The organism is Sphingobium xanthum, from assembly GCF_019737615.1.
GTDB classification, from domain to species: domain Bacteria; phylum Pseudomonadota; class Alphaproteobacteria; order Sphingomonadales; family Sphingomonadaceae; genus Sphingobium; species Sphingobium xanthum.
In genome coordinates this window covers 1-223,912 of sequence record NZ_JAHKKS010000005.1, presented here as the reverse complement: position 1 = coordinate 223,912, position 223,912 = coordinate 1, and the positions used below count along the sequence as shown (strand labels likewise).

Genomic DNA, 223,912 nt, shown 5'->3' with positions numbered 1-223,912 from the left:
CTTCCTTCTCGCTGATCGTGAGGCCGAAGGTCCCGCCGAGCAGCGCGCGATAATCGGCGGCGCTGGCGATCTCGCGCGTTTCGTTCGTGCCGTCGCGCGTGAAGCTCAGGCTGCGCTCCACCAGTGAGGCGAATCCGCCGGCCAGCGGACGGCTGACGATGTGCAGTGTCGTGAAGCGCGTCTCGGGCCGGGTCGAGGTCCAGTGATTGCACTGCTCCAGGTCGACCTGATCGACGGTCAGAAGATCGAAGCCATATTGCGGCTGCCAGTCGCCATGCGGCGCGGCGCGGCCATCGGTGGCCGCAACAGGCCCGGCGCGCTCCAGCAGCCACTCGCCTGACAGATCGCCGGGCAGGCCAACGCGGCGCAGGCGATGCGCGGCGCCATCGTCGGTTTGCGCGATCGCGCCGTCCTGAAGCGGGAGCGGGGGCACATTGCTGCCGCCGAAGCCCGCGTCGGCGATCCAGCGCGCGCCCTCCAGCTCGACCAGCAGCAGCACATGGGTGCGCGGTGGCACGGCGTCGGCGGGCATGCCGAGGCGAACGCGGGCAAGGAGCGGGCGATTGGGAATGCCGAGCGTGGTCAGCATGTCCGAGTAGAGCCGGTTCTGCTCGAAGCAGTAGCCGCCGCGCCGGCGCGTCACGAGCTTGTCGAACACCGAGGCGCTGTCGATGCGGATCGGGCGGCCGAGGCGCACGTCGAGATTCTCGAAGGCGATGGCCTGGCGATGCGCCGTCTGGAGGCGGTCCAGCCCGGCGAGCGTGGCGGGCGGTGCGGTGTCGAGGCGCAGGCGGTCGAGATAGGCGGCGATATGATCGGGGGTCATGATGGGGTGGGCTGTGGCATGATCGGGGGTTGCGCTCAACGGGTCTTACTCAAGATCCTCTGCAAGCTCGCTTGGGGAGGGGGACCGCCGGCGAAGCCGGTGGTGGAGGGGCATCAACGTCGCGCCATTTCCCCTCCACCACCCTGCGGGTGGTCCCCCTCCCCATCTCCGATGGGGAGGAATTTGAGAGGGCGCAATCCTCAAGCGGCGTCGAGGCTGTCCAGCGCTTCACTGGCCTGCATCCATGTCAGCTCGGCGTTTTCGATCGCGGTCTCGACCCTGGCGCGGCGCTGCATCAGTTCGGTCATCGTGCGGCCCTGTTCCTGCGGGCCGGCCTTGGAAGGATCGAACATGGCGAGATCGATGCGGGAGCGCTCGGCATTGAGATCGGCGAGCTGTTTCTCGGCTTTCTTCACGTCAGCCTGCAAGGTCTTGTAGCGCTCGCGCATCTCGGCGGCGGCGCGGCGATCAGCCTTGCGGTCGCCCTTGCCGCCTGCCTCGGCGCGCTTCGCCTCGGCGCCGCGGCCGAGCACGAAATCGGTATAGTCCTCGACGCTGCCGTCATACGGCAGGGCGCGGCCGCTATCGACCAGCACCAGCCGGTCGGCGACCAGCTCGATCATGTGCCGGTCGTGGCTGACGATGACCACGGCGCCCGAATAGCTGTTCAGCGCCTGCACCAGCGCCTCGCGGCTGTCGACGTCGAGATGGTTGGTCGGCTCGTCGAGGATGAGCAGATGCGGCGCGTCTCGCGTGATGAGCGCGAGGGCGAGGCGGGCGCGTTCGCCGCCGGAGAGCGAGCCGACCTTCTGCGTCGCCCGCTCGCCCGAAAAGCCGAAGCGGCCGAGCTGGGCGCGGACGGCGGCGGGGGTGGCGCCCTTCATCTGGCGCGTCATGTGCTCGAGCGGCGTATCGCCCACGTCCAGCTCTTCCACCTGATACTGGGTGAAGTAGCCGACATTCATCTTGCCGGACGCATGCATCGCGCCTTCCATAGCTGGCAATTGCGCGGCGAGCAGGCGGGCGAGGGTGGTCTTGCCGTTGCCGTTCTTGCCGAGCAGGGCGATGCGATCATCGGGATCGATGCGCAGATTGAGCCGCTGCAGGATCGGCGTCTCGTCATAGCCGACCGCCGCCATGTCCAGCGTGATGAGCGGCGGGCGCAGTGCCTGCGGGTTGGGGAAGCCGAAGGAGAGGCTGGGATCTTCCAGCGCGGCCGCGATCGGCTGCATCTTCGCCAGTGCTTTCGCACGGGATTGCGCCTGCTTGGCGGTGCTGGCGCGCGCGCTGTTGCGCGCGACATAGTCCTGGAGCTTGGCACGCTCGGCCGCCTGCTTCTCGCGCGCGGCGGCAAGCTGGGCCAGCCGCTCGGCGCGCTGGCGCTCGAACGCATCATAGCCACCCGGATAGAGCGTCACCTTGCCCTGTTCGAGATGCAGGATGTGATCGACGACATTGTTGAGGAGATCGCGCTCGTGGCTGATGACGAGGACGGTGGCGCGATACTCCTTGAGGAAATTCTCCAGCCAGAGCGTCGCTTCGAGATCGAGATGGTTCGAGGGCTCGTCGAGCAGCAGCAGGTCCGGCTCGGAAAAGAGCAGAGCGCCGAGCGCGACGCGCATCTTCCAGCCGCCGGAGTAGCTGTCCAGCGGGCGCTGCTGCATCTCCTCGTCGAAGCCCAGGCCGACGAGGATGCGGCCGGCGCGGGCCGGAGCGCTATAGGCATCGATGGCGAGCAGGCGCTCGTGGATGTCGCCGAGACGGTGCGGGTCCTCGGTAGTCTCGCTCTCGACGAGCAGGGCGGCACGCTCGGTGTCCGCCGCCAGCACGGTGTCGAAGGGCGTGGCGGTGCCGCTCGGCGCTTCCTGCGCGATATAGCCCATGCGGGTGCCGCGCGGCATATCGATGCTGCCGCCATCCGGGTCGATCTGGCCGATGATCGCCTTCATGAGGGTCGACTTGCCGGCGCCGTTGCGGCCGATGAGGCCGACGCGCGAACGCGGCGGCAGGGCAGCGCCCGCCTTGTCGAGGATCGTGCGGCCGCCGAGGCGCACGGTGACGTCGTTGATCGAAAGCATGGCGCGCCGTTAGCACAGGCTGGCGAAGGGGCAAGCGGGAAGCACTTGGACCGCTTTAGCCCCCTCCTCTTCAGAGGAGGGGTTGGGGTGGTGTCGGGCGGTGCCGGATTATCGCCATGCGAGCGATGCTGCGCATCGCCACCACCCCCTTGCCCCTCCTCTGAAGAGGAGGGGAGATTGTCAGCTTCCGGATTGCTGGTCGCACCTAACTGACCCCGTCAGTCTTCCTCGCCCGGCCCCACGCTGTAGAAGCAAAGCTTGTTGCCATCCAGGTCGCGGATATAGGCCGCATAGAAAGCCTGGCTGCCGTCCGCGCCGCGCACGCCGGGGGCGCCTTCGTCGCTGGCGCCCAGCTCCAGGCCCTTGGCGTGCAGAGTGCGCACCTTTTCGCGTGTGCGCTGGCCGATGGCGATCATCACGCCGTTGCCGGGCGTCGCCTCGCTGCCGTCGAAAGGCTTGGCGACGCCAAAGATCGGCTTGTTCCAGTTGACGCCCCAGGCGGCGAGTTGCGGCAATTCGAGGAGGCGCGCGATTCCAACACTCCCGAAGAGAGCGTCATAGAAGGCCATGGCCCTCTGCAAGTCATTGGTCCCCACCGTCGTGTAGCCGATCATGGATTCAGCTCCGGTCCGGTCGATACGAGCGCGACTCATCTTTCCCGAACAGGGGGTGACTTATATCGGTAATTCGCCCCGGCGAACAGGCTTCGCGGCGGGTGCCCGCCGGACCTTGTGTGTAATAGTCCCTATTTGGAACGATCGCGGTTGCTCCGATGCCGTAGGGGCAGACGCCCCGAATGACGCAAAACCAAGGCCTGGAGCGATTATTCGCCCGGCTCTCTCGCGCCAACAATTTATGCGTCGAAAGGCGGCCATGATGCCCGAAAATTACGCCAAAGGGTTGGCCGACAGCAATTTTTGTGCAGGACTTTCCGCGCCTTGCATGCCGGCAGCACCGATCGCCGCCCTTGGATCCTGCCAGTGCCATGATGCGGCCATGCCATGAAGCAGGGGTGACGGGACAGCCCGAACGGACTCGTCTCGCCGCGTTCAGAGTTCGTCCTGCGTCCCCTTGCAGGCGCCGACGCGCTTGGCGGCGATCGTCATCTTCATGCTCATCGCGTCCATCGGCGCATTGCCGCCCTCGACCTTGTTGGAGACGGTCATCCGGTAATTGTCGGCCGAATAGGTGCCATTCATCTCCATGTGCATCTTCGAGCCGCCGCGATCGCAGTTCATCACCGCCGCGACCTTGCCGCCCGCCATGGAGTAATGATCATATTTGCAGCTCTTGTCGGTCTCTTCCGCGGTGAAGAACGCTTTCTGCGACTTCACGTCCTCCTGCGTGACGCAGGAGATGAAGGTCTTCGGAGCGCCGGCCTGCGCTTGCGCCTTCATCTGCGCCTTGGCCTCGGCGGGCAGGTTCGGCATGTCCATCTCGTCGATCGTCATCTGCCCTTCCCAGCGGCCGGGCTGGACCATCACCTCGCTGCCGCCGGCCGCTTCGATTTTTTCCTGAACCTCGGCCGGCGTCGCATTGGTCGCAGTGACCTCCGGCGCCTTGTTGCACGCGGCGAGCGGGAGGAGGAGGGCGGCGGCGGTGATCTGGGGCAGGCGCATGGGGTGGTCCTCTCTTGCGGGGTCGGCGCGACGGTGCCCGTTTGGGTCTCTGGGCGGGATGCCGGGTTTGTTGGGGGAGGGCAAGGGGTTGTGGAATTACGTTCCCTAGCGGTCAAGTTCGGGATGGTCGCCGCATTGCGTTGGATTGCAAAGATGTCCTACCTCGAATAACAATATTACATGCCCCCTAAGCTCCCTGAATACGGTTCTAGTGGCCCCCCATTCGAGTTTTTGTCGAATGTAGGTCTCAAATATATTGGAGAACCGCAAAGTATAATCATCAGAGGATTTGCAGTAGGGCCATCCAATCTGACTTTCAGAGAGGTGTTTGAACTAGCTGCGGCTCAGTCCGAATTTTCCAATGATAGTGACGATTCTGATGAAGAGGATCATTACGAATTTTCCGAACCTTTTCGAAAGGAAGATTTTAAGCCGTATAATCCGAATTACGTATATAAATACTTATCGTTACAGGACTGGAATAAATTCGTTTCTAAGGGGAGTTTTAGGCTAGGATCTTTGACTGATTTTCGGGAAAATGAAGCGGATGCCCCATCAGCTGATAAATTTGAAGGATGTGCGGTCGCTTTTGTGGACGTAGCTGACAAGAAAATAGTGGTATTCGCGATATCCGGATTTGACACATACATATTTTCAACATCAAGAGATTTAACAGAACAGAATTATATGAGAGAGAAATTTGGACCGGTAGTACTTAGAATAAAATTGAAACCATTTCTCAAGCGGCTTTCCAAGCATTTTTCTCACAGTCCAGTCGTTCATCGGGTGCTGTACCGAGATATGAAGTTGATTCACGAGCAAGTCAGCGTGTTTGACGTCTCTGAGCCGCCTCATGCAACCATTGGTGTTGGCCATAATTTTGCTCGAATGACTCGCCGGGTCGTTCGCAATGCCAGCCTCTATGCCAAACCTGTGGCCTTCTCTCGAGAACGCGAGATCAGGATAGCCTTTTCGCTATCAGAAGATGTGCCCGAGCCGTTTCGAATTGTTGTCGACCCTGAATTGTTGAAACACGTGCGTCGTCTCCGATGACGCCTTGAGTTTCTGGCTCCGATCCCTCTTTGTTCTCACTCCCCCATTGCCCCCTGACCCCATCGTCGCCATATTCGCGGGATGGCGATCCAGATCCGCACGAACCTCGCAGAGCCTGAAACCGATGCCGGTTTCGTTCCCCATCGTCCGGCGCGGCCGGAGAAGGCGGAGGGGGGGCGGGCGTTCAAGCTCGTGAGCGATTATGAACCGGCGGGAGATCAGCCGACGGCGATCGCGGAACTGGTCGAGAGTGCGCTGGCGGGCGAGAAGGATCAGGTACTGCTCGGCGTCACCGGATCGGGCAAGACCTTCACCATGGCGAAGGTGATCGAGGCGGTGCAGCGGCCGGCGCTGATCCTGGCGCCGAACAAGATCCTCGCGGCGCAGCTCTATGGCGAGTTCAAGAGCTTCTTCCCGGAGAATGCGGTCGAATATTTCGTCAGCTATTACGATTATTATCAGCCCGAGGCCTATGTGCCGCGCAGCGACACGTACATCGAGAAAGAGTCGAGCGTGAACGAGGCGATCGACCGGATGCGCCATTCGGCGACGCGGTCATTGCTGGAGCGGGACGATGTGATCATCGTTGCGTCGGTGTCGTGCCTGTATGGCATCGGCTCGGTCGAGACCTATTCGGCGATGACCTTCTCGATGAAGAAGGGGCAGACGGTCGACAGCCGCGAGATCATCCGCAAGCTGGTGGCGCTGCAGTACAAGCGCAACGACGCGGCCTTCGCGCGCGGCAACTTCCGAGTGCGCGGGGACAATCTGGAGATTTTCCCCTCGCATTATGAGGATAATGCCTGGCGGATCAGCTTCTTCGGCGACGAGATCGAGGAGATTGTCGAGTTTGATCCGCTGACCGGCAAGAAGGCGGCATCGCTGGACTATGTGAAGGTCTTCCCGAACTCGCACCATGTGACGCCGGGGCCGACGCTCAAGCAGGCGATGGAAGCGATCAAGCATGAGCTGAGCGAGCGGTTGAAGGAGCTGACCGAGGCGGGCCGGCTGCTGGAAGCGCAAAGGCTGGAGCAGCGCACCAATTTCGATCTGGAGATGATCGCGGCGACCGGGGCCTGCGCGGGCATCGAGAATTATTCGCGCTTCCTGACCGGCCGCCTGCCGGGTGAGCCTCCGCCGACCTTGTTCGAATATCTGCCGGACAATGCGCTCCTCTTCGTTGACGAGAGCCACCAGACCGTGCCGCAGATCGGCGCGATGGCGCGGGGCGATCATCGCCGCAAGGTGACGCTGGCCGAATATGGCTTCCGCCTGCCGAGCTGCATCGACAATCGGCCGCTGCGCTTCAACGAGTGGGACGCGATGCGCCCGCAGACGGTCAGCGTCTCGGCGACGCCGGGCGGCTGGGAAATGGAGCGGACCGGCGGCACTTTCTCCGAGCAGGTGATCCGCCCGACCGGCCTCATCGACCCGCCGGTGGAGATCAAGCCGGTCGAGGATCAGGTCGACGATCTCATCAACGAGGCGCGGATCACGGCGGCGAAGGGCTATCGCACGTTGGTGACGACGCTCACCAAGCGCATGGCCGAGGATCTGACCGAGTTCATGCACGAGGCGGGCCTCAAGGTGCGCTACATGCATAGCGACGTGGAGACGCTGGAGCGCATCGAGCTGATCCGCGATCTGCGGCTCGGCGTCTATGATGTGCTGGTCGGCATCAACCTGCTGCGCGAAGGGCTCGATATTCCGGAATGCGGGCTGGTCGGCATTCTCGATGCGGACAAGGAAGGCTTTCTGCGCTCGGAGACGTCGCTGATCCAGACCATCGGCCGCGCGGCGCGCAATGTGGACGGGCGCGTGATCCTCTATGCGGATCGCATCACCGGCAGCATGGAGCGCGCGCTCAACGAGACCGCCCGACGCCGCGAGAAGCAGGAAGCCTATAATCGCGACCACGGCATCACGCCGACCACGATCAAGCGCAACATCGGCGACATCATCGCGCATGTCTCCAACAAGGACAGCGTGCTGGTCGAGACCGGGCTGGACGATGCGCCGCACCTCGTGGGCCATAATCTGCGCGCCTATATCGAGGACCTGGAAAAGAAGATGCGTGCGGCGGCGGCGGACCTGGAGTTCGAGGAAGCCGGGCGGCTTAGGGACGAAATTCGCAAGCTGGAAGCTGAGGAACTGGGACTGCCGAGCGATCAGCAGGTGACGGCCAGCGCCGGGCGCTATCAGGGCCGCGCTACCGAGGGCAAGCCGGGGACGCGCAAGGGGCGGTTCGGCAAGACGACGCGGAAGTTTGGGCGATGATCTTGGAGATCAGCGCCGATCCGAACAGGGTCTTTTGAGATTTTTCTGCTGCTTACGCGCGTCGCCGTCATCCATATCCATTTTGGTTTCGATTTTTATTTGATCCGTTTTGGCGGTTGCTATTTCGCATAGTCGACCGGCTTGATTTCGCGCTCGTGAGGGAAACGCCTTTGTGATCTGCTCCTTCGCTGATCCCGAAACCGAAAAAGTCTGGGTCGGTCAACGCAGCCGCAAGCTGCCGCCGGACATTCAGCAGACGGCGCGGCGGAAGCTCCGGCAGATCAATCGCACGACCAATCTCTTCGATCTGCGCGTCCCGTCCGGAAACAGGTTCGAGCAGTTGAAAGGTTTTACGCCTTTACGATATAGTCTTCGCATCAACGGCCAGTGGCGGATCACGTTCAATTGGTCTGACGGAGGCGCGGACAATGTTCGGATCGAGGATTATCATCGAGGATGACGACTTGCTGGACAATGTCCACCCGGGGTCGATCCTGCGTGAGGATTTTCTGATCGGCAGCGAAATTCCGGTCGATGAGGTGGTGGTTGGAGCGGGCATCGAGCGTGGCCGCCTTGATGCCATTCTGGCGGAAGAGGCGCATGTAGATGCCAATGTTGATTTGCGACTGGCGCGCTACTTTGGGATGAGTGAGGGCTTTTTTCTTGGCCTTCAGATCGATTATGATCTTGAGGAAGAGCGCCGTGCCCATGGCGAGGAGCTGTCGAAGATAGCGCGTCGCGTGGCTTGATCGTGTCTCGAAGCTTGCGAGAGACAGCAGATATTGCGGTCGTTTGCAGGTGATGCGACCCCTCGCACTGTTGCTGGTCGCGCTGTCCGTCCCCTCTTTCGCCTGCTCAATGCCTGAGGGCTATCGCGCCCCCACCAATCTCGAACTCGTCCAGAAGGCCGAACTCATCGTGCTGGCGCGGGTGGTCGATGGGCCGGACGATCCGTTCGGGCCGCGCGCCTTCGTTTCGCTGGAGCCGGTGAGGGTCTTGAAGGGCAAGCTGCCGGGCGATCCGTTGCGGCTGACCGGGAGTCTCAAGTGGAACGAGCATGTGGTCGAGCCGATGCCGACGCCGCTGGCACTGTCCCATGTCTCGACGGGGATCGGCGCCTGTGTGAGGGTCTTTTATCCCAAAGGCGGGCTGATCGTCGCGATGTTCCAGCGCACCGAGGTGACCGAGAAGCATGCACATCCCTATTCGATGACGCCGATGTTCGAGGCCTTTGCGCGCACGGCCGAGGATGTGGAGAACGCGGACGGGGTCTGGGTGAAGGCGGTCGAGGCCTATGTCGCGCTGCTCGCGGGCACGGACGCGGCGCATCTGCGCGAGGCCGTGCTTGCGAAGCGTGCGGCGCTGCTGGCGCAGACCGACGATCTGGCCGCGCAGGCCATGGCAGACGACCTTGCCGACTATCTGGACCGCACCGGAAACGGTGCCGCGCCGGTGCGTCGGGATGGCCCGTCGTGGCGGATGTTCGACGTGTCGGAGGAAAGCGCGGCGTTGCTCGGCGATGGCAAGATCGAGGCGCGCATCCTGCGGTGCCGGGCGGGCGGTGGCGCGATCGAGCTTTACTGGCCGGAGAAGGAGGGCGTCGCGGCGGTCTTCCGTGCCGGTGGGCAGAGTTTCGCGCCTGCGCCGGCCAAGCTGACGCTTTCGCCGGAAATGAAGGCGGCGTCAGCCATCATGAAGCTGGACGCGCGGCTGCGCGATGCGCTGCTCACGGGCACGAGCGAGGCCGGTGTCGAGACGGGAAGTCGGACGCTCGCGGCGCGGCCGCGCGACATCCTGCAGAAATTTGCGCGCCGCTGCGAGGCGTTGCTGGGGGCGAAGTAGCGGCGCCGCCTGTCAGGGCGTCACGACCGTGGCCTGACGGGCGAGGAAGCGCCACTTGCCGTCTTCCCACAGGAAGACGTTCGTGAAGCGCCGGTTCAGCGTTTTCCCTGGATGCAGCCGGCCAAGCTGGCTCCCCGGTGCGGGCTTCACCGTCTCGCGGCCCATGACGATCCCGACTTGCCCCGTTATCGCCGAACCCTCGATGGTCCGCTCGAAACTTTCACTCGCCATGCCCCCGCGCGCGAACCGCGCGATGATCTGATCCTTGCGATCGACCTGATTGGCCGGCGTGTTGATGATGTAATTGGGGTGCATGAAGGCCTTCTGTGCCTCGACATCCTGGTCCACGATGATGCGCATCTGCTCGGCGTCCGCCTGGCGGAGCGTGGTTTCGGTCGGTCGCGCCGCAATCGGTGCGTGCGATAGTGCGGCAAGGGCTGCAACGGCGGTGAAGCTTCGCATGGCAGGATTCTCCCGGCTGTTCCTTGACCTGCGTGCGCTATTCTACCGCGCCGGGCACGCGGATTCCAGTCGCGCTCTGGTTAGAAACGTCACAACCATCTGCCTGCATTGCCGGTTAAGCGCTGCACGCTATCCGCAGCGCATGGACGCCATCGGTATTTCCGCCTCCGGCCTGCACGCCGCGAATATGCGCCTCACCGCGAGCGCATCGAACGTCGCCAACGTCGCGTCCGAGGGTTACGCGCCCGTCCGCGCCGTGCAGGGCGACCTTAAGGGCGGCGGAGTCGCGGCGCGCATTGAGATATCTGGCGCGCCGTCGGTTTCCCTCACGGACGAGATGGTCGGCATGCTGACCGCGAAGATCGCTTTTCAGGCCAATGCCAAAATGCTGGAATCGATCCACAATCTCGAGAGCGGTCTGGTCGCGAAGCTGGCCTGAACGCAGGCTTGATCCCTCCGCGCACGCGGCGCACTATGGCGCATCAGTGAGCGGAGGGCTGCGATGCGCGGAATGATGATCATGGCTGGCGCGAGCCTGGCCCTGCTTGCAGCGACGACGGCACCCGCGCAGCGCGGCGGTGGCGGGATGAGCGCCGCAACGATCGAGGCCGTCCTCAAGGAGCCGGGACGGCCGAGCGCCGCGCAAGGCCTGGACGCTGCGCGCAAGCCGGGGCAGGTGCTCGCCTTCCTCGGCCTGCGCCGCGGCATGGTTGCCGCCGATTTCATCACCGGCACCGGCTATTGGGCGGAAATTCTGTCGCGTGGCGTCGGCCCGGGCGGCAGCGTCGTCGCCTATCAACCCGAGCAGTTCTACAATGATCCGGCCGGCAAGTTCGCGCTCGATGCGTTGCAGGCCCGGAATCCCAATGTGACGCTGACCCGCTATCCGTTCGAGGCGCTGGCGCCGGGCGAGAAGCGCTTCGATTTCGCGATCATCAACGACAGCTATCACGATCTCTACTGGCAGTCCGACCGGTTCAGGATCCCGCGCGCCGATCCGGCGGTGTTCGTGAAGGCGCTGTTCGCGATGATGAAGCCGGGCGGCGTAGTCGGCGTCATCGATCATGCGGCCAATCCCGGTGGCGACACGCGGGAGATCGTCGACAAGCTGCATCGCATCGATCCGGCCACCGTGAAGGCGGATTTCGAGGCGGCGGGCTTCCGGCTGGCGGCGACGAGCGACATACTGGCGCAACCGGGGGACGATCACACGAAGCTGATCTTCGATCCGGTCGTGCGTGGAAAGACCGATCGTTTCCTGTTCAAGTTCGTCAAGCCGCGCTGAGCGCGGCCCCGGTTCGCGCCGCAGGCCTATGCGAGATCCGCGAAAGGCGTTGACAGTGAGTAGACAAAGTCTACAAGCGCTGTCGCCGGTCGTCGCATAACCGTCCGAAATCGATCGAAAACGCAGCCATGTTGGTCTATGGCTTCATGCCTCGTTCATCCTGCGTGGGTGAACTGACGAGGCGGACCTTTGGCGCGTGCGACCGGCTCGGTGGCTTTCGGGAATGCTGCGGCTGCGAAAATTCTGCGAATCCGGCTTGCTCGAAGTGATTTATTTGGCTAATACAGCGCGAACGACGAAGGACGCTTTCGCGTCGAGGCGGCGAAACCCATGAACTACGAAACAAACGTGAAATACGACACCATGCTGGCCGATCAGGCACTCGACGAGGAAACGCGGCGCAAGCGGCGCAGGCTGCTGCTGATCGTCGGCGCGATCGTGCTGCTCGCGGTCATCGCGATGGTGGCCTACCGCATGACGGGCGGCGGCGCCGCGACCGAGGCGGAAGGTGAACAGGTTCCTCTGGTGACCGTTGCGACGCCCGGTCAGGAAGCCGTGACGCGCCTCGCCAATGCGACCGGATCGCTCGCCGCGCGGGTCGATATGCCGGTTGGCGTTGTCGGCGAGGGCGGCCGCGTGCTCGCGGTTCACGTCCAGCCCGGTGACTGGGTCGGCAAGGGCCAGATCCTCGCGACGATCGAGCGTTCCCTGCAGTCCCAGCAGATCGCGCAGCTTGCCGCGCAGGTCGATGTCAATCGCGCCGATGCGCGGCTTGCCCAGAACAATCTCGATCGCGCTCGTGCGCTGGTCGCGGACGGTTTCGTCTCGAAGGCGGACATCGACCAGAAGACCGCGACGCGCGATGCCGCCGTCGCCCGTGTCAACGTCGCGATCGCGCAGCTCAACCAGATGCGCGCCCAGGTCGGCCGTCTCGACATTCGCGCGCCGGAGGGCGGTCTCGTCCTCACCCGTGCGGTCGAGCCCGGCCAGATTGTGAGCGGTGGGGCCACCTCCCTGTTCCGGATCGCCAAGGGCGGCGAGATGGAAATGCGTGCCATGTTGTCCGAGAGTGAGCTTGCGCAGCTCCGGGTCGGCACTGCTGCGAAGGTGACCCCGGTCGGCCTCACGCAGAGCTTCGAGGGCACTGTCTGGCAGATCTCGCCGGTCATCGATCAGACGAACCGTCAGGGCTTCGCGAAGATCGCGCTGCCCGCCAATCAGGCGCTGCGTCCGGGCGGTTTCGCCAGTGCGCAGATCGCGATGGATCAGGTGTCTGCTTCCGTGTTGCCGGAATCGGCCGTGCAGAGCGACAATCAGGGCGCTTATGTCTATGTCGTCGGCAAGGACAACAAGATCGAGCGCCGCAACGTGACGACCGGTGCGGTCACGGCTGGTGGCCTCGCGATCACTAAGGGTCTGAACGGCAAGGAGCGGGTCGTCCTGTTCGCAGGCGGCTTCCTCAATCCGGGTGAGACGGTGAAGCCCAAGCTGCAGAGCAGCGGTAGCTAAGGAACGGGTCGCACCGGCCGATGGGCCGGGTGCGACAGGTTGAAGCAGGACGGGACAGATGGGTTTTCGCAATATTTCGGCCTGGTGCATTCGCAATCCCGTGCCGCCGATCGTCATGTTCCTGGGCCTGCTGCTTGCCGGCGTCATCTCGTTCATCAACATGGCGGTGGTCGATAGCCCCGACATCGATTTCCCGGCGGTCGAGATTTCGATCAGCCAGCCCGGCGCCGCGCCGACCGAGATCGAGACGCAGATCACACAGCGGGTCGAGGCTGCGGTCCGCGCGCTGAACGGCGTCGATGAGATCCAGTCGACGGCGCGCGAGGGGGGCAGCGACACGTTCGTGCAGTTCCAGATCGGCGTCGACCCGAATGTCGCAACGCAGGAAGTCAAGAATGCCGTCGATCAGATCCGGTCGGATCTGCCGGACGGCATTCTCGAACCTTTGGTGAGCAAGGTCGAGGTAAACGGCGGCGGCGAGATCGCGTTCTTCGCCGTGCAGGCGACCGACATGACGATCGAGCAGTTGAGCTGGTTCGTGGACGACACGGTCGCCAAGCGACTGCTCGGTATCCGGGGCATGGCGCGCGTCGAGCGCGGTGGCGGCGTCGATCGCGAGATTCGCGTCATCCTCGATCCGGCGAAAATGCAGTCGCTCGGCGTGACTGCGAGCCAAGTCAACCAGACGCTTCGGCAGGTCAATCTCAATGCGGCCGGCGGCCAGGCGGAGATCGCCGGCTCGCGCCAGTCCGTGCGTGTACTCGGCAACGCGCAGTCGGCCTATGATCTGAGCCAGACCCAGATTTCGCTCGGCAACGGCCGTTCGGTGCTGCTTTCCGAGATCGCCAAGGTCACGGACGGCTATGGCGAGCAGAAGCGGCTCGGCAAGGTCGAGGGCAAGCAGGTCGTCACCTTCTCGATCCAGCGCGCCAAGGGCGCTTCGGACGTCAACGTCTATGACGAGGCGATCGCGACGCTGGACAAGATCGAAAAGGAGAATCCGGGCCTCAAGTTCCGCCAGCTCTTCACCAGCGTGAACTACACCAAGGACCAGTATTCGAGCTCGATGCACGCCATCATCGAAGGCGCGGTGCTGGCTGTCATCGTGGTGTTCATCTTCCTGCGCGACTGGCGCGCGACGGCGATCAGCGCCATCGCCATTCCGCTGGCGGCCATCCCGACCTTCTTCTTCATGGACATCATGGGGTTCAACCTGAACTTCCTCTCGCTCCTCGCGCTGGGCCTGGTCGCCGGCGTGCTGGTCGATGACGCCATCGTGGAGATCGAGAACATCGTGCGCCACATGCGCATGGGCAAGACGGCCTATCAGGCCTCGATCGACGCGGCCGACGAGATCGGCCTTGCCGTCGTCGCGACGACTTTCTCGATCGTCGCGGTATTCCTGCCGGTCGCGCTGATGCCGGGCATCTCGGGTCAGTTCTTCAAGAACTTCGGCTTCACCGTCGTCATCTCGGTGCTGATCTCGCTGGCCGTGGCCCGCATGATCACGCCGATGATTGCCGCCTATTTCCTCGAGCATCATGGCGAGGCGAAGCACGGCGAAGGCTGGCTGATGGATCGCTACATGAGCCTGCTCGCCTGGGCGCTCGATACCAAACGTGCCAAGGCCTATGCCCACGGCGGCGGCATCGGCCGGCGCATCGCCGCGAAATTCCTCGACCATCGCGTGTGGATGATGGGCTTCGGCCTCGCGGCGTTCCTGCTGACGGTCGCGCTGCTCGCGATGATGCCGCAGCAGTTCGAGCCCAACCAGGACCAGGACTTCAGCCGCATCAACATCGAGATGGTGCCGGGCACGACGGTTCGGCAGACCGAGATCGTCATCGATCGCGTGGCGGATCTGATCAACGCGCAGCCCGAAGTCGAGACTGCGATGGAGAACATCCGCGAGGGCAATGGCCGCATCTTCATCACGCTGAAGAAGAACCGCAAGCGTTCCTCCATCGAGTTCGAGCGCGATCTGGCGCCGAAGCTGGCCGAGTTCCCGGATGCGCGCGTCAGCTTCGCCTCGCAGCAGGGCGGGTTCGGCACCGGCCGCGATATCTCCGTGATGCTCAACGGCTCCGATCCCAGGCAGCTGGAGCAAACGGCGGCGATACTGGTCGAGCAGATGAAGAAGATGCCCGAGGTGGTAGCGCCGCGCGTCACCGCCGACATGCAGCGCCCCGAGCTCATCATCAAGCCGCGCCTCGATCTGGCAGCGCAGCTCGGCGTGACGACGCAGTCGCTCAGCCAGACGATCCGCATCGCGACGCTCGGCGACATCGACCAGAACAGCGCGAAATTCTCGCTCTCCGATCGTCAGGTGCCGATCCGCGTGATGCTGCCCGAAGTGTCGCGGCGCGATCTCTCGACCATCGAGAACCTGCCGGTGCAGACCACGAGCGGCACGTCGGTGCCGCTCAGCCGCGTGGCCGAGATCAGCTTCGGCGCCGGGCCGACCCAGATCCAGCGTTATGCGCAGATGCGCCGCATCTTCGTGGGCGCGGACCTCGCGAAGGACCAGGTCAAGGGCCCGGTCATGCAGAAGATCAACAATCTGCCGATCATGAAGAACCTGCCGCAAGGCGTCTCGAACCAGGCGGTCGGCAGCGACAAGTGGCAGCAGGAGCTGATCGTCAACTTCATCATCGCGGTCGCGTCCGGCGTGCTGCTGGTGTTCGCGGTGCTGGTGCTGCTCTACAAGCGCTTCATCTCGCCGCTGGTGAACATGTGCTCGCTGGCGCTGGCGCCGCTGGGCGGCCTGCTGTTCCTGCTCATGCTGGGCGAGCCGATCTCGCTGCCGGTCTATATCGGCCTGCTGATGCTGCTCGGCATCGTCGCGAAGAACTCGATCCTGCTGATCGACTTCGCGCTCGAGGAGATGGACCGCGGCGTGCCGAAATATGAGGCGATCATGGAAGCGGGCCACAAGCGTGCCCAGCCGATCGTGATGACCACCGTGGCCATGACCGCGGGCATGATCCCGACCGCCCTGTCGCTCACCGGTGACGGCGCATGGCGTTCGCCAATGGGTATCACGGTGATCGGCGGTCTGGTGCTGTCCACGCTGCTGACGCTCGCCATCGTGCCGGCTGCCTTCAGTCTGGCCGACGGCATGGAGAAGCGCCTCGGCCCATGGCTGCGCCGCCGCCTGCTCACTTATGACGGCAAGGCTGAGGAACCCACTGCGCCTCAGCCTGCGGAATAGCGGGAACCAAAGCCATCGCGCGGGCTTGTCACCATGTCGCATGAGCGGCATGACAGGACAGTGATGCTCGGCGAGAGGGACGCATGACCCGCATGGCGGTGAACGGTGGACGGCAGATGCGTATTGTCGCCACCGGTCTGCTTGTTGCCATGGCCGCACTCTACATCGCGGCCCGGCAATTCGAGCATGTCCATCCGGCGGTCGGCTTCATCCGCGCCTTTGCCGAGGCGGCGATGGTTGGTGGCCTGGCCGACTGGTTCGCGGTGACGGCGCTGTTCCGCCATCCGCTCGGCCTGCCGATCCCGCACACAGCGATCATCCCGCGCAACAAGGACAGGATCGGCGAGACGCTGGCCTCGTTCCTGCGCGACAATTTCCTGACGCCCGCCGTCGTGGCGCGGCGCATGGCGCGGCTCGACGTGGCGGGCGCGGCCGGGCGGTTGCTCGCGGCGCCGTCGGGCGGCGACGACCGCTTGCGGCGCGGCGCCTCGCGCCTCATCGCCGATAGTCTCGATGCGCTCGATGACGAGCGGCTGGGCGGCATGATCAAGAGCGCGCTCACGCAGCGCATCGGCCAGCTCAAGGTCGCGCCGTTGCTCGGCCAGCTCCTCACCGCGGCGATGAAGGACGGGCGCCACCAGCCGGTACTCGATGCGCTGATTCGCTGGGCGGCGCACACGCTCGAAGCCAATAGCGCGATGATCCACCAGATCGTCCACGAGCGCTCCGGCTCGATCATGCGCTGGACGGGGCTGGACGAGACGTTGGCGACCAAGATCATCGAAGGTCTCGACAAGCTGTTGCAGGAGGCGGCGGTCGATCCCGAACATCGCTTGCGCGTCAAGGTAGAAGAAGGGCTGATGACGCTCGCCTTCGACCTGCAGCACGATGCCGCGATGCAGGCGCGGGTAGACCGCATTCGTGATGAGATGGTGGCCAACCCGGCCATGCAGCGCTGGCTCGATGGCCTCTGGCAGGCCGCGCGCGAGGCGCTCCTCCGGGCCGCGCGTGATCCTGATGCGGTGCTGGCCGGGCGGCTCGGCGAGTTCACGCGCCAGATCGGCGAAACGCTGCGCGACGACCCCGGCCTGCGGCATCTGGTCAACCGCTTCGCTCGCCGCGTCGCCGCCGGCACGGCCGCGCGCTATGGCGGCAACATCGTGACTTTGGTGTCCGAGACGGTGCGTGGCTGGGATGCGCAGACGGTCACGGATCGGCTGGAAAATGCCGTGGGGCGCGACCTTCAGTATATCCGGATCAACGGCACGCTGGTGGGTGGTCTGGTCGGTGTCGCGCTGCATACGCTGGCGGTGCTGTTCTGAGATCAGGACAGGGCCGGGCAGAACCGTCGTTCGCGCCCGGCCCTGAGTTGCCGCGACCCAAGGGATCAGGCGGCGAGGGCGGGGCGCTGCATGGCCTGCGCTTCGAGTGTCGCCAGCACCGCGACGACGGCGGCCTGCGCGGCGAGGAAGATCCAGCCGAGCGCGTTTGGCGTCACGAAACCGAGCGCGGGAAGCAGCAGGCTTGCGATCACCCAGCCGATATTGCCGAGGACGACGAGGCCGGCCGCGGCGGCAGGCACTGGCCGGAGGCGGGCGCTGAGCGCCATGAAGGCGGCGATCGGCAGCAGCACGGCACCGGCCCAGAACAGGAAGGACGCGGGCAGAGCAGTGAGCGCCGCAACCGGCCCGGCGGCGACCATCAGCAACACGCCCATCGCGGCGCACGTGATGGCATCGATCGCCAGCAGGCCATTGAGGCTGAACATCTTCGACATCGTATTTCTCCTCGTTCGGGGCACGGTGGGAGGGCCGCGCCGTTGAGGGAAGACTCGGGCGAATCGGTTCTCAAGTCGATTACCTGCCAGGTCATTGAAAGGTGGATGGGCTCTCTCTAGCCTGCGCTGCATGACCGAGATGCCTACCCAATTCGGCGAATTGCTGCGCGTCTGGCGCGGGCGCCGCCGCTACAGCCAGCTCGCGCTCGCGCTCGACACCGAGATTTCGCAGCGGCACCTCAGCTTCATCGAATCCGGGCGGTCGAAGCCCAGCCGGGAGATGGTGTTGCGGCTTGCCGAGCAGCTCGCCCTGGAGCCGCGCGGCCGCAACGAACTGCTGCTGGCCGCGGGCTTCGCGCCGGTGCATCCGGAGCGGGCTTTCGACGCGCCGGACTTCGCCGCCGCGCGCGAGGCGATCGCGCTGCTGTTGCGCTGCCATATGCCCAATCCGGCGCTGGCGGTGGACAGGCACTGGAACCTGCTGATGGGCAATCAGGCGGCGCACGCCTTCCTTGCCGGGTGCGCTGAGCATCTGATCGCGCCGCCGATCAATGTGCTGCGGCTCAGCTTGCACCCCGAGGGGCTGGCAGGGCGCATCCTCAACCTGCCCGAGTGGCGAGCGCATGTGCTGGCGCGGCTCTCGCGCGACGTCGAGATTTCAGCCGATGCGCAGCTTGCCGAGTTGTTGACCGAGCTGGAGAGCTACCCCGTGCCCCGGCACCATGGCCGCACAGCGCCCGCGATCGACGACGGCAGCCTCGTCGTGCCGCTGCGACTCGACAGCCCCGCAGGACCGCTGTCTTTCATCAGCACCACGACCTTGTTCGGCACGGCCGTGGACGTGACCTTGTCCGAAGTCACGATCGAAACGTTTCTACCTGCGGACGCGGAAACGGCGCGGATATTGACAGATCTGGCGTGATGAGATCGCTCCCCGGTAATGAAAAATCATTATATCCGAGCAGCTTATCGCCTTAACTTCGCTAAGTTCACACGTATCGCGCATAGCGGACGCGCGAAACTTTGCTTCGGGGCGAGCGAAGGGCACGGTTTTCTGCGGATTTTTACGGGGTCAAAGAACAGCGGATCGTGCGCCGGGTGCATTTGCGATGGCATGAAATGGAGTGAGTAGGACAGAGCGTTTTGCGGCTGGCCTGGTTCGATCCGTGCTCTTTGCGAGCCGGATGCGGGATGGGTGGGCAATGGGGCAGGGAGGTTACGACGACACAACGGCCTTAACCCCTCCTCTGAAGATGAAGGAAGATCAAAGCCCGCTCTCCACCGCGTTTCGGCAGTTGGGATAGCGGCCAAATTCCCCAGACCTATCGTCCACCCGCCAGCGTGATCAGCGGCGGCCAGCGGAATTGCGCGAGGCTTTCGCCGGTCTGGCCGCCGTCCGGATCGAACCGGCGCTCGATCATGTGGCCGGTGCCGTCTGTGGCGATGGCGACCACCGTGCTGCAGCGCGTGCCATAGACGGGTCTGCGGATGAAGATCGGCGAGGTCTGCGCTTCCTGCGGGACGTCCGAGGGCTGGTCCGGCGCGACGCCCAAGGGCGGCAGGGTCTCGCTGCGCAGGGCTGAGAAGAGCGGCGCGAAATCGTCGGCATCGCCCACGAGCCAATCGGCCATCGCGGCCTTGAGCTGGAGCATCTTGGGCCAGGGCGCATCGAAGGCACCGTTCGACACGCCATGGATGCCCGACGTCAGCGGGACGGGCACGACGCGGCGGCGCCACAGGCCAAGCGGGCCGCGCTGGATCGGCCGGTTGGTCAGAAAGAGCGCCTGTGCCGGATCGGCGAGGATGAGATTGAACGGATTGAACGTCGCGGGATCGATCCTGGCCGGATCATTGTGCGACCCGTTCCGGGTCAGCAGATCGCTCACCAGTGCCCCGCGCGAGGCTCTCCCCGCTTCGGGCGGGCCATAGCCACGCAGATTGGTGACGACGGCGAGCCGCCCCTGATCGGAAATGCCGAGCCAGGTGCCGCCCGCCTCCAGATCGCGCCCGGCGATGACGTGGGTCGCGTCGGGCCAACGCGCGATTGCCGCCGCCGGCCGCGCGTGCAGTTCGTCACGATTGCCGGCAAGCACGAGGCGCCAGTGCGGATGGGCATTCCAGGCGAAGGCGAGCACGCACATGGCCGGGCCTCACTCGCTCCTGGGTGCGGGGCCTTGCCGCCGGTATCGAAGTGTCAGCCCGTCGATCCATGTCTCGCCGTCGCGCCGTTGCTGAACGACCTCGAAGCTGTCGAGATCGATCCGGGTCCAGACCGTGCGGTGTTGCGGGGGTGGAGCGGTCGCACCTCCATCGGCCGTGAACAGGATCTTGCCATCCTCCATCCGGCCGATCATGCGGCCGTGCCGGCCCGAACTCCCCCAGTAGAGGAAATCGATCCGCCGCTTCGCCTCATCCCAGACCAACAGCGAGTCGCCACGATAGGGCGGGGTGGCGTCCGGCGTCGAAATCTCGATCGTGCCGCGCAGAAAGCGATCATATTGCGCGCGATAGCATTGCGTGTCGCGTACGCCCTTGGGCGCTGTGGCCGACCAGCACGACCCAGCGAGCGTTCCCATCCAGTCATAGGCGCCGGCGGGCAAGTCGGCGAATGCCGGCATCGAGACCGCTGCCCCGCCCAAACCCACCACGTGGAAGAGTCGCCGCAGCGTCGTCTTCCCGGACTTTGATCGTGGTGAAACAGGCCGATGCGTCAGCATGCGACGATCTCCGTCAGGATGCGATCGAGCAGCAGCATGCCCGCGGGCGTGGTGGCAAGGCGGTCCCCGTCGCGACGCAGCAGCCCGTGGCGCTCCAGCTGCGCGACGGCATCGGTATCGACGAGCGCGGCCTGCGGTGTGCCGATGCGCGCGGCGAGCGCCCGGAGATCAACGCCTTCGGCAAGACGCAATCCCATCATCAGCGCTTCGCCCGCCTGCTCGGCCGGTTCCAGCGCACGCTCCTCGGACAGGCCATGGGCATTGCGGGCAAGCGCGCTCATCCAGTTCTCGGGCTTGCGGTGCCGGATTGTGGCGACACCGCCGCGCCGCCCGTGCGCGCCGGGGCCGACGCCAGCATAATCGCCATAACGCCAGTAAGCGAGATTGTGGCGGCTTTCCTGACCCGGCTCGGCATGATTGGATACTTCATAGGCCGGGCGCCCGGCCGCACTCGTCATGGCCTGTGTCAGCTCGAACAGCTCTGCGGCATGATCTGGGTCGGCGGGCACGAAATCGCCTTTGCGGACATCGGTCTCGAAGCGCGTGCCCGGCTCGATGGTGAGCTGATAGAGCGAGAGATGATCGGTGCCGAAGGCGAGGGCGCGGGTCAGTTCGGCTTCCCAATCGGCCGCGCTCTGGCCCGGGAGGGCATAGATGAGATCGAGGCTCACCCGATCGACGCATCCCTGCGCCGCCTCAAGCGCGGCTAGCCCTTCGCGCACGTCATGCGCGCGGCCGAGGAAGCGCAGCGCCGCATCGTCCAGCGCCTGCAGGCCGAGCGAGAGCCGGTTGACACCGGCCTGGGCGGCCTGCGCGAAGCGGGCGGCCTCGGCGCTGTTGGGATTGGCCTCCATCGTGATCTCGATATCGGGGGCGAAGGACCAGTGGCCGGCGGCGGCGTCGATCAGCGCCTCGATTGTCTCGGGCGGCATGAGCGAGGGCGTGCCACCGCCGAAGAAGATGGAGCCGAGCATGCGCCCCGGCAGCATGTCCGCCTCATAAGCGAGATCGCGCAGGAGCGCATCGCGCCAGGCGGGCTGGTCGATGCTCTCGCGGACATGGCTGTTGAAGTCGCAATAGGGGCATTTGGCGACGCAGAATGGCCAGTGGATATAGAGGGCGAGAGGCGCCGCGTCGGTCATGCCCCCGCTATAGCGCCGCGGCGGGGAAAGTCAGCCCGTCCGCTCGGGGCTCTTGCCGTTCAGCAGGCGCAGCGCCGGCCAGTAGAGCAGATTTTCCTCGCGGGTCGTCATCTTGCGCAGAAAGTCGATCATGCCGACCAGCGCTTCGGCATAGCCCGCCCGGTCAAGCTCGACGGACTGGAGCGTCCAGCTGCGCACATGATCGGAATAGGTCCTGTGGCCGGCCCGGATATCTGAGATCAGGGCTGCGGCTCCCGGAATCTCGTCGATCCGGCCGGAAGCGACCAGAGGCTTGATGATCACATCGTCTTCGTGGCGCAAATGGCCAAGCGCGATATTGGCGACGCGGACGCGCAATTGCGCGATTTCCTCGATCGGCGTGCGCGGCACCCGCCGCACCATCGCCAGCAATTCCTCCGCGGCGGCGATCAGTGCCTTATGCTCTTCGAACAGTTCAGCCGCCATGGCCGCCTACTCCCGCTGTTGTTTCCCCTTGGAACCTCGATGCGTTCACAATCTGACTTTTCGGTAAATTGATCATACGAATTGACGATATTGCCCATTGTCGAGCCCGTGCGTCGTAGCGCGCCTTCTAATGGACCCGACAGGCCGCATCGTGGCGCAGCAGCGCGATGACGGGCCGATAGAGCTGCTCTTCCTCGCGCGCGGTGACCTCCCGGATGAAGGCGACCATTTCGTCCAGAGCGGCGGCATAGCCATCGCGGTCGGCCTCGACTGCGGCCATGGTCCACCGGCTGGCATATTCGGCTGAAATCCGGCGGGTCTCGCGAAAGTCCTCGATAATCGCTTCCGCGTCGGGCAGTTCGCAGGCACGACCGCTTGTCAAAAGAGGCTGCACGATCAATTCGTCCTCCGCCTGCAGATGCGCGATGCCGAGCCGGCCGAGGCGCGCGCGCGCCAGCGCGATTTCCTCGATGCTCGCGCGCGGCTCGCGACGGACAAGCGTCAGCAACTCCTCGGCCATTGCGATCAATTGCCGATGCTGTTCGAACAGCTTAGCAGCCATGGCTGCCATCCCCCTGTGTTCCGGACCGCGACGATATCCCTCTCTACCGCGCAATCCCGGCCCGTTCGTTAAAGTTCCCGGCCGTAGCGTCAAGTGCAGACTTGGCACCCTGGCTGGCATTGGGCGGAGCGGGGGCTTATAGGCTGGGGCGATGCAAATCGGGGAGGACCAGCAGCCGCGCCGCACGCTCGCGATCTTCGTCTGCCTGCTGCTCGCCGTCGGACCGCACAGCCTCTCCACGGCACAGACGGCCCGGCGCGGAACCGTGCGCGACACGGCGGCCCTGCGCGCGGCGATGCTGACCGCGATCCAGCTGGCGGCCGAGGCCGATCCTGTTGCCGCGCATGGCAAGCAGCCCGGAGCGATGGGCGCCAAGCCGCGCGGCGAAAATCTCTGGACGGGGTCGCGCGGCGCCTACAGCTACGCCGCGATGGCGCGGGCCTGGCTGGACGAGCGCGTCCATTATGTCGATGGCGTCATGCCGGACATATCGAGCAGCGGAAACTGGCTCGACGTCGGCCATTATTCGCAGATGATCTGGAAGACGACGACGATGGTCGGCTGCGCGGTCGTTTCGGATGCCAGGCGCGATCTGCTGGTCTGCCGCTACGATCCGCCGGGGAATATTGCGGGGCGGAACCCGCTGACGGGCGCGCGGCGGCCTTGAGGCAGACTCCAAATCCTCTCCCGCAAGGGGAGGTGGCAGCGCGAAGCGCTGACGGAGGGGGCCGTCCTGCAGCGGGATACCCCTCCACCACCGCCTTTGGCGGCGGTCCTCCTCCCCTTGAGGGAGGGGAGGATTTGAAGGGCTTCAGAACAGGGCGGCGACGAGCTTCTCGAAAGCTTTCGCGCGGTGGCTGATGGCATGTTTGGCGGCCGGCTCCATCTGCGCAAAGGTGAGCGCCGCATTGCGCGGCTGGAAGACGGGATCGTAGCCGAAGCCCATCGTTCCGCGCGGCGGCCAGACCAGGCTGCCCTCGGCGCGGCCCTCGAACAGGACGGTCTCGCCATCGGGCCAGGCGAGGCAGAGCGTGCAGACGAAGGCGGCGCTGCGATCCACGGCCGGGCCCTGCTGGGCGAGCAGGCCCTCGACCTTGCCCATCGCCATGTACCAGTCGCGGCCCGGCTCGCCCTCGAACCATTGCCGCTCGGCCCAGTCGGCGGTGTAAACGCCCGGGCGGCCGCCGAGCGCGGCGACTTCGAGGCCGCTGTCGTCGGCGAGCGCGGGGAGGCCGGAGGCGGTGGCCGAAGCAAGCGCCTTCAGCGCGGCATTCTGCGCGAAGGTCGTGCCGGTCTCGTCCGGCTCGGGCAGGCCGAGCGATCCGGCCGACACTGGCTCTATGCCATGCGGCCCCAGCAGCGCGGTGATCTCGCGCACCTTGCCCTCATTGTGGCTGGCGATGACGAGGTGGCCGGGGGTGAGTTTTCGGGTCATGGGTTGAGGATCAGCGCCCCGTGGCCTTGTCCTGCGCGGCGAAGATGTTCGTGCAGCCGATGCGGGCAAGGCGGAGGAGGCGGAGCAGCGCTTCCTCGTCATAGGTCGCGCCTTCGGCCGTCGCCTGCGCCTCGGCGATGTTGCCGTTCGAGAGCAGGACGAAATTGGCGTCGGCATGGGCATTGCTGTCCTCGATATAATCGAGGTCGAGCACCGGATTGCCTTCATAGATGCCGCAGGAGACGGCGGCGACCTTGGCCTGGATCGGATCGACGGCCAGCGCGCCGGAAGCCATCAGCTTATCGACCGCGATGCGCAGCGCGACCCACGCGCCGGAGATGCTCGCGGTGCGCGTGCCGCCATCGGCCTGGATGACGTCGCAATCGAGGGTGATCTGGCGTTCGCCGAGGGCCTTCAGGTCCACCACGGCGCGCAGCGAGCGGCCGATCAGGCGCTGGATTTCCTGCGTGCGGCCGGACTGCTTGCCCTTGGCCGCCTCGCGCGAGCCGCGCGTGTGCGTGGCGCGGGGCAGCATGCCATATTCGGCGGTGACCCAGCCCTCGCCCTTGCCGCGCAGGAATGGCGGCACGCGCTCCTCGACGCTGGCGGTGCAGAGCACGCGCGTATCGCCGAAGGAGACGAGGCAGCTTCCCTCGGCATGGACGGTGAAGCCCGGTTCCATGGAGATGGCACGCATTTCATCGGGCGCTCGGCCGGAAGGACGCATCGAGTCGGTACTTTCTTGAGAGGGTTCGTAAGATCGGCGCCGCTTTAGGCGAGGCGGTCGGGCAGTGGCAAGGCCGGGAACCGGGCTGGGGGCGTTAAATTGCGTCGATGCCGTGCTCCGCCGGACGCGGGAGCGCAGAGTGACCCATGAAGGGGACTGTCGGGACGCGACGCATCGCGGACGTCAAAGCCGTGAAGCGTCCCAAAGCGACAGCCCAAGCTTTTCTCTTTGTTGCACGATTGTCGAAGCAGCTTCCTGCCTGAACTTTGCCGCGTCCGATGTGAGGTTGGACATCCGCTCGGCCTTTAGATGAAGCAGCGAAGTTTGATCTCCTGAGCGGTTCAACACACGCCCGAACATCTCGGCTGCGTCATTGCTACGCCCGGCTAGCCCTGCGGCGACCCCAGCGTTGTAGGCCATCCAGCCGGGATGCGCCGGTGCCTGTCGTAGCTCCGCCCGCGCCTGCTCCAAGAGAATCTCGGCGGTATCAGGTAGGGAACTGAACATTGTCGCAAATCGCCGGGCTTCTTCGGCTGCGCTATCGGTGAGGCGTGCCGCCACCATCGCGAACTGTTCGTCCGATGCATACTCCTCGAAACTTTCCAGCCGCCCGCCGAAGTCGAAGCTTATCGTGCCTATATCCATCCAGAGCCAGTGGGCAGCGACGTTAAGATAGCTACCCTTGCTCCAAGAGCTTGGCTGGAACTCGACGACAGCGAGCCACCAAGAATGATCGAAGAACCATAAGCGCGACTGCCCCTTGCGCTGGAAGCCGAAGGGCCTGAGTCCCGTTTTCGCAGCGTTGGCAATGATCTTGTCGTGTGGACCCGGCATTTATCCTCCACGCCAAACCTAATTCCGCTTGCGCCCGCTTTCCACCCCCATCCCCGCCGTCCTATCTGCCACCAGCGGAACCTGAGATCTGACGCGAAATTCGCCTTCTTCACGCAGGGATTGCCTGACTTGGCGCAGGGCCTACATTAGCGTTCATGAACGGCCCCGGTATCGATCTGTTGAACGACCGCGCGCGCGATATTTTTCGCGTCGTCGTGGAGTCGTATCTGGGCAGCGGGACGCCGGTCGGGTCCCGCACGATCAGCCGGCTGTCCGGCCTCAATCTCTCGCCGGCCTCGATCCGCAACGTGATGCAGGATCTTGAGGAAGCGGGGCTGCTCGCTGCGCCGCATACCTCGGCGGGGCGCATGCCGACTGAGACGGGGCTGCGCCTGTTTGTCGATGCGATGATGCAGGCGGCCGAGCCGCATGACGAGGACAAGCGCGCGATCGAGCGCGAGCTGTCCGGTGAAGGGCCGATCGAGGATGCGCTGAATGCGGCGACGGCGCTGCTCTCCGGGCTGTCGGCCTGTGCGGGCCTCGTCATGGTGCCGCGCCGCGAGACGCTGGTGAAGCAGTTCAGCTTTGCCTGGCTCTCCAACACGCAGGCGCTGGCCGTGCTGGTCGGCAGCGACGGCAGTGTCGAGAATCGCGTCGTCGATCTGCCGGCGGGCACGACGCCCTCCATGCTGATCGAGGCGGCGAATTTCCTCTCTGCGCATGCCAGCGGGCGCACATTGGCCGAGGCGCAGCAATGGCTGGCGCAGCAGATCGCCGATGGCGAGCATGCGCTGGACGAGGCGGCGCAGCATCTGATCGCGCGCGGCCTCGCTGCGTGGAGTCGCGACACCGCCGACAGACCGGTTCTGATCGTGCGCGGGCAGGCCAATCTCATCGACGCCCATGCCGCGGAAGATCTGGAGCGCGTGCGGCAATTGCTCGAGGAGCTGGAAGGCAAGAGCGAGATTGCGCGCCTGCTGGACAGTGCGCGGGCAGGCGCCGCGACCAAGATCTTCATCGGATCGGAGAACAAGCTCTTTTCCCTGAGCGGCTCTTCGGTCATAGCCGCGCCCTATCGGGGGCCGGGCGGCCGCGTCGTCGGCGTGGTCGGGGTTATCGGCCCCACGCGGTTGAACTATGCCCGTGTCGTCCCCATGGTGGATTTCACGGCGCAGACCCTCACCAAATTGATGCAATGACGGATATCATGACGAACGAGACGAACAATCACGCTGGCAACCAAACTGGCGAAGAGAATGAGACACTGGCGGCCGACATCGCCGAGGGCACTGGCGAGGCCGGCGCGGGCGAAGGCGACGACGCGGCTGCGCGCATCGCCGCGCTGGAAGCGGAGCTTGCCGCCGCCAAGCAGGAAACGCTCTATGCCATGGCCGACACGCAGAATGTCCGCCGCCGGATGGAGAAGGAACTGGCCGACACGCGCTCCTATGCCGCGACAGCCTTCTCGCGCGACGTGCTCTCGGTCGCCGACAATCTGGCGCGCGCGCTGGAGGCGATCCCCGCCGAGCTGCGCGAGGACGAGAAGATCAAGAGCCTCATCACAGGCCTCGACGCGACGGCCAAGGAGCTGGAAAGCGTGTTCCGCAAGCATGGCGTCGAGAAGTTTGTCGCAGTGGGCGAGACGCTCGATCCCAACCGGCATCAGGCGATGGTCGAGATCCCCTCGAACGATGCCGCGCCGGGCACGATCATCCACGAGATGCAGGCGGGCTATATGATCAAGGACCGACTGCTGCGCCCGGCGCTGGTCGGCGTGGCCAAAGCGCCGGAGTAAGACGTCTTTCATCGTCATCCCAGCGAAAGCCGGGATGATGGATGAGGTGGTGGTCAGCCGAAGCTGACTGCCACCCGTCGCTTGCGCAGGCCGGCGCCGACGAGCGCGAAGCCGCCGATCATCATCGCCCAGCTTGCCGGCTCCGGCACCGCGCCACCGCCGGCCGCGAACATCTCCGCCGTGGTGACGCGCAGGTTGGGATTGGCCAGCGGATCGACCCGCAGGTTCCAGCCGAGCGCATCGAACATTGCCAGATCGAGCGCGGTCAGCGTGCCCATCTCGCCCTTGGCGGCGGTCGGGTCCATGATGCCGAGGCCTTCCAGCCAGTGCGAGGCCTGCTGGCCATTGCCCCAGTTCTGGCCGGTCGAGAACGCGCCGCCGAGCAGAGCGCTCGCGCCGCCGTCGATCGAGAAGAACGGATTGCCGCCGAGCGACCAGTCCAGCCCGTCCTGCGAATAGCGGAAGATGTCGGCGCCATGGCCGATCCAGTCGAGATTCCAGTCATAGCCGTCAGAGGGTGCCCAGGTGTCGTAATAGTCGACGCCCGAGGTGAAGCCGAGAATATGGCCGATTTCGTGGAAGGCCGTGAAGGTGAAGTCATAGCTGCCCGCGGCGATGCCGTCGGTTGGGTCGAAATCGAAGTTCAGGCTCGAATTGAAGAGGATCGAGCCGTCCTTGAGATCGTCGACCGTGACGAGCCCGAGCGCCTTGCCGAGCGCCCAGGTGACGCCATAGCTCGCATTGTTGTTGCTGCCGTCATTGTCGTAGATCTTGGTGAACGGGTCCGCGCCGGTCTTGTTCACGGGATCGGTGTAGCCGGGCGTCCACATGCCGATCGAGCCGGACGAGGCATCGGGCAGATTGGCGATCGCGGTCTGATCGATGGCCGAGCCGGAGGCGACATTGGCCATGGCACCCAGGATCGTCTTCACATTGTCGACATAATAATAGTTGGTCGTCGAGCCGATCGGGGCGTCGTCTCCCTGGCCATAGAAATAGGTGTCGATGCGCACTGTCGTGTCGGTCGAGATCATCGCTTCCCAATAGTCGGCGGCCTTGCGGAACGCCTTATATTGGGCGGTCGGCTCGGAAACGCCGCCGGCGTCGAGCAGCTCGATCTTGAGCGCCGAAGCCGGCGTCGAAAGGGTCGCCGCTGCCAACAGGGCAGCGACAAGGCGCTTGTGCATGATTGGTCCCCCACCTGAGCCAGGAAGATATGGTTAACGCATCCTCATGCGTCGCGCGGGAGCGGTCAACAGCAACAAGCGCGCGGGACCGCTTCTGACGGCCGATCCATGTAAAATGTTTCTATTTGGGACAGTTTGATGCCGCCAACATGGGGAAGTGTGAAAAATGGTGGGCTGGAGTCGGCTTGCGCGATCCTCTGATCTTGCCCGAGCCGTCGGCAGGAAAGCCATGACATCACGAAGTGCTTGAGAACGGGTCATTTCCGGTCGAGCGACAGGGCGGAATGGCTGGCTTTTCCTAAGGGATTTTGCTTAGGAATGCCTTTACCATAGCGCAACGCTTTGGGCCTAATGTGCAGTTCTGGCGGAAAACAGTGAGGCAAACTCACGACCCGCTTCACGAACGAACATTCGGGACGCATCATGAACCAGCACACTGACGAACGCGCGTTCATCGCCGTTTCGGAGGCGAACCAGGCCTCCTTCCCCACCATTCGCCGCTTGATCGAGAAATATGCGCCCAAGGCGCTCGAGAAGCTCTACGCGCAGATCGCGCAGAATCCAGAGGCTTCGCGGCTGCTCTCGACACAGGAAAAGCGCGACTATGCGTCCAGGGCGCAACATGAGCATTGGGTGGCGCTCTTCTCCGACCGGTTCGGCGCACAGCAGCGCGCCGCCTCGGAAAAGATCGGCCGCGTTCATTCGCGCGTCGGCCTGAAGCCGGCTTTCTATATCGGCGGTTATGCGCTCGTTCTGGAAGAGATTATCGGGCAGGCGATCCGGCGGGCCAACCCGCTTTCCCGTCTCTTCGGGCGCAAGCTCAGCCGGGATGTCGGCACGCTGGTCAAGGTCGCGCTGCTCGATATGGATGGGGCACTCGGCGCTTATTTTCAGGCGGAGGAAGAAGCGCGCACCGCGGTCACGGACTCGCTCGGCCGGGCGCTCGCCGCCGTGGCGAACGGCGATCTGCGTGCGCAGCTCGAGGAACTGCCGCCGGCCTACCGGCAAATGGAACTCGATTTCCACGACATGCGTCGGGCCATGAGCCGGACGGTCGAAGAAATGGCGGTTTCCGCGAACAATATCGATTCCGGGGCAGGCCAGATCAATTCCGCCGCGAGCGACCTTGCGAACCGCACGGAGCATCAGGCCGCCGGCATCGCCCGCACGGCCGAGGTGATGCGCACGGTCAATAGCGGTATGCAGGCGACAGCGGAGGATGTCCGCTCGGTCAATGCCAGCATTGCCGAGGTGAACGGCCAGGCGCGCGGTGGCGGTGACGTCGCGGACCAGGCAATCGAGGCCATGGACAAGATCAAGACCTCCTCGACCGAAATCGCCAAGATCACCGAGGTGATCGAGACAATCGCCTTCCAGACCAACCTGCTGGCGCTGAACGCAGGTGTCGAGGCGGCGCGCGCGGGCGACAGTGGCAAGGGCTTCGCGGTCGTCGCGAGCGAGGTCGGCGCGCTGGCCCGTCGCACGACGGATTCGGCCAAGAGCATCAAGGACCTCATCGTCAAATCGGGAGCCGACGTACTCGAAGGCGCGGATCTGGTGGTGCGCACGCGCAATGCCCTTGAGGAAATCATTCGCAAGATCGGCGACGCGACCGGTCGTGCCGAACACATTGCCGCGCAGGCCTCGACCCAGGCGGCGAGCCTTCAGGAAGTCAGCGACGAGATCGAGCGCATGGACAGCAGCACCCAGCAGAACGCAGCCATGGCCGAGCAGAGCAACGCCGCCGCGCGGGCGCTCTCGGAGGAAGCGAGTCGCATGGCCGGGGTCGTCGCGCACTTCAAGCTGGAGCGTCGCGAAGAACCGCGCAACAAGGACGTGCCTTATATCGGTCGGCCCGCTGTTGCGCAGGAGCAACCCTCCACGCGCAAGGTTGCCAATTTCAGCTAAGGCGTGTCGGAGAGCACCAGCTGCCACCAGCCGACATCGCGCCAGCCGCCCATCTTCCAGCCGACCTCGCGATAGATGCCCACCGGCGTGAAGCCCATGGCTTCGTGCAGGCCGATGCTGGCGGGGTTGGGCAGGGCAATGCCGGAGAAAACGGCATGGATGCCTTTCTCGCGGAGCAGCGGGAAGAGCGCGGCGTAAAGCGCGCGGCCGATGCCGAGGCGGGCGGCGGCGGGATCGACATAGACGGCGACGTCGGCTGACGTATCATAGGCGGCGCGGCTGCGGTGCGGGCTGGCATAGGCATAGCCGATGACGCGGCCAGCCTCGTCCTCGGCGACCAGCCAGGCATGGCTCTCGCCATAGGAGCCGATGCGCTGCGCCATGTCCTGCATGTCGGGCGGTTCGGTCTCGAAGCTCACCCAATTGTCGGTGACGAATGGGCGATAGATCTCCGCGCAGCGGGCGGCATCGGCGATGCGGGCGAGGCGGATGAGCTGCGTCATGACCTCCCTATATCACCGACGTCAGCCCCGGCCGATGAACGGCATGCCGACCGGCATCACCGTCAGGAACTGCGCATGTGCGCCGGCGGGCAGGCTGTCCATATAGACGATCGTGTCGCCGACGACGCTCGCGTCCATGACCGGCTCAGGCACCAGCCGCCCGTCCGCCTGCGGCACGCCGCTGGCGAAGCTGGAGGAGAAGGCGCTGGCCGCATTGCCGATGTCGATCTGGCCGACGGCGATGTCATATTTGCGGCCTTCCAGCGATCCCGCCTTGGTGAGGCCGGAGACGCCATGCTTGCTCGCGCAATAGGCGACGGTGTCCGGCCGGGGGCTGTAGGCGGAGATGGAGCCATTGTTGATGATGCGCCCGCCCATCGGTTCCTGCGCCTTCATCACGCGGAACGCGGCCTGCATGCACAGGAAGCTGCCGGTCAGGTTCACATCGACCACCTGCCGGAACGCGGCGATGTCCATATCCTCGATATGGAAACGCCCGCCATTGAGGCCGGCATTGTTGAACAGCAGATCGACGCGGCCGAAGCGCGCGACCGCCGCATCGAACAGCGCCTTGACCGAGGCCTCGTCCGAGACGTCTGTCGGCACGCAGAGGATCGGCTCGGGCGCACCGGGCGCGAGCGCGGCAGTCTCCTCCAGCGCCTCGGCGCGCCGGCCGGCGAGGATCAGCCTGTAGCCCCTGGCCGCGAGCGAAATGGCGACGGCGCGGCCGATGCCGCTGCCCGCGCCTGTGATGACGGCGATGCGTCCGGTCATGTCTGCCCCTTGGTCTCTGCTTAAATCTGGACGGCGGTGCCCGTGGCGGAGACCATCAGCATCGAGCCGTTGGAGCCGAGCACTTCATAATCGAGATCGACGCCGATGACGGCATTGCCGCCGAGCGAAGCGGCGCGGGCGCGCATCTCGGCGAGCGCTTCCTCGCGGGCGCGGCCGAGCACTTCCTCATAAGCGCCCGAGCGTCCGCCCACGATATCGCGCACGCTGGCGAAGAGGTCGCGGAAGAGATTGGCGCCGACGATCACCTCGCCGGTGACGATGCCGCAATAACGCTGCACCGCGCGGCCCTCGATGCCGTTGGTGGTGGTGACAATCATCTCGCTCGGGGCGCCGCCCCAGGGTCCGTCGGACATGTTCGCGTCTCTCCTCTGTCGTAAGGGGTCAGGCGGGGACCGGATGATCCAGCCGCGCCAGGATGCCGGCGAAGGCCGCCTTCATCTCGTTGCTGGTGCGCGCAAGGACCGGATCGGCCAATGCGCGATCGAGATAGGCGGTCAGGAAGCTGTGCCGTGCCAGCAAATCGCCGATCTCGGGCTGGAAGCTGGTGCCCATGGCAAGCGTCAGGAACGGGACGAGCGCGGCATCGGCCAGGCTGATCGTGTCGCCGACCGCATAAAGCGAGCCGCTGTCCTGCATCAGCCGGGCGAGGGCGACGGCGCCCCTGTCGGACTGGGCGATGCCGGCCAGCACGACCGGCTCATTCTCCGAGGCGCGAAAGATGCGGTGGACCATGGTCGGGCGCAGGCCCGCAGCGAACTCGCCGGCGGCGATCGCCTCGATCTCGCGCACACGGCCGCGGCTGGCGCGATCCTCCGGCAGCAGCGCGGGGCCGTCCAGCATCTCGTCGAGATACATGCTGATCGGCCCGGACTCGCACATATGCCCGCCATCATCGAGCGCGAGGATGGGGATGCGGCCCATGGGGCTGATCGACTGGAATTCATCGCTCTGCATCGACCCACCGGGCGGATGCTCGATCGCGAGGTCGTGGCCCTTAGCGCGGGCCACGATCAGGCAACGCTGGACGAAGGGAGAGGCGAGCGAACCGATGAGATGCATAAGCAATCCTCCTCCGGGCGGGCCGCGCGCTCCTTAGTCGAGGCCGAGCGCGGCCTTATAGGTCTCGAGCAGCGCCTCTGCTTCCTCGCGGTGATGCTTCTCCATCTTCCGCAGGCGGACGATCGAGCGCATCGTCTTCACGTCGAAGCCGGTCGCCTTGGCCTCACCATAGACGTCCTTGATGTCGTCCGCGATGCCCTTCTTCTCTTCCTCCAGCCGTTCGATACGTTCGATCAGCAGGCGAAGCTGTTCGGCGGAGATATTGTCGCTCATGAGTATTCGGGCTCCGGGAAAAGGGGGTTATAGAATCGGATGGGCCGCCCTAGCGACCGGTGCGGGGGCCTGTCCAGAAGCGATCTTTGTGTCGCGCCGTCGCGATGCTATGCGGCGCGCGATGATCGACTGGGGGCCACTTCTCAACATCGCTGCCTTGTGGCTGCTGGGCGCGATCAGCCCCGGCCCGAACTTCATGGCGGTGGCGCATCAGGCGCTCAATCACGGCCGCTCCTACGCGCTGACGGCGGTGCTGGGCGTCGCGCTGGTAAGTACGATGTGGGCGACCGCAAGCCTGTTCGGCCTTGCCCTCATCTTCAAGGCGTTCCCGGTCACGCAGCTCATCCTGCGGCTTGCGGGCAGTGCCTATCTGGTGTGGCTCGGCATCCGCTTCTGGCGCATGGCCGGCCGGTCGCCGCGCGAATCTGTGGCGAACGAGGCCGCAGGCCACAGCCTGTCGGATGCCTTCCGCGCCGGCCTCGCGACCAATCTCTCCAATGTGCGCTCGATCAGCTTCTACAGTTCGGCCTTCGCCGCTGCCGCGCCGTCGCACGCGCAGACGGCGACACTTTGGGCGACGGTGGTGCTCATCTTCCTGCTGGCGATGAGCTGGTATGGCACGGTTGCGCTGCTGCTTTCCACCGGCCCGCTCGCCAGCGCCTATCGGCAGCGCAAACTCTGGATCGACCGGATGAGCGGGACGCTGATGATCTACTTCGGGGTGCGGTTGGCCCTATCTTAGCCCCTCCCTTTCAAGGGAGGGCGCACCAGGTCGATCATGCCCCCGGCATGACCTAAACAGTGCGGGGCACTGTTTACCTGATGCGGGGTGGGTGACGCGCGAAGCGCGTTCGCCTCCGTCGGTGTTACGCAGATGCCGCTGCGCGGCAACCCCACCCCTTCCCCCTTCCCTGAAGGGGAGGGGCTAAAAAGGAAGAAGCGAAAAAATTTTCGCCCCCATGTCACATTCGCCGGGGCCTATCTCGTCATGTCGGCACACCCCAAGAAGGAGCTGACCAATGACTGCCAAGCTGAACCCCTATGCCGCCGCGCCGAGCCTGATGAAGCAGTTCACCAGCCTGTCGGTGACGATCAACGACAGCCTCGAATCCAGCCTTGTCGAGCTTGTGAAGATCCGCGCCTCGCAGATCAACCAGTGCGCCAACTGCATCAACATGCACACAGCAGAGGCGCGCGCGGGGGGAGAGACGGAGCAGCGCATCTATCTGCTCTCCGCCTGGCGCGAGGCGCCGTGCTATACCGATCGCGAGCGCGCGGCGCTGGCTTGGACCGATGCCTTGACGACGATGGCGCAAGGGCACAGTCATGAGGCGGCGCATGCGGCGCTGGCCGGGCATTTCAGCGAGGAGGAGCAAGTGAAGCTCACGCTGTTGATCAACATCATCAATGCCTGGAACCGGATCGCGGTCGGCTTCGGCCTCTGGTACGAGACGCCCGCCAAGGCCGCTGCCTGATGCAGGCGGATCGGCAGGACTCCGGCCAACAGGGCGATGCGGCGGCGAGTTTCGACCCGCTGCGTCCCCGGCTCCTCCGCGTCGCCTATCGCATGCTCGGCTCGGTCGCCGATGCCGAGGATGTGGTGCAGGAGGCGTTCATCCGCTGGATGGGCGTCGATCGCGCCGGGATACGCGAGCCCGAGGCCTTTCTGCGCCGCACGGTGACGCGACTCTGCCTCGATCATCTCAAATCCGCCCGCGTCCAGCGCAAGACCTATGTGGGACCGTGGCTGCCCGATCCGATCGTCGAGGAGCACGAGGAAGAGGACGTTACCCTGCCGCTGATGCTCGCCCTGGAGCGGCTATCCCCGCTGGAGCGCGCCGCCTTCCTGCTGCACGATGTGTTCGGCCTCGGCTTCGAGGAAGTGGCGGGCACGATCGGGCGCGATCCGGCCGCGACGCGGCAACTTGCGGCACGGGCGCGCGACCATGTCCGCGAGGCGCGGCCGCGCTTCAAGGTCGAGCAGCAGCGCGGTCTGGAGATCGCCAATGCGTTCTTCGCCGCCTCGCGCAGCGGCGACATGACGGCGCTCGGAGCGATGCTCGCGGCCGACGTCAGCATGCACAGCGATGGCGGCGGCAAGCGTCCGGCGGCGATGGCGGTGTTGCTCGGTGCCAGGCAGGTCGTGCAAGTCCACAAGGCGCTCGGCGTGCTGTTCCGCAAGCATGGATCGCAGTTCGTGCGCGCCTGCTTCATCAACGGACTGCCGGGCTTCGTCACGCTGGAGGCGGACGGGGAATATCAGACGACGGCGCTGGAGATCGAGGACGGCCGGATTGCCGCCATCTATGTGATGCGCAACCCGGACAAGCTGAAGCATCTGCATTGAACAAGAAATAACCCCTCCTCTTCAGAGGAGGGGCAAGGGGTGATGGCGATGCGCCAGCATCGCTCGCGTAGCGAATAGATGCGGCGGCGCAGCACCACCCCAACCCCTCCTCTGAAGAGGAGGGGCTAGGTCAGTTCAGCCCGCGCGACCAGCCCGGCTACGACGACCGCCGCCGCCATTGCCGCTCTGCGGACGTCCGCCACCACCGCCGAAACGGCGCGGTCCACGATCCTGACGCGGACCACGTTCGCCCTCGGCGCGCTGCGGGCGCTGCTCGGTCACACCTTCGCGCATGCGCTTGGGCAGCGGCTCGCCATCGCGCGCCGGTGCCTTGTCGCCATAGACCTTCAGCGGATCGAAGCCGGGACGGCCTTGACCCTGATGACGGCCATCGCCGTTGCGGGATTCGCCATAGCGGCCGCCGGCATTGCGCTGGCCGCCATGATGGCCGCCGCGCTCTCCCTGCGGACGGCGCTCGCCATCGGCATGACGTGCGGGGCGATCGTCGCGACCCTGCGCGTGGCGGCCTTCCTGCGGACGGTTGGTCCAGGCCGGCGCGCGGCTCTCGATGCGGATCTCGCCGGGGCGCTGCTCGGCATTGCGCGGTGCCTCGTCACGGCCGCGCCCCTGCGCGACCTGCGGGCGACGCTCACCACCGCGATACTCGCCGCCCTGGCGTTCACCGCTACGGTCATAGCCAGCAGCGCGACCTTCGCGGCGCTCGCCGCCCTGATCGCCGCGCCCACCGGCACGGACCGGACGACCGCCGCGACCCTGGCCTGCGCCACGGCCACGACCCTCGCCACGGCCTTCACCGCGCGCCGGACGACCACGGCCTGCGCCGGCATCCTGCACGGCGTCTTCCACGGCCTTCTTGGACGGCAGCGGCAGCCGGCGCGCCTCGACGACGAAGTCGGCGGGCAGCGGCATCTCCTCCAGCTTCACGCGCGTCAGCTTCTCGATGTCACGCAGATAGGGCTTCTCGTCCGGCGCCACGAAGCTCATCGCGATGCCGTCCGCGCCCGCACGGGCGGTGCGGCCGATGCGGTGGACATATTGCTCCGGCACGTTGGGCAGCTCGAAGTTGAAGACGTGCGACACGCCCGTCACGTCGATGCCGCGCGCGGCGATGTCGGTCGCCACCAGCACCCGCACGCTTCCGTTGCGGAAACCCTGTAGGGCCGCCGTGCGCTGGCCCTGGCTCTTGTTGCCGTGAATGGCGGCGGCGCTGATCTGCGCGGCGGCCAGATGCCGTGCGACGCGATCCGCGCCATGCTTGGTGCGCGTGAAGATCAGCGCCCGGTCGAGCTCGCCCGACGCGATGGTCTCGCGCAGGCGCAGGGTCAGCAGTGCCTGCTTCTCGGCCTGGTTGACGAAGGTCGCATATTGCTCGACGCGCTCGGCGGTGGTCGATTGCGGAGCGACCGATACCTTGACCGGATCGTTGATGAAGCGCTTGCCCAGCTCGGCGATCGCCTGCGGCATGGTCGCGGAGAAGAACAGGCTCTGGCGCTCGGCCGGCAACATCTTGGCGATCTGGGTCAGCGGCTTGATGAAGCCGAGGTCCATCATCTGGTCAGCTTCGTCGAGCACGAAGATCTCGACATTGCGCAGGGTCAGCGCGCGCTGGTCGATGAGATCGAGCAGGCGGCCGGGCGTTGCGACGAGAATGTCTGTGCCGGGCACAAGCGCGCGCGCCTGCTTGCCGACGGGCACGCCGCCGAACACGACCTGCACGTTCAGGCTCAGATACTTGGCATAGCCGCGCATGTTCTCAGCGATCTGCGCCGCAAGCTCGCGCGTGGGCGAAAGCACCAGCATGCGGCACGAGGCCGGCTTGCGGGGCTGCGGATTGGCCGCGAGGCGATGCAGCGAGGGGAGGGAGAAAGCGGCGGTCTTGCCGGTGCCGGTCTGCGCGATGCCGAGCAGGTCGCGACCCTCGAGGAGCGCGGGAATGGCCTGCTGCTGGATCGGCGTCGGGTCTGCATAGCCCTTCGCGCCAAGCGCGCGGAGGATGGGCTCAGCAAGGCCGAGCTCTTCAAAATAGGACATGAAATATTTCTCAATATATTGATGCGGCGCACGCGCGACTTCGTGGCGCGGGCGCGGCAGGGTTCGTAATGCGACCCTGCGTGAAGAAGGCTGCTAAAGCGATTGTCGCTTCCGTCCATCCCGGCGGCCTGTTTGCGGGTTACGCGAGGCCTCACGCTGCTCGGGATTGCGTCGGCCTTGAAAGGCGGACGCCGGATGCTGCGCTGCACATAAGATGAGTTGCCGGGAAAAGCAAGGAAATTACGGAGCGGTCTCCGCCGGGCAGTTGCCATAGTGGCCGCGGAGCAGTGTTTGCCAGGCCGCCGTGCCGCCGCTCTCGATACGTTCGAGCTTTAGCCGATAGTCGGTCATGCCGGGATGATTGGGCTCGCCGACTTCCGCTTCGATGATCGCGCCGCTCGCCGGATCGATCCAGAGCGTGCCAGTGCCGGGGCGCCCCTCGATGAAGCGCAGGTCGAAGCGGCGGGCGGGCTGCGCGCCGCGCGCCTCAATGCCGCGAAATGTCGCCTGCACGGTCGCCGTCTCGCCGAAGATGCGCTTGCCTTCGGGCCAGACCAGTGCCCAGGCGAAGCGGAAATCGGCTTGCGGCTTCGTTTCCTGCAGCCAGGTGTTGAGATCGCCCAGATCATAATCGAACAGGAACCAGGGCAGGCCGGCGGGCACGCCGCTGGTGTCGGTCATCTTGCCCTCGGGCAGATCGATCGACGCGGTGAGGATGCGCGTGCCGCGATCGAGCACGAGTTCGCCGATGCGCTTCTGGCTGCCGTCGGTCGCCACACGCCCTGCGATGAGCGAACGCGGCTCCCAGACGGCCGGGTCCCTCTGCGCGGTCACATAGGCCGCGCCGTTGCACTTGCTTACCCATTTATAGACCGAGACGTCGGTCGCGCTCGGGCGGAAATGGACGATATGCTCGGGACTGGAGCCGTCGCGATTGGAGCGGACATAGTGGCGGATGGCGTCGTCGACCGCGACCGGCTGATGCGCGCATCCGGCGAGGGTGAGACAGAAAAGGGCGGCGAGAACTCTCACGCCGCCCTTCTAGGTGTATTATGTCGATAACACAATAGAAGCGCAACTTACCCCTCGCCCCTTGGGGAGAGGATACGAAGCCTTATCACGGCACGCGATTGGGCGCTGTTGGAGAGGGGGAACGCCCGCGCGCCCGACCCCCTCTCCAAGCTTCGCTAACTGCTCACGCAGTAAGCTGCGCTATCCTCTCCCCAAAAGGGGCGAGGATAGTCTTCACCGCCCGCAGAGCACCTCGCCGATCTGGATGGCGTTGAGCGCGGCGCCCTTGCGCAGATTGTCGCCCACGACGAACAGCGCGAGGCCATGATCGACCGTGCGGTCCGGGCGGACGCGGCCGACGAACACCGGATCGGCACCGGTCGCTTCCAGCGCGTTCGGCACGTCGCTCACCACCACGCCCGGCGCCCTGACGAGCAGGCCGAGCGCCGTCTGCACGTCGATATCGCGCTCGAACTCGGCGTTGATCGACAGGCCATGGCCGGTGAAGACCGGCACGCGCACACAGGTGCCGGAGACGGGGAGGCCGGGAATTTCGAGGATCTTGCGGCTCTCGTCGCGCAGCTTCAGCTCTTCCTCGGTATAGCCGTCCTCGCCCAGCACATAGTTGAGCGGCACGATGTTGTTGGCGATCGGCACCGCCCACTTTTCCGGTGCCGGCACGAACTCGCCATCGCCATGGAAGGCCAGCTCGCGGGCGCGATCCGTGACGGCTTCCTGCTGGCGCGCCAGCACGTCGATGCCTTCCATGCCGCCGCCGGAGACGGCCTGATAGGTCGCGACGATCAGCCGCTTGAGGCCCGCCGCCTCATGCAGGGGCTTGAGCACCGGCATGGCGGCCATGGTGGTGCAGTTCGGATTGGCGACGATGCCCTTGGGCAGGTTCGCCAGCGCATGCGGGTTCACTTCGGAGACGACCAGCGGCACCTCCGGGTCGGAGCGCCAGGCCGAGCTGTTGTCGATCACGATCGCGCCGGCCGCCGCGACCTTGGGCGCCAGCGCCTTGCTGGTCGAACCGCCGGCCGAAAAGAACACGATGTCGAGGCCGGCATAATCGGCGGTCGAGGCATCCTCGATGGTGATCTGCTGGCCGTTCCACTCGACCTGCGAGCCTGCCGAGCGCGCCGAGGCGAACAGGCGCAGCGTGCCGACCGGGAAGTTCCGCTCGGCGAGCAGCTGGCGCATCATCGAGCCGACGAGGCCGGTGGCGCCGACCACGCCGACATTGACGCGGACATCGGGAGAAAAGCGGGCAACCATGAGTCTTCGTTCCTTCCTGTTGGTGGAAGGCGCGGTGGCTTGGGCTTTCGGTCTGAAAGTCGGCCCCGCGCTCTTCGCGGGGCTTGGGTCCGGATGCTCGGCCGTCAGGCCGCGCAGACATCCGAAACCGCCCCGCGAGCGCGGGTCGGTTTAATGCTAATCGGCTTGGCGATCATCATCGACATAGCGGGCGCCTCTAGCGGCGAGAGGTTAGGATGTAAACCACCCAAGGCACACTTTTGTGAGAAGCCTGTGCGAGCGCCGAAGGACGCGAAATATTATTACGCCGCCGGACGTTGCTCCATCGCTTCGCGAAAATCGTCCGGCAGCAGGCGGATAAGCCCATATTTGAGCGCGGCGGGGTAGAGCGAGCGGTTTTCCATCTCGATCTGCGCTGTCAGCCAGTCGAGGATGCGGCCGGTCTGGTGGACGAAGCCGTCCCAGTCCGCGCCGACCCGCTCCTCATCCCATTCGCACAGATAGGCGGTCCATTCCGCCACCATCGCGTCGAACAGCTTGCCGCGCGATTGCGTGAGTACAGTGAACTCGTGATGCTCGTTCTCGTCTTCGAGTCGGATGAAATCGGCCTCGGCGCGCAGATGCGCGTCCAGCAGACGGGCGAGGCGGCGCAGCGTCTGCAGCGCGGGGCCGGGCGCGGGTTCGTCATGCGCCACGATGTCGCGCAAGCCGTTGACATGAGAGAGGATCAGCGTGTGATCCTTCAGGAGTTCGATGAAGTTCTGCAACGGGCGCGACCTCTGCTGCGGCCGTGTTTCGGCCTCTTCGTCCTCCCACGCTAGAGTCGAATGCTCACCAAGCCGTTACCGCGCCCCTCCGCTCGTCGCATTCCAGGGGCCGAACCCTAGGGATTGTGGGGATTCAGCTGATGCCGGGCTGCGAACGGCCGCTTTTCGCGCTTCCGGTGCTCACGGCCAGCAAGGCCGCTGCGCTCCGGGTCGCTCACATCAGCCATTCTCGCTCCGGCCTGAGCTGAATCCCCACAATCCCTAATGATCGTTCCTGGCCACGCTCTCCCTCATCCGCGCGAGCTGCTCGGGTGTCGCCTCGGTCTGGTAGCGGGCTTTCCATTCGGACTGGGGCATGCCGTAGATGAGTTCGCGCGCCGTATCTTTGTCCATCGCGCCATCGGCTTCCTGTACCCAGTCGGCGAGGCAATTGCGGCAAAAGCCGGCAAGGCCCATCAGATCGACATTCTGCGCATCGGTGCGATGACGCAAATGCTGGACGAGCCGGCGGAAAGCGTCCGCCGCTATCTTGTCATCGAGCGTGTCTATCGTCATTGCAGGGCTCCCATTCGCATTCGAACGGTTTCTGTCCACTTGCGGACAGTCACCGCTTGGCATTTGCCATTTGGGCAGGCATTGGGCTGACGCAAGAGGATAGATGAAGAAGCTCGCCCCCCGCACACGCAAGGTCCGCATTCTCGCCACGCTTGGCCCCGCCAGCAGCAGCGAGGAGATGATCCGCAAGCTGTTCCTTGCCGGCGCGGATGCATTCCGCCTGAACATGAGTCATGGCGGCCATGAGGGCCATGCCGCCAATATCGAGATCATTCGCGGGCTCGAAAAGGATTATGGCCGCCCGACGACGATCCTCGCCGATCTTCAGGGGCCCAAGCTGCGCATCGGCACCTTCGCCCAAGGCCCTGTGTTCCTCGAAAAGGGCGCGCGCTTCGTGCTGGATCGCGATCCGCAGCCGGGCGACGCGGCGCGCGTGGCGCTCCTCCATCCCGAGATTTTCGCCGCCGCGCAGGTCGGCACGCGCCTCCTGATCGACGACGGCAAGCTGGTGCTGCGGGTGCAATCGGCGAGCGACAACGAGATCGAGACCGTGGTCGAGGTCGGCGGGCCCTTGTCCGAGCGCAAGGGCGTCAACGTGCCCGATGTCGTGCTGCCCATGGCCGCGCTCACCGACAAGGACCGGCGCGATCTCGCTTTCGCGATCGAGGGCGGCGCCGACTGGATCGCGCTCAGCTTCGTGCAGCGCCCGGAGGATCTTTCGGAGGCGCGGCGCCTGATGGGCGGCTATGGGCAATTGCTCGCCAAGATCGAGAAGCCCGCCGCCCTGAACCGGCTCGACGAGATCCTCGAAATGTCCGACGCCGTGATGGTCGCGCGTGGCGATCTCGGCGTCGAGCTGCCGCCTTATGCCGTCCCGCCGCTCCAGAAGCAGATCGTCGCCAGCGCGCGCCGCCTCGGCAAGCCGGTTGTCGTCGCGACGCAGATGCTCGAATCGATGATCAAGGCGCCGACGCCGACCCGCGCCGAGGTCTCGGACGTCGCGACGGCGGTCTATGACGGCGCCGATGCCGTGATGCTCTCCGCCGAGACGGCGGCGGGCGACTGGCCCGAGGAGGCCGTGGCGATGATGGACAGCATCGCTCACAGCGTCGAGCATGATCCGGGCTATCTCGACCGGCTGCACTTCACCGAGACCAGCCCCGATCCGACCACGTCGGACGCACTGGCCGAAGCCAGCCAGTCGATCACCGACACGGTCTCGGCCAAGGCCATCGTCTGCTTCACGTCATCGGGCAGCACGGTGCGCCGCGTCGCCCGCGAGCGTCCCTCCGCGCCGATCCTCGCGCTGACCCCGCGCATCGGCACGGCCCGGCGCCTCGGCCTCATGTGGGGCGTACATGCCGTGCGCACCAAGGATATCGGCAGCTTCGAGGAGATGATCGGCAAGGCCAAGCGCATGGCATTGCGCCACGGCATCGCCATGGGCGGTGACAAGATCATCATCCTCGCCGGCGTCCCCTTCGGCACGCCCGGCTCCACCAATGTGCTCCACGTGGCCACGATCCGCGGCGATGAGCTCAAGGTGCATGGGGAGAGCTGAGAGGCTGGCTCCGGAACGATAATGTTTCCGCGCCGGACAAGTCCCGGCCCGCCAATCGTTTAGCATCGGAGCCGTTCGGAACGCGGCGCCTTCCCTCGGGAACGAGTCGCCGCGACGGCTCGGGTTCGGGAGAAGGGCGAGGCATGGCGAGCGCAGCATTGAGCGATGACCTCAAGATCGAAGGGCTGCGGACGCTCAAATTCGCCGTCTCCGACTGCGATCGGTCGCTGGCCTTCTACGAGACGATCTTCGGCGTGCAACGCTTGCCCAATGCCGATCATGTCAATGCCGACGGAAAGCTCTATGCCTATATCTGCCAGTGGCCGGCGATCGGCACCTTGCTCGATTTGCGTTTGCTTCCGGCCCATGCAGCGGCGGCCAGTCGGCTGGACGTGATTTCGCTCGCCGTGCCGACCCGCGACAATCTGGACGCCTGGGTCACGCATCTCGATGCGCATGGGGCCACCCACAGCGGCATCATCCCGACCGGCATGTCCTGGTGCATCGTGGTCGAGGATCCGGACGGTCGCTTCATCAAGATCTTCGCGCGTCAGGGCCACGGTCCCGAGGTCAAGGGCGACATGGGCAACGACTGGTTCAGGAACTGATCCGCCAACCGGGCCGACAAAGGGGAGCGGCTTTGCCGCGCGGCACGGTGACTTCAGGGGGACGGCGACTGCGCGGCCGGGCTGTTTCGGGAGCCCGGTTGCGGTTTGCATGATAGGGTCAGGCCGTCGCCGCCTCCGCCTCATAGACCCAGAAATTCTCGCCGAAGCGCGCGTGCAGCCTGGCGAGCAGCTCTTTCTGGATTTCCTGGACACGCTTGGCCGTGGTCAGCTCGGCTTCGTCCACTTCCTCCCATGTGAGGCTGGTCTTGTCCTCGTAGAGATGTTCGCCGGCGAGCTTGGCGTTTTTGTCATAGGGCCAGATGAATGCCTGACGGCTCTGGACATGGTAGAATTTGTCCGCGTCCGGCACGGGATAGCCGATCGCCTGCATGATGGCGCCGAGGCCGAGCAGGTTGAAGGTCAGCTCGTCCGCCACGCCCCAGTCGGCGACGGCGATGCGGTCGTCGCTGTTCCAGAGGACCACGTCGCCGACGCTGTTGTAGAAGGTCATGACGCCGTCGCGGCCTTCGATCACGGCGGGGTTGGCGCCCCAGGTGACGCGATAGACCGGGTTGGCAACCATCATGTCGTCCGAGCAGATCTGGTCGTAGAGGCCCGCGCCTTCGAGATGCACATGGCGCCAGAAATTCAGCAGGATCTTGCGGTGCAGCGGATTGGTCGTCTGCTCCAGCAGCGCCTCTGTGGGCTTCATGCAGTCATAGACCGCCTGTTCAAACCGGTTCATGATCTCTCTCCTTGGTCGTTGCGGCGCTCTCGGCGCGCTCCTTATCCATCATGGCCTGCAAGATGCGTCGGCCCTGCACGGCGGTCGTGTCGCTCTTCAGCATCAGCTCGGGCGGCAGTTCGTCCATCGTGGTGATGATCTTCTCGATTTGCTCGGTTGCAAAGCTGTCTTCGTCGAGAACGGGCTTGAGTGAAATCCTGGCGCGATCGAGGCGCTCCTGCGTCGTGGCGCTCAGAGCGAAGAAATAGTTGCAGGTCGTCTTGGTCGCCGGCGTCACCGCATGCCAGACGCGGCTGGTGCCGATGACGTCTCCGGCCCGGGCATGATCGCGCGGATAGCGCTGCTCGCCGATGCCCGAGTGAAAGCCGGGGAAGAAGAAATCCATGCCGGAGATGCGGTCGATCGGCCCGCGATAGTCGGTGTTCTCCATATGGAGCGGCGGCTGCGGCGTGTCGTACATATAGCGGCGGCTGGAGAGGCGGCGCTCGTTCAGATCGCGCTCCTCCGGCGTCGCGGCGTCGTCCGGCGTGCCGATGGAGGTGCCGTGCAGATAGCCGAGATGGGTCAGGTCCAGCAGATTGTCGTTGAGCAGCTGGTAGCGGCCGTTCACGTGCATGGAATAGAAGGCGCTCGGGATCATGCCCGGCAGCGTGAAGCCGATCTCGTCCAGCGTGGGGATCAGGCTCTCGTCCGCTTTGTCCGGATCGCCCGGCCAGATCCAGGCCCAGAGGCCGCGTTCCACCAGCTTATAGCTCTTGATCGTGTAGACGCCGGGGATGTTGGTCTGGCTCGGCACGAAAGTGCATTTGCCCGCCGCGTCGAAGGTGATGCCGTGATAGCCGCACTGGATCGCGTCGCCGATCCGCTTGCTCTCGCCGAGCGGGAAATGCCGGTGCGGGCAGCGCCCCTCGACCGCGACCGCCGTCCCGTCCGCCTTGCGATAGAGCACCACCGGCTGATTGAGGATCCAGCGGCTGAGCAGCGCCTCGCCGATCTCCTCGATGAAGGCGGCGACATACCAGCCATTGCGGGGCGCATAGCTGCCGGGCGTGAAGGGATACATATCGACTCCTCTAGCTAATCGAACAGTGTTCGTTTAGGACGTGATGCGTCTCGCGCGATTTGGTGTCAAGGCAGCAGGCATGTCCTTTTCAAAACTCGACCGGGATCAGATCGTCCGCGAAGCCGTCGCGCTGCTGAGCGAGGAAGGGCTGCAGGCGGTGAGCTTGCGCAAGGTCGCGAGCCGGCTCGGCGTCAGCGTCTCGTCGCTCTACTGGCACGTGACGGACAAGGAGACGCTCTACGGACTCATGTCGGTCTCGATCTTCCGGGCCTGTCTGGACGCGGTGCCGCCGAACGACAACTGGCGCCGCTGGCTGCACGATTTCGGGCTCGCGATCTGGGATGCGCAGATCACGGTTCGGGATGCGCGTCAGCTCATTGTTGTCTCCCGACCACCGGCGGGTCTGGCTGAGGAGTCGCTGCGGCGCATCCTCGATGCGCTGGAGGCCGGCGGGTTGCCGCGCGAGTCCGCGCTTGCAGCCCAGCGCTCGGTGCAGGCGCTGGTGACCGGCTGGACTACTTTGCGATCCGTCAGGCCGGATGCCATGGGGGCCGATCGCAACAGTTTCGTCGTCGCGCTCGATGTTCTGATCAATGGCTGGGTGGCGCATCTGGACGATACCCATCCCAATTGAACCGTTCGCCCTGAGCTTGTCGAAGGGCCGGAATTTTCTCAAGCGGAGACGCAGAGACGCGGAGAAATCGCGCGACACTCTCCGCGTCTCTGCGTCTCCGCGTGAGAAAACCCAATAGGCAAAACAGCCCCTCGACAAGCTCAGCGCGAACGGGGGATTGGGCTGCCCCTATTGCCGGTAAGCGCCATCCACCAGCAGCGGCGCGCCGTCGCTGACATCCAGATCCAGCGCCATCTCGACATCGCGCTCATAGCCGCGCGCGATCAACTCCTGTCCGGACATGGCGTTGCGCACCAGATGACCGATGTCCGGCCGCGCCGCCTCGAAGGCGATGCGCGCCAGCTCGGCCTCGGGCGAGCAGGGCAAGTCGAGCGCGGAGATGATCGCGCCAGCGCCGATCCAGTCCTCGATCGCCGGGCGCAGGCTGTCGTCCTGCGGCCAGCGCTCGCCCGCCGGGATCACCGCGATGTCACGTCCGCCGGCAAAGGCGCGCACCGAATCCGCCAGCGCCGTCGCGTTGCGCAGGCAGCCGGCGAAGACCGGAATGTCGCCGCACGCCAGAGAGAGCCGAGATCCGTTGGGGGAGGGGAGCATGAGCCGCGTCGCGGGCGCGATCCCGGCCAGGCTCGCCGGCGAGAGGCTGTAGGACCCGTTCGCGTCGCCGCGCGATTGCGCAAGCGTGGCGCCGACAGCGGCTGCGGCGTCTTCGGCCCGGTGCGTATCGCGCTCATGAGGAAAGGGATAGACCAGAGCGCCGCGCGCCGTCGCCACGTCCACGGCGGTCGAGAAGGACAGGATATCGACGATCACGATGACGCCGACCCGCTCGCGCAGAAGCTCCACGCCGTTCAGGCCCCATTCGCAGTGGACGGTCATGCCCGTTCTCCCGGATCGGTGGCGCCAGGGCGCCGGAGCGGACTATCTCCGGAGGCGTGACAAACGGGAAGAGGGTGTGTGGAGGCTTGCGACACTTTGCGACAAATTTCCGCCGCAGCGACAAACTCTCGTGACAAGTGGGGGCTATACCCATTTTCAACGCTCCTCCCACGGCGTTGAAATTCGAAGACAGCGTTTCTCCCACGCTGAAGGTTCATTCTCCCACTTTGATCCCCGCTTCAGGCCCTCCCCGCTCCCACCGGGGAGGGCCAAGCGATTCAGGGCCTCAAAACTCCACCGACACCGTTGCCTGGAAGGTGCGCGGCGAGAGCGGGCGGAAGGCGCCGTCACCCTGCACCGCCGACGAGACGTAGGAGAGCACATCCTTGTCGAACAGATTGTCCACGTTGAACCGCGCTCGCACCCCCTTGACCGGGCCAACCGTGATGCCGTCGCCGATATCGACATAGGCGCTGAACACCGTGTAGCCCGGCACGCTCGATCCAGGCGTATTGGTGAAGGTCGACCAGCGCCTGCTCGTATATTTGCCCGAGATATTGGCGACCAGCCAGCTTGCCGGCTCGACCGTCAGGCCACCATTGACGATCCACTTCGCGCTGTCCGGCAGATATTTGTCCGCGATCAGGATCGGCGTCGCGGCCGGGATGTTGTCGCGGAATTTGGCATTGTTATAGGTCACGTTGAGGTTGGCATAGGCGAGACCATTCAGGAACGTCGGCTTGTAGGTGCCCGCAAACTCGACGCCATAGGCCCGCACGCGCCCGACATTCTGGAAGAACGTCTCCGTTGAGGCGCCGCCGCCCGGCACGAAGGTCGTGATCGACTGGATGCGGTTCTGGAACGCCGTGTAATAGCCCGCGAGCGAGGCGTAGAATTGCCCCTGATTGGTGCGCACGCCCAGCTCCACATTGGTCGCGCGCTCCGGCGCGGGCTGCGGCACGAGCGCCGAGCTGCCCGGGCGCGTCACCGAATAGATGTCATCCATGCCCTTGGGTAGCGCCATATTCTCTGAATAGGACGCGAAGGCCTGCGTGCGATTGTCGAACTTGTAGAGGATGCCCGCCATCGGCAGGAACAGGTCGTCGTAGCTCGCCGTGTTGAACTGCGGACCCCAGCCCGGCACGCCCTGCGGCACCCCGGCGATGATCTGGATGCGGTAATAATCGTCGAAGTCGCGATAACCGCGCTGCTGATAGTCGAGGATCAGCCCCTTGACGCCGAGATCGAGGATCAGCCGGTCATCGGCGAGCGAGATCGTGTCCTTGATGAACAGCTGGGTCGTGTTGCGTTTCGAGCGATAGTCGCGGCGCAGATAGACCAGCTCATCGAGCAGCGGTGCCCCGTCCGGCCGTCCATCGACCGTGTTGTAGCGCGCCTGCGTGCGGTGATATTTGTCGATCTCGAGCCACAGCCCCGCTTCGACCGTGTTGGCGCCCATCTCCCAGTGCAGCTTGCTGGTCGCGCCAAAGCGGTCGCCGCCCACGCCGGATCGGCCGAACTGCACGCCCTTGGGTGCGACAACGGGGAGTCCTGCCTGGCGTTGCGGATTATAGCGGCCCAGCGAGTTCGAATAGCCGTCCGGCGAGACGCCATAGCCGTCCTTGTCCTCCCAATAGAGCGTCGATTCGAGGAAGACGCCGTCCGCCATACCGAAGTGGAAAGTGGCGCCGTAGAGCTTGTCCTTCCGGACGTTGATGGCGAGATTGTAAACGCCGGTATAGTTGGCGTTGGAGTAATAGATGCCGGCAGTGGTCGGTGCGAAATTGGCCGTGCTGTTCGGCACGGTCGCCGTATTCGGCACATTCTCGATCAAGGCATAGTCGCGGCCGCAGCGCCCGGCGAGATCGCGCGTCACGCAATTGTACTGGTTGCGCGTGATCGTGGGCGAGTCATAGTCGAAGAAGTCGTTCGAGACGAACTTGAAGCGCGCCCAGATGTCTTCCGCCAAATCCACCTGCAACTGCGCTTCCCAATGTTCGCGATCGACCGAGCCGGGGCCGCGCCACAGGTCCGTGTCCAGCTTGGTGCGGCTGACATAGGCCTTGAACGGACCGACCTGCCCGGTGCTCGCGCGGATGAAGGTGCGCTTGAGGCTGTTGTCGCCGAAGCTCTGCGAGACGAACAGGCCCATCTCGTCCTGCGGCGCGATGGAGTGATACTGCACCACCGGTCCGAGCGAGGAATAGGTCGGCAGGCTGACATCGCCCGCGCCGACCGAGGCGACCACGTTGGCCAGATTCTCGTTGTCGACATAGCGGAACACCGGGCTACCGCCGAAGGCGTCGCTGCGCCCGGTCGGGATGCCGTCGATGACGAAGCCGACCTGATCGAGATTGAAGGCGCGGGTCTGGACGCTGTTGCCGAATTCGTAGAGGCCGAGCGCGCCGTCGGTCTGCACGTTGAAGCCGGGCAGCGTCTCCAGCATCTTGAGGCCGGAAATGCCAGGCGGCGCGGAGAGCAGCGCCTCGCGCGTCACCGCCACGGTATTGGTCACTTCGCCCTCGCCGATCGTGACGGAGGCTTCCGAGACGCGGCGGCCGGTGACGACGATCTCGCCTTCGGCATCTGCTTCCGCCTCGGCCGGGACAGTCTGGGCCAGCAAAGGTGCATGTCCCGTCGCTGCCACGCTCGCGAGCAGCAGAGGTAGCGCACGGCGCGGGCCGCACAGGTTCTTGGTGAGCAACATCTGAAAACCTCCCTGTGCCGCCTGAGTGGCGGCTTCTGGCTGGCTTTCAGGTATCCGACATGCCGCTCATGGCGGCTTGTTCATCTCCCTGACGCACGAAGTGCAGTGCAATCAGTTCGTCTCTGCAACGCATTCCCCCGGCTTGCTAGGTGTGCGTTTCTCGTATTGCTCTGGCGCGTGATTATGGGTCCGCAGCCCGGCGAGGACCGTCGGGACCCCGGGCGAACCGCGGTTCCGCTGGCGTGTATGCCGTGTGTTCAATGCGTTACCGATACAGCCCCTCGATATAGGCCGCACCGATGCCGACCTTCTCATAATGCTCTTTGCACATGGCGATATAGGTATGGACGTCGAAATAGCCGACGGATTCGCCATTCTCGTCGAGCCAGATCAGCGGGCCGGTGACGTTGAAGTGGACCCGCATCGGGTCTTCATGCTCATAGGCGACCAGCGTGTGGCCCTCGCCCGGCGTCTCATAGACGAAGTCGCCGGCGGTCGCGACCCAGTCATGCTCCAGATAGCCCCATTTGCCGGAGATGGTGTAGGCGAAGACGCCGTGCGGATGATAATGCCGGTTCACCAGCCCCGGCCCCTTGGCGAGCAATATGTCGCACCACTGGTTTTTCTGCGGCGAGATCCAGAGCGGCTTGGTGAAGACGGTCTCGGTGATCGGCACATAATAGCGCTCGTCCTCCATGTCGGAGGCCTTGGCGATATAGACCTCGGGCAGCGCGTCGGGCTGGAACACCTTCTCGATCGGCTTGAGGTGACGCCAGAATTCCGATCCGATTTCCTCGTTCATGCTCATCCTCTCCGGATGCGGCTGTGCGCATCGTCTCTCCTGTGTCGGGCGAACATAAGAGGAAACGGCCGCAAGTCCCAAGCGGCTTTAAGGCGAGACCACGCAAAAAGCCCGACCAAATCTGGCCGGGCCTTGTATCCTTCAGGCGAACCGCGATGGCCCGCCGCGCGTGTCGCTCAGCCCTGGCGGGCCTTGAAGCGGCGCTGGGTCTTGTTGATGACGTAGGTGCGCCCGCGACGACGGATCACGCGGTTGTCCCGGTGGCGGTCCTTGAGCGACTTGAGCGAGTTACGGATCTTCATGATCGGGCGTCCAAATGATTCTGCGGGTTCGGAAATTTCGAAGTGGCGCCTCTATGGGGGGAGGCGGCGAAAGTCAAGGCGGGGAGGGGTGGATTCTTCTCCGCTTATTCCTCCACAGATCGCTTGGGGAGGGGGACCATCTGCGAGGAGCAGATGGTGGATGGGCATAACCCGGATCGAAGGGTGACATCGCCAATGACCCTCTCCCGCCTGCCTCCGCGGGAGAGGGAGGGGCCCGCCGCTTAGCGGTGGGAGGGTGAGGGTCTTCTTCTTTTTCGAACGCTGACCAAAAAAGAAGAAGACCCTCACCTTCAAAAGAGTCGCGTGCCTCTTTTGAACCTCTCCCGCGAAGGCGGGAGAGGGCAAGGTCGGCCCTCGAAGAATCTCCTGTCCTACACTGCCAATCCCTTGGCATCCTGCCCCCAGGCAAGGCGCACCCTTGTCCCCGACTCGCGCAAAGGATGTTTTACATTTGCCCCGACCCCCGAACTTTCAGAACCTTCGCAATAATATTGCGCGCCTGAAGGAGGCGCGCGGGCAACAGTTGTCGACAAACTTGATCCCGGCTCGGCATGGGTGCAGTCCGGTTCCGACACGAAACTGCGCCGCGCACGTTCTGGAAGAGGCGGCAGAGAGGATGGACGTAATGAGAGGCTCAACACGCATCTGGCCGGTGGTTCTGCCCCTGGCCTTGCTCGCGGGATGCGCGACCGCGCTGGCCCCGGTCGATGTCACCCGGTTCCATGATGAGCAGGTGGCGCGTCAGGGCAGCGTCCGGCTTGTCCCCGGCGATCCCGCGCTGGCCGGCAGTCTCGAGTTCCGCACCACCGCTAACGCCGTGGCGGCCGCGCTCACCCGCACCGGCTTCTCCCCGGTCGCGGAGGGCGCTGCGGGCGCGCAATATGAGGCAGTGATCGATCTGGCGCGCGACACGATCCAGCCCGCGCCGGGCGGCCGCTCGCCGGTGAGCGTCGGTGTCGGCGGATCGACCGGCAGCTATGGCAGCGGCCTTGGCGTTGGCATCGGCATCAACCTCTCCGGCAAGCCCAAGCCGGTCGTGGCGACGCGGTTGCGCGTGCAACTGCGCAACGCGGCCGACAAAAAGGCCATCTGGGAAGGCCGCGCCGAGACTCAGGCAAAGGAAGGCTCGCCCGCCGCTCAGCCCGGCCTTGCCGCGGGCAAGCTCGCCGATGCGCTGTTCCAGGGCTTTCCCGGCCAATCGGGTGCGACTATCACCGTCAAATGACCGATCTCCTCATCAACGCCGCGTTCGACAGCGGTAACGTCGTCGTCGAGAGCATCGACGGCGCCACCGCCACCCTCTCGATCCGCAAGGATCATGAGAGCGACTTCTTCCAGTGGTTCCACTTCCGCGTCGCCGCGCCCGCAGGCACGGAGCTGGTGCTGAAAATCACCGGATTGGTGAAATCGGCCTATCCGGATGGCTGGCCCGACTATTATGCCTGCGTCTCCGAGGATCGCGAGACATGGTCGCGCGCGCCCTCCAGCTTCGAGCCCGGCGAGGCCGGCGGCACGTTGACGATCCGCCACACGCTCTCGGCCGATGCGGCCTGGTTCGCCTATTTTGCGCCTTACTCGCTGGAGCGGCATCATGATCTCATCGCGCAAGCCGCCTCCTGCCCGGGCGTAACCCTGCGCCAGCTTGGCCTGACGCTCGATGGTCGCCCGCTCGATTGCCTGGAAATGGGCACCGGCAAGAAACCCATCTGGCTCATTGCGCGCCAGCATCCCGGCGAATCCATGGCCGAATGGTGGATGGAAGGCGCGCTCGACATGCTCACCGATCCGAGCAACGTTCATGCCCGCAAACTGCTCACCAAGGCGCGACTCTATATTGTGCCGAACATGAACCCGGATGGTTCGACGCGAGGCCATCTCCGCACCAATGCGGCTGGCGTCAATCTCAACCGCGAATGGCATGACCCCAGCGACGCGCGTTCACCGGAAGTAAAATGCGTGCGCGACCGGATGGACGAGACCGGCGTCGTCTTCGCCATGGACGTGCATGGCGACGAGGCGATTCCCGCCGTGTTTCTCGCCGGCTTCGAGGGCATTCCCTCGCTCAAGGACAAGCAGATCGGCCTGTTCCGCAAATATCGCGACACGCTGGCGACCCGCACGCCCGATTTCCAGAACCGCCTCGGCTATGTCGAAGCGAGGCCCGGCAAGGCCAATCTCTCCATGGCCACCGCCCAGCTCGCCGAGCGCTACGGCGCCGTCGCCATGACCCTCGAAATGCCCTTCAAGGACAATTTCGACATGCGCGACGACACGCAGGGCTGGAGCCCCGAGCGCTCGATGCAGCTGGCGCGCGACTGCCTCGCGACGCTGGCTGAGATGGTCGGGGAGTTGTGAGGCTGGCCGCTCAGCCCAGCGCTTCCTCCAGGAAGTCGAGCGCCAGCTTCCAGCTGCGCCGGTTGGTGTCGGCCTGGAAACCGAAGGCGGAGCTGGGCGGTGTGTTGTCGGCGGTGAAGCCATGACCGGTCCGGCCGTAGCTGATGAACTGGAAATCGACATCCGCCTCGGTCAGCTCCTGGCAGAGCGCCACTTTCGCGTCGGGCGGGCAGAGATTGTCGTTCCAGCCGTCGCAGATCAGAAGCTTTGCCGTGATCGCGGCATTGGGGAAGGGAGGTGCATCGTAAACGCCGTGGAAACTGATGCCGCCCTTGATGTCGCCGCCGGCACGGGCGAGATCGAGCACGCATTTGCCGCCGGCGCAGAAGCCGATCGCGCCGAGCCGCGCGGCATCGACGCCGGACAGCGCCTTCAGCTCCGCGAGAGCAGCGAGCAGGCGGGCTTTCACGACCATGCGATCGGCCATGAAGTCGTGCAGCAGCTTGCTGGAGGATTCCATGTCAGTGCCGCGCTTGCCCTGGCCGTAGAAATCGACGACCAGCACCTTGTGGCCCTGCGCCGCCAGCGTCTCGGCCTTGGCATAGTCCCACTCCTTGGCGCCGAAGAAGTTGGGGAAGAGCAGGATGCCCGGCTGCGTGCCGGCGCTCTGGTCCGCGACGAAGGTCGATTCGAAAGTCTCGCCGGTGGCCTCATGAATGTGGGTCGTCCGCTCGATCACCATCGTCCGTCTCCTTCGTCATGCTTCGACGCGCGTTTCCATGACGGATTGTCATGCCGCGGACAAGTTGCGTGCCGGTGAAATCGCGCTATCAGGCGCGCAGCAATCGCACCGGGAGCTAGTAATCCATGCCCACGCTCGTCCTCATCCGCCACGGCCAGTCCGCCTGGAACCTCGAAAACCGCTTCACCGGCTGGTGGGATGTCGATGTGACCGAGAAGGGCGCGGCCGAAGCGAAGGCCGCCGGCGAGTTGCTCGCGGCCAAGGGCCTCGATTTCGACCAGTGCTTCGCCTCGGTCCAGCTCCGCGCGATCAAGACGCTGAACATCGCGCTGGAGGCGATGGGCCGCCTCTGGCTGCCGGTCGAGAAGGACTGGCGGCTCAACGAGCGACATTATGGCGGCCTGACCGGCCTCAACAAGGCGGAGACCGCGGCCAAGCATGGCGACGAGCAGGTCAAGATCTGGCGCCGCAGCTTCGACATCCCGCCGCCGCCGCTCGCGCCGGGCGGCGAGTTCGATCTCTCCAAGGATCGCCGCTATGCCGGCATCGCGATCCCGGACACGGAGAGCCTCAAGGACACGATCGCCCGCGTGCTGCCTTATTGGGAAGCGCGCATCGCGCCCGAGCTGAAGGCCGGCAAGCGCGTGCTGATCTCCGCCCACGGAAATTCGCTGCGCGCGCTGGTCAAGCATCTCTCGGGCATTCCGGACGACGAGATCACCAGCCTCGAAATCCCGACCGGACAGCCGATCGTCTACGAGCTTGCCGACGACCTGACGGCGAAGGACCGCTATTATCTGTCGGAGCGCTGAGCGAGGGGATCATGCCGGCGGTCAGTCCGCCAGCACGTCCCGTTCCTCGGGGTGCCGATTGAAATAATCGACGATGTAGCTGCACAGGGGGACGATCTTGAGCCCCTTGGCGCGCACGTCGGCCAGCATGCCGCGCACGAGCTGTCCGGCAAGGCCGCGGCCCTGCAGTTCCGGCGGCGTCTCGGTATGGGTGATGAGCAGCTTGTCGCCCTGCCGAATGTAGTCGGAGAAGACGAGTCCGCCATCGACGGCCAGCTCGTAACGCTTCTTGTCGGGATTGTCGCGAACCTCGTTCATATGGTCCTCGCCCTCAATTGCCATTGCCGCGCTTGGCGGCATACATGGCCATGTCCGCCCGGGCGATCGCGGCGAAGTCATTGTCGCCTTCGCGCAGCGCCGTGCAGCCGAAAGCGGCGGAGAGCGGCAGATGCTCCTCGCCGAAGCGGCATTCGGTCTGCGCGATCATCTCGGCGAGATGCGCGGCCTTCTCATTGGCGGCTTCCTCGGTGACGCCGTCGAGCAGGAGGGCGAATTCATCGCCGCCCACGCGCGCCGCGATATCGGTCGCGCGCACGCTGCTGGCCAGCAGCCGTGCGATATGCAGCAGCGCCAGGTCGCCCGCGCTGTGGCCATATGTGTCGTTGATCCGCTTCATCCCGTTCACGTCGATGAAGACCAACGCCGACTGCGTGCCGTAACGCTCCAGGCGGCTCAGCCGCTCGGCGAGGCAAGTGATGAAATGCCGACGGTTGAACAGCGGCGTGAGCGTGTCGCGCACAACCAGCCGTTCCAGCTCCTCGTTGGCGAGCTGCATCAATCGCAACTCCCTGCGGAGCGCGATCACTTCCTGTTCCAGTGCCGAGCCGTCGCCGACGTCAGGGTCGCGCGGAACGTCTCGGGTAGTGGCCCGTGCCAAGCTCTACCTCCCTTTGCGCGACCAAAAGGTGTCCCCGTTGAGCGAAACATAATTGCATAATTTGGTTTTTGCAGCCCAAAAAGTTCAGTGCGATCCGAACTCGAACCGTTTTGACCGGTTGTGCGCTATGTCCGTGATCTCTATTGGCGAGGAAATTAACGAAAGGTTTCCATGCAGCGTCTTCTATGACGTTCGGCATAGATGAGAACGGGGCGGGAAATGGTCAAAATCGGCGTAATCATGGGCTCTCAATCGGATTGGGAGACGATGCGCCACACGGCCGAGACGCTGACCGCGCTCGAGATTGCGCACGAGTGCCGCATCGTCTCGGCGCATCGCACGCCGGATCGGATGGTCGATTATGCCAAGAGCGCGGCGGCGCGCGGCCTGCATGTCATCATCGCTGCCGCCGGTGGCGCGGCGCACCTGCCCGGCATGACTGCGTCGATGACCCGACTGCCGGTGCTGGGCGTGCCGATCCAGTCGGCTGCGCTGTCCGGTGTCGATAGCCTCTATTCCATCGTCCAGATGCCGGGCGGCATTCCCGTCGGTACGCTGGCAATCGGCAAGCCGGGCGCGATCAATGCGGCGCTGCTCGCCGCCGCGATTCTCGCCAATCACGATCCTGCCCTGGCCGAGCGGCTGGACGCCTGGCGCAAGCGGCAGACCGATGCGGTTGCGGAAGCGCCTGAATGAAACTCGTCCCGCCCGGGTCGACCATCGGCATAGTCGGCGGCGGTCAGCTTGGCCGCATGCTGGCCATAGCCGGCATCCAGCTCGGCTATCGCACCCATGTCTTCGCGCCGGAAGCGAGCGGCCCGGCCGCCGATGTCGCCGTTGCCTGGACGCAGGGAGCCTATGAGGATGCGGATGCGCTCCGCCGCTTCGCCGAATCGGTCGACGTCATCACCTATGAGTTCGAGAATGTGCCTTCGGCCGCGGTCGCGGTGCTGGCCGGGCTCGGCCATGTCCAGCCCAACGCGCGCGCGCTGGAAATCGGGCAGGACCGGCTCGCCGAGAAGAGCTTCGTCACGGGTCTCGGCGGCACGACCGCGCCTTATGCGCAGGTCGAGAGCCTAGACGCGCTGAGCGCCGCGATCGCTCAGGTCGGCGCGCCCGCCATCCTCAAGACGACGCGCTTCGGCTATGACGGCAAAGGTCAGGCGCGGCTCCTCGATGCGACGCCGGAGACGCTCGACCGCGCCTGGGCGGAGATTGCTGGCCAGCCCGCTATTCTCGAAGGTTTCGTCCATTTCGATCACGAATTCTCGGTGATCCTCGTGCGCGGGCATGATGGGCAGGTCCGCTTCTGGGATTCGCCGCACAATGTGCATGAAGCGGGCATCCTCGCGACCTCGACCGTGCCTGCCCCCGCGCCGGTGCTTGAGCAGGTGGCGCAGGCGCGCGCTATTGCCGCGAAGGTGGCCGAGGCGCTCGACTATGTCGGCGTGCTGACGCTGGAATTCTTTGCCAGCGCCGCGGGGCCAGTGTTCAACGAACTGGCACCGCGCGTCCACAATAGCGGCCACTGGACGATCGAGGGCGCCGTCACCAGCCAGTTCGAGAATCATGTTCGCGCGATCTGCGGCCTGCCGCTCGGTTCGACGGTGCTGGCGGCGCCCGGCGTCGTCATGGAAAATCTCATTGGCGACGAAGCGCATGACTGGGCCGCGATCCTCGCCGACGAGACGGCGCATCTCCACCTCTATGGCAAGCATGAGGCGCGCCCGGGCCGCAAGATGGGCCATGTGACGCGCCTGCGCCTCGGTGGCCAGCAATGATGAGCGCGGGCAAGCCCGAGATCGTGCTGCTGTTCGCGCGCGCCGCCAATGGCGTGATCGGTTCGGACGGTGACATTCCCTGGCATATTCCGGGCGAGCAGCGCCGCTTCAAGGAGATGACCATGGGGACGCCGATGGTCATGGGCCGCAAGACCTTCGACAGTTTCCCGAAGCCGCTGCCCGGCCGCCGCCACATCGTGCTGACGCGCGACCGGGCGTGGCAGAAGGACGGCGCCGAGGTTGTCCATGGCATCGAGGCCGCGATCGAGACCGCCGATGCCCTGAGCATTTCGGTCATCGGCGGCGGTGATATCTACCGGCTCTTCGAGCCGATCGCCGATCGCATCGAGCTGACCCATGTCGATCTGGCGCCCGAAGGCGATGCCCGCATCGACGCGCCCGACCCGGTGAGATGGCGAGAGGCCAAGCGCGAGGACTTCCCGGCCAATGGCGACGTGCCGGCTTACAGCTATGTGACCTACCTGCGCCGGGATTGATGGGACGATTGGGGCAACTGATCCGCAAACGCTGGCGCTGGCTCCTCGGTGCTTTCATCGCCAAGCTGCTCCTTGCCGTCGCCTTCTTCCTGTTCCTCCCCGGCCTGGTCGAGCACATGCAGAACGGCATAGCCGGTGCGCTGGCGCGCCCGGTCGGCGGGGAAGCGCAGGCGCTGCACCGGCGGCTCGTCATCGCGGACATGCATGCCGACAGTCTGCTCTGGGACCGCGATCTCAACGTGCGCGCGAAGAACGTCCATATCGACGTGTCGCGCCTCGCCGAAGGCAATGTCGCGCTCCAGATCTTCTCGTCCGTCACCAAGTCGCCGCGCGGACTCAACTATGTCTCCAATGACGGCGATAATGCCGACCTGCTGACCGCGCTCATGGTCGCGCAGCTCGCGCCGCCCAGGACGTGGACCTCGCTGCTGGAGCGCTCGCTCTGGCATGCCGAGCGGCTGCGGCGTTATGCGGCGGCATCGAACGGCCAATTGCGCGTGGTCACCAGCCCGGCGGAACTCGATCGCCTGCTGGCCGACCGGCAGCGGGGCATGCCGGTCATCGGCGCCATGCTCTCGGTCGAAGGCCTTCACGATCTCGACGGCAATTCGGCCAATCTCGACCGGCTCCACGCAGCGGGCTTCCGCATGGCGGGCCTTGCGCATTTCTTCGACAATGATGTGGCCGGCTCGATGCACGGCCTCGCCAAAGGTGGCCTGACGCCGATGGGCCGCGCGCTGATCCGCCGTCTGGAAGAGAAGGGCATGATCGTCGACATCGCCCATGCCAGCCACCAGACGGTGCGCGAAGTGCTGGCTATGGCGCGACGGCCTGTGGTTTCCAGCCATGGCGGCGTCCAGGCGACCTGCAAGGAGAACCGCAATCTGAGCGATGAAGAGATTCGCGGCATCGCGCGCACCGGCGGCGTGATCGGCATCGGCTATTGGGACGCGGCGATCTGCTCGACCGATCCGCGTGCGATCGGCGCTGCTATTGCGCATGTACGTGACGTTGCCGGCATCGATCATGTCGGGCTGGGGTCTGACTTCGACGGTGCTGTCGTCACGCCGTTCGATGCCGCCAGTCTCGTGCAGGTGACGCAGGTGCTGATCGAGCGTGGCTTCAGGGAAGGCGAGATCGCCAAGGTAATGGGCGGCAATGTCCTGCGCGTGCTGCGCGCCGGTATGAGTCCGCTCGGCAAGGGGACTGGCGCGGGCGCCAAGCCCTCCCTATAGCCGCGCGGAATGGAACGGATCACCAGCGAGCTTGCGATTCCCGCGCATCTGCGTGGCGGCATCATCGCACTCGGCAATTTTGACGGTTTTCATAGCGGCCATCAGGCCGTGGTCGCTCGCGCCGTCGATCTGGCACGAGCGCAAGGGCGGCCGGCGATTGTCGCGACTTTCGATCCGCATCCGGTTCGTCTGTTCCGCCCGGATACGCCCTGGTTTCGCCTGACCACCCTCGATCAGCGTGAGCAGCTCTTTGCCGAGGTAGGGGCGGACGCAATGCTGGTCTTCCAGTTCAATCAGGCGCTTGCGGCGCGCGGCGCTGAGGATTTCATCGACATGCTGGCCGACGATTTCGGCGCGGCCGGGGTCGTGACTGGCGAGGATTTCACGTTCGGCCGGGGGCGGAGCGGCAACATCGACGTGCTGCGCGGCCTCGGCGCCGTGCGCGGGCTGGTTGCCGAGGCCGTGCCCCCGGTGCTCGACGAGCATGGCGAGATTGTCTCATCCAGCCGTATCCGCGACGCGCTGGTGGCCGGCGATTGCGCGACCGCAACGCGGCTGCTGACCCGGCCCTTTGCTGTCCGCGGCGAGGTGATTCATGGCGACAAGCGCGGTCGCACCGTCGGTTTTCCGACGATCAACATGCTGCTCGATCACTATCTGCGCCCGGCCTATGGCGTGTATGCCGTCAAAGTGCGCCTGCCGGATGGGCGGGTTAGCGGCGGTGCAGCCAATGTCGGCATCCGCCCGACATTCGATCCACCCAAGGAATTGCTTGAGACCTACATTTTCGATTTTTCCGGCGATCTTTACGGGCAGACGATCGAAATCGAACTCATCGAGCGGTTGCGCGGCGAAGCGAAATTCGACAGCCTCGATGCGCTGGTCGCCCAGATGGATCGGGACGTCGAGCAGGCTCGCGCGATCGTCAGCTGAATAGACAAGCCGCCTTAGAGGCGCGCGGCCGGACCGGCAAACCAGGAGAGAGACGTTTGACCCAGACCCCGATTATCGAGACGCCACGATTGCGCCTGCGCGGCTTCCGCGCCGAGGATGTCGAGACTTTCTGTGCCCAGATGGCTGACAATGGCTTTGCGCAATATATCACGCGCGAGGGGCGGGGCCTGACGCACGGCGAGAGCTGGCAGCGTTTCTGCAGCCTCGCGGGGCATTGGGTTGCGCGCGGCTTCGGCAATTTCGCGGTGGAGGACAAGGCGAGCGGCGCGTTCGTCGGCCATGCCGGCCCGCTGGAGCCGCCGGGCTGGCCGGCCTTCGAGATCGGCTGGGGCATCTTCCCCGCCTTTCAGGGCCGCGGTTACGCGACCGAGGCAGCAGCGGCGGCCTTCCATTGGGCGCATCACGCGCTCGGCAAGGGCGAGACGCTCCACATGATCGATCCGGTCAACGCCGCCAGCGAGAAAGTCGCCCGCGCGCTTGGTGCCGAGCCGGGCGAGATGTGGACACCTTTCTGGCCAGACCCCAAGCCAGTCCGCAAATGGCGCACGACCTGGGCGGCGTTCAAAGCCTCCCCGGCGTTCGCGCGATTGACGGCCTGACCCCTTCATTCCTCCCCATCTGCGATGGGGAGGATTTTCTCAGGAAAACCTCAATCCTTGAGGTCGCGCCCGGCATTCTCAAGCGCGGCGCCGGTCGCGTCGGCGGCATTGTCTGCCTCGCGGCTGGCATCGTTGAACACGCCCTCGGCGCGCTCGCCGAACCGGTCGGCGGCATTGCTCATATCGGCGGCGGCGTTGCTCACATCGTCGGCGATCACGTCGCCGGTATTCTGGGCGGCGTCCTGCGCCTTCTCGCTGCAGGCCGAGAGGCCGAGGGCGGCGATGAGGCCGAAAGTGGCAAGGGCGGGTGCAAGGCGCATTAGTATCTTCCTCTCTGATGCGTGTCGTCCGGGCCGCAGCAGGCCCTGTCAGCAGGGAACGACTCGCGGCGCTCCGGGTTCCGCTGCGCCCGTCGCTTGCGCAGTCCCGCGCGCTCGCGTAGGGGCGAACGCTGTTTTCCCTCCCCGTTCGCGCTGAGTAGGGACTGAGCTTGTCGAAAGCCCATATCGAAGCGCCGTGCGCAGTCCTTCGATACGCCGCCTCGACATCGCTCAGCGGCTACTCAGGACGAACGGGCCTTGCTAGATGCGGCCGACCATGACCGACCAGCCAGACTATAAAAGCACCGTCTTCCTGCCCCAGACCGACTTTCCGATGAAGGCCGGCCTCGCACAGAAGGAGCCGGGCATTCTCGCGCGCTGGGAAGCTCTGGATCTCTACGGCAAGCTGCGCAAGGCCCGCGCTGGCCGCGAGCGCTTCATCCTCCATGATGGGCCGCCTTATGCCAATGGCGACATCCACATGGGCCATGCCATGAACAAGGTGCTGAAGGACATCATTGTCCGCAGCCAGACCCTGCTCGGCAAGGATGCGCCCTATGTGCCCGGCTGGGATTGCCACGGTCTCCCGATCGAATGGAAGATCGAGGAAGAATATCGCAAGAAGAAGCAGAACAAGGACGAGGTTCCGCCGCAGGAATTCCGCGCCCAGTGCCGCGCCTATGCGGACAAGTGGGTCGGCGTGCAGCGCGAGCAGTTCAAGCGGCTCGGCATCATGGGCGATTGGGACGATCCCTATCTCACCATGAAATATGAGGCGGAGGCGGCGATCGTCGGCGAACTGCTGCAGTTCGCCGAAAGTGGCCAGCTTTATCGCGGCGCCAAGCCGGTCATGTGGTCGCCGGTTGAGAAGACCGCGCTGGCCGAGGCCGAAGTCGAATATGAGGATGTGACCTCGACCCAGATCGACGTGGCGTTCGAGATCGTCGAGATGCCCGAAGCGCCCGAATTCGTCGGCGCGCGCGCGGTCATCTGGACGACCACGCCCTGGACGATCCCGGTCAATCAGGCGATCGCTTATGGCAAGTCGCTCGATTATCTGGTGTTTCGGAGCGGCGGCCAGACCTACATCGTCTGCGAGCCGCTGGTCGAAGCCTTCGCGAAGCGCACCGGCATCGGGATGGAAGAGTTCCTCTGCCTGCTGAAAGGCGTGCTGTTCGCAGGCGCCGTGGCGCGGCACCCGATGCATCATCTTGGCGGCTTCTTCGCCCGTCCGCGGCCGTTCATTTCCGCCGATCACGTCACGATCGATGCCGGCACCGGCCTCGTCCACATGGCGCCGGACCATGGCGAGGAAGACTTCGTCGCCTGCAAGCCACATGGCATCGATCCCGTCTTCGCGGTCGAGGCGGACGGCGTCTATCGCGCCGACTGGCTCTGGCTACCGCGCGGCGATGAGCGCTCGAACAGCGTCATCAATCCGCGCTTCAACGGGCCGGACGGGCCGATCTGCTCGGACCTGCAGGACGCCGGCGCTTTGCTCGCGGCCAGCGCCTTCCAGCATAGCTATCCGCACTCCTGGCGCTCCAAGGCGCGCATCATCTATCGCTGCACGCCGCAATGGTTCATCCCGATGGACAAGGCGGCGACCGCATCCGATTTCGTTGTGCCGCGTCTCATGGCCGGCGTTGGCGCGGCGGTTGCGCTCGGCGTGCATCCCGAGACGCCCGATCATAGCATTCCGAACGGCCCGACGTTGCGCGAGGTCGCTTTGGACGCGATCGAGCACACGCGCTGGGTGCCGGCACGCTCGCGCAACCGCATTCACGCGATGGTCGCGGACCGGCCGGACTGGGTCATCAGCCGCCAGCGCGCATGGGGCGTGCCGATCGCGCTCTATGTCCATCGTGAGACGGGCGAGTATCTGAACGATCCTGCGGTCAATGCGCGCATCGTCGAGGCCTTCAGGGCGGGCGGGGCGGATGCCTGGTTCGGCGCCGATCACCAGTCGCTGCTCGGCAAGGACTATGACCTGCAGGACTATGAAGTCGTGAACGATATTCTCGACGTCTGGTTCGACAGCGGCTCCACCCACAGCTTCGTGGTCGAGGCGCGCTACGGCAAGGATGTGCGTGCCGATCTCTACATCGAGGGGTCGGATCAGCATCGCGGCTGGTTCCAGTCCTCGCTGCTGGAGAGCTGCGGCACGCGCGGCCGCGCGCCTTATGGTGCGGTGCTGACGCACGGTTTCGCGCTCGACGGGCATGGCCGCAAGATGTCCAAGAGCCTCGGAAACGTCATCGATCCGCTCAAGGTGATCGACGAGAGCGGCGCGGACATCCTGCGCCTCTGGGCTGCCAGCACCGACTATTTCGACGACGTGCGCATCGGCAAGGAAGTGCTTGCGGGCGCGTCAGACGCCTATCGCAAGCTGCGCAACACCTTCCGCTATCTGCTTGGTGCCCTTGCCGGTTTCTCGGAGGCTGATCGCGTGCCCGTCTCCACGATGCCGGAGCTGGAGCGCTATATGCTGCACAAGCTCGCCGAGCTCGATGCGCAGATGCGCGCCGTGGTCGACAAGAAGGAGGAGAGCGAGGACTGGCTCGAGTTCGGCCGCTACGCACGCGCGCTGAGCGAGTTCGCCAACAACGATCTTTCGGCCTTCTTCTTCGATATCCGCAAGGACTGCCTCTATTGCGACATCGATCCGGCGACTGGCAAGGAAACGGACAAACGCCGCGCCTATCGCACGGTACTCGATCATCTCTTCCATGCGCTGGTCCGCTATGCCGTGCCGCTCATCCCGTTCACGGCGGAGGAAGTCTGGCAAGCGCGCTATCCGGACGAGGAAGCGTCGGTCCATCTGCTGGAGTGGCCGATCGTCGATCATCGCTGGCTCGATCCGTCGCTCGGCGTGCGCTGGGCGGGGATCCGTTCATCGCGCGATCAGGTGAACGAGGCCATTGAGCCGCTTCGGCGGGAGAAGGTCGTGCGATCGAGCCTGGAAGCTGATGTGAAATTCAGCGACTTGACGGCGATCCTCGACGACTTGCCGAGAGATGGTTCGTTCGCGGAGTATTGCATTGTCGCCAAGGTCGAATTCGACATGGCCCACGACGGCCCGCCGGCCGTGACGGCGAGCGTCGATCACAAATGCGGCCGCTGCTGGCGCCTGCTGCCCGAGGTAAGCGAAGATGGCGCGCTGTGCGGACGGTGCGAGGACATTCTTGCATGACTGAGGCTCTCAAGCTTCACCGCAAGCTCGGCATTACGATCGCGCTGGTCATCTTGATCCTCGACCAGCTCATCAAATTCTTCGTGACGCATACGCTCCAGCTGCCCAGCTGGGGCGCGGCGGGAATCGAGCTGCTGCCTTTCTTCAAGCTGACCTGGACGGAGAATCGCGGCGTCTCGATGGGCTTCTTCTATGCCGAGACGGAGCTGGCCCGCTGGCTGCTGGTCGCGATGACGCTTGCCATTGCCAGCTTCGTCGGCTGGTGGCTGTGGCGCGAGCCCGAGCGCGACAACGCTGCCGCCTTCGGCCTCGTCCTAGGCGGCGCGATCGGCAACATCATCGATCGCGTGCGCCTCGGCTACGTCATCGACTATGCCGATTTCCACATCGGGGACTGGCGCCCGTTCCTCATCTTCAATCTCGCCGATGCCGCCATTACCATCGGTGTCCTCATCCTGCTTGCACGCGCGCTGCTGCTGCGCGAAAAGGCCGCTCCCAAGGAGTCTCGTTGATATGCGCCTAACTACACGCCTGCCGCTCGCTCTCGTCGCCGTCGCGACGCTCTCGGCCTGTGGCGGCACGAGCCTGTTCAACCGCGACCGCCCGGATGAAATGGCCGTCTCGCGTCAGCCTCCGCTCGTCATCCCGCCCGATTTCGCGCTGACTCCGCCCGCACCCGGCACGGCCGCCGCGCAGCAGAACAATCTGCAGCAGCAGGCGCTCGAAGCCATGTTCGGCGGCACCGCGCCGCGCAGCGCCGGCGAGACCTCGGCCCTGCGCCAGGCCGGCCGCTCGCTCGCCGAAGTCGGCATCCGCTCCTCGGTGGGTGACAATGACACGCAGGTTATCGACAAGGGCACGACCACGCAGGACATCGTTGCTGCGCCGGAAGGCGACGGCCAGTTCGCGCGCGTCGCGACCGGCGGCGGGCAGTAAGGCCCGTTAGCCTGTGATGCGGGCGGTGAGCGCCTTCATCACTGGCGACCGGCTCGACGGTCAAAGAAACGTTTCGTGACCCATCCAGCCCAACCTGCAAAGATGGCGCTCAAGGTTAGGCTGATCGCGAGAGCGACATTCTCGGACTCGACGGCCCTCGCGCCGCCTTCCGGCATGACTACGACTAGCACGCTCAGCAGCGACAGGCACACAAACAGACTGCCGCCGACGAAGAAACCCGCGGCAATCGCCCCCGCACGATTTCCTTTATAGCTCACCTGCCTCGCTACCTCGCCAATCGCTCCGCCAGTGCCATCGCAGCCGCCGGGTTCCGCACTTTCGCGCCCGAGATGAAGTAGGCGAAGACATCGCGCGGCTTGCCGTCTGCCGCCCCCTCGGTGACGTAGGTCAGTCCCTCCGGCCGCTCGCCCTTGGCCCAGCCTTGAGTGATGCCTGCCCAGCGATCGAGCCCGGCCTCGTCATAACCGGTCGGCACATCCTCCTGCGTCCGCATCAGTCGCGCATAGACGAAGTCGGCGGTCAGGTCGGCGATCTGCGGATGCTCCTCATGATCGGCGACCACGACGCCCGTGCCATGCTTCCGCAACAGCTCGACGAACTCGGCGCACGCAAAGCTCTCGTGGCGTACCTCCAGCACATGTCGCGCCGGCATGCCGTCGATCTGTGAAGGCAGCATCGCGAGGAATGCGTCGATGTCGTCCGCGTCGAACTTGCGGGTTTGCCGGAACTGCCAGAGAATCGGGCCGAACGTGTCGCCGAGTTCGGAAAGCCCCGAGGCGAGGAACTTGCCGATCGACTCGCCCGCTTCCGCGAGCTTCTTCTTCGCCACGCAATATTGCAGCGCCTTCACGGCATAGACGAAGCCCGCCGGCGCCTGATCCCGCCACTTGGCGAAGGTCGCGGGCGACTGGGTGCGGTAGAATGTGCCGTTGATCTCGATCGTGCCGAGATGGCTGACGGCATAGTCCGCTTCCTTGGCCTTAGGCAGATCGGACGGATAGAAAGTCCCGCGCCATGGCTCGAACGTCCAGCCGCCTATGCCGGTGCGGATTTGACCTGACGTCACGCCCTGACCCCGGCCTCCTCGACGCCCGCACTGTTGTGCCGCAGCGCCGCCAGCACCGTCTCGACAATATGCGGCGCATTGAGTCGCGCTTCGTCATATTGCTTCTCGGGCTTGTCCTGGTCCTGGAAGACGTCCGGCAGGCGCATGGTGCGGATCTTGAGGCCGGCGTCGGTCAGGCCTTCGTCGCTGGCCAGCGTCAGCACATGCGCGCCGAGGCCGCCGATCGCGCCTTCCTCGACGGTGACAGCCACTTCATGCGTGGTGAGCAGTTTGCGGATCAGCGCCTCGTCGAGCGGCTTGGCGAAGCGCAGGTCGGCGACGGTGGTCGAGAGCCCGCGCGCGTCGAGCGCATCGGCGGCCTTGAGTGCTTCGGCGAGGCGGGTGCCGAGCGAGAGGATCGCCACCTTCTTGCCCTCGCGCACGATCCGGCCCTTGCCGATCTCGAGCCGCTCCGGCGTCTCGGGCAGGGCAAGGCCGATGCCGTTGCCGCGCGGATAACGCACCGCGATCGGCCCGCTGTCGTGGCAGGCGGCGGTGTGGATCATGTGGACCAGCTCGACCTCGTCGGCCGCCGCCATCACCACAAAGTTCGGGAGCGTTGCGAGATAGGTCACGTCGAAACTGCCCGCATGGGTGCTGCCGTCCGCGCCGACCAGCCCCGCGCGGTCGATCGCGAAGCGTACCGGCAGGTTCTGGATCGCCACGTCGTGGACGACCTGATCATAAGCGCGCTGCAGGAAGGTCGAGTAGATGGTCGTGAACGGGCGCATGCCCTGCGCTGCCAGACCCGCGGCGAAGGTCACGGCATGCTGCTCGGCAATGCCGACATCGAAGCAGCGATCCGGGAAGGCTTGCTGGAACTTGTCCAGCCCGGTGCCGGAGGGCATCGCGGCTGTGATCGCCAGGATCTTCTCGTCGCGCGCGGCCTCGGCCATCAGCGCCTTGGCAAAGACATTGGTGTAGCTGGGCGGACCGGCGGGCGCCTTGTCCTGCTCGCCGGTGACGACGTTGAACTTCTGAACGCCGTGATATTTATCCGCCGCCGCCTCGGCGGGGCCATAGCCCTTGCCCTTCACGGTCACGACATGGACGAGGCACGGGCCTTCCGCCGCGTCGCGCACATTCTCCAGCACGGGGATGAGCTGATCGAGATTATGGCCGTCGATCGGGCCGACATAATAGAAGCCCAGCTCCTCGAAGAGGGTGCCGCCCATCGCCATGCCGCGCGCGAACTCGTCGGTCTTCTTCGCGGCGTGATGCAGCGGGCGCGGCAGCTTGCGGGCGAGCTTCTTGAGCACATCGCGCAGGCCGAGAAACTCGCGGCTGGAGACGAGCCGCGCCAGATAGGCCGAAAGTCCGCCGACCGGCGGCGCGATCGACATGTCATTGTCGTTTAGGATGACGATCAGGCGATTGCCGGCCTGCTCGGCATTGTTCATCGCCTCATAGGCCATGCCGGCGGACATGGCGCCGTCGCCGATCACGGCGATGCCCTTGCCCGGCGTGCCGGCCAGCTTGTTGGCGACGGCGAAGCCGAGCGCCGCGCTGATCGAGGTCGAACTGTGCGCCGCGCCGAACGGATCGTATTCGCTCTCGCTGCGCTTGGTGAAGCCGGAAAGGCCGCCGCCCTGGCGCAGGGTGCGGATGCGGTCCCGGCGCCCGGTCAGGATCTTGTGCGGATAGCATTGATGCCCGACGTCCCAGACCAGCCGGTCCTCGGGGGTGTTGAAGACATAGTGGATGGCCGTCGTCAGCTCGACGACGCCGAGTCCCGAGCCGAGATGGCCACCCGTGACACCAACGGCGGCAATGGTCTCTGCGCGCAGTTCGTCGGCAAGCTGGCGTAGCTGCCCCGGCGCAAGCTTGCGCAAGTCGGCGGGTTCGCGCACCTGATCGAGCAGGGGCGTTTCGGGCTGGTCCGTCATGGGGCGTATCTAGTGCGCTTTGGGGCAAATGTCGAACGGACTTCGCGCAAATCCTGCTATGTGTGCAGGACCATACGGAGCGGGAGGGAAGCGATGAGCGTGTTGAAGGATGCCCGGGCAGTCGCCTTCGTGCTGAGCAAGGACGTACCGACACTCAAGCCTTTTTACAGCGACGTGCTGGGCCTGGCGCAACTGGCCGAGGATCCGTTCGCGACGACCTATGATCTGGGCGGGGGCACGACGTTGCGGCTCACCGCCGTCGAGAGCCATGTGCCCGCGCCGCACACGGTGCTGGGCTGGCAAGTGGACGATCTGGAGGGGGCCCTCGACAGGCTGGAGGCGGCAGGATTCCGCTGCGAGGTCTATGAAGGTTTCGGCCAGGATGCGCGCGGCATATGGACGAATCCGGGCGGCGGCGCACGCATCGTCTGGTTCAAGGACCCGGAAGGCAATGTGCTCAGCCTGACGCAGGTCGGATGACCGGATGACCGCCTTTCAGGACAGCAAGCTCTGGCTGGCTTCGCACCTGCATCTCGCCAAGGATGCGCTGCATATCTATGTCGCGCTTATCCTCTTCTTCGGCTCGATGCTGGTCTGGCGCTGGCGGCCGGGCCAGTGGAAGCCTTGGCTGCTCGTACTGGCAGCGGCTTTCGCCGGTGAGGCATGGGACATTTTCGATACGATCACCTACGAGCGGAAGGTCTATTGGGCCGCCAACTGGAAGGATGTCTGGAATACGATGTTCTGGCCCACGGCCATCCTGCTGCTGGCGCGCTTCACGCCCATTTTCCGGCGTTCGGCCTGAGCTTTCGTCGCTGTCCGGCTCGATCAAGACTTATTGCCTTCCCCCCTTCGACAAAGCCGGAGGGACCGGTTAGATGACAAATCAACGATATGGGGAGGAGAAGAGGATGGCCGCGTCAGCCGCCACGACGTTCGATCAGGCAATCTCGCGCACGCCGATGCGCGTCTTCCAGTGGGTGACGGTCGCCGTCTGCATGCTGATCCTGGTCAGCGACGGCATCGACATGCAGCTTCTGGGCATCGTCGCGCCGCTGGTGATCGCCGATTTCGGCGTTGATCGCGGCACGTTCGGCATCGCGATGAGCGCGGCGCTGGTCGGCTTCGGCCTCGGCGCTTTCGGCGGTGGATGGCTCGGTGACAAGATCGGCCGGCGCTACACGCTGGCGCTCGCGGCGCTGGTGTTCGCGCTCGCGACGGTCGCGGCCGGGCAGGCGGACGGCGTGTGGCACATGGCCGGGTGGCGCGTGATCGGCGGACTCGGTTTCGGCGCGGCCTATGCCAACGCGCTGGCGATGGCGAGCGAGTGGCTGCCCGAGCGGCTGCGTCCGGTCACGATCAGCACATTGTCGGTAGGAACACCGGTCGGCGGCACGGTCGTCGGCTGGCTCGGCCCGGTGCTGGCGGAGGCCTATGGCTGGCGCTCGGCGTTCGCCATCGTCGGCATCGCGACACTGGCTCTGGTCATCATCATCCTCGTCGTCTTGCGCGACAGCCCGTCCTTCCTGATGGCGCGCGGCAAAGCGGATCAGGCCACGCGCACGGCGCGGCGCTTGCTCAAGGAAGATATCGTTCTGGCGGCCGAGCGCCACGATACCGATGGGGACGGGGGCGTCTCGATCGGCGTGCTTCATCGCACCAATGCGCGGCTCAACATCGGCATCGGTATCGCGTTCGCGGCGCTGGCGCTCAACGCCTATGGCATCCTCAACTGGTCGACGACCTTCCTGACCGCCGGCGGCTTCACGCTCGCGCAGGCCGGCAATGTCGTCTCGATCGCTGGCATCACCTCGATGCTGGGGTCGATCGCCGCGGGCATGCTGACGCGCCGGCTCGGCTCGTTCCGGGTGATGGCGCTCATCAGCGTGACCCTGGTCCTGCTCATGGTGAGCGCGGCGTTCGCCGTCGAGACGATGTCGGCCACGCCCACGGACGATGAGCGCATGCTGGTGCTGGTGCTGATCGCCGCGGCCGGCGCCGTGTTCAGCGGTGGCATCGCGGTCATGTATGTCATCATGGTCGCGGGCTATCCGCAGTCCTGCCGCTCGGCGGGCATTGGCTTCGGCATCTTCATGAGCCGCGTCGGTGCGATCAGCGCGAGCGGCTTTGGCGGCGCGCTGCTCAATCTGGGTGCAGGGAGCGTCATCCCCTTCTTCAGCGTGCTGGCCGTCTGCGCCGTGCTGGTGCTGGTCGCCGCGTTCATCATCGATCGGCATACGTCGCCGGTGCGGAAGGCAGGCTGATCCGTCAGATCTGGTAGGGCGTCGCTCTCAACTGCACTTGGCGCAGGTGCCGAGCACTTCGATGACGGGCCGATCGGCCTTGAAACCCTCGTGGCTGGCGACACCGCGGACCTGACCGGTCAGTGCGTCGTCATCGATATGCGTCGCCTCGTGGCAGACCTTGCACACCAGGAAGATGCAATCGTGAAGGCAGCCGGGATGCGCATTCACGATATAGGCATTGGCGCTCTCGACGCGCTGGGCGAGGTTGTTCGTCACGAACAGGTCGAGGATGCGATAGACGCTGTTGGGCGCCACGCGCTTGCCGCGTTTCTTCGAGACCTTGTCGGCAATATCATAGGCGGAGGCCGGCTTGTCCTCGGCCGCAAGCACCGCGAAAATGTCGCCGCGCATGTCCGTCCATTGCTCGCCCTGCGCTTCCAGCACCTCGCGGGCGGCCTTGGTCAGGCTCCTGCCGGTCGGTTCGGCATGGTCGTGATGATTGTGGGCGTGCGTGGCCATGCCCACAATCTAGGCCTTGCGCGGCCAACCCACAAGCCTTGACGCAAGACCGTCATTGATCGCGCGGGCGCAGCGCGCGGTCCAGCATGTCCTTGTCCAGAGCGCCTTCCCAGCGCGCGACGACGATCGTTGCGACGGCATTGCCGACGAAGTTGGTGAGCGCGCGGCACTCGCTCATGAAGCGGTCGATGCCCAGGATCAGTGCCATGCCGGCGATCGGCACGCTCGGCACGACGGCGAGTGTGGCGGCCAGCGTGATGAAGCCCGCGCCGGTCACGCCGGCCGCGCCCTTGCTGGAGATGACGGCGACCGCCAGCAGCGCGATCTGCTCGGCGAGCGAGAGATCGACGCCGCATGCTTGCGCGATGAAGAGGGCCGCGAGCGTCATGTAGATGTTCGTGCCGTCGAGATTGAAGCTGTAGCCGAGCGGCACGACGAGCCCGACGACGCCCGGCGCGCAGCCCGCGGATTCGAGGCGCGCGATAAGCGGGGGCAGGGCAGCTTCCGAGGAGGAGGTGCCGAGCACCAGCAACAGCTCGCTCTTGAGATAGGCGATGAGGCGCAGCACCGAGAAGCCGTTGAGCCGCGCGATAGTGCCCAGCACGATCAGCACGAACAGCAGCGAAGTCACGTAGAAAGTCGCGACCAGCCCGGCGAGATTGGCGAGGACGCCGAGGCCATAATGGCCGATGGTGAAGGCCATGGCCGCGAAAGCGCCCAGCGGGGCGAGGCGCATGATGAGCGCGACCAGCCGGAAGACGATGACTGCCAGCCGGTCGACCAGCTCCACCACCGGCTCGGCCGGATCGCCGACCAGCGCGATCGACACGCCGACCAGGATCGCGACGAACAGCACCTGCAGGATCGACCCTTCGGTCAGCGCGGAGAGCGGCGTGGTCGGGATGATGTCGAGCAGGAAGGCGGAGATGGTGGCATGCTGCGCCTCGCCTACATAGCCCGCGACCGCGCTGCCATCGAGCGTGCGCGGATCGATGTTCAGCCCGGCGCCCGGCTGGACGACATTGGCGATGACAAGCCCGATGATGAGCGCGAAGGTCGAGACGGTGATGAAGTAGGCGAACGCCTTCAGCACCACGCGGCCCAGTTCGCCGAGCGCGCGCATATGCGCGATGCCGCTCACCAAAGTCAGAAAGATCACCGGTGCGATGACCATCTTGATGAGCTTGATGAAGGCGTCGGCGATCGGCTTCATCGCGGCGCCCCAGTCCGGCCGGATCGAGCCCAGCGCAACGCCCAGCGCAATGGCGATCAGCACCTGCACATAAAGATGCTTCCACCAAGCCGGTCTTGCCGTACCGGCTGTCATGACTGTGTCCGCCATGTTCCAGTCGCCCCCTGATCCGCGCCCCAAACCGGCTTGCTCTACACGAGCGAGAGCTTTCGCGATACAGATTGGGCAAGAAGAGACAGGAGAGCGCCGCATGGCCGATTATCGCGCACCGATCGGGGAACAATTGTTCGTTCTGGAGACGGTCGCCGACCTTACGGCATTGAGTGGCCTGCCCGGTTTCGAGGATGCGACGCCCGAAATGACGGGGCATATCCTGGCCGAATCAGCTCGCCTCGCCGAGCAGGGTTTCGCGCCGCTGAATGCCATTGGCGACCGCGAAGGCGCGCGTTTTGCGGACGGCAAGGTGACGCTGCCGAACGGCTTTGCCGAGGTCTATGCGGACTATGCGGCGGCAGGCTGGAACGGCCTCTCCGCCGGTCTGGAAGGGGGCGGGCAGGGGCTTCCTTTCGTTCTCTCCGTGGCCGTGCAGGAGCAGTTCACCGCCGCGAACATGGCCTTCGCGCTTTGCCCGATGCTCAGCCTCTCCGCCATCGAGGCGCTGCAGGCGCATGGCGACGAGGCGATGAAGGCGCTTTATCTCCCCAAGCTCGTCACCGGCGAGTGGACGGGCACGATGCATCTGACCGAACCGCAGGCCGGATCGGACGTTGGCGCGCTGCGCACGACCGCGACGCCCGCCGGGGACGGCACCTATCGGCTCAAGGGCCAGAAGATCTTCATCACCTGGGGCGAGCATGAGCTGGCCGAGAACATCATCCATTTCGTCCTCGCGCGGCTGCCCGGTGCGCCGGCGGGATCGAAGGGGATCAGCCTCTTCCTCGTGTCCAAATATCTGCTCGATGCGGACGGCAATCCCGGCGTGCGCAACGATGTCCGCGCCATCGCCATCGAGCACAAGATGGGCATTCATGCCTCGCCGACCTGTACGATGCAGTTCGGCGAGACGGGGGACTGCGTTGGATGGCTGGTCGGGCAGGAGAATGGCGGGCTGCTCGCCATGTTCACGATGATGAACCATGCCCGCATCAATGTCGGCAATCAGGGCGTCGCCATTGCCGAGCGTGCCTGGCAGGATGCGCGGGCCTATGCGCAGGAGCGCGTGCAGTTCGGCCCGATCATCGGCCATGGCGATGTGCGGCGCATGCTGATGACGATGCGCAGCCTGACGCAGGCAGCGCGCGCCATCGTCTATGCCAATGCCGCTGCCGTCGATCGCGCGCACAAGGAGGCCGATCCGGAAAAGCGCGCTTACTGGAAGCGCCGGGCCGACCTGCTGACGCCGATCAGCAAGGCTTGGGGCACGGATGTGGGCATCGAGGTGACGAGCCTCGCCATCCAGGTGCATGGCGGCGCCGGCTTCATCGAGGAGACCGGCGTCGCGCGGCACTATCGCGATGCGCGCATTGCGGCGATCTATGAAGGCACCAACGGCATTCAGGCGATGGACCTCGCCGGGCGCAAGCTGCGTCTCGACAATGGCGCGGCGATGACCGAGCTGGAGACCGCCATTGCGCGCGATGTCGCGGGCTGGAGCGACGGCGCGTCCCGCACGGCGATGGAAGTGGCGCTCGGCCGTCTGTCCGATGCGCGCGCGGCCATGCTTGGCCACGACCAGACCGGCCTTGGCGCGGCGGCGACGCCATTCCTTGCGCTGTGCGGCGGGGTCATCGGCGGCTGGCTGCTCGGTCATCAAGCCGATCTTGCCGCCGCAAAGCTCGAAGCCGGCGAGGGCGATCCGGCCTTTCTTGCGGCCAAGCGCGCGGTGGCCGACTTCTTCCTCACCCAGCGCCTGCCGGTCGCGCTCGCGCAGATCAATGCGATCAAGGCGCCGCCGGCGCAGTTGCTGACAGGGGAGGATTTTCCTGCCGCTTGAGGCTGCTATCGAAACCCTGGGCTCCTGCCTGCGCAGGAACACTGTCTTGGCCTGATCGGGCGGTCCCCGACTCTCCTGACGGCCAGACGGAAGGCCTGGATGAAATAGGAACAAATCCGCGCAACTTTCTTTCGAAGGTTATGAAGGTTACGGCGTCGGGCAAATCTCGGAGATTTTGGGAATCCCGGAAATCTGCCGATTTCACTCGGACCGTGCGATTTTCAAAGAGCTGATTGGCCATGCCATGGGCGGAACGCTGTAGGAAAGGCCCAACGCCGATCCGTGCGGATCGGGGCGCCTTCCGACGTCACTCGCCGGAGCGCGCTTCAGGCCCCGAATCAATATGTCCTCGCTACGGCTCGCATGTTTTCGGGCGGGTGCGCCCGGTCCTGCGAAGAAAATAAGATTGACAATATCTACTGTTTCACCACGTGAAATACACCCGAGAACATATCGGTCATTGTCAATGACATCGAAAATTATCAATTAAAAACAATTGGATAAAAATTCGTCGTGGCCTATCGGGCACAGTACATTGCGCGTTCATCCAAATTGACAAACTCCGCTTGAATGAATGTAGCATGATAGCTAGTTTGCGAACTACCAGCTTGGCCAGACAGACGCGCGAAGACGCGGCTGGCCGCTTCAAATGAACGACTCAGCTTCTGTCCGAGCGAGCTGGAGGGCGCACGTTCTGCGCGCCCAAAGAAGGGAGAGAGATTTCTATGTCTTCAAGATTCCAGACCTCATGCACGCGCTCTTTGCTTGCATGCACCACCGCGCTGTACATGCTCGTGCAGCCCTCGGTGGCTTTCGCTCAGGAAGCCCAGTCCGCCGATGAAGGTGCCGAAGAGGCAATCGTCATCACCGGTTCGCGCATTCAGCGCCGTGACTATGAGGCAAACAGCCCGATCGTCACCGTCAACGAGAACCTGCTGAAGGACGCCAGCAGCGCGGCGATCGAGCAAAGCCTCAACAAGCTGCCGCAGTTCACGCCGGTGCAGACGCCCGCTCTGGGCGGCGACATTCAGGCGACCGCGACCAACACGCCGGGCGCGGCCACGATCTCGCTGCGCGGACTTGGCACCAACCGCACGCTCGTGCTGATGGATGGCCGTCGCGCGACGCCGGGCAACGCCTCGATGGTCGTCGACATCAACACGATCCCCTCGGCCGCGGTCGAGCGCGTCGAGATCATCACCGGTGGCGCTTCGGCGACCTACGGTGCCGACGCTGTGGCCGGCGTCGTCAACTTCATCATGAAGAAGAATTTCCAGGGCCTGCAGCTTGATGCCCGTGCCGGCGTCTCTCAGCATGGCGACGGTTTCGAGTATGAAATCGGTGGTGTCATGGGCACCAATTTCGACGATGGCCGCGGCAATATCAGCATTGCCTTCGCGACCAACGATCGCAAGTCCGCGCGCCGCGCCGACCGTGACTGGTTCGTCGATGCCTGGAAGAATCCGAAATACGGCGCCAACGAGTTCTTCCCGACCTTCTCGGGCTACCAGCCGATCGCCGGCAACAACCCGTCGAACGCCGCCATGGGTGCCATTTTCGGCACGGACGCGAACGGCAACTCCCGGGTCGGCCTGGGCGAGCGCCTCTATTTCAACACCGACGGCACGGCCTTCACCGGCTTCTTCCAGAGCTCTGACGTCGACGGCGTGAGCCGTTTCAAGGGCGATCTGACCGGCACCAAGTGGAAGAAGACAGTCGACGGCCTGCTGGGCCAGAACTTCCAGGATGAATTGCTGGTCCTGCCGCTCAACCGCTTCAATGTTTACACGCGCGGCAATTACGAGATCAACGACTGGATCGGTGTCTTCGCGCAGGGCATGTTCAGCAAGGTGCAGACCCGCACCGTGCAGCAGCCCTCGCCGAGCGTGAACGGCTGGGCCGCCACCGTTCCCAATGACGGCCGCGCGCTCCCGACCGAGCTGCAAAGCATCCTCAACAGCCGCGCCGATCCGACGGCCAACTGGCAGCTGACCTATTATCTCGATTTCATGAATCGCGAGTCGCGGGTCGATGTGTTCACCTACAACATCCAGGCCGGCTTCGAAGGCAAGATTCCGGGCACCGACTGGACCTGGGAAGTCTATGGATCGCACGGCGAATCCGAAACAAGCTCGCTGACGACCGGTACGGCATCGCTCGAGCGCTTCCGCGCGATCATCGCGGCGCCGAACTGGGGCGCCGGCTTCCGCGCGCAGGGCAATCCGACGGCGGGCGGCTTCGGCGCATCGGCAGCCACCTGCACCAGCGGTTTCAATCCTTTCAACAAGGCGGCTGTGATCAGCCAGGATTGTATCGACGCGATCCGGGCCGACTTGAAGACGCGCGCTGTCATGCAACAGACCGTCTGGGAAGCCAATGCGCAGGGCGGCCTGTTCGAGCTGCCGGCCGGCACGTTGCGCGCCGCCATCGGCGCCAGCCATCGTCAGAACCGCTACGAGTTCCTGAACGACACGCTGACCACGCAGGGCTCGTCCTTCCTCGATCAGACCATCGGCATCTATCCGAGCGGCAACTCGCGCGGCGTGATCAAGGCGGACGAACTGTACGGCGAGTTGCTCGTGCCCGTCCTTGCCGATCTTCCCTTCGTGAAGAAGTGGGAGCTGGAGCTCGGTGCGCGTACCTCGCACTACAACACCACCGGCAGCAGCTTCACCTGGAAGATCATGGGCGACTGGCAGGTGAACGACTGGCTGCGTTTCCGTGGCGGATACAACAAGGCTGAGCGCTCGCCGAACGTGGCCGAACTCTATCTGGCTCCGCAGCAGACCTTCGCGGCAGCCGGCGGCGGTGACGTCTGCGCGCTCAGCAACGGCAGGAGCTGGTCGGCGAACCCGGTCAACGCCAACGCCGCCAATGTCCGTGCCGTCTGCGAAATCCTGATGAACAAGGCGAACCCGGCAACCTCGCAGAAATATTACAGCGATCCGACCTTCTACATCAACAACGGCTTCTTCACCTTCGCCTTCCCGTCTGTCGCGGGCAATGCGTCGATCAAGCCGGAGACGGCGGATACCTGGACGCTCGGTACGGTGATCACGTCGCCGTTCGAAAGCGAGATGTTCCGCTCGCTGCGTCTGTCGGTGGACTACTACAATATCCGCGTGAAGGACGCGATCGGCGTGCCGACCCTGGATACGGCGCAGCAGCTCTGCTTCGATCCGCGGTTGAACCCGGCGATCACCGGCAGCCCGGCTGCGGCGGCGGCAACGCCGGCGTGCGCGGCGATCGGCCGTGTCGCGGGTGATGGCGCTCTTGGCAACGTCATCACCTTCTACCAGAATCTCGGGCGCTTCCGCACCACGGGTCTGGACGTGCAGCTCGACTGGGCGTTCGATGTGGGGCCGGGCCGGTTCTCGCTGAATTCGGTCTTCAACTATCTCATCAAGATGAAGTCCGCGGGTCTGCCGCTTCCGGTCGGCACGCTGGTTGAATATGCCGGTTCGCTTGGGCCCCAGGCCGGCGGCGTGGCGGGTGTCGGCGAGAACGGCATCAACCCCGGTGCCTTCCGCTGGCGCATGCTGAACACCTTCGGTTACAGCATCGGCGGGGCCAATGTCTCGCTGCAGTGGCAGCATCTGCCCGGCGCCAAGTCGGCCACGCTGTCGCCCACGCGCTTCGGTACCCCGGCTTATGACCTGTTCAACCTGTCGGGCAGCTATGCCATCACGAAGGATGCGACGATCCGCTTCGGCATCGACAACATCTTCGACAAGGCGCCGCCGGAGACCGAGTATCTCACCAACCCGCCTGCGAACACGCTGTCGATCAACGCAGGTGGCAGCCCGTACAATGCGTTCTTCTACGATCTGAACGGCCGCCGCTTCTACATGGGCGCGACGTTCAAGTTCTGATGAGACCAAAGGGGAAGGGGGCTGCTCGGTTCGGGCAGCCCCCTTTTGCTTTTTTTGAAAATTTACCTACCATGGTTTGTAATTTCCGAGTCTCGGCATAGCTTTGGTTGCCGGGACGAGGGATGAAACGAAAACACAGGAACCCGGCAGGGTTCGACAAGATTGGACGAGGGGAGAGCGGGAATGGCGCGACACACGGCTCGGTTCGCATTCGTTGCCCTGGCGGCGCTGGCGCTGGCAAGCTGTAGCGGCGGCAAGGACAAGGCCCTGGAAGGGCCAGGCGCGATCGATCAGGCGCGGCTCGACAATGCGGCCAGCGACGACGACAACTGGTTGACCTATGGGCGCACCAACCAGGAACAGCGCTTCTCCAATCTCACGCAGATCAACGACACCAATATCGGCGAGCTGCAGCCGGCCTGGGTCGTCGAGCTCGATACCGCGCGCGGCCAGGAGGCGACGCCGATCGTGGTCGATGGCGTACTCTATACCTCGACTGCCTGGTCGAAGGTTGTCGCGGTGGATGCCGCGACCGGCAAGCAGCTCTGGCAGTTCGATCCGCAGAATGAAGGCTCCAAGGCCGCCCATGCCTGTTGCGACGTGGTCAATCGCGGCGTCGCCGTCTGGAAGGGCCGCGTCTATGTCGGCACGATCGACGGTCGCCTGATCGCCATCGACGCCAAGACCGGCGCGAAGGTCTGGGAAGTCGTCACCGTCGACCAGAAGAAGCCCTACACCATCACGATGGCCCCGCGCGTGGTGCGCGACAAGATCATCATCGGCAACAGCGGCGCCGAGCTCGGCGTGCGCGGCTATATCTCGGCCTACGACACCAACACTGGCAAGCTGGTCTGGCGCTTCTACACCGTGCCGGGCGATCCCAAGGCCGGACCGGACGGCGCCGCATCGGACGAAATCCTCGAGAAGCTGGCGCGCCCGACCTGGTATGGCGAGAATTACTGGAAGCTGGGCGGCGGCGGCACCGTCTGGGACAGCGTTGTCTACGATAAGGAGCTGAACCAGCTGCTCGTTGGCGTGGGCAACGGCTCGCCCTGGAACCACAAGTGGCGCAGTGCGGGCAAGGGCGACAATCTCTTCCTTTCGTCGGTCGTCTCGCTCGATCCGGACACCGGCAAGTATAAGTGGCACTATCAGGTCAATCCCGGCGAGACCTGGGACTATACCGCCACGCAGGGCATCATGCTCGCCGACCTCAAGATCGACGGCAAGGACCGCAAGGTCTTCATGCAGGCGCCCAAGAACGCCTTCTTCTATGTGGTCGATCGCACCAACGGCAAGCTGATCTCGGCCAAGCCCTATGCCTATCAGAACTGGGCCGAGGGCATCGACCTCAAGACCGGCCGCCCGATCGAGAAGCCCAATGCGCGTTACGAAAACGGCCCGCAGCTCATCATCCCGTCGGGCATCGGCGCCCATGCCTGGATGCCGATGAGCTATTCGCCCAAGACCGGCCTCGTCTACATCCCCGCGATGGAGCATCCGCTCGTCTATGGCGATGCCAACCCGTTCGAGATTCACGAGGGCCGCTGGAACACCGCCGTCTCCTTCCTCGATCCGCCGGCGATCCCGGGCATGCCCGACACGGTCGAGGGTCGCCGCAAGGCGCTCGAAGGCATGGTGAAGGGCAAGCTCGTCGCTTACGACCCGATCCAGCAGAAGCCGGTCTGGGAAGTCCAGCGCGACTGGCCGTGGAATGGCGGCACGCTGGCGACGGCGGGCAACCTCGTCTTCCAGGGCACGCCGCATGGCGAGTTCGAGGCGTATAGCGCCGACAAGGGCAAGAAGCTCTGGTCCTTCCAGACGCATCGCGGCGTCCTCGCCGGGCCGATCACCTACCGCGTGAATGGCGAGCAATATGTCGCCGTGATGGCCGGCTATGGCGGCTCGATGGGCATGGCGAGCGGCACGCCGTTCATGAAGAACAGAATGCCGAACGGCCTCATCATCGCGTTCAAGATCAAGGGCACTGGCAAGCTGCCCGATTACACGCCGATCCCGCTCGCCAAGCCGACCCCGAGCGAAGAGACCTTCACGCCCGCGCAAATCGCGACCGGCCAGAAATTCTTCTTCACTTACTGCCAGATCTGCCATGGCGGCCCGGTCAATCCGGACCTGCGCCGCTCGGCCCTGCTCGGCCAGAAGGAAGCCTGGCAGCAGGTCGTGATCGAGGGCGCGCTCTCGCAGAACGGCATGGCGAGCTTCAAGGACTATCTGAAGCCCGAGGAAGCCGAAGGCATCCGCGCGTATCTCAACCAGCGCGCCAAGGCGCTGCTGGCGGAAGAGGGCGGCAAATAGGCCTCATTCTCCAGCCCCTCCCCTTCAGGGGAGGGGTAGGGGGTGGGGGCGATGCGCTAGCATCGATTGCCCAGCGCTTAATTGTGGGCCTCCAGCCCCACCCCAACCCCTCCCCTGAAGGGGAGGGGCTAGAGGTCGCCTATTTCGCCTTCACGGCCAGCGCCGGCAACTCCGCATCGGGCAGGCCCACGCCGAGCAGTCCCGCCAAGGTCGGCGCGATGGCGCGCATGTCGATGAGGCCGAGATTCTTCCCCTTCGCCACGCTCTTGCCGAGAATGAAGAAGGACGAGCGCAGATTGGGCGCATCCGGGAAATAGCCGTGCGCGCCGCGCGAGCCGGACGGGGCGATCACCGGTCCTGCCGCCTTGGCGAAGCCGCCCGCGCTGGCGCCGGGCGCGAAGTCGATGAGGAAGCTCGCCTGCGGGGTCGCACCCAGCTTCGCGATCTCCGCCTGACCCTCGACGATCCGGTTGACCTTCGCGGCCGGATCGGCCTTGAGCTTCTCCAGCACGCCGCGCACCTTTGCGACCAAAGCCGCATCGTCCGGGCGCTTCAGCACGATCGCGCCCGATCCGCCGGCCATCCAGGGCGCGGCGTCCCAGTCCTTGATCTTGCTGCCTTCCAGCGTCAGCAGCCCCGCGTCGATGAAGGCGCGGAAGAGATTGGTCTCGGTGCTGATCGCCTCGAAGCCATGATCGCTGACCACGGCAATGGCGGCATCGGGCTGCGCCGCCAGTTCGGCCGCGACCAGCTTGCCGACGATGGCGTCGATGCGCTCCAGGATTGCATGCGCTTCCGGCGTGCCCGGTCCCTTGGCATGCTGCTCATGATCGAGCGCGGTCAGATAGACGGTCGCGAAGCCCGGCTTGCGGTCCTGCAACAGGCGCACGGCAAACCGGCCGCGCTTCTCGTCGCCCTCGATGCTCTCGTCGATCCCGGCGGCGTAGCTCTCGCCCAGCTCCGTCTCCAGCGTGGTGACGAGACCCGGCGTGGCAAGGGCCGCGATCAGCTTGGCGTCGTCCGCTGTGCCCGCGCGCCAATATTGCGGCAGGTTCCAGCGCACGTTCGCGCCCACGCTGACCGGCCAGTGGACATTCGCGGTGGAAAGCCCGGCCTTAGCGGCAGCGTCCCACAGCGTCGGCAGCCTGATGTCGCTCGCATACCAGTACCAGCCGTCATAATTGGCCTGGAGCGGATCGAAGGTGTTGTTGCTGAGCACGCCATGTCTGGCCGGGCTGGTGCCGGTCAGCAAGGTTGTGTGGCTGGGATAGGTGACGGTCGGCAGCACGCCGGTCACGCCCGATGCATAAGCGCCGTCCTGCACGAAGCGCCGCAGGTTCGGCACCTTGAGGCCGCGCTTCTCGGCTTCGATCACGTCGGCGGGCCGCAGCCCGTCGATCGAGATCATCAGGACCGGCTCGGCTCCCGCCGCGACTGAGGTCGCGGCGAGGACGAGGCTGGCGACGAGAGCGAGCCGGGCCATCAGTAGCCGGCCTTCAGCGTCACGAAGAACTGCTGCGGCGCGCCCACCAACAGCGTCTGGCGATCGCCGCTGTCGCCCGTGCCCGCCGAGTTGATCGTGCCGATATACTTCTTGTCGAACAGGTTGGAGGCGTTGAGCTGGATCTCGAAGCGCTTGTCATCGTCGCCCATACCGAAGCGATAGCCGAGCGCGGCATCCACCAGCGCGCGGCCGGGGACCGACCGGTCGTTCAGATAATTGAAGTAGCGCCTCGACATGTAATTGACCGAAACCTTGGCGAACAAGGCGCCATCATCATAGGCCAACTCGCCGCGCGCCATGTGCCTGGGGGCATCGACCACGGTCTTGCCCGCGAGCAGGGTCACCTTGCCCGCACCATCGACGACATTGTCGCGATAGGTGGCGTCGGTATAGGTGTAGGACGCGAACAGGCTCACCGCGCGGGTGAGCTTGTAGTCGCCGGCGGCCTCGATGCCGATCGAGCGCACGCCGCCGACATTGGCGAGGACCGACGGGCTGCCGATGATGTCCGGGCCGGAGGCGATGCCGAGCAGGCGATTGCTGAAGTTCACCAGATAGACGCCGACGAGGCCGTTGAACTTCGAGCTATTGTAGCGCGCGCCGGCTTCGTAGGTGTCGGAGGTTTCCGGCTTGATGCTGTTCTTGATGGCGTCGAAGCCCGCCTGCGACGTGCCCCAGATACTGCCGTTGACAGTCGGGAAGGCGCGCGTCGCCTGGCTGAAGCTGGCGAACAGTTCTGCATTGCCGTCAATTTCGAAGACGGCGCCCACGGCTGGCTGGAACCAGTCTTCGGTCTTGAACCGGCCTTCGGGATAGACGTTCTTGATGATCGCCTCGGCGCGGTTTTTGACCCTGTAGCCCTTCCAGCCGATGTTCAGCTTAATTCGGCCGAGGTCGATATTGTCCTGCACCGAATATTCCAGCGTGTCGGTGTAGTAGTTGAAGTTCCACTGCGTGAAGAACGGGCTGGTCGGATAGTCGCGGAAGCTGAGGCCCGGTTCCGTCATGCTGGCATAGGCATAGAAGCGGCGCGCCTGGTTGAACTTGTTGTGCTCGTACCAGCCGGTCACCCTGATCTCGTTGATGCCCATCGTGAAATCCGTCGAGCCGAACAGGCCGAAGCGGTTGATGTCATATTCGGTCGTGCGGACCGACATCGGCACGCCATTGGGACTCGGCGTGTAGGGGGTGCCCCACAGGCCCATGCCTTCATTATGGTGGAAATAGCCCTTGATCGCGACGTTGGTGCGCTCGCCGATCGGCGTGCTGTAGCCAAGCGCGGCGAGCGTGTCCTTGCGCAGGCCCGCGGCGTCATAATAGGCGTCGTCGGCGCTGGTCACATTGCCGGGATAGACTTGACCGCCGGCCACCGGCGCGCCGCTATAATCGTATCGGCCGTCCGGGAAGGGTGAGCCGCCGGTATTGCTGAACAGATCGACGTCATTGAGGCGCCGGGCATAATCGATCGCCCGGGCATAATCGGGATAGCTATTGTCCCAGTCGTAGCCCAGACGATCGAGCATATCGAGCGACATGTCCTGATAGTCCTGTTCGCGCCGGTCGGAATAGCTGAACCAGGCGTCGAGCTGGCCGTCACCGACCGGCAGCACACCCTTGGCGTTGACGAGATGTTGATCCTGCGTGCCGATACCCTTGTGCTTGTCGGTGGTGCCGTAGCCATAGGAGACATAACCGCGAAAGCCGTCCGGGCTGCCGACATTGACGCGCACGAAACCCCGGATGGTCTCGTCGCTGCCGTATGTCGCGCCGGCACGGACGTCGAAATGGTCGAGCGGGTCCGCCGAGAAATATTCGACCGTGCCGCCCAGATTGTTGGTCGACTGCGTGTCGATCGCGCCGGCACCCTGCGAGACGCGGACCGTGCCGATATTTTCCGAGCTGATCGCGCGGCTGATGTGCAGGCCGTTATGGTTGCCGTAGCTCATGTCGCCGAGCGGGATGCCATCGAAGTTGAAGCCGAGCTGCGCCTGGCTGAAGCTGCGGATGGTGACGCGCGTCGACCATTCATAGTTGCCGAACGGGTCCGATGCCTGGACGTTGACGCTGGGCAGCTTTTCGATCGCCTTGATCGGGCTGGAGCCGGGCGTCAGCGTGACGATGTCGGCCGCCGTGATTTCCTGAACCTGGCGCGTTTCACCGCGACCGAAGACGATGATTTCCTCGGCGGCGGCTTCCGCGTCCGGCGCCTGCGCCGAGATCGGCGCGGCGATTGTCATGGTGGCGGCGGATGCGAGCAGGAATGTGAGTCGACGATGCATGGAAGGCCCCTTTTGTTGTGCGTCGAGGGGCCGCTAGGCGCGGTGTGTTGCGTCGCAATGTCGTATTTATTGCGTTGCGATGGAGCTTTTATGGCGTTCAGATGTCTGTTCTATTGTGAACATATGACGGGTAGGCTGCCATCGCCGAAAACATACCATTCGCAAACGAAGCATGCATTTTTCGCAGTTTCACGTGCATTTCACGCAATCGCTTCAATTCATCCGGTTGAGGGCACAGATCGGCTTCATGATCGATTTATTCGATCTATGGATTGATTTTAATCAATTTTGCCTTCGGCAATCGGGTTTATATGTGCGGTGCGTCACATAACCAATGGAGTAGACATGAGCCTCGTAAACACGCCTCTCAAGCCGTTCACCGCCACCGCCTTCAAGCAGGGCAAGTTCGTCGATGTCACGGATGCGGACGTGAAGGGCAAGTGGGCGGTCTTCTTCTTCTACCCTGCGGACTTCACCTTCGTCTGCCCGACGGAGCTTGAGGATCTGGCCGACATCTACCCGACCCTGCAGAAGATGGGCGTCGAGGTGTACTCGGTCTCCACCGACACGCATTTCTGCCATAAGGCCTGGCATGACACCTCGCCGGCCATCGGCAAGATCGATTATTACATGCTGGGCGACCAGAACCACAGCATCTCGAACAATTTCGAGATCCTGCGCGCCGGCGTCGGCCTTGCCGATCGCGGCACCTTCGTCGTCGATCCGGACGGCACGATCCAGCTGGTCGAGATCACGCCGGAAGGCGTCGGCCGCAACGCGACCGAGCTGCTCCGCAAGATCAAGGCGCTGCAGTATTGGGCGAGCCACCCCGGCGAAGTCTGCCCGGCCAAGTGGGAAGAGGGCGAGAAGACGCTCGCTCCCTCGCTCGACCTCGTCGGCAAGATCTAAGCTCACAAACATCGCAGCCCCTCCCCTTCAGGGGAGGGGTTGGGGTGGGGTTCGACGTCGCATCTGATCGCTTCGCGAGCGTTGCCGCGCAACGCCCCCACCCCCAAACCCCTCCCCTGAAGGGGAGGGGCTAACTTAGGAAAACCGCCATGCTCGACGCCGCGATCAAGACTCAGCTTCAGGCCTATATGGGCAATATCCGCCAGCCGATCGAGCTGGTGCCGTCGCTCGACGACAGCGCCAAGGCTTCCGAGCTGCGCGCGCTGCTGGAGCAGATCGCCGAGCTGTCGGACATGGTGACGCTCGCGCCGGATGCGGACGATGCCCGCCGTCCGAGTTTCCTCATCCGTCGCACGGGCACCGATATCGGCGTGCGCTTCGCCGGCATTCCGCTCGGCCATGAGTTCACCTCGCTGGTGCTCGGCCTGCTCCATGTCGGCGGCCATCCGCCAAAGCTGAGCGATGACATCATCGAACAGGTGAAGGCGCTCGACGGCGACTTCCACTTCGAGACCTATTTCTCGCTCTCCTGCCAGAACTGCCCGGACGTCGTGCAGGCGCTGAACACGATGAGCGTGCTCAATCCGCGCATCAGCAACGTCTCGATCGACGGCGCCCTGTTCAAGGACGAGGTCGACGGCCGCAAGATCATGGCGGTGCCGAGCGTCTATCTGAATGGTGAGCTGTTCGCCTCGGGCCGTATGGAGATCGAGCAGATCCTCGCCAAGCTGGATACCGGCGCGGTGGCCAAGGCGGCCGAGAAGATCAGCGCCAAGGATGCGTTCGACGTACTCGTCGTCGGTGGCGGCCCGGCCGGCGCCGCGGCGGCCATCTATGCCGCGCGCAAGGGCATCCGCACCGGCATCGTCGCCGAGCGCTTCGGCGGCCAGGTGCTGGATACGATGGGCATCGAGAATTTCATCTCCGTGCCGCACACCGAAGGGCCGAAGCTCGCCGCGCAGCTGGAGCAGCACGTCAAGGATTATGACGTCGACATCATGAACCTGCAGAAGGCGAGCAAGCTGATCCCGGCCGCCGAGATCGGCGGCTATGCCGAGGTCCAGCTGGAGAGCGGCGCGACCCTGAAGGCCAAGACCGTCATCCTCTCGACTGGCGCGCGCTGGCGCACCATGAACGTGCCGGGCGAGGACGAGTATCGGAACAAGGGCGTTGCCTATTGCCCGCATTGCGATGGTCCGCTGTTCAAGGGCAAGCGCGTCGCGGTCATCGGCGGCGGCAATTCGGGGGTCGAGGCGGCAATCGATCTGGCCGGCATCGTCAGGCATGTCACTTTGATCGAATATGACGGCGCGCTGCGTGCCGACGCCGTGCTGCAGAACAAGCTGCGTAGCCTCTCCAACGTCACCATCATCACCTCCGCTCTCACGAGCGAAGTGCATGGAGACGGCGAGAAGGTGACCGGCCTGACCTGCAAGGACCGCAACAGCGACCAGACGCACCTTGTCGAGCTGGAAGGCATTTTCGTGCAGATCGGCCTCGTGCCGAACACCGAGTTCCTGACCGACGCCGTCGCGCTCAGCGATCGCGGCGAGATCGAGATCGATGCGCGCAGCCATACGTCGCAGCCGGGCATCTTCGCGGCCGGCGATTGCACGACCGTGCCCTACAAGCAGATCGTCATCGCCATGGGGCAGGGCTCCACGGCGGCGCTGTCAGCATTTGATTATCTGATCCGCCTGCCGGCCGAGGAGCAGGAGGCCAAGGCCGCCTGATTCGCCTGCAAGCTGTTCCAAAACAGGCCCGGCGGCGCGAAAATCCGCCGGTTCTGTTCACTACTGGCCGCTCGCTAAAATGGGACGCTCGGTTCGTCGCAATTCGGAACACCGTGCCGTTGACCAGTGTTTCGCTACCTCTGTAGGCAACCTCGGGGTTACAGCGGGTGTGGGCGTTGGAGATTGCAGAACTTGGCGCGCTGATTCACCAGTCCGCGCTCGGCACCGTCTCCTGGCTCGACAGCCTGGACGCCATTGCCTCCTATACCAACTCGGCGCGCGGACAGTTGATCGGGCTCACGACGCCCAGGGTCGATTTCAACTGGGTGACGGGCTTCAGCGCCGAATGGCTGGCCGAGTTCGAGCGGATCGACGGCGGCGACCCTACGCTCAATTTCCGTGTCGCCGCCGGCATCCGGGCGGACCCTCAGCAGGTCGTCCACGAAGCGCATTATGACGCGGCGAAGCGCGGCCTGCGGGACGATCTTTATCTCGATTTCTGTCAGGATCTCGAAATCCCTTTCGGCTGCCAGACGATTGTGGCGCAGGGGCAGGCGGGTTTCGTTGGCTTTGCCGTGTTGCGCACCAATGGCGACGGCAAGACCACGGCCGAGGACCGCGATGCCTTCGCGCGCATCGCGCCGGTCGTGCGCGATGCGGTGGCGCTGCAATGGGCACTCGAAGGGCGCGGCCGGGATCTGCTGCTCGGCTCGTTCGATGCGATCGACAAGGCCGTGCTGTTCCTCGATGCCGGCGGCCGGTCGCTGGCGCAGACCGTGGCGGCCGACCGGCTGCTGAGCGAGGTCTCCACGCTGCATCTCAGGAACCGTCATCTTTTCTGCGATCACCAGCAGGATCAGTCGATGCTCGAACGGGCAATCGGCGCCGTGCTGAGCGGTGCGCAGGGCGAAGCGACGGTCGTGTTGCGGCAACCCTCCGCCATGCCCTTGTTCGCCACCGTTCACGCCTTCACCCCGTCCGAGGCGAACATGGCTTTCCGCCCGCGCGCGATCGTGATCCTGCGCAGCGCGACGCATGGCGGCGCCAACAGTCATGCCTGGCTGCGCCATGCCGGGCTCACGCCTGCCGAGATCGAGATTGCCCGGGCATTGGCCGATGGCACGCCGCGCGATCTGATCGCCGAGCGTCGCGGCGCCCGCATCGGGACCGTGCGGCAGCAGATCAAGACGATCTTCGGTAAACTCGGCGTCCGGCGGGAAGCGGAATTCATCGCGCTGATGGGCCGCAGCCGGCAATTCTAGAGGATTGTCCGCCCTCTACCAGTAGGTAGATGCGGGCCTCGCGCGACTCTGGCACGGAGGCCTCTCGCCGCGCGACTGCTCCCAAAAGATGTTGCGCGGCGAACCGTCGGCCCACTCTGCCGACCGATATTGTGGCGGCCTTCGATCACCTTGCCGCGACCCGGGGTGATCCGTTGCCGTCAGTCGTGGGGGCGTTGGCAGTGGCTGAGCGTGGGCTTGCCACTGCCGCGTCGCTGCCGCGGCCGCCGTCGACAGTCGTTTATTTCGCACAGCGCCGCACCGTGGCATCAAAATGGCGGTGGTGCCGCGATCGGACTCAGATAATGTCCACCCCTTGCAACGACTTGGGCAGGCGATAACAGTCCGCGCCAACACGCCGTTGCCATACACGGCGCAACCTTTTTCTGGGGATGTTCCTGCGATGCCTGCAAAGCACCTTCTTGCTCCATTGACTGCCATGGCCGCCGTGCTCAGCATGCCCGCCATGGCCCAGACGACCGCCAACAGCATCACCGCGGACTGGACCGGCCCCTATGGCGGGGTGCCTGCCTGGGACAAGGTCAAGACCTCCGATTTCCCGGCCGCATTCGAGACGATGATGGCGTCGGTGAAGGTTGAGTTCGAAAAGGTGATCGCCAATCCGGCCGCCCCGACCTTCGACAACACGATGAAGCCGCTGCAGGCCGACACGATCGACAATCGCATCATGCCGATCTGGGGCGTCTACACGTCCAACCTGTCGAACGACGAGGTGCGCAAGCTCCAGCGCGAATGGTCGCCCAAGATCAGCGCCTTCTACAATGAACTGACGCTCGACCCGCGCTATTTCGCCCGCGTGAAGGCGCTTTACGACAAGCGCGACAGCCTGAAGCTCGATGCGAAGCAGATGCGCCTCTTGACCCGCACCTATGACGATCTCGTCGCCAATGGCGCGCAGCTCGATCCGGCCCAGAAGCAGGAGCTGATCCGCATCGAGACGGAGCTTTCCAAGCAGTTCAACGAATTCTCCAACAAGGTGCTGGCCGACGAGGAGAAATATCTGACCTTCACCAGCGAGGCCGACCTGGCCGGGCTGCAGGGCGATTTCATCGCGACGATGAAGTCGGCGGCGGACGAGCGCAAGGTGCAGGGCTGGGTGCTCGTGAACACCCGGTCGTTCGTGCAGCCGTTCCTCGAAACCTCGACCAACCGCGACCTGCGCCGCAAGGTGTTCGAGGCGTTCGCCAAGCGCGGCGACAATGGAGACGCGAACGATACCAATGCCATCATCGCGAAGATCGTGGCGCTGCGCGCCGAGCGGGCAAAGCTGCTCGGCTATCCGACGCACGCGCACTACCGGATGCGCGACACCATGGCCAAGACGCCGGAAAAGGCGATGGAACTCATGATGAAGGTGTGGCCGGCGGCGGTCGCGCGCGTTCATCAGGAAGTCGCCGACATGCAGGCGATTGCCGACGCGGAAGCCACTGCCGGCAAGGGGCCGAAGATCACCATCGAGCCCTGGGACTATCGCTTCTATGCCGAGAAGGTCCGCAAGGCGAAGTACGATCTCGATCAGAACGAGATCAAACCCTATTTCCAGCTCGACAAGATGGTCGCCGCCATGTTCGACGCGGCAGGCCGACTCTATGGCTTCAAGTTCACCGAGAACACCGGCAAGGTGCCGGTTTTCCAGGCCGATGTCCGCACCTTCGAGGTGACGCGCAGCGGCAAGGTGGTCGGCCTTTTCTATCTCGACACCTGGGCCCGCACCGGCAAGCGCTCGGGCGCGTGGATGACGACCTACAAGGGGCAGGATCATCTCAACAAGAGCGAGTATGTGCTCGCGTCGAACAACAACAACTTCGCCAAGGGCACGGCCGGCGCGCCCACGCTCATCAGCGTCGATGATGCCTCGACCTTGTTCCACGAGTTCGGCCACGCGCTGCATTATCTGAGCTACAACATCACCTGGCCGAACCTCGGCACCACGCCGCGCGACTTCGTCGAATATCCGAGCCAGGTGAACGAGAACTGGCTGCTGACGCCCTATGTGCTGCAGACCTATGCTCGCCACTATCAGACCGGCGCGCCGATCCCGCAGGCGCTGGTCGACAAGATCGAGGCGAGCAAGACCTTCAACGAAGGCTTCTCGACGGTGGAATATCTCTCCTCCGCCATTGTCGACATGAAGATGCACCATCGCGCCGAGCCAGTGACCGACGTTGATGCGTTCGAGAAGGCGACCCTGGCCGAGATCGGAATGCCCAGGGAAATGATCATGCGGCACCGCCTGCCGCACTTCAATCACCTCTTCTCGTCGGACAGCTATTCGGCGGGCTATTACAGCTATCTCTGGTCGGAGACGATGGACGCGGACACCTGGGCGGCGTTCGAGGAAAGCGGCAATGTCTGGGATTCCGGCACGGCGACGCGCTTCAACACGACCTTGCTCTCGACGGGCAACGAGACCGACCGCGCCGAGGCCTATCGCGCCTTCCGCGGTCGCGATCCGGACGTGAACGCGCTGCTGCGTCGCCGTGGCTTCCCGGTTCCAGGCGAAGCGGTGGGCAAGGGGAACTGAGCTCGTTCAGGGTGATGGTCAGGCGGGCTCTCAAGCCCGCTTGAACTTCCACTTCATCGGTCGCGCGCCGTCCTTGAGGGCGATCTCGGCTTCCAGATTGCCCTCCACCAGCCGGTAGGTAACGCGCTGCGGGTAGTCGTGCGCGGCGTTGACGAAGCTGACCTCCGCCGCGCCGCCCGCCGGCGCGACATGCCTGTCCATGACGAAGCGCGTCGGTGGCGCACCCTTGGGCTGGCCCAGGAAGGCGATCGCCTCGCCCTCGCGCACGATGCGCATATGCTCGAAGTCGATGCTTCTCTGGGCATCGAACGTGTGGCCGCTGCCGAGCATCATCGTGCCGCGCGCCACCGTCCAGCATTCCTCGCTGCGTCGGCCTGTATTGCTCTGCTCGGTGATCCAGCAGCCCGCCATCCAGTCCGGCAGCTTCGGCGCGTCCGTCTGCGCGTTCGCCGCACCGCCAGCCAGCGTCATCGCCAAGGCATAGAGCCCGTTTCTGATGTGCATAAATCGTCCTCCCTTGCGAGAGGCTGCGTCTCCCGGAACACGGAGTCAATCGGGAGGGCGATCGCAGCGACGCCCGATCGAAGACCGGGCGTCGCATGCGTGTCAAGGCCTCTATGCCGCGATCATGCAGTCGCGCTGCCATTGCGCGATCTGATCCTTCACGGCGAGCTTCTGCTTCTTCAGCCGTGCGATGGCGACGCTATCGGGAAACCGCGCCGCGCGCTGGTCCGCGATGGCCGCTTCCAGCCGATCATGTTCGCGCTGGAGATAGGAGAGGAAGCGATTGCTCATGAGCCTGCTCCCTGCGTCCGATCGAGCTTCCTGAGTGCTGCCAGAACATCCCGGACGGGAACGGGGCGCTTGAGGCCCGGTGGACGGCGCAGTTCCGGCCGGTCTTTCACCGCCGCTCTGTCCGATGCCCAGGACGCCAGAATGGCGCGCTTCACCTCGGGCTCGAGGGTTGGATGCTTGACCACGTCATAGGGTCGTTGAAAGTGGTCGAGAGACATGGATTTTTGCCTCCTTTCTTCCAGTCACTCCTTCCAGTTCGGCGAGAGTCGCCGTCGCGATATTTTGGCGAATGCTGCTCCCACGTCAAGAGGGTAAGGCCATGATAACGAATGCATTAATCAGCGACGCCGCATCGCCGCGGGATTTTTCGCGGGGACTCAAATTTTCTTGAAGGGATATCTTGAAGCCAGTTTGAGTCGTCCTAAATTTTCGTTCGCCGGGCGCCGTTTCGGGTCCGGTGGGACAGCGAGAGCACCGGCTCTCTCCGGTGCTTCTCACGCCCAAATTGCTTCAAAAGGAGGATTTGGAAATGAGAACGAATTTCGACTTCACGCCCTATCGCCGTTCGACGGTCGGCTTCGATCGTCTCTTCAATCTGCTGGAAGCAGGCGCTCGCGAGGATGACGGCCACCCGCCTTTCGACATTCTGAAGGATGGCGAGGGCAGCTACCGCATCACGATCGCGCTTGCGGGCTTCCGGCCCGAGGAGATCGAGGTGGTGGCGCAGCAGAACCAGCTTGTCGTGACGGGCAAGCCGTCCGAAGAGGCGGCGCGTGGCACCCACATCCATCGCGGCATTGCGACCCGCTCGTTCGAGCGGCGCTTCCAGTTGGCGGATTTCGTCGAAGCGGGCGAAGCGACCTTCGCGAACGGGCTGCTCAGCATCGCGCTGAAGCGCGTCGTGCCCGAAGCCATGAAGCCTCGCAAGATCGCGATTGCCGGGAGTTCCTCTGCTGCGAGGATCGAAGCACCTAGGGATCAGGCGCGCGAAGCGGCCTGATCTCCCCGCTGCGGCCGGCCCTCGCGAGCAGGGCCGGCGGCCTCTCAGCCGACAATATGGAACAGCCTGCGCCCGGTGTGGCGCGGGACGCACGGAGATGAGCATGGCGTGGTTTCGATCAAAGCGGATGCCTCGCGCGGCGTTGCCCGATTTTCGGGCGCAGTTCGACGCGCTTTTCGCGGATACTGCGAATGACCCCGGACTGGCACTGCGGGTTACAGACGACCCCGACGCCGATCATGTCGTCGTGACCATCCCGTTTCTTCGGTCGGGCCTGGTCGAGAGAGTCTCGCCGGGCGGATGGTATGATCGGCGGCAGATGCCGACGACCATGACGACCGGGTAGCAGCGCGGCGAGGTCGAACCGTCAGGAGCCGCGCGCTACTTCCGCTGCGTCGCTCGCCAACCGGTCGGCCCGCTCGTTCTCGGGATGGCCGGAATGCCCCTTCACCCATTGCCAGTCGATTTGGTGCGGCCTCGTCGCGTCCAGCAGGGCCTGCCAGAGATCGGCATTCTTCACCGGCTTCTTGTCGGCCGTGCGCCAGCCATTGCGCACCCAGCCATGCACCCATTTGGTGATGCCGTCCTTCACATAGACGCTGTCGGTCGAGAGCACGACATGGCAGGGCCGCTTCAGTGCCTTGAGGCCCTCGATCGCCGCCATCAGCTCCATGCGGTTGTTGGTCGTATGCGTTTCGCCGCCGGAAAGCTCCCTTTCCTTGTCGCCGAAGCGCAGCACAGCGCCCCAGCCGCCGGGGCCGGGATTGCCCTTGCACGCGCCGTCGGTGAAGAGGTGGACGGGCTCGCTCATACCAGCCGGCCGAACAGCCGCTCCGCGGGCAGGGTGGCATAGGTTTCCAGCCGGCGCAGATAGGCGAGCGGGTCCTTGCGAGTCACGAGCGCGGTCGGCGGCGTGTTGATCCAGTCATAGGCGCGCGTCAGCAGGAAGCGCAGCGCCGCGCCGCGCGCCAGGACCGGCAATGCCTCATGTTCCTCGCCGGTCAGCCCATGGCTAGCGACATAGCCATAGACCAGATGCTGCGAGACCGTCTCGTCGAAGACCGCACCGTCGGGCGAGAAGGCCCAGGCGCCATGCGTGACGGCGAGGTCGTAGGCGCGGATGTCGGTGCAGCTGAAATAGAAGTCGATCAGGCCGCCGACCTCGTCCCCGCGCATCAGCACATTGTCCGGGAAGAGATCGGCGTGGATCACGCAGCGCTCGAGTTGCGTCGGCCAGTGCGCGTCGAGGAACGCCAGCTCACGCCGCACATAATCGTGCAGCCCGCTCTCGATCTCGTCCAGACCCTTGCCGCAGGCGTCGGCCAGCTTGTGCCAGCCTTCCGGCCCGAGCGCATTGGGCCGCTCGCCCGTGAAGCTCTCGGCCGCGCGATGCAGCTGGCCGAGCGCCACGCCGGTCGATCGCGCCTGCGCCGGTGTCGGCTGCGTTACCGAGACGCCGCTGAGAAACTCGATGAGGCAGGCCGGGCGTCCGCACAGGGTCTGCAGCGTCTGCCCCTCGCGGTCGTGGATGAAGCGCGGGACGAGGCAGCCGCGCTCGCCCAGATGGTCGAGCAGCGCGAAGAAGAAGGGCAGGTCCGCCACATCGACGCGCTTTTCGTAGAGCGTCAGGATGAACCGCGCGCCCTTGCCGTCCGCCCCGGTCGTATCGACCAGATAATTGCTGTTCTCGACCCCCTCGGCGATGCCCTTGGCCGCGAGCAGGGTGCCGACGTCATAAAGTTCGAGGAAGCGTGCCAGTTCCTCGGCCGGGACTTGCGTATAGACTGCCATCCTCGCTCAGGCCGCTTCGAGGCCGCGCGGCAGCTTGAACGCGATGTCCTCCGTGGTCGTGAGCACTTCCTCCTCCGTGACGGCGAAGTGCTCGGCCAGTTTCTCGATCACGCCGCGCACCAGTATTTCCGGTGCGCTCGCGCCCGCCGTGATGCCGAGCGTCGCGATGTCGCCCAGCCAGTCGAAGTCGATCTCGTCGGCGGTCTGGATCAGCCGCGCGCGGGTTCCCAATCGCTCGGCGACCTCGACCAGCCGCAGCGAATTGGAGCTGTTGGGCGCTCCGATGACCAGCACGGCCTCGGCACGGGCGGCGATCGCCTTGGCCGCTGCCTGCCGGTTGGAGGTCGCATAGCAGATGTCCTCGCCCTTGGGCGCGACGATGTCCGGGAAGCGGCGCGTCAGCGCATCGACGATGGCGGCGGTGTCGTCCACCGAGAGCGTGGTCTGCGTGAGGAAGGAGAGCTGTTGGCCCGGCGCTGGCGTGAACGTCTCGGCGTCCGCCTCCGTTTCGATCAGCGTCATGCTGCCCTCGGTCACCTGACCGAAGGTGCCGATCACTTCGGGATGATTGGCATGGCCGATGAAGAGGATATGCCGCCCGGCCTGCACCTGGCGCTCGGCCTGGCGATGGACCTTGGAGACGAGCGGGCAGGTGGCGTCGAGATAGTCGAGGCCGCGCGCCTGCGCATTGGCCGGCACGACCTTGGGCACGCCATGCGCGGAAAAGACGACCGGCCGCCCGTCCGGCACTTCGTCGAGTTCTTCCACAAAAACCGCGCCCTTGGCCCGCAAGCCATCGACCACGAAGCGGTTATGCACGATCTCGTGGCGCACATAGACCGGCGCGCCGAACTTCTCGAGCGCGCGCTCGACGATCATGATCGCCCGATCGACACCGGCGCAGAAGCCGCGCGGCGCTGCGATGAGGACTTTGAGCGGGGGAAGGCCGCTGTGCGCGGGCGTTAATCTGCTGGCCATGTCACGCTCTTTAGGGCGATGCGCGGCGCAGGGAAAGGCGCTTCCTTTCGGTTGCGCGCCCGGGGGATCATGACTAGGAAGCGCGGACTTGTTTGCGAGCGGGCGGTCCATTGGTGCCCGTCATGGAAGGATTTGGAGCCATCGTGCGGATTGCCGCTGCATCGAGATTTGCCGCCCTCGGCATCGTTCTGGCTCTGGTGGCGGGCTGCGCCAAGCGCGGCGACATCGATGCGTCGGGGCAGGGCATCATCCAGTTCCGCACGTCTTGTCCTGTGGTGGGCGTCCCCGCGCACACCGGCGACATGACGATTTTCGATCCGCCGGCGAACCGCGATGCGGCCGCGGTGGACGTGGTTGCGAATCTTACGGACGTGCGCTCGACCTGCGTGACGCAGGGCGATCAGATCCAGACGCAGGTGACCTACACGGTCAATGCGCTGCGCCGCGACGGCACCGGCGCCCGTGAAGTGATCCTGCCCGTGTTCACCACCGTCGTGCGGGGCGGCACCAATGTCGTCGCCAAGCGCATCGCCTCGGTACGGCTGAGCTTCGCCGACGGATCGCTTCGCGCCCATGCGACCGGCTCGGCCAGCTCGTCGATCGATCGTGCGCAGGCGACCTTGCCGGACGATATCCAGCGCCGCATCACGCGCCCGCGCAAGTCTGGCGACGCCGATGCCGCGCTCGATCCGCTGGCCCAGCCCGAGGTCCGCGCTGCGATCCAGCGAACCAGCTTCGAGCTGCTCGTCGGGTTCAATCTGACCAGCGATCAGCTTCGCTACAACATCACCCGCTGAGATTTTCAGGGCGTCTCATCAATTGGCTCAGGGCGAGCCGAAAATGGCCTTTTTCGAGACCCGGCGCGCAGCGTATTAAAAGTACGTGAGCGCCGGAAGCGCAGAAAGGGGCCATTTGCAGGCCGCCTTGGGTCAATTGATGAGATGCCCGATACGGCGGCCTTGCGACCGCAGCCTCATTATCGGTAAGGCGGCCGCCGCTGACAGGATGGCTTGAGACATGAGTATTTTCGCCCGTATCGCGGCCGCCCTGGACGGCCTGCTCGATGACATGACGGCCGCCGGCGAGCTGCCGGCCGGCCTCAACCGCTCGTCTGTCACGGTCGAGCCGCCGCGCGACGCCAGTCATGGCGACATGGCGACCAATGCCGCCATGGTGCTGGCCAAGCCCGCCGGCACCAATCCGCGCGCACTGGCCGAGCTCATCGCGGCGCGCCTGCGCAATCTGGCCGAGGTCGAGACGGTCGATATCGCCGGCCCCGGCTTCATCAACATGCGGCTCGATCGCACGGCCTGGGAAGGCGAACTGACCGCCGTCCACGCCGCCGGTGCAGACTACGGCCGCTCGACGATGGGCGCCGGGCGCACCGTGAACGTCGAATATGTCTCGGCAAATCCGACCGGCCCCATGCATATGGGCCATTGCCGCGGCGCGGTGGTGGGCGACGCGCTCGCCAGCCTGCTCGGCTTCGCGGGTTTCAAGGTGACGCGCGAATATTACATCAACGATGCCGGCGCGCAGGTGCAGACGCTCGGCAGGTCCGTGCACCTGCGCTATCGCGAGGCGCTCGGCGAGGATATCGGTGCGATCCCCGAGGGCTATTATCCCGGTGAATATCTGATCCCGATCGGTCAGCAGCTCGCCGCCGAGTTTGGCGATACCTATGCGAGCGCGCCGGAGAGCGAATGGCTCGATCTGTTCCGCGAGCGTGCCGTCGCCGCGATGATGGACATGATCCGCGACGATCTCGCATTGCTCGGCATCCATCATGACGTGTTCGCGTCCGAGGCGGCGGTGCAGAGCGCCGGGAAGGTCGATGTCGCGCTCAAGCGGTTGGAGGGCGAGGGCCTCATCTACAAGGGCGTGCTCGAGCCGCCCAAGGGCGAGCTTCCCGACGATTGGGAGCCGACCGAAATGACCCTGTTCCGCGCGACGCGGTTCGGCGACGACAGCGATCGCCCGGTGCGCAAATCGGACGGCGGCCTCACCTATTTCGGCACCGATCTCGCTTATCACGCCCAGAAGGCGGAGAGCGCCGACATTCTGGTCGACATCTGGGGCGCCGATCATGGCGGCACGGTCAAGCGCATCAAGGCGGCCGTGCAGGCGCTGACCGGCGGCAAGGTCGAGTTCGACGTGAAGCTGGTCCAGATGGTCCGGCTGATGCGCAATGGCGAGCTGGTCCGCATGGGCAAAAGGCTCGGCAATTTCGTGACGCTGGCCGATGTGGTCGAGGAAGTCGGCAAGGATGTGGTGCGCTTCACGATGCTGACGCGCAAGGCCGACGCGCAGATGGACTTCGACTTCGCCAAGGTGGTGGAAGCCTCGAAGGACAACCCGGTTTTCTATGTCCAGTACGCGCATGCCCGCATCGCATCGCTCGGCCGGCGCGTGAAAGAGGCGTTTCCGGGCGAACTTCCTTCACCGGACCTGTCCCGCTTCGGGGCGGAAGAGCTGGACCTGATCAAGCAGATGGCGAACTTTCCGCGCGTCGTGGAGGCTGCCGCCAACGCCCATGAACCGCATAGAATTGCCTTTTATCTCTATGACTTGGCTGCGTCCTTCCATGGCTGGTGGAATCTCGGTAATGACCAGCCCGAGCGGCGTGTCATCGTGGCCGACGACATAGGGTTAACGGCATCTCGACTACACTTGAGCGCTGGAATCGCTCAGGTTATCAGAAACGGGCTCGCTCTGATGGGGGTCAGGGCGCTTGAGGAGATGAGCTGAGATGTCGGACGAGCGCAACGAGGAGGGGCTCAACCTGGACGATGCCGATCGGCTGCCCTGGCTGGAGCCAGCTGGCGTCGATGAAGAGTATGACAAGGCGTCGCCGTTCAAGGTGCTGGGCCTGGTCGCGCTCGGTCTCCTGCTGCTCGGCGTCATTGTCGGCGGTGGCTATTGGCTCAAGAACCGCAACGCTGTCGTCGGCGCCGAGGAAGCCAAGCTGATCCCGTCCGACGGCGCGACCTACAAGATTCCGGCCAACGCCTCCGATGCGAAGGAATTCGACGGGGAGGGCGATGCGAGCTTCGAGGCGAGCGAAGGCGGCGATGCTGCCGGCCGCATCGATGCCAGCAAGGTGCCCGAGGCGCCGCGCACCGATCTAAAGGCTGCCGCCAAGGCCGAGCCGACCGCCAAGCCCGCCGCCGCCAAGCCGACGGTGACGGCTGCCGTGAAGACGGTCGATGCCGATGCGAAGAAGCCCAATGCGGCCGCGACGGGCGCTGCCGGCGGTGCCGCGCGCATCCAGCTCGGCGCGTTCGGCTCCAAGCCGCTGGCCGAGGACGTCTGGAAGAAGCTGTCCGGTCGCTTCGACTATCTGGGTCCGCTCACCCATTCGGTCGAGCCGGTCGAGACCGGTGGCAAGACGCTCTATCGCCTGCGCGTGAATGTCGCCTCGGCGGCGGACGCGACCTCGACCTGTGGCAAGTTGCGCGTCGCTGGCGAAAACTGCATGGTGGTGCGCTAAGTCAGAAGCGTGAGTCTGCCGGCATGAAGCCAGTAATCTTCGGTCTGGCTGGCACCACGGTAAGCGATGAGGAGCGGGCGCTCTTCACGGCGAGCCAGCCGGCCGGCTATATCCTGTTCGATCGCAACATCGGCGACAAGGCGCAGCTGCGCGCCCTGACCGACGATCTGCGCGAGATCGCCGGGCGCGAGGACCTCTACATCCTGATCGATCAGGAGGGCGGGCGCGTCCGCCGCATGAAGTCGCCGGTCTGGCCGGAATACCCCGCTGCCGGTGCCTTCGATGCGCTCTACGAGGTCGCGCCGTCCAGCGCGATCGAGGCAGCGCGCTGCAATGCCCGTGCGCTCGGCGCCATGCTGGCCGAGGCCGGCATCACCGCCGACGCTGCCCCCGTGCTCGACGTGCGACAGGAAGGCGCGAGCGATGTGGTCGGGGACCGCTCCTTTGGCCATGATCCCATGCGCGTCGCCGCGCTTGGCCGCGCGACCTTGGAGGGCCTGCGCGAAGGCGGCGTCGTCGGCTGCATCAAGCATATGCCGGGCCATGGCCGCGCCCTGGTCGACAGCCACAAGGAACTGCCCCGCGTCGAGGCGAGCGGTTGGGATCTCGAAAAGGATCTCGCCCCGTTCCGCGCGCTCAACCAGTCACCGGTCGGCATGACCTGCCATTGTCTCTACACCGCCTGGGATGCCGAGCGCCCGGCCAGCCTTTCGCCGATCGTCATCAGCGAGATCATCCGCGACGCGATCGGCTTCGACGGTCTGCTGCTCTCCGACGATCTCGACATGAAGGCGCTTAATGGCACGGCCGACGACCTCGCCCTCGGCGTCGTCGAGGCGGGCTGCGACATCGCGCTCAATTGCTGGGGCCGCATGGATGAGATGACGGCCATCGTCGCGCGCCTGCCTGAGATGAGCGACCGCTCCCGCGAGCGTCTTGATCGCGCCATGACGAGCATCAAGGCCGGCCCGGCCGCGGACTGGCCGATCGAGCGCGCCCTTGCGACCCGCGACGCATTGCTCGCAAAGTCCGCCGCATGACCGGCGAGACGCCGATCCAGGAAAAGCTCGACCTCGATGTCGATGCCCTGCTCGGCGACTCTGACTGGGCCGAGCCGGTCCGTCGCGTCCCCGGCGAAGCGGTCCTCACCGTCTCGACCGAGGGCTGGGAAGGGCCGCTCGACCTGCTGCTCGCGCTTGCCCGCACGCAGAAGGTGGACCTGCGCGAAATCTCGATCCTCGCGCTGGTCGAGCAATATCTGCGCTTTATCGAGGAAGCGGTCGAGCTCAGGCTGGAGCTGGCCGCCGACTATCTCGTCATGGCCGCCTGGCTCGCCTATCTCAAGTCGGGGCTCCTGTTGCCCAAGGAAGCCCAGCCCGATCCCTCGCCCGAGGAACTGGCGCTGCGTCTGCATCTGCGTCTCCAGCGGCTGGAAGCGATGCGCGAGGCCGGCGCGCGCCTGATGGGCCGCGATCGAATCGGCCGCGACGTCTTCGTCCGCCCCGCGCCGGAAGGGCTGCACCGGCCGAAGTCGATCGTCTGGCAAGCCAGCCTGTTCGAGCTGATCCAGGCCTATGGCCAGGTGAAAGCACGCACCGCGCCACGCATCCACGTCGTCGCCCGCCGCCCGGTCATGACCCTCGACGAGGCGATCGAGCGCGTCTCCCGCCTGCTCGGCATGGAGATCGACTGGACGGACCTCAGCCGCTTCCTGCCCGAAACGGCTGATCCGGTGCTGCGCCGCTCGGCACTCGCCAGCAGCTTCGTCGCCGCGTTGGAGCTCGCCAAGCAGGGCCGGGTTGAGCTGCGTCAGGAAGCGATCTTCGCGCCGCTCTATCTCAAGCCCGCTTCGCTCGGGGCGCCCGCATGAGCCTGACCGTGGCCGCCCGTCTGGTCGAGGCCGTCCTCTTCGCGGCGGAAGGGCCGCTGACCCCGCAGGAAATCGCTCGCCATGCCGCGCTGGAAGAGAGCATCCTGCCGCATCTGACGGCGCTTGCCGATCATTATGCCGGGCGCGGCATCGAGCTGGTCGAGCGTGGCGGCCGCTGGCATTTCCAGACCGCGACCGACCTGTCCTACATCCTGCGCCGCGAGCGCGAGGAGCCGCGCAAGCTCAGCCGCGCCGCCGTCGAGACCCTGGCGATCATCGCCTATCACGAACCGGTGAGCCGCGCCGAGATCGAGGCGATTCGCGGCGTGCAGGTCGCCAAGGGGACGCTCGACGTGCTCATGGAAGCGGGCTGGATTCGCCCCGCCGGCCGCCGCGAGGTGCCGGGGCGCCCGCTCATCTATGCGACCACGCCCGACTTCCTCAGCCATTTCGGCCTCGCCAGTCGCCGCGATCTGCCCGGCATCGAGGATCTTCGCGCCGCCGGCCTGCTCGATCCGATCGATCTGGCGATGGAAAATATGGAGTCGCAGTCGCTGCTCGAAAATGACGAGGAGCAGGACGAAGACGAGGACAACGAAGCCTGACCGCTGCTGGCGAATTTCGGGATTCGGGCCGTGACGGTCGCGCTCCTGTCACAATCGGGGCACATGGGGCGGTGTTCGGTCCCGTCCGGGGCAATGATCCGGGCCGTCACGGGCATTGCAGAAGCTGGCCCAAGAGCCTAGTTAGACGGCTCGCACAGGAGATTTTAGAATGGGTTCCTTTTCCGCCCTTCACTGGATCGTCGTCGTCCTGGTCATCGTGCTGCTATTCGGTGGCGGCCGCATTTCCGGTCTGATGGGTGACGTCGCCAAGGGCATCAAGAGCTTCAAGAAGGGCATGGCGGACGATGAGGACGAAGCGGCCTCTTCGGCCAAGCCCGCCCAGCGTATCGAGCAGCGCACCAGCCCGACCGGCGATCAGACGGCCGCCCGCGACGAGCAGAAGCTCGACAGCTGATCCGCGCCCGCGCTGAGGCGACGGAAGGCCCGCCATGTTCGACATAGGCTCGTCCGAGCTGCTGCTCATCATCGTCGTCGCCATCGTGGTGATCGGCCCGAAGGACTTGCCGCGCGCGCTCTACAAGCTCGGCCAGGTCATCGGGAAGGCCAAGGGCATGGCCCGCCATTTCCGCACTGGTGTCGATGCGATGATTCGCGAGGCCGAGCTGGAAGAGCTGCAGAAGCAGTGGGCCAAGGAAAACGAGCGAATCATGGCCTCGACACGCATTCCGGAATTCGATGCGGCGGCTGAACCGGTCGTCGACGAGACGGCGCCGCAACTGCCTGCGTCCGAGACAGCCGAGAGCGCCGATGCCGCAGCGCCCGACGTGCCGCCTTACCAGACCGATCCCGGCCCCCAGTCGGATCCCGACCAGCCGGGCCTGCCGCTCGAGACTCCCAAGGGGACGTCCGCGGCATGAGGGATATCGACGAGTCCAAGGCGCCGCTGATCGAGCACCTCATCGAGTTGCGCCGCCGCCTGCTCATCAGCGTCGCGGCGTTGTTCATCTCCGGGGTCATCTGCTATTATTTCGCGGACCAGCTCCTCGCTTTCCTCGTCCAGCCGCTCAAGGACGGCTTCGGCGCGGACACGGGCCGGCTCGTTTATACCAAGCTGTATGAAGCCTTCTTCGTGGAGCTGAAGGTCGCCCTGTTCGGCGCCTTCTTCATCTCCTTCCCCATCACCGCGAACCAGCTCTGGCTGTTCATCGCGCCCGGCCTCTACGCCAAGGAGAAGCGCGCGCTGCTGCCGTTCCTGCTGGCGACGCCCATATTGTTCGTCGGCGGCGCGGCCTTCGCTTATTATCTGGTGATGCCGACGGCCTTCCATTTCTTCCTGAAATTCCAGGGGGATGCGGGCGGCCTCAGCGTCGAGGCGCTGCCCAGCATGGACAGTTACCTGAGCCTCGTCATGCAGTTCATCCTCGCCTTCGGCATCAGCTTCCTGCTGCCGGTGCTGGTGATGCTGCTCAATCGCGCGGGCATCGTCTCGCGCGCGCAACTGATCGGCGCGCGGCGCTATGTCATCGTCGGCGCCGTCGTCGTCGCGGCCGTGCTGACGCCGCCGGACGTCATTTCCCAGCTGATGCTCGCGATCCCGCTGTGCCTGCTTTACGAGCTGGCCCTGATCGCGATCTGGTTTACGGATCGCCGCGCCGCCAAGGAAAGTGATGAACAGGCGATCGTGAAGGCCGAGTAGAGAAAGTCACGGCCACAAAATCGCGGCCGTCACGTGTCCACAACTGCACGTTGGCAAGACAGCTTCTTTACGCTGGACGCATTGTTTCGACGGCGCATCGCAAATATCGTGACAAGTGTCTCAAAATGGGGCATTCATATCTCAAGCGCATCGCCGGGAAACGTGCGCGCGGTGGGAAGTTCGAAATGCTGCAGAACATTTGGGCTGGTCGGCACTAGTGTCGGCGGGTCGGCCCATCATTGTTGTCGAGGACGATGCTTTGCAGCGCAAGCTCTATTGCGACGTCCTGCGCTCACAACATTATGAGGCGATCGACATCGGAGATCCCCGACTGGTGCCCGATGTGATCGGCCGGACCTCGCCGCTGGCGGCGGTCATCGATATCCGGCTGCCGCATATCGACGGGCGCGACCTGATCGAGGCGCTGCGCCGGGACAGCGGCACGCGCCTTCTGCCGATCTTCGCTCTGTCGGCCGTGGTCTCGCCGGACATGGCGGAGACCTGTCTCGCGGCGGGCGCGAACTGCTTCTATGCCAAGCCTGTCCCGCTCAAGACCTTCCTGGAGGTGATGGCGCAGCTTACCGCTGGGACGCTGTAAGTGACGGCTGGCTTCATCGGGCTCGCCGCGAAGCGCGCGAAGGTAGGGAACGACCGTCTGATGATCCCGACGTGATGTCTGCTTCGAGGTGGCTTCCTGTCATCGCCCCTCCTCTTCAGAGGAGGGGAGCATCAGGTAAACAGCACCCCGTGCTGTTTAGGTCATGCCGGGGGCATGACCGACCTGATGCTGGGTGGTGGCGATGCGCCAGCATCGCTCGCGAAGCGATCATTCGCACCGTTGCTACACCACCCCAACCCCTCCTCTGAAGAGGAGGGGCTAAGACTGAAATGGCGTCGCGTCCCGACAGCCGCTTCCGGAAATTCACTCACTCCAAGACATGCCGCCGCAACCCGGCTTAATCCCGGCTCGCCTTGATGTCCTTCAGGGGCCGCCCGGCATTGCGCCATTGCGGCTTGATGTCGCCCGATTGCGGCAGGCCGCGTACCGTGCTGCTCGGCTGGGGTGTTGGTATATTAGGGGGAAGGGCGCGCGCCGCCACCGGCACGGGCGCCGAGGGCAGGCCCGGCGAGGCGCCGGCACCTCCGCTGGGCAGAGCCGGAATCAGCGGCAGCGTCGGCGCGTCGCGCGGGTCGAGATAGGCATTGGCGCTCGGCCAGTTGATCGTCTCGATGCCGGCATAGCTGTCGCGGAAGCGTGTGGGCAGGCCCGCCGCGCCGGGTGTGCGATAGAAGATGTGCGCGCCGATGATCGCGGAGGCATGCATCTGGTTCGCCCAACCCGGAAAGACCGTCAGCGTGTGATAATAGGTCGCGAGGCCTGCGGGCGCGAAGACCTCGCCGTTCAGCGCTCGCTCGGCGACGCGGCGGGCGCGCAGCCATTTCTCGCCGCTCGGGATGCGCGCCATGGAGCCGTCGCAGCTGAATGTGAACTGGCAGCGCAGGTCGTCGCGCTCGGTGCCCTGATAGACGACGCCGCAGACCGTGTTCGGCCAGTCGGGATGGCGCAGACGATTGAGCACCACTTGCGCGACCGCGCGTTGGCCTTCCTCCGGCTCGTTGGCCGCTTCGTAATAGATGGCGTTGGTCAGGCAGGAGAGCGCGCGCATCCGGTCCGTCGCGCTGCGCCCCGTGAAGCGATAGGCGGCCGCCGTTGGGCCGATGTCGATGGCGAGGATATGCCGGTTGCCGCGCCATTGCGTGCCAAGGCCGTTGGCCGCGCCCGCGTCGATGCCAGGCGCCGGGTCGAAGGCGCCCTCCGCGAAGAAATAGGCAGAGCCGGTGAAGGTCTGGCCCGGCGTTTCGATGAGGTTGGCAATGCTCGTCCGCTGCGTCGGCGCGATCTGCTCGATCAGCGCTTGCTCTCGCGCCTGCCGCATGCCGGAGATGGCACCGACCGCCATCGGGGCGAGCCGCAGTGCGATGGCCATGATGAGGAACGGCAAGATCCACCGCCACACGGACAGGCGCCGCCGGGTCACGAGAACCGGCGGATAGAAACGGTCGGCTCCTGTCACTGGCAGCGGAGGCATGTCGCGCGCATAGCATGGACAGGGTAAATTTTCCTGAACCTTCTCCGCCACGCAATTCCTCACCACGCAGCCTTGGGAGAAATTCGTTTGCGATCGGCCGCAACGCCCACAAAACCCTTTCCTACATCCTTCATCCAATGGCAGCGTCAGCACGCTCTTTCTCATCGCCGGACTGATCGTATTTCTCGATCGAAAGGCCGTTATTTTATGCGGGCACTCCCGAACTTTCCGAACCTTCGGGCATCATTTTACCCGCTTCTGATCGAGCCGTCCGATCAGGGCGCCTCGCCACCCGGCCGCCCGCAACCACCCCCGGCCAAAACCCAGCCTTCACCGGCCCGGTCTATCTCTTGCTTGCCGTCCGTCCGCAGGCATCCTAGGTCAAGCGGCGATGACCGTTCACCAGAACACACTTTCCCTGATCGGCAACACGCCTCTCGTGCGCCTCGCGGGTCCGTCCGAGGCCAGCGGCGCCGAAATCTACGGCAAATGCGAGTTCATGAACCCCGGCGCCTCGGTCAAGGATCGCGCTGCGCTCTCCATTGTCGAGGATGCCGAGGAGAAGGGCCAGCTTCAGCCCGGCGGCACGATCGTCGAGGGGACGGCGGGCAATACCGGCATCGGCCTCGCGCTGGTCGGCAATGCCAAGGGTTACAGGACGATCATCGTCATGCCCGAGACGCAGAGCCGCGAGAAGATGGACACGCTGCGCGCGCTCGGCGCCGAGCTGGTCCTCGTCCCCGCCGCGCCCTATTCGAATCCCGGCCATTTCGTTCACACCTCGCGCCGCATCGCCGAGGAAACCGAGAACGCCATCTGGGCCAACCAGTTCGACAATATCGCCAATCGCAAGGCGCATATCCTCGGCACGTCCGAGGAGATCTGGGCGCAGATGGATGGCAGGATCGACGGCTTCACCTGCGCGGCGGGCACCGGCGGCACGATCGCCGGCGTGGGGCTCGGCCTCAAGGAGAAGAACGAGAAGATCACCATCGCGCTCAGCGACCCGCATGGCGCCGCGCTCTACAACTGGTATGCGCATGGCGAGCTCAAGTCGGAAGGCTCGTCGGTCGCCGAAGGCATCGGCCAGGGCCGCATCACAGCCAATCTGGATGGCGCGCCGATCGACACGCAGTTCCGTATTTCGGACGCGGACGGCCTGCTCTGGGTCGAGAAGCTGATGGGCGAGGGGTTGTGCGTCGGCCTGTCGACCGGCATCAACGTTGCCGGCGCGGTCGAGCTTGGCCGCCAGTTGGGGCCGGGCAGCCGCGTCGTCACCATCCTGTGCGACACGGGTCTGCGCTACCTCTCGACCCTGTACAATCGCGAGTGGCTGATCTCCAAGGGCTTGACGCCGCTGCCCTGGCTCTCCAACTAGAGGCTTGGGACGACCGATTGCCCGATGGGCATGCAGGTCGGTCGGGAGTGGGCAATGCCCCAAAGGAATGATTTGAGAGCACATCGCGAAGAACTTCAGCGCGTCCAGATCGGTCTGGTCGGCTTGGCCGCCGTGCTGCTGATCGTCACGCTTGCCAATCTGGTCGTCCAGAAGGTGCGGACCGAAGCCATAGACGCGACCGCTGCGGCCGAGGCAATCAAGCCGGTCCAGGTTTCCAATTCGCCTGCGGCCGACAATGAGCCGCTCGCCGATCTCGGTGTGACGCCGACGGCCGACACCGCCGCTCCCTCCGTGCCCGATCTCGAGCCCGATCCGCGCCTCCGCGAGCGCATGGACCGCGACCCGAACCAGCCCGCCAACTGAGCGCGCTTCGCCGCCATGGCGCGCCGCCTCTTGCCCTTGCTGACCGCCCTGCTTCTCGGGGGCGCCGCCCTGCTGCTCGGCCTGACCGGCTCGGCCCTGCGCACGGGCCGGCTCGATCCGCTCGACTGGCTGCTGCCCGGCGCCGGGGCGCTGATCGCCCTGCTGCTCATCGAGGGCCGCGTCATCGCATGGCCCTCCGTCGCGGCCGTCTGGGCGCTGATCGCCCTGCCGCCGGCGCTGCTCATCCTCCTCGCCGCAACGAGCATGCCCTTGACTGGTCTCGCCATCCTCGCCGCCACTTTGGCCGCGACTGCCGCCGCCGCGCTATGGGCGCTGACCCGTGCGCCATCTACCCGTTGGCCCATGCTCGCCGCCCTCTTCCTGATCCTCGCGCTCGGCCGCTGGGCTGCCGTGCCGCACGATCTCCCGCGGGCGCAGCCGGGTCCTCTGCCCATGGCAGGCGTCGTTACCGCGCTGCCCCTTTACGGCCCGGCCCTCGCGGTAGCGGAGCAGGGTGACCCGCTGAGCGGCGCGGGTCGCACGTCGCCGCTCTGGCAAGCGCTGGCGCGTCACCGCGATCTGCGCCCCATCGATCATGTCGATGCAGCCAGCCTCGCGCCGATGAAGCAGATCCTCGTTGCCCAGCCACGCCAGCTCGCGCCCGAGGAGCTGGTCGCCCTCGATGCCTGGGTGCGCCGGGGCGGGCAGGCGCTGATTCTCGCCGATCCGCTGCTGCACTGGCCCGATCCGCGCCCGCTCGGCCATCCGCACCGCGCCCCACTGACCAGCCTGCTCGATCCGCTGCTCGCCCATTGGGGCATCGGACTGGAACCCGAGCAATATCCGGCCGAGAGCGACCCGGTCGTCCGCTATGTCCTTGCAGATGGCGCACTGCTCCAGCTCACCGGCGCCTCACGCTTCACCGCGACCGGCAAGAGTGATGTCGCCTGCCGCTTCGAGGAAGATGGCCTCGTCGCTGTCTGTCGGGTCGGGAAGGGGCAGGCGCGCCTCGTCGCCGACGCCGACTGGATCAACGACAGGCTCTGGACGCTCGATCCCGGCGCGCCGCATGACCGCGCGGCCTGGACCAGCGACGCGGTCACGACGCTGCTGTCCTGGCTCCAGCCGGATGTTCCCCGAGTCGAATCGAGCGACATCTGGATCGTCAATCAGGACCGCCTCGTGACCGGCCTGCGCATGGCCCTTCTGCTGCTCCTCGCACTCGCAATGGCCCGCATGTTGGTGGCGCGCCAACCCAGCTTTTCCCAGTCGAAGATTGATACGAAGATGGATCATAGGTGGAACAGAAGCGATACGAATTTGGATACGGGGTGAAGCGCCCAAGATTTTCCCATCTCATCCCATCTTTCCCAAGATTCTCCCTTTCATCCCCCCTCGGCTCCTGCTAACAATGCGGGTCAGGGGCGCTCGTAGTCTTTGCGAGTCTGTTTGCCGGAGCCAGAGGCGGTTTCCGGGGCGAAGAAACACGTGCGCACGACAGGGAGTCCTCAGCGGGTGTCGTCGGCGTCTTTCATGGGTAGCGGAGCCAGTGCTCTGGATGGGAAGGGGCGCTTCGCGCTGCCGGTCTCGTTCCGCGCTATTCTGAGCGCCCAGAGTGAAGAGCCCGGCTCGATGCTCGTCCGTGGCGATGCCGCCAGCAACAAGTGCCTCACTTTGTTCGGTAAAAAGGCAATCGACGACTATTCCGCCAAGGCGGCCGAGACCGCGGCTCCCCGCTCCGCTGCCGATTTCGATCAGGATCCCGAAGGTGTCGATTTCTGGAGCACGGTCCGTACCGTGACGATCGACTCCGGCGGCCGCTTCAGCCTGCCCCCGGCTTTCAAGCGGCTCTTTGGCATCACCGATGGCATCTTCATCGTCGGCGGTGGCCGCTTCGCGCAGCTCTGGGCGCCGGAGCGCTTTCTGGAAGTCAACAAGACCAATCTGCTCGCCATCGAGGAATGCGAGATGTTCCTTGAGGAGCTCAAGTCCAAGCGGGGGAGCCAGGCATGACTCCGCCTGTCCCCGCGGTCCCGCCGGCCGAGCCGCACCTGCCCGTGCTGCTCACCGAAGTCCTCGACGCGCTCGCCATTGCCCCTGGCGAGCGTCATGTCGATGGCACCTTCGGAGCCGGCGGGTATAGCCGCGCCATGGCGCTGCGCGGCGCCAGCGTCTTCGCGATTGATCAGGATCCGGACGCTATTGCCGAGGCGCAGTCCATCATCGCCGCGAGCGACGGCGCGATCATGCTCGTCCAGGGCAATTTCGCCGAGATGGACGCGCTGCTTGCCGAGGCCGGCATCGAGGCTGTCGATGGCGTGACGCTCGACATCGGCGTGTCCTCCATGCAGCTCGATCGCGAGCGTCGTGGCTTTGCTTTCCGCTTTCCGGATGCCCCTCTGGATATGCGGATGAGCCAGTCCGGCGAGACGGCGGCCGAGTTGCTCAATCGCATCGACGAGGGCGAGCTGGCGGACATCCTCTATCTCTACGGTGAGGAGCGTCAGTCGCGCCGGGTCGCGCGGGCGATCGTCGCGGCGCGTCCGCTCGCGACGACGGGCGATCTGGTGAAGGCCGTGCATCGCGCTATCGGCAAGCGTCCGGGCGAAAAGACCGATCCGGCGACCAAGACCTTTCAGGCGATCCGAATTTTCCTGAATGCCGAGCTCGACGCGCTGGAGCGCGGGCTCGATGCGGCTGAAGCCGTGCTGCGCCCCGGCGGCCGTCTCGCCATCGTGACGTTCCATTCGCTCGAGGACCGGATCGTCAAGAGCTTCTTCCGTGCGCGCAGCGGCCAGGAGGCGGGTGGCTCGCGCCATCGCCCCGAAACCGCGCAGCGCCGCGCCCCGACCTTCGGCAAGCCTGCCCGCGCCGTTCGTCCCGGCGACGCGGAACTCGACCGCAACCCCCGTGCCCGCTCCGCGACCCTGCGCAGCGCCGTGCGGACCGATGCACCAGCCTGGAACCGTGTGGGAGCACGCTCATGATTGCCATCAAGCGCCTGCAATCGATCATGTGGATCCTTGTCGTCGCGGCAGGGGCCCTTGCGGCCTATCTGATCAGCCTGCGCGTCGCGACCGAACGTAACGCCGTGCATCACATGATCGATCAGATCCGCTGGACCCGCGCGGAAATCCGCTATCTGGAGGCGGAGTTCGGCGCGCGCGGCAGCATGCGTCAGCTTGCCGCGTGGAACCATGACTCGTTCAAGCTTTATGTGCCCGCGCCTGACCAGTATCTGCCGCACGAGCGCGCACTGGCCAATCTCGACCGGATCGCGCCGGCCGGCAACGGCTATGCGCCGCCGCCGGTCATGACGGCCATGGCCTCGCCGGTCGCGCCGCAGCCCGCAGCCGCCGCCCCGGCCGAGAAGCCGGCGGCAAGCAAGCCCGCCCAGGCTGAAGCTCCGCGCCCTGCATCGTCCGAGTTCGCGCTCATTCGCACCGCCTCGGCCGCCGAGCCGCGCCCGGTCTCGGTCAAGACGGATGCCAAGCCGAAGACGCCCGTGGCCGACAAGTTCATCAAGCCGGCCGGTCAGCCCGATCCGGCTGCGCGCAAGGCGGCGCGCCTCGCTCTCTTGGACGAGAAGCTGCTGGGCGGCGGGGGCAAGGTGCCCTGATGGCCACAATCATCGCGCGACCGGAATCGCGCACGGGTCACCGCGAACAGCTCGATCTCGCTTCCGTTGCGCATGGGCGCATCATGCTTGTCCTGCTCATCTTCGTCGCAATCTCGACGGTGATGGCAGGCAAGATGGTTTGGATGGGTGTCGCCGCCGCCACCCAGGCCGAGCGCTCCATCAGCCCGATCCCGGTTCCGCACCGCGCCGACATCGTCGACCGCAATGGCGTGCCGCTCGCGCGCGATATCGATGGCTATGCGATCGCCGTGCGCCGCGACCGCCTGCTCGGCGATCCGCGCGAGCTGGCCGAGAAGCTGCACGGCATCTTTCCCGACCAGACGGTCGGCCATTTCTACAAGCTGCTCACCTCGGGCGGGCAATGGAACTATCTGCGCACGCGCGCCCTGCCCAGGGAAGTCGCGGCCGTGAACGCGCTGGGCGAGGTCGGCATCGAGTTCCCCCGAGAGCCAGAGCGGCTCTATCCGCAGCGCACGATGGCGGCGCATCTTATCGGCTTCGTTAATCGCGATGGTCACGGCGCCATGGGCGTGGAACGCGCCTTCAACGATCGTCTCGTCGATCTCAACATGCGTGGCCAGCCGTTGCAGCTCTCGATGGATTCCCGCGTTCAGGCGGCGCTCGAGGATGAGCTTATTTATGGCATGGAGGATCAGAAGGCGAAGGGCGCCGTCGGTCTCGTGCTGGATTCGCGGACCGGCGAAGTGATCGCCATGGCCTCGCTGCCGACCTTCAATCCCAACCGCATCGATCCCATCCCGAGCCCGCCGCCGGTGGTTGGGAAGGATGGCAAGCTTTATCCCGGCAAGATCACCTGCGACATGTCGCCGCGGTGCAATCGTGTCGTGCAGGCGCGTTACGAGCTTGGTTCCACCTTCAAGCCGCTGTCCTTCGCGGCGGCCATGGACGCCGGGATCATCGTCAGCATGGCCAAACGCTACGACGCAACCGCGCCGCTTCAGGTCGGCGGGTTCAGCATTCGCGACGATCATCCGCTTGGCCGCTGGCTGAACGTGCCGGAGGCGCTGCTGCATTCCTCCAACATCGTGACCGCGCGCATTGCTGACGAGATGGGCCAGAAGCCGCTCGAAAAAGCCTATCGCTCGATGGAGTTCGATCGGCCGGCGACGATCGAGCTGCGCGAGCAGGCCGGAACGCTGTTCCCCGGCAAATGGTATCGCACGACGATCATGACCACAGCCTATGGCCATGGCATTGCCGTCACGCCCATGCATCTTGCGAGCGCCTATGCCGCGCTGGTCAACGGCGGCGTCTGGCATCCCGCGACGGTGATCAAGCGCAAGCCGGGCGAGAAGATCGAGGCGCGCCGCATCTTCTCCGAGGAGACCAGCGCCCGCATGCGTCAGCTCTTGCGCATGATCGTGCAGACCGGCACCGGCCGCAATGCCGATGCCGTGGGCTACCGCGTCGGCGGCAAGACCGGCACGGCCGAAAAGCCCAAGGACGGTGGCTATGCCCGCCGCTCGCTGGTCTCGACCTTTGCCTCCGCCTTCCCGATGGAAGATCCGCGCTACGTCGTCGTCGTGATGATGGACGAGCCGCAGGGCAGCTCGCGCACCCCCGGCGTGCGCACCGCGGCCTACACGGCAGCGCCCGTGGTGAAGTCGTTCGTCGCACGTGCAGGGCCGCTCCTCGGTGTCTTCCCCGAAGCCAATCGCGACATCGACATTTCGGAGTTGAAGCCGCTCGTGGAAGGGGACAAGGAGAGCGAATGATGCGTCTCTCAGCACTTGCCCCTCAGCAGGTCGACGCCGCTCACGATCCCGCCGTGACGGGGTTCGCCATCGATCACCGCAAGGTGGCGCCGGGGACGATCTTCGGTGCATTCCAGGGCGCTCGCGTGAACGGCGAGGACTATATTCCCGCAGCCGTCAGTGCCGGCGCGGTGGCAATTGTCGCGCGCCCGGAAGCGAAGGTTGAGGGCGCCCTCCACATCGCGAGCGATGAGCCGCGCCGGCTCTTCTCCAGCCTTGCCGCGCGCTATTACGCGCCGTTCCCGGAGACGGTCGTCGCCGTCACCGGCACGAACGGCAAGACCTCGACCGTCGAGCTGACCCGCCAGCTCTGGCGCATGCTCGGCCATAGCTCGGCCTCGATCGGCACGCTCGGCGTCACGACCTCGGTCGATCAGGTCTCGACCGGCCTGACCACGCCCGACATCGTGACCTTCCTCGCCAACATGGCCGGCCTCGCCAGGGAAGGTGTCAGCCACGTCGCCTACGAAGCCTCCAGCCACGGCCTTGCGCAATTCCGCAGCGAGGGGCTGCGCGTCGCCGTCGGCGCCTTCACCAATCTGACGCGCGACCATCTCGATTACCACGGCACGATGGACATGTATTTCGCTGCCAAGATGCGCCTCTTCGACGAGGTGCTCGCGAGCGACGCGACAGCGGTGGTTTGGGCCGATGACGAGGACTATTCCGGCGCGGTCATCGAACATGTGCTGCTTCGCAAGTTGAAGCTTATCACCGTCGGAACGAAGGGCGAAACGCTCAAACTGGTGAGCCGCACGCCCACCCAGCTCGGCCAGACGCTGATGATCGAAGCCGAAGGCGCGACGCACAAGATCGAGCTGCCCCTGATCGGCGCCTATCAGGCCGCTAATGCGCTGACCGCGACCGGGCTGGTGCTGGCGACCGGCGGCAGCCTCAAGGCGGTGCTCGGCCTCCTGCCACGGGTTCAGCCCGTGCGCGGCCGCCTCGAGCGCGCCGTCATCACCAGGACCGGCGCGCCCGTCTATGTGGACTATGCGCACACGCCCGACGGCCTGCAGGCCGCGATCGAGGCCCTGCGCCCGCACACCAGGGGCCGCCTCATCACCCTGTTCGGCGCCGGCGGCGATCGCGACGCGGGCAAGCGGCCGCTCATGGGCCGCGTCGCGAGCGAGCTCAGCGACGTGGTGATCGTGACCGACGACAATCCGCGCAGCGAGGACCCGCAGGTGATCCGCTCGGCGATCATGGCCGGCGCGCCCGGCGCGCGCGAGATCGGCGGACGCCGGGCCGCCATTGCCGCCGCCATCGCGGAAGCCGGCGCGGACGATATCGTCCTGCTCGCCGGGAAAGGCCATGAACAGGGCCAGATCATCGGCGAGCGCGTCCTGCCCTTCGACGATGTCACGGTCGCGCGCGAGTGCGCCGTATGAGCCCGCTCTGGACGTCACAGGCGCTGGCCGAAGCGACGGGCGGCAAGGCCTCATCGCCGTTCGAGGTGACCGGCGTCGCCTTCGACAGCCGCGAGGTGACGCCGGGCGATCTGTTCGTGGCGCTGAAGGGCGAAAATGCCGACGGCCACGATTTCATTCCCAAAGCCCTGGCGGCGGGCGCGGGCGGCTTGCTGGTCGACCGCGACGTCAACGGGCCGTTTGTCAAGGTCGCCGACACGACGCGGGGTCTCGATGCGCTCGGCAAGGCATCGCGGGATCGTACGGCGGCGAAGATCATCGGCGTCACCGGATCGGCCGGGAAGACAGGAACTAAGGAAGCACTCTTCAGAGCGCTTGAGAGGATGAGCTTCGGCGCGGCGCATCGCTCGCTCAAGAGCTACAACAATCATGTGGGCGTGCCGCTCAGTCTCGCCCGCATGCCGGTCGAAACCCGGTTCGGCGTGTTCGAGATGGGCATGAACCATGCGGGCGAGCTGCGCACATTGACCCGGATGGTCCGGCCGCATGTCGCCATCGTGACGACGATCGCGCCGGCGCATATCGAATATTTCGGCAGCGAGGAGAAGATCGCCGAGGCCAAGGCCGAGATTTTCGAAGGCCTGATCCCGGACGGCACGGCGATCATCCCCTATGATTCGCCGCATGTCGCGCTGCTCTACAACATCGCGACCCGCTATGCCGGGCGCGTCGTCACGTTCGGCGCGGGCGACGGGGCCGATGTCCGCGTCGTCGAGGAGATGCCGGCGGAGCGCGGCGGCACGCTGGTGACGGCGCAGCTGCGCACGGCGCGCCTCAGCTTCACCGTCGCGATGCGCGGGCGTCATTGGGTCAACAATGCGCTCGCCGTGTTGTCGGCGGTCGAGGCGGTCGGCGGCGATCTCGCACAGGCAGGTCTCGCGCTTGCCGAAATGGCCGGACTTCCGGGCCGCGGCGCCCGTCGCAAGCTGCGCACGGCCGATGGCGGCGAAGCGTTGCTGATCGACGAGGCCTATAATGCTAACCCGGCCTCCATGGCGGCGACCCTGCATCAGCTCGGCGAGGAGCGCGCCGGCCGGCGCATTGCCGTGCTTGGCGCCATGAAGGAACTGGGCGGCCTGTCCGAGAGCCTGCATGCCGGTCTCGCGGATGCGGTCAAGGAGGCGAATGTCGGCCTCGCCGTGCTCGTCGGCGACGAGATGGCCCCGCTGGCCGATGCGCTGGCCGGCGATGTGCCTGTCGAGCGGGCGAAGGATGTGAGCGAAGTGCTGGAATTCGTGCCCGGTCGCCTTGCGAATGGCGACGTGATCCTCGTCAAGGGATCGAACAGTGTCGGCCTGTCGAAGCTGATCGAGAAGCTTGCGATGAGCGAGGTCGCCTGATGCTTTACTGGCTTGCCGATCAGCTCAATTTCCCCGGCGTCCTCAATCTGATCCGCTATCTGACGTTCCGCGCAGGCGCGGCGATCTTCACGGCGCTCATCATCGGCCTCATCATCGGACCGAAGTTCATCGGCTGGCTGCGCATCCGCCAGGGCAAGGGGCAGCCGATCCGCACCGACGGCCCGCAGACGCATCTCGCCAAGCGCGGTACGCCGACCATGGGCGGTCTCATGATCCTGACGGCGCTCGTCTGTTCGGTGCTGCTCTGGATGAACGTCGCGTCCATCTACATCTGGGCCTGCCTCATCGTGACCCTGGGGTTCGGTGCGATCGGCTTCATGGACGATTATGACAAGGTGACCAAGGCGAGTCACAAGGGGCTTTCCGCGCGCATGCGGCTGCTCGCCGAGTTCGCCATTGCGGGCCTTGCCACCTGGCTGATCGTCAGCCGCAACGGCACATTGCTCTATCTGCCGTTCTGGAGCGGCGGCGCGCTGGATCTGAGCTATTTCTATTATATTTTCGGCGCTTTCGTGATCGTCGCCTTCGGCAATGCCGTGAACCTGACCGACGGGCTCGACGGTCTCGCCACCATGCCTGTGATCATCGCCTGCATGGCGTTCATGGCCTTTGCCTATCTTGTCGGCCGCGCCGACTATGCCGCCTATCTCGGCATTCCCCATGTGCCGGGCGCCGGTGATCTCATCATCCTGTGCGGCGCAATGATCGGCGCCTGTCTCGCCTTCCTCTGGTTCAACGCGCCGCCCGCAGCCGTCTTCATGGGCGACACCGGCAGTCTCGCATTGGGCGGCACCATCGGCGTCATCGCCGTCGCCACGCATCACGAGATCGTCCTGGCGATCGTCGGCGGCCTGTTCGTGGTCGAGGCGCTGTCCGTCATCATCCAGGTGTTCGTCTACAAGCGGACGGGCAAGCGCGTCTTTCGGATGGCGCCGATCCATCACCATTTCGAGCAACTTGGCTGGCCCGAAACCACGGTGGTCGTCCGCTTCTGGATCGTCTCCTTCGTGCTCGCGCTGGCCGGGCTGGCGACTCTCAAGCTGCGATGATCGTCTCCGACGCCTTTGCCGGCAAGCGCTATGCCGTCCTGGGCCTCGCTCGCTCGGGCCTCGCCACGGTCAACGCGCTCGCGGCAAGCGGCGCCTGGGTCATCGCCTGGGATCAGCGCGAAGATGCGCGGGCGCAGGTCGCGGGCAAGGCCGTGCTGGGCGATCCGCTGGAGCTCGACCTGACCGGCTTGGACGCCGTCGTCGTATCGCCCGGCGTGCCGCTCAATCGCCATCCGATCGCGCAGCGTGCGCGCGAAGCCGGTGTGCCGATCATCGGCGATATAGAGCTCTTCTCGCTCGCGCGGCCGACGCTGCCGCCGCACCGGGTCGTCGGTATCACCGGCACGAATGGCAAATCGACCACGACGGCGCTCATTCACCACATCGTTCGCATTGCCGGGCTGCCGACGCGCATGGGCGGCAATATCGGCCTGCCCATCCTTGCGCAGGAGCCGCTGCAGGCGGGCGGTGTCTATGTGCTCGAACTATCCAGCTATCAGCTCGATCTGAGCTTCCATCTCGATTGCGATGTGGCCGTGCTGCTGAACGTGACGCCAGATCACCTCGACCGCTATGTCGGTTTCGACGATTATGTGGCGTCCAAGGCGCGCTTGTTTGTCATGCAGTCGCCGGGGCATGCGGCGGTGATCGCGATCGATGATGAGGTGACGCGCCGCGTTGCGGCTCAGGTGCCGCGTGCCCGGCAGGTGTCCGCCGGCGCGATCGATCCGGCGGCGCAGGCACGCTGGCCGGCGCTTCAGGGGCCGCACAACGCCCAGAATGTGGCGGTGGCCGTCGCCGTCGCCGAAGCGCTCGGCATCTCCGAGGCGAATGTCGGCGCGGCGCTCGAAAGCTATGCGAGTCTGCCGCACCGCATGCAGCGGGTCGCCGAGATCGATGGCGTCCTCTATGTCAACGACAGCAAGGCGACGAATGCCGCCTCGACGGCACCGGCCCTTGCCGCCTGGCCCAAGCTGGATCGCCCGCGCATTCACTGGATCCTGGGCGGACTCGCCAAGAGCGACGATCTCGACGAATGCGTCTCCGCCTTTCCCAACGTGGCATATGCTTACACCATCGGCGAGGCCGGCCCGCTGTTCGCGCGCGTGCTTGCTGACGCCAACGTGCCGGTGAAGGAATGCGAGCTGCTGGTGACGGCCGTGGCCGAGGCGGCGGCGCAGGCGCAGCCCGGCGACGTCGTGCTGCTGTCGCCCGCTTGCGCCTCGTTCGATCAGTTCCGGGATTTCGAAGCGCGGGGCGATGCTTTCGCGGCGGCGGTCGCGGTGCTGGCCGAGGCAGCGGCAGGCAGGATGAACACGGGGAAAAGCGCATGAGCGGCAATGACGAGGGCATCACCCTGATCGACGGCGGCGCGCCGCGGCCGGGCAAGCTCGGCCAGCTCGAAATGGCGCTCTCGCCGCTGCGCCCGCGTCCGCGCAAGCCCCTGCCGCGCGAGCGGACGGCGCTGGCCATCTGGTTCTGGGAGATCGACCGCGTCCTGCTCGGTCTCATCATCGTGCTGATCGCGATCGGTCTGGTTGCCGTGGCGGCCGCCTCGCCGGTCGCCGCCGCCAAGCTCTCGAGCGCGGAAAATACGCTGGCGCCGCTCTACTATTTCTATCGCCAGCTCATGTGGATCGCGCTCGGCCTTCCGATCATGATCGTCGTCTCGATGCTGCCGCGGGTGCAGGCGCGCCGCCTCGCGATCGCGCTCAGCATCGTCTTCGGCCTGTTCCTGCTGTTGGTTCCTGTCATCGGTACGAACGTGAACGGTGCCACGCGCTGGCTCGGTGCGGGCATGTTTCGCTTCCAGCCGTCCGAATTTCTGAAGCCGGTGTTCGTCGTCAGCATTGCCTGGCTGCTCTCCATGCGCGCGCGTGACCCCTCGCTGCCGGTCATCTCGCTCACCGCCATGCTGACCGGCATCGTCGCGCTGCTGCTGATGCGCCAGCCCGATTTCGGGCAGACCGTGATCTTCTGCGCCTGCTGGGCGGCGCTGCTGCTCATCGGCGGCGCCTCGATGCGGATCATGACGACCGTGGGTCTCAGCGCGCTGAGCCTGTTCGTGCTGATGTACCTCTTCTATGAGAATGGCCGCGAGCGTATCGACGCCTTCCTCTTTCCGGTGAAGGACGCCATTGAAGGCCCGGATCAGGTCCAGCTCGCGCATGCGACGATCACGCATGGCGGCCTGATGGGCGTCGGCCCGGGCGGCGGCAGCGCCAAGTTCAACCTGCCCGAGGCGCATACCGACTATATCTTCTCGGTGATCGGCGAGGAATTCGGGCTAATCGCCTGCGTTGCCATCGCGATGGTCTATCTCGCCATCGTCGTGCGCGTGCTGCTGCGCCTGCTCGACGAGGAAGACAGCTTCGTCATCCTCGCGAGCGCCGGCCTCGCCATCGAAATGGGGCTGCAGGCGATCATCAACATGGGCGTCAACATCCACATCTTCCCATCCAAGGGTATGACCCTGCCGTTCATCAGTTATGGCGGTTCGTCGATGATCGCGTTGTGCGGCGGCGTCGGCCTGCTGCTGGCCTTCACCCGGCGCAACCCCTATATGTCGCGGTCACCCTATGGGATGACATGGAGCGGCCGATGAGCATTTTCCGCCACTATGTGCTGGCGGCAGGCGGGACGGGCGGCCACATGGTCCCCGCCCACGCCGTCGCGCAGGAACTGATGGCGCGCGGCCACCGCGTTGCCTTGGTCACTGACGAGCGCGGCACCAAGATTCCGGGCCTGTTCGAGGATGTGCAGACCCATGTCCTGCCGGCCGGCCGCATGAGTGGTGGCGTCTCGGGCTGGATCAAGGGCCTCAAGGCGATCCGCGAGGGCCGGACCATGGCACGGCGCCTCTACGAGACGTTCGAGCCGAGCTGTGTCGTCGGCTTCGGCGGCTATCCGGCGCTGCCTGCGTTGCTGGGCGCCTTCGCCGAGAAGATCCCGACAGTCATCCACGAGCAGAATGCCGTGCTCGGCCGCGTGAACCGGTTGGTCGCGGGCAAAGTCTCGGCCATCGCGACCTCCTATCCCGAGGTGCGCAAACTCTCGCGCCGCCATGCCGAGAAGACGCATCTCGTCGGCAATCCCGTGCGCGAGGCGGTACTCGATCTGCGCGAGGACCCGTTCCCGGTCTTCTCGGACGAGAGCGTTCTGCGCCTGCTTGTGACCGGCGGCAGTCTCGGCGCCAGCATCCTGTCCGAGGTGGTTCCGGCCGGTCTCGCCATGTTGCCGATCAGTCTGCGCCGCCGCCTGCAAGTGACGCAGCAATGCCGCGTCGAGGATATCGAGGCAGTGCGTGCGACCTATGCCGAGATGGAGATCCCGGCCGATCTCGCGACCTATATCGAGGACATGCCGACCAAGCTCGGCTGGTCGCATCTCGTCATCGCGCGGGCCGGGGCCTCGACCATCGCGGAGCTCACCGTCGCAGGTCGCCCTGCGATCCTGATCCCGCTGCCGATCGCGACCGACGATCACCAGACCTGGAATGCCCGCGAAATGGCCAAGACCGGCGGGGCGCGCCTGATCCCGCAGCCCAGGTTCACGCCGGCCGAGCTCGCCAAGCAGATGCAGAAGCTCGCCATGGAGCCGGGCGCGCTCCAGAATGCCGCCGCGCGCGCCAAAGCTTGCGGCCTGCCCGATGCCGTGAAGGACATGTGCGATTTGATCGAGAGCTTCAGCCCCGCGCCCCAGACCATCGACACCGTGCGTGTCGAGGAGCTGTCCTTGAGCGGCCTCGCAGGAGCGTCCGCATGAGAGGCGTCGGCACCGACATCGGCACGATCCACTTCATCGGCATCGGCGGCATCGGCATGTCCGGCATCGCCGAGGTCATGCACAATATGGGCTACAAGGTGCAGGGCTCGGACGTCGCCGAGGGCTATGTCGTCGAGGGACTGCGCGCCAAGGGCATCAAGGTGATGATCGGCCACAAGCCCGAGAATCTGGGCGATGCGGCCGTGGTCGTCACTTCGACGGCGATCAAGAAGGGCAATCCCGAGGTCGATCTCGCGCTGGAGCGCCGCGTGCCGGTCATCCGCCGCGCCGAGATGCTGGCCGAGCTGATGCGCCTCAAGTCGACGGTCGCGGTCGCCGGCACGCACGGCAAGACAACGACGACCTCGATGATCGCGGCCCTGCTCGATGCGGGCGGCGTCGATCCGACCGTCATCAACGGCGGCATCATCAACAGCTACGGCTCCAACGCCCGCCTCGGCTCCAGCGACTGGATGGTCGTCGAGGCCGACGAGAGTGACGGCAGCTTCCTGCGGCTCGACGGCACGATCGCGGTCGTGACCAATATCGACCCCGAGCATCTCGACCATTATGGCAGCTTCGACGCGGTGAAGGACGCCTTCGTCGAATTCGTCGAGAACACGCCTTTCTATGGCGCAGCGCTGCTCTGCCTCGATCATCCCGAGGTACAGGCCATCCTGCCGCGTGTGCAGGACCGCCGCATCGTCACCTATGGCTTCTCCGCGCAGGCCGATATTCGCGGCGAGAATGTCCAGCCCGTGCCCGGCGGCAACCGTTTCGATGTGCAGATCCGCGAGCGCGATGGCAGCACCCGCCGCATCGAGGGCATCACCATGCCGATGCCCGGCCGCCACAATGTCTCCAATGCCATGGCGGCGATCGGCGTCGCATTGCAGATGGGCATCGACGACAAGACCATCCAGTCCGGCTTTGCGAGCTTCGGCGGCGTCAAGCGGCGCTTCACCAAGGTCGGCGAGATCGCCGTCGCGGGCGGCAATGCCATCGTCATCGACGATTATGGCCATCACCCGGTCGAGATTCGCGCGGTGCTTGCTGCCGCGCGCGAGGCCGCCAAAGGTCGCGTCGTCGCCGTCGTCCAGCCGCACCGCTTCACGCGTCTGCGCGATCTGATGGACGAATTCCAGCAGGCCTTCAACGATGCCGACGTCGTCTATGTCTCGCCGGTCTACACGGCTGGCGAACAGCCGATCGAGGGCATCGATGCCGACGCGCTCGTTGCCGGCCTCAAGCGCCGGGGCCATCGCGCCGCGCAGACCGTCGTTGATGCCGATGCGCTCGCCGCCGCGCTCGCCGCCGACCTCAAGGCCGATGACATGATCGTCTGCCTGGGCGCCGGCGACATCACCAAATGGGCGGCCGGACTTGCGAGCGCGATCGACGGCGCCCGGAAGGAGGCGGCCTGATGTGGGAGCTGATGCGCATCGGCCTCGAAATGCAGGAACGCATGATCGAGGTTCACGGCAAGAGCCTGGAGATGGCGCGCGGCATGATGACCGCCGCGCAGAAGCAGGCAGACGTTGCCAGCGCCGCGCTCGACATGGGCGAGGCGGTCAATCGCGCGAGCAAGGCGCAGAACGATCTGTTCGACCAGTGGATGAATTTCTGGAACGGGCGTCTGTGACGGGAACGACCACCCTCGCCGATATGCCCGCCGTGCGTGGCAAGCTGACGGCGCAGGCGCCGCTCGCACCGCTCGTCTGGTTCAAGAGCGGTGGCGTCGCCGACTGGCTGTTCGAGCCGAAAGACATCGACGATCTGACGAACTTCCTTGCGGCGCTCGATCCGGCGGTGCCGGTCATGGCGCTCGGCCTCGGGTCCAATCTCATCGTGCGCGATGGCGGCGTGCCCGGCGTGGTCGTGCGCCTCGGCAAGGCCTTTGCGCAGGTCGAGCAGATCGATGCGACGACGCTTCGCTGCGGTGGCGGCACCTCGGGCATCCTCGTCTCTTCGACGGCGCGCGACGCCGGTATTGGCGGCCTCGAATTTCTCCGCTCCATTCCCGGCACGGTCGGCGGCTTCGTGCGCATGAACGGCGGCGCCTATGGACGCGAAGTGAAGGACATTCTCGTCGAGTGCGACGTTGTGCTGCGCTCGGGCGAGCGCAAGACGCTGCCGCTCGATACGCTCGGCTACACCTATCGGCACAGCGACCTGCCCGAGGGCGCAGTGGTCGTTTCGGCGATCTTCCGGGGTCACCCCGATGCGCCGGACACGGTGCAGACGGAGATGGACCGCATTTCCGCCGCGCGCGAAGCTTCGCAGCCGCTGCGCAGCAAGACCGGTGGCTCGACCTTCAAGAATCCGGACGGCGAGAAGGCCTGGGCCCTCGTCGATCGCGCTGGCTGCCGCGGCCTGACCCTGGGCGGCGCGCAGGTCAGCGAGAGACACACCAATTTCCTCATCAACATGGGAGACGCGACCAGTGGGGACATCGAGGCGCTTGGCGAAGAGGTCCGCAGGCGCGTGAAGGACGAGAGCGGCATCACCCTCGAATGGGAAATCCAGCGGGTCGGCCGGGCCGGAGGCGCAGCATGAGTGCCGGTCCCTGGAAAGTCGCCGTTCTGATGGGCGGCTGGTCGTCCGAACGCGAGGTTTCGCTCAGCAGCGGTGCAGGCATCGTCAAGGCGCTGGAAGAACGCGGCCACACCGTGACGGCGGTCGATATGGGCGCAACGCCGGCCGAGGGCCGCGACCTGCCGGCCAAGCTGCTCGCTGCCAATCCCGATGTCGTGTTCAACGCGCTGCACGGCTTCCCCGGCGAGGACGGCTCGGTGCAGGGTCTCATGGACGTCATGGGCATTACTTACACCCATAGCGGCCTCACCACGTCGGTGATCGCGATCGACAAGCAGCTCACCAAGCAGCATCTCGTGCCGCATGGCATTCCCATGCCGGGCGGCCGCGTCGTGGCGTCCGAAGAGCTGTTCGTCGCCGATCCGCTGCCGCGCCCCTATGTGGTGAAGCCGGTCAACGAGGGTAGTTCCGTCGGTGTTGCCATCGTTACAACGGAAGGCAATTACGGCAGTCCGATCGGGCGCGAAGTTGAGGGGCCGTGGCAGGATTTCGACGAGCTTCTTGCCGAACCTTTCATCCGCGGCCGCGAGCTGACAGTGGCCGTGCTTGGGGACAAGGCGCTGGCCGTCACCGAGCTCAAGCCCAAGAGCGGCTTCTACGATTACGACGCCAAATATACGGACGGCCTGACCGAACATGTCTGCCCTGCCGATGTGCCGCAGGAGATTGCCGATGCGATGCTCGCGATCGCGCTCAGGGCGCACAAGCTGCTGGGCTGCACCGGCACGTCGCGCTCGGACTTCCGCTGGGATGACGAGCGCGGGCTGGAGGGTCTCTTCCTGCTGGAAGTCAACACGCAGCCGGGCATGACGCCGCTCAGCCTGGTGCCGGAACAGGCGAAATATATGGGGATGAGTTACGGCGAGCTGGTCGAGGCGATCATCGCCGACGCGCTGGCCGCCAAGGGGGACAAGGGATGAGCACCGCAACGATCAAGCGCACATCCGGCCGTGGCAGCCGCGTGAGCCAGCCGAGCCGTCGCCCGCGCCAGAGCAAGGGCCTGATGACGCAGCTGCTTTCCTATGTCCCGCTCAGCCCGGAGCAGATTCACAAGCTGATGACCTGGCTCATCGGCCTGATCGTCGCCGCCGTGCTGTGGATCGCGGCGAGCTTCCTCGGCTTGCCTGCGATGGTCGGCGCGGAGATCAGCGATCTTGCCGGGCGTGCCGGCTTCGCGGTCGCCAAGATCGAAGTGCGCGGGCTCGAGCGCATGGACGAGATGCCGGTCTCCGATATCGCGGTCAAATATGTCGATCGATCGATGCTCTCGGTCGATCTCGACAAGCTGCGCGCCGAAGTCATGACGCTCGGCTGGGTCAAGGAAGCGCGCGTCTCGCGCCGCCTGCCCGATGCGCTGGTGGTCGAGGTTGTCGAGCGCCAGCCGGTCGCGGTGTGGCAGCATGACGGCCAGCTCAAGCTCATCGATGCAAGCGGCGCTGCGCTCGGCAGTGTCGATCCGGATTCGATTCCGGATCTGCCTTTGGTCGTCGGCCCCCAGGCCAATCGCAAGACCGAGGCGCTCGCCAAGCTGATGGACGCGGCTCCTGCGCTCAAGCCCATGCTGGCCGGCGCGACCTGGATCGGCAATCGCCGCTGGGATCTGCGCTTCCAGTCCGGCGAACAGCTCCTGCTGCCGGAAGGCGAGGCGGAAGCGGCCGCGGCGCTGGTGAATTTCGCGCGCATGGATGGCGTCGATCGTCTGCTCGGCCGCGGTGTGCTGCGCTTCGACATGCGCGATCCGAGCCGCTTCGTGCTGCGCTTGCCGCCGGGCCAGAGCAAGACGGACGCGCCGGCCGTGACCTCGGCCAAGGCGGATACGGTCGTCACCACCGGCAGTGCCGAGCCCAAGGCGGCAACGCCTGCGGCCTCCTCGCAAGAAACGGAAGGCTGATTCGATGGCGGCACCCCGCAATGACGGCCTGATCACCGCGATCGACATCGGCACCTGGAAGGTCTCCGCGCTCATCGCCCGCAAGCAGGAGGACGGCACCCTTGCCGTGCTCGGCACCGGCCAGCGCGAGAGCCGCGGCGTGCGGCGCGGCTTCGTCATCGACATGGAGCGCACCGAATTGGCCGTGCGCGAAACGGTCGAACAGGCGGAGAAGGTCGCCGGCACCAATATCGAGAAAGTGATGCTCAGCTTCTCGGGCGGTAGCGTCGAGAGCAAGGTCGAGCCGGTCGAGATGGTGATCGGCGATCGCCGCATCGAGCAGGCCGACATCGACTCGCTCTATGATCGCGCCCGCGAGCGGATCGATCCCGCCGGCAAGGTGATCCTGCAGGCGCAGCCGACGCTCTACACGATCGACGGTATGCGCGGCGTCGCTCGCCCGCTTGGCCTGCATGCCGATAGGCTCGGCGTCGACATCCATGTTGTGCTGGCCGATGGCGCCCCGCTGCGCAATCTGGAGACCAGCGTGCGCGGCGCCTATCTCGACGTTCAGTCGATTGTCGCTGCGCCGGTCGCGACGGCGGCGGCCTGCCTCTCGGACGAGGAGCGCGATCTGGGCGTTGCCATGGTCGAGCTCGGCGCGGGCGTCACCAACGTCTCGCTGCACATCGGCGGCATGCTCGTCGGCTTGAAGTCCATCCCCATCGGTGCGGCCGATATCACGGACGACATCGCCTCGGCCTTCGGCATCCGCCGCAGCCAGGCGGAGCGCATGAAGTGTTTCTACGGTTCGGCCATGCAGTCGCGCCGTGACTTTCGCGAGATCATCGAGATCGCACCGGCGGCAAGCAGTGGCGAGCAGGCCGAGACGCGGCGCGTGACCCGCGCCGAGTTGGTCGGCGTGATCTGTGAGCGCCTGGGCCGCCTTATGAGCGAGGTCTCAAAGGCGCTCGACGAGATGGGCTTCCACTCGCCGGTCGGCCGCCAGGTCGTGCTGACCGGTGGCGGCGCGGAGCTCAAGAGCATTGCCGACTATGCGCAGACCTCGCTTGGCCGGGCCGTGCGCATCGGCCGTCCCAAGCTGTTCGATGCGCTGCCCGAGGCCCATCGCGGCCCTGCGTTCACGACGCTGACAGGTCTGGCGCTCTACGCCTCGAAAGAGCGGGAAGATTTGCTGAATCGCCCTTTGGCCGAGCAGCGCGTTCATCGCGCGCGGGCGGGCGCGATGGTCCAGCGACTGATCACGGCCCTCAAGTCCGGATATTAGCGTCTGCCTTGGGTCCAAGCGCAATATCTTGTGGATGAATGGTTAAAAAGAACGTGAATTGGCCCTTCAAAAGGTGCATGGTCCCCACTTGTTGATGGTGCCGCGTGGCGCCTAAAGGAGAATGATCGATGAGCATTGAAATCGGTCCGCCCCATGTGGACGAACTGAAGCCCCGGATCACCGTGATCGGTGTCGGCGGCGCCGGTGGCAATGCGATTGCGAACATGATCGGTGCCTCCGTGGACGGCGTAGATTTCATCGTCGCGAATACCGATGCGCAGGCGCTGAACGCCTCGCCGGCGGAGCGCCGCATCCAGCTTGGCCCGCGGATTACCGAGGGGCTGGGCGCTGGCTCGCGTCCCGACATCGGCCGTGCGGCGGCCGAGGAAACCATTGCCGAGGTGCAGGAAGCACTCGAAGGCATGCACATGTGCTTCATCGCGGCCGGCATGGGTGGCGGCACGGGCACCGGCGCGGCCCCGGTCATCGCCAAGGCGGCCCGCGACAAGGGTATCCTGACTGTCGGCGTCGTGACCAAGCCCTTCACATTCGAGGGCGCGCGCCGCATGCGTTCGGCCGATAGCGGCATCGAAGAGCTGCAGAAGCATGTCGATACGCTGATCGTCATCCCGAACCAGAATCTGTTCCTGATCGCCAATCCGAACACGACCTTCAAGGAAGCGTTCGAGATGGCCGACGAAGTGCTGCAGCAGGGCGTGCGCGGCATCACCGATCTCATGGTCATGCCTGGCCTCATCAATCTCGACTTTGCCGACGTCCGCTCGGTGATGGAGGAGATGGGCAAGGCGATGATGGGCACCGGCGAAGCCGAGGGCGACGGCCGCGCGCTGGCCGCCGCCGAGAAGGCGATCGCCAATCCGCTGCTCGACGGCGTCTCGATGCGCGGCGCCAAGGGCGTCATCGTCTCGATCGTCGGCGGCGAGGACATGCGCCTCATGGAAGTCGATGAAGCGGCGAACCATATTCGCGAACTGGTCGATCCGGACGCGAACATCATCTGGGGTTCGGCGTTCAACGACAATCTGAACGGCAAGATCCGCGTGTCGGTCGTTGCGACCGGCATCGACATGGAAGCAAGCGCGGCGGCTCCCAAGAGCCAGCCGTTCCGCCTCGGTGACATGGGCGTGGGCGTTGCGCGCCCTGCCGCGCCGATCGCAGCGGCTGCGCCGTCCGTGACCCTGGCGCCGCCGACCGCCGAGATCGAAGAAGAAGAAGAGGTGCTGGAAGTCGGCGAAGCGGAAGAGATTCCGGCCGCGCAGCATCTGCTTTCCGATGAGCCGTCAGAGCCCGCCGCACAGCCGGTTCAGGCTGCCGCACCGCGCTTTGCCACGACCAAGTTCGACGACATCACCGGTGACGATGAGCTTGTGCTGGATAATGCGTTTGAAACTGCCCCGACGCCCGCAGCCCCGCCCGAGCCGGAGGCGCCCAAGGTGGCCGGTGGCGGCACCTTGTTCGAGCGCATGTCGCAACTCGCCCGTGGCCAGACGCGGCAGGAGGAAGGCGAGGAAAGCGACAATGATCGCGCCGAGTTCGAAGTGCCGCGGTTCCTCAATCGCCAGAACAACCAATAATCCGGGTGTGCGGGTGCTCCATTGAGCACCCCGTCCGCCCAAGAGGGTGCTTTTTCGTGAAACGGATGCGCTGGATTCTGGCTTCGGCGCTGGTCGCGGCGGTGCCGTTGCATGCGCAGTCGGCCGGCGAGGTCGTGCAGGCGACGCCCTCGGCCGAGGCGGTTGCTTCGCTCAACCGGAACCTTGCATCGCTGTCCCGCAATCCGCAGGATGTGACGGCGCTGCTCGGCGCCGGCCAGGCGGCGCTGGACCTTGGCGACATGCAGGCGGCGAATGGCTTCTTCACGCGCGCCAACATGGTCAATCCGCAGCTCGGCAAGGCGAAGCTCGGTCTCGCCATCGTGCAGATCGGCCTCAAGCAGCCGGCCGAGGCTGCGGCCAATTTCGATGCGGCGCAGGCATTGGGCGAGGGCGCCCTCGGCCATCTCGCAGAGCGCGGCCTTGCCTATGACCTGACCGGACAGCAGGAAAAGGCGCAGCGCGACTATCAGCAGGCGCTGCGGGCCAATCCCGGAAATGAACTCGCCCGGCTCCGCTATGCTGTTTCGCTCGGCATTTCGGGGCGGCTGGCCGATGCCGACCGTCAGCTCGAAGCGCCGCTGGCGGCTGGCGATCGCGAGGCCTGGCGCATGCGTGCGTTCATCCTGGCGATGAACGGGCGGATCGCCGATGCGCGCAAGGTCACGCAGTCCGTAATGCCCAAGGGCCTCGCCGATGCGCTCGATCCCTATATGCAGCGCCTGCCATTGCTTTCGACCGGGCAGAAGGCGTCGGCCGCTTATTATGGCGAGTTTCCGAGCAACGTCCTGAAACTCGCCGCGCCCGATCCGGCGCGCGATCGGGATGTTCAGGTCGCAACTGCTGCCACCACCGAGCGGGAAAGCAGTCGTCGCTCCCGTGCCGGCACGGATCGTCGCGCGTCGTCTCGCGCGACCAGCCAGCCGCCCGCCGCTGTCCGCCAGCCTGCTGCCGCTTCGCCTCCGGCTGCGGCAGCGCCACCGCCGCCGGTGCAGATCGCGCGCAATCAGGCGTCGCCGCCTCCTGTGGCTGTTCAGCAGCAGCAGCGGCCGGCGCCAACGCCCGCGCAGCCCGCGCCGACCCCGCCGCCGCAGCAGCGTTTCGAGGCGCCAGCGACGACGCAGCTCGCCTCCACCAATATGGAGACGGCACCCCGCGCGGCACCAGTGCAGGGCCCGGCCGATCCCGAGCGCGCTCCGGCTGCGCCGCAATCGCTCGCGCAGTCGCAGGCGCCGCAGCCGTCTCCGGCTGCGGCATCGCCCGCACCCGGCTTCAGCACGGCCGCCCAGCCGACTGGCGCCGTTTCCCTTGCCGATGCGCTCTCGGCGCTCGAAGTGCCCGAGCAGGAGCGCCAGCGCAGCGCCGCCGTGGCCGATTTCAATGCCGTCGCGCGCATTCAGGACCAGCGCCGCAAGGCGAGTGAAGCAGCCGCGGCCAAGGCGAAGGCCGATGCGGAAGCCAAGGCCAAGGCGGAAGCCGCGAAGAAGGCAGAGGCCGAGCGCAAGGCGAAGCTCGCCGCCAATCCGTCGCGCAACTGGGTGCAGGTCGCCACCGGCCGCGATGTCGATGCACTGGCCTTCGACCTGCGTCGCCTGCGCCGCACCTATAGCGAGGCGATCGGCGATCTGGGCGGCTGGACGGCAGAATGGGGCGCGACGCGGCGCCTGCTGGTCGGTCCGTTCAAGAAGCCGGACGACGCCAAGGCGGTGGTCGCCAAGCTCTCCAAGTCCGGTGGCGATGCGTTTCTCTGGCAAAGCGAGGCTGGAGAGGAAGTCACCAGGATCGGCGGCAAGTGAAGGTGCTGGCGCCCTATGCCTGCGATCCGGCGCAGAGTCGGGGACGGCTCCATCCCGAGGGTGGCGGCGCGTTGCGTGGGCCGCGGGACATCTTCCAGCGTGACCGGGACCGGATCATCCACTCGATCGCGTTCCGGCGCCTGCGGCACAAGACGCAGGTCTTCATCGCACCCGATGGAGACCATTACCGGGTGCGCCTGACGCACAGCCTGGAGGTCGCGCAGATCGGCCGGACCATTGCGCGCGTTCTCGGCCTCAACGAGGATCTCACCGAGGGGCTGTGCTTGGCCCACGACATCGGCCACCCGCCGTTCGGCCACAGCGGCGAGGATGCGCTGGAGGAGGCGCTCGCGCTCTATGGCGGGTTCGATCACAATGCGCATTGTCTGCGCACGCTGACCGAGCTGGAGATCGCCTATCCGACCTTTGCGGGCCTCAATCTGAGCTGGGAAATGCTGGAGGGCCTGGCCAAGCATAACGGCCCCGTGAGAGCGCCGACCTGGGCGATGCGGGAAGTCGATGCGGCCTTTCCGCTGGAGCTTCAGAGCTGGCCGTCGCTCGAGGCACAGATCGCCGCGCTCTCGGACGATATTGCCTATGACAATCACGATATTGATGACGGGCTGCGCGCCGGCATCCTGTCGCTGGAGCAGCTGCTGGAAGTGCCGGTGGTGCAGCGCTGCTGGGATCTGGTGACGACGCGCCATGCCGGCGTGCCCCGCGAGCGGCTCGTGCGCGAGCTCATCCGCGAGCAGATCGGCCTCATGGTCAAGGATCTCATCGAGACGACCCAGACCAATCTTGCCGAATCTGGTCTTGCCGAGGCAGACGTTTCAGCCATTCGGGCCGCTGGCCGCCCGATCGCTGCCTTCTCGGACGGGATGCGGGAGGATGAGCGGGCGCTCAAGCGCTTCATGTATGCCAATCTCTATCACCACCCGCTGCAACTCGCGGCCGCCGATCGTGCGCGCATCATCGTGGCGGACCTGTTCGCGGCCTATCATGAGGATCCGGCGCTGATGGGTTCGGCCTGGGATGCCTCCTGCGCCACCGACGAGCCGTTTCGCAGCCGTCATGTCGCCGACTATATCGCCGGCATGACCGATCGCTTCGCCGAACGGGCGCATCGCGAGGTCTATGGCAACAAGCTCGATCGGCGGATGCACTGATGACGGGCGGGCCCGCGAGCGAACCCTGGGGCGCTGCGGATGCTCCAGCTCAGGCAGACAAGCGCTTCGCCCCCGCGACCGAGCGCAATCGCGATGCCATAGCGCGCGTGCTGGCCGATATTCTCCCTCGACAAGGCCGCGTGCTGGAGATCGCCAGCGGATCGGGCGAGCATGTCGTGCATTTCGCGCGCCTATTCCCGCATCTGCGCTGGCAACCGAGCGATCCCGAGCCGGCGGCGCTGCGATCCATCGCGGCCTGGGTGGCAGAGAGTGGCGTCGCCAATATCGACGGGCCTTTGGAGCTTGATGCCGCTCGGTTTGGCGAGACCGACGTCGGGCCGGTCGATGCGGTCCTCTGCATCAACATGGTGCATATCAGCCCATGGGACGCGACGCTGGGCCTGCTGCGCGGCGCAGGGCAACTGCTACCAGCGGGCGCGCCGCTTTATCTTTACGGCCCCTATTTCCGCGAAGGCACGCAGACCGCGCCCAGCAATCTCGCGTTCGATCAGTCGCTGCGCGCCCGCAATCCCGCCTGGGGCATCCGCTGGGTCCATGACGTCGAAGCCGCCGCGCGCGGGGAGGGGCTGACGCTCGACAACATTGTCGAGATGCCCGCCAACAATCTCAGCCTGATCTTCCGGCGCGGTCCTCTTCCGGGCTGACCGTCTCGCGGTGCCGGATATGCTCGCGCCAGGCGATGTAGAGGCCGCTCGCCGCGATCATCACCGCGCCAATCCAGGTCGAGGGCGCGGGCCACGTCGCCCAGAACAGCCAGCCGGCCCAGGTTGCCCAGATGAGATTGCTGTAGTCCATCGGGATGACAATGGAGACCGGTCCCCAGCGCAGCGACGAGGTCATCAGGAGCTGTGCCGCGCCACCGGCCGTGCCGATGGCGATGAGCAGCAGCCATGTCGTTGCGTCGTGCGCGCCGCCCCATAAAAATGCCAATAGCCCCAGCGGCGGCAGGGAAAGCAGCACGAACCAGAAAACGACGACCGGCGGCGTTTCCGTCCGGCCGAGATCACGCAGCAGGATCGCCACGACAGCGGTCACCAGCGCGCCGATCAAGGCCACGATCAGGCCGGCGGAGGCCAGATTGGCCGTGTCGGGATGGGCCATGATGACGACGCCGACAAAGCCGATCAGCACCGCGCTCCAGCGGTGGATACCGGTCCGCTCCTTGAGGAACAGGGCGGAGAGGATCGTCGCGAAGATCGGCATGGTGAAGCCGATCGATGTCGCCTCGGCCAGCGGCAGCATGGCGACAGCGGCGAAATTGAAGAACATGCCGGTGAAGCCGACCACCGTCCGCGTCCAGTGCTTGCGCATCGGCGCCTTCGGCCGGAGCACGGCCGTGCCGATCGTCCCGAAGGCCCAGATCGCCGCGACGGGAAAGGCGAAGAGCTGGCGGTAGAAGGCGATCTCGAAGAGATGCGCCCCGCGCTCGGCCAGCATTTTGGCGAGTACATAGGTCACCGCCAGCATGACCATGGCGAGCAGGCGCAGGCCGATGGCGAAGAGCGGGCGGTCGCGACGGGCCGGCGCGGCGCTGCTCACGCTGTTGCCGCCTCGCTCCGTGCGCCACGCAGGCTGTCCCAGACGAACAGGGCCAATGCCGCCCAGATCAGCATGAAGCTGGCCCAGCGTTCGTCGGAAAGATGCTCGTGATAGAGGAAAATGCCGGTCACGAACTGGAGCAGCGGCGCCACATATTGCATCAGCCCAAGCGTCACGAACGGCAGGATGCGTGCGGAGACGGCAAACAGGATGAGCGGGATCGAGGTCGCGGCCCCGGTTCCGATCAGCCCGAGCGTCGTGGGCGTGTCTCGGCCGAAGGCAAGGCCGCCATGCGTCGATAGCCACCAGAGTACCGCAAGGGCCGGCGCAGCCAGCAGTGTCGTCTCGATCGCGAGCCCGACCGCTGAGGGCACTGGCGTGAGCTTGCGCACGAGGCCGTAGAAGGCAAAGCTGACGGCGAGCCCAAGACTGATCCAGAGCGTCTGCCATTCGCCTGCCGCGAGGATCGCCACTGCGATGCCCGCGATCAGCACGGCGATGAGCTGGCCGCGCCGCAGCTTTTCCTTGAGGACTAGCGTGCCGATCAGCACATTGACGAGCGGATTGAGGAAATAGCCGAGACTCGCGGCGACCAGATGGCCGTTGAGGATCGCCCACATGAAGATCGACCAATTGGCTGCTATCAGGAACGAGCTCATCGCAAGCGCGCCGACGAGTCGCGGCTGCTTGCAGGCGTGCAGGAGCGCCGGATAAAGCCGCATACCCGCCATGACGAAGATGAGAAACACAACGGACCAGATGATCCGGTGCGCGACCAGCTCGGTCGGCGTGACGTCCTTCAGCAGCTTGAAGTAGATCGGCAGCAGGCCCCACAGCACATAAGCGCCGAGCCCGGCCGCGAGACCGGCGCGCTGGCTGCTCGCGGCGTCGCTCAAAAGAAGCCGCCGCCCAGCCAGAGCCTCAGCATGCAGATGCCAGCGACGATCAGGCAGAAATTGCGCGCGCCATTGGTCCGCGCGAACTGGCCGATCAAGGCACCGAAGAGCGCGATCGGCACGATGAGCCAGTTCGCCCAGCCGAGGAACGGCACGAAAGCCGGAATCGCGAGCAGCAGCGCGACCGCGCCGATGAGGACGGAGATGAGCGACAGCATGCCTACCCCATGACGGGCGGCGCTTAGCATTGCAAGTGCAGGGCGCGTCAGGCGGCTTGCGGCACCTGTCCGTGCCAGAGCAGGTCCGAGTGGACCAGCGGCGCTGCATAGAGCAGTCGCCGCTCGGCCGCATCGAAGCTTTCCCGGCGATGCGCGCAGCAGCGATTGTCCCAGAAGAGAATGTCGCCCGCCTGCCATTGGTGGAGATAGGAGAGCTCGGGCCGGGAGATATGCGCATAGATCGCATCGAGCAGCGCGGCACTCTCCTCGCTCGACAGGCCGGAGACGAGCGGGGCCGTGTCGATGTAGGAGAGGATGCGCCGGGCGCCGAGGAACAGATATTTGCGTCCCGTCACGGCATGGACCTGCACCAAAGGCACGATGCGGAACAGGCTCTCGTCATTCGGATCGGCGGTGGCCAGCCTGCCCTCGGTATCGGTGACAAGCAGCGGGAAATGGATCGAGCGCCCCTCGATGCGGGCCTTGAGATCGTCCGGCAGCATGTCCCAGGCATCGCAGAGGCTGACGACACCCGTGCGCCCACCGCCGCGCGTTATCTCGACACCGTGGAGCATGGTCGCTGGCGGCGGCGCGGCGTCGGTCCAGCGGTCCTGGTGCCAGCCCATTTCGTCATTGCCGAACTGTCCCTTGTTGCGCCCGCCTTCCTCAATGTTGGAGACCAGCCGCAACCCCTTGAAGCCGTCGATATCGATCGGGGCATGATAGCGCGACGTGTCGGACGGGTCCGGCTCGCCGAAGCTGCGCACGAAGGTCACGAATTGCCGCGGCGAAAGGACGGGACCGCGCACGACCAAAGCCTGGTAACGATGAAAGGCCTCGACGATGCCATCCCGCACCGCCGGGGCAAGCGGCGCGCTCGTGTCTATCCCGGTGATTTCGGCGGCGAAACGGTCTGCAAGCGGGCGGATGACGAGGTCAGCCATGGATTCTCTCCTTCGCCCTCTTGTCGGCGAGGGTCGAAGAGTAATATAAGGTATCTTTATATTGATCGCAATATCGATCGGAGGAGAGAATGTTAGTCGAGCGGTCTCGCCACACGCGCCAGAAGCCGCAGCAATGTCTTGCGCTCGGTCGCGGAGAAGCCGGCAAGCATGGCCGCCTCGATGTCCGGCGTCAGGTCGCGCGCGCGCGCAATCACCGCGCGGCCGGCCTCGGTCAGGCGCATGATGAGCTTGCGCCGATGCGCCTCGTCCACTTCCCGCTCGATGAGGTCCTGATCGCGCAGCGGCTTGAGCAGCGTCGTGAGCGCCTGCGGCGTCAGGTGCATGAGCCGGGCAAGTTCCGCCGCCGTCGCTTCACCGCGCTCGTCGAGCAGCACCAGCGCAAAGAGCTGGCTGGACGAGATCGGCAGATCGCGCATCGCCCGCTCGACACGGGCGCGCACCGCCATTTCGACCCATTTGACGAGATGGGGGAAGCCCATCTGTTCGTCGCTCGCATCGCCCTTGTTCCGCGCCATGCCGGTTCCCTGCCCGAGGCGGCGGGGCTTGCCAAGAGTTGAGAGGAGAAAGCCCGTGGCCGATTACATCCTGAATGCCTGGTATGTCGCGGCATGCAGTCATGAAGTGGGGGCGGAGGCCCTGTTCGCGCGACGTCTGCTTGACAGGCCGGTGGTCCTCTACCGCACGGAGGCGGGCGATCCGGTCGCCTTGCTCGATCGCTGCCCGCATCGCTTCGCCTATCTCTCCAAGGGCCGGCGGATCGGCGACCAGATCGAGTGCATCTATCATGGCCTGCGCTTCGGTCCGGACGGCGCCTGCACGCGCAGTCCCTACCAGAAGACTCCGCCCGCCCGGGCGATCGTCGAGACCTTTCCGGTCGTGGAGCGACACCGGATGCTCTGGATCTGGATGGGCGATCCCGCACTCGCTGATCCTGCGCTCATCCCGGACCACAGCCATATGGACAATGACGCCGAGCGCCCGCTCGTCTGGCATGTGAAATTCGACGGCAACTGGCAGCTCGGCAACGACAATCTCATGGAGCTCACGCACCTCTTCTGGCTGCACACCAGCACGATCGGTGGCTGGAAAGAGGATGCCGGCCAGACGCCGGGCGAGAAATATACGGCCCGGGTCGAGAACGGAAAGGTGTTGAGCCGCACGCTCAACACGGATGTGCGCAGGCCCAGCACCTTCTTCAACGGCGTGGCCAATGGCGTGCCTTATGACAGCTGGAACGACACCGAGTGGGTCGCGCCCGCCAATATGAAGTTCACCATGGGCGCGGTGCCGACGGGCACGGGGCATATCGTCGAGACGCCCTATATGGTGCAGAGCCACTGCATCACGCCCGAGACGGCGACGAGCAGCCACTATTTCTCCGGCTTCTCGCGCATCTTCCAGCTGGAGGGCGGCCCCGAGGTGGACGAGCGCTTCGTCGCCTTCTTCAAGGGCATTTTTGATCGCGAGGATGGGCCGATGATGGCCGACATTCAGGAGCAGATGGGCGACGCGGATCTGCTCGATCTCGATCCGGTCATTCTGCCGCGCGACAGCGGCGCGATTCTCGTGCGGCGTGTCGTGGCGCAGCGGCTGGCGGAGGAGACGGCGCAGGTAACCGCCCGCGTCGCCTGAGCGGATGGACGTTCATAGCGCATCGTTAACCATTATATTGCTACACATGAAAATCAGGAAGCTGTTGGAGCATAGCGCCGATGGAGAGTGATCGCCTTACTGCGGCGTTGAAAACCTTTGCCGAGGCGGAGCGCGGCATCGTCGATTTCGGGCGCGTGGGCGACAGCGGTCGCGCGCTGGAGCTTGTCCGCATGCGCAAGCAGATGGTCATCGAGTTCGCTGCCCTCGGTGCCGCGCTGGAAGAGGATGGCTTTCTCGAACGGCACCTGGATGTGAAGACGGACGTCCTGCGCCTCTTTGCCGCCTTCCGGACGGCCAATGCCATCAACACGGCGGAATGGCCCGCCATTCGCGTGCGGGATGATGTGACCCAGTTTCAGGCAGCCGCCCAGAATGTCGCCAGAGCCTCGCAGGCCTTTTGGGCCAGGATCAGGTCCGCGTTTCCCGTCGGCATCGCCTGACCGCGTCAGTCGGCGTCCGGGACGGTTATCGCCACGATCTCGATCGCGTCCGGCTTGCCGCCGAAGGCGACGCTTTCCCCTTGCTCGGCTTCCATCATAGCCCGCACCAGCGGAGCAGAAAAGGCGATCAGCCCGGCGGCCGGATCGGCTTCATCGTCGCCGACGATGCGGATGGTGCGGTCCTTGCCCGCCTGCCGATAGGTCACCGTGCAGCCGAACGCGACGATGTCGCCGGCGGGCACCGGGGCAAGCTGCGCCGTCGCCTGCCGCGTGCCCCAATAGCGCAGCTCCCGCCGCGCGGCCTTGATCGCGTCTTCGTCGCTGAGCGTCGGCAGCAGCTTTTCCAACTCGACGACCTTCGCCTTAATCTGCGCCAGTCCGCGCGCCGTCACCAGATTGGGGCCGGGCGGGATCGGTATCTCGAATTTCGGCTCGAGATGCTCCTCATCGCTTTCCCGGCGAAACGCGACGCTCATGCGACGGCTAATGCTTGTTCGAGATCCGCGATCAGATCGTCCGCATGCTCGATGCCGATCGAGAGCCGGATCGTCGAATCCAGCACGCCGATCCGCGCACGCACATCCGCCGGCACGCCGCTATGGGTCGTCGTACCGGGATGGCTGGCGAGCGATTCCGTGCCGCCGAGGCTCACCGCCAGCTTCAGGATCTTGAGCGCATTGAGGAACCGGAACGCGGCCGGCAATCCGCCGACGATATCGAACGAGAAGGTCGATCCCGCGCCCTCGCATTGCGCGCGGAAGGTGCGGCCGGTGGGGGAGGCGGCTTCGCTGAACGGCAGATAATGCACGGCCTCGACCTTGGGGTGATCGAGCAGATAGCGCGCCGCCAGCGCCGCATTGGCATTGGCGCGCTCCATGCGCAGGCCGAGCGTCTCCAGGCTGCGGCCGAGCATCCAGCAGCTATTGGGGTCGAGTTGCGTGCCGATCGCGCTACGCAGCGCTCTCACCGGCCGCATCATCGCCTTGGTTCCGAGTGCAGCACCCGCGATCAGATCGCTATGGCCGCCGACATATTTGGTGAGCGAATAGAGCGAGATGTCGGCGCCATGCTCGATGGGGCGCTGGAAGACCGGGCCTAACAACGTGTTGTCGCACATGATGACGGGCCGGAAGCCGTCCTGCTCCGCCGCGATCTCCTCGGCGATCGCACGCACGAGCGCGATGTCGACGAGACCATTGGTCGGATTGGCTGGCGTCTCGATGAAGATCACCGCGACCCGGCCCTTGCCCCGCGCGTCGTCCGCCGCTGCCTTCACGCTCGGCCGGTCCACGCCATTGGTGAAGCCGACAGACTGAATATCGAGCTGAGACAGCAGGTTGCCGATCAAAGTTTCCGTCCCGCCATAAAGCGGCTGCGAGTGCAGGATGACGTCTCCGGGGCGTAGATAGGCCATCAGGCTGGTGGTGATAGCCGCCATGCCGGAGGAGAAGAGGACGCAGGCCTCGGCCCGCTCATAGACGGCGAGGCGATCCTCGACGATCTCGCTGTTGGGATGATTGAAGCGTGAATAGACGAGGCCGGACTGCTGCCCGGCCGGCGGCTCCTTGCGGCCCGCGACATAGTCGAAGAAGTCGCGTCCTTCCTCGGCCGACTTGAACACGAAGGTCGATGTCAGGAACACCGGCGGCTTGACCGCGCCCTCGGAGAGCGCCGGATCATAGCCATAGTTCAGCATCTGCGTCTCTGGATGCAGCGCGTGATCGCCGATATGCGTCTTGCGCGAATTGTCGCTCATGGCCTTCTCCTGATGCCGGAACGCTCGCCGGAGCGTTCCGGTGCCGCTCTTATTTGGCTTTGGACTTAACCGCCGTCGCCATGATTTCGAAGTTCGATCCGTTGAGCAGGCTGCCCGCGCCAAGAAAGGCGCGCGCCGGCATCGGGCCTTTGAAATATGCGCGGTAAATCTCGTTGAAAGCAGCATAATTTTTGAGATCGGTCGCGAAGATCTGGACCCAGACGAGGTCGTCCATCGTCATGCCCGCGCGCTCGACGGTCCGCTTGAGGCCGTCCATCAGCAGCTTCGCGCCCACCTTGGGATCGGTCGGCGGTTTGCCCGTCGCTGGATCGATATCGATGGCGCCGGAAATGTAAAGCGTGTCGCCCGCCAGCACTGCGGTGCTGAACGGCGGCGTGCCGTCCGGGTTGGTCGGGCTCACAGCCGCCGGGTTACCGGGCGCCGGGAAATATTGCTTGTCGCTCTGGGCGAAGGACGGCGCGGCAAGCGTGGCAGCGAGCGCGCAGCAAGGCAGTGAAAGGACTTTCACGCAAGGCCTCCTGTTATCGGGTTCGCGCACAGCTTCGGACGGTGGCGGCGCGCTGTCAATGCGCGCGAAATCTCACCCGTCGCTGTCGCGCTCGATGTCCGCGCCGACTGCGGAGAGCTTTTCCTCCAGCCGTTCATAGCCGCGGTCGAGATGATAGACGCGGTTGACGACCGTCTCGCCCGAGGCCGCGAGGCCCGCCAGGATGAGGCTCATTGAGGCGCGCAGGTCCGTCGCCATGACGGGGGCGCCGGTCAGGCCCGGCACGCCGCGCACCACGGCCGTGCGGCCGTTGACGGTAATGTCCGCCCCCATGCGCGCCAGCTCCGGCACGTGCATGTAGCGGTTCTCGAAGATCGTCTCGGTCAGCACGCTCGCCCCGTCCGCCAGCGTCAGCATCGCCATGAACTGCGCCTGCATGTCGGTCGGGAAGCCGGGATGCGGCGCGGTCGAGAGCGTCAGGGGCTTGAGCTTGCCGTTCGTGGCGACCTTGATACCCTTCTTGGTCTCCTCGATATGCAGGCCCGCATCGCGCAGACCCTTGAGGATCGCCGTCATATCGTTGGCGTCCGCGCCGAGCAGCTCCAGTTCGCCACCGGTGATCGCGGCGGCGCAGGCGTAGCTGCCTGCCTCGATCCGGTCCGGCATCACCTTATAGGTCGTGCCATAGAGCCGGTCCTTGCCGTGGATGGTGATCCGGTCGGTGCCGATGCCCTCGATCTCGCTGCCCATCTCGACCAGCAGGTTGCAAAGGTCGACGATTTCCGGCTCGCGCGCGGCATTCTCGATGGTGGTCGCGCCATTGGCCAGCGCCGCCGCCATCAGCGTGTTCTCGGTCGCGCCGACCGAGGGGAAGGGCAGGGCGACCAGCGCGCCCTTGAGGCCGCCGTCCGGCGCCAGCGCGCGGACATAGCCGTTCTTCATCTCGATCGTTGCGCCGAGAGCCTGGAAGGCCTGAAGGTGAAAATCGATCGGGCGGTTGCCGATCGCGCAGCCGCCGGGCAGCGAGACGGTCGCCTCGCCCGTGCGCGCGAGCAACGGGCCGAGCACGACGATCGAGGCGCGCATCTTGCGCACGATGTCATAGGGCGCCACCGAGGAGGTGACGCGGCTGGCCTTGAGCGTCATCACGCGGCCGAAATCGGCCTGGCGCGAGCCCTCGATCGTGGTCGAGACGCCGAGCTGGTTGAGCAGATGGCCGAAGCTGTCCACGTCGGCCAGGCGCGGCAGGTTGCGCAGCGTTACCGGCTCCTCGGTGAGCAGCGCGCAGGGCAGCAGCGTGAGCGCCGCGTTCTTCGCGCCGGAGATAGTGATCTTGCCCGAGAGCGGCTTGCCGCCGCGAATGAGGATACGGTCCATCGCCGGGTTATTAGCGGGTCGCGTGATGCGCGCAAGAGGGAGGGAGATGGCATCGCCGCCTGCCTTGCGCTATGCTCATGTCAGCGACGGAGCGATGGAGAGAGAAGCCGCGCGTCGGGAGAGAGCAGGATGCCGACCGTCATCTGGTCCACAGCGGAAAATCGGGGCATTCCGGCCCTGCGGCAATGGCGCGATGTCATCGACCAGTCGCTGTTCACGCTCGACATCAGTTCGGATGCCGAGAGCTTTCATGCCCGGCTGGAGCAGGGCGCGCTTGGCCCAGCTCTGCTGAGCAAGCTCACAGCCGGCCCCCAGAAGGTCAGCCGGACGCCGCGCTGCATCGCCAAGACGCGGGATCGGCCGAAAATGGATGTGATTGCCGTTCGCTCGGGCAGCTTTCGTTATGCGCAGGGCGAGCATGAGGATGTGCTTCAGCCCGGCGATTGCGTCCTGCTCGATCGCTCGCGGCCCTATCGGTTCGAGGCGAGCGAAACCTGCTCGATGACATTGGCGCTGGAGCATGACTGGCTCGCACGCTGGACGAGCGATCCGGTCGCGCTGGCCGGGCGCCGCATCGATGGCGCCCATGGTTGGGGCAGGGCGCTGTCCGCCGTGCTCGCCTCGCTGGAAGTCGATATGCTGGATCGGCTGGTGCTGCCCGGCGGCGCGCTGGCCGAGCAGGTGGCGAGCCTGCTGGTGCTGGCCTGCACGCCCGAGGAGGGGCTGCCACCACGCGATCGCCCGCAGGAAGCGCGACTGCGCGCGCTCATCGCCGATCATGCCCATGATCCCGCCTTCGACGTGACGCAGGCGGCTCAGTCCCTCGGCATGTCGCGCCGCTCGGTCCACATGCTCTGCGCGCGAGCCGGCGAGAGTTTCGGCGCGAGATTGATGCGCGAGCGCCTGACGCGCGCACGCTCCATGCTGGCCGATCCTCGGACTCGGGGCCTGCCTGTCGGAGAGATCGCCTGGCGCTGCGGCTTTCTCGATCAGGGCCATTTCTCCAGGCGCTTCCGCGAGCGCTTCGGCGCGACACCGAGCGCCTTGCGCGCCTGACCCAACGATCCTGCGCGCTCGTCCAAACGGCGCTCGCGCGTCCGCGCTAATCTGATCTCCGTAGCGCGCTCCCCCCGGGAGGGCCGGGTTCCAGCCTAGGGTGTCGAGCACCCGGATCCCGGCCAAACCGGCTGAGCGCTTGAGGAGAGACAGATATGGCCGCACGCGCCGAGACTATTCACGCATTCGATATCGCCCCCGCCATCGAGCGCCTCAAAGGCATTCTCGGTCCCGAGGGCGTGCTGACCGATCCCGCCGAGGTGACGGAGTTCCGCGATCCCTTCCAGCATGCGAGCTGGCGCGAGTTCGAGCCGGGCGCGGTGCTGATGCCCTCAAGCGTCGAGGGCGTTCAGGCGGTCCTGCGCATCGCCAACGAATATAAGGTTCCGGTCTGGACCAGCGGGCAGGGGCGCAACAACGGTTATGGCGGCGCTGCGCCCCGTGTCTCCGGATCGCTCGTCCTCTCGCTCCGTCGCATGAACCGCGTGCTGGAAGTCGACGAGGAGAATGCGACTGCGCTGATCGAGCCGGGTGTGCGCTTCTTCGATCTTTACGATCATCTGCGTGCGACGGGATCGAAGCTCTGGATGTCGGTCCCGGATCTCGGTTGGGGCAGCGTCGTCGGCAACACACTCGATCATGGCCTCGGCTACAATCTCACCGGCGATCATGTCGCGCATCAATGCGGCATGGAAGTCGTGCTGGCCGATGGCGACATCTTGCGCACCGGCATGGGCGGCATGACCAATGGCCGCGCCTGGCAGAATTACAAGCGCGGCTGCGGACCCAGCCCGGATGGCCTCTTCATGCAGTCCAACTACGGCATCGTCACAAAGATGGGCGTGTGGCTCATGCCGCCGCCGGAATGCTACATGCCCGGCTGGCTGACCTTGCGGAACGACAGCGACCTGGAACTGCTGCTCGAGAAGCTGCGGCCGCTAATGCTCGACGGCACGATTCCCAACCAGCCGATGATCATCAACGCGGTCTGCGCCATGTCCGCGTTTGCCGGTCGCGAGGACTGGTATACGGGCGAGGGGCCGATGCCGGAGTCGGTGATCGAGGAGATTGCGCGCCAGCCCGGCTTCGGCCGCTGGGTCATGCGCTTCGCCCTCTATGGCGACGAGAAGGTGGTCGATCGCCAGCGCGAGATCGTCGAGGCCGCCTTCGGGACGATCCCGGGCGCGGAAGTCAGCTTTTCCAAATATGACGGGCGCAACCTGCCGGAGCTCGACAACCCGCATGAGCGCGTGCAGGCCGGCATTCCGAGCATGGCGCTGGATCGGATGACGCGCTGGTATGGCGGCGAGCATGGCGGCCATATCGGCTTTTCCTGCGCCGCACCGATCACCGGCCGCGACGGCGCGGCGCTGCGCGATCTCGTCCGCACCGAGCTCAACACTGCCGGGCTCGACTATAGCGGAGTCATCATCGTGACGAAGCGCAGCATGATCCATGTCGGCCTCGTCGTGTTCGACACCGAGGACGAAGCGCAAGCGCACAATGCCTATGCCGCCTGCCGCTCGATGGTCCGCACCGCCGCGACGCTCGGCTATGGCGAATATCGCTCGCATCTCGATTTCATGGATCTGGTCGCCGAGCAGTACGACTATAATGACCACGCCCAACGCCGCTTCAACGAGCGGATCAAGGATGCGCTGGACCCGAACGGCATCCTGTCCCCCGGCAAGCAGGGTATCTGGCCGTCGGCTTATCGGGGGTAAGCCGACCGCAGGTCATTTTACAATGCGCGCAGAGACGCAGAGAACGCAGAAGTTTCTTCCTTCTTCTCCGCGCTCTCCGCGTCTCTGCGCGAAAAAAATCTGCCTGCGACGCTTTTAGGCGCTCAGGGCTTGCGCCCTTTCTCCTTGCTGAGCCGCGTCATCAGCAGCGCCGCGCGCTTAGCCTGGCGGGACATGGAGGCGAGATCGACCACTTCGGCCGGTGTATGGTCACCGTCGCTCGCCGTGCCGAGGCCGATAAGTCCGTCGACATCCGCCGCCACGAAGCTGATATCGCCCGCCCCGCGCCGCAGCGGGTCCAGCGCGGGCATGCGCGCGAGGCCCAGATCGGCATTGATGCCATTCATCTTCTCGAGCAGCGCAAGATTGCCGGGCGTCGGCGCCATCGGCGGATAGCCTTCCTTGAACTCGATGGTCGCGCCCGTGCCCGGCGCATGCGGCCCGGCGACGATCGCTTCCATCTTCGCCCGCACGCGCGCGGTCTGCTCCGGCGAGAGCGTGCGGAAATCGCCCGTCGCGATCGCCGCTGCCGGAATGATGTTGGTCTTGCCCTGCGCGCTGACCGATGCCTCGCTGGCGCTCAGCTCCGCGCTCGCGCCGCCCGCGACCAGGCCGATGTTGAAGGTCAGATTGGGCTCCGGCAGATCCTTGCGGAAGGTCGAGATGATCCGCGCCATCTCGTAGATCGCGCCGTCGCCGACCGCGCCGAAGATGCCGCTCGAATGCGCGGAGCGCCCCGTCGTCCGGATCGTGTAGCTGTTGGACGAGCGCCGCGCGACCGAGCCCTGATCCACCCCGTCGATCTGCGCCAGCCCCTCGAAATCGAGCGCGACGTCGGCGCGCTTTCCTGCCGCGATCAGGTCGGCGCGCGCCGTCTCGACCGGCTCGCCGACCGATTCTTCATCGCCCGTGAGCGCGACCTCGATATTGGCGCCGTCCAGTGTCCCGGCCGCCTTCATGGCGCGCAAGGCGGTGAGCATGACGACCACGCCGCCCTTGTTGTCGCCGGCGCCCGGGCCCTTGGCGGTGTCGCCGTCTCGCTCGAATTTCTGAAAGGGCTGGTCCGGCTCGAACACCGTATCGAGATGGCCGATCAGCAGCATCCTGGTGGTGCCGGCCTTGCCCTTGCGCGTCGCGAAGAGATGCCCGGCGCGGTCCACGGCGTCCATCGGCTTCCAGACGATGGTAAAGCCCAGAGCCTCCAGTTCCGGCCGCACCATCGCGGCGACCTTGATTACACCGTCCCTGTTCCGCGTGCCCGAGTTCTGATTGACCATCCGCTCCAGCAAGGCGATCGCCCAGTCCTGATCGGCATCGACATTGGCAGCCATGCGCTGCTCCGCAGGGGAAAGCTTGGCGGAGGCCGGCGTGGCCAGCAGGGCGAGGGAGAGGGCGGCGAGGGCTGCGCGGATTTTCATGGCGCCACGATAGGCATGCGAGCCACCGAAGCAAGAGCAGGGATAATTGTCCGCGACCGCTCGCTACGCCAGCAGTTCGACATCCCAATAGAGCCAGTCGTGCCAGCTCTCGTGCAGATAATTGGGCGGGAAGGCGCGGCCATGATCCTGGAGCTGCCAGCTCGTCGGGCGGATCGGCATTTCGCGCAGCGGCATATGCGCCTCGCGCGGCGTGCGGCCGCCCTTCTTGAGATTGCAGGGCGAGCAGGCCGTCGCGACATTCTCCCATGTCGTGCGCCCGCCGGCGCGGCGCGGCACGACATGGTCGAAGGTCAGGTCCTTGGGCGATCCGCAATAGAGGCAGGCGAACTTGTCGCGCAGAAACAGGTTGAACCGCGTGAAGGCGGGATGCTCGCTCGGCCGCACATATTGCTTGAGCGCGATGACCGAGGGGATGCGCATCTGGAAGCTGGGCGAGTGGACTTCGCGATCATAGCTCTCGACGATGTCCACCCGATCCAGAAAAACCGCCTTGATGGCGGTTTGCCAGGGCCAGAGGCTCAGCGGATAATAGGAAAGCGGGGTGTAGTCGGCATTCAGCACCAATGCCGGGCAGTTTTCGGGATGGCGTATTCGATCGGGATGATACATGCGCGCTCGTGCCCCTTTCGGTTTCGCCGCGATCCATCGAAGAGAACCGTGACGTCATCATGACAGCAGAGTCGATGAGTCCCCGTCAAGAGTTAGTATGAGTCAAACTGACTCTCCACGACATCTGGTGACACGCTTCGCACCGAGCCCGACCGGGCGGCTCCATATAGGCCATGGCTACTCCGCCTTACAGGCTTATGATCTTGCGAAGGAAAGCGGCGGCACCTTCCTGCTGCGTATCGAGGATACGGACGTGACGCGCTGCCGGCCGGAATTTACCGATGGCATTTACGAGGACCTGCGCTGGCTCGGGCTCGATTGGGACGGCCTCATGATCCAGTCGGAACGGTTCGCCGCCTATGAGGCCGCGCTGGACCGGTTGAAGGCGCTCGGCGTGCTCTATCCCTGCTTCTGCACGCGCGGCGACATCGCGCGCGAACTGGCGGCCAGTCTGCATGCGCCGCATGGCGCTGACGGCCCGCTCTATCCCGGCACCTGCCGACATCTGTCGGAAACCGAACGCATCGAGCGGATCGTGCGCGGGGACCCGCATAGCTGGCGGCTCGACATGGGTGATGCGCTGGCACTGACAGGGCCGCTCATCTGGCACGATGCGATCGCGGGCGACATGTCGGTCGAGCGCGATGCGCTGGGCGATCTCATCCTCAAGGGCCGCGATCGGCCGGCCAGCTATCATCTCGCGGTGGTGGTCGACGACGCCGCGCAGGGTGTGACGGATGTCGTGCGCGGGCGGGACGTTTTTCCCTCGACCCACGCGCATCGCACCTTGCAGGCGTTGCTCGATCTGCCTGTTCCCATCTATCGGCATCATGCATTGATCGTCGATGCGGAGGGCAAGCGCCTCGCCAAGCGCTCGGCCGGTCTCAGCCTCGCCGAGCTCCGCGCCCGGGGCGTCGAAGGGCGCCAGCTCGCCGACGACCTGCGCGCCGGCCGCTTTCCGGTTGGCATATCGCTGGATGCACCCTAAACCGCGCCAAAGGAGTTTCGATCATGGGCAAGGCCATTCTCATCATCCTGCTGCTGCTCGCCATGGGCGGCGTGGTGTTCATGCTGGTGCGCGGGATCGTGGCGTTCCTCAAGACGACCGAGGAAGACCTCAAGAGCGGTGGCACCGGGCCCAGCGAGTCCAGCCTGCGCCAGAACAAGGCGATGATGGGCCGCGTCACCATGCAGGCGGCGGCGATCCTGCTGCTCGCCTTGCTGATGCTGGTCTTCGGCAGCCGCTGACGTCCGCTGCGTGGTCCGCCTGAACCGCATCTACACGCGCACGGGCGATGACGGCACGACGGGCCTGGTCGACGGATCGCGCGTCGCCAAGGACGATCCGCGCATGGCGGCAATCGGCGAGGTCGATGAGCTGAACAGCGCGATCGGGCTGGCGGTCACGGTCTGCGCCAACGGCGAAGTGGCGCTGCTCCAGACAATCCAGAATGATCTCTTCGACTTGGGAGCCGATCTTGCTACGCCGGGCGAGGATTTCGCTCCGTCCGGTATGGTGCTGCGCATCGTGCCACAGCAGGTCGAGCGGCTGGAACAGGCGATCGATCGGCTCAACGACCATCTCGCGCCGCTCAAGAGCTTCATCCTGCCGGGCGGGACGGAAGCGGCCGCCCGCGTCCATCTCGCCCGCGCCATTTCGCGCCGTGCCGAGCGAGCGGTGATCACGGCCGGGCGGAGCGTCCCGCTCAATCCCGCGGCGCTCATGTATCTCAATCGCCTGTCCGACCTGCTGTTCGTCCTGGCCCGCGCGCTCAACGGCAATGGTAGCGGCGACATTCTCTGGGTGCCGGGCGCCCAGCGAGAGATTTAGCGCGCGGATTTCATACAGCGGACGGTCGAGGCACGAACGACTGCCCTCATTCGCCCCTCCTCTTCAAAGGATTGGCGATCTCGGTCTTCCGGACGCAAGTTCTAAGCACAGCGCACGCGGCGCACGCCGTCGATGGTCAGCACCTTGCCGTTGTCGGAGAGCGCGAGCGTCGAGTTCTCCGCCCAGTTGCTGCCTTCGCCGCTATAGGCGGCCGCGACCTGGATGCGGTCCTTCGACAGTTCCTCCAGCGAGGTCACCTTGCCGACGCTCTCGTAGAATGTGAGCGTGTCGCCCGAGACGGCGAGGCGCATGTCATCGCCCGGCCGCTTGCAGCTCTCGTCGGACTGCGACCAGCGCCCTTGGAAGGCGGCGGGAATGCGCTCCGCCATGCTTTCCCCTTCCGGCGGAACGATCTTCACCGTGCCGCGCGGGACGAGGTCCATTGCCGCAATCACCCAGGGAATCTGCCCGGCCCCACCATTCTGCCCCGCCGGGTTGCGCGCCAGCGTCGTCATGCCGATCAGGTTGAACGGCTTGCTGCCCTCGCGCTCGCGCCCATAGACCTGCAGTGGCACACGCGCCGTCTGCGTGCCGCCGGCCTGCGGACGACCGATCAGCACATGGATCTCGGAATATTTGCGCCAGCTCTCGGTGAATTGCGCTTCGCTCATTCCGCTCTGCCGCCCATTGTCGCGCCAGAGCCGATATGCCTCGCCGAACCGCCCCGCGCCGAGCGCAAGGCCCCAGCGCTCCAGAGTCGCGCCCGATGCCTCGACGCTGGTCGGCACACGCGCGGCGGATTCGTTGAGCGGCGTTCGGTCGTCAGGCAGGCCGCCGGGTTCGCCCGGCGCCGGGGGCACAAGCGTGCCTTCATTCCCGCCCTCGACGGCGTTCATCGCGGTATCAAGCGCGATGTCCGCCTCTGCCGCGGTCATGTTCGTCTGGTTGCTGGCTGTCGGTTCCTGCCCGCAGCTCGCCAGCATTGCCGCCAGGAAAAGGGCGGGTGCAGATCGTCTCTCGATCATTCTCACCTCCGCATGCACTAACGCCGAAACGTTCCACGCCGTTTCGGGTTGCGCCATTTGCGCCACTCCGGCGCCATGCTATGGGGGACGCCCTTTGCTCCACTGGACCCGAATCCGCGATGAACGACCTCACGCAGACGCCGGAAATGCTGATCGCCACCATGGGCGCGCGCGCGCGCCGTGCCGTTACGGACATGGCGCTGGCGTCAAGCGAGCAGAAAGCCGCGGCGCTGGTCGCGGCGGCCGCTTCCCTGCGGGCTGCGACGTCCCGCATCATCCTCGCCAACCGGGCCGACATGGAGCGCGGCGCCGCCAATGGGCTGTCGTCCGCCATGCTCGATCGGCTGCGTCTGGACGAGGGGCGGATCGCCGCCGTGGCCGACGCCGTGGAGCAGGTCGCGCATCTGGAGGATCCGGTCGGCCGTGTCATAGACGAGGCGACGCGACCCAATGAACTTAGCCTCACGCGCGTCCGCGTGCCGCTAGGGGTTATCGGGATCATCTATGAGAGCCGGCCCAATGTGACGGCGGATGCTGCGGCGCTCGGCCTGCGCTCGGGCAATGCCGTCATTCTGCGCGGCGGGTCCGAGGCGGTGGAGAGCAATCGCGCCATTCATGCCGCCATGGTTGCCGGCATCACGGAAGCAGGGCTTCCGGCCGATGCCGTGCAATATGTGCCGACGACCGATCGCGCCGTCGTGGGCGCCATGCTGCGCGCCGTCGGTCTCATCGACATCATCATCCCGCGCGGCGGCAAGAGCCTCGTCGCGCGTGTGCAGGAAGAGGCCCGGGTGCCCGTGCTCGCGCATCTTGACGGCATCTGCCACACTTATGTCCATGCGGCCGCGGACCCCGCTATGGCGCGGGAAATTGTCGTCAATGCCAAGATGCGCCGCACCGGCATCTGCGGCGCCATGGAGACCTTGCTGATCGATCGGGCTTTCCCGGAGCCCGAGGCGCTGGTCACGGCGCTGCTCGATGCGCGCTGCGAAGTGCGGGGCGACGATGCCGTGCGACGGATGGATCCCCGCGTAGAGCGCGTCGAGGACAGCGACTGGGACACGGAATATCTCGATTCCATTTTGTCGGTGCGGCTCGTCGATGGCATCGATGACGCGCTCGCGCATATCGCCTCGCATGGCAGCCACCATACTGACGCGATCGTGACCGGCGATGATGCGGTGGCGGAGCAGTTCCTCAATCGCTGCGATAGCGCGATCGTGATGTGGAATGCCTCCACCCAGTTCGCGGACGGTGGCGAGTTCGGCCTTGGCGCCGAGATCGGCATTTCGACCGGCCGCATGCACGCGCGTGGTCCGGTCGCTCTGGAGGGCCTGACGACGTACAAGTGGGTCGTGCGGGGAAGCGGGCAGATCCGTCCGTGAAGCCGCATCTGAAGGACTTGCGCGGGCGGATCGGCGCCGTGGTCGTGGTCGGGCTGCTTGCGGGCTGCGCCGCCGTGCCGCCACCGCAGCCCGCGCCAGCTCCGCTGCCACGGCCCGCACCGGCGCCAACCCCGACGCCCACACCCGCACCGGTCTCCACGGCCTCGTGGGAGGAAGCGCCAGTCGCGCAGGGGGACTGGCATTACGAGCGGATCGGCGATGCCGGTACCGCCCGGTTCACGCTTGTCGATGGACTCATGCCGCGCAACGCCGTGACGCTGACCTGCGATCGGCCTCGCCAGCAGATCATTCTCTCGGTTCGCGGCACAGGGGGCAACGCATCCGTTGTCATCCGCACGACGTTCGGCGCGGTCGCCTGGAATGGCAGCGCGCGGACTGCGGCCGGCGGCGAGTCATGGATCGATATGCCGCGTCCGGCCGGCGATCAGGGCTTCGACTGGATGGGCTTTTCGCGCGGTCGCATCGCGATCGAAGCACCGGGACAGGCACGGCTCGTCATCCCTGCCTGGGCGGAAATCGGGCGCGTCGTGGAGGACTGCCGAAACTGAGCTTTTCGGCTGGGTTCCCGGCTTTTTGGCCGGAGCGCATGAGTATGATTCGAAAAAAAATAAATACAAGACTTGTTCGTAAACGCGGGATGATTCACATCTAGGGCGTCGAAGGGACACAGGCTTTCAGCCCAACCCGACGAAGCAGTTTTCAACTTAGCGAAAGGAGGTGATCCGATGTCTCATGGTTCAGCAATGGGGTCGGTCAAGTCCGTTCGGGGAGCCTGCCGCTAAGGCATTGGCGGCGGGTCGCGCGAAGCTCCTAGGAGCCAGAACGCGGCGTAAATCCCCGGGTGGCGGCACTTCCGGCCGCTGACCATGCTGATGGGCCGCTCGGAGCTTCACCGCTCCGGCGGCCCCTCTCATTTGCGGCGTGATTTCGACGGGGTCTGCCGCCTGTGTGGTGCGCGCCCAAATCAGCGCTTTCCTACATCCATGCAGCCATGGCAGCTTTCACCTGAGACGCCCGCTCTTTCCCGCGACGTCCGGCACCGGCTGCTTCTCATCGTCAAACATTGTCATCGATTTTCAAGGTCGCTTGCGGCCGCGCGCGGACTTTTGCGGATTCACCATGGCGCACACGCGCGAACATGGAGAAGTTATCTAGCTAAGCTATTGAATCTGATCGACTGACGGAAAGCTGGTTTCTTCCCGCACACGAACAATGCCGATGCTAGAGCGCAATTCGGTAGCGTGCGGCCGGCGCGCCGCCGTCTCCAGCATCGATATCGAACTGATCTACGAGTACGCCGCCGCAGCTTTCGATCGTCCGCCTCGAGGCGACATTGTCCTGGTTGGCCGTGATATAGATGTGGGAAAGGCCGCGCAGCCTTGCGTCCGGCAACAGCGCCAGCACCGCCTTCGCCGCATATCCATTGCCGCGCTTCCAGGGTACGACGCCGAAACCGATGTGGCCCGGGCAATATTCGGGCATCTCGCTCGTGCCTCGCTGCCAGCGAAAGCCGATGCTCCCACAAAATTCGCCATCCCACATCCAGCGGCGATAGCCGGGCAGGCGGGTCCGGGTCGTTCCGTCCTTCATGAGGACGGGCGCGCCCTTGCCCTGCGGATCGTCGAGCGACATCAGGAATGCCAACGGATCGCGATCGATCCGGTCGAGTTCGCGATGGGTCGCGATGTTGCCCAGCACATTGTCCGGCGACCAGCCTTCTTCGAGTGCGGCCCGATAGGAGGCGAGATAGGCCGGCGCGGGGGGGACGAGGCGGAAAGGCTCGGACATGCCGGGAGCCTTAGGGGAGAGGGGGGCGGTTTGGGAAGACAGCGCAGGCTGCCTTGCGAGGCTCGGTTCACCGCAGGCTTAGCGCTTTGTTTACCCTCACACCGCAATTTCCAATTTGCGGGTTAGCCGATCCTTTACCGTATTTAGCTATGAAGATAGGTATGACCGCGTTCCCACGCCGCAGTCGGACCAGCCGTGTCCTGATGATTCAGTGCGCCATCGCCTGCCTCGTGCTGGTGGTCGTGACGCTGGCCCCGCCGGCGCGCGGCTCGATCCTGATCGTCTCGCTGAGCGGGGAAGATCCGGACGAGATTGCCCGCTGGGCAAGTGCGCGGGATGCCCGTCTGATTGCCGTCGGACCGGGCAAGCATTCGCTCGTCGTGACGGGGTCCCGCGCCGCGCTTTGGAGTGCGGCCGCGCGCCACGGCGGTCTGTTGATAAGCGGCATGGCCGCGGGATGCGGAAAGGCATCTGCCAGATGACGAAGGATGAGGCACTCGAACCGCTCCGACGGGCGGGCATGCGGGCAATCACCGCCTTTCTGTGGGCCAATGTGCTCCTGATCGTTCCGGTCGATATGATGATCGAGGGCACGGATGGCGGCCTGACGTTGCTGCTCGCGCTGATGGTTGTCGCCGTTCCCACCTGGTGCTGGTACAAGGGCCGCATCGATGCTCAGGCGCGACTTGCGTCCGGCATTGCGCTCACGCTGTGCCCCGTTCTCTTCGTCTATCTGTTTCGCGGCGACCCCTGGCAGATGGACCTGCACATGTACTTCTTCGTGTGCTTCTCCATGATGATCCTGATGTGCGACATGAAGCCGCTCTTCGTCGGCGCGGGGCTGGCGGTCGTGCATCACCTCGCATTCTATCTGTTGCTGCCCGAGTGGGTGTTTCCCGGTTCCGGCAGCATCGCCCGCGTGTTGCTTCATGGCTTCCTGGTGTCGAGTGCCGTCGCGATCATGATCTTCGCTGTTCGGCTGATCGCGCATCTGACCCTCACCAATCTCACCGCGCGCGCCGATGCCGATGCGGCTCGCGCCAATGCCGAGGATGCGCTGAACGAGGCGGATGTCGCGCGCCGCAATGCCGAGCGGGCGCTGTCGCAGAGCCGTGCCGCAGAGGCCCGTGCCGAGCAGGAACATAGTGATCGCCTCGCCGCCGAAGCCGCATTGCAGGAAAGCAATGATGGCCGGCGCCGCGTCGCGGCGGATCGCATCGAGGAAAGCGTGGGAACGCTGGTCGCCGAGCTTCTCGCTATTGCGGACAATGTCGGGCAGCAGGCGCGGGACATCGCGGCCGTCTCCAGCGCGCTGATGGAGCAGGCCAATGGCCTCAGCGCCTCGTCGGCCAGCGCGGTCAGCTCGATTGAAGGCGTGGCGCGCAATTCGGACGAGCTCAGCGTCTCGATCCGCACGGTCGGTGACAATGCCCAGGCGGCCCAGCGGATCGCCTCCGCGACGGCGCAGTCCATCTCCAGCCTCGAACCCGGCATCCTCAAGCTGACGCGCGAAGTGGACACGGCGCGCGATATCCTCGCCATGGTCAGCGAGATTGCCAGCCAGAGCAACCTGCTCGCGCTCAACGCCACGATCGAGGCCGCGCGCAGCGGCGAGGCCGGGCGCGGCTTCGGCGTGGTCGCGGGCGAGATGAAGCAGATGGCGAGCGCGACCGGACGCGCCGCGAACGACATCGCCCTCAAGCTCGCCGCCATCGTCCGCGCGGCAGAGGATTTCAGTGTGCTGATCACGACCTCGACATCCCATGTCGACGAGATCAAGGCGAGCAGCGCCGCCATTTTCGATGCCGTCTCGCAGCAGGCCACCGCGACGGTCGCCATTGCAGGTAGTGCCGAGGCGGTGCTGGCCAAGGCTGTCGATACCGATCAGCGCAGTCAGGCCCTGACCGAGGTCGCCACCACCAATGGCGTCATCGCCACCAGCGCGGCCGTCGTTGCCCAGCAACTCGGCGATCGCGCGGAAGAGCTGCGCGCGCGGATGAGCGGATTGTTGACCGAATTGCGGGCGGCCTGAGCCGACGGATCAGTTGCGCTGTAGGCCGGCCTGATCGAGCTGCGCGCCCTGCGGCACGGCCATCATCTTGCCATTGGTGACGATCACCTTCGTGCCGAGCTTGGCCTGCGCGAAGATCAGCTTGGCGAAGGCGAGGGGGACGCCAATGCAGCCATGCGTCGCATTGCCCCAGGCGACTTCGCTGGCATGGATAGCCACGCCGTCATTGGTCAGGCGCATCATATAGGGCATCGGCGCATTGTAGATGTTCGAGATGTGATGCACCTTCTTCTGCGTGATCGGGAACGTGCCGGTCGGCGTCGGATAATCGTCCGCGCCATAGAGGATCACGGCGGCACCGATCTGGTAGCCGGCGCGGAAGACGGCGATCGTCTGGGCCTTGATATCGACCGTGATGATCACTTCGCCCTGCGGCACGCCTTCCTCGTCCCAGACATAATCGCCGTGGCGGAACGGGCCATCGACCACGAGCACGCGCTTGAGCGTCATGGCGTCGCTGGCGAGCGCGGGTTGCGGCCTGGGCGCGGCAGCGGGCTTGGGCGTCGAGTGCGTGACGACCGCCTCGCCGGCCTGCGGAGCCTGGAGCGGCATGCCGAGATCGACTTCGAGGCGCGGCGCCGTGTCCGCGCGGGCAATGCCCATCGGCGCGAGGCTCAGGGCGAGCAGGGCGGCGATCAGCAGGCCTGTCAGAACGAGGCCGATCCGGATCATCTTGCGCTGTGCGGTCGTCGTCATGCGTCATGACTAAGAGACTCTTAACAGGCCGCGCAAGCCGCTATTTTTGGCCGTTTCCCAATGGGACACAGGGTTAGGGACAAGTTAATTGGTAAACGCGGCGCGCAGTTGGCCGGCACAGCGCTCAATGGACGCGCTTCTCGTCCTCGGCCTGATGGTAGAGGATCTCGTTGCGGACATGGATCGCCCGTGAGCCGAGTCGCGTCTCGACGATGAAGATCGCGAAGCCGAGTGCCATCGAGACCATCGAGGCGATGAAGAGCAGCGCGATCACCGTGCCCAGATTCGCCGAGATGAGGTTCGAGAGGAACAGCAGGATCACGACGAGGCAGGTCAGCACCGCCGCGACCACGGTCAGGAAGATGGCCGCGTTGACCACCGAGATGCGCTTGTCGAGGATCCGGATCTCGCCGACCAGCCGGTCATGCTCTGCACCCGTCGAGAGTGGCAATGCCTTCTCGACGAAGCGCGCGCGATCGACCACCCGCGCAAGGCGGCCGACGCACACGTTGAGGAAAGCGCCGATGCCTGCGAGCAGGAACACCGGCGCAAGTGCGAGCTGGATCGTATGGGCGACGAGGCTGACTTCCGGAGAGCCCAGCCCGCTCAGCGGGTTCACGCAGCGCCCTTCGTCACCGGCACGTTCACGCCCATGGAGGTGAGATAACGCTTCACGTTGCGCGCCGCCTGCCGGAGCCGCTGCTCGTTTTCGACCATGGCGATGCGGACGAAGCCTTCGCCGTCCTCGCCATAGCCGACGCCCGGCGCAACCGCGACCTTGGCATGAGTGAGCAATTGCTTGGAGAATTCGAGGCTGCCCATTTCCTTGAGCGCCGGCGGGAGCGGGGCCCAAGCGAACATGGATGCCTTGGGCGCAGGAATGTCCCAGCCCGCGCGGGCGAAACTTTCGACCAGCACATCCCGGCGCTTGTGATAAAGCTCGCGGTTCTGCTGGACAATATCCTGCGGGCCGTTGAGCGCGGCGCAGGCAGCCGCCTGGATCGGCGTAAACGCGCCATAGTCCAGATAGGACTTCACCCGCGTCAGGGCCGAAATCAGCTTCTGGTTGCCGACCGCGAAGCCGATGCGCCAGCCGGCCATCGAATAGGTCTTGCTGAGCGAGGTGAACTCGACGGCCACGTCCTTGGCGCCCGGCACCTGCAGGATCGAGGGTGTCGGGTTGCCGTCATAATAAAGCTCGGAATAAGCGAGGTCGGAGAGCACCCAGACCTTGTTCTCCTTCGCCCAGGCGACGAGCCGCTCGTAAAAGGCGAGATCGACCGTCTCTGCCGTCGGGTTGCTCGGATAGCCGACGACCAGCACGCTCGGACGCGGCACGGTGAAGGCCATTGCGCGGTCGAGTGCGCGCCAGTAATTCTCGTCCGGCGTGGTCGGTACGGAGCGGATGGTCGCGCCGGCGATGATGAAGCCGAACATGTGAATGGGGTAGCTGGGATTGGGGGCCAGCACGACGTCGCCCGGCGCGGTGATCGCGGTGGCGAGGCTGGCGAGACCTTCCTTGGAGCCCATGGTCACGACGACCTCGGTCTCGGGATCGAGCTCGACGCCGAAGCGGCGGGCATAATAATTGGCCTGCGCCTTGCGAAGACCGGGAATGCCCTTGGACTGCGAATAGCCGTGCGCGCTGGGCTTCTGCGCCACTTCCACCAGCTTGTCGATGACGTGCTGGGGGGGCGGCAGATCGGGATTGCCCATGCCGAGATCGATGATGTCCTCGCCGCCCGCACGCGCCGCGGCCCGCATCGCATTCACTTCGGCGATGACATATGGCGGCAGTCGCTTGATGCGGTAGAACTCGTCGGACATTGTGAAGTCGATCTCCTTTTCGTTTGAAACCAGCCTTGCGCTCGACACGTTTCGGACGCCAGACTGCAAGCCATATAGCCCGCACGTGATTCCCGTGCCACCAAAACCGGAAAGAGGCCCGTGATGGACCAGGATGTGATGGATGCGCCCAGCCTCACCGAGATGCAGCACTGGACTCACGTCATCGGCCTCGCGCAGCAGATGATCCTGGAGCGCAGCGCGGACCTTACGGAGCGCGCGCTCAAGTTCAAGGCTCTGGAAGCGCATCCCAACCTTGAGAAGATCGCGGACATCCAGTCCAAGATGGCGAGCCGCGGCATGGCGATCTGGGAGGAGTTCCTGCTCCGCGCCAAGACTGCCGATGCCGATGCCGCCTCGTCCCCGGCCGAATTCGACCGGCGCTTCTCCGATCCCCGGTGGCGGGACAATCCGGTCTTCGATCTCATCCGCCAGATCTACTTGTTGGCTTCGGAATATCTGCTGGAGCTGGCCGACAGCGTCGATGGACTCGATCCGCACGAGAAGGGCAAGCTCCGCTTCGTGACGCAGCGCTTTGTGGAGGCGGCGAGTCCCGCGAACTTCCCATTCACAAATCCGCTGGTGATCGAGAAGACGATCGAGACCCATGGCGAGAACCTGCTCACCGGTCTGGAGCATATGCTCTCCGATCTCGACAAGGGGCAACTCACGCACACGGACGGCTCAGCCTTCGAGCTTGGCCGCAACATCGCGACAACGCCGGGCAAGGTGGTCCACGAGACCGCCCTTTACCAGCTCATCCAGTACTCGCCGACGACCGAGACCGTGTTCGAGACACCGCTCATCATCTTCCCGCCGTGGATCAATCGCTTCTACATTCTCGATCTCAACCCGGAGAAGAGCTTCGTGAAATGGGCGGTGGATCAGGGGATCACCGTGTTCATGGTGAGTTGGAAGTCGGCCGACGCCTCCATGAGCGATGTCGGGCTCGACGATTATGTGCTTCGCGGCCAGATCGATGCCATCGACGTCGTGCGCGATCTGCTCGACGTGCCGAGCGTCCATGCGATCGGCTATTGTGTCGCGGGCACCGTGCTGGCGGCGACTCTCGCGCTGCTGACGTCGCGGAGCGAGGCCGAAAAGGTCGCCAGTGCGACCTTCTTCACGGCACAGGTGGATTTCGCCGAGGCCGGCGACTTGCGGCTGTTCGTGGATGACGAACAAATTGCGATGGTCGATAGTCTCGCGACGGATGGCTTTCTGGACGGGCGCTATCTCGCGGCGACCTTCAATCTGCTGCGCGGGCAGGACCTCATCTGGAACTACGTCGTGAACAACTATCTGCTGGGGAAGGATTATCCCCAGTTCGATCTGCTCTACTGGAATGGCGATACGACCAATCTGCCAGCGAAATGGCATCACAGCTATCTGACGGATTTCTATCGCGACAACCGTCTGGCGAAGCCGGGCGGTCTCGTCGTCGATGGCACGCCGATCAATCTGAGTTGCGTGACGACGCCGAGCTACATCCAGGCCGGCGTCGAGGACCATATCGCGCCCGCGTGCAGCGTATGGAAGCTGATGGAGCATTTCGCAGGGCCGAAGCGGTTCCTGCTCGCGGGCTCTGGCCATATCGCCGGGGTCGTCAATCCTCCGGCCGCGCGCAAATATCAATATTGGACAAGCCCGACGCTTCAGTCCGATTTTGCGTCCTTCCGGGAAGCCGCGCAAGAAACGAAGGGAAGCTGGTGGCCGGATTGGATCGCCTGGCTCGCCGATCAGGCGCCCTCCGAGGTGCCCGCAACCGGCGGACGCCTGCCGGGCAATGGCAAGCGCGACGCCATTGAGGATGCGCCGGGGCGTTATGTGCGCATGCGCTGAAGGGTGGGGGAACGAGTCGTAATTTCGCGCGTTTGGGTGACGTGGGGGTATCGCGGGGCGCGCATTGCCGTGCCTTTCATAAGCGCAATACGCATTTTGCAGCACGTTTGTTGCACTGCATCATTTTCACTTGCCATACGGCCCAAAACGGCTTATGTTGCAATGCAGCAAATGATTCAGGAGGCTCTATTGGCCACGCCGCCCAAGTCCAGATCGCGGAAGTCGGGAGCCAAAAGCGCGCCCGTTGCTGCGAAAGCGGCTGTGGCGACCATGCCGGCCGAGCCGAAACGGGTCGTCAAGACCAAACCCGTTGCGGTTGAACCCGTTGCGGTTGAATCCGTCGTGGCGCCGGAACCGGTTGCTGTGATCGAACCGACCCATGCCGCCGAGCCGGTGGGGGTCGTGGAGCCGGCGGTTGCAGAAGCAATTCCGGTTGAATGGCCGGTTGCAGCGATGCCGGTCGCTCCTGAACCCGAAATTTCAATCCCCGCATTGGCGGACGATCTCCCTCCCGTTGCCGCCGCAATCAACACGAAAGGCAAGATTATCATGACCGATGTGCTGGAAACCGCGAAGACCTACGCCGAAGAAGCCAAGACCCGCATTCAGAGCGCGTTCGTCGAGGCGAACGACAAGGCCAAGGTCGCCCTCGAAAAGTCCTCGAAGGCTTTCGAGGAGCTGGGTGAGCTGACCAAGGGCAATCTTGAAGCCGTTGTCGAGTCCTCGAAGATCGCAGCCAAGGGCGTCGAAGCGCTGAGCCAGGAAGCCGCCGAGTTCAGCCGCAAGTCGTTCGAGAAGACCAGTTCGACGATGAAGAGCTTCGCCGCCGTCAAGACCCCGGCCGAATTCTTCCAGCTCCAGAGCGACCTGCTGAGCGCGACTCTCGACAGCTTCGCCTCGGAAGCGTCGAAGAGCAGCGAAGCCTTCCTGAAGCTCGCGAGCGACATCAGCACGCCGATCAGCAATCGCGTCTCGGTCGTCACCGAGAAGATGAAGTCGCTGGCCGCCTGATCGCGACTGCGCACGGAAACGAGAAACGGGGTGGCCCGCACGTGCGGGCCGCCTCTTTTTTATGGTTATCGGATGCTCGGCCCTTGCAACTTGGCACGCCCATGCCCTATTTTTGGGCTATGACAATCACGGGCGCAGTGACCCAGAGGCCGCGCATGGCCGGGCGACAAGATGAGGAAGGTCCGGGCGGGCCTGGCCTCGGTATCGCCACGCGCACCCGCACGCGCACCAAGAAACCGACACCTTACAAAGTCTTGATGCTCAACGACGACTATACGCCGATGGAGTTCGTCGTCGATGTCCTGCAGCGTTTCTTCCGCATGGATATCGAGCAGGCGACCCGCGTCATGCTGCATGTGCATCAGCGCGGGGTCGGCGTGTGCGGCGTGTTCAGTTACGAAGTCGCCGAGACCAAGGTCAATCAGGTGATGGATTATGCCCGGCAGAACCAGCACCCGCTCCAGTGTACGCTCGAACACGCCTGACGTAGGGTTTCGGTAGCGCCGGACAGGTGGCGCTGCATCCATGAAAAGCCCTGTCGGCCCGCGATGAATGCTTGACCGGGCCTACGTTGCACTGCAGCATGGGAACCATGCCGCAAGCCCGTCCACCGATCACGCAAAACCCCGACATCCGCTATCTCGGCAGGCTGCTGGGCGACGTCATCCGCATTTATGGCGGCGAGCGGCTGTTCAAGCAGACCGAGTATATCCGTGCCGCCTCCGTCGATCGGGCGCGGGGCGTCGCGCCGGCGGAAGGGGTGGATACCGGCCTCGATGCGCTGACCCTGGACGACACGCTCGCCTTCGTGCGCGGCTTCATGCTGTTCTCGATGCTGGCCAATCTCGCCGAGGATCGGCAGGGCGTCGCGGCCGAGCCGGGCGCCGATGTGGCGAGCGCCGTGGCGAAGCTCGGGAAGGACGGCATCAAGCCCGCCGACATCGTCAAGCTGCTGGAAAAGGCGCTGGTCGTGCCGGTGCTGACGGCGCACCCGACCGAAGTGCGGCGCAAGTCCATGATCGACCACCGCAACGTCATCTCCGAGCTGATGGCGCTGCGCGACACGGGGGCCGTCGAGACTGCGCAGGGCGAGCCGATCGACGAGGCGATCAGCCGCCAGATCGCCTTGCTCTGGCAGACCAGGCCGCTGCGCCGCGAGCGCCTGTTCGTGCGCGACGAGATCGACAACGCGCTCTCCTATTTCCGCGATATCTTCATGCCGGTGCTGCCCGGCCTCTATGCGCGCTGGGACCGTGTCGTCGGCCAGCGCATCCCGGGCTTCCTCAAGCTCGGCACCTGGATCGGCGGGGACCGCGACGGCAACCCCTTCGTGCAGGCGGACCAGCTCCGTCTCGCGCTCAACCGGGCGAGCGGATCGACGCTGCGCTTCTACATGGAGGCGCTGCACGAGCTGGGCGCGCAGCTCTCGATTTCGAGCGAGCTGGCGGCGGTGCCGGCCTCGGTCAAGGATCTTGCCGCGGCGAGCGGGGACGATGCGCCGAGCCGCCGCGACGAGCCTTATCGTCGTGCCATTTCCGGCATCTATGCGCGCGTTGCCGCCAATTACGAGGCGCTGACCGGGCAGGCTGCGCCACGCGCGGCGCGGCTCAAGGGCAAGCCCTATGGCAGCGCGGCCGAACTGCGCTCGGACTTGGCGACACTGGGCCGTGGCCTCGCCATGGAAGGCAATGGCGTGCTCTCCTCGGGCGGGGGCCTCGGTCGGCTGATCCGCGCTGTCGAGCTGTTCGGCTTCCATCTCGCCACGCTCGACATGCGGCAGAACAGCGCGATCCACGAGCGGGTAGTGGCCGAGCTGCTGAAGGTCGCCGGCGTCGAGCCGGACTATCTGGCGCTCGATGAGGAGGCGCGCGTCACGTTGCTACGCCGCGAACTGGCGAACAACCGCCCGCTTGGCTCGCGCTTCGCCCAGTATAGCGAGGAGACCGCGACCGAGATGGCGATCGTCGAGGCAGCCGCCGAGGCGCATCGCATGTACGGCCCGGCCTCGATCACGCATTATCTGATCTCCAAAGCCGAGAGCGTGTCGGACATGCTGGAGGTCAACATCCTGCTCAAGGAAGCGGGCCTCTGGAAGGCGGCGGAGAATGGCGATCCGCCCATCGCGCCGATCATGGCCGTGCCGCTCTTCGAGACCATTGCCGACCTTGAGAATGCGCCGGGTGTCATGGCTGACTATTTCGGCCTGCCCGAGATTGGCGCTGTGGTGCGGGCACGCGGTCATCAGGAAGTGATGATCGGCTATTCGGACTCGAACAAGGACGGCGGCTATCTCACGTCGACCTGGGGCCTGTACGAAGCCAGCCTCGCGCTCGCGCCGGTGTTCGAGCAGGCGGGCGTCGCGATGCAGCTCTTCCATGGCCGCGGCGGCGCTGTCGGTCGTGGCGGCGGCTCGTCCTTCCAGGCGATCCAGGCGCAGCCGCCGGGCACGGTGCAGGGCCGCATCCGCATCACCGAGCAGGGCGAGGTCATCGCCGCCAAATATGGCACGCCGGAAAGCGCACGGATCAATCTGGAGGCCGTGACCAGCGCGGCACTATTGGCCAGCCTCGAGCCCGAGCGCCTCCCGGCCAGCGACAATGAGCGCTTCACTGCTGCGATGACGAAGATCTCGACCCTGGCGTTCAAGGCGTATCGCGATCTCGTCTACGAGACGCCGGGCTTTCGCGAGTTCTTCCGCGAGATGACGCCGATCCAGGAGATCAGCGGTCTCAAGATCGGCTCGCGCCCGGCCAGCCGCACCAAGAGCAACCGCATCGAGGATTTGCGGGCGATTCCGTGGGTCTTCTCCTGGGCGCAGGCGCGCGTGATGCTGCCCGGCTGGTACGGCGTCGGACAGGCGCTCAAGGAGTTCGGCGACGACGCCCTGCTCAGGGACATGGCGCAGGGCTGGCCCTTCTTCCGCGCCAGCATGGCGAACATGGAAATGGTCCTCGCCAAGTCGGATCTTGAGATCGCCAGCCATTATCTGCCTCTGGTCGAGGACAAAACCGTCGGCGACGCGATCTTCAAGCGCATCCGCGAGGGCTGGGACCTCGCGCACGACATGCTGCTGACCGCGACGGAGCAGCCCTATCTGCTCGCCACCAATCCGACGCTCGATGCCTCGATCCGCCTGCGCCTGCCCTATATCGAGCCGTTGAACCTGCTGCAGGTCGAGCTGCTCAAGCGTCACCGGGCAGGCGAGGGCGATCCGCGAATCAGCGAGGGCATCCAGCTGTCGATCAATGCGATTGCCACAGCGCTGCGAAACAGCGGTTGAGGCGTCGCTTTCGGGCGGATTGACCGCCTCATTGTCATGACTGCGCGCAGTTTGGGAGGGCGGCTTTGGCGGCGACCCACGTATTTCTGCGGGTTTGCGGGCTTATCTTCCCTAACTTCGCGCGTGTGAGTCATGGTGACACGCGAAAAGTCTGCCGCAGGTTGAGCGGAAGCGGTTGATTTAAGAGGGATTTTACTGGGTCAAAGAGCGCGGGCTCGATTTGGGCCGTGGCGGTAAGTTTGCATGCCGGGGCGGCTGTAGGACAGCGGGAAGTTGGTGTGGGATGCCGCAAATCCTCCCCATCGTAGATTGGGAGGGGGACCAGCGAAGCTGGTGGAGGGGCCGCCGAAGGCGGAAAGCTCGCTCCATTTCCCCTCCACCACCCTGCGGGCGGTCCCCCTCCCCAAGCGAGCTTGGGGAGGAATTTAGGGCGGCGCTCAGTCCAGCAGGTTGGCGATCGTCTGCACCACGAAGGTCTCGCTCCTGTCGCCGTCGATCAGCGCGATCTCGGCGCCTTCGGAGAGCGGGGCGTTGCGGATGTCGAGCTTGGACTGGCGCTGGGCGTCGGTCGCATAGGTGCCGGTGTCGAGGCGGCCGTCCATCATCAGGGTGAACGGGATCAGGGTCTCGGGCTTGCGGAAGTCGCCGATGCGGCCGAAGGCGGGGAAGGGGCCGGTGCTCGATCCCTTCTCCGTGTCGAGCTTCAGATCGACCACGAATTGCCGTGCCGCCGCCGTATCGGCGTCGGCGCCCTTGGGCACGAGGGTGATGCGAACGGGATTGACGGCCATGATGCTCTCCTCACGAGACTAGTCTCTGTCGATGCGCGACATAGCGCGCACCCGCCGCGCCGCCTTGCCCGGAAGGGAAGGACCAACGTTCGTGATCGGATGAGGTTGTATCGCCATTCAGCCAGCATCGCCGCAGTCTGTCCCTCAATGATCCTTTTGGAATGAGATGGCGGCCAATTTCCGATGAGATCGCAGCTCATGCTGCGATGACGTCACGGCGATTGTGGCCGCTCGTGCATCGACGCAAATCTTCTGCCTTGCAAATCAGCGTCATGGCGATTTCGTCCAATCTCCGGGCGGGATGCTCTCATATGCACATCGGTATCACGCAGGCTGAGCCGCCGGCGTTCCCGGGAGGAGAGAGCTACATGACCGGTCCTTTTGTTCGCCGTTTCGCGCGGCCCGTTTCCGTTCTTGCACTCGTCGCGCTGGCCGCGCCGGCATCGACGCAGCAGCAGCAGCAGGTATTGCCGCCGATCGCGCGCTACACGATCGATGCCGGCACCATGTCCGGCATGGCCGGGATGGCGGGCGGCGGCATGAGTGCGGCGATGGCGATGACGGGCGGCGGTGGCGGCGCCAATCATGAGATGATCCTGCGCATCGGATCGACGCGCGAGCCGACTGGCGCGCCGAAGGCCGAGCATTTCATGCCGGCTGGCGCGCGGCTCGGCAAATCGGTGGAACTGACCTACACGCCGGGCAAGGGCGCGCCGGACACACCGCAGCAAGGCGAACTCCCCAAGGGGCGACTGCTCATCTATTGGGGCTGTGGCGCCAATGCGCCCAAGGGTCAGCCGATCGTGATCGACTTCGCCAAGGTGGCGAAGGGGCAGATCCCGCCGGGCCTTTATCAGCAGCCGATCAGCCTGCCGGGCGACTGGGACATCAAGCCGACCAACAGCAAGACCTATGCGGACTGGCCCAATTCGAAGGACCGGAAGAGCGTGAGCCCGGGCAGCTCGCTGATCGGCGCGCACAAGATCACCAGCAGCTATGCGCCGGAGATCAATTTCAATCTCAACCAGGACTTCATGCCTCCACTGAGCGCGCGTTCGGCAGAGCAGGCGGGCGGATCGATCATGCTCAACTGGAACCGGCTGCCGAGCGCGACCGGCTATTATGCCTGGGCGTTCTCGGCCAAGGACATGGGCGGGCGTGGTCAGCCGACCGAAATGGTCTGGTGGGCCTCTTCGGCGACGCAGGCCTTTGGCGGGCCGCTGTGGGACTGGCTCTCGCCGGCCGCGGTGCAGAAGCTGATCGGCGCCAAGACGGTTATGCCGCCCACGCAGACAAGCTGCCAAATCCCGGCCGAGGTCAAGAAGGCCGGCGGCGAGATCATGATGGGCAGCCTTTATGCTTATGGCCCCGAGCAGCATTTCGCCAATCCGCCGCGCCCGGCCGATCCCAAGATCGCCTGGAAGCCCGACTGGACGACGCGCGTGCGCTTCCGCTCCAACACCATGTTCATGATCGGCGGGCCGGACATGGGCGATATGAGCAGCATGAGCGAGGATGACGAGGAAAGCGCGGGGCAGTCGGGGCAGCATGGCGGGAAGAAGCCCAAGTGCCGGGGCCTGGGCGGTATGGTCGCGCGGGCGCAGGGGCTTTGCGAGTGAGAATTATCCAAAGCCCCTCCCCTTCAGGGGAGGGGTTGGGGTGGGGTTGAACCTTGCAGGATGATCGCTACGCGAGCGATGCTGCGCATCGCCCCCACCCCCTTCCCCTCCCCTGAAGGGGAGGGGCTAATAAGAGACATGAAAACGGCCGGAGCGGTGTCGCCCCGGCCGTCCTGACTGGTCCCGTGAGGAAGATCGGGATCAGAACTTTGCGACGATACCCGCCATCGGGCGGAAGCTGTGGAAGTCGCCGCGCGTATCGACCTGGGCGCGCAGGCGGATATTGCTCTTGTCGGACGAGCCGCCGAGATCCGCCAGCGAGACTTCGGTGCCGAAGCCATAAGTCGTGCCGTCATAGTGACGATTGGTCGAGACGGCGGGGCGGGCAGAATCGGCGAACTGCGTCCACTGATAGCCGACCTTGGCGAAGAACAGGCTGTCCTTGCCGGCCTTCACGCCAAAGCGGCCAGCGGCGCCATATTCCCAGTCGATATCCTTATCGACGCCCTTGGCAACGCTGCCCTCCGCACCGACGAAGAACTTGCCGAAGTCGTAGTTCGCGCCGGCAACACCCTCGACGACCCAGCCGCGATAGCCGCTCGGCGGGCTGCCGTTATACTGGTCGTTGTCGAAATCGTGGAGACCGCCCATCACGCCGACATAGGGCTCGAGCCCGCTGGAGGATCCGCCGTCCTGGGCCAGGGCGGGCGCGGAAACGCCGGCAGTAAGCGCAAGGGCGAGAGCGGTGAGGCTATAGGATTTCATGACACTGAACCTTATTGTTGAGACAATCACGGGCTGAACCCGGCAATGTGAAAGACGGTGTCGATCACGTGTCCAAAAATGCGTTCGGCGCCTGAACCGTTCCCGAATAAATTGTGGCGGAAAAATGGAAAGACCCTGCTGTGTCATTTCGATGACACGACAGGGTCATTAACAGAGCGTTCAGTTTTACTTTAGCGAAACTTCATTTGTTGATGAGGTTCCGTCATACGGCTGATTAAATGCTCAGCTCACCGTCGCCTTGAGGATCTTGCCGGGCTTCGCGGGCGGCTCGCCCTTGGGCAGCGCATCGACATGTTCCATGCCCGAGGTGACCACGCCCCATGCGGTGTACTGGCGATCGAGGAAGGTCGCATCGTCGAAGCAGATGAAGAACTGGCTGTTCGCGCTGTCCGGACGCTGGCTGCGCGCCATCGAGCAGACGCCGCGCACATGCGGCTCGTCGTTGAACTCGGCCTCGAGGTCCGGAAGCTCAGAGCCGCCCATGCCGGTGCCGGTCGGATCGCCGCCCTGCGCCATGAAGCCGGGGATCACGCGGTGGAACACCACGCCATCATAGAAACCCTGCCTGGCGAGCGTGGCGATGCGCTCGACATGGCCGGGCGCCAGATCGGGACGGAGCTGAATCACGACGTCGCCGCCGCTGTCGAGCGTGAAGGTAAGGGTCTCGTCGGCCATAGTCGGCACCTTTCCTGAAATATCGGGGTGCGGGCGACCTAGGGATTGCGGGGCGGGGCGTCAATGGTGGGCGAGGCGATATGGCCGGGGATTGCCCGCGCTCCTGCTGCCCTCACCAGCGCGGCGAAGGCAGGAAGAGCGCGCGAATGAGGCTGCTGTGCGGCGGCATGCCGTCGACGGAGGTGAAGCCGTGGATCCAGAAGCTGTCGAGCGCGGTCACGAGGCCGATGGCGAGCAGCAGCAGGGCGCTCCACTTGAACATCTTCTCGGCATGCGGGACGGCGCCGGCCGGCATGAGCGCGAGCAGGACCAGCGGCAAGGCCGGCAGGAAATAGCGGCCCTGCACGCCCTGGATATAGTCGGCCCCATAAGGCGTGCCGATGAGATAGCAGGCAGTTTCGACCAGCACGGCGCAGCCTGCCGCCACGGCCAGCCACCAGAGGCGCTGGAGCAAGCCGAAGCGCGCGTCCGCTCCGGACAGGATCGCCGCACCGAGCATCAGGGCGGCAAGCGGATAGGCAAGCAGCGGAAGCAGGATCGTGTTCCAGCCGAAGCGGCCGACGATTTGCAGCGCATAGACGGGACCGCGCTCGATCATGCTCGAGATGAGGATGCGGGTATAGCCGACCGGATCGCCCAGGATGACGCCGAGCTGATCGGCCAGCGGCGCGGTCATCACCGACTCGCCGGTCTTGCGCGAGGTGATGGAGTAGAGCGCCTGCGTGCCGCCATTGGCCTTCATCCAGAGGACGAAGGCGACCGTGCCGAGCGCCATCGCGCCGATCAGGATCCACGGACGGCGGTCGCGTCGATCGGTTGGCCAGCGCAGGCCCGCGGCCATCAGCGGCAGATAGACGCCCTTGGCGAGCGCGAGCAGCGGTGTCACGATCATGATCGCAGCGGTGCCGCCCCGCCGCGCGGTGCCCTGTCCGAAGCGCAAAGCGAGGGCGAGCGCGACGAAGCCGAGGCCGTTGATGATCGCGTCCGGCGAATTGGAGCCGATCTGATGCGAGAAGGTGGGCAGCGCGGCGATGGCGAGCAGGGCGATCCGTCCGAACGGCATCAGGCGCATCGCGAGCGCCAGCAGGAGCAGCGAGAGCGAGAGATTGACCAGACGGCCAAGGTAGAAGCCGCCAAGGCGCGGCAGGCCGGACCATTCGCCGAGCGCAATGCCGAGCGCCTGCGGGGCGTACATCGTGGGCGCATAATTGGCGATGTTCGGAAAGAGGCCGAAGCCCGTGCCGGGCCGGCCGGTGTCGGCACGCCAGGAGGGGCCGAGCATGGCGGGATCGAAGCGCTTGGGCACGCCCGGCTCCTCTGCCGGGAAATCGCGGTCATAAAGGTCGAGTGCGTCGCGCGGCAGCTCCGCGCCGACATCGCGCCCGCGCTGCTCGGCCAGCACATGGCCGCGCGCGAGGTGCAGCGCCTTCATGTAATGCTGGTTCTCGTCGGGCGACTGGAAAGGCGGCGTGATGACCGCGAACAGCAGGGTCGCGATGCAGATCGCAAGGAACACCAGCCGCTCCGTCGCTGTTGATCGATCCTTCGCCCGGCTGTTCCGCATCGTCATGTCGCTCCCTTTGGCATGCGCCGCGATCCGGCGCATAGCGGGCAAGCTTTAAGGCTTCGTGCCGGGCTTGTCCGCAAAGCATCATCGCGTCCTTGCCTTTGCATTTCGCATGCGCAAAAGGGGAAGCATGACGATGATCGGCGATGATGGGAATGGAGACCAGCGATGGCTGAACGCATTCCCCCGTCCGATCTCGAACAGCACGACCCGGTAAACGCCGAGCGCGCGCTCGCGCCGGAAGCTCCGGCGCCCGAAACCAATCTCGACGAGGATGATAGGCTGAAGCCCGGCTTCGTCACGGCCGTGCTTGACGCGGTCGAGGCGGGCGACGACGATGGCGCGCGCGCACTGGTCGAGCCGCTCCATCCCGCCGACATCGCCGACCTTCTGGAGCTGACGCCGGACGAGCGCCGCGCCGAAGTCGCCGAGGCGCTTGGCGATCTGGTCGGCGCCGAGGTGCTGTCCGAGCTCAACGATTATGTGCGCGACACGGTCGTCGAGGCGCTGGAGCCCGAGCAGCTCGCCGAGCTGGCCGCCGAGCTCGACACAGACGATGCCGTCGCGATCATCGAGGATCTCGACGAGGAGGACCAGCAGGCCGTCCTCGACGCGATGGAACCGGAAGATCGCGCCGCGATCGAGACCGCGCTGTCCTATGGCGAGGAGACCGCCGGCCGCCTGATGCAGCGCGATCTGGTCGCCGTGCCAGAGCATTGGACGGTCGGCCAGACGATCGACTATCTGCGCGACACGGGCGATCTTACGTCCGATTTCTGGGAAATCTTCGTTGTCGACGCGACGCACAAGCCGATCGGCACCTGCCAGCTCAGCTGGGTGCTGCGCTGCCCGCGCGATATCGCAATGACCGATGTCATGAAGCGCGAGCAGACCCTGATCCCGGTCGATATGGACCAGGAAGAAGTGGCGCTGCGCTTCCAGAAATATGCGTTGATCTCGGCCGCCGTGGTCGATCCCGGCGGGCGGCTGGTCGGCATGATCACCGTCGACGACATCGTCCACATCATCCAGGAAGAGGCGGGCGAGGATATATTGCGCCTGTCCGGTGCCGGCGACGGCGACATCAACGAGCCGGTGCTCGACAGCTACAAGACGCGCGTGCGCTGGCTGCTCTCGAACCTGCTGACGGCTTTGCTCGCCTCCACGGTGATCGCGATCTTCGAAGGGACGATCGAGAAGATGGTCGCGCTGGCGACGCTCATGCCGATCGTCGCGGGCGTGGGTGGCAATGCCGGCAGCCAGACCATGGCGGTGACGGTGCGCGCGCTTGCGACCAACCAGATCACCGCTTCCAACACCTGGCGCACGATCCTGCGCGAGATCCGCGTGGCGCTGCTCAATGGCGCGACCGTGGCGCTCGTTCTCGGCATCGGCGTCGCTCTGGTCTTTCAGAATGCGCAACTCGGCGGCGTAATCGCGGCGGCGATGCTAACCAACATCTGCACGGCGGGCTTTGCGGGCGTTGCCGTGCCTCTGATGTTCGACCGGTTCAACATCGATCCGGCGGTTGCCTCTTCGGTGTTCGTGACGATGATTACGGACTCGATGGGCTTCTTCGCCTTCCTCGGTCTCGCGACCTTGGCGGGCATGGGTGGCTGAGCGCCAAACGCCGGCGCGGCGTATTGCGCGCTGGTTGCTCGCGCTGGCCTATCTCGCGGCCGGGATCGCTCATCTGCGCTCGCCCGCCGGCTTCATCGCGATCACGCCCGGCTGGGTTCCGTGGCCGGCACAGGTCGTCGCGCTCACCGGGCTGGCGGAGATTGCGGGGACGGCGGGCCTCATGATCCCAAGGCTGCGGCGGGCAGCGGGCATCGGCCTCGCGCTCTATGCGCTCTGCGTCTGGCCGGCGAACCTCAACCACGCGCTGAACGACATACCTCTGCGCGGCGTGCATCTGAGCTGGTGGTATCACGGGCCGCGTCTTGCCTTGCAGCCGGTCATCATCTGGTGGGCGTTCTGGGCAAGTGGCGTGACGGACTGGCCATTTCGGCGACGGCGCTCCTGACGCATTTGCTGTCGGCCTCTTCAACGCCTACATGCCCGCCATGCCGCTCCACATGACCAAGATCGCGTTCCAGTCGGAAAGCCCGGAGACGCTCCGCGCCTGGCTGGAGAGCCATGCCGGTGACGGCGAGGCGCGGCTGACCACGCGCTATCTGCCCAAGCGGCACGAGGAGATGGTCGGCGGCTCGCTCTACTGGATTTTCGCGGGCCAGCTGATCGGCCGCAGCCCGATCCTCGGTTTCGCCGAGCGGCCGGACGGCAAGCACTGGATCCGCCTCGCGCCGACGCTCATCGCCGTGATCCCGCGCCCGAAGCGCGCGCATCAGGGATGGCGCTATCTGGCTGAAGCGGACGCACCGGCGGATTTGGGCGGCGACGGGCAGGGCGACATTCTGCCGGGCGCGATGGCGTCGGAACTGGGCAAGCTCGGCCTGCTGTAGCTCGCAGCGGACCGTCCCGTCTTCGGACATCGGCGATGCCAGAGGCGTTGCGCGTCGATTGACCCCGCCACTGCCGCTCCGTTATTTCCGGGGCAGGGGGTTCCTTGCGGGCAGACAGTAAAGGAAAGGCGCCGGAGACCGGCCAGACGCGCCCGCGGCTTGCGGAACTGGACGGCCTGCGCGCGGTTGCGATGCTGGCCGTGCTGCTCTTCCATTATCTCCAGCGCTATCCCGCGGACTATCCCTATGGCGACGGTCTGCTCCTCGTGGCGCAGCATGGCTGGCTCGGGGTCTATCTGTTCTTCATCATCTCGGGCTTCGTGATCGCGCTCACGCTCAACTATTCCCGCTCGCCCTTCGAGTTCGCGGTGCGGCGGATCGCCCGCCTGTTGCCGGCGATGCTGCTCTGCGCAACGCTGACCTTTCTCGTCCTGTGGTGGATCGACACGCCGTTCACGCGGACCTATCGCACCGGCCTTGCGTCCTTCCTGCCGTCGCTCAGCTTCACCGATCCGTGGCTCTGGCAATGGCTTGTGCCGGGCGTGGCCTATATCGACGGGGCCTATTGGTCGCTGTTCGTCGAGATACGCTTTTATTTCTGGGCCGGCCTGATCTTCTTCCTGTTCGGGCGGGAACGCTTTCTGCGAATTTTCCTGACCGGCGCGCTGATCGCCATCGCGCTCTATCCCGCGTTCGACAATGGCCCGCTGCATATGCCGGCGCTGTTGCTGTTCTTCCCCGATCATCTGCCGTTCTTCTGCATCGGCATGATCGTTCATGCACTGTGGAGCGGCTATCGCGAGGCCGACGCGATTCCCGCGACCATATTATTCGCGGGCCTGTCGATCTGGTCGGTCGCGTCGCATGGCATCGTTCCAGCCGCGCTCGTCGCCCTGATGATCGCCGGGTTCATGGCGCTGGTCTGGCGGCCGCACTGGCTCGCGCCGCTGGCGCATCCGGCGGTGACGCTGATCGGCGCTTGCAGCTATTCGCTATATCTCCTGCACCAGAATATCGGGGTCGCGCTGATTAGCCTGCTGCCGCGTGCGCAGCCGACCGGCTTTTATGTCATGGCGTTGATCCTGATCACGCTGTTGATGGCGGCGCTGGCGTTCCTGGTCTTCCGGGTGGTCGAGCAACCGGCGCAGGCCATTGCGCGACGCTGGCTCGCGCGGGGGCGATCAGTGGAGGTGAGACCGGTCGCGATCGTTTAGGAATATCAGCGTTCCGGCAGGAGCAGCGAAGAATCCCCATAGCTGTAAAACCGATAGCCCCCGGCAATCGCGTGCGCATAGGCGGCCTGCATGCGCTCGGTGCCCATCAAGGCACTGACGAGCATGAAGAGCGTCGAGCGGGGCAGGTGGAAGTTGGTCATGAGGCCATCGACCGCACGGAAGCGATAGCCGGGCGTGATGAAGATGCGCGTCTCGTCGGCGAAAGGCCGGATGATGCCGTCTTCGCCGGTCGCGCTTTCGAGCAGGCGCAGGCTGGTCGTGCCGACCGCGATGAGACGACCGCCGGCGGCGCGAATGGTGTTCAGGCGATCTGCGGTTTCCGGCTCGATACGGCCCCATTCGGCATGCATGCGATGGTCCAGCGTGTCGTCCGCCTTGACCGGCAGGAAGGTGCCCGCGCCGACATGCAGGGTGAGCAGGGCGTGCCGAATGCCGGCCTGTTCCAGCGCGGCGAGCAGATCGGGCGTGAAGTGCAGCGCGGCGGTCGGCGCGGCAACGGCGCCCGGCTCGTCGGCGAACATCGTCTGATAGTCGTCGTGGTCGCGCGCGTCGGTCTCGCGCTTGCTGGCGATATAGGGGGGCAGGGGCATGCGGCCCGCGCGCTCAAGCAGCAGCTCCAGCGGCTCCTCTCCGAGGAAGGAGAGCGTCATGCCGCCATCCTCGTACCGCTCGCCGGCGCGGGCCTGCACGTCTGCGGCGAAGTCGATCAGATCGCCGGGGCGCACGCGCTTGGCATTGCGGACGAACACTTGCCAGTCGCGCGGGCCGAGGCGCTTGTGCAGCGTGACGCCGATCTTTGCTTCGCCGCGCCGCCCCTCGAGCTGGGCGGGAATGACGCGGGTGTCGTTGAAGACGAGGCAGTCGCCGGCGCGCAGCAGTCCGGGGAGATCTCGCACTTTGAGGTCGCGCATGCCACTGCCATCGACCACGAGCATGCGGGCGGCATCGCGCGGGCTGGCCGGTCGAAGGGCGATCCGCTCGGGCGGCAGATCGAAATCGAAGAGGTCCACGCGCATCGGGAGGGGGCTTTACCGAGGGTGGGGTCGCGCCTCAATCCCATTTGGCATCTCATGCTGCGCTTGCTAACAGATCGGCATGACCATGCTGCTTCGCGCGCTTGCGCTCTCCGCCCTGATTCCCGCCACCGCCGCGATCGGCCAGACCGATACGACAGCCTGGCAGATCGTCTCGGGCCTGACGACCGAGATCGGGCCGCGGCTCGCGGGTTCCGAGGCCGAGGCGCGCGCCCGCGAATGGGCGCGGGCGAAGCTGAAGGCGCTCGGCTTCGCCAATATCGCGATCGAGCCGTTCACGATCCGCGGCTATGTGCGCGGCGAGGACCGGGCGCGCCTGACCGCGCCCTATCCGCAGCCGCTCGCGGTGAGCGCGCTCGGCTATAGCGGGGCAACGCCGGCGCAGGGCATCGAGGGCGAACTGGTCTATTTCGCGACCTTCGCCGCGTTGCAGGCGGCGCCGGCAGGATCGCTGGTGGGCAAGATCGCCTTCATCGACCATGCGATGAAAGCCAATCAGGACGGCAGCGGTTACGGCCCTTATGGCGCGGCGCGGCGGCAGGGGCCGGCGCTGGCGGCGCAGAAGGGTGCGATCGGCATCGTGATCCGCTCGATCGGCACGGACGGGCACCGCAATCCGCACACCGGCGCCACCAGCTGGCCGGCGACCGTCACGCCGATTCCGGCTGGTGCGGTCTCCAATCCCGATGCCGACCAGATCGCCCGCATTGCTGCGCAGGGCAAACCCATGCGGCTGGCGTTGACGCTGACCGGCGAGACGAAGGACAATCTGCCCTCGGGCAATGTCGTGGCCGAACTGGTCGGCCGCGATCCCGCGCTGCCGCCGATCCTCGTGGCCTGCCATCTCGACAGTTGGGATCTCGGCACCGGCGCGATCGACGATGCGGCGGGCTGCGCGATCGTCACCGATGCGGCGCTGCGCGTGCAGAAGAAGGGCAAGGCGCTGCGGTCCATCCGCGTGCTCTGGGCCGGCTCGGAGGAGATCGGCGTATTCGGCGGCGCAGCCTATGCTGCCAAGCACGCGGCCGAGCCGCATGCGCTGGCCATGGAAAGCGATTTCGGCGCGGGGCGTGTCTGGGCGACGCGGATCAAGCTCTCGGCAGCGAACAAGCCGCTGGGCGATCGCATTTCCGCGTCACTGGCCGAGATGGGCATCGTGACGCTGCCGGGGGTCGCAAATGGCGGCGCGGACGTTGGCGCGATCATCGCCGCGCAGAAGCTCGCGGTGGTCGATCTGGGGCAGGACGGCACGAAATATTTCGACCTGCATCACACGCCGGACGACACGCTCGACAAGGTCGATCCCGCCGAGCTGGAGCAGAATGTCGAGGCCTGGACGCGCGTGCTCGCGATCGTCGCGAACGAGCCGGGACCAATCAGCGGCGAGTAAGGTGCCCGGTCAGCCTGCGGGCTTGACGGGGACCGGCGCCGAAGCCTGCGCGTCGCCCTCAATCGTCGCGCGGACGATCTTGGCGGGCGCTGCCGGCGGCTCGCCCTTGGGGATGGCGTCCACGCCGGCCATGCCGTCGATCACGCGGCCGAACACGGTATATTTGTTGTCAAGTTGCATGCGCGGCATCAGCATGATGAAGAACTGGCTGTTGGCGCTGTCCTCGCCCTCGGCGCGCGCCATTGAGACGGTGCCGCGCATGTGCGGGAGCCAGTTGAACTCCTGCTTGAGATCGGGAAGCTCCGAGCCGCCAGTGCCGTCGCCCTTGGGGTCGCCGCTCTGCGCCATGAAGCCGTCGATCACGCGGTGGAAGACGACACCGTTGTAGAATCCCTGACGGGTCAGCGCCTTGACCCGCTCGACATGGCCGGGCGCGACGTCGGGACGCAGCAGGATGCGCACGCGGCCGCCATCAGACAGGTCGAGCACCCAGACATTGTCCGGCGTCACGGGGATAGTCGCGACGAGCGGCTTCACTTCGGTCTTGTCCGCCTCAGCGCGGAGCGCGTCGGCTTCCTTCTTGGCGCGGGCGGCCATTTCGGCTTCCTTGAACACGTCTTCGGCCTGGCGCTGCGCCAGCGCCGGCGCGATGCTGCCGATCAGCAGCGCCGCAGCCATGCCCTGGCCGATCAGTCGGGAAACACGCATCGTCTTCTTCCTCATCATCATTCGCACTTGCCGGTGGCTGGCTGAACCGGGGCTGACCCTTTCGGGCGCCTATACGCTTTTTGGGCCGATCCGCGCCAGCATATCCTCGCGCACCGTCGGCGACACGAACTTGCTGATGTCACCGCCCAGATAGGCGATCTCCTTGACGAGACGCGAAGCGATTACCTGCAGCGATACATGTGCCATCAGGAAAACGGTCTCGATCTCGGCGTCGAGATACTGGTTCATGCCGGCCATCTGATACTCATAGCCGAAATCGGCGCCGTCGCGCAGGCCCCGCAGGATGATCGACGCGCCGACCGAGCGGGCATATTCGATCAGCAGCGAATCAAAGGCCCGCACCTCGATCTGCGTGTCCGTGATGTCGGCGCATTCCCGCCGGACCATCGCCAGTCGCTCCTCGAGCGTGAACATGGGCGACTTGCTGGGATTGGTCGTGACGCCGATGACCAGCTTGTCGACCAGCTTCGCGCCGCGCCGGATGATGTCCATATGCCCGAGGGTGACCGGATCGAACGTGCCGGGATAAAGGCCGATGCGTTGCGTCATGGCTGTCCTCAGTGCTGCCGCCGGATGGCGAAGTCCGCAATGTCGCGCAGAAGATCGGCTTCACTGCCGAAATTGTGGAGATGGGCCTTGGCTTGCTCGACCAGCAACTCCGCCTGTTCGCGCGCCTTGTCGATGCCCATCAGCGAGACGAAGGTCGCCTTGCCCGCAGCGGCATCCTTGCCCACGGCCTTGCCGGTAATTTCCGCGTCGCCCTCGACGTCGAGCAGATCGTCGGCGATCTGGAAGGCGAGGCCGAGATCGTGTGCATAGCCGCGCAGCCCGACCCGCTTGTCCTCGGGTACGCGCGCCAGAATTGCGCCTGCCTCCGTGCAGAAGGCGATGAGCGCGCCGGTCTTGAGCTGCTGCATGCGCGTCACGGTCGGGAGATCGAACCGGGTGGTCTCGGCGGCGAGGTCCATCATCTGCCCCCCTGCCATGCCGGCCGGGCCGCTCGACACCGCCAGTGCCTTGACGAGATCGCACCGCGCGAAGGGATCGGGGTGCGTGCGCTCATCGACCAGGATCGAGAAAGCGAGATCGTGCAGGCAATCGCCGGCCAAGATCGCGGTCGCCTCGTCATAGGCCTTGTGGACGGTCGGCTTGCCGCGCCGCATGTCGTCATTGTCCATGGCGGGCAGATCGTCGTGGATCAGCGAATAGACATGGATGCACTCGACCGCGAGGCCGGTGCGGATCGCGCTTTCATAAGCCACATTGAAGAGGTCGCAGCTCGCCTTGACGATCAGCGGGCGCAAGCGCTTGCCGCCGCCGATCGCGGCGTGGCGCATCGCGGCATAGAGCCGCGCACGCTGGTCTTCCGGCAGCGGCAGAAGCTGATCGAACTGCCGGTCGATCGCCTCGGCCATCTCGGTCATGGCGGCGTCGAGCCGGGTCGGTGCGTCGATGCGCATCAGGGGGTCATTGGGCCGGATAAGGAGCCGTCTTGATGGCGCCGTCCGCACCAGTCATGATCTGCTCTATGCGGGCCTGGGCAGCGTCGAGCCGCTTCTGGCACTGCGCGCGCAGCCGGTCGCCTTCCTCATAAAGCGTGATTGACTGATCGAGCGGAACGTCGCCGCGCTCGAGTTGCTGCACGATTGCTTCCAGGCGCCGGAGCGCTTCCTCGAAGCTGAGCGTTTCGGTGTCGGCCGTTTCTGCCATGTCCCTGCATTGACCCGGCTCCCGCACAGGGTCAAGCGCCCTCTCGGGCTACCCCCTAAAAATGCCGTATTGTCATGGAAATGCTGTTGACCTGCCCCATGCGAGTCGCAATAGCGAGCGTGCTATGAAAATCCTCCCCAAAAGCATCTTCCCGACGCTCGCGCTTGGCGCGGCCGTCCTCGCCCTTGCCGCTTGCAACAGCGGGCCCGAGACCATGAACACCGGCACCGGTGATCCGGACGCCGCCAATCTGGCGAACGCCGCGCCGCCGCCGCCGCTGCCGATGATCAAGGCCAGCCACACCTATCGGTGCAAGGACAACAGCCTGATCTTCGTCGACTTCATGACCGACGACACGACGGCTCTGTTCCGTGCCGCCAAGGATGCACCGCCCGTGCCGCTGGCCGCGCCGGAAGCCGGCAAGCCCTACGCTTCCGCCGACGGCAAGACGACCATCGAAGGTCAGGGCGACGCGATCACGTACAACGGCACGGCCTGCAAGACCGGCTGACCTGGCCGCGCTCTTTCGATTTTCCTGAACATCGGGCCGGTCCAGCATTGGACCGGCCCTTTTCTTTGCGTCGTTATTTCTTGGGCGCGGGCGGCGGGACGAACAGCTCGGCGGCGTCCCAATGCTCGTCGGCTTTGCCGTCGACGAAGCGCCACATGTCGAACCAGCTGGTCGTGTAGGTCTTGCTCGGATCGGTCGGATGCGGGAGCGTGCGGCCCATGACCACCGCCACGAGATCGCCCTGCGCGAACACGGCGACGACGGGCGTCGTGAGCTTATCGCAGGTCGCAGTGCGCGGACGGCTGCCGAAGAATTGCTGGACGGGCTTGATGCCCGAGGCGGCATTGGGGTTATGCTGGATGTAGCGTTCGGTCAGCCAGTTTCCGGCATCGTCCCAGTGATTGCACTGGAGCAGCTCGCGCATGATGCGCAGCGCAGCCTGCTTGTTCTTGTGAAGCACCGGATCCTTGTCCGTGAACAAGGCCTCCGGATCGGCAACGCCAACGACCGGCTCGTGGAGCTGCGCCAGAGACGGCGCGGAAATACAGCACAGGGCCAGTGCGGCAAGTGAACGACGAAGCATGGTCTCTCTCCTTAGTAGACACTTGCAACTAACGGGATTCGTCCGCCACTGGCAAGGGGCTGCGCCGTCATGTCAGCCGTGACGTCATGGTTCGGTGGCGTGTTTTCATGCTGTGCGCTGCGGCGTGCGGTCGGCGCCGTGAAGCATCCAGAAAACTCGCCCGCAGGCGGTTCCGCCGGTTGTGTCCTTCTGCACGCGGCGATAAAGGCGGCCCATGTCGACCAACGCGCCCGCCATCACGCCCCAAATCGTCGCAGATCATGGCCTCACGGAGGAGGAATATGATCGCATCGTCCAGGCCATCGGCCGCGAGCCGAACCTGACCGAACTGGGCATCTTCTCGGTGATGTGGAGCGAGCATTGCTCCTACAAGTCGAGCCGCATCCATCTGCGCAAACTGCCCACGAAAGCCCCCTGGGTCATTCAGGGGCCGGGCGAGAATGCCGGCGTGATCGACATCGGTGACGGGCAGGCCGCCATCTTCAAGATGGAGAGCCACAACCACCCGAGCTATATCGAGCCCTATCAGGGCGCGGCGACGGGCGTCGGCGGCATCTTGCGCGACGTCTTCACCATGGGCGCGCGCCCGGTTGCCAACATGAATGCGCTGCGCTTCGGCCGGCCCGATCACCCCAAGATGAAGCATCTCATCAGCGGCGTGGTGCGCGGCATCGGCGGCTACGGCAATTGCGTGGGCGTGCCGACGGTCGGCGGCGAGACCAATTTCCACTCGGCCTATGACGGCAACATCCTCGTCAACGCCATGACCGTGGGCGTCGCCGAGACGGACAAGATCTTCTATTCGGCGGCTTCGGGCGTCGGCAATCCGATCGTCTATGTCGGCTCCAAGACCGGCCGCGACGGCATCCATGGCGCGACCATGGCATCGGCGGATTTCGGCGAGGATGCCGAAGCCAAGCGCCCGACCGTGCAGGTCGGCGACCCCTTCACCGAGAAGCTGCTGATCGAGGCGTGCCTGGAGCTGATGGCGTCCGACGCGATCGTCGCCATTCAGGACATGGGCGCGGCGGGACTCACGTCCTCGTCAATCGAGATGGCGAGCAAGGGCGGCGTCGGCATCCGTCTCGACATGGACAAGGTGCCGCAGCGCGAAACCGGCATGACCGCCTATGAGATGATGCTGTCGGAAAGCCAGGAGCGCATGCTCATGGTGCTCAAGCCCGGCCGCGAGGACTTTGCCGAGGCGATCTTCCGCAAATGGGAGCTGGACTTCGCGGTGATCGGCGAAGTGACCGAGGCCGGTCCGGACGGTGGGCGCCTGGTCCTCGTCCATCGTGGCGAGACGGTCTGCGATATTCCGCTCGGCCCCCTCGCCGACGACGCGCCGCTCTACGACCGCCCGCATGTGCCGACGCCTGCGCTCGCGCCGCTGGCCGAGTTTGCCGACAGTACGAATATTTCGATCGATCTGCTGACGCTGCTCGGATCGCCCGACCTCGCCAGCCGCCGCTGGATCTGGGAGCAATATGACCACATGGTCGGCGCCGACACCGTGCAGCGCCCGGGCGGCGACGCGGCCGTCGTGCGCGTACATGGCACGAAGAAGGGCCTTGCGATCAGCACGGACTGCACGCCGCGTTATTGCTTCGCGGACCCGGTCGAGGGCGGCAAGCAGGCGATCGCCGAATGCTGGCGCAACATTACCGCCGTCGGCGCGATGCCGCTCGCGACCACCGACTGCATGAACTTCGCCAATCCGCAGCGGCCCGAGATCATGGGGCAGTTCGTGGGCTGCATCGAGGGCATGGCCGCCGCCTGCACCGCGCTCGATTTCCCGATCGTCTCCGGCAATGTCAGCCTCTACAATGAATCCAAGGCGACGGGCGGCGGCAGTGCCATCCTGCCCACGCCGGCAATCGGCGGCGTCGGCCTGCTGCCGGATATCGACCGCATGGCGACGATCGCGTTCAAGAGCACGGGCGACATCATCCTGCTGATCGGCGAGCGATCGGGCGATCTCGGCCAGTCGCTCTGGCTGCGCGAAGTGCGCGGGCTGGAAGGCAAGGATGCCGGCCCGCCGCCGCGCGTCGATCTGGAGGCCGAGCGCCGCACGGGCGACTTCGTGCGCGAGGCGATCCGCTCCGGCGCGGTCACGGCCTGCCATGACGTGTCGGACGGCGGTGTCGCCGTCGCCGTTGCGGAGATGGCGCTGGCAAGCGGCATCGGCGCGATGCTGGATCAGCCGCTGGCCGGCGGCATCGCCCAGAGCTATTTTGCCGAGGATCAGGGGCTTTATGTGGTGACGGTGCGCGATGCCGCGCTGGTCGAGCTGCTCTCCAAGGCGGAAGCGCGCGGCGTGACGGCGGCGCGGCTGGGTCACACGATCGCGAACCGCCTGATCTTCGAGTTGCCCGAGAGCGATCACGCCATTCCGCTGGCCTCGCTGCGGGTGGCGCATGAAAGCTTCTTCCCCAAGCTCATGGACGCCGAGCTTTAGGGCAGCTGGCGCTTCATTGCGGCGCGATCACGAGCCGGTCGTTGAGCGGCTGGATCGGACGGGCATTGTTCCCCATGAGCGTCTTGAGCGCAGCGATCTGCCCGGGGCTGGCCTGGATCGGCTCCCGCGCCACATGCCAGTTCACCCCCTCCGAACAGGGCGGCGTCGTGAGCGATCCCATGAAGCGATAGACGTGCATGTCCTGCGGCAGCAGGGCGCGCGGATCGAAGGTGAAACCCTCGATCGTGTTGGGACCGGCGACGCGGCCCGGCGCGGCGACCACGATCTTCGCGAGTTCGATGTTCGTCTGGCCTTCCTCGAAGAAGACGCCGAGCACGGCCAGATGCCCCTCGGCATCCTTATGAACGAAATGCGCCTCGATCGGATAGGTCTTGCCGTTGACCATGTTCTCGGACGGTGTGTGGAAATGCACTTGTACCAGTCCATAGCGACGGCCGCTGCTCACCAGCGAGGAGCCGCCCGCGAAATTGATCTGGACGGTGTGGCCATTGTTGAGGATCGCCAGCGGACCGCGCTGATAGTCGGTCGTCACCGGGACGTCCGCGACGACATTGGAAAAGCTGAGGTCGATGGGCGACTGGCTGCGGCCGCTCGAGCAAAGCTGGAATTCGGGAGAGAGATGGCCCCAATGGACCGGGCCATCGACACCGTCATAGCCCCAATGCGCGTCCGCATGCGCAGTGGGCGAGGGCTTCGCTGTGGACGTTGCGGCCGGAGCGGATGGACGAACCGCATGGCTCGTGTTGGCGGCTTCTTGCCCGTGCGGCTTTGCGGCCGCGAGCAACGCGGACGATGCTGCGCCAGTGACGAGCGCCAGTGAGAAACCAGTCAATCCTTTGCGATAGCCGATCATGATCCCTGCCTTGCGAAGCCCTTTCGCGGGATCATAGGCGGTCGTGGTTAAGATTCGGCCAAAAGCAGGACGGGATCAGCCTCGCTCAAGGCAGGATCCTGAACGTATATTCGTAGCTCGTTTGCGGCGCGCCGGTGACGCCGGTGATGCGCACCGTGTAGGTCGTATTGGTCGCGAGGCCGGTGACACGCCACTGGATGCTGTTCGGCAAGCCATAGCCCTGATTATCGGAGGTGACGTCGGTCACGGCCAGATTGGTCGAGCCGTTGCTGACTGTCACGGTCGCGCCGGAGAAGCTCACACCGCCATTGGCACCGCGGCTGCTTGCACTCGCGACGACCGAGAAGGACAGATAGTCGCCCGTGCCGAAATAGCGCACCGGATAGTCGCCGAACGGATAGGCCACATAGGCGGGCAGGCCAGTCGGCGTGGGCGGGGTGGCCGCAAAGCCAAACACCTTCATCGAGGCGGCATCGCTGCGGCTGCCGTTGGCGAGTTGCTGGGCGACGCGGCCATAGGCGATCTTGCCCAGGAACGGATCGAGGATCCAGCGGCGGTGGCCGATCGAGGCGCTGCCGCCTTCGGTCAGCCAGAGGCCGAGATAGGCGTCCTCGCTCGACCAGCGCAGGCCCGTGCCCCAGCCGCCGATCAGATTGCTCGATCCCGCGCCGGTCGAGCCGGTCGCTGTGTAGCAGAGCCAGCTCGTCGGCGGCGTGTGGCTGAGCGTGTTGTTGGCGGCCTGCATCAGCGAGGATTCGTCTACCTGCGCATTGTCCGCATCGGAATGAGCGACGGCCGGCAGATTGTGCAGGGCGCGCAGGGCGTTGAGCCGCGCGAGCATCTCGGCGCGGACGCTGGCCTTGAGCGTGCCCGTGCGGCAGCCGGCGATGTCGGGCTGCACGTCGTACATCGCTGCCGCGGCGGCCGACCAGCTTGTCGGGGTGGGGGTAGGCGTCGGTGACGGGGTGGGTGTCGGCGCAGGTGTCGGACTGGGCGAAGGCGTGGGGGAGGGACTCGGCGTCGGCGTCGCGATGACGACCGGCGCGCTGCCGCCAGAGCCCGATCCGCCGCAGGCCGCGAGCGGGAAGGCGAGCAGGCTCGCGCTCGCCAGCGAGGTCGCCCAATTGGCGCGGAGTTTGATCCGGTTCTTCATTTTCCCAGCCTGCTCATTGCCCCGGCGCGCGCACGGCGCCAGCGGTGATCATTAGGGCGAGAGAGTGGACGGGAGGTGAACGCGGCGGTGCGCCGGGGCAGCCGCGATGCGGTCCACCTCACACCGCTACCGGTCAGTCGCGGCGGAAGATGAACTCCGCGTCGCGATGCGCGCCGACCATGAAGTGATAGTCGCCGACCTTGCGGAAACCCTGCGCGGCATAGACCGCCTGTGCGCGATCATTGCCGGACCAGACGCCGAGCCATTGCGGGCCGGGATATTCGGCGGCCAGCCAGTCGAGCGAAGTCGATAGCAGACGGCGGCCGAGGCCCATGCCCTGTGCGCTGCCCCGCACGTAGAGTTGATAAAGCTCGCCCGAGCGGTTCGTCACCTCGGGATGCGGGAGCTTGGAGGGGCCGCAATGCGCATAAGCGAGCAGATCGCCCCGCGCATCCGCGCAGACCCAGGTGGCATGCGTCTCGTCCGCGATTTCCGTGGCAACGCGCGCCTCGCCATAGCTGTCCGTCTCGAACTGCGCGAGATCGGCCGGCGGATAGGGAATGCCAAAGCCTTCGAGAAACGTCTCGCGGAAGCAGGCAAGCTTGAGCGCGGCGAGCGTGGGCACGTCGGCCGGGGTCGCAAGGCGGAGCATGGCAGTGTCAGACATGGGTGATGCGGCCATAGAGGACATGATAGCTCGTCGCGCCGCCGGCGCGATCGAAATCGTCGATCACGCGCCGCAGTGCCGAGGGGCCGAGCGGTCGGTAGTCCGGCCGGGGCACGTGCGCACCGATCGCGTGGAAATGGCGCAGCAGCCCCTGCCCGCCCTCGATCGGCACGGGGTGATGCTCGTCGCAGGCGAAGGCGTCGCCGAACCCGGCCAGCATGGCCTGCAATTGGCCGAGCGTCGGATAGTCCGGCAGGCCCGGCGTCAGGCCGCATCGCTCATGCGCCGCCCGCCAGCTCGCGAAGCTCTCCGCGCCCATCGTCGCGAAATAGAGGCTGCCGCCGGGCCGGAGCAGAGCATTGAGGCGCGCCAGGGCCAGCGGCAGATCCTCGAACCACTGGAAGGCGAGGCTGGAGAGGATCAGATCGAAGCGCGCCCCTTCGAACACGGGGGCTTCCCCATCCATGGCCATCAGGCGTGCGGCAAGGCCGGCACGCGCCGCAGCATCGACCATTTCGGGCGCGAGATCGGTGGCGGTGAGGTCGGCTTGCGGCCAGCGCTCCTGAATCTCGCGCGTGAGGAGGCCTGTGCCGCAGCCTATCTCCAGGATCGGCGCGTCCGGCGCGAGCCGCTCGCGTCCGGCCAGCTCGGCAAGATGGCGCGCGACGACGCGCTGCACGCCGGCGCCTTCGTCATAGCGCTCGGCCGCGGCGGCGAAGGCCGCGCCGATCAATGCCTTGCGTGCTGCACCCATGGCGATGCGCATGCCATGCGCGGGGGTGGACGTGAAGGCAAAAGACGATAGGAGGCGGCATGGCTGATGAAAGCTTCCGCATAGACGGTCTCGATTTCCTGCGCGGCTGTGCCGTCATGGGCATTCTCCTCGCCAATATCGTAGTCTTCGCGCTCCCCTCTGCCGCGCTGTTCAATCCGTTCGCCGCCGGAACGAATGGCCCCGCCGATCTCGCCGCGTGGCTGTTCAATTTCCTGTTCGTCGACGGAAAGATGCGCGCGCTGTTTGCGCTGCTCTTCGGCGCGTCAATCCTGCTGGTCATGGAATCTGCGGAAATGGACGGGCGGGAGGGCGTTGCGGCGCATCGGCGCCGGATGCTCTGGCTGATCCTAATCGGCCTTGCCCATTATCTGCTGCTCTGGTCGGGCGATATCTTGCTGCAGCTCGCCTTGTGCGGCCTCGTCGCGACCCTGTTCGTGCGGCTGGAGACGCTCAGCCTCATCAAGCTCGCGCTCGCCCTGCTTGGCGCACAATGGCTGATCAATCTCTCGGCGACCTTGCCGGCGTTCTGGCTGCGCTCGGCTGCGCAGACACCGGGCGCGGCACAGGCGCAATGGGCAAGCTATGCGGATGCGCTGGGCATTGGGCAGAGCGCGTCGGTCGCGTCCGAACTGGCGCATTATCGGCAGGGCTATGACGAGATACTGGCGTTTCGTATGGCCGGCGCGCCGCACGAATTCCTGAATCTGCTGCTCTATTCGGTGCCCGAAATGCTCGCCTTCATCGCGCTGGGTATGGCGATGCTCAAGGGTGGCTTTCTCGCCGGGCAATGGCAGCCGACGCAATATGGCGCGACCTGGCGGCGGGCGCTTGTCGTGGGCCTTGTACCGATGATCGGACTGGCGCTTTGGGTGCTGACTTCCCGCGATCCTCTGGCCGCACAGGCCGCGTCTTTCGGCTGGTCTGTGCCGTTGCGCCTGCCGCTCGCCGTGGGCCTTGCTGCGCTTGCCATGGGCATCGCGGTGCGTTTGCCCGATGCATGGCTGGTCCGTGCGATCCGCGCGATCGGCCGGCTGGCCCTGTCCAACTATCTGCTGACCAGCCTGGTCATGACCGGCCTGTTCTACGGCTATGGCCTCGCGCTGTTCGGGACGCTCGGCCGGGCTGTGCTGCTGGTGCCGGTGATCGGCATGTGGGCCGTCATGATCGGCTGGTCCGTTGCGTGGCGGCGGAGGATGGGGCAGGGGCCGGCTGAACGGCTCTGGCGGCGATTGGCACGCGGGTCCGCCTGAACGGCCGCTCCCGGTTCGCGGAGAGATCTCGCGGGGCAGGCGAAGCTGGACCGTCGGGATGCGACGACATTGCGGACATTATCGCCCCTCCTCTTCAGAGGAGGGGCGATGACCGGCTCCCCACTCATCGCCGCCATTTGTTCATCAGGGAATTTGCCGATGTGCCCTGGCCGCGGGGGAGCGAGGCTGACATCGTTGGCGATACAAGGCTTCATTCAGTGTAGCACAGACAAAGAAATAGCGTCGATATCGTCATGATATCGACGCTATTCTTGCCTTGTGAGAGCCTGGAGGGACGAGGTCGAACCCCGTTCCTCCAAGAAATCTCTTAGCTGAACGCGACGCGGGCGTTCTGCGAACGGCGACGCATAGCAACGCCGACAGCCGCGATACCGGCAACCATCATGGCCCAGGTGGTGGGCTCAGGAACCGGAGCAATGGAGATGTCGCCCGAATAGGTGACAGCCGCCTTGGTCGAGCTGTACGAAATGTTCAGCGTGTGAGCGCCGGCCGTCAGGAACGCGCCCACGATCTCGGCGGTCGAGAAGAACGCGCCGTTCGACACGCTGCCGAAGAACACGCCATCGAGATCAACCGAGATGAAATCGATGTTGCCCTGCGGACCCGAAACCGAGCCGAGCAGTGCGGTCGTGAAGTAGCTGTCCACATCCAGCGTGAACGCAAACGAGTCGGAAAGCAGCGCACCGGCCGAAGCCGCTTCGCCTTCGAAGTGATCAAACGGGTCCCACGACGCGAGCTGAATGCCCTCGACCACGGTTGCGTTCGCGGACGGGGCAAGGCCCAGCGCCGCAACGGCAGCAGTCGCTGCCAGAATAGCCTTCTTCATTGTAATCTCCCACAACGCCTTGGTTGGCGATTTGCAAATAGCCTGCTGCGACTGCGAAGTTCAAGCTTCGTTAGCCAAGTTTTACATTTGGGTGTCTCAGAATGAGATGGGTTTCGTAGGCGGGCCGTGAAATCATTGAAAAACAGTGCATTATTGGAAAGCGGAAATGGGCCGTCCAGCGCGTTTTTCCACGGCCATCGTGTAAATTTCCGCCTCAATGTCTGAAGGAATATGCTTAACGCGAATCGCTTGGGTAAACGCCATCCCGCGACGGTTGATCCCGACCGGGCCGACGCCATGCTGCACCGGCGAGTATTTCGGGGGCTATCGCTCGCGCCGGCGGGCGCCAATACGTCATATCCGAGGAAAAAAGAGAGGCGCGACGGTAGCTCCGTCGCGCCCCTGAAACCCTGAAACGAAGTCTGGTCTCTGCTTCGCGGTCAGGCGAAAGCGACGCGCGTCGTCTTCGCGGTCTGCATCCGGCGACGCATGGTGAAGCCGAGGCCGCCAATACCGGCGAACATGACCGCCCAGCTCGTCGGCGCGGGCACTTCGACCGGATTGATGGTGATGTCGCCCGCATAGGTCACCTTAGCGGCCGTCGAGGAATATTTCACGCGCAGCACATGGTCGCCGGCCGCCAGAGCGACGGGGTTCAGCTCGGCCTTGGACAGGAAGCCGTTGGTGATCGTGAAGAAATGCACGCCGTCGAGATCGACCGACTCGAACTCGAGATCCTGCTTCGGATTTGCGACCGAAGTCAGGAGCGCCGTCGTGAATGAACTCGCAACGTCGAGATTGAAGGTGAAGAGATCGATCTGGCCAGCGCCAGTCGATGTCGACTCGCCTTCAAAATGGTCGAACCAGTCGCCCGACGAGAGCTGGATTCCCTCGACGACGGTCGCATTGGCGGCCGGAGCCAGACCCAACGCCGCCAGTGCAACGACTGCCGCACGAAGCTGCTTGTTCATTCAAATTCTCCCACAACGCCTGACACGGCGCTGACCGAATAATCGCATGCGCCCTCGCGCCGCGCAACGAAAATTAACAATTGAGGTTAAGGCGGCTGTGTCGAAACGAGACGTCCGAAACCGGAGCATTTTCAGTCAGTGCGGCGCTTCGTCGGCATCCCGCAAGTAAAACGCCAATGTAAAATCTGCACTGTGGCGGCGCTCGTTAATCCAGACGAGCGCCACGTACCGGAGCCGGGTCACCAGATGCGGACGCGCTGCTCGGGAGGGAGTGCCAGCTTGCCCGTTGCCGGTACCGAATAGGCGCCGTACCAGGGATCGAGATTCCGCACGATCGCGACGCGCTCCTCGGAGGGGGAATGCGGATCGGTCAGCAGGCGCTGGCGCAGATTGGCCTCGCGATAATTGCGACGCCAGACCTGCGCCCAGCCGAGATAGAAGCGCTGGTCGCCCGTCGTTCCGTCGATGACCGGCGCTTCCTTGCCGCCGAGCGAGGCCTTGTAGGCTTCATAGGCGGCGGTGAGACCTGCAAGATCGGCGATATTCTCGCCAAGGGTCAGTTCGCCCTTCACATGTTCGCCCGGCAGGGGCTCATAAGAGTCATACTGCTTCACGAGCTTGTCGGTCAGTGCCTTGAAATTGGCGACGTCTTGATCGGTCCACCATTGGGCGAGGCGGCCGGTCTCGTCATATTTCGCGCCCTGATCGTCGAAGTGATGGCTGATCTCATGGCCGATGACGGCGCCGATGCCGCCATAGTTGATCGCCGGGTCGGCATGCGGATCGAAGAAGGGTGGCTGCAGGATGGCGGCCGGGAAGACGATCTCCGTCATGCCGAAATTGGCATAAGCGTTGATCTCCATCGGCGTCATGAACCATTCCCAGCGGTAGATGGGCTTGCCGAGCTTGCCGACCATATAGTCATAGTCGAACTGGTTGGAGCGCAGCGCATTGCCGAACAGGTCGCCGCGCTTGATCTCCAGCCCCGCATAATCGCGCCACTTGTCGGGATAGCCGATCTTGGGCGTGAAGGCGGCGAGCTTCTTGTGGGCGCGTGCCTTGGCCTCGGCGCTCATCCAGGGGAGGCCATCGATGCGGCGCCCCATGGCGGCCAGCACATTCTTCACCAGCTGGTCTGCGGCGGCCTTCGTCTCCGGCGGGAAATATTTGGCGACATAGGCCTTGCCGAGTTCCTCGCCGAGCGACCCCTTGACGAAAGTGACGCCGCGCTTCCAGCGCTCCTCGCGCTGCGGGGTGCCATTGAGTGTCGTGCCGTAGAAGGCGAAGCTCTCATTGCCGATCGCGTCGGGCAGATAATCGGCGAAATTGTCGAGGCTGCGGATCAGTAGCTGGTCCTTCAATACGGCGAGCGGCGCCTTGGCGATGAGCGCCGCTTCACCCTTGATGGCGCTCGGCTGCGAGACGAGGAGGCTGTCCGCATTGACGCCAGCGGCCTTGAACATGGTGGCGAAGTCAAAGCCGGGCGCCAGCCTGGTCAGCTCGGCCAACGTCATCTTGTTATAGGTCTTCTCGGCATCGCGGCTATCGACGCGGGTCCAGTGGACTTTGGCGATCTCGGTCTCGAAGGCCATGAGCGCCGCCGCACGCTTCGCGCCGTCCGTCTCGCCGGCCAGCTCGAACATCCTGGTGAGATGCGCGACATAGGCCTTGCGGGTCGTCTCCATCTTCTCGCCTGGCTGGAGATAATAGTCGCGGTCCGGCATGCCGAGGCCGCCTTGCGTCAGCGTGAAGATGTAGTTCTCTGGTGCTTTGTCGTCCTGCCCGACATAGCCGCCAAACGGGCGGGACACGCCGTTGCGGGCGGACTGGGCGAAGACGGCGACATAGTCCGCGCGCGTCTTCACGGCCTTGATCGCGTCGAGCCACGGCTTGATGGGGGCGAGTCCCTGCGCCTCGACCGTCGGCGCATCGAGATAGGCGACATAGGCATTGCCGATCTTGCTCGACGGATCGGTTTTCGCGGTGTCGAGGATTTCCTGCGTGCGCTGTTTCGAGAGATCGTCGAGCAGCGTGAACATGCCGTAGTTGGACTTGTCTGCCGGGATCGGCGTGTTCTTCGTCCAGGTGCCGTTGGCATAATCATAAAAGTCGTCGCCGGGCGCGACGTTGCGGTCCATGCCGGTCTCGTCGAAGCCATAGTCGCCGATCGTCGGCTTGGGTGCCGGAGGGGATGCTGGCGCAGCGGTCTCGACCGGAGCGGGCCCGGCCGGTGGTGCCTCGCCGGCAAGGCGATTCGAACAGGCGGACAGGCTGACGGACGCTAGGGCAAGCGCGATAAAGGAGCGACGCATGAGGGGAGTCCTTCAAATCTTGAAATCCCGCCGGGCGGCGGGCGAATGAGGGAAACTAGCAATTGGGCGCGCGCAACTGAACCTCCTTTCGCGCTTTCGCCGATCGGGCGCCGGTCGAGCCTAAAATGTTCACTTCCCGACAAAAACGGGGCTGGCGTCTTGCTCGCAGTTGCGGCATGCTTGTGCAATGCAACATATAAACATGGAGCGTTGAACCGCTCATGCGTCGCCTGCCACCCCTTACCGCCCTGGAAGCGTTCGTTCAGGTCGCCCGTACTGGGTCCGTCAAAGCCGCGGCGGAGGAGCTGGCACTTTCCGCACCTGCGCTGAGCCGTCGCATCCAGGCGCTGGAACGCTTCCTCGGATACACCTTGTTCGAGCGCAAGCATCAGCAGCTCGAGCTCAATCAGCACGGCCATGGGCTGCTCAAGGAAATCGCTCCGGCGCTCGATGCGCTCGGTGCGGCGATCGAAAGTGCGACCAGCGGTGCGCGCACGATGCGCGTGCGCCTGGGCATGCTGCCGCTGTTCGCCAGTCAGCGGCTGTTCCCGCGCCTCGGCGAGTTCCACCGGGCCTATCCGGACCTGCATCTGGACGTCGATACGAGTCCCAATGCAATCGCCCGCCTGGGCGAAGGGCTGGACGCGGCCATCGTGCTGGCGCGCGACGTCGATCCCTCGCTCTATGCGCGCGAACTGGATCGCGATCAGGTCTATCTCATCGGATCGAAGGCGATGACGGAAGGCGAGGGCGCCATCCGCAAGCCGCAGGACATTGCACGGCAGACCGTGCTCATCCACCGCGACATGTCGGCGACGTTCGATATCTGGAAGGAAGCCGTCGGGCAGCCACAGCTCAACCCGGCCTCGATCGATTATTATGATTCGGGTGCGCTCATGCTGGAAGCGGCGGCGCAGGGGCTCGGCATCGCGGTGATGCATGGCCGCCATTTCGAGCATGCGCAGGATCCGCGCATCGTGCGCCTGTTCGACCAGCACATTGAAAGCCCCTATCGCTATTTCTTCGTGTGCCGGCCCAAGGCGCTGGAACGCCGCGCCGTCCGTCTCTTCCATGACTGGCTGATTCAGGCGGAAATCTAACCACTTGAATTTGTATATATCCAGGGTGCCGATTTACCGATCGTTAACCCCCCGCGGGCTATAAGGAACGCAGACGCCGCGCCGGCCGCCGTCATATCCTCCCACAGTGGCAGGTGGCCGGCGCGGATCTTCCCTCCATCGTCGAATGACTGCGCTGCTTGCGTGCCGCTGCCCGGCATCCAGCCGTGTTCAATGCGCCTCGTGCAATGCGTTCGTCGTTTTGTGCCGTCGTCCTGACAGGGCGGAACGATTTTTAAAGGGGATGCGCTCTATCGTGCCCGTTCGAGCCGATCGGGCGGCGAGAAGAGCACGGAAGTTTGGGAAATGCCGACGAAGATTCTAGCCGTGGATGACAGCCGGAGCATGCGCGCACTCCTGAAGATGACGCTGGCGAGCAGCGGCTTCGATGTGGAGGAGGCCGAGGATGGCCAGGCGGCGCTCGACTGGCTGGAGAATAATGAAGTCGATCTCATCATCACCGACATCAACATGCCGCGTCTGGACGGATACGGCCTCATCGAGACGCTACGCAGCGAGCATCGCCGCCATGTCGATCGCCCCATCCTCGTGCTGACCACAGAATGCACCGAGGAGAAGCGCGCGCGCGGGCGTGATGCCGGTGCGACCGGGTGGATCGTCAAGCCGTTCGACCCGGAGCGACTGGTCGCCGCAGTCCGTCACGCCGTTCATTGAGCAAAGTTACAGAGGGGAATCGATCTCGATGAGCCGCATGTCAGCCATTCACGCCGCGACGCCGGGGACTCCCATGGCGGACGACCCGCTGATGCGCACGGTCATTGCCGATGAACTTGAGCGTATCCGCGAATTGCTGGAGAAGATGGGCATGGGCCTGTGCGCCGATCCGCAGATCATCACCGGGCATATGGATGCGCTGCAGACCATCGACGAACTGTGCCAGCGCAATGAAAATCTTTCGCGCACTCTTCGCGCCGCCGACATGGTCGCCGAAGCTGGCAATATCACGCTCGAATCGCTGCGGGTGCGCATCGCCGACGCCCTGACCGGGCTATCCGATTAGAGTGATTTCGAGCCGGATGGCCTCATCTGGCGGCTCGCAAACGCAGTCCGGTGACGCCAAATCACGGAAAACACAGAAAAGCTTGAGACCTTACGGTTCACTCGAAACCGAAACGTCTCTGGAAGACTGCCTGCCGATGTGGCAATGATCCCACCTCTCACGCCAGAGGGGCGGGTTCTCTGGTAGGCCGAAGCCTCTGGCGATCACGGCCTGCACACCATGCGCCTTCGACGGAACGATGATCATGGTTAACGGCATCTTAGGGAATCGCCGATAGCGCTGAGCGAAGCCTGATCCCCTGCTGGAAGGTGCGCCGATGGCGGACGCCGCGTTCTCATTGCCTATTTGTTCCCATCCTATCGACGGGAAAGCAGATGATCGACTTTCGATGACAGATCGATTGGCGGCCATGCCGGGAGCCGCGACGGCTATTGTCCCTATTCTGCGTCAACCGGCGCCCTCCGCCTTGAGAGACTGGAGGAAGCGCTGGAAACCCTCATCCGGGCCGGATTCGCCGAATTGCGGGTGCGATCCGCTGCTTCGGGTGATCCCGCGCTCCAAGAGGGGATAATCCAGCGAATTTTTAACAGACAGCAAGGAGGCATTTGGATGCGCTGGGAAGATTTGAACGTCGATAAAATCTATATCAATACCGTAGCAAAGGTTGGAAGCGCATCCTTCCTTCACTCCCTCAGGGGGGCGGGCTTCAATGTGCATCACGGCCACTCCCTCGCTTTTCTGAGGGATGTCGTGACACAACAGGAAAATTGCCTCGTCATATCCGGCATTAGAAACCCGCTGGATCGGAACCTGTCCTATTTTTTCCAGACCTATGCAGATGATTTCTGCAATGATCTCAAGATACGAAAAAACGATTATCAAGGAGAATATTGCTTTGTCATGGACAAAGACAAAATAAATGAAGTTTCTCCAATTAAAATAATAGATATATTTTTATCTCAGCAATGGCATTATTCATTCAATGAATGGTTTTATGAATTTTTTGAAATAACGGAAATAGAATTTCTGGAATTCAACAGAAATCTTGGTATTGGAGTTTATGGACTTCCGAGAGGAAGTTATCTCCTATTCTATGTATTTGAAAAGCTGCACATCAGTACGCCATTTCTTGAAGCATTTTTCGGCATAGAGGAACTCGGGCACTCAAATAATTCCGAAGAAAGAATATATAAAAATCAATACAATAAGGTTAAGTCGCTGATCAGAATGCCTCAGAAATATAAGGAAGATTTACTTCTTACGCCAATTATGAAAAACTTCTATAAGAAGGAAGATATATTATCTTTCTTGGAGAAGTATTGATCTAAGATTTTGTTATTTCGTGGAGGAAAAAGGCTTTTCCTGGCAGCGCTCTTCGGCGCCATCTGTGCCGGGTCGGGCGTAGCCGTTGGATACTGATCGGCGGCTGCCTGTGCAGGTCCGTGGCCTCGGCTAAGTCGGGAACTCACGAGGCGAAGAACGAGCTTTCCACGGGTACTTCCCTGCCGTTGCCAGTCATTCGGCGACAGGGCGGGTCGGAGGCATAAGGCCCATCCTTCGCGTCGGCTTCCCCCCAGGCGCATCTTGCCTCTTTTCATCGCCAGTCCCGCGCTCTAGTGAGGCACTTCTGTGACATCCTGAGCGAGGGGCGATGGCCAGCAACGGACCTATGCTCACCGAACGCCGCAACAGCGCCGGTGAATATCTCAAGTTCCTCCACGCCTGGATCCGCAAACCGCGGCAGACGGCTTCGATCGTTCCCAGCAGCCCCTATCTGGGCCGGATGATGGCGCGACAGATCGATCCGCAGGGCGGGCCGGTCATGGAATTCGGCGGTGGCACCGGTGCATTGACGCGCGAGATTCTGGCGACGGGCCTGCCCGTGAGCGATCTCGAAGTCGTGGAGATCGACCCGACCTTCGCGCGCAATCTGCGGCGACACTTCCATGGCGTGAAGATCATCGAGGCGCCTGCGCAGAGCGTCCTGGCCGAAGCGCAGGGCGGCGCGGGGGCCTATCAGTGCGTCATTAGCGGCCTCCCGCTGCTGGCGATGAGCAAAACGCTGCAGAAGGCCATTCTCGCCGAAGCCTTCAAGCTCCTGCAGCCCGGTGGCTCGTTCATCCAGTTCACTTATTCGCCGCGTCCGCCGCTCGCCGACTCCGTCGCGGATGCGCTGGACCTCGGCGTCGATCGCGTCGGGACGATCGTCCGCAATGTTCCGCCTGCCACGGTTTTCCGTTATCGGCGCGCCGCGGACATTGCCGCCGTTGACCGTCCGGCCGCATCCCTCTAGACCTCACACCCGTTACGGGTCCCCATGCGAGTGGGGCGAGAAAGGGAAGTCCGGTGAAAGTCCGGTGCTGTACCCGCAACTGTAACCGGCGAGCCAAGTGCCATCCACGCCACTGCGGCAAGGGACACAAGTCCCGAGCCATGGGAAGGCGGCACGGACGCGATGACCCGGGAGCCAGGAGACCTGCCCGCTGACAGTCTGTCCTTCGCCGGTCGGGAGTTGCCGAGCGAACGGGGCTGAAACCCTCGCGTGACGACACAAGGAAACGGCCGCGCGCCGGCTGTCGTGGCCGGCCGTTGCCGACTGTGTGAGGGACGTCCTGTGACGAAGGGAAATCATCTGAAATTTGCGCCATTGTCGGCGCTGTGGCTGCTTATCTCCGCGCCGGCCATGGCGGAGGAGTCCGCGTCGGTCATCATCGTGACCGCGACCGGACAGCCGCAGGACCGCGACGAAAGCGGCCAGACCGTCAGCATCATCGATGCCGCCACGATCGAGCGGAGCCAGGCGCGCAGCGTCGCCGATCTGCTCGGGCGTGTGCCCTCGGTGCGCATCAACAGCAATGGCAGCCTCGGCTCGGTGACGAGCGTGTCTCTGCGCGGCGCCGAAGTCGGGCAGACGCTGGTGCTGCTGGATGGCGTGCGCGTCAACGATCCGAGCAGCACCAGCGATGCTGTCGATTTCGGCAATCTGCTCGTCGGCAATATCCGCCGGATCGAGGTGATGCGCGGCTCCAATGCCATTCCCTACGGCTCGGACGCGATCGGCGGCGTGATCGATCTCTCGACGCGCGACGAGGATGCACCCGATGGCCTCTTGCTGCGCGCCTCGGCCGAGGGCGGCTATGCCGGAACGGCGCAAGGCATTGCGGATGTCGGCTGGCGCGACGGGGGCCTGCGCGTCGACGCCGGTCTGGCGGGCCTGCGCACCGACGGCATTTCCAGCGCCGCGCGCCGCTTCGGTGCGACGGAGACGGACGGGCTGGAGAATGTGACGGCGCATGCGCGCATCGAGGCGCCGCTCACGAGCGAGATATCGATTGACCTGCGTGGTTATTATGTCGACTCGGTGCTCGACTATGACAGCTTCTTCGGAGCGCCATCGGACAGCAGCGATGTCAGTCAATTCAGTCAGTTTACCGGTTATGCGGGCCTGAAGGCATCGAGCTTCGGCGGCGCGTTCAACAGTCGCCTTTCCTTTACCTATCTGGCAAATCGGCGCGACTATCGCTTCGTGGCCGGATCGCCGGTGGACTTCGGCTATCGCGGCAATGGCTGGCGCCTCGACTATCAGGGCAAGCTTGCCGTTCACCGGGCAGCGGACCTGCTGTTCGGCTACACGCATGACGCGCCGGACTATCGCTTCTTCGGTTTCGGGTCCGATGAAACGCATGACGCGCAGACGGACAGCGGCTTTGCCATGCTGATCGTGCGGCCGCTGCCGCGCTTGTCGGTGACCGGCGGTGTGCGACATGACGAGCATAGCCAGTTCGGCGGCGTCACGACGCTGGGCGCCAATGCCAATCTTGGCCTTGCGGACGGCAAGACTCGTGTGCGCTTCGCTTATGGCGAGGGCTTCCGGACTCCGTCGCTCTACCAGCTCTATGACACGTTCAGCGGCACAGCGAGCCTGGCGCCAGAGCGATCGGACAGCGTCAATGTCGGGCTCGACCGCAGCTTCGCGAACGGGAAGGGGCAGGTCTCTCTGACCCTGTTTAGCCGGACCACGCGCAACCAGATCGATTTCGACATGGCGACCTTCCGCTATGGCAATCTTGCGCGCACCAAAGCGCAGGGCGCCGAGCTGGAAGTCGCGCTGAGCCCGGTCGAGGGCTTCGACATCGAGCTCGCCTGGAGCCTGGTCGATACGCGCGACCGCTCGCCAGGTAGCGCCAATTTCGATCGACATCTGTCGCGTCGCCCGGTCCACGGCATCAGCTTATCGATGGACAAGGACTGGGGCTTCGGCTTCGCCACCGGCGCGACCTTTCGCCTCAATAGCGACGCCGTCGATCCAACCGCGCCGAGCGGTTCGCTCGATGGCTATGTACTGCTGGATCTGCGGGCGAGCTATCGCATCGACGAGCGCTTCGAACTGTTCGGCAGGGTGGAGAATGTCTTCGATGCCGATTACGAAACCGCCTATGGCTATGGAACCTATGGCCGTGCGGCTTATGGCGGGGTGCGGGTGAAACTATGATGCGCGTTGCGGCGCTGGCCTCTCTGCTCATGCTTGCCGGATGCGGCGGCAAGCAGGCCGTGCCCGCGCCGCAAGCCACGGCGGCGCCGCGCGTCATGTCGCTCAATCCCTGTGTCGATGCGATCCTCGTCGAGGTGGCCGATCCGGCGCAGATCCTCTCGATCAGCCATTACAGCCACGATCCGCGCGCGACTTCCATTCCCCTGGCGGTCGCGCGCCGCTACCCCGCCAATGCCGAGACGGCGGAGGAAGTCGTGGCGCTGCGGCCCGATCTCGTGCTGCTCGGCTCGCATGTCGCCCCGGCGACGCAGCGGATGATCCGCGATGTCGGCATCCGCATCGAGCGGGTGGACGTGCCTGCGACGATTGAGCAGAGCCGGCAGCAGGTGCTGCAGGTGGCGCGCGCGGTCGGTCATGAGGCGCGGGGACGGGCGCTGCTGGCGCGGATCGATGCGGCGCTGATGGCGGCGCGGCCGGCGAGGAATGAAGAGCCCTTGCCGGCGCTGATCCGGCTGGGCGGCGGCCTCGTGCCGGGGCAGGGGGCGCTTGCCGACGAATTGCTGGTGCAGACCGGTTTCCGCAACATGAGCGCGGATTATGGCCTTGCCATGTGGGACATATTGCCGCTCGAGCCGATGATTGCCCGGCCGCCGCGGCTGCTGCTCACTGATCGCGCGGAAGGCGACGCCGAGAGCCGCTTGCTGGCGAAAGTGCCGGGGCTGAAGTCTGCCGATTTTCCGGACCGGCTGCTGCAATGCGCCGGGCCCAATCTCATAGAAGCGGCTGGCCGGCTGGCCGCAATCCGCCGCGCGCAGGGCCGCTCGTGAGCCGCTCGGCCAAGCTCGGCCTGCTCGCGCTCGGCGTGATCCTGGCGCTGCTGCTGGCGCTGATCACCGGCAAAGTCTGGGTGCCGCTATGGGGCATGACGCAGGGCGACCCGCGCGGCATCATCATGATGGAACTGCGCCTGCCGCGCGCCTTGCTGGCGCTGACCGTCGGCGCGGGCCTCGGCCTCTCCGGCGCGGCACTGCAGGGCTATACGCGCAATCCGCTGGCCGACCCGGCGATCCTCGGCATTTCGGCGCTGGCTGCGCTCGGGGCCGTCACGGCCATCTTCCTTGGTCTCGCGGGTGCGACAGGGATTGTCGCCCTGTTCGCCATGATCGGCTCGGCGCTGGCCGTGCTGCTGCTCGGCTTGCTGGCCGGACGCAGCGCCAGTGCCGTCGCGTTCGTGCTGGCCGGGACCGTGCTGTCCTCGCTAGCGGGCGCGCTGACGGCCCTGCTGATTGCGCTCTCGCCCAATCCCTTCGCCACCTCGGAAATCATCAGCTGGCTCATGGGAGCGCTGACGGATCGCGGCTGGCTGGACGTGCGCATTGCCGCGCCGCTGGTGCTTGCGGGATCGGCGCTGTTGCTGACACAGGCGCGCGCGCTCGATGCGCTCACTCTGGGTGAGGCCGTCGCACGGTCGCTCGGCGTCGATCTGCGCCGCTTGCAGCTGCTGCTCGCCGTCGCGCTCGCACTGATCGTCGGCGGCTCGGTCGCGGTAACCGGCATTGTCGGTTTCGTCGGTCTGATCGTGCCGCATATGCTGCGGCCGATCTTCGGAGCCGAACCGTCGCGCCTGCTGATCCCCTCGGCGCTGGGCGGTGCGCTGCTCGTGCTCATTGCGGACAGCCTTGTGCGGCTGGTCCCCGGCGCGGGCGAATTGCGGCTGGGTGTCGCGATGGCGCTGATCGGCGCGCCATTCTTCTTCGCACTGCTCGTGCGCTACCGGCGGGAGCTGGCCTGATGCTCGTCGCGGAGGCTCTCGGCATCTCGGTCGGCAACGCCGCCATCCTGCGCGATGTCGAAGCCCGGCTGATGCCCGGCCGGGTCACGGCGATCGTCGGTCCCAATGGCGCGGGTAAGTCGACCTTGCTGTCCTGTCTCGCCGGACTGCGCGCGCCCGATCAGGGGCGCGTCTTGCTCGACGGCGCGTCGCTGCAGGACATCGCCGTACGTCTGCGGGCGAAGCGCATCGGCTATCTTCCGCAGGATGCCCCGCTGCACTGGAACATCGCCGTGCGTGCGCTCGTGGCGCTCGGGCGCTTCCCTTATGACGATGCTACCAGCCCGGACGGCCGCGCGGCGATCGACCGGGCAATGGCCGATCTCGCTCTGACCGATCTGGCCGATCGGCTGGCAGGCACGCTGTCCGGCGGCGAGCGCGCCCGCGCGATGCTGGCACGCGTGTTGGCAGGCGCACCTGACTGGATCCTCGCGGACGAGCCGCTCGCCGCGCTCGACATCGCGCATCGCCACGCCCTGATGATCGAACTGAGGGCCATCGCCGCGCGCGGCGTCGGCGTCGCCATCGTTGCCCATGATCTCGCGCTGGCCGCGCGGTTCGCGGACGACGCGATCCTGTTCGATCGTGGCGCGCTGGTGGCGGCCGGCCCGGTCGGCGACGTGCTGACGCCAGCGATGCTGGAGCCGGTCTTCGATGTGGCATTCGCCTACGCTCAGATGGGCGATGCGAGGGTGTTGATCAGCGATCTTCGCTAAGTGGCGCGGACAGTCAATTCGCGAGAGTCTGAAATAATTGCTGTCCTACAGGTTCCAGCCCATGGTAACGGAACCGAGCTCTTTCTCAGGTCCGAAAATCCCTCCCCGCGGCACCGGCGCCGAAGCGGAGAAACATGCTCGATAGTGTGACCTTCGTGTGACCTTTGGTGGCGTGAATAAGGGCAGCGTCATCGCGACGGCTGATTTGGGGTGGTTTGCGGAAGATCGGCATTTAAACGAGGAATTGAGTCAGCAGACACTATCTTACGGAATTCAGCATGAGCTATCGGATATTCTTCCATCATGGCCCCGACCTGAATTTTTCGACAAAAGTGGAGAGGGGTCGGATGGAAGTCGATAGCCACGCCGTCACGTTCATAGGAGAAGCAAATCCTATCCGAATTTCATTCGGCCAGATTAAAGATATCCAATTGATCCGATTACATAAAATTGGGCTTGTCGTTCGTATAGATCATGAAAATGGAACATCGTTCCTGTCGGTCATTCGATTGATGATTGGGCGGTTCGCGATCACCAATTTCTATACAACCGGAAGGGCATTTAAGCGGATAAAGGACGCCGTCCGGCGCGAACATGAGCCGAGCTAACCGTTTGTTTTTGGCAGTCGAGATCGCATTCATTAACAGCCGCAAAGTCGTCGAAACAGGTCGTTCCAAATCGACCCGGCCTAGGCAGCCGCGCCTTCCGCTTCCATCAGCGCCCGGATTTGTGCCGTGTCGGCGAACTGCACGAACGTTTCGATGCGCCCGTCATCGTCGAGGTCGATCATGTCCATGAGTTCGGTCCTCACCGGCGCCCCACCGGCGAAGCGCACGGTAACGGCCCAATGTACCGCCACCTTGCGACCCTCGACCACGGCGGCGATCCGCTCCATCTCGCTGAACGCGAACTTGTCGATGAGTTCGCCGATCGCCGCCATCGGCGTCTCGGCGCTGAGTGGAACGTTCTTCAGGAAATTGGCGTCGGCGGCGATGCGGAATTGCGCGCCCTTCGCCCAATAGGTCGCCAGCGCTGCCTTGTCCCCGCTGGCGCGGGCGGCATAGGCGGCTTCGATCGTCTTCAACGCCTCTTCGCGATTGAGCATGTCTTTCCCTCCAGAATGGTGGCCAGAATGACGTGGATCGCGACCCGGCCCGTGCCCGATGCTGCGAGACTCGGGTTTTTGCCAATTGAAGTCTCGCGCGAGACCAGTCTGTCCTGAACATGACGCTACGGCTAGCGGCCATTCTCACCGATGCGAACAAGCCGGTCGCCATGCGGCTGGATAGAGGCTAGAGACGGCGCATGCAGCGTTTCGACGTCATCATCCTCGGCGGCGGTCTGGTCGGGCTCACACTCGCCATCGCGCTCGGGCGGCACGGCGTCACCTGCGCGGTGATCGATCCGGCCGAGCCGTCTCACGCCACCGCGCCGGGCTTCGATGGCCGCGTCTCCGCCATATCGAGCGCGAGCTGGAAGCTGTTCGAGGCGATCGGCGTCGCCGCGCATCTGGACGGCAAGTCCTGCCCGATCGATCGCATCTGGGTGAGCGAGGGCCTGACTGGCGGCGCGCTGGACTTCGCGCCCGACCCCGAAGACGGCGCCATGGGCTTCATGGTCGAAAATCGCGAACTGCGCATTGCCATCGACAAGACGGCGCAGGGCGCGGAGGCCGTGACGCGCTTCCAGCCCGACAAGGCGATCGACATCGTGCGCGACGATTATGGCGTCACCGCGCGTCTCGGGAGCGGCGCGGAGATCGGTGCGAGCCTGCTGATCGGGGCCGAGGGGCGCGGCAGCCCGACGCGCGAGATGGCCGGCATTCCGGTGGCGAGCTGGGCCTATCCGCATACCGCTCTGGTCACGGCGATCGATCATGACGCGCCGCATGGCAACACGGCCTACGAGATCTTCTATCCCGGCGGCCCGTTCGCGCTGTTGCCCATGCAGCCAGGAACGCGCTCGGCGATCGTCTGGACCGTGCCCAATGATCATGCCGCAGCCTATCTGAAACTGCCCGAGCGCGCCTGGCTCGCCGAGGCGAAGAAGCGCATGGGCGATTTTCTCGGGGCCATCCGCCTCGCCGCGCCGATGCAGAGCTACAAGCTCGGCTATCATCGGGCGGCGCGGATCACGGACAAAAGGCTGGCGCTGGTGGGTGATGCGGCCCATGCCATCCATCCGATCGCAGGGCAGGGCGTCAATCTCGGCTTTCGCGATGCGGCCGCGCTGGCCGAAGTCGTGGTCGAGGGGATGCGCATGGGCCTCGAGCCCGGTGATGCGCAGCTGCTCGCGCGCTACCAGCGCTGGCGCGCGCTGGATTCGCTCAGCGTCACGGTCATGATGGATGGGCTCGTCCGCCTGTTCGACGTGCCCGGCAAGCCCGCTTCGCTCGTGCGCCGTCTCGGCCTCTCTGCCGTGCAGCGGCTGGGGCCGCTCAAGGACCGGTTCATGGCCGAAGCGCGGGGCGAAAGCGGCCCGCGCCCCAAGCTCCTGCTGGGCGACACAATTTAAGCCTCGTCTTCAGCGCGTCATAAACGGCTGGTTAATATGTTGCAGCGCACAAGGCTTGCGCTGGGCAAGCTTGGCGTCTATGCGCCGCAACCCCAGCGACGAATCAAGTCTTAGGAAAAATTCCCAACAGTTGGTGGTGAATTCCGCCAAGGGAACCGGTTAGCAGCTCCGTCTCAAGAGCGTTCTGACCGAAATCAGCCATTTTCCGAATTTGGCACGGCTCATGCATTGAATGGTGCATCAGCGAGCCGCTCGGTCGGCAGACCACAGGAGTTTCGAATGCAGACGTATCAGCCTTCCAATTTTGCCCGCAACGACACGCTGCTGGGCATCTGTCAGTCGATCGGTGATGACGTCGGCTTCAACCCCAACTATCTGCGCGTTTCGCTCGCTGTGATGGTGTTCTTCAGCCTCGGCGCTGCCGTCGCCGTCTATCTGGGGCTGGGCGCCGTCGTGCTGGCCACCCGCCTGCTGCACCGCGCGCCCCGCAAGCTGATGCCGCAGCCCGAAGCGGCCGAGGCCGTGCAGGCTGACGCGCCGGCCGCTGCCGCTGCGCAGAATGACGAAGCGTTTGTCCCGATGGCTGCTGCCGCCTGATCCCACAAGGCACGCACGTCCCACGCAACGCGCGCAGAGCCATCATGATCCGGCCGGTTGCCCCTCCCACGGTGACCGGCCGGTTTCGTTTCGCGTGAAGCTTATTGCAGCCGATTGCTGCCCTGCGCGTCGCCACGGCGGAAGAACTGCATGAGCTGGATAGTCAGCTCGGACCGCTCCGGCAGATTGTCCGCTTCCAGCAGCGCCTGTTTCGACGCGATGTCGAACGGGGCGATCTGGGCGATGGCATGGACGAGCGTCTCATCGTCGAGGGTCGCGACGGCGTCCCATTCCACCTCATAGCCGAGTGCATCGGCGAAGGTGCGTGCTTCCAGCTCCAGCGCGGCGCGCTCGCTGGGCGCCAGAAAGGGCTCGTCCGGATCATCCTCGATCAGCTCGGCCTCGACTTGACGGAACAAGGTCGCGACATCGAGCTCGCGCGCGATGCGGAAGCGGTTCTCGCCGGTCAGGATGATATTGAACCGCCCATCCTCCAGTGCCTCGATCTCTGCGATCCGGCCCATGCAGCCGATCGTGTAGAGCGGCGCTGGCTCGCCGGGGCCGCTCGGCTGGATCATGCCGATACGCTGGTCGCGCGCCATCGCCTCGCTGATCATCGCCCGGTAGCGTGGCTCGAAAATGTGCAGCGGCAAGTGCATGCGCGGAAACAGGACCGCGCCGCCAAGGGGAAAGATGGCAAGCCGCCGGTTCATTCGTCTCAGGCGAACAGGATCGCCGAGAGCTTGCGCCGTTGCGCCGCGACCCAGGGATCCTCGAGGCCGACCACTTCGAAAAGCTGCAGCAATTGCCCGCGCGCCTTGCCGTCTTCCCACGCGCGGTCGCGCGCGATGCTGGTGAGCAGGGCGTCGGCCGCCGCGTCCCGGTCGCCATTGGCCATATGGGCCGAGGAGAGCTCGAACAGAGCTTCGTGATCGTCCGGATTGGCCTCGACCCGTGCCTTGAGCGGCGCGATATCGACGCCCGGCGTGACGGAGCGGGCGAGGGCGATGGCGGCGCGGCCGCGCTCGATGGCGGGGTCCTTCGCCAGCTCGGGCGGCAGCTCCGCCAGCATCGCCTCGGCCTCGTCCGCCTGGCCCAGCGCGGCGAGCGCGCGGATGAGGCCGCCGATCGCCTCGGCATTGTCCGGCGCCATGTCGATGATCTGCGAGAAGACGGAGAGCGCGCGCTCATGGTCGCCCGAGGCGAGGACTTCTTCGCCCATGGCAAGCAAAGGCGCGAGATCCTGTGCGAGCTGACTCGCTTCACTCTCGATCGGCAGCTGCGCCAGGATCTGGTCGAGCATCTGGCGATACTGGCCTTCCGTGCGCGCCTGCGTCAGGTCCGCGACCGGCTGGCCCTGGAAAATGGCATAGACCGTCGGGATCGACTGCACGCGGAACTGGCTGGCGATGAAGCGATTCTCATCGACATTGATCTTGACCAGCAGCACGCCGCGATCGGCATATTCTGCAGCGATCTTCTCGATCACCGGCGAGAGCTGCTTGCACGGGCCGCACCACTCCGCCCAGAAATCCACAATCACGAGCTTGGTCTGCGATGGATCGACCACATCGCGGCGAAACTCCGCAACGGCCTGCTTGTCCTTCTCGCTCAACCCCAGGGTGGCCACGTCTTGTCTCCTGTCTCGCGCCCGTGCGCGGCCTCATATGGGGTGGATTGGGCGTGCTTCGCAAGGGCATGCGGATTCTTTGGGTTTCGTGGTAAAAGGGGCTTGCCGCCCTTGGGGGGCGATGCTAGGTGCGCCGCTCACCCGGCCGGATGGCACTTGCCCCGGCCCGCCAGAGCGGGCGTAGCTCAGGGGTAGAGCACAACCTTGCCAAGGTTGGGGTCGAGGGTTCGAATCCCTTCGCCCGCTCCAGTTTTCCGAATATTCTAAAAGCGATAGCCGGTCGCCGCGCTAGCCGGGGCGATCATGGCTTCTTCGGGTTGCCGATGTTTCAACGATGGCAACAAGGTCGATGCGCTGGCGGGCAGGGCCTGCTCGCGGTGTAGAACCAGCTGGGGTTCAGGGTCGCGAGTTGCTGCTTTGGGCGCAATAAAGCTCCCGCAGCTATCGCTTCGCCGCAGGGGCAAGGTCGAACATCGCCGGTCGTTCGCAAACGAAGGCGAGAGGCGCGCCGAGGGGCGTCGTGACAAAGCTGGCCCATTCGGATTGCCAGAGCGCCTTGAGGCGTTGCAGTTCCGTCGGATGACGGGACGCAACGTCCGTGCTTTCGGAAAAATCGGAGGCCAGATCATAGAGTTCCCACCGATCCGCCGCATGATCCTGTCCGCACGCCTGCATGGCGACCGCGCGCCACTGCCCGTCCGTGATCGCGCGATTGCCGCGCAGCTCGAAATATTGGGTATGACGGCCCTCGACCCGGCCGTCACGCACCGTCGCGAGGAAGGAGCGACCGGCTATGGGTAGTTGCTTCACGCCATCTACCTGTGCGTCGAACGCCGCGCCGGCGGCATCCAGCAGCGTGGGTGCGACATCGATCACGTCCACAAATTGCCGCCGGATAGCGCCTGGATCGCGCACTTCACGGGGCCAGCTGAAGATCATCGGGGTCCGCGTGCCACCGGAATAGGGCCAGAGCTTGTAGCGGCGGAAGGGTGTCGATCCGACCATCGCCCAGGGGCGCGGATACTCGGCCTGGGTCTTGCCGGTGCCGAGCTCCTCGATGCGTGCGCGCTGCTGGGCGGGCGTCAGCGTGTTGCGGCGGTAGAGCCCGTCGAACTCGCCCTCCTGGCCTGCTTCGCCTGCGGCGCCGTTGTCGGAGAGGAGAACGATGATCGTATCGTCGTAAAGACCACCGCGCTTGAGCCCATCGATCAATCGGCCGATCTGTCGATCGCAATGCTCGATAAAGCCCGCATAGACTGCCATGTAGCGCGTGAAGACGGCCTTCTCGTCCGCATCCAGATCGGCCCATGCGCGATCCGTCCCGGCGCGGGTCGGCAAGACCGTTTCCGGCGGCACGATCCCCATCGCCTTCATCCGCTCGAACCGCGATTCGCGCACCGCGTCCCAGCCTTTCTCGTAGATCGCGTCATAGGGCGCGGAGAAATCGCGCGACACCTGTATCGGCGCATGGGCGGTCCCATAGGCCAGATTGAGGTAGAACGGCCCAGCCTCCGGCGCGGCTTGATGCCGCTCGATCAGCGCAAGGGCGCGATCCGTGAGATCGACCGACAGGTGATAGCCTTCCGGAAGCTCCGGCTTGATATACTGATCGTTCTCGACCAGGTCAGGTTGGTACTGGTCCGTCCAGCCGCGCGCGAAGCCGTAGAAATAGTCAAAGCCGCGCTGGCGCGGCCAGCTTGTCCGGCCGGCATTGGCGCCCAGTTCCTTCATTGGTGTGAGATGCCATTTGCCCACGGCCCAGGTCGCATAACCACGCCGCTTGAGCGCCTGTGCGAGGTTCTGCGCGTTCGATGGAATGTCGAACATATCGGCCAGGGCCGGATCATTCTTCATGATCTGAACCACGTCCGGCACGTCGGGCATGTTGACGCTGTGGCTGTTGCGCCCGGTCAGCAGCGCCGCGCGCGTCGAGGAACAGACTGCCTTGGTGTGGAAATGCGCATAGCGAAGCCCGGCACCGGCCAGGGCATCCATCGCCGGGGTCCGGATTTCCGCGCCGAAGCAACCGAGGTCTGAATAGCCGACATCATCGAGGATGATCGTGATGATGTTGGGTCGGCGCGCTGCCGCCTGCGCGCGCGTGGCCGCGAATCCGGTCGCGAGGGCAGTCGTCGCACACAGGGAGACAATGAACGCACGGCGGGAGATGGACATCGGAAACCTCGCGGGAGCAGCAAGCGAAAATGGATCAGATCGGCTGGGTCATCCTCGCGGTCGAGCCGCGCGTGACGATCTCATAGGGCGCGTAAATGGTATGCTCGGACCCCACATCGCCCTCCGCGAAGCGGCGTGCGAGGACTTCGATCGCGGTGTTGGTCATTTCGATGATGGGCTGACGGATCGTCGTGAGCGGCGGCCAGAGCCGGGTCGAAGTCGGGCTGTCATCGAAGCCGGCGACCGAAAGTTGTTCGGGAACATGGATACCGCGTCGGTGTGCAACCGAGATCACGGCTGCTGCCGTGTCGTCATTGCTCGCGAAGATGGCGCTGGGCGGCACCGGCAGGTTGAGCAGCGCCTCGCTGGCGACGATGCCCATGTCGAAGGTCAGATCGCCATCGGCCACGATCGAATCGTCGGGCACGATGCCAGCGTCCTGCAGCGCTTGCCGGTAACCCGCATAGCGCGTCTCGCTGATCCGGTGATGCGCCGCTGCCCGGATGAACGCGATGCGACGATGACCCAGGCCGATGAGATGCGTCGTCATGTCATAGGCCGCAGCGAAATCGTCGATACGGACCGACGTGACATCCGGTAGCTCGCTGCCGGCGCACAGGCCCATCAATGGCATTTCGCCGAGATTTTTGAGTACGTCCTGGCCGCTGACCACTTCGCAATAGGGTGCCGGCAGGAGCAGTGCGTTCGCGCCATCCTCCTCGACGAGCGCCAGGATCGTCTCGCGGATGTCGCTCAACTTGCTGGTCGATCTGCGGATGAGCAACTGTGCGCCGCAGCGTGTCGCCGCGTCGAGGGCACCGACCAGCATGGCGCTGACAAAGGCGCTGTCCGGACTGGAATAGACGAGGCCGATGCGCATGGTGGTGGCACTCGCAAGGGCCCGGGCCGCCGCATTGGGCTTGTAGTTCAGCGCTTCGATCGAGCGCAGCACCGCATCGCGAGTCGCGGGCCGCACCTTGCGGCCGTTGATCACGTTCGAGACCGACATGGGGGACACACCAGCGTGTGCGGCGACGCTATGCATGGTCACCGCGTTGCTCGACTTCCGAGATTTATCCTTCGCCGCCACGCGCCCCTCCACAGACTGTGTGTAGCGCTACATTTTTATATTGACGATGCCAACCCTTCATGAATATGTAGCGCTACATCTCGGCATAGACCGAGTGGGAGGGGATGGCACGTGATCGCGCACGCCCCTGCTACGCCGTCCACGGCACAGCATAGAAACGGGGTTTTCAACATGGTCATGCTTCAACGCACCCTCGTCCTGTCGAGCACAGCCAGCTTGGCGGCCCTAGCGCTCGCAATGGGCGCGTCAGCCGCACAGGCGCAGACCGCCGACCAGTCGGCGGTCCAGGGCGACACACCGGAATTGGCGGCTGACGAAATTGTCGTCACCGCCCAGAAGCGCGCCGAGCGCCTTCAGGATGTTCCGCTTTCGGTTACGGCGGTGAGCGGTGACACGCTGGGAGAGCGCCAGATTAACGACACCGCCTCGCTGGTCCGGGCCGTTCCCGCGCTGACCTTCCAGCAGGGCAATCACCCAGCGAACACCACCTTTCGCGTGCGCGGTGTCGGCACGGCGCTGTTCGGCCAGGGTGTCGAGTCATCGGTGGCGGTCGTCGTCGATGGCGTGCCGCTTGCCCGCCAGGCGCAGGCGGTCACCGATCTAGCAGACATCGAGCGTGTCGAAGTGCTGCGCGGGCCGCAGGGGACGTTGTTCGGCAAGAATGCCAGCGCCGGCCTCATCAACATCGTGACGGCGCGCCCTGCCCGGGATCTTGAGGGCAGCGGCGAAGTCACCATTGCCGAGCGCGGCGAATATCGCGCCAGAGGCACCATGTCGGGCCCGCTTTCGGATGCGCTGCGCGCCCGAATTTCCGGCTTCTACAACGATGTCGAAGGGCCGACCTATAATGTGAACCTCCAGCGCCGCGTCAATGGCTCGAGCGCCTGGGGCCTGCGTGGCAAGCTGGAGTGGGACGCGACCAGCAATCTCAACTTCCTCCTGATCGGCGAATATCGCCAGCAAGATTCCGACTGCTGCACGTTCGCATCGATCCAGATCGTCAATCCGGTCATCAGGCAGCTTGAAGCGCCGGTGGTCGCCTCACCGACCAATCGTCTGGTTACCGAGGACACGCCGAACCGCGCCGACACCGACCAGACCAGCGTCTCGCTTCAGGCCGACTGGGATGTGGGCGCCGCGACGATCACTTCGCTGACCGCCTTTCAGAACTTCAACCTGTTCGTGAACCAGCCCATTGATCGCCTGGACACGGATCCGGTTCTCTATGTCGGAGCGGCTGCGCCCTATGCGTCCTGGAACTTCAATCAGGGCATCCTGCATCTCAAGCAGTTCTCGCAAGAGCTGCGCATCGCCTCGAACGGGTCCGGCGATCTGACTTATGTGGCCGGCCTGTTTTACAGCCACGGCGACATCGAACGTCCCTTTGCTCGCCGCCGCGCAGTCTGTTCGGTTGGCACGACGATCGGCGAGATTTGCGCCGCGCCGACCTATCAGTCCTCGTCGAGCTTTGCCCGCCTGAAAACCGACAACGTCGCGGCCTTTGCTCAGATCGAATATCGTCTGGCCGGTGGCCTCAAGGCCATTGGTGGCCTTCGCGTTCAATATGAGACCGGCGAGAATTACGGCATCCAGCTCGGGGTCGTAAACGCCGGCGACACGTTGCTCCCCGGCGTGGCCAGCGGCAGCGGCACGCTGCGCGACAGCGATACCGCCGTCACGGGCAAGGCCGGTCTGCAATATGAATTCCATCGCGACCTCCAGATGTATGCGACCTACACGAATGGCTATAAGGGCCTCGGATACGACATGGAGGCCGGCGCCAACTTCACGCAACAGCGCACCCTCGCGCCGGAGCGGGTGAATGCCTATGAAATCGGTATGAAGGGCCGCACGCTCGACGGCATGTTGAGCTACGCTCTGTCGGTCTACCGCTCCGACTATTCAAACCTTCAGGTGCAGGCGAACCGCAGCAACCCCGTCACCGGCGTCGTGCAGTTCGTGTCCACCAACGCCGGCAGCTCGCGTGCGCAGGGTGTTGAGCTTGAGGCCACGCTGCGCCCGGCCGACGGGCTGAGCATCCAGGCATCGATCTCCTACACCGACTCCACCGTCAACATCGATGGCCTCAATTGCCCGCTTCAGTTCCAGGCCGGCGCTCCGACGCTGGACGGCAACTTCCCGGTCAACAGCTGCTATCGCGCCCGCACCACGGTGAATGGTGTCACGACCGTGTCCGGGCCGCGTCAGGACCTGCGGAACGCGACGTTGCCGAGCTCGCCCAAGTGGCGCATCGGCTTCGCACCGCGCCAGGACTTCGACATCGGTGCGAGCTATGGCGGCTTCGTGCAGTTTTCCGTGAATTATCAGAGCAGCCAGGGTTTCGCGATCGAGCAGGATCCGCTCCTGGTCCAGAAGGCCTATGCGATGGTCGATGGCAGCATCGGTCTCTACACGAGCGACAAGCGCTATAATCTGTCGATCTTCGTGAAGAACCTGTTCGACCAGAATTATTATTCGGCCATGGCGCATAACTCGCTGCTCGCGACCGCCGCCAATCCGAATGACGTGGTAGCCTCGTTCAACCGCGACGCCGACCGCTATTTCGGCGCGACGTTCGGCGTGCGCTTCTGATGTTGCCAGAACGCCTTCCGGAGGAGACTCTGGAGGGCGTTCACGACGGATAGGATCAGCGCCATGGATCGTCGGCATTTTCTGGGAACCGTCGCGGCTTCTCTGGTCGGCCAGGCTGCGCATTCCGCAAAGGGCGCCGACAAGTTCTTCTCAAACGGTCGGCCGCCAAACTTCATTGTCATCCTCTGCGACGACCTGGGCTATGGCGACATAGAGCCGACCGGCGGAAGGCAGATCAAGACGCCCAATCTCAGGAAGATGGCGGCGCAGGGCGTCACATTTTCGGATTTCTACGCATCGGCCAATGTCTGCACGCCTTCGCGGGCAGGCCTGTTGACCGGCCGATATCCGGTGCGCACGGGCCTTGGCTATCAGGTGATTCTGCGTGAGGATGACCGGGTACTGCCGACCTCCGAGGTGACGATTGGCAAGGCGCTCAAGGCAAAGGGTTATCGCACCGGCCTTTTCGGCAAATGGCATCTGGGCCATCTGGGTGACGAGTGGTTCCCCACTCGCCACGGTTTCGATCGGTTCGCAGGCATACCCTATAGCCACGACATGGCTCCTCTGCCCTTCTATGTCATGGACGGCGAGGCCCCGCCGCGTGAGGAGAAAGCGGAGGTGCCGCAGCTTCAGCAGCGCTTTTACAGCGAAGCCGAACATTTCATCGAGGCCAATGCCGACGCCCCCTTCTTCATCGAACTGGCGCTGAGCGCTCCGCATCTCCCGGCTTATCCGATCTCACCCTACCTTGGGCGGTCGAAGGCAGGCGCTTATGGCGACGTGGTGGAGGAGATCGATGCCATTGTCGGACGGCTGCTCGACAAGCTCCAGGCACTCAGCCTTGACCGTGATACGATCGTCCTGTTCACCTCTGACAACGGCCCCTGGTATGAAGGGTCGAGCGGCGGATTGCGTCAGCGAAAGGGCGGCGGCGGGTATGATGGCGGCTATCGCGTGCCGATGATAGCCTGGGGACCCGGCCGCTTCCCGGCCGGTCTCAAGACGGGCGCGATCGCGATGTCGATCGACGTCCTGCCGACCCTGTGCGCGCTGGCCGGTGTCGTACAGCCCGCGCAGATAGAGATCGACGGCAGGGACCTCGCGCCGCTGCTGACCGGGAAGACTGCGCTCTCGCCGCATGACGAGCTGGTCCTGTTCGATAATGAGGATGTCGTCGGCATCCGCACCCAGCGCTGGAAATATGTGAGCGGCGATTATTATCGGGGTCGGCTCTTCCCGACCGAGGACAAATATCCGCAACTGTACGACGTGCTCGCGGACCCGTCCGAAAGCTACAGCGTCGCGGATCGATTTCCTGACGTGCTCGCCGACATGAGGGCTCGGCTGTCCGGCGCGCGCGCGCGCTTTGCGCCCTTCAAGTCCAGGGAACTGCCCAAGGCCTTTCGCGGCGCAGGATCGGGCCATTGACCGAGACGCCGCCCTGGCCGCCGGCGCGCACCGCATGGCTGGTGGCGCTGACCCTGATGCTGGCCAATACACTCGCCTTCGTGGATCGTCAGGCGCTGGCGCTGCTCGTCCAGCCGATCAAGCAGGATCTGCGCGCTTCGGACACGGCGATGAGCCTGCTCTACGGGCTGAGCTTCACCTTGTTCTACCTGGGTGTCGGCATCCCGGTTGCGCGCCTCGCGGATCGATCCAACCGGCGGAACATCATCGCCATCTCCGTCTTCACCTGGAGCCTTGCCACGGCTGCCTGCGGCCTTGCGCGGTCTTACATGAGCCTGTTCGTCGCGCGGCTGTGCGTTGGCGCGGGCGAGGCGGGGTTCGGGCCATCCGCCTATTCCGTCCTGGCCGACTACTTTCCGCGCGAACGCCTCGCGGCGGCAATCGGCGTTTACCAGATGGGGACCTATCTCGGCGGCGCGCTGGCGCTTCTCGCAGGCGGCCTCGTGGCGACCTGGTTCCCTCCGACGCAGGAAATCACCTTGCCGCTCTTCGGGGCGCTCAAGGGCTGGCATATGGTGTTCCTGGTGCTGGGCGCGCCGGGCATCCTTCTCGCACTTGCGGTACTCCTGATCCGTGAACCGGCCCGCAGAGGTGCGACCGCGGCAAGCACGCACGTGCCCTATGCCGCCTTGTTCGTGCATGTCGCGGCGCGGCGCAGCGCCTATCTCGGCATTGGCATCGGCTTTGCGCTGATGATCCTGGTGGGAAATGGCACCGGGGCCTGGATTCCGTCCTTCTTCGCGCGCAAATTCGGTTGGTCGATCGCGGAGATCGGCCTGCGCTACGGTGTCGTTGTGCTGTTCTGCGGGGCGACGGGTGCCCTGATCGGAGGCTTCCTCGCCAGTCTGATGGAGCGGCGCGGCTGTGCGCGCGGGAACCTCACCATCGCACTCATCGGCTTCGTCGCCCTGGTCCCGATCACGATCGGCTTCCCGCTTGTCTCATCCGCCGGTCTCGCGCTCGGCCTGATCGGGGCGATGAACTTCTTCGCGGGATTCAATCTCGGCGGCGGCTACGCGGTCTTGCTCGACCTCACGCCCAATCGCATGCGCGCTCTCGTCGCGGCGGGCTATGTAGTGCTGATCAATCTTCTCGGCGGCGCGCTCGGGCCGACCGTCGTCGCTCTCATCTCCGATTATGGCTTCGCCGATCCGCAGCGCCTGCCGGAAGCGATCGCCATCACCTGCGCCATTTTCTCGCCGCTCTCCGTCCTGTTCCTGCTGGTCGGCATGCATGGTCTCGAGAAGGCCCGCGCGCTATGAGCTTTGATGATCCGCTGGCGCTCGAGGCGCAGGACGCCGCCTGGGTCGAGCGCACGCTCGCCGGCCTCTCTGTCCAGGAGCGGATATCGCAGCTCTTCATCCTTTCTACCGGCGAGGATACGAGCGCGGAAGCCGCCGCCGTGTCGCGCCATAACCCCGGCGGGGTTCATCGCTTTCCCGGCGCTGATCTCGATCGCAGCCTGCAAGCGACGCGCGAGATGCTCGATGCCGCCCAGGTGCCTCTCATCCTCTCCGGCGACATTGAGGGCGGCGCCGTCAGCTATCCGTTCGCAACGCCGGTACCCAACCAGCTCGGCACCGCTGCGTGTGACGATCTCGACCTTTCCTATGAGATTGCCGACATCGTCGCCCGCGAGAGTCGGGCGCTCGGTTACGACTGGTCGCTCACACCGGTCGTCGATCTCAATCATGCCTTCCGCAACCCCGTGGTCGGTACGCGCTCCTTCGGCTCGGACGTCGAGACGGTGCTGGCGCAGGCGCGCGCCCATATCCGGGCGATGCATGCCCATGACCTCGTCGCGACCGCCAAGCACTGGCCGGGTGACGGTTATGACGAGCGCGACCAACATATGGTGACTACCGTCAATCCCCTGAGCCTGGAAGCATGGGACCAGAGTTTCGGCCGCATCTATCGCGCCCTGATCAATGACGGGTTGATGGCCGTGATGTCCGCACATATCGCTTTCCCGGCCTTCATTCGCGCCTTACGGCCCGACGCCGGAAGGGAAGCCTATGCGCCCGCCTCGGTCTCGCATTTGCTGAATCAGGTGCTGTTGCGCGAGCAACTGGGCTTTCGCGGCATCATCGTCTCCGACGCGACTGTCATGGGCGGTCTCACCAGCTGGATGGACCGCGCCGAAGCGGTGCCGGCGGTCATCGAAAATGGCTGCGACGTGTTCCTGTTCAGCCGGGATGCCGCGAGCGACATGGCGCTGATGCTGGACGGCCTGCGCACAGGGCGTCTGAGCGAGGCGCGGCTCGATGAGGCAGCGCGGCGCATGCTCACGCTCAAGGCCAGGCTCGGCCTGCATCGTAAGAGCAGTGCCGAGCGCATTGCTCCCACCGAGCTTGTCCGCGCACAGCTGCGTCAACCGGCGAGCCTCGCCGTGGCCGAGAAAGCCGCCGGGCTCAGCCTCACCCTCGTCAAGGATCGGCAAGGGCTATTGCCGCTCGATCCTGCTTGGCATCGCCGCGTAACCGTGATCGCCGATGCCGGCGGCAGCTTCGTCTCCGGCGCACCGGAGCGCAGCTTCGAGCCGCTCCTCGCCGAGATGCATGCGCGCGGCTTCACCGTGCGCACTTATGATGCGGACCAGCCGCCGACCCGGGCTGACACCGATCTGGTCGTCTATCTGATCGGACAGGATGCCATGGCGGGCGTCGGCGTCATTCAACTGGACTTCGCCGCGCTGCATGGCAGCGCCCGCAAGGCGATGATGCAGTTCAACCGCGAGATTCCCACGCTGCTCGTGTCCTTCGGCCAACCCTATTATCTCTACGACGCGCCCAATTTCTCGACCTGTGTGAACGCCTACTGTCCGCTCGCCGATAATCAGCGCGAACTGGCCCGGCGCCTGGTCGGGGAATTGCCGTTCACCGGACGAAGCCCTGTCGATCCCTTTTGCGGGCTGGAGCAGTTGCGATGGTGACGCGGCCATCGACACCGGGCATGCAGCGCCTCGCGGGCGGCGTCTTCGCCATGGGCTCGGAACGTTTCTATCCCGAGGAAGCGCCAGTGCGGCAGGTGCGCGTCGATCCGTTCTGGATCGACGAGGCGCCTGTGACCAATCGCGATTTCGCTCGCTTCGTTGCGGCGACCGGCTATCGGACGCTCGCCGAAACTGCGCCCGATCCCGCCGACTATCCGGGCATGCCGCCCGAGCTTGCCCAGCCCGGATCGCTGCTCTTCCAGCCGACCGCCGGCCCCGTCGATCTGGAAGATTTCACCCAATGGTGGTCATTCGCCTTCGGAGCGGATTGGCGCCGTCCGTTGGGGGCCGGCAGCTCGATCGAGGACAAGCCCGACCATCCCGTCGTGCATGTCGCTTATGAGGATGCGCAGGCTTATGCCGACTGGGCGGGCAAGAGCCTGCCGACCGAGGCCGAATGGGAGTTCGCCGCACGCGGTGGTCTGGAGGGCGCCGAATTTGCCTGGGGCGACGAGCTGGCGCCTGGCGGCGCAATGCTGGCCAATTACTGGCAGGGCGCCTTTCCTCATGAGAATAGCCTGCTTGATGGCTGGGCGCGGACTTCCCCCATCGGCACGTATCCGCCGAACGGATATGGCCTGTTCGACATGGTCGGCAATGTCTGGGAATGGACCGTCGACTGGTGGTCCGAGCCCCGCGCCGAGGCCAAGTCCAGTGGCGCCTGTTGCGTGCCGCACAACCCGCGCGGCGGATCGGAGCGCGAAAGCATCGATCCGTGTACGCCGCATGTGCCGATCGGCCGCAAGGTTCTGAAGGGCGGCTCGCATCTCTGCGCCCCTAATTACTGCCAGCGCTACCGGCCGGCTGCGCGACACGCGCAGCCGATCGACTCTTCCACCAGCCATATCGGCTTTCGCTGCGTCATTCGCGAAAAGGACCAACAATGACCCGACGCCCGTCCCGATTGCGCGCTGCCGCGCTCGCCGCCTGTGCGATGATCTCGAGCCCCGTCTGGGCGCAGGGCGTCACCGCATCCGGTGGCAAGCCCGTCAACATCATCTTCGTACTCGTCGATGACCTGCGCTATGATTCCATGGGTTTTCTCACCCCGGGCCTCAAGACGCCGAACATCGATTTTCTCGCGAAGAACGGCGTCTATTTTCCCAACGCCGTGGTGACCTCGTCGCTCTGCTCGCCGAGCCGCGCGACAATCCTGACCGGCATGACGGCCCGCAATCACGGTGTGATCGATAACAACAACTCTTCGGAAGAAGGCCTGACCTTCTTCCCGACCTATCTGCAGAAGCGGGGCTATCAGACCGGCTTCTTCGGCAAATGGCATATGGGTGACGACACCGATGCGCCGCGGCCGGGCTTCGATCGTTGGGTCAGTTTCAAGGGGCAGGGGACATATTTTCCGACTGATCTGCTCAGCCCTCAGCAACTCGCGTCCGGTGAACGGCAGACGCTCAACGTCGATGGTCAGGTGATCAAGCGCAGCGGCTACATCACGGACGAACTGACCGACTATGCGATGGACTGGCTGGAGAAGGGCCGTGACCCGTCAAAGCCCTTCTTCCTCTATCTGAGCCACAAGGCCGTGCATTCCGACGCGGTGCCGCCCGAGCGCTACAAGGATCAATATGCCGATCTGGACATCAAGCTGCCGGACAGCATGGCGAACACGCCCGAGAATAACCGCGGCAAGCCCATGTGGGTCCGCAATCAGCGTAACAGCTGGCATGGCGCGGACTTCCCCTATCATACCGATCGGAAGCTGCAGGAGCAGGTGCGCGATATCTATCGTTCGCTGTCGCCGGTCGATGACAGCCTTGGCCGCATCCTCGCCTATCTCAGGAAGAAAGGGCTCGATCAGAATACCATGATCGTCTTCTATTCCGACAACGGCTTTCTGTTCGGCGATCATGGCCTGATCGACAAAAGGAACGCCTATGAGCCGTCGGTGCGCGTGCCGATGGTCGCCTATGCGCCGGGACTGCTGCCCCAGGGCGTGACCAACCCCGCCGTGGTGCGCAATCTCGATCTCGCGCCGACATTCCTCGACGTGGCGCACATCGCCAAGCCGCCCCAGATGGAGGGTGTCAGTTGGCTTTCCCTGGCGGAAGGCAAGGTCAAGCCGGAGGATTGGAAGCCGGGCGACTTCGTCTACGAATATTATTGGGAGTGGAGCTTTCCGCAGACGCCAACCACATTCGCCATCGAGCGGGATCGCCTTAAATATATCCAGTATCATGGCGTGTGGGACACTGAGGAGCTTTACGACCTCAACAAGGATCCGGACGAGATGGTCAATCTGATCAACGATCCGGCCTATCTCGATCGCAAGGTGGCGCTGCGCCATGCGCTCTTCGCGCAACTCGCCGACACGCGGGGCCGCCATGCCGTGCCCTATACCGAGAAGACGAGCGCCGGGGTGTCGTATCGCGATGAGAATGGAACCCGCGCGGCCGATTTTCCGCCTGAATTCTACACTGCGCCGAACCTTCCCTCGAAGATGAACGGCATCTTTCCCGACACGGCCGCCAAGGTGGAAGCAGACAGCAAGGGTGAGGCCTATCGCCCCGGCAGGACTGCCCATTGATGCCAGAACAGACGCGAGCAACCAACTCCATGACCTCGATGCCCTTCCGCTTGACCGCGCTTGCACTCGCCATCTCGGCGATCGTCTCGAACATGTCGTCGGCCGATGCTCGCCCGGCCAAGGCCTATCGCGACCTCAATCATAATGGTCGGCTCGATCCCTATGAGGACGGGCGCCGGTCAGATGAGGTGCGCATCGAGGATCTGCTTCGGCGCATGACGCTTGAGGAGAAGGTCGGCACGATGATGCACGCTACTCTGCCCTCGCGCGATCCGCTCGGGCATGAAGGCGACAGCTATGATCCCAAGGAAACCGCACGCCTGATCAACGAGGCGAAGGTGACCAGCTTCATCACGCGGCTCGCCGTCGCGCCGGATGCCATGGCGCGGCAGAACAATGCGGCGCAGCGCGTCGCGGAAGGCTCCCGTCTCGGCATTCCGCTCACGATCAGCACCGATCCGCGCAATCATTTCCAGGCGGTCTTCGGTGCCAGCACGCGGGGCGGGGGCTTCTCGCTCTGGCCCGAGACGCTGGGGCTGGCGGCGATCGGCGATCTCTCGCTGGTTCGCCGGTTCGGCGAAATCGCCAGGCGGGAATATCGCGCCACCGGCATCCACATGGCGCTCTCCCCGCAGGCCGATCTCGCGACGGAACCGCGCTGGCCGCGCACGACCGCGACCTTCGGCTCGGATCCCGCGGCCGTGTCGCGCCTCGTCGGCGCTTATGTTGCCGGGTTCCAGGGCAGCGATACCGGCCTCACGCGCGATGGCGTCGCGACGGTGGTCAAGCATTGGGTCGGCTATGGCGCCCAGCCCGACGGGTTCGACGGCCATAACTATTACGGACGCATCGCCCGGCTCGGCAATGCGACCTTTGCCCAGCATGTCGCCGCGTTCGACGGTGCGCTCGCTGTGCGCACGGCGGGAATCATGCCGACCTATCCGATTCTCACTGGCGTGTCGCTCGACGGCAAGCCGCTGGAGCCGGTCGGCGCGGGCTTCAATCGCCAGTTGCTGACCGACCTGTTGCGCGGACAAAAGGGCTTTCGCGGCCTGGTCCTGTCGGACTGGGCCGTCACCAATGATTGCCCGGTCACGTGCAGCGCGCCGACGGCCGACAAGCCGCAGGGCATCGACGCGATTGCCGTGCCTTGGGGGGTTGAGACACTGTCCAAGGAAGATCGCTTCGCCAAGGGTGTCAACGCAGGCATCGATCAGTTCGGCGGGGTCGCGGACAGCGCGATATTGCTCGCGGCCTACAAGGCCGGCAAAGTGCCGCTTTCCCGCATCGACGAATCCGTGCGGCGCGTGCTGCGCATCAAGTTTCAGCTCGGGCTGTTCGAGAATCCTTATGTTGATGAAGCGGCGGCGCTGAATGTCGTCGGCGACGCCGGTGCCCGAGCCGAGGCCGAGAAGGCCCAGCGTCGCGCGCAGGTTCTGCTCGAGAACAGGCAGAATCTTCTGCCTTTCGTCGCCGGACGCAAGGTATGGCTCTACAAGATCGATGCCGCCGAGGCGTGGGCGCGGGGCTTCACCGTCGTGGACGATCCCGCGCAAGCCGACCTCGCCATCGTGCGCGTGGATGCGCCGTTCGAGACTCTGCATCCCCATCATTTCTTCGGAAGCCGGCAAAATGAAGGACGGCTCGACTTTCGCGACGGGCAACCGGATTTCGAGGCCATCAAGCGCGCGTCGGCGCGCGTGCCGACAGCCGTCGTCATCAATCTCGACCGGCCTGCCATCCTCACCAATGTGCGCGACAAGGCGCATGTGCTGCTCGCGACCTTCGGCGCCAGCGATGCGGCCGTTTACGATGTTCTGACCGGCAAGGCGCGGCCGGAAGGCAAGCTCCCGTTCGAACTTCCTTCGAGTATGTCTGCCGTCGAAAGTCAGGATCCTGCCGCGCCGGATGATAGTGTCGCGCCGCTATATCCGCGCGGTGCCGGCCTCTGACCGTCACCGCCTCCCACCCAAAGGACTGTCATGGAGATTTCACGCCCCCACGATCCGGCCGGCACGCATGTTGACGCACCAGAGTTGAGACTGTTCGTGATGGCGTTGTTCTTCATCTTTGGCGGCATTACGTCGCTGAATGACGTGATCATTCCAAAATTGAAGGAACTTTTCACGCTCAGTTACATGGAGGCGATGCTCGTGCAGTCGGCCTTCTTCGTCGCCTATCTGGTGATGTCGATTCCCAGCGCGGCGATCGTCAAACGGATTGGCTATATGCGCGGTGCGGTCGTCGGCCTGCTGACGATGATGGCCGGTTGCCTGATGTTCATCCCGGCTTCGTCGAGTGCCATGTTCGGCCTGTTCCTTCTGGCCCTGTTCGTGCTGGCGAGCGGCATCACCCTTGTTCAGGTTGTCGCCAACCCGCTCATTTCGCTGCTCGGCGCTCCCGAGACCGCACATAGCCGGCTCACGTTCGCCCAGGCTTTCAATTCGCTCGGCACGACGATCTTTCCCTTCGTCGGCTCGATCCTCATTCTCGGTGGCCTCGCGCACGTCAGCGCCGACCAGCTTTCGGGCGCCGCGCTCGATGCCTATCGCGTCGCGGAGACCCGGGCCGTGGTTCATGCTTATCTTGGCATCGCCTTCGCCCTGCTGGTGGTCGCGGGCGTCGTCTGGCTCAACCGCCATCGCCTCCGCGAGGAGCACCATGACGGCGGCTCGATCCTCACGAGCTTCGACCTGTTGCGGCGTCCCCGCTTCGCCTTCGGCACGGCCTGTATCTTCCTCTATGTCGGCGCGGAGGTGGCGATCGGCTCGTTGATCGTGAACTATCTCATGCTGCCCGGAGTCCTCGGCCTTGCAGAGGGAGCCGCCGGCCAACTCATCCCGCTCTACTGGGGCGGCGCTCTCATCGGTCGCTTCATCGGCTCGGTGGTGCTGCGCATGGTCAGCCCAGGCAAGGTGCTGATGACCAATGCCGTACTCGCAATCGCGCTCATCCTGCTTTCCGCCAACAGCGGCGGTGCGCTGGCCGGCTATAGTCTGCTCGCAATCGGCCTGATGAATTCGATCATGTTTCCGACCATTTTCAGCCTTGCCTCGGAAGGGTTAGGTTCCCGTGCGGCGGATGGTTCCGGCATCATCTGCATGGCGATCGTCGGTGGCGCGGTTGTGCCCCCCGTGGTCGGGCATGTCGCCGACGTGTCCGGAAGCCTGGCATTCGCACTGGCAGTGCCGGCCGCCTGCTACGTTGTGATTGCAGCCTTCGGGCACTTCACGTCGAAGAACAAAGCTTTGGCTGCGACGATGACGGGCGCTCACGTTTAGTCCGACCGGCAGCCATGCCGTGCTGTGCGGACAGGTCCATATGGATGCTTCCGATTGCTGCTGTCGGTTAAACCTGGAGTCGTTGCGTCGCGGCCGGCCTCACATACCGACAAGGAAATGGCCGGAGGCACCCAACGGTGCTCCGGCCATCTGTCTTCCTGTTTCTTTCTCGCAGCGACGATCCATAGCGCCGCTGCCTCCGTCCCGGATCAGGCGAAGCGGACCGTCGTCGTGCGGCGACGCATTGCGGCGCCGATCAGGCCGAAACCGCCGATCATCATCGCCCAGCTGGCCGGCTCGGGAACCGGCGAGGCCGTGAAGGTGACCGTGCCAGTATAGATGCCCGACCCCGTTATGGTGCCGATGACGCGGATCGTGTTCAGCACGCCGCTGGTAATCGGAATATCGCCGATCGTGCGCGACTGGCCGCCGGGGCTGGCGATCAGCGCGTAGGCGGTGCCGTTGATGATGAAATCCGTGAAGGTCAGCTTGTTCGAGCTTCCACCCGAAAAGCTCGTCGATACCGACACGCTCGCCAGCCCGTCTTGCGGGACGGTGAATTCGAACGTGTCGTCGAAAGCGCCGGTCGAGCCGAAGCTGTTGAAGTAGAACGCCGTGAACGATGGCGAGGCCACGGTTCCGTTGGTCAGCGCAAAGTTCGCGCTCGGAAGCACGAAGGTCGTCGCCTGTGCCGAAGGGGCATAAGCGAGCGTCAGCGCGGCGAGCGCCGCGAAAGCAAATTTTTTCATAGTTGATTTCCCACGACTTGAATTAACCATAATCCTTAGGCCGAAAACGGCCGCTGGCAAGCGGGTCGCGGTGAACGGAGCCGGTAAGCCGCTCGGCTCGTCGCAAAAGCTGGCAACGGTTCCGGCATTGACCTCGGAAGAGCGGGTTTCAACCACCCGAACTCGGGACGAGCGCGGGCCTGCGCCGCCTGCGACTAGCCTCCAGGCTACCTTGTCGCGATGCCATCCCGCAGGATCGAATTTGCCAGATCGGCGATTCGATCGACCGACTCTTCTTCCGACCAGATGCTGTAGCGCAGGCCTAGGAACACGTTCATGCCCATGATCGCCCAGGCATGTTCCTCGCCTAGATCGTTGCGGAAGACGCCGAGCTTTGCGCCGCTCTGCAGGCGCTCCAGGATGCGCCGCGCAGTCGTCTCGTAGTGCGCCCGATGGCTTGGCGGATCGACAAACTCGGATTCGTCGATGATCCGGTAGATTTCCTTATGCTCGCGCGCGAAGCGCAGGAAAGCGGAGAGGGCGCGCCGCTCGGTTTCGAGCGGTGAGAGCTCGCCACCGGCCAGCGCCTGCCCGGCCGTGACGCGCACGCTATTGCTGAGGTCCTTGACCAGCGCGCGGAAGATCTCGTCCTTGGAGTCGAAATAGGTGTAGAACGTGCCCAGCGCCGTCCCGGCCCGGCTCGTGATGCCGGTGATCGACGCTTCGTGAAATCCCTTCTCGCCAAACTCCGTCGCGGCCGCATCGAGCAGCTTGCGCAGCGTGCGCCGGCCGCGCTCCGTGCGCGGTTCCTTGCTTGCGGGAGCGGGGGAAGGGGCCTCGGCCTTGTTCATCGCCTCACAGCTAACCGGTCATTCCAGTGATAGCAAACAAGAGATATTGAAAGTTGGTTCAACTCTCAATATACGATGCTCAGGACAACCAGAAACATGGGAGAGAGATCGATGAGCCACGCTCGTTTCCTCAAGGGCAGCGCCAACGTCGTCGTCGCGGCCATGCTTGCCACCAGCGGCCTGACGCTGAGCGTGCCGGTGCATGCACAGGAAAACACGGAGCCGCAGGCAGCCGAGGCCGATGATGCCGCGGCGATCATCGTCACGGCGCGGCGCCGCGAGGAGCGGCTCGTCGATGTGCCCATCGCGGTATCGACCTTCAGCGGCGCAGAACTCGACAAGCGCGGCGCGCTCGACATCACGGACGTCGCATCGGTTATACCGAACGTCACGATGGAGACCTCGCGCGGCACCAACTCGACGCTCTCCGCCTTCATTCGCGGCATCGGCCAGCAGGACCCTGTCTCAGGGTTCGAGCAGGGCGTCGGCATCTATCTCGACGATGTCTATCTCAACCGCCCGCAGGCTGCGGTGCTGGACATCTATGATGTGGAGCGGATCGAGGTGCTGCGCGGCCCGCAGGGCACGCTCTATGGCCGCAACACGATCGGCGGCGCGGTCAAATATGTGACCAAGCAGCTGCCGCAGGACTTCGCGCTGAAGGTCAAGGGCACATACGGCACCGATGACCAGGCCGACGGCATCGTCACCGTCTCGGCGCCGATCGGCGATATCGTCCGGGTCGGCGCATCTCTCGCGCGCCTTTCGCGCGGCGGGTTCGGGACGAACCTCACGACCGGCGAGGAGAATTACAACAAGGACATCTGGGCCGCGCGCGCCACGCTGGAACTGGGCGGCTATGGCGAACCGGTGCTGCTGCGCATCTCGGGCGACTATACCAAGGACGACAGCAATGCGCGCGGCGGCCATCGCCTGATCCCCGGCATCGCCTCGGGCGCGCCAGTGCTCTCCGACGTGTTCGACACGCGCGGCGGGCTCAGTGATCCGAAGCAATATGTGAAGGCCTATGGTCTCGCCGCCAATGCGACGGTCGATGTCGGCGGCGGCTTCACGCTGCGCTCGATCACCGGCTGGCGCAAGGATGACAGCGCCTCACCGATCGATTTCGATGCGCTCCCGGCGGTCGATGTCGACGTGCCGGCTTATTACCGCAACGAGCAGTTCAGCCAGGAAGTGCAGGTCCTCTACGACAATGACGGTCCGCTCACCGGCCTCATCGGCGGCTATTATCTCGATGCCAAGGCGGACACGCAGTTTGACGTGCGGCTCTTCACCACGGTCGCCGGCCTGACCGCCTTCACCGAGGCGGACGTCACCACGCAGACCTATGCGCTTTTCGGCGACTTCTCCTATAAGCTGACCGACCAGATCAGCCTGTCCGTCGGCGGCCGCTACACCTGGGACAAGCGCGGCGCGCGCATCCTGCGCCAGAATTATCTCGGGGGCGGCTCGCCGGTGTTCGGCGGGGCGGGGACACCGTTTGGCACGCCCAGCACCAATTTCCGTGGCGAGCGCGAGTTCAACAAGTTCACGCCGCGCGTCTCACTGAGCTTCCAGCCGACCCGCGATCACAATATCTTCGCGAGCTTCTCGCAAGGCTTCAAGGGCGGCGGGTTCGATCCGCGCGGTGTCGGCGTCAACGCGCCGACGGCGGTCGCCGGCAAGCCGACCGATGCCGAGATCGCGGCCTATCTCTCGTTCCGCCCGGAGACGGTCGACAATTACGAGATCGGCTACAAGGGCAATCTGCTCGACGGCGCACTCTATCTCGCGCTCGCCGCCTTCCGCATGGACTATAAGGACGTGCAGATCCCCGGCTCGGCCGGCTGCACCGTGGGCGGCCTGCCGACCTTCTGCGGCATCATCACCAATGCGGGCAAGGCTCGGCTCCAGGGGCTCGAAGCGGAAAGCAATATCCGCCTCGGCCGCGATCTTCTTGGCCCGGGGGACCGGCTGAGCTTCTCCGGCTCGCTCGGTTACATCGACGCCAAATATAAGGAGTATCTCGCGAACATCACCGATCCATCGACGGGCGTAGCACGCCCGGTCGACGTGGCGGCCTTCCGCAAGGTGCAGAACACGCCGAAATGGACCATGAGCGGCACGCTGGCTTATTCGACGCCGCTCGGCGCGGGCGATCTCGATCTTGGAACCACGGTCTCGTGGCGCAGCAAGACGTTCCAGTTCGAGGTGCCGAACCCCTATATCGATCAGAAAGCCTATGCGCTCTGGGATGCGAGCATCGTCTACACCGCGCCCGAGAAGCGCTGGACGCTGGGCGTCTACGGCAAGAACCTGACCGATCAGCGCTACAAGACCTCGGGCTATACCTTCGTCGGCGCCAATGCGGTCACCGGCGCGCTCGTGACCAATGCCAATGGCCAGCTGGTCCCGACGCTTGGCAAGGAAGGCACGCTGACGGCCTTTTACGGCAATCCGCGCCAGGTCTTCGTCACCGCCACGTTCAATTTCTAAACGACCCGGACCGGGACGAAGCGGCATGACGCCGACACCCGCCTTCGAGCCTCACCGCTTCGTCAGCGCGAGCGGTGAGCTCGGCCTCTTCGCCCGGATTTATCCGGGCGAAGGGCTCCCTTTGCTCCTGATGCACGGGCTGACCCGCAACAGCGCCGATTTCGAACCCCTGATCCCGTATCTGGCCGGCCGCCATCGCCTGATCGTGCCGGACCAGCGCGGCCGCGGCCTGTCGGAATCCGATCCGGATCCCGCCAATTACCGGCCCGACATCTACAGCGCGGACATGTTCGCGTTGCTCGACGGGCTCGGCATAGATCGCGTGGCGCTGATCGGCACGTCGATGGGCGGGCTCATGGCCATGCTCATGGCCTGTCTCCAGCCCGATCGCTTCCCGGCCGTCGTGCTGAACGATGTCGGCGCCGCGCTCGACCCGGCGGGGCTGGCGCGCATCCAGTCCTATGTCGGCCCCGGTGCTGCCTTCGACAGCTGGGAAGGCGCCGCAGCACGCTGCGCCCGCATCAATGGCGAGGCCTTCCCCGATTTCGGGCCGGAGGACTGGTTGGCCTTTGCGCGCCGTACCTGCCGCGAGGATGCGGATGGCCGCGTGCGCTTCGCTTATGATCCGGCGATCTCGCAGAGCATCAAGGGCGATCAGCCGGACACCGTGCCGCCCGATCTCTGGCCGCTTTGGGACGCCCTTTCGGCCAAGCCGGTACTCATGCTGCGCGGCGAACTGTCCGATCTTCTCGCGCGCGATACCGTCACCGAAATGGCGGCGCGGCACAGCGGGCCTTTCGAAGCGGTTGACGTCCCGCGTCGCGGCCATGCACCCTTGCTCGACGAGCCGGTGGCGCTGGAGGCGATCAATGCATTTCTGCATAAGCATGTGGGCTGAATGAGCGAGGCACCTTCAGCCGCATCGACCGCGCGCCCCAATGTCGTGCTGGGCATGCTGCTGCTCGTCTACATCTTCAATTTCGTCGATCGGCAGATCCTCGCGATCCTCGCGGGGCCGATCCAGGAAGAGCTGAACCTCAGCGACGGGCAGATGGGCTTGCTGGGCGGGCTGGCCTTCGCGCTGCTTTATTCGACGCTCGGCGTGCCCTTTGCGTGGCTCGCCGATCGCACCAGCCGCAGCTGGGTCATCACCATCTCGCTGGTCTTGTGGAGCGGATTCACCGCCTTGTGCGGCTTTGCTCACAGCTTCTGGCAGATCTTCCTCGCCCGGCTCGGCGTCGGCATCGGCGAGGCGGGCGGTGTCGCGCCGTCCTATGCGCTGATCGGCGAATATTTCCCGAGCCACCGGCGCGCCTTCGCGCTCTCCATCTATTCGCTCGGCATCCCGCTCGGTTCGGCAGCGGGCGTGCTGGCCGGCGGCTATATCGCGGCGCAGGTGAACTGGCGCACGGCCTTCATCGCGGTGGGCATCGCGGGGATTATCCTCGCGCCGCTTTTCAAGCTGATCGTGCGGGACGGGCGGCAACCAGCCCCCGCCGAAACTGCCGCCGCGCCCGCGGCAAGCTTCGGTGAGATTGCGTCCATGCTGGCCGCCAAGCCGTCCTTCTGGCTGCTCTCGTTCGGCGCGGCGAGCAGTTCGATGCTGGGCTATGGTCTCGCCTTCTGGCTACCGAGCCTGCTGCGCCGCAGCTTCGGTCTCGGCCTGATCGAGACGTCGCATTTCATCGGCGCCGTGCTGCTGCTCGGCGGTGTGGCGGGCATGCTGCTTGGCGGCTGGCTCGGCGACCGGCTCGGCAAGCGGGACCGCGCCTGGTTCGCCTGGGTGCCAGCTTTCGCTTTCATCATCGGCGTCCCGTTCTTCGCCGCGGGTATCTACAGCGGCAGCGCGCGCCTCGCCTTCATCCTGTTCCTGATCCCGCAGGCCATGTCCTATGTCTGGCTCGGGCCGATCCTCTCGGCTGTCCAGCATCTCGTGGGTCCCTCCGCTCGCGCGACGGCCTCGGCCTGCTTCCTGCTGATCAACAATCTCATTGGGCTCGGTGGCGGCATCTATGCGCTCGGCGCTCTGTCCGAAGCGCTGACGCCGGTCTACGGCACCGAGGCGCTGCGTTATTCCATGCTCTATTCGCTCGGGCTCTATGCGCTGGCCGCGACGCTCATGGCGTTCGCAGGCCCAAGGCTGCGGCGCGACTGGCATAGCTGAACCGCTGAAGGGCGATATAGGCTCGACATATTGCCGCCCCGGACATTTCCTCGTCCCGGGCCATCCGATATCCAGCGCCCACGAATAAACGGGGGATAGCCATGGCGGAAGCAGCGGGCAGGGGACAGCGCAACTACAGCATCTCGGTCATCCCGGGCGACGGTATCGGCAAGGAAGTGCTACCCGAGGGCATCCGTGTGCTTGAGCGCGCCGCGCAGCTCTATGGCTTCACGTTCGAGCAGACATGGCACGATTTCGCGAGCTGCGACTATTATCTGAAGCACGGCGTCATGATGCCGGAGGACTGGAAGGCGCGGATCGGATCGCCCGACGCCATCTTCTTCGGCGCGGTCGGCTGGCCGGACACGGTGCCGGACCATATCTCGCTCTGGGGCTCGCTCATCCAGTGGCGCCGCGAATATGACCAGTACATCAATCT

At 65.0% G+C, this 223,912-nt stretch carries 212 protein-coding genes, 1 tRNA gene, 4 pseudogenes and 1 riboswitch (1 of these 218 cut by a window edge); of the genes and pseudogenes, 126 read left to right on the top strand and 91 right to left on the bottom strand.

Annotated features, from left to right (window positions below):
• From KM135_RS10930 to KM135_RS10915, 4 genes are all read right to left on the bottom strand, one after another.
• Positions 1 to 826 carry the 5' portion of an arylamine N-acetyltransferase family protein gene (locus tag KM135_RS10930; RefSeq protein ID WP_221714038.1) on the bottom strand. The gene continues 29 nt to the left of window position 1, outside the view, so only the first 826 of its 855 coding nucleotides appear in the window; it begins with the start codon at positions 824 to 826; its stop codon lies beyond the left edge, outside the window.
• A gap of 200 nt (positions 827 to 1,026) precedes the next feature.
• Positions 1,027 to 2,904 (bottom strand): ABC-F family ATP-binding cassette domain-containing protein, encoded by a 1,878-nt coding sequence (locus KM135_RS10925; RefSeq protein ID WP_221714037.1) that lies wholly within the window; start codon positions 2,902 to 2,904, stop codon positions 1,027 to 1,029.
• A gap of 218 nt (positions 2,905 to 3,122) precedes the next feature.
• Positions 3,123 to 3,518, bottom strand: coding sequence for a VOC family protein (locus KM135_RS10920; RefSeq protein ID WP_221714036.1), 396 nt, complete (start codon positions 3,516 to 3,518; stop codon positions 3,123 to 3,125).
• A gap of 435 nt (positions 3,519 to 3,953) precedes the next feature.
• Positions 3,954 to 4,523, bottom strand: coding sequence for a DUF3617 domain-containing protein (locus KM135_RS10915; RefSeq protein ID WP_221714035.1), 570 nt, complete (start codon positions 4,521 to 4,523; stop codon positions 3,954 to 3,956).
• Between the two features lie 180 nt (positions 4,524 to 4,703).
• Here KM135_RS10915 and KM135_RS10910 point away from each other — a divergent pair, with 180 nt between their 5' ends.
• The 5 genes from KM135_RS10910 (at position 4,704) to KM135_RS10890 (ending at position 9,695) form a co-directional block, all read left to right on the top strand.
• Positions 4,704 to 5,576, top strand: coding sequence for a hypothetical protein (locus KM135_RS10910; protein WP_221714034.1), 873 nt, complete (start codon positions 4,704 to 4,706; stop codon positions 5,574 to 5,576).
• An 81-nt stretch (positions 5,577 to 5,657) separates the two neighbouring features.
• Positions 5,658 to 7,853, top strand: a complete 2,196-nt coding sequence (gene uvrB, locus KM135_RS10905; RefSeq protein WP_221714033.1) for an excinuclease ABC subunit UvrB — start codon at positions 5,658 to 5,660, stop codon at positions 7,851 to 7,853.
• Positions 7,854 to 8,025: 172 nt separating this feature from the next.
• Positions 8,026 to 8,313, top strand: a complete 288-nt coding sequence (locus tag KM135_RS10900) for a type II toxin-antitoxin system RelE/ParE family toxin (protein ID WP_221714032.1) — start codon at positions 8,026 to 8,028, stop codon at positions 8,311 to 8,313.
• Positions 8,314 to 8,317: 4 nt separating this feature from the next.
• Complete coding sequence (locus KM135_RS10895; RefSeq protein ID WP_343228175.1) at positions 8,318 to 8,602, top strand: HigA family addiction module antitoxin; 285 nt, start codon at positions 8,318 to 8,320, stop codon at positions 8,600 to 8,602.
• A gap of 49 nt (positions 8,603 to 8,651) precedes the next feature.
• Positions 8,652 to 9,695: a hypothetical protein gene (locus KM135_RS10890; protein ID WP_221714030.1), complete on the top strand. Its 1,044-nt coding sequence runs from the start codon at positions 8,652 to 8,654 to the stop codon at positions 9,693 to 9,695.
• 12 nt (positions 9,696 to 9,707) lie between these two features.
• Here the strand turns inward: KM135_RS10890 and KM135_RS10885 are convergent, their stop codons facing one another.
• Complete coding sequence (locus KM135_RS10885) at positions 9,708 to 10,157, bottom strand: nuclear transport factor 2 family protein (protein WP_221714029.1); 450 nt, start codon at positions 10,155 to 10,157, stop codon at positions 9,708 to 9,710.
• Between KM135_RS10885 and KM135_RS10880 the strand changes: the two genes are divergently transcribed.
• The 5 genes from KM135_RS10880 (at position 10,156) to KM135_RS10860 (ending at position 17,484) form a co-directional block, all read left to right on the top strand.
• Positions 10,156 to 10,596, top strand: coding sequence for a flagellar basal body rod C-terminal domain-containing protein (locus KM135_RS10880; RefSeq protein WP_221714028.1), 441 nt, complete (start codon positions 10,156 to 10,158; stop codon positions 10,594 to 10,596). The genes KM135_RS10885 and KM135_RS10880 overlap by 2 nt on opposite strands.
• A 72-nt stretch (positions 10,597 to 10,668) precedes the next feature.
• Positions 10,669 to 11,442 (top strand): class I SAM-dependent methyltransferase, encoded by a 774-nt coding sequence (locus tag KM135_RS10875; protein WP_246605943.1) that lies wholly within the window; start codon positions 10,669 to 10,671, stop codon positions 11,440 to 11,442.
• Positions 11,443 to 11,772: 330 nt separating this feature from the next.
• Positions 11,773 to 12,951, top strand: a complete 1,179-nt coding sequence (locus KM135_RS10870) for an efflux RND transporter periplasmic adaptor subunit (protein ID WP_221714026.1) — start codon at positions 11,773 to 11,775, stop codon at positions 12,949 to 12,951.
• Between the two features lie 58 nt (positions 12,952 to 13,009).
• Positions 13,010 to 16,162, top strand: a complete 3,153-nt coding sequence (locus KM135_RS10865) for an efflux RND transporter permease subunit (protein WP_221714025.1) — start codon at positions 13,010 to 13,012, stop codon at positions 16,160 to 16,162.
• Positions 16,163 to 16,245: 83 nt separating this feature from the next.
• Entirely contained in the window at positions 16,246 to 17,484 is a 1,239-nt protein-coding gene (locus KM135_RS10860; RefSeq protein WP_246605942.1) for a DUF445 domain-containing protein, read from the top strand.
• Between the two features lie 65 nt (positions 17,485 to 17,549).
• Here the strand turns inward: KM135_RS10860 and KM135_RS10855 are convergent, their stop codons facing one another.
• Positions 17,550 to 17,939: a hypothetical protein gene (locus KM135_RS10855; protein ID WP_221714024.1), complete on the bottom strand. Its 390-nt coding sequence runs from the start codon at positions 17,937 to 17,939 to the stop codon at positions 17,550 to 17,552.
• Positions 17,940 to 18,069: 130 nt separating this feature from the next.
• Between KM135_RS10855 and KM135_RS10850 the strand changes: the two genes are divergently transcribed.
• On the top strand, positions 18,070 to 18,861 hold the full coding sequence (locus KM135_RS10850) for a helix-turn-helix domain-containing protein (protein WP_221714023.1): 792 nt from the start codon (positions 18,070 to 18,072) through the stop codon (positions 18,859 to 18,861).
• A 400-nt stretch (positions 18,862 to 19,261) separates the two neighbouring features.
• Here the strand turns inward: KM135_RS10850 and KM135_RS10845 are convergent, their stop codons facing one another.
• The 5 genes from KM135_RS10845 to KM135_RS10825 form a co-directional block, all read right to left on the bottom strand.
• Entirely contained in the window at positions 19,262 to 20,080 is an 819-nt protein-coding gene (locus KM135_RS10845; protein ID WP_221714022.1) for an NRDE family protein, read from the bottom strand.
• 9 nt (positions 20,081 to 20,089) lie between these two features.
• On the bottom strand, positions 20,090 to 20,557 hold the full coding sequence (locus tag KM135_RS10840) for a hypothetical protein (RefSeq protein WP_221714021.1): 468 nt from the start codon (positions 20,555 to 20,557) through the stop codon (positions 20,090 to 20,092).
• A gap of 92 nt (positions 20,558 to 20,649) precedes the next feature.
• Positions 20,650 to 21,798: a radical SAM family heme chaperone HemW gene (gene hemW / locus KM135_RS10835; RefSeq protein ID WP_221714020.1), complete on the bottom strand. Its 1,149-nt coding sequence runs from the start codon at positions 21,796 to 21,798 to the stop codon at positions 20,650 to 20,652.
• Between the two features lie 30 nt (positions 21,799 to 21,828).
• Positions 21,829 to 22,263, bottom strand: coding sequence for a hemerythrin domain-containing protein (locus KM135_RS10830; protein WP_221714019.1), 435 nt, complete (start codon positions 22,261 to 22,263; stop codon positions 21,829 to 21,831).
• Between the two features lie 127 nt (positions 22,264 to 22,390).
• Positions 22,391 to 22,825: a hypothetical protein gene (locus KM135_RS10825; RefSeq protein ID WP_221714018.1), complete on the bottom strand. Its 435-nt coding sequence runs from the start codon at positions 22,823 to 22,825 to the stop codon at positions 22,391 to 22,393.
• Positions 22,826 to 22,976: 151 nt separating this feature from the next.
• Between KM135_RS10825 and KM135_RS10820 the strand changes: the two genes are divergently transcribed.
• A complete protein-coding gene (locus KM135_RS10820) occupies positions 22,977 to 23,492 on the top strand; it encodes a CAP domain-containing protein (protein ID WP_221714017.1) in 516 nt (171 codons plus the stop codon).
• A gap of 144 nt (positions 23,493 to 23,636) precedes the next feature.
• Here the strand turns inward: KM135_RS10820 and rdgB are convergent, their stop codons facing one another.
• The 3 genes from rdgB to KM135_RS10805 all read right to left on the bottom strand — a co-directional run bounded on the left by rdgB (position 23,637) and on the right by KM135_RS10805 (position 25,821).
• Positions 23,637 to 24,260, bottom strand: a complete 624-nt coding sequence (gene rdgB / locus KM135_RS10815) for an RdgB/HAM1 family non-canonical purine NTP pyrophosphatase (RefSeq protein WP_221714016.1) — start codon at positions 24,258 to 24,260, stop codon at positions 23,637 to 23,639.
• A gap of 10 nt (positions 24,261 to 24,270) precedes the next feature.
• Positions 24,271 to 24,987: a ribonuclease PH gene (gene rph, locus KM135_RS10810; protein ID WP_221714015.1), complete on the bottom strand. Its 717-nt coding sequence runs from the start codon at positions 24,985 to 24,987 to the stop codon at positions 24,271 to 24,273.
• A 183-nt stretch (positions 24,988 to 25,170) separates the two neighbouring features.
• On the bottom strand, positions 25,171 to 25,821 hold the full coding sequence (locus KM135_RS10805) for a DUF4304 domain-containing protein (protein WP_221714014.1): 651 nt from the start codon (positions 25,819 to 25,821) through the stop codon (positions 25,171 to 25,173).
• A 155-nt stretch (positions 25,822 to 25,976) separates the two neighbouring features.
• Here KM135_RS10805 and hrcA point away from each other — a divergent pair, with 155 nt between their 5' ends.
• Positions 25,977 to 27,020, top strand: coding sequence for a heat-inducible transcriptional repressor HrcA (gene hrcA / locus KM135_RS10800; protein WP_221714013.1), 1,044 nt, complete (start codon positions 25,977 to 25,979; stop codon positions 27,018 to 27,020).
• A complete protein-coding gene (grpE, locus tag KM135_RS10795; protein ID WP_246605940.1) occupies positions 27,017 to 27,616 on the top strand; it encodes a nucleotide exchange factor GrpE in 600 nt (199 codons plus the stop codon). The genes hrcA and grpE overlap by 4 nt, the downstream gene beginning before the upstream one ends.
• A 53-nt stretch (positions 27,617 to 27,669) precedes the next feature.
• On the opposite strand, the pseudogene KM135_RS20205 reads toward grpE, so the two are convergent.
• Both KM135_RS20205 and KM135_RS19760 read right to left on the bottom strand, forming a co-directional pair.
• Positions 27,670 to 27,768: pseudogene (locus KM135_RS20205) on the bottom strand (PEPxxWA-CTERM sorting domain-containing protein); the annotation flags it as partial.
• An 84-nt stretch (positions 27,769 to 27,852) separates the two neighbouring features.
• Positions 27,853 to 28,803: pseudogene (locus KM135_RS19760) on the bottom strand (NF038122 family metalloprotease); the annotation flags it as partial.
• A gap of 423 nt (positions 28,804 to 29,226) precedes the next feature.
• Between KM135_RS19760 and KM135_RS10785 the strand changes: the two are divergent.
• Positions 29,227 to 30,711, top strand: a complete 1,485-nt coding sequence (locus KM135_RS10785) for a methyl-accepting chemotaxis protein (protein WP_221714012.1) — start codon at positions 29,227 to 29,229, stop codon at positions 30,709 to 30,711.
• Here KM135_RS10785 and KM135_RS10780 read toward each other — a convergent pair.
• From KM135_RS10780 to KM135_RS10760, 5 genes are all read right to left on the bottom strand, one after another.
• Complete coding sequence (locus KM135_RS10780) at positions 30,708 to 31,214, bottom strand: arsinothricin resistance N-acetyltransferase ArsN1 family B (RefSeq protein ID WP_221714011.1); 507 nt, start codon at positions 31,212 to 31,214, stop codon at positions 30,708 to 30,710. The genes KM135_RS10785 and KM135_RS10780 overlap by 4 nt on opposite strands.
• 21 nt (positions 31,215 to 31,235) lie before the next feature.
• Positions 31,236 to 31,988 carry an SDR family oxidoreductase gene (locus tag KM135_RS10775; protein WP_221714010.1) on the bottom strand — a complete coding sequence of 251 codons (753 nt, stop codon included), beginning with the start codon at positions 31,986 to 31,988 and terminating at the stop codon, positions 31,236 to 31,238.
• A gap of 20 nt (positions 31,989 to 32,008) precedes the next feature.
• Positions 32,009 to 32,326, bottom strand: a complete 318-nt coding sequence (locus KM135_RS10770) for a heavy metal-binding domain-containing protein (RefSeq protein ID WP_221714085.1) — start codon at positions 32,324 to 32,326, stop codon at positions 32,009 to 32,011.
• A 64-nt stretch (positions 32,327 to 32,390) separates the two neighbouring features.
• The gene (locus KM135_RS10765) at positions 32,391 to 33,068 is read right to left on the bottom strand and encodes a glutathione S-transferase family protein (RefSeq protein WP_221714009.1); all 678 of its coding nucleotides are present in this window, start codon (positions 33,066 to 33,068) and stop codon (positions 32,391 to 32,393) included.
• Between the two features lie 33 nt (positions 33,069 to 33,101).
• The gene (locus KM135_RS10760; RefSeq protein WP_221714008.1) at positions 33,102 to 33,341 is read right to left on the bottom strand and encodes a DUF2312 domain-containing protein; all 240 of its coding nucleotides are present in this window, start codon (positions 33,339 to 33,341) and stop codon (positions 33,102 to 33,104) included.
• 121 nt (positions 33,342 to 33,462) lie between these two features.
• Between KM135_RS10760 and KM135_RS10755 the strand changes: the two genes are divergently transcribed.
• From KM135_RS10755 to KM135_RS10745, 3 genes are all read left to right on the top strand, one after another.
• On the top strand, positions 33,463 to 34,083 hold the full coding sequence (locus KM135_RS10755) for a LysE family translocator (protein ID WP_221714007.1): 621 nt from the start codon (positions 33,463 to 33,465) through the stop codon (positions 34,081 to 34,083).
• Between the two features lie 277 nt (positions 34,084 to 34,360).
• Entirely contained in the window at positions 34,361 to 34,816 is a 456-nt protein-coding gene (locus KM135_RS10750; protein ID WP_221714006.1) for a carboxymuconolactone decarboxylase family protein, read from the top strand.
• A complete protein-coding gene (locus KM135_RS10745) occupies positions 34,816 to 35,688 on the top strand; it encodes a sigma-70 family RNA polymerase sigma factor (protein ID WP_221714005.1) in 873 nt (290 codons plus the stop codon). The genes KM135_RS10750 and KM135_RS10745 overlap by 1 nt, the downstream gene beginning before the upstream one ends.
• A 570-nt stretch (positions 35,689 to 36,258) precedes the next feature.
• Here the strand turns inward: KM135_RS10745 and KM135_RS19755 are convergent.
• From KM135_RS19755 to KM135_RS10720, 5 genes and pseudogenes are all read right to left on the bottom strand, one after another.
• Positions 36,259 to 37,740 (bottom strand): annotated as a pseudogene (locus KM135_RS19755) (DEAD/DEAH box helicase); the annotation flags it as partial.
• 240 nt (positions 37,741 to 37,980) lie between these two features.
• Complete coding sequence (locus tag KM135_RS10735; RefSeq protein ID WP_221714003.1) at positions 37,981 to 38,772, bottom strand: hypothetical protein; 792 nt, start codon at positions 38,770 to 38,772, stop codon at positions 37,981 to 37,983.
• A gap of 213 nt (positions 38,773 to 38,985) precedes the next feature.
• A complete protein-coding gene (locus tag KM135_RS10730; protein WP_221714002.1) occupies positions 38,986 to 40,029 on the bottom strand; it encodes an aspartate-semialdehyde dehydrogenase in 1,044 nt (347 codons plus the stop codon).
• Between the two features lie 281 nt (positions 40,030 to 40,310).
• Entirely contained in the window at positions 40,311 to 40,775 is a 465-nt protein-coding gene (locus KM135_RS10725) for a hemerythrin domain-containing protein (RefSeq protein WP_221714001.1), read from the bottom strand.
• A 261-nt stretch (positions 40,776 to 41,036) separates the two neighbouring features.
• A complete protein-coding gene (locus KM135_RS10720) occupies positions 41,037 to 41,330 on the bottom strand; it encodes a DUF1244 domain-containing protein (protein ID WP_221714000.1) in 294 nt (97 codons plus the stop codon).
• A gap of 103 nt (positions 41,331 to 41,433) precedes the next feature.
• Between KM135_RS10720 and pyk the strand changes: the two genes are divergently transcribed.
• Together pyk and KM135_RS10710 are read left to right on the top strand one after the other, a co-directional pair.
• Positions 41,434 to 42,891, top strand: coding sequence for a pyruvate kinase (gene pyk, locus KM135_RS10715; RefSeq protein WP_221713999.1), 1,458 nt, complete (start codon positions 41,434 to 41,436; stop codon positions 42,889 to 42,891).
• 143 nt (positions 42,892 to 43,034) lie between these two features.
• On the top strand, positions 43,035 to 43,499 hold the full coding sequence (locus tag KM135_RS10710) for a VOC family protein (RefSeq protein ID WP_221713998.1): 465 nt from the start codon (positions 43,035 to 43,037) through the stop codon (positions 43,497 to 43,499).
• A 118-nt stretch (positions 43,500 to 43,617) separates the two neighbouring features.
• On the opposite strand, the gene KM135_RS10705 is transcribed toward KM135_RS10710, so the two are convergent.
• Together KM135_RS10705 and KM135_RS10700 are read right to left on the bottom strand one after the other, a co-directional pair.
• Positions 43,618 to 44,244 carry a hypothetical protein gene (locus KM135_RS10705; protein ID WP_221713997.1) on the bottom strand — a complete coding sequence of 209 codons (627 nt, stop codon included), beginning with the start codon at positions 44,242 to 44,244 and terminating at the stop codon, positions 43,618 to 43,620.
• On the bottom strand, positions 44,231 to 45,307 hold the full coding sequence (locus tag KM135_RS10700; RefSeq protein ID WP_221713996.1) for a Rieske 2Fe-2S domain-containing protein: 1,077 nt from the start codon (positions 45,305 to 45,307) through the stop codon (positions 44,231 to 44,233). The genes KM135_RS10705 and KM135_RS10700 overlap by 14 nt, the downstream gene beginning before the upstream one ends.
• Positions 45,308 to 45,386: 79 nt before the next feature.
• Here KM135_RS10700 and KM135_RS10695 point away from each other — a divergent pair, with 79 nt between their 5' ends.
• The gene (locus KM135_RS10695; protein ID WP_221713995.1) at positions 45,387 to 45,941 is read left to right on the top strand and encodes a TetR family transcriptional regulator; all 555 of its coding nucleotides are present in this window, start codon (positions 45,387 to 45,389) and stop codon (positions 45,939 to 45,941) included.
• A 168-nt stretch (positions 45,942 to 46,109) separates the two neighbouring features.
• Here the strand turns inward: KM135_RS10695 and KM135_RS10690 are convergent, their stop codons facing one another.
• The 4 genes from KM135_RS10690 to ykgO form a co-directional block, all read right to left on the bottom strand.
• Complete coding sequence (locus KM135_RS10690; RefSeq protein WP_221713994.1) at positions 46,110 to 46,817, bottom strand: 2-phosphosulfolactate phosphatase; 708 nt, start codon at positions 46,815 to 46,817, stop codon at positions 46,110 to 46,112.
• A 286-nt stretch (positions 46,818 to 47,103) separates the two neighbouring features.
• On the bottom strand, positions 47,104 to 49,524 hold the full coding sequence (locus KM135_RS10685; RefSeq protein ID WP_221713993.1) for a TonB-dependent receptor: 2,421 nt from the start codon (positions 49,522 to 49,524) through the stop codon (positions 47,104 to 47,106).
• A 265-nt stretch (positions 49,525 to 49,789) separates the two neighbouring features.
• Complete coding sequence (locus KM135_RS10680) at positions 49,790 to 50,326, bottom strand: 2,4'-dihydroxyacetophenone dioxygenase family protein (protein ID WP_221713992.1); 537 nt, start codon at positions 50,324 to 50,326, stop codon at positions 49,790 to 49,792.
• Positions 50,327 to 50,502: 176 nt separating this feature from the next.
• Positions 50,503 to 50,628 (bottom strand): type B 50S ribosomal protein L36, encoded by a 126-nt coding sequence (ykgO, locus tag KM135_RS10675; RefSeq protein WP_008069451.1) that lies wholly within the window; start codon positions 50,626 to 50,628, stop codon positions 50,503 to 50,505.
• A 646-nt stretch (positions 50,629 to 51,274) separates the two neighbouring features.
• On the opposite strand from ykgO, the gene KM135_RS10670 reads away from it, so the two are divergent.
• Both KM135_RS10670 and KM135_RS10665 read left to right on the top strand, forming a co-directional pair.
• Positions 51,275 to 51,874 carry a DUF4136 domain-containing protein gene (locus tag KM135_RS10670; RefSeq protein ID WP_221713991.1) on the top strand — a complete coding sequence of 200 codons (600 nt, stop codon included), beginning with the start codon at positions 51,275 to 51,277 and terminating at the stop codon, positions 51,872 to 51,874.
• Positions 51,871 to 53,004 (top strand): M14 family metallopeptidase, encoded by a 1,134-nt coding sequence (locus KM135_RS10665; protein WP_221713990.1) that lies wholly within the window; start codon positions 51,871 to 51,873, stop codon positions 53,002 to 53,004. Before KM135_RS10670 ends, KM135_RS10665 begins: the two co-directional genes overlap by 4 nt.
• 10 nt (positions 53,005 to 53,014) lie before the next feature.
• Here KM135_RS10665 and KM135_RS10660 read toward each other — a convergent pair whose 3' ends face one another.
• Positions 53,015 to 53,725 (bottom strand): dienelactone hydrolase family protein, encoded by a 711-nt coding sequence (locus KM135_RS10660; protein ID WP_221713989.1) that lies wholly within the window; start codon positions 53,723 to 53,725, stop codon positions 53,015 to 53,017.
• Positions 53,726 to 53,850: 125 nt separating this feature from the next.
• Here KM135_RS10660 and gpmA point away from each other — a divergent pair, with 125 nt between their 5' ends.
• Positions 53,851 to 54,537 carry a 2,3-diphosphoglycerate-dependent phosphoglycerate mutase gene (gene gpmA, locus KM135_RS10655; protein ID WP_221713988.1) on the top strand — a complete coding sequence of 229 codons (687 nt, stop codon included), beginning with the start codon at positions 53,851 to 53,853 and terminating at the stop codon, positions 54,535 to 54,537.
• A gap of 21 nt (positions 54,538 to 54,558) precedes the next feature.
• On the opposite strand, the gene KM135_RS10650 is transcribed toward gpmA, so the two are convergent.
• Positions 54,559 to 54,834 carry a GNAT family N-acetyltransferase gene (locus KM135_RS10650; RefSeq protein ID WP_221713987.1) on the bottom strand — a complete coding sequence of 92 codons (276 nt, stop codon included), beginning with the start codon at positions 54,832 to 54,834 and terminating at the stop codon, positions 54,559 to 54,561.
• Positions 54,835 to 54,847: 13 nt separating this feature from the next.
• Positions 54,848 to 55,453 carry a GGDEF domain-containing protein gene (locus KM135_RS10645; protein WP_221713986.1) on the bottom strand — a complete coding sequence of 202 codons (606 nt, stop codon included), beginning with the start codon at positions 55,451 to 55,453 and terminating at the stop codon, positions 54,848 to 54,850.
• 219 nt (positions 55,454 to 55,672) lie between these two features.
• On the opposite strand from KM135_RS10645, the gene purE reads away from it, so the two are divergent.
• Genes purE through KM135_RS10615 form a run of 6 tightly spaced genes read left to right on the top strand, consistent with a single transcriptional unit; the run spans position 55,673 to position 60,519 of the window.
• Positions 55,673 to 56,149 carry a 5-(carboxyamino)imidazole ribonucleotide mutase gene (gene purE / locus KM135_RS10640; protein WP_221713985.1) on the top strand — a complete coding sequence of 159 codons (477 nt, stop codon included), beginning with the start codon at positions 55,673 to 55,675 and terminating at the stop codon, positions 56,147 to 56,149.
• Positions 56,146 to 57,234, top strand: coding sequence for a 5-(carboxyamino)imidazole ribonucleotide synthase (locus tag KM135_RS10635; protein WP_221713984.1), 1,089 nt, complete (start codon positions 56,146 to 56,148; stop codon positions 57,232 to 57,234). The genes purE and KM135_RS10635 overlap by 4 nt, the downstream gene beginning before the upstream one ends.
• A complete protein-coding gene (locus tag KM135_RS10630) occupies positions 57,234 to 57,731 on the top strand; it encodes a dihydrofolate reductase (protein WP_221714084.1) in 498 nt (165 codons plus the stop codon). The genes KM135_RS10635 and KM135_RS10630 overlap by 1 nt, the downstream gene beginning before the upstream one ends.
• An 8-nt stretch (positions 57,732 to 57,739) precedes the next feature.
• The gene (locus KM135_RS10625) at positions 57,740 to 58,966 is read left to right on the top strand and encodes a dipeptidase (protein ID WP_425517029.1); all 1,227 of its coding nucleotides are present in this window, start codon (positions 57,740 to 57,742) and stop codon (positions 58,964 to 58,966) included.
• A gap of 9 nt (positions 58,967 to 58,975) precedes the next feature.
• Positions 58,976 to 59,899 (top strand): bifunctional riboflavin kinase/FAD synthetase, encoded by a 924-nt coding sequence (locus tag KM135_RS10620; protein WP_221713982.1) that lies wholly within the window; start codon positions 58,976 to 58,978, stop codon positions 59,897 to 59,899.
• Between the two features lie 56 nt (positions 59,900 to 59,955).
• Positions 59,956 to 60,519 (top strand): GNAT family N-acetyltransferase, encoded by a 564-nt coding sequence (locus KM135_RS10615; protein WP_221713981.1) that lies wholly within the window; start codon positions 59,956 to 59,958, stop codon positions 60,517 to 60,519.
• 50 nt (positions 60,520 to 60,569) lie between these two features.
• Here KM135_RS10615 and KM135_RS10610 read toward each other — a convergent pair whose 3' ends face one another.
• Positions 60,570 to 60,839, bottom strand: a complete 270-nt coding sequence (locus KM135_RS10610) for a hypothetical protein (RefSeq protein ID WP_221713980.1) — start codon at positions 60,837 to 60,839, stop codon at positions 60,570 to 60,572.
• 277 nt (positions 60,840 to 61,116) lie between these two features.
• Here KM135_RS10610 and ileS point away from each other — a divergent pair, with 277 nt between their 5' ends.
• From ileS to KM135_RS10595, 3 genes are read left to right on the top strand one after another with little or no spacing between them, the layout of a single operon-like run.
• Entirely contained in the window at positions 61,117 to 64,032 is a 2,916-nt protein-coding gene (ileS, locus tag KM135_RS10605) for an isoleucine--tRNA ligase (RefSeq protein ID WP_221713979.1), read from the top strand.
• Positions 64,029 to 64,544, top strand: coding sequence for a signal peptidase II (gene lspA, locus KM135_RS10600; RefSeq protein WP_221713978.1), 516 nt, complete (start codon positions 64,029 to 64,031; stop codon positions 64,542 to 64,544). Before ileS ends, lspA begins: the two co-directional genes overlap by 4 nt.
• A 1-nt stretch (position 64,545) precedes the next feature.
• Complete coding sequence (locus KM135_RS10595; RefSeq protein ID WP_221713977.1) at positions 64,546 to 64,968, top strand: DUF3035 domain-containing protein; 423 nt, start codon at positions 64,546 to 64,548, stop codon at positions 64,966 to 64,968.
• 38 nt (positions 64,969 to 65,006) lie between these two features.
• Here the strand turns inward: KM135_RS10595 and KM135_RS10590 are convergent, their stop codons facing one another.
• The 3 genes from KM135_RS10590 to dxs are packed head-to-tail and all read right to left on the bottom strand — an operon-like array spanning position 65,007 to position 67,980.
• Positions 65,007 to 65,246: a hypothetical protein gene (locus tag KM135_RS10590; RefSeq protein WP_221713976.1), complete on the bottom strand. Its 240-nt coding sequence runs from the start codon at positions 65,244 to 65,246 to the stop codon at positions 65,007 to 65,009.
• 8 nt (positions 65,247 to 65,254) lie between these two features.
• Positions 65,255 to 66,055, bottom strand: coding sequence for a DUF72 domain-containing protein (locus KM135_RS10585; RefSeq protein WP_221713975.1), 801 nt, complete (start codon positions 66,053 to 66,055; stop codon positions 65,255 to 65,257).
• The gene (gene dxs, locus KM135_RS10580) at positions 66,052 to 67,980 is read right to left on the bottom strand and encodes a 1-deoxy-D-xylulose-5-phosphate synthase (RefSeq protein WP_221713974.1); all 1,929 of its coding nucleotides are present in this window, start codon (positions 67,978 to 67,980) and stop codon (positions 66,052 to 66,054) included. The genes KM135_RS10585 and dxs overlap by 4 nt, the downstream gene beginning before the upstream one ends.
• Positions 67,981 to 68,073: 93 nt before the next feature.
• On the opposite strand from dxs, the gene KM135_RS10575 reads away from it, so the two are divergent.
• The 3 genes from KM135_RS10575 (at position 68,074) to KM135_RS10565 (ending at position 70,244) form a co-directional block, all read left to right on the top strand.
• Positions 68,074 to 68,460, top strand: a complete 387-nt coding sequence (locus KM135_RS10575; RefSeq protein WP_221713973.1) for a VOC family protein — start codon at positions 68,074 to 68,076, stop codon at positions 68,458 to 68,460.
• A 4-nt stretch (positions 68,461 to 68,464) separates the two neighbouring features.
• Entirely contained in the window at positions 68,465 to 68,785 is a 321-nt protein-coding gene (locus tag KM135_RS10570; RefSeq protein ID WP_221713972.1) for a hypothetical protein, read from the top strand.
• A 106-nt stretch (positions 68,786 to 68,891) separates the two neighbouring features.
• Complete coding sequence (locus KM135_RS10565) at positions 68,892 to 70,244, top strand: MFS transporter (protein WP_221713971.1); 1,353 nt, start codon at positions 68,892 to 68,894, stop codon at positions 70,242 to 70,244.
• A 27-nt stretch (positions 70,245 to 70,271) separates the two neighbouring features.
• Here KM135_RS10565 and KM135_RS10560 read toward each other — a convergent pair whose 3' ends face one another.
• Both KM135_RS10560 and dctA read right to left on the bottom strand, forming a co-directional pair.
• On the bottom strand, positions 70,272 to 70,745 hold the full coding sequence (locus KM135_RS10560; protein ID WP_221713970.1) for a Fur family transcriptional regulator: 474 nt from the start codon (positions 70,743 to 70,745) through the stop codon (positions 70,272 to 70,274).
• A gap of 52 nt (positions 70,746 to 70,797) precedes the next feature.
• On the bottom strand, positions 70,798 to 72,087 hold the full coding sequence (gene dctA / locus KM135_RS10555; RefSeq protein WP_221713969.1) for a C4-dicarboxylate transporter DctA: 1,290 nt from the start codon (positions 72,085 to 72,087) through the stop codon (positions 70,798 to 70,800).
• A 100-nt stretch (positions 72,088 to 72,187) separates the two neighbouring features.
• On the opposite strand from dctA, the gene KM135_RS10550 reads away from it, so the two are divergent.
• The 3 genes from KM135_RS10550 (at position 72,188) to KM135_RS10540 (ending at position 80,118) form a co-directional block, all read left to right on the top strand.
• Entirely contained in the window at positions 72,188 to 73,930 is a 1,743-nt protein-coding gene (locus KM135_RS10550) for an acyl-CoA dehydrogenase (RefSeq protein ID WP_221713968.1), read from the top strand.
• Between the two features lie 788 nt (positions 73,931 to 74,718).
• Positions 74,719 to 77,802 carry a TonB-dependent receptor plug domain-containing protein gene (locus tag KM135_RS10545; protein WP_246605934.1) on the top strand — a complete coding sequence of 1,028 codons (3,084 nt, stop codon included), beginning with the start codon at positions 74,719 to 74,721 and terminating at the stop codon, positions 77,800 to 77,802.
• Positions 77,803 to 77,985: 183 nt separating this feature from the next.
• Positions 77,986 to 80,118, top strand: a complete 2,133-nt coding sequence (locus tag KM135_RS10540) for a PQQ-dependent dehydrogenase, methanol/ethanol family (protein ID WP_221713966.1) — start codon at positions 77,986 to 77,988, stop codon at positions 80,116 to 80,118.
• 139 nt (positions 80,119 to 80,257) lie between these two features.
• Here KM135_RS10540 and KM135_RS10535 read toward each other — a convergent pair whose 3' ends face one another.
• Complete coding sequence (locus KM135_RS10535; protein ID WP_221713965.1) at positions 80,258 to 81,601, bottom strand: alkaline phosphatase family protein; 1,344 nt, start codon at positions 81,599 to 81,601, stop codon at positions 80,258 to 80,260.
• Positions 81,601 to 83,901: a TonB-dependent receptor gene (locus KM135_RS10530; RefSeq protein ID WP_221713964.1), complete on the bottom strand. Its 2,301-nt coding sequence runs from the start codon at positions 83,899 to 83,901 to the stop codon at positions 81,601 to 81,603. The genes KM135_RS10535 and KM135_RS10530 overlap by 1 nt, the downstream gene beginning before the upstream one ends.
• Before the next feature lie 345 nt (positions 83,902 to 84,246).
• Here KM135_RS10530 and ahpC point away from each other — a divergent pair, with 345 nt between their 5' ends.
• From ahpC to KM135_RS10510, 4 genes are all read left to right on the top strand, one after another.
• The gene (ahpC, locus tag KM135_RS10525) at positions 84,247 to 84,810 is read left to right on the top strand and encodes an alkyl hydroperoxide reductase subunit C (RefSeq protein ID WP_221713963.1); all 564 of its coding nucleotides are present in this window, start codon (positions 84,247 to 84,249) and stop codon (positions 84,808 to 84,810) included.
• Positions 84,811 to 84,959: 149 nt separating this feature from the next.
• Complete coding sequence (gene ahpF, locus KM135_RS10520) at positions 84,960 to 86,543, top strand: alkyl hydroperoxide reductase subunit F (RefSeq protein ID WP_221713962.1); 1,584 nt, start codon at positions 84,960 to 84,962, stop codon at positions 86,541 to 86,543.
• Positions 86,544 to 86,719: 176 nt separating this feature from the next.
• Entirely contained in the window at positions 86,720 to 87,805 is a 1,086-nt protein-coding gene (locus KM135_RS10515; protein ID WP_221713961.1) for a helix-turn-helix transcriptional regulator, read from the top strand.
• A gap of 457 nt (positions 87,806 to 88,262) precedes the next feature.
• Positions 88,263 to 90,368: a M3 family metallopeptidase gene (locus KM135_RS10510; protein ID WP_246605932.1), complete on the top strand. Its 2,106-nt coding sequence runs from the start codon at positions 88,263 to 88,265 to the stop codon at positions 90,366 to 90,368.
• Between the two features lie 30 nt (positions 90,369 to 90,398).
• Here KM135_RS10510 and KM135_RS10505 read toward each other — a convergent pair whose 3' ends face one another.
• The 3 genes from KM135_RS10505 to KM135_RS10495 all read right to left on the bottom strand — a co-directional run bounded on the left by KM135_RS10505 (position 90,399) and on the right by KM135_RS10495 (position 91,381).
• Complete coding sequence (locus tag KM135_RS10505; RefSeq protein ID WP_221713959.1) at positions 90,399 to 90,872, bottom strand: DUF6265 family protein; 474 nt, start codon at positions 90,870 to 90,872, stop codon at positions 90,399 to 90,401.
• 111 nt (positions 90,873 to 90,983) lie between these two features.
• Positions 90,984 to 91,163: a YdcH family protein gene (locus KM135_RS10500; RefSeq protein ID WP_221713958.1), complete on the bottom strand. Its 180-nt coding sequence runs from the start codon at positions 91,161 to 91,163 to the stop codon at positions 90,984 to 90,986.
• Entirely contained in the window at positions 91,160 to 91,381 is a 222-nt protein-coding gene (locus tag KM135_RS10495; RefSeq protein ID WP_221713957.1) for a hypothetical protein, read from the bottom strand. The genes KM135_RS10500 and KM135_RS10495 overlap by 4 nt, the downstream gene beginning before the upstream one ends.
• Before the next feature lie 311 nt (positions 91,382 to 91,692).
• On the opposite strand from KM135_RS10495, the gene KM135_RS10490 reads away from it, so the two are divergent.
• On the top strand, positions 91,693 to 92,163 hold the full coding sequence (locus tag KM135_RS10490) for an Hsp20 family protein (RefSeq protein WP_221713956.1): 471 nt from the start codon (positions 91,693 to 91,695) through the stop codon (positions 92,161 to 92,163).
• A gap of 367 nt (positions 92,164 to 92,530) precedes the next feature.
• Here KM135_RS10490 and rnhA read toward each other — a convergent pair whose 3' ends face one another.
• From rnhA to ispH, 3 genes are read right to left on the bottom strand one after another with little or no spacing between them, the layout of a single operon-like run.
• A complete protein-coding gene (gene rnhA, locus KM135_RS10485; RefSeq protein ID WP_221713955.1) occupies positions 92,531 to 92,974 on the bottom strand; it encodes a ribonuclease HI in 444 nt (147 codons plus the stop codon).
• Positions 92,971 to 93,954, bottom strand: a complete 984-nt coding sequence (gene thrB, locus KM135_RS10480; RefSeq protein WP_221713954.1) for a homoserine kinase — start codon at positions 93,952 to 93,954, stop codon at positions 92,971 to 92,973. The genes rnhA and thrB overlap by 4 nt, the downstream gene beginning before the upstream one ends.
• Before the next feature lie 6 nt (positions 93,955 to 93,960).
• Positions 93,961 to 94,932 carry a 4-hydroxy-3-methylbut-2-enyl diphosphate reductase gene (gene ispH, locus KM135_RS10475; protein ID WP_221713953.1) on the bottom strand — a complete coding sequence of 324 codons (972 nt, stop codon included), beginning with the start codon at positions 94,930 to 94,932 and terminating at the stop codon, positions 93,961 to 93,963.
• Positions 94,933 to 95,054: 122 nt separating this feature from the next.
• On the opposite strand from ispH, the gene KM135_RS10470 reads away from it, so the two are divergent.
• The 10 genes from KM135_RS10470 to KM135_RS10425 all read left to right on the top strand — a co-directional run bounded on the left by KM135_RS10470 (position 95,055) and on the right by KM135_RS10425 (position 103,152).
• Positions 95,055 to 95,729: a hypothetical protein gene (locus KM135_RS10470; protein WP_246605930.1), complete on the top strand. Its 675-nt coding sequence runs from the start codon at positions 95,055 to 95,057 to the stop codon at positions 95,727 to 95,729.
• A gap of 220 nt (positions 95,730 to 95,949) precedes the next feature.
• A complete protein-coding gene (gene argS, locus KM135_RS10465) occupies positions 95,950 to 97,680 on the top strand; it encodes an arginine--tRNA ligase (protein WP_221713952.1) in 1,731 nt (576 codons plus the stop codon).
• 1 nt (position 97,681) lies between these two features.
• A complete protein-coding gene (locus tag KM135_RS10460; RefSeq protein WP_221713951.1) occupies positions 97,682 to 98,422 on the top strand; it encodes an SPOR domain-containing protein in 741 nt (246 codons plus the stop codon).
• 23 nt (positions 98,423 to 98,445) lie between these two features.
• Positions 98,446 to 99,462 carry a beta-N-acetylhexosaminidase gene (gene nagZ, locus KM135_RS10455; protein WP_221713950.1) on the top strand — a complete coding sequence of 339 codons (1,017 nt, stop codon included), beginning with the start codon at positions 98,446 to 98,448 and terminating at the stop codon, positions 99,460 to 99,462.
• On the top strand, positions 99,459 to 100,292 hold the full coding sequence (locus KM135_RS10450) for a segregation and condensation protein A (protein WP_221713949.1): 834 nt from the start codon (positions 99,459 to 99,461) through the stop codon (positions 100,290 to 100,292). The genes nagZ and KM135_RS10450 overlap by 4 nt, the downstream gene beginning before the upstream one ends.
• Positions 100,289 to 100,897 (top strand): SMC-Scp complex subunit ScpB, encoded by a 609-nt coding sequence (scpB, locus tag KM135_RS10445; RefSeq protein WP_221713948.1) that lies wholly within the window; start codon positions 100,289 to 100,291, stop codon positions 100,895 to 100,897. The genes KM135_RS10450 and scpB overlap by 4 nt, the downstream gene beginning before the upstream one ends.
• 169 nt (positions 100,898 to 101,066) lie before the next feature.
• The gene (locus KM135_RS10440) at positions 101,067 to 101,312 is read left to right on the top strand and encodes a twin-arginine translocase TatA/TatE family subunit (protein ID WP_221713947.1); all 246 of its coding nucleotides are present in this window, start codon (positions 101,067 to 101,069) and stop codon (positions 101,310 to 101,312) included.
• A 34-nt stretch (positions 101,313 to 101,346) separates the two neighbouring features.
• Entirely contained in the window at positions 101,347 to 101,775 is a 429-nt protein-coding gene (gene tatB / locus KM135_RS10435) for a Sec-independent protein translocase protein TatB (RefSeq protein ID WP_221713946.1), read from the top strand.
• The gene (tatC, locus tag KM135_RS10430) at positions 101,772 to 102,554 is read left to right on the top strand and encodes a twin-arginine translocase subunit TatC (protein ID WP_221713945.1); all 783 of its coding nucleotides are present in this window, start codon (positions 101,772 to 101,774) and stop codon (positions 102,552 to 102,554) included. The genes tatB and tatC overlap by 4 nt, the downstream gene beginning before the upstream one ends.
• Positions 102,555 to 102,669: 115 nt before the next feature.
• A complete protein-coding gene (locus KM135_RS10425) occupies positions 102,670 to 103,152 on the top strand; it encodes a response regulator (RefSeq protein ID WP_343228174.1) in 483 nt (160 codons plus the stop codon).
• A 358-nt stretch (positions 103,153 to 103,510) separates the two neighbouring features.
• Here the strand turns inward: KM135_RS10425 and KM135_RS10420 are convergent, their stop codons facing one another.
• The gene (locus KM135_RS10420; RefSeq protein WP_246605928.1) at positions 103,511 to 104,542 is read right to left on the bottom strand and encodes a cell wall hydrolase; all 1,032 of its coding nucleotides are present in this window, start codon (positions 104,540 to 104,542) and stop codon (positions 103,511 to 103,513) included.
• 493 nt (positions 104,543 to 105,035) lie between these two features.
• Here KM135_RS10420 and KM135_RS10415 point away from each other — a divergent pair, with 493 nt between their 5' ends.
• The 23 genes from KM135_RS10415 (at position 105,036) to KM135_RS10305 (ending at position 130,422) form a co-directional block, all read left to right on the top strand.
• Positions 105,036 to 106,022 (top strand): cysteine synthase A, encoded by a 987-nt coding sequence (locus KM135_RS10415; RefSeq protein WP_221713943.1) that lies wholly within the window; start codon positions 105,036 to 105,038, stop codon positions 106,020 to 106,022.
• Between the two features lie 72 nt (positions 106,023 to 106,094).
• Positions 106,095 to 106,406 carry a hypothetical protein gene (locus KM135_RS10410; protein ID WP_246605926.1) on the top strand — a complete coding sequence of 104 codons (312 nt, stop codon included), beginning with the start codon at positions 106,095 to 106,097 and terminating at the stop codon, positions 106,404 to 106,406.
• A gap of 15 nt (positions 106,407 to 106,421) precedes the next feature.
• Positions 106,422 to 107,741 carry a Gldg family protein gene (locus KM135_RS10405; RefSeq protein WP_221713941.1) on the top strand — a complete coding sequence of 440 codons (1,320 nt, stop codon included), beginning with the start codon at positions 106,422 to 106,424 and terminating at the stop codon, positions 107,739 to 107,741.
• A 198-nt stretch (positions 107,742 to 107,939) separates the two neighbouring features.
• Positions 107,940 to 108,419: a division/cell wall cluster transcriptional repressor MraZ gene (locus tag KM135_RS10400; RefSeq protein ID WP_221713940.1), complete on the top strand. Its 480-nt coding sequence runs from the start codon at positions 107,940 to 107,942 to the stop codon at positions 108,417 to 108,419.
• The gene (gene rsmH / locus KM135_RS10395) at positions 108,416 to 109,393 is read left to right on the top strand and encodes a 16S rRNA (cytosine(1402)-N(4))-methyltransferase RsmH (protein WP_221713939.1); all 978 of its coding nucleotides are present in this window, start codon (positions 108,416 to 108,418) and stop codon (positions 109,391 to 109,393) included. Before KM135_RS10400 ends, rsmH begins: the two co-directional genes overlap by 4 nt.
• The gene (locus KM135_RS10390) at positions 109,390 to 110,025 is read left to right on the top strand and encodes a colicin transporter (RefSeq protein WP_221713938.1); all 636 of its coding nucleotides are present in this window, start codon (positions 109,390 to 109,392) and stop codon (positions 110,023 to 110,025) included. Before rsmH ends, KM135_RS10390 begins: the two co-directional genes overlap by 4 nt.
• Positions 110,025 to 111,782, top strand: coding sequence for a peptidoglycan D,D-transpeptidase FtsI family protein (locus KM135_RS10385; RefSeq protein ID WP_221713937.1), 1,758 nt, complete (start codon positions 110,025 to 110,027; stop codon positions 111,780 to 111,782). The genes KM135_RS10390 and KM135_RS10385 overlap by 1 nt, the downstream gene beginning before the upstream one ends.
• The gene (locus tag KM135_RS10380) at positions 111,782 to 113,212 is read left to right on the top strand and encodes a UDP-N-acetylmuramoyl-L-alanyl-D-glutamate--2,6-diaminopimelate ligase (protein WP_221714081.1); all 1,431 of its coding nucleotides are present in this window, start codon (positions 111,782 to 111,784) and stop codon (positions 113,210 to 113,212) included. The genes KM135_RS10385 and KM135_RS10380 overlap by 1 nt, the downstream gene beginning before the upstream one ends.
• Positions 113,209 to 114,591: a UDP-N-acetylmuramoyl-tripeptide--D-alanyl-D-alanine ligase gene (locus KM135_RS10375; protein WP_221713936.1), complete on the top strand. Its 1,383-nt coding sequence runs from the start codon at positions 113,209 to 113,211 to the stop codon at positions 114,589 to 114,591. Before KM135_RS10380 ends, KM135_RS10375 begins: the two co-directional genes overlap by 4 nt.
• Positions 114,591 to 115,661: a phospho-N-acetylmuramoyl-pentapeptide-transferase gene (mraY, locus tag KM135_RS10370; RefSeq protein WP_221713935.1), complete on the top strand. Its 1,071-nt coding sequence runs from the start codon at positions 114,591 to 114,593 to the stop codon at positions 115,659 to 115,661. The genes KM135_RS10375 and mraY overlap by 1 nt, the downstream gene beginning before the upstream one ends.
• Positions 115,658 to 116,995, top strand: coding sequence for a UDP-N-acetylmuramoyl-L-alanine--D-glutamate ligase (gene murD / locus KM135_RS10365; protein WP_221713934.1), 1,338 nt, complete (start codon positions 115,658 to 115,660; stop codon positions 116,993 to 116,995). Before mraY ends, murD begins: the two co-directional genes overlap by 4 nt.
• A gap of 71 nt (positions 116,996 to 117,066) precedes the next feature.
• Entirely contained in the window at positions 117,067 to 118,266 is a 1,200-nt protein-coding gene (locus tag KM135_RS10360) for an FtsW/RodA/SpoVE family cell cycle protein (RefSeq protein ID WP_246605967.1), read from the top strand.
• Entirely contained in the window at positions 118,263 to 119,426 is a 1,164-nt protein-coding gene (gene murG, locus KM135_RS10355; RefSeq protein ID WP_221713932.1) for an undecaprenyldiphospho-muramoylpentapeptide beta-N-acetylglucosaminyltransferase, read from the top strand. The genes KM135_RS10360 and murG overlap by 4 nt, the downstream gene beginning before the upstream one ends.
• Positions 119,423 to 120,850: a UDP-N-acetylmuramate--L-alanine ligase gene (gene murC, locus KM135_RS10350; protein WP_221713931.1), complete on the top strand. Its 1,428-nt coding sequence runs from the start codon at positions 119,423 to 119,425 to the stop codon at positions 120,848 to 120,850. The genes murG and murC overlap by 4 nt, the downstream gene beginning before the upstream one ends.
• The gene (locus tag KM135_RS10345) at positions 120,850 to 121,068 is read left to right on the top strand and encodes a hypothetical protein (RefSeq protein ID WP_221713930.1); all 219 of its coding nucleotides are present in this window, start codon (positions 120,850 to 120,852) and stop codon (positions 121,066 to 121,068) included. The genes murC and KM135_RS10345 overlap by 1 nt, the downstream gene beginning before the upstream one ends.
• Before the next feature lie 23 nt (positions 121,069 to 121,091).
• On the top strand, positions 121,092 to 121,982 hold the full coding sequence (gene murB / locus KM135_RS10340) for a UDP-N-acetylmuramate dehydrogenase (RefSeq protein WP_221714080.1): 891 nt from the start codon (positions 121,092 to 121,094) through the stop codon (positions 121,980 to 121,982).
• On the top strand, positions 121,979 to 122,941 hold the full coding sequence (locus tag KM135_RS10335; RefSeq protein WP_221713929.1) for a D-alanine--D-alanine ligase: 963 nt from the start codon (positions 121,979 to 121,981) through the stop codon (positions 122,939 to 122,941). Before murB ends, KM135_RS10335 begins: the two co-directional genes overlap by 4 nt.
• Complete coding sequence (locus tag KM135_RS10330; protein ID WP_221713928.1) at positions 122,938 to 123,912, top strand: cell division protein FtsQ/DivIB; 975 nt, start codon at positions 122,938 to 122,940, stop codon at positions 123,910 to 123,912. The genes KM135_RS10335 and KM135_RS10330 overlap by 4 nt, the downstream gene beginning before the upstream one ends.
• A gap of 4 nt (positions 123,913 to 123,916) precedes the next feature.
• Entirely contained in the window at positions 123,917 to 125,179 is a 1,263-nt protein-coding gene (gene ftsA, locus KM135_RS10325) for a cell division protein FtsA (RefSeq protein WP_221713927.1), read from the top strand.
• 128 nt (positions 125,180 to 125,307) lie between these two features.
• Positions 125,308 to 126,774 carry a cell division protein FtsZ gene (ftsZ, locus tag KM135_RS10320; protein WP_221713926.1) on the top strand — a complete coding sequence of 489 codons (1,467 nt, stop codon included), beginning with the start codon at positions 125,308 to 125,310 and terminating at the stop codon, positions 126,772 to 126,774.
• Between the two features lie 65 nt (positions 126,775 to 126,839).
• Positions 126,840 to 128,588 (top strand): tetratricopeptide repeat protein, encoded by a 1,749-nt coding sequence (locus tag KM135_RS10315; RefSeq protein WP_246605965.1) that lies wholly within the window; start codon positions 126,840 to 126,842, stop codon positions 128,586 to 128,588.
• Positions 128,585 to 129,757, top strand: coding sequence for a deoxyguanosinetriphosphate triphosphohydrolase (locus KM135_RS10310; RefSeq protein ID WP_221713924.1), 1,173 nt, complete (start codon positions 128,585 to 128,587; stop codon positions 129,755 to 129,757). Before KM135_RS10315 ends, KM135_RS10310 begins: the two co-directional genes overlap by 4 nt.
• A complete protein-coding gene (locus KM135_RS10305) occupies positions 129,757 to 130,422 on the top strand; it encodes a DUF938 domain-containing protein (RefSeq protein ID WP_221713923.1) in 666 nt (221 codons plus the stop codon). The genes KM135_RS10310 and KM135_RS10305 overlap by 1 nt, the downstream gene beginning before the upstream one ends.
• Here KM135_RS10305 and KM135_RS10300 read toward each other — a convergent pair.
• The 5 genes from KM135_RS10300 to KM135_RS10285 form a co-directional block, all read right to left on the bottom strand.
• Entirely contained in the window at positions 130,385 to 131,317 is a 933-nt protein-coding gene (locus KM135_RS10300) for a DMT family transporter (RefSeq protein ID WP_343228173.1), read from the bottom strand. The genes KM135_RS10305 and KM135_RS10300 overlap by 38 nt on opposite strands.
• Complete coding sequence (rarD, locus tag KM135_RS10295; RefSeq protein WP_246605925.1) at positions 131,314 to 132,213, bottom strand: EamA family transporter RarD; 900 nt, start codon at positions 132,211 to 132,213, stop codon at positions 131,314 to 131,316. The genes KM135_RS10300 and rarD overlap by 4 nt, the downstream gene beginning before the upstream one ends.
• Complete coding sequence (locus KM135_RS19750) at positions 132,210 to 132,431, bottom strand: hypothetical protein (protein WP_246605918.1); 222 nt, start codon at positions 132,429 to 132,431, stop codon at positions 132,210 to 132,212. Before KM135_RS19750 ends, rarD begins: the two co-directional genes overlap by 4 nt.
• A 47-nt stretch (positions 132,432 to 132,478) precedes the next feature.
• Positions 132,479 to 133,375 (bottom strand): TauD/TfdA dioxygenase family protein, encoded by an 897-nt coding sequence (locus KM135_RS10290; protein ID WP_221713921.1) that lies wholly within the window; start codon positions 133,373 to 133,375, stop codon positions 132,479 to 132,481.
• A gap of 92 nt (positions 133,376 to 133,467) precedes the next feature.
• Positions 133,468 to 133,911, bottom strand: coding sequence for a MarR family winged helix-turn-helix transcriptional regulator (locus KM135_RS10285; protein ID WP_221713920.1), 444 nt, complete (start codon positions 133,909 to 133,911; stop codon positions 133,468 to 133,470).
• 55 nt (positions 133,912 to 133,966) lie between these two features.
• Here KM135_RS10285 and KM135_RS10280 point away from each other — a divergent pair, with 55 nt between their 5' ends.
• Together KM135_RS10280 and KM135_RS10275 are read left to right on the top strand one after the other, a co-directional pair.
• Positions 133,967 to 135,028 carry an aromatic ring-hydroxylating dioxygenase subunit alpha gene (locus tag KM135_RS10280; RefSeq protein ID WP_221713919.1) on the top strand — a complete coding sequence of 354 codons (1,062 nt, stop codon included), beginning with the start codon at positions 133,967 to 133,969 and terminating at the stop codon, positions 135,026 to 135,028.
• Positions 135,029 to 135,135: 107 nt separating this feature from the next.
• A complete protein-coding gene (locus tag KM135_RS10275) occupies positions 135,136 to 135,489 on the top strand; it encodes a hypothetical protein (protein ID WP_221713918.1) in 354 nt (117 codons plus the stop codon).
• 5 nt (positions 135,490 to 135,494) lie between these two features.
• On the opposite strand, the gene KM135_RS10270 is transcribed toward KM135_RS10275, so the two are convergent.
• From KM135_RS10270 to murA, 4 genes are all read right to left on the bottom strand, one after another.
• Complete coding sequence (locus KM135_RS10270; RefSeq protein ID WP_221713917.1) at positions 135,495 to 135,965, bottom strand: GreA/GreB family elongation factor; 471 nt, start codon at positions 135,963 to 135,965, stop codon at positions 135,495 to 135,497.
• Positions 135,962 to 137,245, bottom strand: a complete 1,284-nt coding sequence (locus KM135_RS10265) for a cystathionine gamma-synthase family protein (RefSeq protein WP_221713916.1) — start codon at positions 137,243 to 137,245, stop codon at positions 135,962 to 135,964. Before KM135_RS10265 ends, KM135_RS10270 begins: the two co-directional genes overlap by 4 nt.
• 49 nt (positions 137,246 to 137,294) lie before the next feature.
• Positions 137,295 to 137,774 (bottom strand): RidA family protein, encoded by a 480-nt coding sequence (locus KM135_RS10260; protein ID WP_221713915.1) that lies wholly within the window; start codon positions 137,772 to 137,774, stop codon positions 137,295 to 137,297.
• Positions 137,775 to 137,846: 72 nt separating this feature from the next.
• Positions 137,847 to 139,130 carry a UDP-N-acetylglucosamine 1-carboxyvinyltransferase gene (murA, locus tag KM135_RS10255; protein ID WP_221713914.1) on the bottom strand — a complete coding sequence of 428 codons (1,284 nt, stop codon included), beginning with the start codon at positions 139,128 to 139,130 and terminating at the stop codon, positions 137,847 to 137,849.
• 129 nt (positions 139,131 to 139,259) lie between these two features.
• Between murA and KM135_RS10250 the strand changes: the two genes are divergently transcribed.
• Together KM135_RS10250 and KM135_RS10245 are read left to right on the top strand one after the other, a co-directional pair.
• A complete protein-coding gene (locus tag KM135_RS10250; protein ID WP_221713913.1) occupies positions 139,260 to 140,186 on the top strand; it encodes an AraC family transcriptional regulator in 927 nt (308 codons plus the stop codon).
• 155 nt (positions 140,187 to 140,341) lie between these two features.
• On the top strand, positions 140,342 to 141,910 hold the full coding sequence (locus tag KM135_RS10245) for an FAD-binding oxidoreductase (RefSeq protein ID WP_221713912.1): 1,569 nt from the start codon (positions 140,342 to 140,344) through the stop codon (positions 141,908 to 141,910).
• 122 nt (positions 141,911 to 142,032) lie between these two features.
• Here the strand turns inward: KM135_RS10245 and KM135_RS10240 are convergent, their stop codons facing one another.
• Positions 142,033 to 143,346 carry a M20/M25/M40 family metallo-hydrolase gene (locus tag KM135_RS10240; RefSeq protein WP_221713911.1) on the bottom strand — a complete coding sequence of 438 codons (1,314 nt, stop codon included), beginning with the start codon at positions 143,344 to 143,346 and terminating at the stop codon, positions 142,033 to 142,035.
• Positions 143,347 to 143,409: 63 nt separating this feature from the next.
• Entirely contained in the window at positions 143,410 to 143,976 is a 567-nt protein-coding gene (locus tag KM135_RS10235; RefSeq protein WP_221713910.1) for an HNH endonuclease, read from the bottom strand.
• Positions 143,977 to 144,073: 97 nt separating this feature from the next.
• Here KM135_RS10235 and gluQRS point away from each other — a divergent pair, with 97 nt between their 5' ends.
• Genes gluQRS through KM135_RS10220 form a run of 3 tightly spaced genes read left to right on the top strand, consistent with a single transcriptional unit; the run spans position 144,074 to position 145,807 of the window.
• Positions 144,074 to 144,964, top strand: a complete 891-nt coding sequence (gene gluQRS / locus KM135_RS10230; RefSeq protein ID WP_221713909.1) for a tRNA glutamyl-Q(34) synthetase GluQRS — start codon at positions 144,074 to 144,076, stop codon at positions 144,962 to 144,964.
• A gap of 23 nt (positions 144,965 to 144,987) precedes the next feature.
• On the top strand, positions 144,988 to 145,224 hold the full coding sequence (locus KM135_RS10225; protein ID WP_221713908.1) for a twin transmembrane helix small protein: 237 nt from the start codon (positions 144,988 to 144,990) through the stop codon (positions 145,222 to 145,224).
• Between the two features lie 10 nt (positions 145,225 to 145,234).
• Complete coding sequence (locus KM135_RS10220) at positions 145,235 to 145,807, top strand: cob(I)yrinic acid a,c-diamide adenosyltransferase (RefSeq protein WP_221713907.1); 573 nt, start codon at positions 145,235 to 145,237, stop codon at positions 145,805 to 145,807.
• Positions 145,808 to 145,908: 101 nt separating this feature from the next.
• Here the strand turns inward: KM135_RS10220 and KM135_RS10215 are convergent, their stop codons facing one another.
• Positions 145,909 to 146,832 carry a hypothetical protein gene (locus tag KM135_RS10215; protein ID WP_221713906.1) on the bottom strand — a complete coding sequence of 308 codons (924 nt, stop codon included), beginning with the start codon at positions 146,830 to 146,832 and terminating at the stop codon, positions 145,909 to 145,911.
• 119 nt (positions 146,833 to 146,951) lie between these two features.
• On the opposite strand from KM135_RS10215, the gene KM135_RS10210 reads away from it, so the two are divergent.
• Together KM135_RS10210 and KM135_RS10205 are read left to right on the top strand one after the other, a co-directional pair.
• Positions 146,952 to 148,217 (top strand): glutamate-5-semialdehyde dehydrogenase, encoded by a 1,266-nt coding sequence (locus tag KM135_RS10210; RefSeq protein ID WP_221713905.1) that lies wholly within the window; start codon positions 146,952 to 146,954, stop codon positions 148,215 to 148,217.
• On the top strand, positions 148,214 to 148,786 hold the full coding sequence (locus KM135_RS10205) for a hypothetical protein (protein ID WP_221713904.1): 573 nt from the start codon (positions 148,214 to 148,216) through the stop codon (positions 148,784 to 148,786). The genes KM135_RS10210 and KM135_RS10205 overlap by 4 nt, the downstream gene beginning before the upstream one ends.
• A gap of 673 nt (positions 148,787 to 149,459) precedes the next feature.
• Here the strand turns inward: KM135_RS10205 and KM135_RS10200 are convergent.
• Positions 149,460 to 150,026 carry a GNAT family N-acetyltransferase gene (locus tag KM135_RS10200; RefSeq protein WP_221713903.1) on the bottom strand — a complete coding sequence of 189 codons (567 nt, stop codon included), beginning with the start codon at positions 150,024 to 150,026 and terminating at the stop codon, positions 149,460 to 149,462.
• Between the two features lie 203 nt (positions 150,027 to 150,229).
• On the opposite strand from KM135_RS10200, the gene KM135_RS10195 reads away from it, so the two are divergent.
• On the top strand, positions 150,230 to 150,508 hold the full coding sequence (locus KM135_RS10195; protein ID WP_221713902.1) for a hypothetical protein: 279 nt from the start codon (positions 150,230 to 150,232) through the stop codon (positions 150,506 to 150,508).
• Complete coding sequence (locus tag KM135_RS10190; protein WP_221713901.1) at positions 150,505 to 152,058, top strand: methyl-accepting chemotaxis protein; 1,554 nt, start codon at positions 150,505 to 150,507, stop codon at positions 152,056 to 152,058. The genes KM135_RS10195 and KM135_RS10190 overlap by 4 nt, the downstream gene beginning before the upstream one ends.
• Positions 152,059 to 152,067: 9 nt before the next feature.
• Here the strand turns inward: KM135_RS10190 and KM135_RS10185 are convergent, their stop codons facing one another.
• From KM135_RS10185 to KM135_RS10175, 3 genes are all read right to left on the bottom strand, one after another.
• Positions 152,068 to 152,700 (bottom strand): L,D-transpeptidase family protein, encoded by a 633-nt coding sequence (locus KM135_RS10185; protein ID WP_425517033.1) that lies wholly within the window; start codon positions 152,698 to 152,700, stop codon positions 152,068 to 152,070.
• A gap of 217 nt (positions 152,701 to 152,917) precedes the next feature.
• A complete protein-coding gene (locus tag KM135_RS10180; RefSeq protein WP_425517028.1) occupies positions 152,918 to 153,412 on the bottom strand; it encodes a DUF2721 domain-containing protein in 495 nt (164 codons plus the stop codon).
• Positions 153,409 to 154,620, bottom strand: coding sequence for an LL-diaminopimelate aminotransferase (locus tag KM135_RS10175; RefSeq protein ID WP_221713899.1), 1,212 nt, complete (start codon positions 154,618 to 154,620; stop codon positions 153,409 to 153,411). Before KM135_RS10175 ends, KM135_RS10180 begins: the two co-directional genes overlap by 4 nt.
• A 123-nt stretch (positions 154,621 to 154,743) precedes the next feature.
• On the opposite strand from KM135_RS10175, the gene KM135_RS10170 reads away from it, so the two are divergent.
• From KM135_RS10170 to ppc, 4 genes are all read left to right on the top strand, one after another.
• Complete coding sequence (locus KM135_RS10170; protein WP_221713898.1) at positions 154,744 to 156,480, top strand: PHA/PHB synthase family protein; 1,737 nt, start codon at positions 154,744 to 154,746, stop codon at positions 156,478 to 156,480.
• 189 nt (positions 156,481 to 156,669) lie between these two features.
• A complete protein-coding gene (locus tag KM135_RS10165; RefSeq protein ID WP_246605915.1) occupies positions 156,670 to 157,491 on the top strand; it encodes a phasin family protein in 822 nt (273 codons plus the stop codon).
• 155 nt (positions 157,492 to 157,646) lie between these two features.
• A complete protein-coding gene (clpS, locus tag KM135_RS10160; RefSeq protein WP_246605954.1) occupies positions 157,647 to 157,976 on the top strand; it encodes an ATP-dependent Clp protease adapter ClpS in 330 nt (109 codons plus the stop codon).
• A 107-nt stretch (positions 157,977 to 158,083) separates the two neighbouring features.
• Positions 158,084 to 160,771: a phosphoenolpyruvate carboxylase gene (ppc, locus tag KM135_RS10155; protein WP_425517027.1), complete on the top strand. Its 2,688-nt coding sequence runs from the start codon at positions 158,084 to 158,086 to the stop codon at positions 160,769 to 160,771.
• Between the two features lie 437 nt (positions 160,772 to 161,208).
• Here ppc and KM135_RS10150 read toward each other — a convergent pair whose 3' ends face one another.
• Positions 161,209 to 161,562, bottom strand: a complete 354-nt coding sequence (locus KM135_RS10150; RefSeq protein ID WP_221713895.1) for a hypothetical protein — start codon at positions 161,560 to 161,562, stop codon at positions 161,209 to 161,211.
• A 368-nt stretch (positions 161,563 to 161,930) separates the two neighbouring features.
• Between KM135_RS10150 and KM135_RS10145 the strand changes: the two genes are divergently transcribed.
• Entirely contained in the window at positions 161,931 to 163,181 is a 1,251-nt protein-coding gene (locus KM135_RS10145) for a hypothetical protein (protein WP_221713894.1), read from the top strand.
• 201 nt (positions 163,182 to 163,382) lie between these two features.
• On the opposite strand, the gene KM135_RS10140 is transcribed toward KM135_RS10145, so the two are convergent.
• From KM135_RS10140 to KM135_RS10130, 3 genes are all read right to left on the bottom strand, one after another.
• On the bottom strand, positions 163,383 to 163,946 hold the full coding sequence (locus KM135_RS10140) for an outer membrane beta-barrel protein (protein WP_221713893.1): 564 nt from the start codon (positions 163,944 to 163,946) through the stop codon (positions 163,383 to 163,385).
• Positions 163,947 to 164,189: 243 nt separating this feature from the next.
• Complete coding sequence (locus tag KM135_RS10135) at positions 164,190 to 164,642, bottom strand: peptidylprolyl isomerase (protein WP_221713892.1); 453 nt, start codon at positions 164,640 to 164,642, stop codon at positions 164,190 to 164,192.
• A gap of 112 nt (positions 164,643 to 164,754) precedes the next feature.
• Positions 164,755 to 166,212: a DUF2142 domain-containing protein gene (locus KM135_RS10130; protein ID WP_246605912.1), complete on the bottom strand. Its 1,458-nt coding sequence runs from the start codon at positions 166,210 to 166,212 to the stop codon at positions 164,755 to 164,757.
• A gap of 165 nt (positions 166,213 to 166,377) precedes the next feature.
• Here KM135_RS10130 and mgtE point away from each other — a divergent pair, with 165 nt between their 5' ends.
• The 4 genes from mgtE to KM135_RS10110 all read left to right on the top strand — a co-directional run bounded on the left by mgtE (position 166,378) and on the right by KM135_RS10110 (position 169,888).
• A complete protein-coding gene (gene mgtE, locus KM135_RS10125) occupies positions 166,378 to 167,829 on the top strand; it encodes a magnesium transporter (RefSeq protein ID WP_221713891.1) in 1,452 nt (483 codons plus the stop codon).
• A complete protein-coding gene (locus tag KM135_RS10120) occupies positions 167,822 to 168,235 on the top strand; it encodes a DoxX family protein (protein WP_343228172.1) in 414 nt (137 codons plus the stop codon). The genes mgtE and KM135_RS10120 overlap by 8 nt, the downstream gene beginning before the upstream one ends.
• Positions 168,236 to 168,275: 40 nt before the next feature.
• Positions 168,276 to 168,674: a DUF1489 family protein gene (locus KM135_RS10115; RefSeq protein WP_221713890.1), complete on the top strand. Its 399-nt coding sequence runs from the start codon at positions 168,276 to 168,278 to the stop codon at positions 168,672 to 168,674.
• Between the two features lie 104 nt (positions 168,675 to 168,778).
• Positions 168,779 to 169,888, top strand: coding sequence for an acyltransferase family protein (locus tag KM135_RS10110; protein ID WP_221713889.1), 1,110 nt, complete (start codon positions 168,779 to 168,781; stop codon positions 169,886 to 169,888).
• Between the two features lie 5 nt (positions 169,889 to 169,893).
• Here the strand turns inward: KM135_RS10110 and queA are convergent, their stop codons facing one another.
• A complete protein-coding gene (queA, locus tag KM135_RS10105) occupies positions 169,894 to 170,925 on the bottom strand; it encodes a tRNA preQ1(34) S-adenosylmethionine ribosyltransferase-isomerase QueA (RefSeq protein ID WP_221713888.1) in 1,032 nt (343 codons plus the stop codon).
• Positions 170,926 to 171,004: 79 nt separating this feature from the next.
• Between queA and KM135_RS10100 the strand changes: the two genes are divergently transcribed.
• On the top strand, positions 171,005 to 172,333 hold the full coding sequence (locus tag KM135_RS10100) for a M20/M25/M40 family metallo-hydrolase (RefSeq protein ID WP_221713887.1): 1,329 nt from the start codon (positions 171,005 to 171,007) through the stop codon (positions 172,331 to 172,333).
• 9 nt (positions 172,334 to 172,342) lie between these two features.
• Here KM135_RS10100 and KM135_RS10095 read toward each other — a convergent pair whose 3' ends face one another.
• From KM135_RS10095 to KM135_RS10080, 4 genes are read right to left on the bottom strand one after another with little or no spacing between them, the layout of a single operon-like run.
• Complete coding sequence (locus KM135_RS10095; RefSeq protein WP_425517032.1) at positions 172,343 to 173,056, bottom strand: peptidylprolyl isomerase; 714 nt, start codon at positions 173,054 to 173,056, stop codon at positions 172,343 to 172,345.
• Between the two features lie 54 nt (positions 173,057 to 173,110).
• Positions 173,111 to 173,611 (bottom strand): pantetheine-phosphate adenylyltransferase, encoded by a 501-nt coding sequence (gene coaD, locus KM135_RS10090; RefSeq protein WP_221713886.1) that lies wholly within the window; start codon positions 173,609 to 173,611, stop codon positions 173,111 to 173,113.
• Between the two features lie 8 nt (positions 173,612 to 173,619).
• The gene (locus tag KM135_RS10085; RefSeq protein WP_221713885.1) at positions 173,620 to 174,522 is read right to left on the bottom strand and encodes a polyprenyl synthetase family protein; all 903 of its coding nucleotides are present in this window, start codon (positions 174,520 to 174,522) and stop codon (positions 173,620 to 173,622) included.
• 7 nt (positions 174,523 to 174,529) lie between these two features.
• Positions 174,530 to 174,772, bottom strand: a complete 243-nt coding sequence (locus KM135_RS10080) for an exodeoxyribonuclease VII small subunit (protein WP_221713884.1) — start codon at positions 174,770 to 174,772, stop codon at positions 174,530 to 174,532.
• Between the two features lie 124 nt (positions 174,773 to 174,896).
• On the opposite strand from KM135_RS10080, the gene KM135_RS10075 reads away from it, so the two are divergent.
• The gene (locus tag KM135_RS10075; protein ID WP_221713883.1) at positions 174,897 to 175,283 is read left to right on the top strand and encodes a hypothetical protein; all 387 of its coding nucleotides are present in this window, start codon (positions 174,897 to 174,899) and stop codon (positions 175,281 to 175,283) included.
• 73 nt (positions 175,284 to 175,356) lie between these two features.
• On the opposite strand, the gene KM135_RS10070 is transcribed toward KM135_RS10075, so the two are convergent.
• Entirely contained in the window at positions 175,357 to 175,866 is a 510-nt protein-coding gene (locus tag KM135_RS10070) for a nuclear transport factor 2 family protein (RefSeq protein WP_221713882.1), read from the bottom strand.
• Positions 175,867 to 176,080: 214 nt separating this feature from the next.
• Here KM135_RS10070 and purL point away from each other — a divergent pair, with 214 nt between their 5' ends.
• Entirely contained in the window at positions 176,081 to 178,324 is a 2,244-nt protein-coding gene (gene purL, locus KM135_RS10065; protein WP_221713881.1) for a phosphoribosylformylglycinamidine synthase subunit PurL, read from the top strand.
• Between the two features lie 13 nt (positions 178,325 to 178,337).
• Here purL and KM135_RS10060 read toward each other — a convergent pair whose 3' ends face one another.
• The 4 genes from KM135_RS10060 to KM135_RS10045 all read right to left on the bottom strand — a co-directional run bounded on the left by KM135_RS10060 (position 178,338) and on the right by KM135_RS10045 (position 181,772).
• Entirely contained in the window at positions 178,338 to 179,198 is an 861-nt protein-coding gene (locus KM135_RS10060; protein WP_221713880.1) for a carbonic anhydrase, read from the bottom strand.
• 85 nt (positions 179,199 to 179,283) lie between these two features.
• Positions 179,284 to 180,351, bottom strand: a complete 1,068-nt coding sequence (locus KM135_RS10055) for a CAP domain-containing protein (RefSeq protein ID WP_221713879.1) — start codon at positions 180,349 to 180,351, stop codon at positions 179,284 to 179,286.
• 133 nt (positions 180,352 to 180,484) lie between these two features.
• The gene (locus KM135_RS10050; RefSeq protein ID WP_221713878.1) at positions 180,485 to 181,018 is read right to left on the bottom strand and encodes a GNAT family N-acetyltransferase; all 534 of its coding nucleotides are present in this window, start codon (positions 181,016 to 181,018) and stop codon (positions 180,485 to 180,487) included.
• Positions 181,011 to 181,772 carry a methyltransferase domain-containing protein gene (locus KM135_RS10045; RefSeq protein ID WP_425517031.1) on the bottom strand — a complete coding sequence of 254 codons (762 nt, stop codon included), beginning with the start codon at positions 181,770 to 181,772 and terminating at the stop codon, positions 181,011 to 181,013. Before KM135_RS10045 ends, KM135_RS10050 begins: the two co-directional genes overlap by 8 nt.
• 59 nt (positions 181,773 to 181,831) lie before the next feature.
• Between KM135_RS10045 and KM135_RS10040 the strand changes: the two genes are divergently transcribed.
• Entirely contained in the window at positions 181,832 to 183,043 is a 1,212-nt protein-coding gene (locus KM135_RS10040) for a DUF418 domain-containing protein (protein ID WP_221713876.1), read from the top strand.
• 328 nt (positions 183,044 to 183,371) lie between these two features.
• Here KM135_RS10040 and KM135_RS10035 read toward each other — a convergent pair whose 3' ends face one another.
• From KM135_RS10035 to KM135_RS10025, 3 genes are all read right to left on the bottom strand, one after another.
• On the bottom strand, positions 183,372 to 183,890 hold the full coding sequence (locus KM135_RS10035; protein WP_246605911.1) for an FxDxF family PEP-CTERM protein: 519 nt from the start codon (positions 183,888 to 183,890) through the stop codon (positions 183,372 to 183,374).
• A gap of 440 nt (positions 183,891 to 184,330) precedes the next feature.
• Positions 184,331 to 184,861, bottom strand: coding sequence for an FxDxF family PEP-CTERM protein (locus tag KM135_RS10030; RefSeq protein ID WP_221713874.1), 531 nt, complete (start codon positions 184,859 to 184,861; stop codon positions 184,331 to 184,333).
• Positions 184,862 to 185,100: 239 nt separating this feature from the next.
• A complete protein-coding gene (locus KM135_RS10025) occupies positions 185,101 to 187,173 on the bottom strand; it encodes a M13 family metallopeptidase (protein WP_221713873.1) in 2,073 nt (690 codons plus the stop codon).
• A 221-nt stretch (positions 187,174 to 187,394) separates the two neighbouring features.
• On the opposite strand from KM135_RS10025, the gene KM135_RS10020 reads away from it, so the two are divergent.
• The 3 genes from KM135_RS10020 (at position 187,395) to KM135_RS10010 (ending at position 189,312) form a co-directional block, all read left to right on the top strand.
• Positions 187,395 to 188,273 carry a LysR substrate-binding domain-containing protein gene (locus KM135_RS10020; RefSeq protein WP_221713872.1) on the top strand — a complete coding sequence of 293 codons (879 nt, stop codon included), beginning with the start codon at positions 187,395 to 187,397 and terminating at the stop codon, positions 188,271 to 188,273.
• Between the two features lie 324 nt (positions 188,274 to 188,597).
• Positions 188,598 to 188,966 carry a response regulator gene (locus KM135_RS10015; protein ID WP_221713871.1) on the top strand — a complete coding sequence of 123 codons (369 nt, stop codon included), beginning with the start codon at positions 188,598 to 188,600 and terminating at the stop codon, positions 188,964 to 188,966.
• Between the two features lie 73 nt (positions 188,967 to 189,039).
• Positions 189,040 to 189,312, top strand: a complete 273-nt coding sequence (locus tag KM135_RS10010; RefSeq protein WP_221713870.1) for a hypothetical protein — start codon at positions 189,040 to 189,042, stop codon at positions 189,310 to 189,312.
• A gap of 447 nt (positions 189,313 to 189,759) precedes the next feature.
• Here the strand turns inward: KM135_RS10010 and KM135_RS10005 are convergent, their stop codons facing one another.
• Entirely contained in the window at positions 189,760 to 190,194 is a 435-nt protein-coding gene (locus KM135_RS10005) for a hypothetical protein (RefSeq protein ID WP_221713869.1), read from the bottom strand.
• Positions 190,195 to 190,212: 18 nt separating this feature from the next.
• Here KM135_RS10005 and KM135_RS10000 point away from each other — a divergent pair, with 18 nt between their 5' ends.
• From KM135_RS10000 to KM135_RS09970, 7 genes are all read left to right on the top strand, one after another.
• Positions 190,213 to 190,635: a hypothetical protein gene (locus KM135_RS10000; protein WP_221713868.1), complete on the top strand. Its 423-nt coding sequence runs from the start codon at positions 190,213 to 190,215 to the stop codon at positions 190,633 to 190,635.
• A gap of 346 nt (positions 190,636 to 190,981) precedes the next feature.
• On the top strand, positions 190,982 to 191,605 hold the full coding sequence (locus tag KM135_RS09995) for a class I SAM-dependent methyltransferase (protein ID WP_246605909.1): 624 nt from the start codon (positions 190,982 to 190,984) through the stop codon (positions 191,603 to 191,605).
• A riboswitch (cobalamin riboswitch) is annotated at positions 191,605 to 191,810 on the top strand. (Overlaps the previous gene by 1 nt.)
• A gap of 185 nt (positions 191,811 to 191,995) precedes the next feature.
• Positions 191,996 to 193,804 carry a TonB-dependent receptor plug domain-containing protein gene (locus tag KM135_RS09990; protein WP_221713866.1) on the top strand — a complete coding sequence of 603 codons (1,809 nt, stop codon included), beginning with the start codon at positions 191,996 to 191,998 and terminating at the stop codon, positions 193,802 to 193,804.
• Positions 193,801 to 194,631, top strand: a complete 831-nt coding sequence (locus KM135_RS09985; RefSeq protein ID WP_221713865.1) for an ABC transporter substrate-binding protein — start codon at positions 193,801 to 193,803, stop codon at positions 194,629 to 194,631. The genes KM135_RS09990 and KM135_RS09985 overlap by 4 nt, the downstream gene beginning before the upstream one ends.
• Positions 194,628 to 195,596, top strand: a complete 969-nt coding sequence (locus KM135_RS09980) for a FecCD family ABC transporter permease (RefSeq protein ID WP_221713864.1) — start codon at positions 194,628 to 194,630, stop codon at positions 195,594 to 195,596. The genes KM135_RS09985 and KM135_RS09980 overlap by 4 nt, the downstream gene beginning before the upstream one ends.
• A complete protein-coding gene (locus tag KM135_RS09975) occupies positions 195,596 to 196,351 on the top strand; it encodes an ABC transporter ATP-binding protein (protein ID WP_221713863.1) in 756 nt (251 codons plus the stop codon). The genes KM135_RS09980 and KM135_RS09975 overlap by 1 nt, the downstream gene beginning before the upstream one ends.
• Positions 196,352 to 196,629: 278 nt before the next feature.
• Complete coding sequence (locus tag KM135_RS09970; RefSeq protein ID WP_221713862.1) at positions 196,630 to 196,959, top strand: hypothetical protein; 330 nt, start codon at positions 196,630 to 196,632, stop codon at positions 196,957 to 196,959.
• Between the two features lie 80 nt (positions 196,960 to 197,039).
• Here the strand turns inward: KM135_RS09970 and KM135_RS09965 are convergent, their stop codons facing one another.
• Positions 197,040 to 197,456 (bottom strand): nuclear transport factor 2 family protein, encoded by a 417-nt coding sequence (locus KM135_RS09965; protein WP_221713861.1) that lies wholly within the window; start codon positions 197,454 to 197,456, stop codon positions 197,040 to 197,042.
• 200 nt (positions 197,457 to 197,656) lie between these two features.
• On the opposite strand from KM135_RS09965, the gene KM135_RS09960 reads away from it, so the two are divergent.
• Together KM135_RS09960 and KM135_RS09955 are read left to right on the top strand one after the other, a co-directional pair.
• On the top strand, positions 197,657 to 198,865 hold the full coding sequence (locus tag KM135_RS09960) for an FAD-dependent monooxygenase (RefSeq protein ID WP_221713860.1): 1,209 nt from the start codon (positions 197,657 to 197,659) through the stop codon (positions 198,863 to 198,865).
• A 279-nt stretch (positions 198,866 to 199,144) separates the two neighbouring features.
• Positions 199,145 to 199,462, top strand: a complete 318-nt coding sequence (locus KM135_RS09955) for a PspC domain-containing protein (protein WP_221713859.1) — start codon at positions 199,145 to 199,147, stop codon at positions 199,460 to 199,462.
• 101 nt (positions 199,463 to 199,563) lie between these two features.
• Here KM135_RS09955 and KM135_RS09950 read toward each other — a convergent pair whose 3' ends face one another.
• Together KM135_RS09950 and KM135_RS09945 are read right to left on the bottom strand one after the other, a co-directional pair.
• A complete protein-coding gene (locus tag KM135_RS09950; protein ID WP_221713858.1) occupies positions 199,564 to 200,175 on the bottom strand; it encodes an LON peptidase substrate-binding domain-containing protein in 612 nt (203 codons plus the stop codon).
• A 5-nt stretch (positions 200,176 to 200,180) separates the two neighbouring features.
• Positions 200,181 to 201,092: a tetratricopeptide repeat protein gene (locus KM135_RS09945; protein WP_221713857.1), complete on the bottom strand. Its 912-nt coding sequence runs from the start codon at positions 201,090 to 201,092 to the stop codon at positions 200,181 to 200,183.
• Positions 201,093 to 201,266: 174 nt separating this feature from the next.
• On the opposite strand from KM135_RS09945, the gene KM135_RS09940 reads away from it, so the two are divergent.
• A tRNA-Gly gene (locus KM135_RS09940) sits at positions 201,267 to 201,341 on the top strand.
• Positions 201,342 to 201,533: 192 nt separating this feature from the next.
• On the opposite strand, the gene KM135_RS09935 is transcribed toward KM135_RS09940, so the two are convergent.
• On the bottom strand, positions 201,534 to 203,267 hold the full coding sequence (locus KM135_RS09935; RefSeq protein ID WP_221713856.1) for an arylsulfatase: 1,734 nt from the start codon (positions 203,265 to 203,267) through the stop codon (positions 201,534 to 201,536).
• A gap of 34 nt (positions 203,268 to 203,301) precedes the next feature.
• Complete coding sequence (locus KM135_RS09930; RefSeq protein WP_281422160.1) at positions 203,302 to 204,312, bottom strand: LacI family DNA-binding transcriptional regulator; 1,011 nt, start codon at positions 204,310 to 204,312, stop codon at positions 203,302 to 203,304.
• A 261-nt stretch (positions 204,313 to 204,573) separates the two neighbouring features.
• Here KM135_RS09930 and KM135_RS09925 point away from each other — a divergent pair, with 261 nt between their 5' ends.
• The 8 genes from KM135_RS09925 to KM135_RS09890 all read left to right on the top strand — a co-directional run bounded on the left by KM135_RS09925 (position 204,574) and on the right by KM135_RS09890 (position 217,234).
• Positions 204,574 to 206,949, top strand: a complete 2,376-nt coding sequence (locus KM135_RS09925) for a TonB-dependent receptor (RefSeq protein ID WP_246605908.1) — start codon at positions 204,574 to 204,576, stop codon at positions 206,947 to 206,949.
• 63 nt (positions 206,950 to 207,012) lie between these two features.
• On the top strand, positions 207,013 to 208,380 hold the full coding sequence (locus KM135_RS09920) for a sulfatase family protein (protein WP_221713854.1): 1,368 nt from the start codon (positions 207,013 to 207,015) through the stop codon (positions 208,378 to 208,380).
• Complete coding sequence (locus KM135_RS09915; protein WP_246605906.1) at positions 208,377 to 209,681, top strand: spinster family MFS transporter; 1,305 nt, start codon at positions 208,377 to 208,379, stop codon at positions 209,679 to 209,681. Before KM135_RS09920 ends, KM135_RS09915 begins: the two co-directional genes overlap by 4 nt.
• Entirely contained in the window at positions 209,678 to 211,351 is a 1,674-nt protein-coding gene (locus KM135_RS09910; protein WP_221713853.1) for a glycoside hydrolase family 3 protein, read from the top strand. Before KM135_RS09915 ends, KM135_RS09910 begins: the two co-directional genes overlap by 4 nt.
• Positions 211,352 to 211,371: 20 nt before the next feature.
• Complete coding sequence (locus KM135_RS09905; RefSeq protein ID WP_221714071.1) at positions 211,372 to 212,298, top strand: formylglycine-generating enzyme family protein; 927 nt, start codon at positions 211,372 to 211,374, stop codon at positions 212,296 to 212,298.
• Entirely contained in the window at positions 212,295 to 213,953 is a 1,659-nt protein-coding gene (locus KM135_RS09900) for a sulfatase family protein (RefSeq protein WP_221713852.1), read from the top strand. Before KM135_RS09905 ends, KM135_RS09900 begins: the two co-directional genes overlap by 4 nt.
• A gap of 29 nt (positions 213,954 to 213,982) precedes the next feature.
• Positions 213,983 to 215,905, top strand: coding sequence for a glycoside hydrolase family 3 protein (locus tag KM135_RS09895; protein ID WP_246605904.1), 1,923 nt, complete (start codon positions 213,983 to 213,985; stop codon positions 215,903 to 215,905).
• A 30-nt stretch (positions 215,906 to 215,935) separates the two neighbouring features.
• Positions 215,936 to 217,234, top strand: coding sequence for a sugar MFS transporter (locus KM135_RS09890; protein ID WP_221713851.1), 1,299 nt, complete (start codon positions 215,936 to 215,938; stop codon positions 217,232 to 217,234).
• A gap of 209 nt (positions 217,235 to 217,443) precedes the next feature.
• Here KM135_RS09890 and KM135_RS09885 read toward each other — a convergent pair.
• A pseudogene (locus KM135_RS09885) lies at positions 217,444 to 217,941 on the bottom strand (FxDxF family PEP-CTERM protein); the annotation flags it as partial.
• A gap of 248 nt (positions 217,942 to 218,189) precedes the next feature.
• A complete protein-coding gene (locus KM135_RS09880) occupies positions 218,190 to 218,813 on the bottom strand; it encodes a TetR/AcrR family transcriptional regulator (RefSeq protein ID WP_221713849.1) in 624 nt (207 codons plus the stop codon).
• Between the two features lie 111 nt (positions 218,814 to 218,924).
• Between KM135_RS09880 and KM135_RS09875 the strand changes: the two genes are divergently transcribed.
• From KM135_RS09875 to KM135_RS09860, 4 genes are all read left to right on the top strand, one after another.
• Positions 218,925 to 221,309: a TonB-dependent receptor gene (locus KM135_RS09875; RefSeq protein WP_221713848.1), complete on the top strand. Its 2,385-nt coding sequence runs from the start codon at positions 218,925 to 218,927 to the stop codon at positions 221,307 to 221,309.
• A gap of 25 nt (positions 221,310 to 221,334) precedes the next feature.
• On the top strand, positions 221,335 to 222,207 hold the full coding sequence (locus KM135_RS09870; RefSeq protein WP_221713847.1) for an alpha/beta fold hydrolase: 873 nt from the start codon (positions 221,335 to 221,337) through the stop codon (positions 222,205 to 222,207).
• Positions 222,208 to 223,473 (top strand): spinster family MFS transporter, encoded by a 1,266-nt coding sequence (locus KM135_RS09865; protein WP_221713846.1) that lies wholly within the window; start codon positions 222,208 to 222,210, stop codon positions 223,471 to 223,473.
• 101 nt (positions 223,474 to 223,574) lie between these two features.
• A partial coding sequence (locus KM135_RS09860) for an isocitrate/isopropylmalate family dehydrogenase (protein WP_246605900.1) occupies positions 223,575 to 223,912 on the top strand: 338 nt, incomplete at its 3' end.

What these genes read in the sequence shown, in the direction of transcription:
- KM135_RS10135 (WP_221713892.1), bottom strand. Translation starts at nt 164,642, where the DNA reads ATGGCCGACGAGACCCTTACCTTCACGCTCGACAGCGGCGGCGACGTC.
- mgtE (WP_221713891.1), top strand. Translation starts at nt 166,378, where the DNA reads ATGGCTGAACGCATTCCCCCGTCCGATCTCGAACAGCACGACCCGGTA.
- KM135_RS10200 (WP_221713903.1), bottom strand. Translation starts at nt 150,026, where the DNA reads ATGTCCGAGCCTTTCCGCCTCGTCCCCCCCGCGCCGGCCTATCTCGCC.
- rsmH (WP_221713939.1), top strand. Translation starts at nt 108,416, where the DNA reads ATGACTCCGCCTGTCCCCGCGGTCCCGCCGGCCGAGCCGCACCTGCCC.
- KM135_RS10190 (WP_221713901.1), top strand. Translation starts at nt 150,505, where the DNA reads ATGACGAAGGATGAGGCACTCGAACCGCTCCGACGGGCGGGCATGCGG.
- queA (WP_221713888.1), bottom strand. Translation starts at nt 170,925, where the DNA reads ATGCGCGTGGACCTCTTCGATTTCGATCTGCCGCCCGAGCGGATCGCC.
- KM135_RS10770 (WP_221714085.1), bottom strand. Translation starts at nt 32,326, where the DNA reads ATGATTGTCACCACCACCAACGGCATCGAGGGCCGCGCGGTGCAGCGT.
- KM135_RS10085 (WP_221713885.1), bottom strand. Translation starts at nt 174,522, where the DNA reads ATGCGCATCGACGCACCGACCCGGCTCGACGCCGCCATGACCGAGATG.
- KM135_RS09990 (WP_221713866.1), top strand. Translation starts at nt 191,996, where the DNA reads ATGGCGGAGGAGTCCGCGTCGGTCATCATCGTGACCGCGACCGGACAG.
- murD (WP_221713934.1), top strand. Translation starts at nt 115,658, where the DNA reads ATGATCGTCTCCGACGCCTTTGCCGGCAAGCGCTATGCCGTCCTGGGC.
- KM135_RS10045 (WP_425517031.1), bottom strand. Translation starts at nt 181,772, where the DNA reads ATGGGTGCAGCACGCAAGGCATTGATCGGCGCGGCCTTCGCCGCCGCG.
- mraY (WP_221713935.1), top strand. Translation starts at nt 114,591, where the DNA reads ATGCTTTACTGGCTTGCCGATCAGCTCAATTTCCCCGGCGTCCTCAAT.
- KM135_RS10680 (WP_221713992.1), bottom strand. Translation starts at nt 50,326, where the DNA reads ATGAACGAGGAAATCGGATCGGAATTCTGGCGTCACCTCAAGCCGATC.
- KM135_RS10285 (WP_221713920.1), bottom strand. Translation starts at nt 133,911, where the DNA reads ATGGCGCGGAACAAGGGCGATGCGAGCGACGAACAGATGGGCTTCCCC.
- KM135_RS10695 (WP_221713995.1), top strand. Translation starts at nt 45,387, where the DNA reads ATGTCCTTTTCAAAACTCGACCGGGATCAGATCGTCCGCGAAGCCGTC.
- KM135_RS10550 (WP_221713968.1), top strand. Translation starts at nt 72,188, where the DNA reads ATGGCCGATTATCGCGCACCGATCGGGGAACAATTGTTCGTTCTGGAG.
- KM135_RS09935 (WP_221713856.1), bottom strand. Translation starts at nt 203,267, where the DNA reads ATGTCCATCTCCCGCCGTGCGTTCATTGTCTCCCTGTGTGCGACGACT.
- KM135_RS10495 (WP_221713957.1), bottom strand. Translation starts at nt 91,381, where the DNA reads ATGTCTCTCGACCACTTTCAACGACCCTATGACGTGGTCAAGCATCCA.
- KM135_RS10685 (WP_221713993.1), bottom strand. Translation starts at nt 49,524, where the DNA reads ATGTTGCTCACCAAGAACCTGTGCGGCCCGCGCCGTGCGCTACCTCTG.
- argS (WP_221713952.1), top strand. Translation starts at nt 95,950, where the DNA reads ATGAGTATTTTCGCCCGTATCGCGGCCGCCCTGGACGGCCTGCTCGAT.
- hrcA (WP_221714013.1), top strand. Translation starts at nt 25,977, where the DNA reads ATGAACGGCCCCGGTATCGATCTGTTGAACGACCGCGCGCGCGATATT.
- KM135_RS10635 (WP_221713984.1), top strand. Translation starts at nt 56,146, where the DNA reads ATGAAACTCGTCCCGCCCGGGTCGACCATCGGCATAGTCGGCGGCGGT.
- KM135_RS10235 (WP_221713910.1), bottom strand. Translation starts at nt 143,976, where the DNA reads ATGTATCATCCCGATCGAATACGCCATCCCGAAAACTGCCCGGCATTG.
- KM135_RS10055 (WP_221713879.1), bottom strand. Translation starts at nt 180,351, where the DNA reads ATGAAGAACCGGATCAAACTCCGCGCCAATTGGGCGACCTCGCTGGCG.
- pyk (WP_221713999.1), top strand. Translation starts at nt 41,434, where the DNA reads ATGAAGAAGCTCGCCCCCCGCACACGCAAGGTCCGCATTCTCGCCACG.
- KM135_RS10535 (WP_221713965.1), bottom strand. Translation starts at nt 81,601, where the DNA reads ATGGCCCGGCTCGCTCTCGTCGCCAGCCTCGTCCTCGCCGCGACCTCA.
- KM135_RS10730 (WP_221714002.1), bottom strand. Translation starts at nt 40,029, where the DNA reads ATGGTTGCCCGCTTTTCTCCCGATGTCCGCGTCAATGTCGGCGTGGTC.
- murA (WP_221713914.1), bottom strand. Translation starts at nt 139,130, where the DNA reads ATGGACCGTATCCTCATTCGCGGCGGCAAGCCGCTCTCGGGCAAGATC.
- ahpF (WP_221713962.1), top strand. Translation starts at nt 84,960, where the DNA reads ATGCTCGACGCCGCGATCAAGACTCAGCTTCAGGCCTATATGGGCAAT.
- KM135_RS10170 (WP_221713898.1), top strand. Translation starts at nt 154,744, where the DNA reads ATGGACCAGGATGTGATGGATGCGCCCAGCCTCACCGAGATGCAGCAC.
- KM135_RS19750 (WP_246605918.1), bottom strand. Translation starts at nt 132,431, where the DNA reads ATGCTGTCGCTCATCTCCGTCCTCATCGGCGCGGTCGCGCTGCTGCTC.
- KM135_RS10185 (WP_425517033.1), bottom strand. Translation starts at nt 152,700, where the DNA reads ATGGGCATTGCCCGCGCGGACACGGCGCCGCGCCTCGAAGTCGATCTC.
- KM135_RS10880 (WP_221714028.1), top strand. Translation starts at nt 10,156, where the DNA reads ATGGCAGGATTCTCCCGGCTGTTCCTTGACCTGCGTGCGCTATTCTAC.
- KM135_RS09895 (WP_246605904.1), top strand. Translation starts at nt 213,983, where the DNA reads ATGACCTCGATGCCCTTCCGCTTGACCGCGCTTGCACTCGCCATCTCG.
- KM135_RS10020 (WP_221713872.1), top strand. Translation starts at nt 187,395, where the DNA reads ATGCGTCGCCTGCCACCCCTTACCGCCCTGGAAGCGTTCGTTCAGGTC.
- clpS (WP_246605954.1), top strand. Translation starts at nt 157,647, where the DNA reads ATGGCCGGGCGACAAGATGAGGAAGGTCCGGGCGGGCCTGGCCTCGGT.
- KM135_RS10380 (WP_221714081.1), top strand. Translation starts at nt 111,782, where the DNA reads ATGCGTCTCTCAGCACTTGCCCCTCAGCAGGTCGACGCCGCTCACGAT.
- KM135_RS09875 (WP_221713848.1), top strand. Translation starts at nt 218,925, where the DNA reads ATGAGCCACGCTCGTTTCCTCAAGGGCAGCGCCAACGTCGTCGTCGCG.
- KM135_RS10870 (WP_221714026.1), top strand. Translation starts at nt 11,773, where the DNA reads ATGAACTACGAAACAAACGTGAAATACGACACCATGCTGGCCGATCAG.
- KM135_RS09970 (WP_221713862.1), top strand. Translation starts at nt 196,630, where the DNA reads ATGAGCTATCGGATATTCTTCCATCATGGCCCCGACCTGAATTTTTCG.
- KM135_RS10250 (WP_221713913.1), top strand. Translation starts at nt 139,260, where the DNA reads ATGCCGACCGTCATCTGGTCCACAGCGGAAAATCGGGGCATTCCGGCC.
- KM135_RS10595 (WP_221713977.1), top strand. Translation starts at nt 64,546, where the DNA reads ATGCGCCTAACTACACGCCTGCCGCTCGCTCTCGTCGCCGTCGCGACG.
- KM135_RS10825 (WP_221714018.1), bottom strand. Translation starts at nt 22,825, where the DNA reads ATGGCTGCTAAGCTGTTCGAACAGCATCGGCAATTGATCGCAATGGCC.
- KM135_RS10245 (WP_221713912.1), top strand. Translation starts at nt 140,342, where the DNA reads ATGGCCGCACGCGCCGAGACTATTCACGCATTCGATATCGCCCCCGCC.
- KM135_RS10530 (WP_221713964.1), bottom strand. Translation starts at nt 83,901, where the DNA reads ATGCATCGTCGACTCACATTCCTGCTCGCATCCGCCGCCACCATGACA.
- KM135_RS10040 (WP_221713876.1), top strand. Translation starts at nt 181,832, where the DNA reads ATGGCTGATGAAAGCTTCCGCATAGACGGTCTCGATTTCCTGCGCGGC.
- gluQRS (WP_221713909.1), top strand. Translation starts at nt 144,074, where the DNA reads ATGAGTCAAACTGACTCTCCACGACATCTGGTGACACGCTTCGCACCG.
- ykgO (WP_008069451.1), bottom strand. Translation starts at nt 50,628, where the DNA reads ATGAAGATCCGTAACTCGCTCAAGTCGCTCAAGGACCGCCACCGGGAC.
- KM135_RS10015 (WP_221713871.1), top strand. Translation starts at nt 188,598, where the DNA reads ATGCCGACGAAGATTCTAGCCGTGGATGACAGCCGGAGCATGCGCGCA.
- KM135_RS10175 (WP_221713899.1), bottom strand. Translation starts at nt 154,620, where the DNA reads ATGTCCGACGAGTTCTACCGCATCAAGCGACTGCCGCCATATGTCATC.
- KM135_RS10665 (WP_221713990.1), top strand. Translation starts at nt 51,871, where the DNA reads ATGACCGATCTCCTCATCAACGCCGCGTTCGACAGCGGTAACGTCGTC.
- KM135_RS10865 (WP_221714025.1), top strand. Translation starts at nt 13,010, where the DNA reads ATGGGTTTTCGCAATATTTCGGCCTGGTGCATTCGCAATCCCGTGCCG.
- KM135_RS10540 (WP_221713966.1), top strand. Translation starts at nt 77,986, where the DNA reads ATGGCGCGACACACGGCTCGGTTCGCATTCGTTGCCCTGGCGGCGCTG.
- KM135_RS09930 (WP_281422160.1), bottom strand. Translation starts at nt 204,312, where the DNA reads ATGCATAGCGTCGCCGCACACGCTGGTGTGTCCCCCATGTCGGTCTCG.
- KM135_RS10650 (WP_221713987.1), bottom strand. Translation starts at nt 54,834, where the DNA reads ATGAACGAGGTTCGCGACAATCCCGACAAGAAGCGTTACGAGCTGGCC.
- KM135_RS10820 (WP_221714017.1), top strand. Translation starts at nt 22,977, where the DNA reads ATGCAAATCGGGGAGGACCAGCAGCCGCGCCGCACGCTCGCGATCTTC.
- KM135_RS09890 (WP_221713851.1), top strand. Translation starts at nt 215,936, where the DNA reads ATGGAGATTTCACGCCCCCACGATCCGGCCGGCACGCATGTTGACGCA.
- KM135_RS10095 (WP_425517032.1), bottom strand. Translation starts at nt 173,056, where the DNA reads ATGAGGAAGAAGACGATGCGTGTTTCCCGACTGATCGGCCAGGGCATG.
- dxs (WP_221713974.1), bottom strand. Translation starts at nt 67,980, where the DNA reads ATGACGGACCAGCCCGAAACGCCCCTGCTCGATCAGGTGCGCGAACCC.
- KM135_RS10400 (WP_221713940.1), top strand. Translation starts at nt 107,940, where the DNA reads ATGGGTAGCGGAGCCAGTGCTCTGGATGGGAAGGGGCGCTTCGCGCTG.
- KM135_RS10145 (WP_221713894.1), top strand. Translation starts at nt 161,931, where the DNA reads ATGACCGGTCCTTTTGTTCGCCGTTTCGCGCGGCCCGTTTCCGTTCTT.
- scpB (WP_221713948.1), top strand. Translation starts at nt 100,289, where the DNA reads ATGAGCCTGACCGTGGCCGCCCGTCTGGTCGAGGCCGTCCTCTTCGCG.
- KM135_RS10775 (WP_221714010.1), bottom strand. Translation starts at nt 31,988, where the DNA reads ATGACCGGACGCATCGCCGTCATCACAGGCGCGGGCAGCGGCATCGGC.
- nagZ (WP_221713950.1), top strand. Translation starts at nt 98,446, where the DNA reads ATGAAGCCAGTAATCTTCGGTCTGGCTGGCACCACGGTAAGCGATGAG.
- KM135_RS09985 (WP_221713865.1), top strand. Translation starts at nt 193,801, where the DNA reads ATGATGCGCGTTGCGGCGCTGGCCTCTCTGCTCATGCTTGCCGGATGC.
- KM135_RS10290 (WP_221713921.1), bottom strand. Translation starts at nt 133,375, where the DNA reads ATGGCTGACCTCGTCATCCGCCCGCTTGCAGACCGTTTCGCCGCCGAA.
- KM135_RS09950 (WP_221713858.1), bottom strand. Translation starts at nt 200,175, where the DNA reads ATGAACCGGCGGCTTGCCATCTTTCCCCTTGGCGGCGCGGTCCTGTTT.
- KM135_RS10710 (WP_221713998.1), top strand. Translation starts at nt 43,035, where the DNA reads ATGGCGAGCGCAGCATTGAGCGATGACCTCAAGATCGAAGGGCTGCGG.
- purE (WP_221713985.1), top strand. Translation starts at nt 55,673, where the DNA reads ATGGTCAAAATCGGCGTAATCATGGGCTCTCAATCGGATTGGGAGACG.
- murG (WP_221713932.1), top strand. Translation starts at nt 118,263, where the DNA reads ATGAGCATTTTCCGCCACTATGTGCTGGCGGCAGGCGGGACGGGCGGC.
- KM135_RS10080 (WP_221713884.1), bottom strand. Translation starts at nt 174,772, where the DNA reads ATGGCAGAAACGGCCGACACCGAAACGCTCAGCTTCGAGGAAGCGCTC.
- KM135_RS10690 (WP_221713994.1), bottom strand. Translation starts at nt 46,817, where the DNA reads ATGACCGTCCACTGCGAATGGGGCCTGAACGGCGTGGAGCTTCTGCGC.
- KM135_RS10130 (WP_246605912.1), bottom strand. Translation starts at nt 166,212, where the DNA reads ATGACGATGCGGAACAGCCGGGCGAAGGATCGATCAACAGCGACGGAG.
- KM135_RS10210 (WP_221713905.1), top strand. Translation starts at nt 146,952, where the DNA reads ATGAACGACCTCACGCAGACGCCGGAAATGCTGATCGCCACCATGGGC.
- KM135_RS10050 (WP_221713878.1), bottom strand. Translation starts at nt 181,018, where the DNA reads ATGTCTGACACTGCCATGCTCCGCCTTGCGACCCCGGCCGACGTGCCC.
- KM135_RS10875 (WP_246605943.1), top strand. Translation starts at nt 10,669, where the DNA reads ATGATGATCATGGCTGGCGCGAGCCTGGCCCTGCTTGCAGCGACGACG.
- KM135_RS09880 (WP_221713849.1), bottom strand. Translation starts at nt 218,813, where the DNA reads ATGAACAAGGCCGAGGCCCCTTCCCCCGCTCCCGCAAGCAAGGAACCG.
- KM135_RS10780 (WP_221714011.1), bottom strand. Translation starts at nt 31,214, where the DNA reads ATGACGCAGCTCATCCGCCTCGCCCGCATCGCCGATGCCGCCCGCTGC.
- KM135_RS09870 (WP_221713847.1), top strand. Translation starts at nt 221,335, where the DNA reads ATGACGCCGACACCCGCCTTCGAGCCTCACCGCTTCGTCAGCGCGAGC.
- KM135_RS10330 (WP_221713928.1), top strand. Translation starts at nt 122,938, where the DNA reads ATGAGCACCGCAACGATCAAGCGCACATCCGGCCGTGGCAGCCGCGTG.
- KM135_RS09955 (WP_221713859.1), top strand. Translation starts at nt 199,145, where the DNA reads ATGCAGACGTATCAGCCTTCCAATTTTGCCCGCAACGACACGCTGCTG.
- KM135_RS10070 (WP_221713882.1), bottom strand. Translation starts at nt 175,866, where the DNA reads ATGCTTCGTCGTTCACTTGCCGCACTGGCCCTGTGCTGTATTTCCGCG.
- KM135_RS10570 (WP_221713972.1), top strand. Translation starts at nt 68,465, where the DNA reads ATGACCGCCTTTCAGGACAGCAAGCTCTGGCTGGCTTCGCACCTGCAT.
- KM135_RS10885 (WP_221714029.1), bottom strand. Translation starts at nt 10,157, where the DNA reads ATGCGAAGCTTCACCGCCGTTGCAGCCCTTGCCGCACTATCGCACGCA.
- KM135_RS09910 (WP_221713853.1), top strand. Translation starts at nt 209,678, where the DNA reads ATGAGCTTTGATGATCCGCTGGCGCTCGAGGCGCAGGACGCCGCCTGG.
- KM135_RS10845 (WP_221714022.1), bottom strand. Translation starts at nt 20,080, where the DNA reads ATGTGCGTGCTCGCCTTCGCCTGGAATGCCCATCCGCACTGGCGCCTC.
- KM135_RS10140 (WP_221713893.1), bottom strand. Translation starts at nt 163,946, where the DNA reads ATGAAATCCTATAGCCTCACCGCTCTCGCCCTTGCGCTTACTGCCGGC.
- KM135_RS10830 (WP_221714019.1), bottom strand. Translation starts at nt 22,263, where the DNA reads ATGGCGGCTGAACTGTTCGAAGAGCATAAGGCACTGATCGCCGCCGCG.
- KM135_RS10510 (WP_246605932.1), top strand. Translation starts at nt 88,263, where the DNA reads ATGGCCGCCGTGCTCAGCATGCCCGCCATGGCCCAGACGACCGCCAAC.
- KM135_RS10545 (WP_246605934.1), top strand. Translation starts at nt 74,719, where the DNA reads ATGCTCGTGCAGCCCTCGGTGGCTTTCGCTCAGGAAGCCCAGTCCGCC.
- KM135_RS10785 (WP_221714012.1), top strand. Translation starts at nt 29,227, where the DNA reads ATGAACCAGCACACTGACGAACGCGCGTTCATCGCCGTTTCGGAGGCG.
- tatB (WP_221713946.1), top strand. Translation starts at nt 101,347, where the DNA reads ATGTTCGACATAGGCTCGTCCGAGCTGCTGCTCATCATCGTCGTCGCC.
- KM135_RS10060 (WP_221713880.1), bottom strand. Translation starts at nt 179,198, where the DNA reads ATGATCGGCTATCGCAAAGGATTGACTGGTTTCTCACTGGCGCTCGTC.
- KM135_RS09960 (WP_221713860.1), top strand. Translation starts at nt 197,657, where the DNA reads ATGCAGCGTTTCGACGTCATCATCCTCGGCGGCGGTCTGGTCGGGCTC.
- uvrB (WP_221714033.1), top strand. Translation starts at nt 5,658, where the DNA reads ATGGCGATCCAGATCCGCACGAACCTCGCAGAGCCTGAAACCGATGCC.
- KM135_RS10755 (WP_221714007.1), top strand. Translation starts at nt 33,463, where the DNA reads ATGATCGACTGGGGGCCACTTCTCAACATCGCTGCCTTGTGGCTGCTG.
- KM135_RS10750 (WP_221714006.1), top strand. Translation starts at nt 34,361, where the DNA reads ATGACTGCCAAGCTGAACCCCTATGCCGCCGCGCCGAGCCTGATGAAG.
- KM135_RS10920 (WP_221714036.1), bottom strand. Translation starts at nt 3,518, where the DNA reads ATGATCGGCTACACGACGGTGGGGACCAATGACTTGCAGAGGGCCATG.
- hemW (WP_221714020.1), bottom strand. Translation starts at nt 21,798, where the DNA reads ATGACCGACGCGGCGCCTCTCGCCCTCTATATCCACTGGCCATTCTGC.
- KM135_RS10610 (WP_221713980.1), bottom strand. Translation starts at nt 60,839, where the DNA reads ATGCGCCTTGCACCCGCCCTTGCCACTTTCGGCCTCATCGCCGCCCTC.
- KM135_RS10915 (WP_221714035.1), bottom strand. Translation starts at nt 4,523, where the DNA reads ATGCGCCTGCCCCAGATCACCGCCGCCGCCCTCCTCCTCCCGCTCGCC.
- KM135_RS10215 (WP_221713906.1), bottom strand. Translation starts at nt 146,832, where the DNA reads ATGATCGAGAGACGATCTGCACCCGCCCTTTTCCTGGCGGCAATGCTG.
- ahpC (WP_221713963.1), top strand. Translation starts at nt 84,247, where the DNA reads ATGAGCCTCGTAAACACGCCTCTCAAGCCGTTCACCGCCACCGCCTTC.
- KM135_RS10335 (WP_221713929.1), top strand. Translation starts at nt 121,979, where the DNA reads ATGAGTGCCGGTCCCTGGAAAGTCGCCGTTCTGATGGGCGGCTGGTCG.
- KM135_RS10705 (WP_221713997.1), bottom strand. Translation starts at nt 44,244, where the DNA reads ATGAACCGGTTTGAACAGGCGGTCTATGACTGCATGAAGCCCACAGAG.
- rph (WP_221714015.1), bottom strand. Translation starts at nt 24,987, where the DNA reads ATGCGTCCTTCCGGCCGAGCGCCCGATGAAATGCGTGCCATCTCCATG.
- KM135_RS10560 (WP_221713970.1), bottom strand. Translation starts at nt 70,745, where the DNA reads ATGGCCACGCACGCCCACAATCATCACGACCATGCCGAACCGACCGGC.
- KM135_RS10470 (WP_246605930.1), top strand. Translation starts at nt 95,055, where the DNA reads ATGGAAGGATTTGGAGCCATCGTGCGGATTGCCGCTGCATCGAGATTT.
- KM135_RS10575 (WP_221713973.1), top strand. Translation starts at nt 68,074, where the DNA reads ATGAGCGTGTTGAAGGATGCCCGGGCAGTCGCCTTCGTGCTGAGCAAG.
- KM135_RS10345 (WP_221713930.1), top strand. Translation starts at nt 120,850, where the DNA reads ATGTGGGAGCTGATGCGCATCGGCCTCGAAATGCAGGAACGCATGATC.
- grpE (WP_246605940.1), top strand. Translation starts at nt 27,017, where the DNA reads ATGACGGATATCATGACGAACGAGACGAACAATCACGCTGGCAACCAA.
- lspA (WP_221713978.1), top strand. Translation starts at nt 64,029, where the DNA reads ATGACTGAGGCTCTCAAGCTTCACCGCAAGCTCGGCATTACGATCGCG.
- coaD (WP_221713886.1), bottom strand. Translation starts at nt 173,611, where the DNA reads ATGACGCAACGCATCGGCCTTTATCCCGGCACGTTCGATCCGGTCACC.
- thrB (WP_221713954.1), bottom strand. Translation starts at nt 93,954, where the DNA reads ATGGCAGTCTATACGCAAGTCCCGGCCGAGGAACTGGCACGCTTCCTC.
- KM135_RS10010 (WP_221713870.1), top strand. Translation starts at nt 189,040, where the DNA reads ATGGCGGACGACCCGCTGATGCGCACGGTCATTGCCGATGAACTTGAG.
- KM135_RS10505 (WP_221713959.1), bottom strand. Translation starts at nt 90,872, where the DNA reads ATGCACATCAGAAACGGGCTCTATGCCTTGGCGATGACGCTGGCTGGC.
- KM135_RS10405 (WP_221713941.1), top strand. Translation starts at nt 106,422, where the DNA reads ATGGCGCGCCGCCTCTTGCCCTTGCTGACCGCCCTGCTTCTCGGGGGC.
- KM135_RS10420 (WP_246605928.1), bottom strand. Translation starts at nt 104,542, where the DNA reads ATGGCCATCGCACTGCGGCTCGCCCCGATGGCGGTCGGTGCCATCTCC.
- KM135_RS09975 (WP_221713863.1), top strand. Translation starts at nt 195,596, where the DNA reads ATGCTCGTCGCGGAGGCTCTCGGCATCTCGGTCGGCAACGCCGCCATC.
- ftsA (WP_221713927.1), top strand. Translation starts at nt 123,917, where the DNA reads ATGGCGGCACCCCGCAATGACGGCCTGATCACCGCGATCGACATCGGC.
- KM135_RS09900 (WP_221713852.1), top strand. Translation starts at nt 212,295, where the DNA reads ATGACCCGACGCCCGTCCCGATTGCGCGCTGCCGCGCTCGCCGCCTGT.
- KM135_RS09905 (WP_221714071.1), top strand. Translation starts at nt 211,372, where the DNA reads ATGCAGCGCCTCGCGGGCGGCGTCTTCGCCATGGGCTCGGAACGTTTC.
- KM135_RS10565 (WP_221713971.1), top strand. Translation starts at nt 68,892, where the DNA reads ATGGCCGCGTCAGCCGCCACGACGTTCGATCAGGCAATCTCGCGCACG.
- KM135_RS10850 (WP_221714023.1), top strand. Translation starts at nt 18,070, where the DNA reads ATGACCGAGATGCCTACCCAATTCGGCGAATTGCTGCGCGTCTGGCGC.
- KM135_RS10620 (WP_221713982.1), top strand. Translation starts at nt 58,976, where the DNA reads ATGGAACGGATCACCAGCGAGCTTGCGATTCCCGCGCATCTGCGTGGC.
- KM135_RS10270 (WP_221713917.1), bottom strand. Translation starts at nt 135,965, where the DNA reads ATGAGCGTCGCGTTTCGCCGGGAAAGCGATGAGGAGCATCTCGAGCCG.
- KM135_RS10925 (WP_221714037.1), bottom strand. Translation starts at nt 2,904, where the DNA reads ATGCTTTCGATCAACGACGTCACCGTGCGCCTCGGCGGCCGCACGATC.
- KM135_RS10115 (WP_221713890.1), top strand. Translation starts at nt 168,276, where the DNA reads ATGCCGCTCCACATGACCAAGATCGCGTTCCAGTCGGAAAGCCCGGAG.
- KM135_RS10630 (WP_221714084.1), top strand. Translation starts at nt 57,234, where the DNA reads ATGAGCGCGGGCAAGCCCGAGATCGTGCTGCTGTTCGCGCGCGCCGCC.
- ftsZ (WP_221713926.1), top strand. Translation starts at nt 125,308, where the DNA reads ATGAGCATTGAAATCGGTCCGCCCCATGTGGACGAACTGAAGCCCCGG.
- KM135_RS10450 (WP_221713949.1), top strand. Translation starts at nt 99,459, where the DNA reads ATGACCGGCGAGACGCCGATCCAGGAAAAGCTCGACCTCGATGTCGAT.
- KM135_RS10760 (WP_221714008.1), bottom strand. Translation starts at nt 33,341, where the DNA reads ATGAGCGACAATATCTCCGCCGAACAGCTTCGCCTGCTGATCGAACGT.
- KM135_RS09965 (WP_221713861.1), bottom strand. Translation starts at nt 197,456, where the DNA reads ATGCTCAATCGCGAAGAGGCGTTGAAGACGATCGAAGCCGCCTATGCC.
- KM135_RS10030 (WP_221713874.1), bottom strand. Translation starts at nt 184,861, where the DNA reads ATGAACAAGCAGCTTCGTGCGGCAGTCGTTGCACTGGCGGCGTTGGGT.
- KM135_RS10910 (WP_221714034.1), top strand. Translation starts at nt 4,704, where the DNA reads ATGCCCCCTAAGCTCCCTGAATACGGTTCTAGTGGCCCCCCATTCGAG.
- KM135_RS10100 (WP_221713887.1), top strand. Translation starts at nt 171,005, where the DNA reads ATGACCATGCTGCTTCGCGCGCTTGCGCTCTCCGCCCTGATTCCCGCC.
- KM135_RS10415 (WP_221713943.1), top strand. Translation starts at nt 105,036, where the DNA reads ATGACCGTTCACCAGAACACACTTTCCCTGATCGGCAACACGCCTCTC.
- ispH (WP_221713953.1), bottom strand. Translation starts at nt 94,932, where the DNA reads ATGGCCAGCAGATTAACGCCCGCGCACAGCGGCCTTCCCCCGCTCAAA.
- KM135_RS10745 (WP_221714005.1), top strand. Translation starts at nt 34,816, where the DNA reads ATGCAGGCGGATCGGCAGGACTCCGGCCAACAGGGCGATGCGGCGGCG.
- KM135_RS10860 (WP_246605942.1), top strand. Translation starts at nt 16,246, where the DNA reads ATGACCCGCATGGCGGTGAACGGTGGACGGCAGATGCGTATTGTCGCC.
- KM135_RS10670 (WP_221713991.1), top strand. Translation starts at nt 51,275, where the DNA reads ATGAGAGGCTCAACACGCATCTGGCCGGTGGTTCTGCCCCTGGCCTTG.
- KM135_RS10855 (WP_221714024.1), bottom strand. Translation starts at nt 17,939, where the DNA reads ATGTCGAAGATGTTCAGCCTCAATGGCCTGCTGGCGATCGATGCCATC.
- KM135_RS10195 (WP_221713902.1), top strand. Translation starts at nt 150,230, where the DNA reads ATGATTCAGTGCGCCATCGCCTGCCTCGTGCTGGTGGTCGTGACGCTG.
- murB (WP_221714080.1), top strand. Translation starts at nt 121,092, where the DNA reads ATGCCCGCCGTGCGTGGCAAGCTGACGGCGCAGGCGCCGCTCGCACCG.
- KM135_RS10440 (WP_221713947.1), top strand. Translation starts at nt 101,067, where the DNA reads ATGGGTTCCTTTTCCGCCCTTCACTGGATCGTCGTCGTCCTGGTCATC.
- KM135_RS10150 (WP_221713895.1), bottom strand. Translation starts at nt 161,562, where the DNA reads ATGGCCGTCAATCCCGTTCGCATCACCCTCGTGCCCAAGGGCGCCGAC.
- KM135_RS10720 (WP_221714000.1), bottom strand. Translation starts at nt 41,330, where the DNA reads ATGACGATAGACACGCTCGATGACAAGATAGCGGCGGACGCTTTCCGC.
- murC (WP_221713931.1), top strand. Translation starts at nt 119,423, where the DNA reads ATGAGAGGCGTCGGCACCGACATCGGCACGATCCACTTCATCGGCATC.
- KM135_RS10460 (WP_221713951.1), top strand. Translation starts at nt 97,682, where the DNA reads ATGTCGGACGAGCGCAACGAGGAGGGGCTCAACCTGGACGATGCCGAT.
- KM135_RS10315 (WP_246605965.1), top strand. Translation starts at nt 126,840, where the DNA reads ATGCGCTGGATTCTGGCTTCGGCGCTGGTCGCGGCGGTGCCGTTGCAT.
- KM135_RS09920 (WP_221713854.1), top strand. Translation starts at nt 207,013, where the DNA reads ATGGATCGTCGGCATTTTCTGGGAACCGTCGCGGCTTCTCTGGTCGGC.
- KM135_RS09995 (WP_246605909.1), top strand. Translation starts at nt 190,982, where the DNA reads ATGCTCACCGAACGCCGCAACAGCGCCGGTGAATATCTCAAGTTCCTC.
- KM135_RS10500 (WP_221713958.1), bottom strand. Translation starts at nt 91,163, where the DNA reads ATGAGCAATCGCTTCCTCTCCTATCTCCAGCGCGAACATGATCGGCTG.
- KM135_RS10805 (WP_221714014.1), bottom strand. Translation starts at nt 25,821, where the DNA reads ATGCCGGGTCCACACGACAAGATCATTGCCAACGCTGCGAAAACGGGA.
- KM135_RS10075 (WP_221713883.1), top strand. Translation starts at nt 174,897, where the DNA reads ATGAAAATCCTCCCCAAAAGCATCTTCCCGACGCTCGCGCTTGGCGCG.
- KM135_RS10385 (WP_221713937.1), top strand. Translation starts at nt 110,025, where the DNA reads ATGGCCACAATCATCGCGCGACCGGAATCGCGCACGGGTCACCGCGAA.
- KM135_RS10360 (WP_246605967.1), top strand. Translation starts at nt 117,067, where the DNA reads ATGGCGCTCTCGCCGCTGCGCCCGCGTCCGCGCAAGCCCCTGCCGCGC.
- KM135_RS10305 (WP_221713923.1), top strand. Translation starts at nt 129,757, where the DNA reads ATGACGGGCGGGCCCGCGAGCGAACCCTGGGGCGCTGCGGATGCTCCA.
- KM135_RS09865 (WP_221713846.1), top strand. Translation starts at nt 222,208, where the DNA reads ATGAGCGAGGCACCTTCAGCCGCATCGACCGCGCGCCCCAATGTCGTG.
- tatC (WP_221713945.1), top strand. Translation starts at nt 101,772, where the DNA reads ATGAGGGATATCGACGAGTCCAAGGCGCCGCTGATCGAGCACCTCATC.
- KM135_RS10660 (WP_221713989.1), bottom strand. Translation starts at nt 53,725, where the DNA reads ATGGTGATCGAGCGGACGACCCACATTCATGAGGCCACCGGCGAGACT.
- rdgB (WP_221714016.1), bottom strand. Translation starts at nt 24,260, where the DNA reads ATGACCCGAAAACTCACCCCCGGCCACCTCGTCATCGCCAGCCACAAT.
- KM135_RS10035 (WP_246605911.1), bottom strand. Translation starts at nt 183,890, where the DNA reads ATGAAGAAGGCTATTCTGGCAGCGACTGCTGCCGTTGCGGCGCTGGGC.
- ileS (WP_221713979.1), top strand. Translation starts at nt 61,117, where the DNA reads ATGACCGACCAGCCAGACTATAAAAGCACCGTCTTCCTGCCCCAGACC.
- rnhA (WP_221713955.1), bottom strand. Translation starts at nt 92,974, where the DNA reads ATGAGCGAGCCCGTCCACCTCTTCACCGACGGCGCGTGCAAGGGCAAT.
- KM135_RS10025 (WP_221713873.1), bottom strand. Translation starts at nt 187,173, where the DNA reads ATGCGTCGCTCCTTTATCGCGCTTGCCCTAGCGTCCGTCAGCCTGTCC.
- gpmA (WP_221713988.1), top strand. Translation starts at nt 53,851, where the DNA reads ATGCCCACGCTCGTCCTCATCCGCCACGGCCAGTCCGCCTGGAACCTC.
- KM135_RS10840 (WP_221714021.1), bottom strand. Translation starts at nt 20,557, where the DNA reads ATGCCGGCATTCGCCGACTTGCCCGCCGGCGCCTATGACTGGATGGGA.
- KM135_RS10225 (WP_221713908.1), top strand. Translation starts at nt 144,988, where the DNA reads ATGGGCAAGGCCATTCTCATCATCCTGCTGCTGCTCGCCATGGGCGGC.
- KM135_RS10240 (WP_221713911.1), bottom strand. Translation starts at nt 143,346, where the DNA reads ATGAAAATCCGCGCAGCCCTCGCCGCCCTCTCCCTCGCCCTGCTGGCC.
- KM135_RS10265 (WP_221713916.1), bottom strand. Translation starts at nt 137,245, where the DNA reads ATGAGCGACAATTCGCGCAAGACGCATATCGGCGATCACGCGCTGCAT.
- ppc (WP_425517027.1), top strand. Translation starts at nt 158,084, where the DNA reads ATGCCGCAAGCCCGTCCACCGATCACGCAAAACCCCGACATCCGCTAT.
- KM135_RS10375 (WP_221713936.1), top strand. Translation starts at nt 113,209, where the DNA reads ATGAGCCCGCTCTGGACGTCACAGGCGCTGGCCGAAGCGACGGGCGGC.
- purL (WP_221713881.1), top strand. Translation starts at nt 176,081, where the DNA reads ATGTCGACCAACGCGCCCGCCATCACGCCCCAAATCGTCGCAGATCAT.
- KM135_RS10390 (WP_221713938.1), top strand. Translation starts at nt 109,390, where the DNA reads ATGATTGCCATCAAGCGCCTGCAATCGATCATGTGGATCCTTGTCGTC.
- dctA (WP_221713969.1), bottom strand. Translation starts at nt 72,087, where the DNA reads ATGGCGGACACAGTCATGACAGCCGGTACGGCAAGACCGGCTTGGTGG.
- KM135_RS10490 (WP_221713956.1), top strand. Translation starts at nt 91,693, where the DNA reads ATGAGAACGAATTTCGACTTCACGCCCTATCGCCGTTCGACGGTCGGC.
- KM135_RS10700 (WP_221713996.1), bottom strand. Translation starts at nt 45,307, where the DNA reads ATGTATCCCTTCACGCCCGGCAGCTATGCGCCCCGCAATGGCTGGTAT.
- KM135_RS10000 (WP_221713868.1), top strand. Translation starts at nt 190,213, where the DNA reads ATGGACAAAGACAAAATAAATGAAGTTTCTCCAATTAAAATAATAGAT.
- KM135_RS10765 (WP_221714009.1), bottom strand. Translation starts at nt 33,068, where the DNA reads ATGCATCTCATCGGTTCGCTCGCCTCTCCCTTCGTCCAGCGTTGCCTG.